This window comes from Streptomyces lanatus (assembly GCF_014655715.1).
Taxonomy (GTDB): Bacteria; Actinomycetota; Actinomycetes; order Streptomycetales; family Streptomycetaceae; genus Streptomyces; species Streptomyces lanatus.
This window is the reverse complement of record NZ_BNBM01000005.1, coordinates 1-230,686: the sequence shown is the minus strand read 5'-3', so window position 1 is coordinate 230,686 and position 230,686 is coordinate 1. Positions and strand designations below refer to the sequence as shown.

Sequence of the window (230,686 nt, the reverse complement as noted above, 5' to 3'; positions counted from 1 at the left end):
GTCCTGCCCGGGGCGATGGAGTTCGGCGATGTCACGCACTCGTTCGCGGGCGTGTTCACAGTCGATGTCGTCATCACCTGGACGCTGGTCGGCCTGTGGCTGCTGCTGCGTGAACCGCTGGTGGCACTGCTGCCGGTGCGGCGGCAGGCACGGGTGGCGACGCTGCTGCGCTGCGGAGCGCCACGCGCGCGTGTACGGCCGTCAGTCGCGGCACGCTGGTACGCCTCGGCCGTGCTGGGCGGGCTGACGCATGTCGTGTGGGACGCGTTCACCCATCTCGACCGCTGGGGGATGCGGTTGTTCCCGGTCCTCGGCGAGGAGATCGCGGGGTCGCCGCTGTACTGGTATCTGCAGTACGGCGGTTCGGCGGTGGCCGCGGTCGTCATCATCGCGTTCGCCGCCGTGGCGCTACGGCGGTCCCCGGCGGCCGCGGTGGTGGGGGTGCCGGTGCTCTCCGTACGGGACCGGTGGCTGGCCGGTGCGGTGATCGGCGGGTTGGCCGTGGTGGCGGCGGTGCAGCGGGCGTTGCGCTGGTGGGCTTACTGGGGATCCACCGCGAAGTACTGGGAGCTGATTCCGACGCTGTGCTTCGGGGCCGGCGCGGGACTCGTGCTGGGGCTGGTGCTGTACGCCGTGGGGGTCAGGGTGTGGCGTCCGGTTGCGGGGCCTGGCAGTACGGGTGCGGGTGGGGGCGGTGGGGAGCGGGAGGCACGGCGGTCCGCGGCTCGGTGAGAGGTGCCGTCCTGCGCCGTAGGGGGGCGATCGGGTGGGGCGGGATGCGGGGAGTGCCGGCGTCCTTGGCGAAGGGTGGGACCGAGGGGGGTGCCGCGGTGGGGGTGTCCTCTGTGGTCGCCTTCGGCGGGGCCGATGCCGTCCGGCGGTTTAGCGTGCGTATGCCCATGGCGGCATCTTTATGGTGGGGGAAGCGGGCGGCGTCCTGACGAGGGCCACGCGAGTGACGGCCTGCGGGGTGCCGGGTTCCTGAGCGTCTGCCTGGTTGTTGTGCGTTTGAGGCTGCGGGTTGTCTGTGGCTGGTCGCGCGGGCGCGGCGGAGCCACATATCAACACAGCCCCGAGCCCCTTGGGGGCGCTGATGCCGGGCCTCGTGAAAAGAGACCCGGCATCGCTTACGGCTCTGCCGCCGGAGGCTAGTGCGCTGCCGACTCCCAGTCCGGGCCCGCGCCCACCGAGACACCCAGGGGGACCCTGAGGTCGACGGCGTTGGACATCTGCTCACGGACCAAGGCCTCCGCGGCCTCGCGTTCGCCGGGGGCGATCTCCAGGACGATTTCGTCGTGGACCTGGAGGAGCATGCGCGAGGAGAGATTGGCCTCGCGCAGGGCCCGGTCCACGTTGAGCATGGCGATCTTGACGATGTCGGCCGCCGTGCCCTGGATGGGGGCGTTGAGGGCCATGCGCTCGGCGGCCTCGCGGCGCTGGCGGTTGTCGCTGTTGAGGTCGGGGAGATAGCGGCGGCGACCGAAGAGCGTCGCCGTGTAGCCCGTCGCCCTCGCCTCGTCGACCGCGCGGCGGAGATAGTCCCGTACGCCGCCGAACCGCTCGAAGTAGGCGTCCATCAGAGCGCGGGCCTCCCCCGCGTCGATGTTCAGCTGCTGGGAGAGGCCGAAGGCCGACAGGCCGTACGCGAGGCCGTACGACATGGCCTTGATCTTGCGGCGCATCTCCGCGTCCACCGCCGTGGGCTCCACGGCGAAGACCTGTGAGGCGGCCGTGGTGTGCAGGTCCTCGCCCGAGGTGAACGCCTGGATCAGGCCCTCGTCCTCCGACAGGTGGGCCATCACGCGCAGCTCGATCTGGCTGTAGTCCGCGGTCATCAGGGACTCGAAGCCCTCGCCGACCACGAAGCCCCGGCGGATCGCGCGGCCCTCGTCGGTGCGGACCGGGACGTTCTGCAGGTTCGGGTCCGTGGAGGACAGGCGGCCCGTCGCGGCGACCGTCTGGCTGAAGGTGGTGTGGATCCGGTCATCCGTCGCGATGGTCTTGATCAGGCCCTCGACGGTGACGCGGAGCTTCGCCTGCTCGCGGTGGCGGAGCATGATGACCGGCAGTTCGTTGTCGGTCTGGCCGGCGAGCCAGGCCAGGGCGTCGGCGTCCGTGGTGTAGCCGGTCTTGGTCTTCTTCGTCTTGGGCAGGGCGAGCTCGCCGAAGAGGACCTCCTGGAGCTGCTTGGGCGAGCCCAGGTTGAACTCGTGCCCGGCCGCCGCGTGCGCCTCCTTCACGGCCTGCTGCACGGCGCCCGCGAACATCTGCTCCATGGCCTCCAGGTGGGCCCTGTCGGCCGCGATGCCGTGGCGCTCCATGCGGGCCAGCAGGGCGGACGTCGGCAGCTCCATGTCCCGCAGCAGGTCGGCGGCGCCGACCTCCTCCAGACGGCTCCCGAAGGCCTCGCCCAGGTCGAGGACCGCGCGGGCCTGGATCATCAGCGCCTCGGCCTCGGCGCCGTCGTCCGCGCCGAAGGCCAGCTGCCCGTCGGCCGCGGCGGCCGGGGCCAGCTCGCGGTGGAGGTACTCCAGGGACAGCGCGTCCAGGTCGAAGGAGCGACGGCCCGGCTTGACCAGGTAGGCGGCGAGAGCGGTGTCCATACGGACGCCCTCGATGCTCCAGCCGTGCTCGGCGAAGACGCGCATCGCGCCCTTGGCGTTGTGGAAGACCTTGGGCTTGGCCGCGTCGGCGAGCCAGGCGGCGAACGCCTTCTCGTCGGCCTCGTCCAGCTGCGACGGGTCGAACCAGCCGGCCGCGCCGTCGGCTGCCGCGAGCGCGATCTCGGCGACCGAGCCGGTGCCCAGCGCCCAGGTGTCGACGGTGGCGACGCCGAGGACGTCGCCCGCGTGCTCCGCCAGCCAGGGGGCCAGCTCGCCGGTGCCGAGCACCGCGCCGTCGATCTCCACGCCGTCGGTGGCGATCGGGGTGGCCTCGGCCTCCTCGGAGCCGGGGTCGACGCCGAAGAGCCGCTCGCGCAGGGACGGGTTCCTGATCTCCAGGGTGTCCAGGACCATGGACACGGCCTTGCGGTCGTACGGCTCGCGCACGAGGTCGGTGACGGTCTTGGGCAGCTCGACCTGGCGCTCCAGCTCGGTGAGGCGGCGGTTGAGCTTGACGCTCTCCAGGTGGTCGCGCAGATTCTGCCCGGCCTTGCCCTTGACCTCCTCCACGCGCTCGACCAGCTCCGCGAACGAACCGAACTGATTGATCCACTTCGCCGCTGTCTTCTCGCCGACGCCCGGGATGCCCGGGAGGTTGTCGGACGGGTCGCCTCGCAGGGCCGCGAAGTCGGGGTACTGGGCGGGCGTCAATCCGTACTTCTCGACGACCTTCTCCGGGGTGAACCGGGTCAGCTCGGAGACGCCCTTCGTCGGGTACAGCACGGTCGTGTGCTCGCTGACCAACTGGAACGAGTCCCGGTCACCGGTGACGATCAGCACCTCGAAGCCCTCGGCCTCGGCCTGGGTGGCGAGCGTGGCGATCACGTCGTCGGCCTCGAAGCCGTCGACCGCGAACCGCGAGACATGCATCGCGTCGAGCAGCTCACCGATCAGCTCGACCTGGCCCTTGAACTCGTCCGGGGTCTTGGAGCGGTTCGCCTTGTACTCGGTGAACTCCGCGGAGCGCCACGTCTTGCGGGACACGTCGAAGGCCACCGCGAAGTGCGTGGGCGCCTCGTCGCGCAGCGTGTTCGCCAGCATCGACGCGAAGCCGTAGATCGCGTTCGTCGGCTGGCCCGTCGCCGTCGTGAAGTTCTCCGCGGGCAGCGCGAAGAAGGCGCGATACGCCAGCGAATGCCCATCCATGAGCATCAGGCGGGGCCGCCCGCCGCCGGAGGTGTTTTCGGTCTGCTTCGATCCTGTCTCTGCCACGCCCCCGATCCTGCCACGCCCCACTGACAGTCGGTCCCCATCGGGGGGTGCGGGGGCCTCCGGAGGGGAACCGCGGTGGGCGAAAGCTGGGCGGGGGCTGCGGTGGGGGGACGGATGCGGCGGGCACCTGGCGGGACGGAGTCTGGGAAGCGACCTACGGCGGAGCGGAGTCCGGGAGCGGATCGGCGACAGGGCGGCACTCAAGTGCGGTCCCGCAAGGGGACGGAACCCAGGACGCGGGCCCACACCCAGGCGGCACCGGGACACGCCCCCACCCCCAGGCCCCCACCCCCGAAGCAACCCCCGACCCCAGGCCCCCCACCCCCCTGTCACCCCCGCATGCGAGGATCGGAGATACAGCTCACACGTGTACGTGAAGAGGAGTGCGCGATGGCCAGCAAGCCGCCCAAGGGTGATCCGGTACAGGACGCGCCGCAGGTCGTCGAGCCGAAGCATGCGGCCGCGGGGCTGCCTGCGATCGGGCATACCCTGCGTATCGCGCAGCAGCAGATGGGCGTGAAGCGGACCATGCTGACGCTGCTCAGCGTGAATCAGAAGGATGGGTTCGACTGCCCGGGGTGTGCCTGGCCCGAGCCCGATCACCGGCACAAGGCGGAGTTCTGCGAGAACGGCGCCAAGGCGGTGGCCGAGGAGGCCACCCTCCGCCGGGTCACCCCGGAGTTCTTCGCCGCGCACTCCGTCGCCGACCTCGCGACCCGCAGCGGGTACTGGCTGGGGCAGCAGGGGCGGCTCACCCACCCCATGTATCTCCCCGAAGGCGGCACGCACTACGAGCCGGTCTCCTGGGAGCGCGCCTTCGACATCGTCGCCGAGGAGATCGCCGCCCTCGGCTCCCCCGACGAGGCTCTCTTCTACACCTCCGGCCGCACCAGCAACGAGGCCGCGTTCCTCTACCAGCTCTTCGCTCGTGAGCTCGGCACCAACAACCTGCCGGACTGCTCCAACATGTGCCACGAGTCCTCCGGCTCCGCCCTGTCCGAGACCATCGGCGTCGGCAAGGGCAGCGTCCTGCTGGAGGACCTCTACAAGGCCGACCTGATCATCGTCGCCGGTCAGAACCCGGGCACGAACCACCCGCGCATGCTCTCCGCCCTGGAGAAGGCCAAGGAGGGCGGCGCGAAGATCATCAGCGTCAATCCGCTGCCCGAGGCCGGCCTGGAACGCTTCAAGAACCCGCAGACCCCGCAGGGGATGCTGAAGGGTGCCTCGCTCACCGACCTGTTCCTCCAGATCCGCATCGGCGGCGACCAGGCCCTCTTCCGTCTCCTCAACAAGCTGATCCTGGAGACCGACGGCGCCGTAGATCAACAGTTCATTCGCGAACACACCCACGGCTACGAGGAGTTCGCCGACGCCGCCCGCGCCGCCGACTGGGACGAGACCCTCACCGCGACGGGCCTCACGCGCGCGGACATCGACCAGGCCATGGAGATGATCCTCGCCTCGCAGCGCACCATCGTGTGCTGGGCGATGGGCCTGACCCAGCACAAGCACTCCGTGCCGACCATCCGCGAGGTCGTCAACTTCCTTCTGCTGCGCGGCAACATCGGCCGTCCGGGCGCGGGCGTATGCCCGGTGCGCGGTCACTCGAACGTGCAGGGCGACCGCACGATGGGCATCTTCGAGCGGCCCGCCCCGGCCTTCCTGGACGCCCTGGAGAAGGAGTTCGGCTTCGCACCCCCGCGTGAGCACGGCTATGACGTCGTACGGGCCATCCGCGCGATGCGTGACGGCGAGGCGAAGGTCTTCTTCGCGATGGGCGGCAACTTCGTGGCCGCGACGCCTGACACGGACGTCACCGAGGCGGCGATGCGGCGCGCCCGGCTCACCGTGCATGTGTCGACGAAGCTCAACCGCAGCCATGCCGTCACCGGCGCCCGCGCGCTGATCATGCCGACCCTCGGCCGCACCGAGCGCGACCTCCAGGGCAGCGGCGAGCAGTTCGTGACCGTCGAGGACTCCATGGGCATGGTGCACGCCTCCCGGGGCCGCCTGGAGCCCGCGAGCACGCAGCTGCTGTCGGAGCCGGCGATCGTGTGCCGGCTGGCGCGGCGGGTGCTGGGCGAGGACAGCGCGACGCCCTGGGAGGAGTTCGAGAAGGACTACGCCACCGTCCGCGACCGCATCGCGCGCGTGATCCCCGGCTTCGAGGACTTCAACGCGCGCGTGGCCCACCCGGGCGGCTTCACGCTCCCGCACGGCCCGCGCGACGAGCGCCGCTTCCCGACGGCGACCGGCAAGGCCAATTTCACCGCCGCCCCCGTCGAGTACCCGGAGGTGCCGGAGGGCCGCCTGCTGCTGCAGACGCTCCGCTCGCACGACCAGTACAACACCACGATCTACGGCCTGGACGACCGTTACCGGGGGATCAAGAACGGCCGCCGGGTCGTGATGATCAACCCGGAGGACGCGCGGCGGCTGGACATCGCCGACGGGGCGTACGTCGACCTGGTGAGCGAGTGGAAGGACGGTGTCGAGCGGCGGGCGCCCGGCTTCCGGGTGGTGCACTATCCGACGGCCCGCGGCTGCGCGGCGGCGTACTACCCGGAGACCAACGTCCTGGTCCCGCTGGATGCCACCGCGGACACCAGCAACACCCCGGCCAGCAAGTCCGTCGTCGTACGTCTGGAACAATCGGCGACCGACTGAGCGTTTGCTCAGTCGAATGTCACCGACTGGTCCTACCGACTGAGCACGACGAACGGAGCCGGCTCCATGGGCGAGCAGCAGCACGTGCAGTTCCCGCAAGAGGTCATCGACGAGTACGCCGCGCTCGGTGTCGACCTGCCGGCCCTGTTCTCCGCCGGGCACCTCGGGACGCGTATGGGTGTCCAGATAGTGGAAGCCTCCGCCGAGCGGGTCGTCGGGACCATGCCGGTGGAGGGGAACACCCAGCCGTACGGGCTGCTGCACGGCGGCGCGTCCGCGGTGCTCGCCGAGACGCTCGGGTCCGTGGGGTCGATGCTGCACGCCGGCAGCTCCAAGATCGCGGTCGGCGTCGACCTCAACTGCACCCACCACCGGGGCGTGCGCTCCGGCCTGGTGACCGGGGTGGCCACGCCGCTGCACCAGGGCCGCTCGACGGCGACGTACGAGATCGTGATCAGTGACGAGGAGGGGCGGCGGGTGTGCAGCGCGCGGCTGACCTGTCTGCTGAGGGACGTGAAGCCGAGCGACGGGGAGCACCTGCGGACGGCGAACTGACGCCTACGCCCCGGCGACGGCATCGTGACCATCAACCCCTTTGCGTTTCCCCGCCGTTGAAACACCGGTGCCCGGCCGCATAACGTCGGGGCATGACGACGGGATGGCCCCGCCGCAGGAGGGCCGCGCTCGGACTGGCGCTGCTGGCCGCCGTATCGGTGGCCGGCTGCGGCGATTCGGGCGCGCGGGGCGAGGCACCCCGGCCCCGTACGAGCGCCAACTCGCCCTCCCCGTCGGCGACTCCGCCCGCACTGCTGTGCACACAGATCATCGGGTACTGGGCGCGCCGGTCACTGAACGGCGACACCTACGGCGACTATCAGTCGATGGGGCTGTCAGACGGCCAGTACGAGATCCTGCGTGAGGTCGTGGACGCCGGCCGCGCGGAGCGGGACCGTGCGGACCGGAAGGCGGCCGAGCGGCTGATCGACAGCAGGGCGGGCGAGTTGTGCGAGAAGCGGTATCGGAACGGCGAGCCGAGCGGAGGTCCATGGGGCTGAATCGACGGTGCCGAATTCCGATGTCGCTGCTTTCACATTCGTAACTCTGCGTAATACGGCTGCAATAACGGCCACCGGCTCCGCAATCGTGATCACCTTTCGCTCAAGTCGCCGGATACCCCTCGGCAGCCGCCGGCAACATGCCGGGTAATCACCAAAACGCATGAACACTCGTGAAGAAGCTACGCGCGAACGCTGCGAGTTCTCACAATGTGGACAGGGCGAATCGGCCGGAAATCCACTCTTCCCCCCACGGAGTACCGCTCTGTGTTACCCCGTGTCATAACAAGAGCGTCACAGCCTTGGTCAGAGCCTCCTCCATGTTCCCCGCACGCGCTTAGAGTCACCGCCAGTCACCGAGCCACAGGATTCGAAGCCACTTCGACCCAGCGCTCGACTCGGCGCGTTCCACGGGGAGCCGCCGTGCCAGGGAAAGGACCTGATTCGTGCGTCAACGTTCGATCATCGCCATAACCGCCGCGCTCGCGGCGGGATCGCTGACACTCACGGCTTGTGGGTCGCGTGACGACGACGGCGGCAGCAGCAACGGCGACAAGACCACTGTGGTGATCGGTGTCGACGCTCCGCTGACCGGCGACCTGTCGGCCCTCGGCCTCGGCATCAAGAACTCCGCCGACCTCGCCGCCAAGACGGCCAACAAGCAGGAGTTCGTCAAGGGCGTCGAGTTCAAGATCGAGCCCCTCGACGACCAGGCGCAGCCCTCCGTGGGCCAGCAGAACGCCCAGAAGTTCATCAGCGACAAGAACGTCCTCGGCGTCGTCGGCCCGCTGAACTCCAGCGTGTCGCAGCAGATGCAGAAGCCGTTCAACGACGCCGGTCTGACCCAGGTCTCCCCGGCCAACACCGGTACGGAGCTGACCCAGGGCGACGGCTGGAAGACCGGCAACTCGGTCCGCCAGTTCAAGACCTTCTTCCGTACGGCCACCACGGACGAGATCCAGGGCGCCTTCGCGGCCGACTACCTGTACAACCAGGCGAAGCTGAAGAAGGTCTACCTGATCGACGACCAGAAGACCTACGGCGCCGGCCTCGCCGCGTCCTTCAAGGCGAACTTCACGAAGGCCGGCGGCCAGATCGTGGGCACGGACCACATCAACCCCGACGACCGTGACTTCAACGCCGTGGTCGCCAAGATCAAGAAGACCGGCGCCCAGGCCCTGTACTACGGCGGCGAGTACCCGGCCGCCGGCCCGCTGAGCCAGCAGCTCAAGGACAGCGGCCAGAACATCCCGCTCATGGGCGGCGACGGCATCTACTCCGGCGAGTTCCCGAAGCTGAACAAGAAGGCCGAGGGCGACCTCGCGACCTCCGTCGGCGAGCCCGTCGAGAAGCTCGACTCCGCCCAGACGTTCATCAAGAACTACAAGGCCGGCGGCTACGAGGACGACTACGAGGCCTACGGCGGCCTCACCTACGACGCCACCTGGGCCATCATCGAGGCCGTCAAGCTGGCGGTCGAGGGCAACGACGGCAAGCTCCCGGACGACGGCCGCAAGGCGGTCCTGGACGCCATGGCGAAGGTCAAGTTCGACGGCGTCACCGGCGCCATCTCCTTCGACGAGTTCGGCGACACCACGAACCACACGATGACCGCGTACAAGGTCAAGAGCAACGCCTGGGTGCCCGAGTTCAGCGGCGAACCCAAGCTGGGCTAGCAGAGGACGAGTAGAGAACCCTCCCCCATCACACATTGATCCAGGCCGCGCGGGAGCACCCATCAGCGCTCCCGCGCGGCGCCATATCCGAACCACTCCACGGAGGCCCTGCGGTGAACGAACTGCCGCAACAGCTGGCCAATGGACTCATCCTCGGCGCGATGTACGGACTCATCGCGATCGGCTACACGATGGTCTACGGCATCGTCCAGCTCATCAACTTCGCCCACGGCGAGATCTTCATGGTCGGGGGCTTCGGGGCCCTCACCGTCTGGTTGGTACTTCCCGAAGGCTTCGGCCTCGCCGCCGCCGTCCCACTCATGATCATCGGCGGCATCCTCGTCTCGGTCGCCGTCGGCGCCGCGGCGGAACGCTTCGCCTACCGGCCGCTGCGCACCGCGCCACGGCTGGCACCCCTCATCACCGCCATCGGCCTGTCCATCGTCCTGCAGCAGGCCGTGTGGATGTGGTACCCGGACGCGAAGAAGGACCACCCCTTCCCGCGGTTCGAAGGCGGCCCCGTCGACATACTCGGCGCCAACGTCCAGCGCGGTGACCTCTTCGTCCTCATAGCCGCCCCGCTGTGCATGCTGGCCCTCGGCCTGTTCGTCTCCAAGACGCGCTCCGGCCGCGGCATGCAGGCCACCGCCCAGGACCCGGACACGGCCAAGCTGATGGGCATCAACACCGACCGCATCATCGTCATGGCGTTCGCCATCGGTGCCGCGTTCGCCGCCATCGCCGCCGTCGCCTACGGCCTCAAGAACGGCCAGGTCGGCTTCCGCATGGGCTTCCTGATGGGCCTCAAGGCCTTCACGGCCGCCGTGCTCGGCGGTATCGGCAACATCTACGGCGCCATGCTCGGCGGTGTGGTCCTCGGCGTCGCCGAGTCCCTCGCCACCGGCTACATCGGCGACATCCCCGGCATGGAACTCTTCGGCGGCGGCGCCTGGAAGGACGTATGGGCGTTCGCCCTGCTCATCCTGGTCCTGCTGTTCAGGCCACAAGGCCTGCTCGGCGAACGCGTCGCGGATCGGGCGTGATGCACATGACCACCGAAACCCCCATGGACAAGACCACCGGCACCACCAAGGTGTCCACGGCCGAGGCCACCCCGATCATCCCGCTGCCGCACCCCGTGGCCCGCGCGCTGGTCGTCGCCGGCTCCGCCGTCGCCCTCATAGGCACCTTCCTCGCCTGGACCTGGACCGAGGAGTTCCCGGGCAACCTGACCGTCACCGGCTACCCGGGCGGCCTTCAGGTCCTCACCCTCTTCGGCTCCGTGCTGACCCTGCTGTTCGCCCTCTCCGGCTACGGCATCAAGGGCCTCGGCTGGCTCACCCCCGGCGGCAAGAACAGCCCCGTCCTGCTCGCCGCCCTCGGCGTGTTCGGCACCACGGGCTACGCCATGGGCGCCATCAGCCAGGAACTCGGCGGCCTCGTCAACCTGGAGCCCGGCGCCTGGGTCTCCGGCATCGGCGCGCTCATCGCCGTGCTCGGCGCCCTCGGCCTCCCGGTCGACCAGCCCTACGGCGCCGGCGACCCCGACCCGAACCTCTGGGGCCGGATCCGCCACTCGCTCACCGCGCCCGACCCGGGCCGCGCCAAGGAACTGCCCTCCTGGGTCGAGATCCTGATCATCGCCGCCGGCTTCGGCGTCGGCCTGTACGTCTTCTCGTACGGCATCGGCACCGAGTACTCCGAGCTGTTCATCGGCTTCCTGATCATCGCGGCGTTCGGCTTCACCGCCGTCACCCGCGCCGGTCTGCTCAAGCGCCTGTCGGCTCTGACCGCCAAGCACCGCAACGTCACCCTCGGGGCGGCGTTCGCCGCGGCGATCTGCTTCCCCTTCACCCAGTCCAACGACCAGTTCGCCCTCATCGGCGCGAACATCCTGATCTTCGCCACGGTCGCCCTGGGCCTCAACGTCGTCGTCGGCCTCGCCGGCCTCCTCGACCTCGGTTACGTCGCCTTCCTCGGCGTCGGCGCCTACGCCGCCGCCCTGGTCTCCGGCTCCCCGGCGTCGACCATCGGCGTGCAGTTCCCCTTCTGGGCCGCCGTTCTCACCGGTGCCGCCGCCTCGCTGATCTTCGGCGTGGTGATCGGTGCCCCGACCCTGCGGCTGCGCGGCGACTACCTCGCCATCGTGACGCTCGGCTTCGGTGAGATCTTCCGCATCACCATGAACAACCTGAACGGCAACAGCGGCCCCGACGTCACCAACGGCTCCAACGGCATCCCGCAGATCCCCGACCTGGAGATCTTCGGATTCAACCTCGGAGTCCCGCACGACGTCATCGGCCACGAGCTGACCCGTTCGGCCAACTACTACCTGCTGATGCTGGTGTTCACGGCGATCGTCGTGATGGTCTTCCGCCGCTCGGCGGAGTCCCGCATCGGCCGCGCCTGGGTCGCCATCCGTGAGGACGAGACCGCGGCGACCGCGATGGGCATCAACGGCTTCCGCCTCAAGCTCCTCGCCTTCGCCCTCGGCGCCTCCCTCGCCGGCCTCGCCGGCACCGTCCAGGCGCATGTGTCCTACAGCGTCACCCCCGAGCAGTACCAGTTCGCCGGCCCTGTGCCGCCGAACTCGGCCTTCCTGCTCGCCGCCGTCATCCTCGGCGGCATGGGCACCATCAGCGGCCCGCTGATCGGCGCCGCGCTGCTCTACCTGATCCCGGCCAAGCTCCAGTTCATGGCGGAGTACCAGCTGCTGCTCTTCGGCATCGCCCTGATGCTGCTGATGCGCTTCCGCCCCGAGGGCCTGGTCGCCGACCGCAGGAAGCAGCTCGAATTCCACGAGACCGGACAGCTCGACGTACCGGAGGACAAGCCATTGCCCGAAGGCGCGACCGGCGTCGCGAAGGCAGGGGCGTGACCGCCATGACCACCACCACAAGCGCACCCGCCACCACGACGGTGCTCGACGCGAGCGGTGTCACCATGCGCTTCGGCGGCCTCACCGCCGTACGCGACGTGAACCTCACCGTGAACACCGGCGAGATCGTCGGACTCATCGGCCCCAACGGCGCGGGCAAGACGACCTTCTTCAACTGCCTCACCGGCCTGTATGTGCCGACCGAGGGCAGGGTCGCCTACAAGGGCACCGTCCTGCCGCCCAAGCCGCACCTGGTCACCCAGGCCGGCATCGCCCGTACGTTCCAGAACATCCGGCTCTTCGCCAACATGACCGTTCTGGAGAACGTGCTGGTCGGACGGCACACCCGCACCAAGGAGGGCCTCTGGTCGGCGCTCCTGCGCCTGCCCGGCTTCAGGAAGGCCGAGGAGGAATCGCGGGCCCGGGCCATGGAGCTCCTGGAGTTCACCGGTCTCGCCGCCAAGGCCGACCACCTCGCCCGCAACCTGCCCTACGGCGAGCAGCGCAAGCTGGAGATCGCCCGGGCCCTTGCGAGCGAGCCCGGCCTGCTCCTCCTCGACGAGCCCACCGCCGGCATGAACCCGCAGGAGACCCGGGCGGCCGAGGAGCTCATCTTCGCCATCCGGGACCAGGGCATCGCCGTCCTCGTCATCGAGCACGACATCCGGTTCATCATGAACCTCTGCGACCGGGTCGCCGTGCTGGTCCAGGGCGAGAAGATCGTCGAGGGCCCCGCCGAGGTCGTCCAGGCCGACGAGCGCGTCATCGCCGCCTACCTGGGCACGCCCTTCGAGGGCGCGCCCGGCGATGCGGAGGCCGCCGAGGTCGAGGCTGCGGAGGCCGACGCGCAGAGCACCACGGAAGGGGACGACAAGTGACCGCATTGCTCGAGGTCGAGGACCTCAGGGTCGCTTACGGCAAGATCGAGGCCGTCAAGGGCATCTCGTTCAAGGTGAACGCGGGCGAGGTCGTCACCCTCATCGGCACCAACGGCGCCGGCAAGACGACCACGCTGCGGACCCTGTCCGGCCTGTTGCAGCCGCTGTCGGGCCACATCACCTTCGAGGGCAAGTCCCTGAAGAAGGTCCCCGCCCACAAGGTCGTCGCGCTGGGGCTCGCCCACTCCCCCGAGGGGCGGCACATCTTCCCCCGTATGACGATCGAGGACAACCTCCGCCTCGGCGCGTTCCTGCGCACCGACAAGGAGGGCATCGAGAAGGACATCCAGCGCGCCTACGACCTGTTCCCCATCCTCGGGGAGCGGCGCAAGCAGGCCGCGGGCACCCTGTCCGGCGGTGAGCAGCAGATGCTCGCCATGGGACGGGCGCTGATGTCCCGGCCGAAGCTGCTCATGCTCGACGAGCCCAGCATGGGTCTCTCCCCGATCATGATGCAGAAGATCATGTCCACCATCCAGGAGCTCAAGTCCCAGGGCACCACCATTCTGCTCATCGAGCAGAACGCCCAGGCCGCGCTCTCCCTGGCCGACCACGGCCATGTGATGGAGGTCGGCAAGATCGTCCTGTCCGGTTCCGGTCAGGACCTGCTGCACGACGAGTCGGTGCGGAAGGCCTATCTCGGCGAGGACTGATCACCCACGTGAAGAGGCCCGCGTCCCCTTGCCGGGGACGCGGGCCTCTCTCATGCGCTTGGCCGGGTCAGCCCTTGGCGGCCTTCTTCTCGTCGGCGTCCTGGATGACGGCCTCGGCGACCTGCTGCATCGACATCCGGCGGTCCATGGAGGTCTTCTGGATCCACCGGAACGCGGCGGGCTCGGTCAGCCCGTACTCGGTCTGGAGGATGGACTTCGCACGGTCCACCAGCTTGCGCGTCTCCAGGCGGAGCGTGAGGTCGGCGACCTCCTTCTCCAGTTCCTTCAGCTCGGTGAACCGCGAGACGGCCATCTCGATCGCCGGCACGACATCGCTCTTGCTGAACGGCTTGACCAGATAGGCCATGGCCCCGGCGTCCCGGGCCCGCTCGACGAGGTCGCGCTGCGAGAACGCGGTCAGCATCAGCACCGGCGCGATGCTCTCCTCGGCGATCTTCTCGGCCGCCGAGATACCGTCCAGCTTCGGCATCTTCACATCGAGGATGACGAGGTCGGGCCGGTGCTCCCGGGCCAGCTCCACGGCCTGCTCTCCGTCACCGGCCTCGCCGACGACGGTGTACCCCTCTTCCTCGAGCATCTCTTTGAGATCGAGCCGGATCAGCGCCTCGTCCTCGGCGATGACGACACGGGTCGTCAGCGGAGGCACGTGCGACTTGTCGTCGTCGGGCGCGTCTACGGGCTGGGGCGACTCGGGGGCGGTCACGAAGGCTCCTCGTTCAGGGGCAGGGGTGCTGCTCCCAAGAGCCTACCTAGCTACGGTATGGTGGACGCGCGGAGGGTCGGGGAAAACCTTGGATTCTTCGAGCCCCGGTAGCCCAATTGGCAGCAGGCAACGGATTCAAAACCCGTACAGTGTCGGTTCGAGTCCGACCCGGGGCACTTTTCCTTCGATTTCAAGGTCGCGACTTTGGGGCCCTCCAGCTGGAGGGCCCCAAAGTTTTTCCGCCGTATTGCTACTTGTTTCTTACTTGGGACTGTCGTCCTCACCGATGTGATGGACACGGACCATGTTCGTCGAACCGGAAACCCCGGGCGGTGAACCGGCGGTGATGACGACGATGTCGCCCTTCTTGCAGCGGCCGTATTTCAGGAGCAGTTCGTCGACCTGATCGACCATCGCGTCCGTGGAGTCGACATGCGGGCCCAGGAATGTCTCCACGCCCCAGCTCAGATTCAGCTGCGACCGGGTGGCCGGTTCCGGGGTGAAGGCGAGCAGGGGGATGGGCGAGCGGTAGCGGGACAGCCGGCGGGCCGTGTCGCCGGACTGGGTGAAGGCGACCAGGAACCTCGCGCCCAGGAAGTCGCCGATCTCGGCCGCCGCGCGGGCCATCGCGCCGCCCTGGGTGCGGGGCTTGTTGCGCTCGGTCAGCGGCGGCAGGCCCTTGGCGAGGATGTCCTCCTCGGCCGCCTCGACGATCTTCGCCATCGTCCGCACCGTCTCGATGGGGTACTTGCCGACGCTGGTCTCGCCGGACAGCATCACCGCGTCCGTGCCGTCGATGACGGCGTTGGCGACGTCCGAGGCCTCCGCGCGCGTCGGGCGGGAGTTGTCGATCATCGAGTCGAGCATCTGCGTCGCCACGATCACCGGCTTGGCGTTCCGCTTCGCCAGCTTGATCGCGCGCTTCTGGACGATCGGGACCTGCTCGAGGGGCATCTCCACGCCCAGGTCGCCGCGGGCGACCATGATGCCGTCGAAGGCGGCCACGATGTCGTCGATCGCTTCGACCGCCTGCGGCTTCTCCACCTTGGCGATCACGGGGAGGCGGCGGCCCTCCTCGTCCATGATCCGGTGCACGTCCTCGATGTCGCGGCCGCTGCGCACGAACGACAGCGCGATCACGTCGAAGCCGGTGCGCAGCGCCCAGCGCAGGTCGGCCTCGTCCTTCTCGGAGAGGGCGGGCACCGACACCGCGACGCCGGGGAGGTTCAGGCCCTTGTGGTCGGAGACCATGCCGCCTTCGACGACGGTGGTGTGGACGCGGGGGCCGTCGACGGAGGTGACCTCCAGGCAGACCTTGCCGTCGTCGACGAGGATGCGCTCACCCGGGGTGACATCGGCGGCGAGGCCGGAGTAGGTGGTTCCGCAGATCTGCCCGTCGCCCTCGACGCCGTCTTCGACGCTGATGGTGAAGGTGTCTCCGCGTTCAAGGAGTACAGGTCCTTCGGTGAAGCGGCCGAGGCGAATCTTCGGGCCTTGAAGGTCGGCGAGGAGGCCGACGCTGTGGCCGGTCTCGTCGGAGGCCTTGCGTACGCGCTGGTAGCGCTCCTCGTGATCGGCGTGGCCGCCGTGGCTGAGGTTGAATCGGGCGACGTCCATTCCGGCGTCGACCAGTGCCTTTATCTGGTCGTACGAGTCGGTGGCGGGGCCCAGGGTGCAGACGATTTTCGCTCGGCGCATGTTTCGACCCTATGACTTACCGGCGGGTAGAGAATTGGTCCAGCGTGACTACTCAACAACCTTTGCGTGAAGGGCTATTGACAAGTGTTGAATTGTGCGGCGGGGCGCTCCGATGAGCGTTCGAAACACCCCGCCCAGGGGGCTCACAATTGCGGCGGCGTCATCGTGAAGCGCGCGTTGACCTGGGCGTAGACGCGCTGACGCTGGGGTTCCAGGTCGAGGGGGGCCGCGGCGGCGTCCTCGGCGGCGCCGTACGCCGCGGAGCGCATACGGCTGCCGGGCGCCTGGGGGTAGGGCGGCGTGGCGTTCTCCGCGCCGATGTCGGCGAGTTCCACCAGCGCGGCCAGGGACGCCCCCAGCGCCTCCGCGTACTCCCGCGCACGCTGCACGGCCTCCCGTACCGCCTGCTGCCTCGCCTCCCGGTGGGCCGGGGAGTCGGGGCGCAGCGCCCACCAGGGGCCGTCCACGCGCGTGAGGTCCAAGTCGGCGAGACGCGTGGTGAGTTCGCCGAGGGCGGTGAAGTCGGTGAGTACGGCGGTGATGTGGACGCGGCCGTGGTAGGCGTGGACGCGTTCGCCGCGGCCCTTGTCCTTGAGTTCCGGGCTGATGGAGAAGGCGCCGGTCTCCAGGCGCTCGACGGCGTCGCCGTAGGTCTTGATGAGGTCGAGCACGGCGGCGTTGCGGCGGGTGAGGTCGTCGAGGGCGGCCCGGCGGTCCTTGCCGCGGGAGGCGACGCTGACGCCGATACGGGCGATCTCGGGGTCGACCTCCAGGCTGGCCTCACCGCGGACGGCGATGCGTGGGGCGTCGGGGGTGCCGTAGGGGACGGCCGGCTGAAGTTCCTCTGATGGCGCGGATGATGGCACGGTCATACGTCCCACTCTGTCATCGCTTGCTGGGTTACGGGCCCGGTCGGTCATCAGATCGAAACCTTCGAGGACTGTTGCCGCTCGCCATGGCCAGGTCAGAATCTACGCGCGTTATCAGCGCCTTGTCGGCGTCATCTACGCGCGTTGTTGACCATTCGCCCGGGAGAGCACCCATGCCGTTGAACCGCCGGAAGTTCCTGAAGCAGTCCGCCGTGACCGGGGCGGGGGTGGCGATCGCCGGTGCGGCGACCTCGACGGCGCAGGCGGCCGAGACGACTCAGGCCACGGCGGCGGCGAAGAAGTGCGAGAAGCGCTACTCGCTGACGGTGATGGGCACGACCGACCTGCACGGTCACGTCTTCAACTGGGACTACTTCAAGGACGCCGAGTACACCGACGCCAAGGGCAACGCGCAGGGCCTCGCGCGCGTGTCGACGCTGGTGAACCAGATCCGGGCGGAGCGCGGCCGGCGCAACACGTTGCTGATCGACGCGGGCGACACGATCCAGGGCACCCCGCTGACGTACTACTACGCCAAGGTCGACCCGATCACCGCCAAGGGCGGCCCGGTGCACCCGATGGCGCAGGCGATGAACGCCATCGGCTTCGACGCGGTGGCGCTCGGCAACCACGAGTTCAACTACGGCATCGAGACGCTGCGCAAGTTCGAGGAGCAGTGCCGCTTCCCGCTGCTCGGTGCGAACGCGCTGGACGCGAAGACGCTGAAGCCCGCCTTCCCGCCGTACTTCATCAAGAAGTTCCGTGTGCACGGCGCCCCGCCCGTGAAGGTCGCCGTCCTCGGCCTCACCAACCCCGGCATCGCGATCTGGGACAAGGCCTATGTGCAGGGCAAGCTGACCTTCCCGGGCCTGGAGGAGCAGGCCGCGAAGTGGGTGCCGAAGCTGAAGGCGATGGGCGCGGATGTCGTCATCGTCTCGGCACACTCCGGGTCCTCGGGCACCTCGTCCTACGGTGACCAGCTGCCGTACATCGAGAACTCGGCGGCGCTGGTGGCGCAGCAGGTGCCGGACATCGACGCGATCCTGGTCGGCCACGCGCACGTGGAGATCCCCGAGCTGAGGGTCACCAACGCCAAGACCGGCAAGGACGTCGTGCTGTCGGAGCCGCTGTGCTTCGCCGAGCGTCTCTCGCTGTTCGACATCGAGCTGACCTTCGCCAAGGGCCGCTGGTCGGTCGAGAAGGTCGCGGCCTCGGTGCTGAACTCCAACACCGTCGCCGACGACCCGAAGATCACCAAGCTGCTGTCGGACGAGCACGAGAAGGTCGTCGCGTACGTCAACCAGGTCGTCGGCACCGCGACCGCGGCCCTCACCACGGTCGAGGCCCGCTACAAGGACGCCCCGATCATCGACCTGATCACCAAGGTCCAGGAGGACGTCGTCAAGGCGGCCCTGGCGGGCACGGAGTACGCCTCGCTGCCCGTCATCGCACAGGCGTCGCCGTTCTCGCGGACCTCGGAGATCCCGGCCGGCGAGGTGACGATCCGGGATCTGTCGAGCCTGTACGTGTACGACAACACGCTGGTCGCGAAGCTGATGACGGGCGCGCAGCTCAAGGCGTACCTGGAGTATTCGGCGGAGTACTTCGCGCAGACCGCGCCCGACGCGGCCGTAGACGTCGAGAAGCTGACGAACGCGGGCAACCGCCCCGACTACAACTACGACTACGTCTCCGGGCTGTCGTACGAGATCGACATCGCGCAGGCGGCCGGTTCACGGATCAAGAACGTGACCTACAACGGTGCCGCTCTCGACGACGCCCAGAAGTTCGTGTTCGCGGTGAACAACTACCGCGCCAACGGTGGTGGCGCGTTCCCGCATGTCGCGTCGGCCCAGGAGCTGTGGGCCGAGTCGACGGAGATCCGTACCCGGATCGCGGAGTGGGTGACCGCGAAGGGTGTGCTAGACCCGAAGGACTTCGCGTCGGTGGACTGGAAGCTGACGCGGAACGGTACGCCGGTGTTCTAGCGGCTTTTACGGCGTCTCAGATCCCCTCCATGAGCGGTGTCAGTGTCTTCGGGCGCCGCGCGGAGGGGATCTTCGCGTCCTGCGGCTGAAGGCCGAAGGTGGTAAAGGCGGTGCGCCGAGGCAGGGGGTAGGTCTCCTTGCCGGTGAGGGAGTTGAGGATGCCGGCGCTGCGCCAGGCGGCGAGGCCCAGGTCGGGGGCGCCGACGCCGTGGGTGTGGCGCTCGGCGTTCTGGACGTAGATGTCGCAGCCAGCGCTGGAGACGGCCGGGTCCAGGACCAGGCGGTACTGCTCGTCGATACGGGGGCGCTCCCGGCTGTCGCGGCGCATATAGGGGTCGAGGCCGGCCAGGATGCGGTCGAGGGAGCGCTCGCGGTAGCCGGTGGCCAGGACGACCGCGTCGGTGGTCATGCGGGAGCGCGTGTTCTGGTGGATGTGCTCCAGGTGGAGTTCCACCTTGGTGGTGGCGATTCGGCCGGCGGTGCGGACCCGCACGCCCGGGCTGAGGACGGCATCGGGCCAGCCGCCGTGCAAGGTGCGACGGTAGAGCTCGTCGTGGATGGCGGCGAGGGTGGCGGCGTCGATGCCCTTGTGGAGCTGCCACTGGGAGGCGACGAGCTGGTCGCGGACGGGTTCGGTCAGCGCCTGGAAGTAACGGGTGTAGTCCGGGGTGAAGTGCTCCAGGCCGAGCTTGGAGTACTCCATGGGCGCGAAGGCGGCGGTACGGCCGAGCCAGTGCAGCTTCTCGCGCCCGGCGGGGCGGTGCCGGAGGAGGTCCAGGAAGATCTCGGCGCCCGACTGACCCGAGCCGATGACGGTGACGTGCTCGGCGGCGAGCAGGGTCTCGCGGTGGTCGAGGTAGTCGGCGGCGTGGATGACGGGGACGGCCGACGCGTCGACGAGGGGCCGCAGCGGGTCGGGGACGTGGGGTTCGGTGCCGATGCCGAGAACGATGTTCTTCGTGTACGTACGTCCCAGCGCCTCGGCCTCCCCGTCGGGGGCGATGCGGGTGAAGTCGACCTCGAAGACGTCGTGTTCGGGGTTGAAACGCACCGCGTCGACCTGGTGGCCGAAGCGCAGCGCACTGAGGTTCTCGCTGACCCAGCGGCAGTAGGCGTCGTACTCCGCGCGCTGAATGTGGAACCGCTCGGCGAAGTAGAAGGGGAACAGCCGGTCACGTGCCCTGAGGTAGCTGAGGAACGACCAGGGGCTGGCGGGGTCGGCGAGCGTCACCAGGTCGGCGAGGAAGGGAACTTGGACACGTGAGCCGTCGATGAGCAGCCCCGGGTGCCAGGAGAACGCGGAGCGCTGTTCGTAGAAGACGGCGTCGAGTTCGGCGAGGGGGTGGGCGAGCGCGGCGAGGGAGAGATTGAAGGGGCCGATGCCGATGCCCACGAGGTCTCGGGGGGTTTCGGGGGCTTGGCCTCGGGGGGTGGGGGGCTGGTCCTGGGAGTGGCGGTCCAGGTCATCGGGGGCCTGGTCCTGGCAGTGGCGGTCCAGGTCATGGGGGTGTGAGGCCTGGCCTCGGGAGGTGGGGGGCGTGGCTGGGGTTCGGGGTGGGTGGGGGGTCACGTCGGGGCCTGGGTGGGGGGTCGTCTGCGGGCTCATCCGGGGGTGTTTCCTTCCACCAGTTTCAGGAGGGCGGCCAGGTCGTCCGGGCGCGTGTGGGGGTTGAGGAGGGTGGCCTTCAGCCACAGGCGGCCGTCTATGCGGGCCCGGCCCAGGACGGCGCGGCCGTCGGTGAGGAGCCTTCGGCGTACGGCGGCGACGGCGTCGTCGGTGGCGTGTGCGGGCCGGAACAGGACCGTGCTGAGGGTGGGCCGGTCGTAGAGCTCGAAGCCGGGGTGCTCGTGGACGAGGGCGGCGAACTCGTGGGCGCTGTCGCAGACCTGCTCGACCAGTCGGCCGAGGCCGCTGCGGCCCAGGGTCTTGAGGGTGACGGCGATCTTGAGGACGTCGGGCCGGCGGCTGGTGCGCAGGGAGCGGCCCAGCAGATCGGGCAGGCCCGCCTCGGTGTCGTCGTCGGCGTTGAGGTACTCGGCGTGGTGGTGCAGTACGGCCAGGTCGGCGGGGTCACGGACGGCTAGGAGGCCCGCGGCGACCGGCTGCCAGCCGAACTTGTGCAGGTCCAGGGTGACGGTGTCGGCGGCGGCGAGACCGGTCAGCCGGTCGCGGTACCGGCCGCTGAAGAGCAGGCCCCCGCCGTAGGCGGCGTCCACGTGGAGCCGGGCGCCGTGGGCCGCGCAGAGGGCGGCGATCTCGGGGAGGGGGTCGATGATCCCGGCGTCGGTGGTGCCGACGGTGGCGACGACGAGGTGGGGGCCGGTCAGCTCCGTGAGGGCCTCGTCCAGTGCGGCGGGGTCCAGGGCGCCGGCCGGGGCGGGCACCACCACGGGCTCGGCCAACCCGAGCAGCCAGGCGGCACGGGGCAGCGAGTGGTGCGCGTTGGCGCCGTGCACGAGCCGGACGCCTGCGCCGTGTGCTTCTCGGGCGAGGAGGAGGGCGAGTTGATTGGATTCGGTGCCGCCGGTGGTGATCAGGGCGGAGGGGGGTCGGGGGCGGATGCGCCTTCTGGGGGCCCGCAGACCCGTCTCGCCGGACGGCTCGTTGGCGGCAACGGCCGTCCTGTCAGCTGGCCTGTCAGCGGAAGCTGCCGCCCCCTCGGCTGTCTCATTGGCGGAGGCTGCCGTCTTGTCGGCCGACGCCGCCCGCCCTGGCGCCACGGCCTCGCCGGACACCTCCCGCGCGGACGCGCCGCCCCTGTCGGCCACCTCCCGTACGGCTCCCGCCTCGGCCCCCTCCCGCGAGGACACCTCCCCGCCGAACACCTCCCGCATGGCTGCTTCCCGCGCGGACGCCTCTCCACCGAACACCCCCCGCACGGCCACCCCCCGCCCGAACACCTCCCGCGCCAACGCCCCCGTCACCAGCGCCTCCAGCTCCGACGCGCCCGGTGCCTGGTCCCAGGAGTCCAGTGACGGGTTGAGGGCGGAGACCGCCAGGTCGGCGGCGGTGGCGACGGCGAGGGGTGGGCAGTGGAGGTGGGCGGTGCAGAAGGGGTCCGCGGGGTCGGCGGCGGCTTCGGCGAGTGCTCGGACGACGGTGTGGAGGGCGTTCGGGTCGCCCTGGTCGGGCAGTACGTCCCCGACCGCGGCCCGCACGCGCGCGGCCACCGCGTCCGGGCCGCCCGAGGGCAGTGGGCCCCCACGGGCCCGCGCGCCCGCGTCCAGCGCGTCGAGGACGGTGTCGAGCAAGGGCCGCAGGGCGTGGGGACCATCAGGGCCTGACGCGAGCGACGGCGTGCTCATCGTGTCCTCCCGGGCGCTGGGCAAGAGGGACTTCCAGCTTGTACCCGGATGCACGATGGCGCCCGAAAAGCCCAATGATCGGAACCCGAAAGTGGGTACTTTCGTGCGGGGAAAGCGTGTCGGATGCCGTGTGCCGCGTTCGGCGGAGTAGGGGGCGACCGGAACGTCCGGTGCCCCCTACTCCGGAAGTACTAGCCCTGCCGACCCTCCCGCACCTTCAACGCCCGTGCCAGGTCGTCGAGTTGGTCGGCCAGCCTGCGCCGCAGGGCCGGGATCGGCTCGTCGTCGCGCAGGCACTCCTCGCCCAGGCGCAGTGCGTCGGCGTCGACGGCGGACGCGGGGAAGGCGTAGCGGCCGGCGGCGTCGCCGATGGCGGGGCCGCGGCGGGCGGCCAGGGCGACGGCGCCCTTGTAGTAGCGCGGCACGTACTGCCGTACGAGATCAGCCTGTTCGGGCTGCCAGAAGCCCTGGGCGGTGGCGGTGAACAGGTAGTTGGACAGGTCGGCGCTGTCGTCGGTGGTGAACATGGCCTCCCAGGCCCGCGCCTTGGCGCCCTCGTCGGGCAGCGCGGCCCGGCAGCGGGCGGCGCCCTCCTGGCCGGTGGCGCTGGGGTCGCGCTCCAACTCGGCGGCGATGGCGGCCTCGTCGACGGCGCCGAGCACGGCGAGCCGGCCCAGCACGCGCCAGCGCAGCTCGGGGTCGAGCTCGGGCCCGCCGGGCACGGTGCCGTCGGAAAGCCAGGCGGCGATGGTGTCGGGGTGGGCGGCGACATCGATGAAGTGGCGTACGGCGATCAGGCGCAGGCCGGGGTTGTCGCCGTCCTCGGTGCGGCGGATGAGGTCGCGGCACAGGGAGGAGAGGGTGGCCAGGGCGGCGGGGCGCTCCTCGGCGGGGAGGTAGCGGTCGGCGACCTGGGCGGCGGCGAAGGCGAGGACGCCCTGCACGACGGCGAGGTCGGTCTCGCGCGGGAGGTGGGCGCGGGCGGCCTCCAGATAGGCGGTGGCGGCCAGTTCGCCGTCCCGGACGGCGTCCCGCAGGGCGTTCCAGACGACCGCGCGGGTGAGCGGGTCGGGCAGTCCGTCGAGGCTCTTGCGGACGGTCTCGAAGGAGCCGGCGTCGAAACGGACCTTGGCGTACGTCAGGTCGCCGTCGTTGAGCAGCAGCAGGGCCGGGCGCTTGCCGATGGGCTGCGGGTCGGTCTGCGGGACGTCGAGGTCGATGCGCTCGCGCAGGGTGAGGTGGCCCTCGTCGTCGCCGAGGTCCTGGTCGTACAGGCCGACGGCGATGCGGTGCGGGCGGCCGCCGGACCGGTCGACGGAGAGGGTGTACGTGCCGTTGTCGCCGGGTGCGACGGACGGGGTGAGGGTGTCGACGCCGGTGGTGCGCAGCCAGCTGTCGGCCCAGGCGTGGACGTCGCGTTCGGTGGCGGAGGCGAGGGAGTCGATGAAGTCGGCGAGCGTGGCGTTGGCGAACTTGTGGCGGGCGAAGTGGGTGTTGATGCCGGCGAGGAAGTCCTTCTCGCCGAGCCAGGTCACGAGTTGGCGCAGCGCGGAGGCGCCCTTGGCGTAGGAGATGCCGTCGAAGTTGAGCATCGCGGAGGCCGTGTCCTCGACGCCCTCGGGGGCCACCGGGTGGGTGGAGGGGCGCTGGTCGGCGTCGTAGCCCCAGGCCTTGCGGGCGATGCCGAAGTCGACCCAGGTGTCGGTGAAGCGGGTGGCCTCGGCGCAGATCTGGTAGCCCATGTACTCGGCGAAGGACTCGTTCAGCCAGATGTCGTCCCACCAGCGCAGGGTGACGAGGTCGCCGAACCACATGTGGGCCATCTCGTGGGCGATGACCATGGCGCGGGTCTGCCGCTCGGTGTCGGTGACGGCGGAGCGGTAGACGAACTCGTCGCGGAAGGTGACCAGGCCGGGGTTCTCCATGGCGCCGGCGTTGAACTCGGGGACGAACGCCTGGTCGTAGGAGTCGAAGGGGTAGGGCTCGTCGAACTTCTCGTGGAAGCGGTCGAAGCACTGCCGGGTGACCTGGAACAGTTCGTCGGCGTCCGCGTCCAGGTGGGGGGCCAGGGAGCGGCGGCAGTGGAGGCCGAAGGGCAGTCCGCGGTGTTCGGTGCGCACCGAGTGCCAGGGGCCGGCGGCGACGGCGACGAGGTAGGTGGAGATCAGCGGGGTGGTCGCGGCCCGCCAGCGGCCTTCGCCGAGGTGCTCGGTGACGCCGTTGGCGAGGACGGTCCAGCCTTCGGGGGCGGTGACGGAGAGGTCGAAGACGGCCTTGAGGTCGGGCTGGTCGAAGGCGGGGAAGACCTGCTTGCAGTCGTCCATGGCCAGCTGGGTGTAGAGGTACGTCTCGCCGTCGGTGGGGTCGGTGAAGCGGTGCATGCCCTCGCCGGTGCGGGAGTAGCGCATGGCCGCGTCGACGCGCAGTTCGTGCTCGCCCGCGGTGAGGTTCTTCAGGGGCAGCCTGGTGCCGTCCAGGGTCTCCGGGTCCAGGGGTTGTCCGTCCAGCGTGACGGAGCGCAGCTCGGCCGGCTTGACCTCGACGAAGGTGTCCGCGTCGGTGTGCGCGGTGAACTCGATGACGGTACGGGAGTCGAAGGTCTCGTCCCCGGTCGTCAGATCGAGTTCGATCGTGTAGCGACGGATGTCGAGGAGTCGGGCACGGGTCTGCGCTTCGTCGCGCGTGAGTACGGACATGCAGGACATGCTGCCTGATGGCACTGACAAGGCACAGAGGCGGATCACTACGCGTACTATGTCCGGTTCTTTGCGGGCGTCATGTCCGGTTCGCGACCGCTGTCGTGCCGGGTGTCGGAGGGTGTCACGTCCGGTCGTTGGCCGAGGTCGCGGCCGGGCTGTCGCGCTGCGGCGGAACGCGGGCGTCCGGGTGGGGCAGGGCCGGGCGTGGGTGGGGTTCGTGTGCCTCGGCCGGGCCCTTGACCAGGGCGCGCAGCTCGCGGACCTCCTCCTCCAGGGCGCGGTGGCGCTGGTAGGCGTCGTACAGGTAGCGGACCTTGGTGCGCAGTGCCCAGGGGTCGGTGGGCTTCATGACCAGGTCGGCGACGCCGAGTCCGAAGGCGGTGGCGGTCAGTTCGTGGTCAGCGCCGAATCCGGTGAGCAGGATGACCGGTATGTTCTGGGTCTGCTCCACGCGCCTCATGTACCGCACCACGTCCAGCCCGCTGACGCCGGGCATCCGGACGTCCAGGAGCAGAAGGCCGACCTGTCCGCGCAGCACCTGCTTGAGCGCCTCGTCACCGCTGGTGGCGCGGGCCAGCCGGTAGCCCAGCGGGGCCAGGGCGCTCTCCAGGGCGTACAGCGTTTCCTCGTGGTCGTCGACGATGAGGATCTTGGCATCCGACGGCATGGCCCGACGTCCCTCCCGCATGGACATTCAGGATATGTCCGGGCGCTGACGGGGAGTGCATGTCTGTTGGCATGGAGTGCACAGCGCAGCATGCCCCGCGCGGGGCGTGGTGTCACTCCCTCGGGAGGGCCAGTAGGCGTCAGTTCGCCGTGGGCGCAGAGCCGTTGACGGCGTCCTCGGCGATGGACTCGTGGTGCCGGATCACCTCGGCGATGATGAAGTTCAGGAACTTCTCGGCGAACGCCGGGTCGAGTTTGGCGTTCTCGGCGAGGCTGCGCAGCCGGGCGATCTGGCGGGCCTCGCGGGCCTGGTCGGCGGGCGGGAGCTGGTGCCGGGCCTTGAGGTGGCCTACCTGCTGGGTGCACTTGAAGCGTTCGGCGAGCATGTGGACGACGGCCGCGTCGATGTTGTCGATGCTGTCGCGCAGCCGGGCGAGCTCCTCGCGGACGGCGGGGTCGACGTCGCCTGGGGACGTGTTGCTGGTCATGGGGGTTCAGCCTACGGGGCCGCCTCAGGTGATCGTCCGTTCGATCACGGGTGGGTCGCCGGGATCGGGGACCTGGTTGCTCCAGCCGCCGGGCACGCTGCGGCCCTGCTGGGCGCGGAAGCGGACCGGTGCCATGCCGACGCGGCGGGTGAACAGGCGGGAGAAGTAGGCGGGGTCGTCGTAGCCCACACGGCGGGCGACGGCGCCGACGGGCAGGTCGGTGGCGGCGAGCAGCTCCTTGGCGCGGCCCAGGCGGATGCCGAGCAGATAGTCCTTGGGGCTGCATCCGGCGCCTCTGCGGACGGCCGTGCGCAGTTCGGCGGGGGTCATGCCGTGCCGGGCGGCGTGGTCGGCGACGCTCAGCGGCAGACAGGCGTCGCGGGCGAGGGCCTTGAGGACGAGGTCGCCGTCCGGTGCGAGGTCGGCACGCGCGCGTCGCAGGGCGACGAGGAGTTCGTGGACGGCGGCGCCGGTCTCGACCTCCAGGAGAGGGTTGTCGCGGCGCGCGGCGCGGGCCATGCGCCCGATGACGGCACGCGGGGTGGCGGCGTCGGAGAGGGGCACGACGGGGCGGTCCGGCTCGATGTAGCCGAGTTCGGTGTACGAGGCGGTGGCGGGCCCGGCGAAGTCGACGAAGCCCTCGTCCCAGCCGGTGCCGGGGTCGGGCGCGTAGTGGTGCGGGACGCCGGGGGTGAGCCACAGCAGCGCGGGCGCGGTGACGGGCGTACGGCGCCCGTCGGGGTCGGCGTACCAGCCGCTGCCGGTGCTGATCACGACGGCGACATGGTGGTCCAGGACGCGGGGTCCGACGGTGGGCAGGGCGCCGTACTGGAGGCCGACGCCGAGGCAGACGAGGCCGAGGCGGTGGTGGGCGGGGCCGGGCGTGAAGAACCGCATCCAGGTGTGGTACACGGCCGCGCCTCCCGTCCGCCGCTTCGGTCCAAGCAGCGCCGATCTTTGTCCATGGACCCTGACCTGCGCCAGAGGCGAGGGTGGGCGCATGAGCGAGTTCGCGGTGGGGGACGAAGACTTTCTGCTGGACGGGCGGCCGGTGCGGCTGCTGTCCGGCGCGCTGCACTACTTCCGGGTGCACGAGGCGCAGTGGGGGCACCGGCTGGGGATGCTGCGGGCGATGGGCCTCAACTGCGTGGAGACGTATGTGCCGTGGAACCTGCACGAGCCGGAGCCGGGGCGGTTCCGGGACGTGGCCGCGCTCGGCCGGTTCCTGGACGCGGCCCGGGAGGCGGGGCTGTGGGCGATCGTGCGCCCGGGGCCGTACATCTGCGCCGAGTGGGAGAACGGCGGGCTGCCCTACTGGCTGACGGCCGAGGCGGGCGCACGCGCGCGTACCCGTGACGAGCGCTATATGGAGCGCGTCTCGAACTGGTTCGGGCAGCTGCTGCCCGAGATCGTGCCCCGCCAGATCGACTGCGGCGGTCCGGTGATCATGGTGCAGGTCGAGAACGAGTACGGCAGCTACGGCTCGGACGCGGAGTATCTGCACCGCTTGACCGGCCTGATGCGTAAACTCGGCGTCACGGTCCCGCTGTTCACCTCGGACGGCCCCGAGGACCACATGCTTACCGGCGGCTCCGTCCCGGGCGTCCTGGCGACGGTGAACTTCGGCTCGCACGCGCGCGTGGCGTTCGCGACGCTGCGCCGGCACCGCCCGCAGGGCCCGTTGATGTGCATGGAGTTCTGGTGCGGCTGGTTCGACCACTGGGGCGGCGAGCACGCCGTACGGGAGGCCGGGGACGCGGCGGAGGCCCTGCGGGAGATCCTGGAGTGCGGGGCCTCGGTCAACCTGTACATGGCGCACGGCGGCACGAGCTTCGCCGGCTGGGCGGGCGCCAACCGGGGCGGCGGCGCGCTGCACGACGGGCCCCTGGAGCCCGATGTGACGTCGTACGACTACGACGCCCCGATCGACGAGTACGGCCGCCCCACGGCGAAGTTCATGGCCTTCCGCGAGGTCCTCGCCGAGTACGCCGAAGGGCCCCTGCCCGAAATCCCCTCCCCGCCCGCCGCGTTGGGCGCCACGGCCGGAGTGGAGCTGACCGCCTGGGCGCCCCTGGACGCCGTACTGGAGGCGCTGGGCGGGCCGGAGACGTCCGGTCCCGTCCCGCCCACCTTCGAGGAGCTGGGCGTCGAGCGTGGCCTGGTGCGCTACGCGGTGACGGTGCCGGGGCCTCGGCAGCCGTATCCGCTGACGGTACGCGGGCTGCGGGACCTCGCCGTGGTGTACGTCGACGGCGAGCGGGCCGGGGTGCTCGGCGAGGACGAGGACTGCCTCAAGGAGCCCGTCGCCGGGTACGCGCGTGTGGAGCTGTGGGTGGAGTCCCTGGGGAGGGTCAACTACGGGCCTCGCCTGGGCGAGCCCAAGGGGATCACCGGGGGCCTGCTGCACGAGCGGCAGTTCCTGCACGACGTACGCGCGCGTGGGCTGCGGCTGGAGGCGCTGGACGACGTCGGGAGGGTGCGCGAGGTGGCGTCGCGGGAGTTGCCCGAGGAGGGGGTACCGGGGCTGTACCGGGGCACCGTCGTGGTGCGGGGAGCCGGTGACGCCCGGCTGGAGCTGCCTGGCTGGACCCGGGGGTTCGTGTGGGTCAACGGCTTCGCTCTCGGCCGCTACTGGTCGGCCGGACCGCAGCGCTCGCTGTACGTCCCCGGGCCCGTGCTGCGCGAGGGCGGCAACGAGGTGTGGGTGCTGGAGCTGGAGGGGACGGCCCGGCGGGGATCCGACGAGGCGGATGCCCCGGTGCTCCGGGCCGTCTGACGCACCTGGTGCGCCGGTCGCCTACAGCGCGGACGCCGCTCGGGCGATGTCCTTCGCGAAGTGGCTGACCTCGGTGTAGATGCCGGGCACACCCGCGCGGGCGCAGCCGTCGCCCCAGCTGACGATGCCGACCTGGATCCACTTGCCCGCGTCGTCCTTGCGGAACATGGGGCCGCCGGAGTCGCCCTGGCAGGTGTCGATGCCGCCGCTCTGCTGGCCGGCGCACAGTTCCTCCTTCGACACCAGCCGGTTGCCGTAGTGGCGCTTGCAGACGCGGTCGGCGACGAAGGGAACGGTGGCCTTGCGGAGCTTGGTCGTGCCCGTGCCGGCCCCCTCCTCAGTGTCGCCCCAGCCCGCGATCGTGAAGATGCCGCGGTTGTACTGGTCCGTGGTGGCGATCTTCAGCGTCGGCTTGTCGATGGGCCGGGCGAGCTTGATCAGCGCCCAGTCCTTGCCGTTGCCGTCGTAGCCCGGCGCCACCTTGACCTTCCTCGACTTCACCTTGATCGCGGCCGAGGAGTTGAGGTCGTTGACACCCGCGGTGACGGTGATGCTGGTGTTGTTGCCGGAGCCCTGCATGCAGTGGGCCGCGGTCAGCACGACGTCCTTCTTGTAGAGCGCCCCGCCGCAGCCCATCGAGAGATGGACCATGAAGGGGAACTCGTTCTGCGCGGCGGTCGTTCCACCCACGATACGGGTGGACGCGGCCTGCGCACTGATCGGCTGGAGGGAGGCGACCGCGAGTGCCACAGCACCGACAGCCGCGGCTCTCTTCGCCACGGAGAGACCGCTTCTCCGGGATATGTGATGGCTCAAGTTTCGTCCTTTCGTGGGGGGTTGAGCGACCCGGAGTATGAAGATCGAGGGGGGTTCATGACAAGGACGGATCTCACGTCCCGGGCATGGAACCTCACCAGGGAAAATCCCCTCACATCCCCGTAGAGTGGAATCGGGTTCCAGGCGTCTTGGGGGTACGGGCGTGGCGAACGGCGGACCGGTCCAGCACGGCTTCCCACACCTGGAGACGGTGCGGGCCTCGATCAACGCGCTCTACAAGCGGCTGTCGTACGACACCGTCCACACCTTCGCGACCAGCGTGGCGCCGGCCGACGTGGCGTTCTGCGACACCGACGATCTCCATCTGGGGGCGCAGCGGGTGGCCCGCGAGCTGGTGCGGCACTACCACCTGCCGGATGCCCGGATGGTCGTCGGCTTCCGGGAGATGAGCCATGCGGCGAGCGTCGAACTCGCCGCCGGACCGGAGTACTTCGTCGAGCTGAACGACCGCTTCCGGACCCATCGCCGGGATATCGGCGCGGCCCTCGCCCACGAGGTGATGCATGTGTATCTGCACCGCCTCGACCTGTCCTTCCCGGGCACCCGCGACAACGAGATCCTCACGGACACGGCGACGACGTATCTGGGCGCGGGCTGGCTGCTGCTCGACGCGTACCGGGAGGACTCGGCGTCCTCGCAGAAGCTGGGGTATCTGACGCCGGAGGAGTTCGGCTACGTACTGGCCAAGCGGGCGCTGGTCTTCGCCGAGGACCCGTCGGTGTGGTTCACCAGCCCTCAGGCCTACACGGCGTACGAGAAGGGCATGGCCGAGGCCCGCCGCGACGAGCAGCAGCCTCCGCTGACGGCGGCGGGGTGGGCGGGGCGGCGGCGCTATGCCCGCGACCGGCGGCACGCACAGGACAATGGCGCCGGTTCCCGGCCGGGGGTCCCGGGGGTGCCGTATGCGTTCACGCCGGACGGTCGGGGGCCGCTGCGGGTGTCGTTTCCGTGCCCTACGTGTCAGCAGCGGATTCGGGTGCCGGTGAGGGGGCGGGTCCGGGCGCGGTGCGGGTTGTGCCGGACGGTTTTGGAGTGCGATACGTGACGCCCAGCGGGGTGAGGGTTGGCTGTCACGCCCCGTATACCGCTCCCGGCGCCTCCGCCTCCCCCAGCAGCTTCAGCGCCGTCTCCCCCGCCTCCTCCGGGGTCCACCGCGCCCCCTTGTCGGCCGTCGGCCCGGCCCGCCACCCCTCCATCACGGTGATCCGGCCGCCCTCCGCTTCGAAGATCCGGCCCGTGACACCCTCACTCGCTGCCGAGCCCAGCCAGACGACCAGCGGGGAGACGTTCTCCGGGGCCATGGAGTCGAAGCCGGCACCAGGGGCTGCCATGGTCTCCGCGAAGGTGTGCTCCGTCATGCGCGTGCGGGCCGCCGGGGCGATCGCGTTGACCTGGATGCCGTAGCGGGTCAGTTCGGCCGCCGCGACCAGGGTGAGGGCGACGATTCCGGCCTTCGCGGCGCTGTAGTTCGCCTGCCCGAGCGAGCCCAGGAGCCCCGCCCCACTGCTGGTGTTGACGACCCTGGCGACCGGAGTACGCCCGGCCTTCGCCTCCGCCCGCCAGTGCGCCGCCGCGTGCTTCAGGGGGAGGAAGTGGCCCTTGAGGTGGACGCGTACGACCGCGTCCCAGTCGTCCTCGTCCAGGTTGACGAGCATCCGGTCGCGCAGGAACCCGGCGTTGTTGACGAGCGTGTCGAGTCGGCCGTACGTCTCCAGCGCGGCCGCGATCAGGGAGGCCGCCCCGGCGCCGGTGGCCACGTCGCCGCCGTGCGCGATGGCCTCACCGCCCGCCGCGCGGATCTCGGCGACGATCTGGTGGGCGGAGCCTTCGGTGCCGATGGTGCCGTCGAGGCCCACGTCGAGGTCGTTGACGACGACGTTCGCCCCCGCGGCGGCGAACGCGAGGGCGTGGGCTCGTCCGAGCCCACGCCCCGCACCGGTGACGATCACGGTCCGGCCTTCACTCATCCGGCTCATGTCATGCCTCCTTGTTGACGGTCGCGGCATCCAGGAACGCGGGCCGCTCGCCCCCGCCGTGCACCAGCAGGCTCGCCCCGCTGATGTATGCGGCGGCGTCGGAGGCGAGGAAGACGGCGGCAGCCCCGATGTCGGCGGGCTCGGCGAGACGGCCGAGCGGGACGGTGCGGGAGACACCGGCGATGCCGTCGTCGCCTCCGTAGTGGAGGTGGGTCAGTTCGGTGCGGACCATGCCGACGACGAGTGTGTTGACGCGTATCTCCGGCGCCCATTCGACCGCCATCGAGCGGGCCAGATTGTCGAGGCCGGCCTTGGCCGCCCCGTAGGCCGCCGATCCGGGCGAGGGACGGCCGCCGCTGACGCTGCCGATCATCACGATCGATCCCCGCGCCCGCTTCAGATGCTCGTACGCGGCCAGGGACGCCGTGAGCGGGGCGACGAGGTTCAGCTCGATGACGCGCGCATGCCGCTCCGCGTCCGCGTCCGTGAGCCGTCGGTACGGGGTGCCGCCCGCGTTGTTGACGAGGACGTCCAGGCCGGGCAGGTCGGCGAAGAAGTCCCGTACGGCTTGCGGGTCGCGCAGGTCGACGGGCATGAACTCAGTCCCCTTGACCGGCACTTCGGGCGGTCGGCGCGCACAGGTCACGACATCGGCGCCGGCCTCGATGAAGGCCTGCGCGATCCCGGCCCCGACGCCCCGCGTGCCGCCCGTGACGACGACGGTCCTGCCGGTCAGTCGCGGCTGGTGCGAGTTATCCACAGGCTCTCCCGCTCGTCTGCGTCGACTGCTAGCTTCGAAGCCACACACCTAACAAATGTTTGGTGGAAAGCGGCTGAGTGTGAAGGTAGCTGATGCGTCCATGGGTGTCTCCACCTCGTCCCCGGAAAAGGGGTCCGAGAGGTCCGATAGCTCCCAGAACGAGGGGATCGCGGTCGTCACCGTCGACTACCCGCCGGTGAACGCCCTGCCGGTGGACGGCTGGTTCGCCCTGGCCGACGCGGTGCGGACGGCGGGCCGCGACCCGGAGATCCGGTGCGTCGTGATCGCCGCCGAGGGGCGCGGATTCAACGCGGGCGTGGACATCAAGGAGATACAGCGGGAGGGCCAGAGCGCGCTGATCGGCGTCAACCACGCCTGCGCGGACGCCTTCGCGGCGGTCTACGACTGCGAGGTCCCCGTCGTCGCGGCCGTGCACGGCTTCTGTCTGGGCGGCGGCATCGGCCTGGTGGGCAACGCGGACGCGATCGTGGCGAGCGAGGACGCCACCTTCGGGCTGCCCGAGCTGGACCGGGGTGCGTTGGGTGCGGCCACGCATCTGGCCCGGCTGGTCCCCCAGCATCTGATGCGCGCCCTGTACTACACCTCGCGCACGGCGACGGCGGCCGAGCTGCACGCGCACGGCTCGGTGTGGCGGGTCGTGCCGCGCGCGGAACTGCGTGCCGCCGCCCTGGAGTTGGCGCGAGAGATCGCCGCGAAGGACGGGCAGCTGCTGCGCCTGGCCAAGGCCGCGATCAACGGCATCGACCCGGTCGACGTCCGCCGCAGCTACCGCTTCGAGCAGGGCTTCACCTTCGAGGCAAATCTCAGCGGGGTGGCCGACCGGGTCCGGGACGGGTTCGGGACGAGTCCGGAAAGGAAGGTGGCCGAGTGAGCGACAAGACGACGACCGCGGACGAGGTCGTGTCCCGGCTGCGCGACGGCATGACCCTGGGCATCGGCGGCTGGGGCTCGCGGCGCAAACCGATGGCCCTGGTGCGCGCCCTGCTCCGCTCCGACATCACCGATCTCACGGTCGTCTCGTACGGCGGCCCCGACGTCGGCATGCTGGCCGCCGCCGGACGCATCCGCAAACTGGTCACCCCCTTCGTCACCCTGGACTCGATCCCGCTGGAACCGCACTACCGCGCGGCCCGTGAGCGCGGCGCCCTCGAACTCATGGAGATCGACGAGGCGATGTTCATGTGGGGACTGCACGCCGCGGCGAACCGGCTGCCGTTCCTGCCGGTGCGGGCCGGGATCGGTTCGGACGTCATGCGCGTCAACCCGGGCCTGCGGACGGTGACTTCGCCGTACGACGACGGGGAGACGTTCGTGGCCATGCCGGCGCTGCGCCTGGACGCCGCCCTGGTGCATGTGAACCGCGCGGACCGGCTGGGCAACGGGCAGTATCTCGGCCCCGACCCGTACTTCGACGACCTGTTCTGCGAGGCGGCGGACACGGCTTACGTCTCGTGCGAACGGATCGTCGACACGGCCGAGTTGACGAAGGAGGCGCCCCCGCAGTCACTGCTGATCAAACGGCACACGGTGACTGGGGTCGTCGAGGCCCCGAACGGCGCGCACTTCACCTCGTGCGCACCCGACTACGGCCGGGACGAGGCGTTCCAGAAGGCGTACGCGAGCACGGCATGGGCGGAGTTCGCGGCGCGGTTCCTCGACGGGGACGAGCAGGCGTATCAGTCGGCGGTCAGGGAGGGGACATGGAAGCCATGACGTCCGCGGAGGTCACCCGTGCCGAGTACTGCGTGATCGCCTGCGCCGAGGCCTGGCGGGGCAATGGTGAGGTGCTGGCGAGCCCGATGGGCCTGATCCCGTCCATCGGCGCCCGGCTCGCCCGGCTCACCTTCTCGCCGGACCTGCTGCTGACCGACGGCGAAGCGACTCTGGTCCGGCCGGACGGGACGGCCGAGGGCTGGTTGCCGTACCGGCAGCATCTCGCCCTGGTCACCGGCGGTCGGCGGCACGTGATGATGGGCGCGAGCCAGATCGACCGCTACGGCAACCAGAACATCTCCTGCATCGGCGACTGGGAGCGGCCGAAGCGCCAGCTGCTCGGGGTGCGCGGGGCGCCGGTCAACACCCTCAACAATCCGACCAGTTACTGGATACCGCGGCACTCGCGACGCGCATTCGTGGAGAAGGTCGACATGGTGTGCGGCGTCGGCTACGACCATGTGGGAGCCGCCGCCCGGTACCACCGCATCCCCCGTGTCGTCTCCGACCTGGGCGTGTTCGACTTCGACACCCCTGACCACTCGATGCGCCCGGTCTCGCTCCACCCGGGCGTCACCCCGGATCACGTCAGGGAGGCGACGGCGTTCGAGCTGACCGTCCCCGACGACGTACCTCAGTCCCGACCACCCACCGCCGAGGAACTGCGGCTCATCCGCGAGGTGATCGACCCGGGAAACACCCGCGCCAGGGAGGTCGCCGTCTGATGGAGACACCGCTGACCCGGCTGGTCGGGGTCCGCCACCCGATCGTGCAGACGGGGATGGGCTGGGTGGCGGGCCCCCGGCTGGTCTCGGCGACGGCGAACGCGGGGGCGCTGGGCATCCTGGCCTCGGCGACGATGACGCTCGACCGGCTGCGCGAGGCGATACGGGAGGTCAAGTCGCGTACGGACGCGCCGTTCGGGGTGAATCTGCGGGCGGATGCCTCGGACGCCGGCGACCGGGTGAGCGTGATGATCGACGAGGGGGTACGGGTCGCGTCCTTCGCGCTCGCGCCCTCCCGTGAGCTGATGGCCGCGCTCAAGGAGGCGGGCGTGGTCGTCATCCCCTCGATCGGGGCGCGGCGGCATGCGGAGAAGGTGGCCGCCTGGGGTGCGGACGCGGTGATCGTGCAGGGCGGGGAGGGCGGCGGGCACACCGGTGAGGTGGCGACGACCGTGCTGCTGCCCCAGGTCGTCGACGCCGTGGAGATACCCGTCGTGGCGGCGGGCGGTTTCTTCGACGGCAGGGGGCTGGTCGCGGCGCTGGCCTACGGGGCGGCGGGCATCGCCATGGGCACACGGTTCCTGCTGACCTCGGACTCGACGGTGCCGGAAGCGGTGAAGGCGCGGTATCTGGCGGCGACGGTACGGGATGTCACGGTCACCACGGCCGTGGACGGCCTGCCCCACCGCATGCTGCGCACGGAGCTGGTCGAGGCCCTGGAGCACTCCGGCCGGGCGCGGGCCCTGCTCCAGGCGGTGCGTAGAGCGGCCGACTACCGGAAGCTTTCCGGCACGACTTGGCGCCGGATGCTCCGGGACGGCCGCGCCCTGCGGCACGGCAAGGACCTGACCTGGAGCCAGGTCCTGCTCGCCGCGAACACGCCGATGCTGCTCAAGGCGTCCATGGTGGACGGCCGTACGGATCTGGGGGTGATGGCGTCCGGGCAGGTCGCCGGGGTGATCGACGACCTGCCGTCGTGCGGGGAGCTGGTGGAGCGGATCATGAAGGAGGCGGAGGAAACCTGTCGGCGTCTCACAGCCTCTCGATGATCGTCACATTGGCCTGTCCCCCGCCCTCGCACATCGTCTGGAGTCCGAACCGTCCACCGGTGCGCTCCAGTTCGTGCAGCAGGGTCGTCATCAGCTTGACCCCTGTCGCCCCCAGCGGATGCCCCAGGGCGATCGCACCACCGTTGACATTGACCTTGTCGGGATCCGCGCCGGTCTCCTTGAGCCAGGCCAGGACGACGGGCGCGAAGGCCTCGTTGATCTCGACGAGATCGATCTCGTCGATGGACAGGCCGGTCTTCTTCAGGGCGTGGGCGGTGGCGGGTATCGGCGCGGTGAGCATGCGGATGGGATCCTCACCGCGCACCGAGAGGTGGTGCACCCGGGCCCGGGGCGTGAGCCCATGCTCGCGCACCGCCCGCTCCGAGGCCAGCAGCATCGCCGCCGCGCCGTCGGAGACCTGCGAGGAACAGGCCGCGGTGATGGTGCCGCCGTCGATAACGGGCTTCAGTCCCGCCATCTTCTCCAGCGAGGTGTCCCGCCGGGGCCCCTCGTCCACGGCGACCTGCCCGTACGGCACCAGTTCGCGCTCGAAGCGGCCCTCGTCGATCGCCCGCAGCGCACGCCGGTGCGAGCGCAGGGCGAACTCCTCCTGGTCCTGCCGGGTGATCCCCCACTTGGCGGCGATCATCTCGGCGCCGGCGAACTGGTTGACGGGTTTCTGCCCGTACCGTGCCCGCCAGCCCTCGCTGCCCGCGAAGGGGCCCGCGGTCAGCCCGAGCGGCTCGGCGGCCTGCCGGGTGGCGAAGGCGATGGGGATCATCGACATGTTCTGCACACCGCCCGCGACCACCAGGTCCTGGGTGCCGGACAGCACGCCCTGGGCCGCGAAGTGCACGGCCTGCTGCGAGGACCCGCACTGCCGGTCGACGGTGACGCCCGGCACCTCCTCGGGCAGCCCGGCCGCCAGCCAGCAGGTCCGGGCGATGTCGCCGGCCTGGGGGCCGACGGCGTCCAAACAGCCGAAGACGACGTCCTCGACGGCCACCGGGTCCATGCCCGCGCGCTCCACGAGCGCCTTGAGCACATGCGCGCCCAGGTCGGCCGGATGGACCTCGCTGAGCCCTCCTCCGCGCCGCCCGACGGGCGTACGGACCGCTTCGACGATGTAGGCCTCGGCCATGGCAACTCCCCATGCTCATCAGTGAGTTACGTGCGTAGGGCGATCCCGTCCAGCACCATCGACAGGTACTGCCGGGCGATCTCCTCGGGGCTGTGCTGTCCGCCGGGCCGGTACCAGGACGCGGCGACCCACACCGTGTCGCGGACGAACCGGTAGGTGAGCCGGACATCGAGGTCGGCCCGGAACACCCCGGCCGCGACCCCGCGCTCCAGCGTGGACAGCCACGCCTTCTCGAACTTGCGCTGCGACTCGGCGAGGAACGAGAACCGCTCCTGCGCGACGAGCTGCCGGTTCTCCTTCTGGTAGATCGCGACGGCGGCCCGGTGCCGGTCGATCTCCCGGAACGACTCGGTGACCAGGGCCTCCAGCGTCTCGCGCGGGCCCTTCTCGGCCTCCAGGACGGTGTCGTAGCCGCTCCACAGCTCGTCGAGGAAGGTCCGCAGGATCTCTTCGAGCATCGACTCCTTGGAGTCGAAGTGGTAGTAGAGGCTGCCCGCGAGCATGCCCGCGTGGTCGGCGATCTTGCGTACGGTGGTGGCGTTGTAGCCCTGCTCGGCGAACACCTCGGCGGCGGTTTCGAGGAGTTCACGGCGCCGGGCGGCAGCGGCGGTCACCTGGGGCTTCTTCTTGGTCGGCACGGTTCCATTGTGGTCCTAGGCGTGCTGGCTGCTGACGGAGACGATCTCTCCGGTCATGTACGAGGAGTAGTCCGACGCGAGGAAGACGATCACGTTGGCCACCTCCCAGGGCTCGGCGTGGCGCCCGAAGGCCTCGCGTGCGGTCAGTTCCTCCAGCAGTTCGGGGGTGGTCACCTTCGCCAGGTGCGGGTGCATGGCGAGGCTCGGCGACACCGCGTTGACCCGCACCCCGTACTCGGCCGCCTCGATCGCCGCGCACCTGGTCAGCGCCATCACGCCCGCCTTGGCGGCCGCGTAGTGCGCCTGTCCGGCCTGGGCTCGCCAGCCGACGACGGAGGCGTTGTTCACGATCACGCCACCGCCGGTGTCGCGCATGAGGCGCAGGGCGGCCCGGGTGCACCGGAACGTGCCGTTCAGCGTCACGTCCAGGACCTTCGACCACTGCTCGTCGGTCATGTCGACGAGGGGTGAAGTCCCGCCGAGGCCCGCGTTGTTGACGACGACATCGAGTCGGCCGTGCTCCCGTACGGCGGTGTCGAACAGCGTCCGCACCTGGGCCTCGTCGGTGACATCGCAGACCGCCGATGTCACCGCGCCCTCGAACTCCCGGGCCAGCTCCGCCTCGTGCTCCTTCAGCCGCCGCGCGTGCGCGTCGCTGATCAGCACCCGCGCGCCCTCCTCAAGGAAGCGACGCGCGGTCGCCCCGCCGATGCCGGCACCGGCCGCCGCGGTGATGACGGCGGTTCGTCCGCGGAGCAGCCCGTGCCCGGGAACGTACGGCAGCACCTCGACGTTTGTCATAGCAGCACGCTAACCTACCAAACACTTGTTAGGGAAGGATGGTGACGGTGGACCTCACGCACACTGCGGCCGACGAGGCGTTCCGCGCCGAGGCCCGCGCCTGGCTCCAGGCACATGTGCCGCCCGATCCGCTCCCCTCCCTGGAGACCGAGGAGGGCTTCGCGGCCCACCGGGCGTGGGAGGCCGAGCTGGCCGCGGACCGCTGGTCGGTGGTGAACTGGCCGACGGCTTACGGCGGTCGGGACGCCTCCCTCATGCGGTGGCTGCTGTTCGAGGAGGAGTACTACGCGGCGGGCGCACCGGGCCGTGTCGGTCAGAACGGCGTCAGCCTCCTGGCCGCGACCCTCTTCGACCACGGCACCGAGGAGCAGCGCGCACGCGTGCTGCCGTCCATGTCGACCGGCGAGGTGGTCTGGGCGCAGGCGTGGTCGGAGCCGGAGGCGGGTTCGGACCTGGCCTCGCTCAGGTCGAGGGCGGTGCGCACGGACGAGGGCTGGCTGCTGTCCGGCCAGAAGACCTGGTCCTCGCGCGCCGCGTTCGCCGACCGCGCGTTCGGCCTGTTCCGCACCGACCCGGATGCCCCGAAGCCCCATCAGGGCCTGACCTACCTGATGTTCGACCTGCGCGCGCCCGGGGTCACGGTCCGTCCCATCGCCCGCCTCGACGGCAAGCCCGCCTTCGCCGAGCTCTTCCTGGACGAGGTGTTCGTGCCGGACGAGGACGTGATCGGTGAGCCGGGGCAGGGCTGGCGGATCGCGATGTCGACGGCGGGCAATGAGCGGGGGCTGATGCTGCGCTCACCGGGCCGCTTCCTGGCGAGCGCCGACCGGCTGCACAGCCTCTGGCAGTCGCAGGGCAGTCCGCCGAGCACGCGCGATCGCGTCGCCGACGCCCTGATCGGCGCCCGTGCCTACCAGCTGTTCACCTTCGCCGCCGCCTCCCGCTTCCTCGACGGCGAGTCGATCGGCCCGGAGTCCAGCCTCAACAAGGTCTTCTGGTCGGACTACGACATCGCGCTGCATGAGACGGCCCTCGATCTGCTGGGCGCCGACGGCGAGCTGGCCGACACCGACTGGTCCGAGCGGTATGTCTTCGCGCTGGCCGGTCCCATCTACGCGGGGACGAACGAGATCCAGCGGGACATCATCGCCGAGCGGCTGCTCGGCCTGCCGAAGGGGCGGCGCTCATGAGGTTCCTCCTCGACGCCGAGCAGCGGGCCTTCGCCGACTCCCTGGACGCGATGCTGACGGCGGCGGACACACCGGCGGCCGTGCGGGAGTGGAGCCGGGGCGAGCATGCGAGGGGCCGGGCGCTGTGGGCCCGTATCGCGGAGGCGGGGGTGTTCTCGCTGGCGGTGCCCGAGGCATACGAAGGGCTGGGCAGCCGGCCCGTCGAACTCGCCGTTGCCTTCCTGGAGTTGGGCCGCCATGCCGTTCCGGGCCCACTGGTGGAGACGGTCACGGCGGCGGCGCTGCTCGCCGGTCTCCCCGACCCCGGCCCGGCCAAGCGGCTCCTGCCGGCGCTGGCGACCGGCGAGACCATGACGACGCTGGCGTGGACGGCGACGCCCTCGACACCGGCGGCGCCGCACGCGCCGGACCATAACCCGACGGCCCCGCACACGCCGGACGACAACCCGACGGCCCCATACGCGCTGGACGGCGACGCGGCCACCACCCGCCTCGCGCTCACCCCCCACGGCCTGTACCTCTCCCCCGGCCATGGCCCCGTACGCCCGTCCCTGGACCCGGCCCGCCGCCTCACCCCCCTCGCTCCCGGTGGCGAACTCCTCGACTCCGCCCCGCCCACCGCCCACGCCCCTGCCCTCGCCCTGGCCCGTCTCACCACCGCCGCCCAGGCCCTCGGCGTCGGACTCGCCCTCCTCGACAGGACCGTCGCCTACGTCAGACAGCGCACCCAGTTCGGCGTGCCCATAGGTTCCTTCCAGACCGTCAAGCATCGTCTGGCCGATGCGAAGATCGCCCTGGAGTTCGCCCGGCCCCTGGTGTTCGGCGCCGCGCTCACCATGGCGCCGGCCGATGTCGCCGCCGCCAAGGTCGCCGCCTGCGAGGCCGCGTACGCCACCGCCCGTAGCGCACTCCAGTTGCACGGCGCGATCGGATACACGGCGGAGTACGACCTGTCGCTGTGGCTGACCAAGGCCCGCGCGCTGCGCACCGCCTGGGGCAGTCCGGACGTATGCCGTGGGGCGGTGCTCAGTGGTGGTGATCGCCGCTGGTGACCTCGCGGTACTCCTCGACGGTCGGCTTGGGGATCCGCGACCGGGGCCCGAACATCGCCTGCGCCAGCCGGGCCCGTACCCGCTGGGAGGCGGTGACCCGGCGCCGTACGCCATTGGTGTCGACGAGGTCGCCGATCTCGTACGGCGGATGCTCCTCGTGCTGGGTGAGGGTGAACAGCGCGTCCTGGCTGAGGGGCTCGTGGACCTCGATGTACTCGCCGTGCGGCAGGCGCTTGATGGTGCCGGTCTCCCTGCCGTGCAGCACCTTCGCCCGGTCCCGGCGTTGCAGCCCGAGACAGATGCGTTTGGTCACGAAGTAGGTGAGGACCGGCGCGACGAAGAACGCGATACGCACGAACCAGGTGATCGAGTTGATGGACAGATGCAGATGGGTGGCCACGATGTCGTTGCCGCCGCCGATCAGCAGCACCGCGTACAGACTCAGCCAGGCCGCGCCGAGCCCGGTGCGCACCGGCATGTTGCGCGGCCGGTCCAGGATGTGGTGCTCGCGTTTGTCGCCGGTGACCCATGCCTCCAGGAAGGGGTACAGGCCGATCGCGAGCAGGATCAGCGGGAAGAGCATGAAGGGGATGAAGACACCCGGTTCCAGGGTGTGGCCCCAGAAGTTGATCTCCCATCCCGGCATCACCCGGATCAGTCCCTCGGAGAAGCCCAGGTACCAGTCGGGCTGGGCACCCGTCGTCACCAGGTCGGGGCGGTAGGGCCCGAACGCCCACACCGGGTTGATGCTGGCGACGCCGCCCATGAACGCCAGCACTCCGAAGACCAGGAAGAAGAAGCCGCCCGCCTTGGCCATGTACACCGGCAGGAAGGGCATGCCGACGACCGTCTTCTGGTCCCGGCCGGGGCCGGGGTACTGGGTGTGCTTGTGGTAGAAGACCAGGATCAGATGGGCGACCACCAGACCGAGCATGATCCCGGGCAGCAGCAGGATGTGGACCGGGTACAGCCGGGCGATGAAGTCCTCCCCGGGGAACTCCCCGCCGAAGAGGAAGAACGCCACATAGGTGCCCACGATCGGGATGGACAGGATCGCGCCGTACGCGAACCGCAGGCCGGTGCCGGACAGCAGATCGTCGGGGAGGGAGTAGCCGGTCAGGCCGGTGATGATGCCGAGCATCAGCAGGGTCCAGCCGAACACCCAGTTCAGCTCGCGCGGCTTGCGGAAGGCGCCGGTGAAGAACACCCGCATCATGTGCACGAGCATGCCGGTGACGAAGACCAGCGCCGCCCAGTGGTGGATCTGCCGGATGAGCAGCCCGCCGCGCACATCGAAGCTGATGTCGAGGGTGGACTCGTAGGCCCTGGTCATCAGTACGCCGTTGAGGGGCTCGTAGGTGCCGTTGTAGACGACCTCGTTGGTGCTGGGGTCGAAGAACAGGGTGAGGTAGACGCCGGTCAGGATCAGCACGAGGAAGCTGTAGAGGCAGACCTCGCCCAGCATGAAGGACCAGTGGTCCGGGAAGACCTTGCGCATGTTGGCCTTGGCCAGGGCGTAGATGCCGAGGCGTCCGTCGGCCCAGTCGGCGACCCGCTCGCCCTTGCCGGGCGGGGCAGGCCGCCTCGCGTTCGTCCCGTCGTGCCCCGATCGTGCGCCGTCCATACGTCGCCTCCCCGTCGGATCAACCACAGGGTGACACGGCCTCATGGGCCGCGCCAACGGGGCGAACAGCCCGGCTCGCCGATCAGTGCGGCCGTACGATCCCCTGGGCCCGCGCCGCCACCAGCCACTTCGGGAACTCCTCGACGAGACGGTCGTAGAGCTCGGCGTCGGAGACCTTGCCCGGGTTCGAACCGGCGTGGAAGAACCCGGCGTTGTCGATCACCCGTTTGTCCGGTACCGCCAGCTCGTCGAGCTTGCGCAGGAAGTCGAACTGCTTGCTGGCCGGGTCGCCGAACCCGATGAACTGCCAGAACAGCGGGAGCGGGGCCGCCTTGCACAGGTAGCGTTCCGCGGCGAGCTTGTTGATCGGACCGCCGTCGGTCTGGAACACCACCAGGGCCGGGTCCCGTGAGCCGCTGTCCAGATAGTGGTCGATGACAGCGTCCATCGCCAGGTGGTAGCTGGTCTTGCCCATGTGCCCGAGCCCGGCCGCGATCCGCTCGATCCGCCCCCGGTGGTCGGCCAGCGCGATTTCGGTGACGGCGTCGACATCGGTGGAGAAGAAGACGACCGGCACGGTCCCGTCGTCGTCGAAGTGGGCCGACATCCCGAGGACCCGGTCGGCGAGCGCCTGCACGCTGCCGTCCTTGTAGTACGGCTTCATCGAGCCGGAGTAGTCGACCACCAGATAGACCGCGGCCCGCACCCCGTCCAGCCCATTGCGGTGCAGCGACGCACCGGCGCTCTTGTACAGGCTGACCAGCGCGGGCGCGGTCTCCTCCACCTTGCTCAGACTGATCGCCGCCATATGCTTCTCCCCCTCGCGCGTCACACTGGCTGCCGAGATTACGACACCGTGGGCCCCGCCTCTCCCTCCGCCCACAGGTGTTCGATATTTTGTTCGCCGCCGTCCCCACCGGCTCACCGTTCGTCCAGTCCCCCGAGGAGCCGGCAGTGGAGCCCGAGTCCACCAGGTCCGAGTCCGTCCAGTCCGAGTCCGTCCAGCCAGACGTCACGACCTGCTACCGCCACCCCAAGGTCGAGTCGCACGTCCGCTGCACCCGCTGCGACCGGTACATCTGCCCGGACTGCATGCGGGAGGCGTCCGTCGGCCACCAGTGCGTGGAGTGCGTGAAGGAGGGCGCGCGTTCGGTGCGGCAGGCACGGACCGTCGTCGGCGGGCGGATCGCCGCGACACCGCTGGTGACATCGGTACTCATCGGGCTCAACGTGCTGGCCTATGTGGCCGAGGTGGTGCGCCCGGAGATCCTGGACCGGTTCGCGATGCTCAGCGCCCGGCTGGTCGGGCCGGACGGCGGCTATTACGTCTACCAGTCCGGGTACCCGTCCGACTTCCATGCCGAGGGCCTCGTCGCCGGGCAGTGGGAGCGGTTGCTCACCGGCGGTTTCCTGCATCTGCCGCCGACGGAGGGCACCTTCGGGCTGCTGCACATCGTGATGAACATGCTGTCGCTGTGGCAGCTCGGCCGGGTCGTGGAGCCCATGCTGGGCCGGCTCCGGTACATCGCCCTCTATCTGCTGGCGACCCTGGGCGGCTCGGTGTTCGAGCTGCTGCTCAGCGATGTGAATGTGGAGTCGGTCGGCGCGTCGGGCGCGATCTTCGGCCTGGGCGCCGCGTACTACGTGCTGGCCCGCCGGGTCGGCGCGGACATGCGGTCCGTCAACCGGTTCATGGTGTTCCTGCTCCTCTGGCTGCTGCTGTCCGCGGGCCTCACCTCCTGGCAGGGCCACCTCGGCGGACTGCTGACCGGTGCGGCGGTGACGTTCGCCTACGCGTACGCCCCGCGCGGCCCGCGCCAGACCCTGATCCAGGCGGCCGCCTGCGTGGGTGTGCTGGTGCTGCTGGCGGCGGTCGCGTTCGCCAGGGTCTCGGATCTGACGGGCGGAGGACTGGCGCAGTGAAACGCAAAGGCATCCTGCTCTTCGCGGCCGTCCCCGTCGTCATCACCGCGGCCGCCTACTTCCTCGCCCCGACCGACCCCGGCGACAACCCGGCCGATCCCCCGGCTTCCGTCATGGAGGAGGCCTCCCGCCTGGACGCCAAGCAGCGCGCCGAGCAGGAGCGGTCGGCGGACGACGAGCTGATCGCGAGCCTGCCGCCCGGCCTCGCGGCCCCGGCGCAGCGGGAACTGGCCCAGCAGCTGGTGTCCAGCGCCGAGAACTCGACCCTGAAGTGGCGCGACACCTTCGCCTACGTCGAGGACATAGGCGACGGCCAGGGCTACACCGCCGGCATCATCGGCTTCTGCACCGGCACCCACGATCTGCTCACCCTGGTCGAGCGCTACACCGCCGACCACCCGGGCAACGGGCTCGCGAAGTATCTGCCCGCCCTGCGCAAGGTCGACGGCACAGACTCCCACGAGGGCCTCGACCCCGGTTTCACGGCCGCCTGGAAGGCGGAGGCCGAGCGGCCGGCGTTCCAGGAGGCCCAGCTCGCCGAGCGGGACCGCGCCTACTTCGAACCGGCGGTCCGCCTCGCCAAGCTCGACGGCCTCGGCACACTGGGCCAGTTCATCTACTTCGACGCGATGGTCTTCCACGGCCCCGGCACCGACGACGACGGCTTCTACGTCCTGCGCGAGCGCGCGCTGAGCGAGGCCGACTCCCCTTCCCAGGGCGGCTCGGAGAAGGCGTACCTGGACATCTTCCTCGACATTCGCCGGGGGGCCATGCGGGAGAAGAGGCCGGACATCGACACCACCCGCATCGACACCGCCCAGCGGCAGTTCCTGTACGACGGCAACCTGCAGCTGAAGACACCGCTGCGGTGGAAGGTGTACGGGGAGACGTACACGTTGCCCTGAAAAGGGCGACGGCGCCTGCCCGTGTCCGGTCGGGGACGTGGGCAGGCGCCGTCAGTGTTCCGTACGCCTTTGTACGGGACGTCTGTCGATCCAGTGGATCAGACCATCAGCGAACGGTCCGTCGGCCGGATCGGTGCCGGCAGCTCGCTCGCGCCGGTCAGGAAGCGGTCGCAGCCGCGGGCGGCCGAGCGGCCCTCCGCGATGGCCCACACGATCAGCGACTGACCGCGGCCCGCGTCACCGGCGACGAACACGCCCGGGACGTTGGTCTGGAAGTCGGCATCGCGGGCGACGTTTCCGCGCTCGTCGAGGTCCAGGCCGAACTGCTCGACCACGCCGTTCTCCCGGTCGGTGCCGGTGAAGCCCATGGCGAGGGTGACCAGCTGGGCCGGGATCTTGCGCTCGGTGCCCGGCTTCTGGGTCAGCTTGCCGTCGATGAACTCGACCTCGGCCATGTGCAGCCACTGGACGTTGCCGTCCTCGTCGCCCTCGAAGTGGGTGGTGGAGACGGAGTAGACCCGCTCGCCGCCCTCCTCGTGCGCGGAGGTGACCTTGTACAGCATCGGGAAGGTCGGCCACGGCTGGTGCGGCGCCCGGTCCTCGCCCGGCTTGGGCATGATCTCCAGCTGGGTGACGGAGGCCGCGCCCTGGCGGTGGGCGGTGCCCACGCAGTCGGCGCCGGTGTCGCCACCGCCGATGACGACGACGTGCTTGCCCTCGGCCGAGATCGGGGAGGTGACGTAGTCGCCCTCCTGGACCTTGTTGGCCAGCGGCAGGTATTCCATCGCCTGGTAGACGCCCTTGAGCTCGCGGCCGGGGACCGGCAGATCGCGGGCGGTCGTGGCACCGGCGGCGATGACGACCGCGTCGTACCGCTTCTTCAGGTCGGTCGCCTTGAGGTCACGGCCGATCTCGATACCCGTACGGAAGCGGGTGCCCTCCGCGCGCATCTGCTCGATACGGCGGTTGATGTGCCGCTTCTCCATCTTGAACTCGGGGATGCCGTACCGGAGAAGGCCTCCGATGCGGTCCGCGCGCTCGTAGACGGCGACGGTGTGACCGGCCCGGGTGAGCTGCTGGGCGGCGGCCAGGCCCGCGGGGCCCGAGCCGATGACGGCGACGGTCTTGCCGGACAGGCGCTCCGGGATCTGCGGCGCGACGTCACCGCTGTCCCACGCCTTGTCGATGATCGAGACCTCGACGTTCTTGATGGTGACGGCCGGCTGGTTGATGCCGAGCACACACGCCGACTCGCACGGGGCCGGGCACAGGCGGCCCGTGAACTCCGGGAAGTTGTTCGTGGCGTGCAGGCGCTCGGACGCAGCCGACCAGTCCTCGCGGTAGGCGTAGTCGTTCCACTCGGGGATGAGGTTCCCGAGCGGACAGCCGTTGTGGCAGAAGGGGATGCCGCAGTCCATGCAGCGGCTGGCCTGCTTGCTGATGATCGGCAGCAGGGAGCCGGGGACGTAGACCTCGTTCCAGTCCTTCAGACGCACGTCGACCGGGCGGGACTTGGCGACCTCGCGGCCGTGGTTCAGAAAGCCCTTCGGGTCAGCCATTGATCGCCGCCTCCATCATCTTCTCGGTGATCTCGGTCTCGGAAAGACCGGCTCGCTCGGCGGCGTCCTTGGCGGCGAGCACTGCCTTGTAGGTGCTGGGGATGATCTTGCTGAAGCGCTCGACGGCGGTGTCCCACTCGGCCAGGAGCTTCTCGGCGACCGTGGACCCGGTCTCCTCCTGGTGGCGGCGGACCACGTCGTGCAGCCACTGCTTGTCGGTGTCGTCGAGAGCCTCCACGGCGCCGACGTTTCCGACGTTGACGTTGTCGCGGTCGAGGTCGATGACGTACGCGATGCCGCCGGACATGCCGGCCGCGAAGTTACGTCCCGTCTCGCCCAGGACCACCGCGTGGCCACCGGTCATGTACTCGCAGCCGTGGTCGCCCACGCCCTCGGAGATGACCGTCGCGCCGGAGTTGCGGACACAGAACCGCTCACCGGTACGACCGCGCAGGAACAGCTCGCCGCCGGTCGCGCCGTAGGCGATGGTGTTGCCCGCGATCGTCGAGAACTCGGCGAGGTGGTCGGCGGCCCGGTCCGGGCGGACGATCACTCGGCCGCCGGAGAGGCCCTTGCCGACGTAGTCGTTCGCGTCGCCCTCCAGGCGCAGCGTGACACCGCGCGGGAGGAAGGCACCGAAGGACTGGCCGGCGGAACCGGTGAAGGTGATGTCGATGGTGTCGTCGGGCAGACCGGCACCGCCGAACTTCTTCGTCACCTCGTGGCCGAGCATGGTGCCGACCGTGCGGTTGATGTTGCGGACCTTGACCTGCGCCCGCACCGGCTGGGCGTCGGTCGCGGAGTCCGCGGCGAGCGCGTCGGCGGCGAGCTTGATCAGCTCGTTGTCGAGCGCCTTCTCCAGGCCGTGGTCCTGCTCGATCAGCTGGTGGCGCACCGCGCCGTCAGGCAGCTCGGGCACATGGAACAGCGGCTCCAGGTCCAGGCCCTGCGCCTTCCAGTGGTCGACGGCACGCGTGACGTCCAGCGTCTCGGCGTGGCCGACGGCCTCCTCGATGGTGCGGAAGCCCAGCTCGGCGAGGATCTCGCGGACCTCCTCGGCGATGAACTGGAAGAAGTTCACGACGTACTCGGCCTTGCCGGTGAACCGGTCGCGCAGCGTCGGGTTCTGGGTGGCGATGCCGACCGGGCAGGTGTCCAGGTGGCAGACGCGCATCATGACGCAGCCGGAGACGACGAGCGGCGCGGTCGCGAAACCGAACTCCTCGGCGCCGAGCAGCGCGGCGATGACGACGTCGCGGCCGGTCTTCAGCTGGCCGTCGGTCTGTACGACGATGCGGTCGCGCAGGCCGTTGAGCAGCAGGGTCTGCTGGGTCTCGGCGAGACCGAGCTCCCAGGGGCCGCCCGCGTGCTTCAGAGAAGTCAGCGGGGAGGCACCCGTACCACCGTCGTGACCGGAGATCAGGACGACGTCCGCGTGCGCCTTGGACACACCCGCGGCGACCGTGCCGACACCGACCTCCGACACCAGCTTGACGTGAATCCGCGCCTGCGGGTTCGCGTTCTTGAGGTCGTGGATCAGCTGTGCCAGGTCCTCGATGGAGTAGATGTCGTGGTGCGGCGGCGGGGAGATCAGACCGACACCCGGCGTCGAGTGACGCGTCTTGGCGACCCACGGGTAGACCTTGTGGCCGGGCAGCTGGCCGCCCTCGCCGGGCTTGGCGCCCTGGGCCATCTTGATCTGGATGTCGTCGGCGTTGACGAGGTATTCGCTGGTCACACCGAAGCGGCCGGAGGCGACCTGCTTGATGCTGGACCGGCGGGCCGGGTCGTACAGACGGTCCGGGTCCTCGCCGCCCTCACCGGTGTTGGACTTGCCGCCCAGCTGGTTCATGGCGATGGCGAGGGTCTCGTGCGCCTCCTTGGAGATGGAGCCGTACGACATGGCGCCGGTGGAGAAGCGCTTGACGATCTCGGACGCCGGCTCGACCTCGTCGATGGAGATCGACGGACGGCCGGACTTGAAGCCGAAGAGCCCGCGGAGCGTCATCAGGCGCTCGGACTGCTCGTTCACCCGGTCCGTGTACTTCTTGAAGATGTCGTAGCGGTTGGCACGCGTCGAGTGCTGGAGGCGGAAGACCGTCTCCGGGTCGAACAAGTGCGGCTCGCCCTCACGGCGCCACTGGTACTCGCCGCCGATTTCGAGGGCGCGGTGGGCCGGCGCGATGCCTGAGGCGGGGTACGCCTTGGCGTGCCGGGCGGCGACCTCCTTGGCGATGACGTCGATGCCGACGCCGCCGATCTTGGTGGCGGTGCCGTTGAAGTACTTCTCCACGAAGGCGTCGTCGAGACCGACGGCCTCGAAGACCTGCGCGCCGCGGTAGGAGGCGACGGTGGAGATGCCCATCTTGGACATGACCTTCAGGACGCCCTTGCCGAGGGCGTAGATCAGGTTGCGGATGGCCTGCTCGGCCTCGATGTCCGAGAGGAAGGTGCCCGCGCGGACGAGGTCCTCGACGGACTCCATCGCCAGGTACGGGTTCACAGCGGCGGCGCCGAAGCCGATGAGCAGGGCGACGTGGTGGACCTCGCGGACGTCGCCGGCCTCGACCAGCAGGCCCACGTGGGTGCGCTGCTTGGTGCGGATGAGGTGGTGATGAACGGCCGCGGTGAGCAGCAGCGACGGGATCGGCGCGTGCTCGGCGTCGGAGTGGCGGTCGGAGAGGACGATCAGCCGGGCGCCGTTGTCGATGGCGGCGTCGGCCTCGGCGCAGATCTCCTCTATGCGCGCGGCCAGCGCGTCACCGCCGCCGTGCACCCGGTACAGACCGGACAGGGTCGCGGCCTTGAAGCCGGGCATGTCGCCGTCGGCGTTGATGTGGATGAGCTTGGCCAGCTCGTCGTTGTCGATCACCGGGAAGGGCAGGGTGACCGAGCGGCAGGAGGCGGCCGTCGGCTCCAGCAGGTTGCCCTGCGGGCCCAGCGAGGAGTTCAGCGAGGTGACGAGCTCCTCGCGGATGGCGTCCAGCGGCGGGTTGGTGACCTGCGCGAACAGCTGGGTGAAGTAGTCGAAGAGCAGCCGCGGGCGGTCGCTCAGCGCGGCGATCGGCGAGTCGGTGCCCATCGAACCGATCGGCTCGGCACCGGCCTTGGCCATCGGCGCGAGGATGACGCGCAGCTCCTCCTCGGTGTAACCGAAGGTCTGCTGGCGGCGGGTGACCGAGGCGTGGGTGTGCACGATGTGCTCACGCTCGGGCAGGTCGGAGAGCTCGATCTCGCCGGCCTCCAGCCACTCCGCGTAGGGCTGCTCGGCGGCGAGCTGGGCCTTGATCTCGTCGTCCTCGATGATGCGGTGCTCGGCGGTGTCCACGAGGAACATGCGGCCGGGCTGCAGGCGGCCCTTGCGGACGACCTTCGCGGGGTCGATGTCGAGGACGCCGACCTCGGAGCCGAGGACGACGAGGCCGTCGTCGGTGACCCAGTAGCGGCCGGGGCGCAGGCCGTTGCGGTCGAGCACGGCGCCGACCTGGGTGCCGTCGGTGAAGGTGACACAGGCCGGGCCGTCCCAGGGCTCCATCATCGTGGAGTGGAACTGGTAGAAGGCGCGCCGGGCCGGGTCCATGGAGTCGTGGTTCTCCCACGCCTCCGGGATCATCATCAGCACGGAGTGCGGCAGCGAGCGGCCGCCGAGGTGGAGCAGCTCCAGCACCTCGTCGAAGGACGCGGAGTCGGAGGCGTCCGGGGTGCAGACGGGGAAGACGCGGTCCAGCTTCTCGGTGCCGAAGAGGTCGGACACCAGCTGCGACTCACGCGCCCGCATCCAGTTGCGGTTGCCCTTGACGGTGTTGATCTCACCGTTGTGCGCGACGAAGCGGTACGGGTGCGCGAGCGGCCACGACGGGAAGGTGTTCGTGGAGAAGCGGGAGTGGACGAGGGCGACGGCCGAGGCGAAGCGGCGGTCGGACAGGTCCGGGAAGAAGGGCTCCAGCTGGCCGGTGGTCAGCATGCCCTTGTAGACGATGGTGCGGGCCGACAGCGACGGGAAGTAGACACCGGCCTCGCGCTCGGCGCGCTTGCGCAGCACGAAGGCCTTGCGGTCGAGGGCGATGCCCTCCGACCGGCCGTCGGTGACGAAGATCTGCCGGAAGGCCGGCATGGTCGACCGGGCGGTGGCACCGAGCAGTTCGGGGGCGACGGGGACGTCGCGCCAGCCGAGAACGGTGAGCTCCTCCTCGGACGCGATCGTCTCGATCTTCGAGATGGCGTCCTGGGCCCCGTCCTCCGGCAGGAAGGCGATACCGACGGCGTAGGCACCGGCCTCGGGCAGCTCGAACCCGGCCACCTCGCGCAGGAAGGCGTCGGGCACCTGGGAGAGGATGCCCGCGCCGTCACCCGAGTCGGGCTCGGAGCCGGTGGCGCCACGGTGTTCGAGGTTGCGCAGAACGGTCAGCGCCTGCTCGACCAGCGCATGGCTCGCCTCGCCTGTGAGGGTGGCCACGAAGCCGACGCCACAGGCGTCGCGCTCGTTGCGGGGGTCGTACATACCCTGCGCAGCAGGGCGAGCATCCATGAACGACCAGTTCTGGCCATTCGCGGAGTGCTGGGACGGCTGGCGCGGCGTACGCATCGGCTCTCCCGTCGTCGTCATTTGGCTGGGGGTACCTCCCAGGCCCTTAAGGCTCTGGGGGAGCAAATTGCCGAGGGACGACGTTGGCCCTCTGCGTGATCGCAAAATTTCGTGCAGGTTACATGATGGGGCGGTTCTCGGGAAGCGGGATAATCCGTTCCATCATGCGGACACCACGGGCTGCGGCAGGGTTCCGCGCACGTGGCTCAAAGTATGTGGGGACCGAGCAGGACAGGTCCATGTCCGACGATCCAAGGGGGCGGAGGAGGCGTCGTCGCCGACCCCGCGAGTGCGCCCCAGGCGTCATTGCCCTCAGCGCTTACGGCTCATGCCCGGTGGTCACGCATCTGAAACCAGCGAGTAACGGCTACTTATACGGCCCAACGCATAAGTTCCAGTCGCACTATCCTACGGCCGTTCCGAACAAGCTGCCCAGGGCGTACGTCACACCGGCCGCGGCACCACCGAGCGCGAGCTGCCGCAGCCCGCTGTACCACCAGCTCCGCGCGGTCACCTTGGCCACGACGGCACCGCACAGGAACAGCCCGAGAAGCGCCAGCAGCAGGGCGGGCCACAGGGTGGTCGCCCCGAGCAGATACGGCAGTACGGGCAGCAGGGCGCCCAGCGCGAACGACCCGAACGACGAGACGGCCGCGACGAGCGGCGACGGCAGATCGCCGGGGTCGATGCCGAGCTCCTCCCGGGCGTGTATCTCCAGAGCCAGCTCGGGATCACGGGAGAGCTGAGCGGCGACGGCCTTCGCCAGCTGCGGCTCGACCCCGCGCGCCTCATAAAGGGCGGCCAGCTCGGCCTCCTCATCCTCCGGATGCTTCCTCAGCTCGCGCCGCTCGACGTCCAGCTCGGCCTCGACGAGCTCGCGCTGCGAGGCGACGGAGGTGTACTCACCGGCGGCCATGGAGAAGGCGCCGGCGGCGAGCCCGGCCAGCCCGCTCAGCACGATGGTCTGATGACCGACGGCACCTCCGGCGACACCCGTCATCAGGGCCAGGTTGGAGACCAGCCCGTCCATCGCACCGAACACCGCGGGCCGCAGCCAGCCGCCGTTCACATCGCGGTGGGTGTGGTTGTCACGGTGCGCCTCGTGCAGTGGCGCCTCGGTGTCGATGATGGCCATGAAGGTCCCCCAGGTACTCAGGTAAGGCTGTCTTTAGACAAGTTCTATTCTTCGACAACGCCAAATCTACGCCTGGAAATTCCCGCCCGCCAGCAAGGAAAGGCTGGGCTAACCTGCACGTTTCCCTTAGAACGCTCATTCGTGTATGAGCCTGCACAGATGTCGACCGGGTGACACTGACCCCTCCGAGGCTCAGGTCAACCGCCGACGGTGGGACACATCCGCAAAGGGCTCCGCGCCCTGGGCGGAACCCGACGGAGGAGAGGCCGCGTATGGCATCGATCGCCTGCATCCCCTCGGTTCCGGCGCCCGACGACGCCACCGCACTGCGCGGACGGGCACGCGGCGCGCTGCTGGGCCTGGCGGTCGGCGACGCGCTGGGCGCCCCCGCGGAGAACATGAAGCCCTCCGAGATCCGCGCCCGTTGGGGCCGGGTCACGGGCTTCGTCACCGACAACCCCTCCGGCACGGACGACACCGAGTACGCGATCTTCTCGGGCCTCCTCCTCGCCCGCCATGGCTCGGCCCTCACCCCGGCCCATGTGGAGGCGGCCTGGCACGAGTGGATCGCGGACCGGGCGGAGGGCCCCTTCCGGGGCGCCGGCTTCAGCGAACGCGGCACCCTGGAGAACCTGCGCCGGGGCCTCGCCGCCCCCATCTCCGCCCAGCACCGGCACGCCTGGAGCGACGGCCTCGCCATGCGGGCGGCCCCCTTCGGCGTCTTCGCGGCGGGCCGCCCGTCCGAGGCCGCCCGCCTGGTGGCGATCGACGGTTCGGTGAGCCATGACGGCGAGGGCATCTACGGCGGCCAGGCGGTGGCGGCGGGCGTCGCCGCGGCGATGGCCGGGGCACCGACGATCGCCGTGGTCGCCTCGGCCCTCGCGGTGATCCCGGACGACTCCTGGACGGCCCGCTCCCTGCGCCGTGCGGTGGCGGTGGCCCACCGCGGCGAACGCGCGGTCCGCTCCGCCGTCGTGATCGGCGGCTACCCCTGGACCGACCTGGCCCCCGAGGCGGTCGCGCTGGCCTTCGGCGCGTACGCGGCGGCGGACGGCGACTTCGTCCAGGCGGTACTGACGGCGGTCAACATGGGCAGAGACGCGGACACCACGGCAGCGGTGGCGGGAGCCCTGTCCGGCGCGACCCAGGGCGAGCCGGCCATCCCCCCGGAGTGGGCGGCGGCGATCGGACCGGCACGGGGGAGCTGTCTGCCGTCCATGGCCGGCCATCACGTACTGGACGTGGCGGAGTTGCTGACGCCGGGGGAGGGCGGGAAATGGGGTACGGGGCGATTGGCAGCGGGTGAGTCGGCGGTACGGGGTGGAGGTCCCGGACTTGAGGCGCTCGCGGTGACCGGCGACGCCGCGACGGAGGCCCGACCGTGACGCCGCCGGTTCCCTGGGACGAGGGGGCGACAGGGAACGGCTCGCCCGACCCCACGGCGACGACGGAGCCGACCGAATCGGGAGCTGCCGACGGCGAGGGCACCGGGCAGGGCCGACTGACGGGCGCCGACGAGGAGGACACCGCGCAGAGCCGACTCACAGGCACCGACGACGAGGACACCGCACAGAGCCGACTCACAGGCACCGACGACGAGGACACCGCACAGAGCCGACTCACAGGCACCGACGACGAGGGCGTACCTCAGAGTCCACCCGTTCCCGCCGACGACGCGTACACCCCGCATGCCCCACACCCTCCCGCCGACAGCGGGGCCGCCCTACACCCCCCACCCGCACCCGACAACGGCGGGCACACCCCACACCCCCCACCCGCACCCGCCAACGGCGCCCCCGCCCCACAAGGGCCACCCGCACCCGACAACGAAACCCGCACGGGCGGTGCGGTTGGGAACACTCAGCCCGAAGGCGAAGGCGAAGCCGAGGCCGAGGCCGGTCAAAAAGTCCTCGGCCTCCTCCTCGGCCTAGCCGCAGGCGACGCCGCCGGATGGCCCGCCGCCCGCCACAGAGCCGCCCGCATGCCGGAGTGGACCCGCCGCCTGACCCGCGAACTCGACACCTTCGCCGAACACAACGCGACCACCACCCTCCCCGTCCCCATCGCCCTCAACCAACCCCCGGAGCCCCTCCGCCTGGGCCCCTCCGACGACACGGAATGGGCGGCCTTCACCGCGGAGGCAGTACTACGAGCCGGCGACGACACAGCCCTCGGCGACCTCAGCCGAGAACGCCGCACCAGAGCCGCGATCGACCTCACCTGGAGCGCCCTCGCAGACGAGATCGCCGCGGCAGCGGACCGCGCCCCAGAGATCGAGTCCGCCATCCTCCCCCTCCGCGCCCGCATCTCCGTCCGCGCCGGACTGGGCAACCTCGCCACCGGCCTACGCCCACCCGCCACCGGCCATGACAACCCGCACTACTTCGACGACGCCGCCTGCATCCGCGCCTGCGTCCTCGCCGTCGCCCACCCCGGCGACCCCCACGGCGCCGCCGATCTCGCCGAGTTCGACGCCCGCTACACCCAGGACGGCGACGGCGTACACGGAGCGAGAGCGATGGCAGCGGCGGTGGCACTGGCCCTGACCGGCGCGAAACCCAGCGAATGCGTGGCCGCGGCCCTAGCCGAACTCCCCGAGGAAACAGAGATCGGCAGAAACGCCCGCCACGCCCTGCACCTGGCGCGCTCCACGAACAACGCCTTCGCCCTGATCCCCCTCCTCGAACACCAGATCGTCGACCACGTCTACAGCTACGGCATCGCCGCCGCCGAAACCGTCCCGGTCGCCCTCGCCCTCACGGTCGCCGCGGACGGCCGTATCGCCGACGCGGTCCCCGCCGCGGCGTGCCTCTCCCGCGTCGCGGACTCGGCACCGGCCCTGGCAGGCGCGCTGACCGGCGCGTTGGGCGGCGGCGCATCGATCCCCACCACCTGGCGCGACACCTGCCGCACCCTCTCCGGCTGTGTACTCCCCCGCCTCACCGGCACCGACCTGGTGGAACTCGCCGAACTCCTGGAAGCCGCACAACCGGCCCGACCAGGAGGATGATTCGGGGCATGACGCCCAAAGCACAACAGAGCGGTGGTCCGCGTCTCGATGAGCGGATCACCGGCGCCCTGGTCGGAGCGGCGGTCGGCGACGCCCTCGGCGGCCCGGTGGAGGGCTACTCCCCCGACCAGATCCTGCAGCGCCACGGCGGCCGTATCCACGGCATCGTCGGCCCCTGGAACGGCGACGCCTGGCGTACGGCCCGCCCCATCGCGCCGTACCACAAGGGCGACGGGCACGTCACCGACGACACGTTGCTGACGCATGCGCTGATCCGCGTCTACGCCCAGGTCCGCGACCACCTGGACGCGTACGCGATCGCCGACCACCTGGTCCCGGACCTGATGACGAACCCGCGCTGGATCCCGGAACTGGAGGCGGAGGCCCTCCCCCTGCACCGCGTCTTCCTCGCGGAGAAATGGCTGGTGGCCCGCCTCCACTACGGCCACGTCGACCCACGGGAGGCCGGCGTCGGCAACATCGTCAACTGCGGTGCGGCGATGTACATGGCCCCGGTCGGCCTGGTCAACGCGGCCGATCCATCCACCGCCTACGCCGAGGCGCTGGACATCGCGGGCGCGCATCAGTCGTCGTACGGCCGTGAGGCGGCGGGTGTCTTCGCGGCGGCCGTGGCGGCGGCCTGCGCCCCGGGCGCCACACCGGACTCGGTCGTCGCGGCCTGTCTGTCCCTGGCGAGGGACGGGACGAGGGAGGCGATCGAGAAGACCTGCGAAGTGGCGGGCGCCCACACGGACTTCGAGTCGGCCCTCGCCCCACTGCGGGCGGCGATCGCCCCGTACGACACCGTGGGCCCCGACTACCGCCGCCCCTCCCTCGGTGCCCGCCGCCCCTCCCGGCTGCACGCCATCGAGGAACTCCCCGTCGCCCTGGCCATGCTGCTGATCGCGGACGGCGACTTCCGCCGGGCGGTCCTGGGCGCGGTGAACTACGGCCGCGACTGCGACTCCATCGCGACGATGGCCGGCGCCCTGGCCGGCGCCCTCGGCTCACCGGTGCCCGAGGACTGGTCGAAGACGGTCGCGGAGGCCAGCCGGCTGGACCTGTGGGCACCGTCCCGCACACTGACCGAGGTCACCAGGGAGATCCACGCCCGGGACGTACGCCGACGCCGGGCGCACGAGGCGGCGTTCGCCGCACTGGGGGGCCGAGAATGCTCCGACTGACCTGGGTCCAGCCGGAGGACCTGATCGGCCATGAGCTACGGCAGGCGGCCCTGGACGGACGTGAGCCGTCGGCGATCGCGGCGCGTTGGAGCGCGGCGGGCGGCGGTCAGGCACCGCTGCGCGCGGGGGCGTCCCCCGAACCGGCGTCGAGGTATCTGCGCACCCTGGCCGAGGACCTTCTGGACGAACTGGCGGACCTGCCGAGCAGGCTGTCGGACCTCGAACCCACCGATCTCACGAGGATCAGGGCCAACTGCCCCTCCTGGCCCGCCCCGACCGCGGCAGGCGCCCCGGCCACGGCAGGCGTCGCGACCCTGGCCCGCTACGAGGCCGCCTGGCTGGGCCGGGCCGTCGGCTGCCTGCTCGGCAAACCGGTGGAGAAGCTCCCCCTGGAAGCCATCCGCCAACTGGCCAGATCCACCGGCAACTGGCCCCTGAGCACCTACTTCACCGCCCGCGGGGTCCCCCCGGAGCTCCTCGCGGCCCACCCCTGGAACCGCCGCTCGGCGCACACCTCCCTCGCCGAGAACATCGACGGCATGCCCGAGGACGACGACCTCAACTACCCCCTCCTCAACCTCCTCCTGCTCAGCCGCCACGGCAGCGACTTCACCACCGCCGACGTGGCCCGCCTCTGGCTGGACGAACTCCCGGCCGGCCGCACCTTCACCGCCGAGCGCGTCGCGTACCGCAACCTCCTCACCGGCATCGAACCCCCGCACACGGCCCGCCACCGCAACCCCTTCCGCGAATGGATCGGCGCCCTGATCCGCGCGGACGTCCACGGCTGGACCAACCCCGGCGACCCGGCCGCCGCGGCCGAGCAGGCCCACCGCGACGCCACCCTCACCCACACCGCGAACGGCGTCTACGCGGCGATGTTCACGGCCGCCACCATCGCCACCGCGGCGACCGGCACCCACGACATCCACACCTGCCTCCGCACCGGCCTCACGGTGATTCCCCCCGGCGCCCGACTCGCCCAGGCCGTACGCCACGCCATCCAACTGGCCGAATCCACCCCGGACTTCGACAAGGTCGTCGACGAACTCCACGCCACCCACGCGCCCACCCACCACTGGGTCCACGCCATCCCCAACACCGCTCTGATCGCCGCCGCCCTCACCCACGCGAACGGCGACTTCACCGGCTCCGTCCGCCGTGCCGTGTCGGGCGGCTGGGACACCGACTCCAACGGCGCGACCGCGGGCAGCGTCGCCGCCCTCCTCGCCGGCTCCCCCTCCGCGATCCCCGACCACTGGACGGCCCCCCTCAAGAACCGCCTCGCCACCTCCGTCGCCGACTTCGACGGCACCGGCTTCGACGCCCTGGCCCACCTCACCCACCGGCTCACCCCCTCGGAGGCCCGCCACCCATGACCGGCATCGTCGTGCTCGGCAGCACGAACATGGATCTAGTCACCTATGTCGAGAAGGCCCCGCAGCGCGGCGAGACCGTGACGGGCCGGGAGTTCCGTACGATCCCCGGCGGCAAGGGCGCCAACCAGGCCATCGCGGCGGCCCGCGCGGGCGGCGACGTCCTGATGATCGGCGCCGTCGGCAACGACGCCTACGGCACCCACCTCCGCTCCACCCTCGAACACTCCGGCGTCGACACCGACGACCTCCGCACGGTCGAGGGCCCCTCCGGCACCGCGCACATCGTCGTGGACGACGAGGGCGGCAACGCGATCGTCGTGATCCCCGGCGCGAACGGCACCCTGGACCACCTCAGCCCCGGCGACGAGGGCGTCATCGCCGACGCCGACACCCTGCTGCTCCAGCTGGAGATCCCGCTCGCCGCGGTCCTCGCCGGCGCCCTGGCCGCCCGCCGCCACGACGTCCGTACGATCCTCACCCCGTCCCCCGCCCGACCGCTGCCGGACGAACTCCTCGCCGCCATCGACCTGTTGGTCCCCAACGAGCACGAGGCCACCACCCTCACCGGCCGCACCGACCCCCGCGAGGCGGCCACCGCACTGCTCGACCGGGTGCCCGAGGTGGTCGTCACCCTGGGCGCCTCGGGCAGCCTGTACGTCACCCGCGGCGCCGAACCCCTGACCGTCCCCGCCCCGAAGGTCACCGCCATCGACTCCACCGGAGCCGGTGACACCTTCGTCGGCGCCCTCGCGGTGGCGCTCGGCGAGGGCCGCCCGATGCCGGACGCGCTGGCCTGGGCGGCCGCGGCGGCCGCGCTGTCGGTCCAGCGAGAGGGCGCGACGATCGCGATGCCGTACCGCCCCGAGATCGAGGAACGGTACGCGAAATGACCGAACAGGCACCCCTGACCGGCCTGCGCGTCCTCGACCTGGCCACCCTCTTCGCCGGTCCGCTGGCCGCGACGATGCTCGGCGACTTCGGCGCGGAGGTCATCAAGGTCGAGCACCCCACGAAACCCGACCCCTCCCGCGGCCACGGCCCCTCGAAGGACGGCGTGGGCCTGTGGTGGAAGGTGCTCGGCCGCAACAAGCGCACGATCACCCTGAACCTCTCCAAGCCGGGCGGCCGCGCCACCCTGCTGCGCCTGGCCGCGACCGCGGACGTCGTCATCGAGAACTTCCGCCCCGGCACCCTGGAGAAATGGGATCTCGGCTGGCCCGAACTCTCCGCCGCCAACCCCCGCCTGGTCCTCACCCGCGTCACCGGCTTCGGCCAGTTCGGCCCCTACGCCCACCGCCCCGGCTTCGGCACCCTCGCCGAGGCGATGAGCGGCTTCGCGGCGATCACCGGCGAACCGGACGCGCCCCCGACGCTCCCGCCGTTCGGCCTGGCCGACTCGATCGCGGCCCTGGCGACGTCGTACGCGGTGATGACGGCCCTCGCCGCCCGCGAGCGCACCGGCGAGGGGCAGGTCGTCGACATGGCCCTCATCGAACCGATGCTGCTGGCCCTCGGCCCCCAGCCCACCTGGTACGACCAGCTCGGCTACGTCCAGCAGCGCACCGGCAACCGCTCCGCCAACAACGCCCCGCGCAACACCTACCGCACCGCGGACGGCACCTGGGTCGCCGTCTCCACCTCCGCCCAGTCCATCGCCGAGCGGGTGATGCACCTGGTGGGACGCCCGGAAGTGATCGACGAACCATGGTTCGCGACCGGCGCCGACCGGGCCCGCCACGCCGACGTCCTCGACCGGGCGGTCGGCGACTGGATCGCCCGCCACACCCGCGCCGACGTCCTCGCCGCCTTCGAGAAGGCGGAGGCGGCGGTGGCCCCCATCCAGGACGTACGGGATGTGATGACCGACCCCCAGTACGCGGCCCTCGACACCATCACCACCGTCGACGACCCGGAACTCGGCCCGGTCCGTATGCAGAACGTCCTCTTCCGCCTCTCGGCCACCCCCGGCACGATCCGCTGGACGGGCCGCCCGCACGGCGCGGACACCGACGAGATCCTCACCGGCCTGGGCCTGACCCCCGCCGAGCTGACGGCCCTGCGCGAGGAAGGGACCCTGTGACCGCCCCATACCCTCTGACCTGGCTGTACGCCCCCGGTGACCGCCCGCGTGTGGTGGCCAAGGCGCTGGTCTCGGGCGCCGACATCGTCATCGTCGACCTCGAGGACGCGGTGGCCCCCGACCGCAAGGACTACGCCAGGGCGGCCACGGCCGACCTGCTCTCCGATGCCGAGCACCCCGTCCCCGTCCAGGTCCGGGTGAACGCCCCGGGCACCCCAGATGCGGCCAAGGACCTCGCGACCCTCGCCGCACTCCCCGGCCTGTCCGGCCTCCGTCTGCCGAAGGTGACATCCGCCGAGCAGATCATCCACCTCGCCCAGACCACCCCGGCCACCGCACCGGGCACGACCCCGTTGCACGCCCTGCTGGAATCGGCCCTGGGCATCGAGCACGCCCACGCGATCGCCACCGCCCACCCCGCACTCCACGGCATCTCCCTCGGCGAAGCGGACCTGCGGACCGACCTGGGCGTACGGGGCGACGCGGGCCTCGACTGGTCCCGCTCCCGTGTCGTCGTGGCCGCACGGGCGGCGGGTCTGCCCCCGCCGTCCCAGTCGATCCACCCCGACATCCGCGACCTTGAGGGCCTGGCGGCCTCCTGCGCCCACGGCCGCACCCTGGGCTTCCTGGGCCGGGCCGCCATCCACCCCCGCCAGCTCCCGGTGATCGAACGGGCCTACCTCCCCACGGAGGAGGAACTGGAACAGGCGGAGACGGTCATCAAGGCGGCCACCACTGACCAGGGCGCCCAGGCCCTCCAGGACGGCACCTTCATCGACGCGGCGGTGGTGACGGCGGCCCACCGGACCCTGGCGCTGGCCCGGCGACGCTGACCGGTGCACAGAACGAGGGCGCCCGGAGAATTCCGAGCGCCCTCATCGCCGTACTACGCAGCCTCAGCTCTTTTTCGCCGACTCGGCCTCGTCGCTCGCTTCTTTCTTGCTCTCCTCGTCGGAGTCGGAGGAGTCCACCTCAGCCGCCTCGGCCTTCTCGCCGTCGGCCTCACCGCCGGAGGCACTCGCATCCGCGCCGGGCTCCACGACGGCTTCCCGTCCGGGCCGCTTCTTCGCCGACACCACGATGTAGATCACCGCGAGCAGGAAGACGATCAGCGCCGTCCAGTTGTTCAGCCGCAGACCGAGGATGTGGTGGGCGTCGTCGACGCGCATGTACTCGACCCAGAACCGGCCGACGCAGTACGCGGCGACGTACAGCGCGAACGCCCGCCCGTGCCCGAGCTTGAAGCGGCGGTCGGCCCAGATCACCAGCACCGCGACACCGATGCACCACAGCGACTCGTACAGGAACGTCGGGTGGTAGGTGCCCGGGACGCGTCCGTCCGCGGAGGACGTGATCTTCAGGGCCCACGGGAGATCGGTCGCCCGGCCGTACAGCTCCTGGTTGAACCAGTTGCCCCAGCGGCCGATCGCCTGCGCGAGGGCGATTCCGGGAGCGATGGCGTCGGCGTAGGCCGGCAGCGGGATGCCACGGCGGCGGCAGCCGATCCAGGCACCCACGGCGCCCAGCGCGATCGCGCCCCAGATGCCGAGGCCGCCCTCCCAGATCTTGAAGGCGTCCACCCAGTCACGGCCCTCGCTGAAGTACAGCTCGTAGTCCGTGATCACGTGGTAGAGGCGCCCGCCGACCAGTCCGAACGGGACGGCCCAGACCGCGATGTCGGCCACCGTGCCGGACCGTCCGCCCCGGGCGATCCAGCGTTTGTTGCCGAGCCAGACGGCTACGAAGACACCGATGATGATGCAGAAGGCGTAGCCGCGCAGCGGAATCGGTCCGAGGTTGATGACCCCGCGCGACGGGCTGGGAATGTAGGCAAGTTCCATGGCAAGGTCGACGCTACCCTGCCGGGCGGCACCGATGTCGGGCGGCCCGGCTACGGGTCCATAACAGGCGGCGCCTCACGCCTTGGCGTTCTCCTCGACCATCTGCTTCAGCTTGGCCGGGGTCATCGTCTGGTCCTGGTAGATGTTCTTGCCGTTCAGCAGGACCGTGGGTGTACCGCTGAAGCCGCCCGCCTTGAAAGCGTCGTTGGACTTCTCCACCCAGCTGTTGTGCGTGCCGTTCTCGACGCACTTGCGGAAGGCGGGGGTGTCCAGGCCCTTGACCTTGGCCGCGAGCTCGAAGAGCTTGCTGTTCTTGGCGAAGGCGTCGTCGACCTCCTGCGGCTGGTTCTGGTACAGCACGTCGTGGTACTGCGGGAACTTCCCGGCGTCCTGGGCGCAGGCCGCGGCATTGGCCGCGTTGCGCGAGCCGGTGCCGCCCATGTTGCCGTCGATGATCGTGGCCAGGTGGTACTCGACCTTGAGCTTGCCGGAGTCCGTCAGCTCATGGATCGTCGGGCGGTAGGCGTCCTCGAAGGATTTGCAGGCCGGGCAGCGGAAGTCCTCCCAGACGGTGAGCGTCGACTTGGCGCCCTGCTCGCCCACCGGAATCGCGAGACCGTCCTTGCCCTGCGCCCCCGAGGGCCCGACGACCGGCCCGGCGTCGCTGCTGTCGTCCTTGCCGGCGTTGGCCGCGACGACTCCGACCACCGCCGCGAGTCCGAGGACGCAGACGACGCTCGCGCCCACGATCAGCGCGCGGCGCCGCTTGTCGGCGGCCTTCTGCTTCTCCCGCTCGACCGCCAGCCGCTCACGGGCGGTCCGCTTTCCGTCACGATTCTTTTCGCTCACACCCCGCAGAACGAACCGGGGAGGCGCAGCGCGCCTCCCCGGCCCCAGGTCCACCCTTAAGAGGGACCTGTATGAAATCCCGCCTGGTTACGCCTGTCCGCGGACGCCCTTCGCCAGCTCACCGGCGAGCGCGCGCACGGCCTCGACGCCGGCCGCGTCGTCCGGCGCGTCCAGCATCCGCTTGACGAAGGCCGAGCCGACGATCACGCCGTCGGCGAAGCCGGCCACCTCGGCGGCCTGGTCGGCGTTGGAGACACCGAGGCCGACACAGACGGGCAGGTCGGTGCCGGTGGCCCGGGTGCGCTCCACCAGGTCCTGCGCCTGCGCGCCCACGGACGCGCGGGTGCCGGTGACGCCCATCAGCGAGGCTGCGTAGACGAAGCCGCTGCCGGCCGCGGTGATCTTCCCGAGCCGCTCGTCCTTGCTGCTCGGCGCCACGACGAAGACCGTCGCGAGGCCGTGCTTCTCGGCGTGCTCCCTCCACAGCGCCGACTCCTGGACGGGCAGGTCGGGCAGGATGCAGCCCGCGCCGCCCGCCTCCGCCAGCTCGGCGGTGAAGCGCTCGACGCCGTAGCGGTCGATGGGGTTCCAGTACGTCATGACGAGGATCGGCTTGCCGGTGGCCTCGTGGGCCTCCTTGACCGTGCGCATCACGTCCGCGATCTTGACGCCGCCGCGCAGGGCGATGTCGTCGGCGGTCTGGATGACCGGGCCGTCGAGGACGGGGTCACTGTGCGGCAGCCCGACCTCCACGACGTCCGCGCCGCCGTCGAGCGCGGCCTTGATCGCCTCGATACCGCCGTCCACGGTCGGGAACCCGGCCGGGAGGTAGGCGATGAGCGCGGAACGCCCCTCGGCCTTGGCGGCGGCGAGGGTATTGGACAGCAGCTGAATGTTCCCGCTCACTTGGCGTCCCCCTCGATCTCGGCGATGTCGGCGGCGTTGGCCGCGACCTCGGCGTCGGTGTCGTACAGCCCGAAGTACCGGGCCGCCGTGTCCATGTCCTTGTCACCGCGCCCGGACAGGTTGACGACGATCAGGCCGTCCTTGCCGAGTTCCCGGCCGACCTCCAGGGCTCCGGCCAGCGCGTGGGCGCTCTCGATCGCCGGGATGATGCCCTCGGTGCGCGACAGCAGACGCAGGGCCTGCATCGCCGCGTCGTCGGTGACCGCGCGGTACTCGCCGCGACCGGAGTCCTTGAGGTAGGAGTGCTCCGGGCCGATGCCGGGGTAGTCCAGACCGGCCGAGATCGAGTACGGCTCGGTGATCTGGCCCTCGTCGTCCTGGAGGACGTAGGAACGGGAGCCGTGCAGGATGCCGGGCTCGCCGGCGGTCAGCGTCGCCGCGTGCTCGCCGGTCTCGACGCCGTGCCCCGCCGGTTCGCAGCCGATGAGGCGTACGTCCGTGTCGGGGATGAAGGCGTGGAAGAGGCCGATGGCGTTGGAGCCGCCGCCGACACAGGCGATCGCGGCGTCGGGAAGGCGTCCCGCGCGCTCCAGGAGCTGGCGGCGGGTCTCGACGCCGATCACGCGGTGGAAGTCGCGGACCATGGCGGGGAAGGGGTGCGGTCCCGCGACCGTACCGAAGAGGTAGTGGGTGTGGTCGACGTTGGCGACCCAGTCGCGGAACGCCTCGTTGATGGCGTCCTTCAGGGTGCGGCTGCCCGACTTCACGGCGATGACCTCGGCGCCCAGCATGCGCATCCGGGCCACGTTGAGGGCCTGGCGCTGGGTGTCGATCTCGCCCATGTAGATCGTGCAGTCGAGGCCGAACAGGGCGCAGGCGGTGGCCGTCGCGACGCCGTGCTGACCGGCGCCGGTCTCGGCGATCACCCGGGTCTTGCCCATGCGCTTGGTGAGCAGGGCCTGGCCGAGCACGTTGTTGATCTTGTGCGAGCCGGTGTGGTTGAGGTCCTCGCGCTTGAGGAACATCCGGGCGCCACCGGCGTGTTCGGCGAAACGGGGGACCTCGGTGAGGGAGCTGGGGCGGCCGGTGTAGTTGACCAGGAGGTCGTCCAGTTCCTTGGCGAACTCGGGGTCGTGCTTGGCCTTGTCGTACTCGACGGCCACCTCGTCCACGGCGGCGACGAGGGCCTCCGGGATGAACTTGCCGCCGAACGCGCCGAAGTAGCCTTCGGGGGTGGGGACTTGACCCTGCGGGTCGGGGATGAAGAAGTCGCTGGGCATGCGTGTACCTCACGGTGAGTGCGTGCGAAGAATGACACTAATCGCCGTGGGGGCGGGGTTGTCTGTTGGCTGCAGGCCGTCAGTGGCTGATCGCGCCCGCGCGGCGGTAGCCGCAAATCAAATACAGCCCCGCGCCCCTAAAGGGCGCGCTGCCATCGGCGGCCGTTTACCTGCCCAGGCTCGTCACCGATGACGTAACGAACCCGGCGGCCGTGCACCCTGCGTGCGGGCGCGCGGCAGCCACGGGGGCGGCAGCCGCGCGCGAGGCGGGCGTACCTGTCCGTGGTCGTCACCGTGAGAGTCATCGTTGGTCAGCCTAGCGGGTGATCAGCCTCGGCCGTGCCGAAGAGCCGGGTGTTCGCCCGCTGCCACCAGGTCGGAGACCGCGGACTTGGGGTCCTTCCCCGTCACCAGGGACTCGCCCACCAGGACCGCGTCGGCGCCCGCGTTGGCGTAGGCGATGAGGTCGTGGGGGCCGCGGACGCCGGACTCGGCGACCTTGACGATGCTGTCGGGGATCTCGGGGGCGACGCGCTCGAAGGTGCCGCGGTCGACCTCGAGGGTCTTGAGGTTGCGGGCGTTGATGCCGATGACCTTGGCTCCGGCGTCGACCGCGCGCTCGACCTCGTCCTCGTCGTGGACCTCCACGAGGGGGGTCAGGCCGATGGACACCGCGCGCTCGATCAGCGACTCCAGGGCGGGCTGGTCCAGCGCCGCCACGATCAGCAGGGCCAGGTCGGCGCCGTACGCGCGGGCCTCCCAGAGCTGGTACGAGGTGACGATGAAGTCCTTGCGCAGGACCGGGATGTCCACGCGGGCGCGGACGGCCTCCAGGTCGGCGAGGGAGCCGCCGAAGCGGCGCTGTTCGGTGAGGACGGAGATGACGGCCGCGCCGCCCGCCTCGTAGTCCGCGGCGAGCCCCGCCGGGTCGGCGATCGCGGCCAGCGCGCCCTTGGAGGGGCTGGAGCGCTTGACCTCACAGATGACCTTGACGCCGTCGCCCCGGAGGGCGGCCACGCCGTCCTTGGCCGCGGGAGCCTTCGCCGCGCGCTCCTTGAGCTCGTCGAGGCTGACGCGCGCCTGCCGCTCCGCGAGGTCGGCACGGACTCCGTCGATGATCTCGTCGAGCACACTCACGCGAGCGGCCCCCTTCCAGACGGTGGGCTGTGAAAGCGGTACGAAACCGGTGGTCACTGCGATGGTATCCGGAGGTGGGCGTAAGCCCCGCATCCGGTTGACGCCGGTCCCTCCCCCACCCTCGAACCAGCTTCGCATGGCTCGGGCGGGAGGTGCCCCCATACTGGACGTACACAAGTTGATCAAGGATGGAGCCAGCCACCGAACGGCAGGTTCCGGACAACCGTGAAGACCAGCAGCAACGTGACGCCGGACCACAGCTGCACCGGACCCGGTTCGATCCTCAGCGGGCGTCCGCGCAGCGTGCGGACCACCCAGACGGTCCACACCACGGCGAAGAGTACATAGCCGGCGACGGCGAGCGCGTTGTCCTGGAGGGCGGCCGCGAAGTCGCCGTGGACGACGGCGTGCGCGCTGCGCAGGCCCCCGCAGCCGGGGCAGTAGATGCCGGTGTACTGCAGGAGCGGGCAGGCGGGGTAGTGGCCGGGTTCGTTCGGGTCCACCGTGCCGACGTAGGCGAAGGCGCCCGCCACGGCCGCCAGCAGGCCCGCCGGGACGGCCAGCCGCCCCCACACGGTGCCGGTGCGTGTCACCCTCTGGCTCTCGGCGTTCACGTCATGCATTGTGCCCCGCACACGCGTGAGGGGCGCCCCCTGGCACCCATCGGTGCCGGGTCGCCCCTCAGCGAAGTCGTACGGCTGTCAGCCCTCGACGCTCGCGGTCTCGCGCTCCTGGGTCGTGAGCAGCGCCTTGTGGGCGTCCTTGGGCTGGCCCATGCCCATCTGGCTCATGATCCAGCCGATGATGCCGCCGAGGACCACGACGCCCAGGCCGGCCCAGAAGCCCGCGGGCTGGGCCATCACCATGAAGGCGCCCGAGACGCAGAAACCGATGAAGGCGATCATGACACCGGTCCAGGCGGCCGGGGTGTGACCGTGGCTGCTGCCCGCCATTGCTTGCTCCTCGTTGCTGTGTACGTGTCGTACGTGGGTGAGCCGGTCGCTCGCTGTCATTGTCCCGCACGCGTGCGCGTGCGGTGATCGGGGGTCACGGCGTGGCCCCGGCTCAGGCTCCCGTGGGGTCCTCGCCCCGGTCGAGGGCCTTCCAGAGTTCCTCGGGCCGGTCGGGGTCGGTGGGCCGGGCCTGGCGGCGCGGGCGGGGTGCGCCGCCGCGCTCGTAGCGGCCGGACATGCCGGGCCACTGGCGGCCGTAGCGCAGCGCCAGGAGTCCCGCGAGCAGGATCAGGGCGCCGCCGGCGACCGCGACATACGGCCAGGCGGTGTGGGTAAGGGCGTCGACGGTGGCCGCGGTGTCGCCGGAGGCCTGGGCGGCCTTCTCGTCGAGCGCGGCGCTGTCGGAGGCGCCGAGGAGGGCGGCGGCGACGGTGCCGGCGCCGGAGAGCGCGAGCAGGCCGGCGACCATGAAGCGGCCCGCGCGGCGGACGGCGAAGACGGCGACGAGCGCGGCGAGTCCCACTATGGCCAGGGCGGCGGGGACGCCGGTGACGTCGCTGCCCTTGGCGGTCAGGGGGAACGGGCCGCCCGCCACCGTCACGGTGCCCTCCGACCAGCGCTGCCGGGTCGCGAGCAGCGCCACGGCCGCGCCGAGGGCCCCGCACAGCAGGGCGAGGGCGAGACTCATACGGCCGGCCCGGGCGGAACCGGGGGCCTCGGAACGGGGGTGCGGTACAGCAGTCACGTACTCCACTATCACCCGAACCCCGGACGATCGGTCACCCGGGGTTCGGATGGAGGGGTCGGCCGGGTCGCATACGGCCGTGTCCCCGGCTCAGTTGAGCCGGTTCGCCGTGTGTACCGCCCGCAGGACCGCCGCCGCCTTGTTCCGGCATTCGGTGTCCTCGGCGACCGGGTCCGAGTCGGCGACGATGCCGGCGCCGGCCTGGACGTAAGCCGTGCCGCCCCGCAGCAGGGCGGTACGGATGGCGATGGCCGTGTCGGAGTCGCCCGCGAAGTCGAGGTAGCCGACGCAGCCGCCGTAGAGCCCGCGCCTGGACGGTTCGAGTTCGTCGATGATCTGCATCGCGCGGGGCTTCGGGGCGCCGGAGAGGGTGCCGGCCGGGAAGCAGGCCGTCAGGACGTCGAAGGCGGTGCGGCCGGGTGCCACGCGTCCGGTGACCGTCGAGACGATGTGCATCACATGGGAGTAGCGCTCGACGGACATGAAGTCGACGACCTCGACGGAGCCCGGTTCGCAGACCCTGCCCAGGTCGTTGCGCCCCAGGTCGACCAGCATCAGATGCTCGGCGCGCTCCTTGGGGTCGGCGAGCAGCTCGTCGGCGAGGGCCTGGTCCTCCTGCGGGGTGGCCCCGCGCCACCGGGTGCCGGCGATGGGGTGGACCATGGCCCGGCCGTCCTCGACCTTCACCAGGGCCTCGGGGGACGAGCCGACCACGTCGAAGCCGTCGAAGCGGAACAGATACATGTACGGGGACGGGTTGGTGGCCCGCAGCACCCGGTACACGTCCAACGCGCTTGCCGTGCACGGCGTTTCGAAGCGCTGGGAAGGCACGACCTGGAAGGCTTCCCCGGCCCGGATGCGCTCCTTGATGTCCTCGACGGCCTCCTGGAAGTCCTCGCCGCCCCACAGGGCGGTGTACTCGGGGAGCTCCGAGGGCGGCAGCACGGCCGGGGGCTGGGCGACCGCGCGGGAGAGGTCGGCCTCCATGGCGTCGAGGCGGGCCACCGCGTCGGCGTAGGCCTCGTCAATGCCGGTGTCGAGGTCATTGTGGTTGATCGCGTTGGCGATCAGCAGGACCGAGCCCTCCCAGTGGTCCATGACGGCGAGGTCGCTGGTGAGCAGCATGGTCAGCTCGGGCACGCTTGTCGGATTACTGCCGTCCCGCTCGCCGGGGCCGATCTTCTCCAGGCGGCGCACGATGTCGTAGCCGAGGTAGCCGACCATGCCGCCGGTGAAGGGCGGCAGGCCCTCCTGGTGGGGCGTGTGCAGGGCCTCGATGGTGGCACGCAGGGCGGCGAGCGGGTCGCCGTCGACGGGGACGCCGACGGGCGGGGCGCCGAGCCAGTGGGCCTGTCCGTCGCGCTCGGTGAGTGTCCCGGCGGACCGGACACCCACGAAGGAGTAGCGGGACCAGGAGCGGCCGTTCTCCGCCGATTCCAGCAGGAACGTCCCGGGGCGCTCGGCGGCGAGCTTGCGGTAGAGGGCGACCGGGGTGTCACCGTCGGCGAGGAGCTTGCGAGTGACCGGGATGACGCGGCGGTCGGTGGCCAGCTTGCGGAACGTCTCGAGATCCATGGCGGCCGACCCTACTGATCCGAGCCGGGTACGCAGGCATCGACGGCGTCCTTGAGCAGCACATCGGCGTCGAAACAGGTCCGCGCGCCGGTGTGGCAGGCGGCGGCCACCTGGTCGACCTTGACGAGCAGGGTGTCGGCGTCGCAGTCCAAGGCGACCGACTTCACCCACTGGAAGTGACCGGAGGTGTCGCCCTTGACCCAGTACTCCCGGCGGCTGCGCGACCAGTAGGTGCAGCGGCCGGTGGTGAGGGTGCGGTGCAGCGCCTCGTCGTCCATCCAGCCGAGCATCAGCACCTCTCCGGTGTCGTACTGCTGGGCGATGGCGGGCAGGAGCCCGTCCGCGCCGCGCTTGAGGCGCGCGGCGATCTCGGGGTCCAGCTCGCTGGGCTGACGGGGCGTACTCGTGGTCATGCCTGCCATTGTGCCGCCTGCCACTGACAACCCTCCGTGACCGTCCACTGGGCGGACCTGACGGGCGGTCGTACGCTGGCTGCATGTCGACCTTCGCCAAGCGTGAACGACTTCTTCTGGCCGACCTCTTGGAGGCCGAGGGCCCCGAGGCCCCCACCCTCTGCGAGGGCTGGACGACCCGTGATCTGGCCGCGCACGTGGTGGTGCGCGAGCGCCGCCCGGACGCCGCGGCCGGCATCCTGATCAAGCAGCTGGGGCCGCGTCTGGACAAGGCGATGGAGGAGTTCGCGGCGAAGCCGTACGAGGAGCTGATCCAGCTCATCCGCACCGGCCCGCCGCGTTTCTCGCCCTTCCAGCTCAAGCAGATCGACGAGGCGTCGAACACGATCGAGTTCTACGTCCACACCGAGGACGTCCGCCGCGCCCAGCCGGACTGGACGCCCCGCGAACTCGACCCGGTGTTCCAGGACGCCCTGTGGTCCCGCCTGGAGCGCTCCGCCCGGCTGATGGGCCGCAGCGCCCCCACGGGCCTGGTGCTGCGCCGCCCCGACGGCCAGACGGCGGTGGCCCACAAGGGCACACCGGTCGTCACGGCGACGGGCGAGCCGTCGGAGCTGCTGCTGTTCGCCTACGGCCGGCAGAGCGCCGCCAAGGTCGAGCTGGACGGCGACGAGGACGCCATCGCCAAGCTGCACGAGGGCAAGCAGCTGGGGATCTGAGGGTCACTCGGGGAGTTCGGCGCGGCGCAGGTCCCGTACCCACAGGACGACGACCCCGCCGAGCCCGCACACGGTCGCGCTGGCGACGAAGACCGGTCCTGTGCCCCAGATGCCGATGGCCGCGGCGGACAGCGGCATGCTCAGCGGTGCGAAGCCGAGGCTGACCAGCGAGGAGACGGCGGTGACGCGGCCCAGGTACGCGGGGTCGGCCTGGGTCTGGAGCAGGGCGCCGCACATCGCGCCGCTGAGCCCGGCGAGCAGTCCGATGAGCAGGGCCACGGCGACGGCCGCGACGACACTCGGGACGAAGGCGAGGGCACCGATCGCGACCGAGCCCGCGAGGATGGCGTACGCCGCGACCTGCCCGGCGTGCGGCAGCCGCCCGCGCACGGTGAGCAGCAGGGAGGCGGCACCCGCGCCGACACCGAACCCGGCGAGCACCGAGCCCATCCCGGCGGCGCCCCAGCCGCGTTCGTCGGCGAGGAGGGTGAGCCCGACGTTGAGCGGGCCGACGAAGCCTAGGTCACCGAGGGCGATGGCCAGCATCAGCGGGGCGAGGACGCGGTGGCGGCGGATGTAGCCGAGCCCGGCGGTCAGGTCGCTCCAGGCGGTGCCGGCCCGGGCGGTGGGCCTGTCGTCGGCGGGCAACTCCCGAACCCGTACGAAGACCAGCAGCGGCACCGACACGGCGATCAGCAGCCCTGACAGGGTGAACGCGGCCGATGCGCCCCCGACCGCCACGGCGAGCCCGCCGAGGGGGCCGCCGAGCACACTCGCGAAGCGAATGCCGAGGCCACGCATGCCCTGTACGCGCGCGAGCTGTCCGCGGCTCGTCACGCGCGCGGGCAGCGCCCCCACGGCCGGCATGAACACGGCGTCGACCGTGCCGAAGACGAGGGCGAGCAGGGCCAGCGGCCACAGTCCGGGAGTGGTGACGAACAGGAGCGCCGCCACCGCGAGCACGGCCGCGCAGCGGACCGCGTCGCTGCCTATCACGACCCTGCGCGGCCCCAGCCGGTCGGCGATCACTCCCCCGACGAGCATCAGCAGGGCTCGGGGCAGCGCGCTCACCGCCATGACCACTCCGGCCTGCGAGGGCGATCCGGCCTGGACGGCCGCCCAGGACAGGGCGATGTAGTAGACGCTGTCGCCCATCATCGAGGCGGTGTAGGCGGCGAGCCAGCGCAGCACGTTGGGGTCGCGGTGGGCGGGGCGTTCGACGACATCGGCCGGTGCCATGAGCGTGGCGGTCACAGGTGTGGGTCCTCTCAGGCGCGGAACGGGAAGGTGTACGTGTGCACCGCGACGTTCTCGCGGCCCTCGCTGTCACCGGCGGCGTCGGCGGCCCTGCCGCGCTCGTCGTAGCTCCGCAGCAGGGCGAGCATGTCCTTGTTCAGCTCGGCCAGTTCGTCCGCCGTGAGCCGCAGGCTGGACTCGGAGGAGGTGGCGGCCCGGTTCCACTCGGGGCCCCAGTGGGTGCGTTCGTCGAGCCAGCGCCGGTAGGCGTCGGTCCGCTGCTGTGCGAAGAGCCTGCTGGCCGCCGTGTGGGCGGCGGCCTTCTCGGGGGCGTCGCGGAAGTCCTCGTCGCGGATGCTCACCCCGTCCGAGGCGGGCTGCCACCAGCGCTCCCGGCCGTCGGCGCTCTGTGGCTCGGCCTCCTCGACGAGTCCGTGCTCGGCGAGTTTGCGCAGGTGGTAGCTGACCAGTGAGACCGCTTCGTCGACTTGTTCGGCGAGCTGGGAGGCCGTGGCGACGCGGGCGATGGTCAGTGCTCTGAGCAGGTTCATCCGCAGGGGGTGGGCGAGCGCCTTGAGCGTGCCCAGGTCGGTGATCCTGCGGTCCCTCTCCTTGTCCGTCATGCCCTCAGCGTAGATACGAAAGAAAAATTGCACAATAGATTTTGCGCAACTTCTCTTTCGCATCTCTCCATGAGGAAGCCCCGGCCACTGGAACCGAAGTCCCGGCCGGGGCTCACACAGATGTCACCGGACGGGGTGTCCCGCCCCCCGCAGCGCGTCCTTCACCTCGCCGATCCGCAGATCCCCGAAGTGGAACACCGAGGCCGCGAGCACCGCGTCCGCGCCCGCCTCCACGGCCGGGGCGAAGTCGGCGAGCCGCCCGGCGCCGCCGGAGGCGATCACCGGGACCGTCACATGCTTGCGTACGGCCTGGATCATCTCCAGGTCGTAGCCGTCCTTGGTGCCGTCCGCGTCCATCGAGTTGAGCAGGATCTCGCCCGCGCCCAGCTCGGCCGCGCGGTGCGCCCACTCGACGGCGTCGATGCCGGTGCCCTTGCGGCCACCGTGGGTGGTGACCTCGAAGGTGCCCTCGGGCGTGCGGCGGGCGTCGACCGACAGCACCAGTACCTGCCGCCCGAACCGCTCGGCGATCTCCCGGATCAGGTCCGGGCGGGCGATGGCGGCCGTATTGACCCCCACCTTGTCGGCGCCCGCGCGCAGCAGCTTGTCCACGTCCTCGGCCGTGCGGACGCCGCCGCCGACGGTCAGCGGGATGAAGACCTGCTCGGCGGTGCGGCGCACCACGTCGTACGTCGTCTCGCGGTTGCCCGACGAGGCGGTGATGTCCAGGAACGTCAGCTCGTCGGCGCCCTCGGCGTCGTACACCTTGGCCATCTCGACGGGGTCGCCCGCGTCGCGCAGGTTCTGGAAGTTGACGCCCTTGACGACCCGGCCGTTGTCCACGTCCAGGCAGGGGATGACTCGGACCGCCAGGGTCATGAATCCACGGCTCCTCTGTATGCCTCTAGCTCTACTTCGACCAGGATGCGCGGGTCGACGAAGCCCTCGACGACCAGCAGGGTCGCGGCGGGGCGTACGGCGTCGAAGAGCTCCTTGTGGGCCCGGGCCACCTCGTCGACGTCCCGCTGATGGCTCAGGTACATCCGGGTCCGTATCACCGACTCGGGGCCGAGCCCGAACTCGGCGATCGCCTCAAGGGCGCCGGTGAAGGCCACCTTGGCCTGCTCGTACGGGTCGCCCTCGCCGTACAGCACCCGCCCCTTGAAGGACGTGGTGCCCGCCACCAGGACGCGGTCGCCCGCCGCGACGGCGCGTGCGAAACCGAAGGACTCTTCCCAGGGACTTCCGCTCTGCACACGCCGTACGGCATCGGACCTCATGACGACACAGCCTCCAAGGCCTCTTCCAGGGTGAACGCCTTCGCGTACAGGGCCTTCCCGACGATGGAGCCCTCGACACCGAGGGGTACCAGCTCGGCGATGGCGCGGAGGTCGTCCAGGGACGAGACGCCACCGGAGGCCACGACCGGGCGGTCGGTCGCCGCGCAGACGTTCTTCAGGAGCTCCAGGTTGGGGCCCTGGAGGGTGCCGTCCTTGGCGATGTCGGTGACGACGTAACGGGCGCAGCCCTCGCTGTTGAGGCGCTCCAGCGTCTCGTAGAGGTCGCCGCCGTCGCGGGTCCAGCCGCGGCCGCGCAGCGTGGTGCCCCGTACGTCCAGGCCCACCGCGATCTTGTCGCCGTGCTCGGCGATGACCTTGGCGACCCAGTCGGGGGTCTCCAGGGCGGCCGTGCCGAGGTTCACGCGCGTGCAGCCGGTCGCGAGCGCGGCGGCGAGGGAGGCATCGTCGCGGATGCCGCCGGACAGCTCGACCTTGATGTCCATGGCCTTCGCGACCTCGGCGATCAGCTCACGGTTGTCGCCGGTGCCGAACGCGGCGTCCAGGTCGACGAGGTGCAGCCACTCGGCGCCGGAGCGCTGCCAGGCCAGGGCGGCCTCCAGCGGGGAGCCGTAGGAGGTCTCGGTGCCGGACTCGCCGTGCACGAGGCGCACGGCCTGGCCGTCGCGGACGTCGACGGCGGGGAGGAGTTCGAGCTTGGCCATGTCTCTACAGGGTTCCGATCCAGTTGGTGAGGAGCTGCGCTCCGGCGTCGCCGGACTTCTCGGGGTGGAACTGGGTGGCCCACAGGGCGCCGTTCTCCACGGCGGCCACGAAGGGCTTGCCGTGCGTCGAGAAGGTGACCCTGGGCGCGGTCATCGTCGGGTTGTGGATCTCCAGCGTCCAGTCGTGGACGGCGTAGGAGTGCACGAAGTAGTAGCGCGCGTCGGCGTCCAGGCCGGCGAACAGCTCGGAGTCGCCCGGTGCCTCCACCGTGTTCCAGCCCATGTGGGGCACGACCTCGGCCTGCAACGGCTCCACCGAACCCGGCCACTCGCCGAGGCCCTCGGTCTCGACGCCGTGCTCGATGCCGCGCGCGAACAGGATCTGCATGCCGACGCAGATGCCCATCACGGGGCGTCCGCCGGACAGCCGGCGGTCGATGATCCAGTCGCCGCGGGCCTCGGTGAGCCCCTTCATGCAGGCCGCGAAGGCACCGACGCCCGGCACCAGCAGGCCGTCGGCGTTCATGGCCTTGTCGAAGTCACGGGTGATCTCGACATTCGCGCCCGCGCGCGCGAGAGCCCGTTCGGCCGACCTCACATTGCCGAAGCCGTAGTCGAAGACCACGACGCTCTTGGTCGTCAATTCCACACCTCCAGCCTCAGGACGCCCGCGACGAGACACATCGCGGCGCCTATGGAGAGCAACGTGATGAGGCTCTTCGGCATCCCCTGCTTGGCGAAGGAGATGATGCCGCCGACCAGGAAGAGGCCGACGACGATCAGGACGGTGGACAGCCCGTTCACAGCGCGCCCTTCGTGGAAGGCAGGATGCCGGCGGCGCGCGGGTCCTTCTCGCTCGCGTACCGCAGGGCCCGCGCCAGCGCCTTGAACTGGCACTCCACGATGTGGTGGGCGTTGCGCCCGTACGGCACGTGCACGTGCAGCGCGATCTGGGCCTGGGCGACGAAGGACTCCAGGATGTGCCGGGTCATCGTGGTGTCGTACTCGCCGATCATCGGCGCCATCTTCTCGGGCTCGGTGTGCACGAGGTACGGGCGGCCGGACAGGTCGACGGTGACCTGGGCGAGGGACTCGTCCAGCGGGACCGTGCAGTTGCCGAAGCGGTAGATCCCCACCTTGTCGCCGAGGGCCTGCTTGAAGGCGGCGCCCAGCGCGAGGGCGGTGTCCTCGATGGTGTGGTGGGAGTCGATGTGCAGATCGCCCTCGGTCTTCACGGTCAGGTCGAACAGACCGTGCCGGCCGAGCTGGTCGAGCATGTGGTCGTAGAAGCCGACGCCGGTCGCCACATCGACCTGGCCCGTGCCGTCGAGGTTGATCTCGACGAGGACCGAGGTCTCCTTCGTCACTCGCTCCACGCGTCCTACGCGGTTCATGCGCTCTGCTCCTTCTTGATTTCACGTACCGCGTCGAGGAACGCGTCGTTCTCTTCGGGAGTTCCTGCGGACACCCGCAGCCAGCCCGGAATGCCGTTGTCCCGGACCAGGACACCCCGGTCGAGGATCTGCTGCCAGGTCGTGTGCGAGTCCTCGAACCGCCCGAACTGCACGAAGTTCGCGTCCGACTCCACGACGTCGTACCCGGCCGCCCGCAGTTCGGCGACCAGCCGGTCCCGCTCGGACTTCAGCTGCTCGACGTACTTCAGCAGCGTGTCGGTGTGCTCCAGGGCGGCCAGGGCGGTCGCCTGGGTGACGGCCGACAGGTGGTACGGCAGCCGTACGAGCTGGACGGCGTCGACCACGGCGGGGTGCGCCGCGAGATAGCCGAGCCTCAGCCCCGCCGCCCCGAAGGCCTTCGACATCGTCCGGGAGACGACGAGATTCGGCCGGCCTTCGAGCAGCGGCAGCAGCGAGTCGCCGTGGCTGAACTCGATGTACGCCTCGTCGACGACGACCATCGACGGCTTGGCGGCCTGCGCGGCCTCGTACAGCGCGAGGACGGTCTCGCGCGGGACGGCGTTGCCGGTGGGGTTGTTGGGGGTGGTGATGAACACGACGTCGGGGCGGTGCTCGGCGATCGCCTTCGTGGCGGCTTCGACGTCGATCGTGAAGTCGTCGTTGCGCGGGCCGGAGATCCAGCCCGTGCCGGTGCCCCGGGAGATCAGCCCGTGCATCGAGTACGACGGCTCGAAGCCGATCGCCGTACGGCCGGGTCCGCCGAAGGTCTGCAGCAGCTGCTGGATGACCTCGTTGGAGCCGTTCGCGGCCCACACATTGGCGAGCCCGACCTGGTGACCGGACGTGTCCGTCAGGTACTTCGCGAGCTGGGTGCGCAGCTCCACCGCGTCCCGGTCCGGGTAGCGGTTGAGGTCGCGGGCCGCCTCGCGGACGCGCTCGGCGATCCGCTCGACCAGCGGCTCGGGCAGCGGGTAGGGGTTCTCGTTGGTGTTCAGCCGTACGGGGACGTCCAACTGGGGCGCGCCGTAGGGGGACTTGCCGCGCAGCTCGTCCCGTACGGGGAGATCGTCGATGCCAGTCACTTGCTTCCGGGTACCTTCCAGCCGAACCTCGCCTTGACCGCCGCGCCGTGCGCGGGCAGGTCCTCCGCCTCCGCCAGCGTCACCACGTGATGCGCGACCTCGGCCAGCGCGTCCTTCGTGTAGTCGACGATGTGGATGCCGCGCAGGAAGGACTGGACGGACAGGCCCGAGGAGTGGCAGGCGCAGCCGCCGGTGGGCAGCACGTGGTTGGACCCGGCGGCGTAGTCGCCGAGGGAGACCGGCGCCCAGGGCCCGATGAAGATCGCTCCGGCGTTGCGCACCCGGTCGGCCACGGCGGCCGCGTCGGCCGTCTGGATCTCCAGGTGCTCGGCGCCGTACGCGTCCACGACCTTCAGGCCCTCGCCGACGCCGTCGACCAGGACGATCGCGGACTGCCTGCCCTTGAGGGCGGGCACGATCCGGTCGTCGATGTGCTTGGTGGCCGCGACCTGCGGCTCCAGCTCCCTCTCCACCGCGTCCGCGAGCTCCACGGAGTCGGTGACCAGGACGGCGGCCGCGAGCGGGTCGTGCTCGGCCTGGCTGATCAGGTCGGAGGCGACATGCACCGGGTCGGCGGTGGCGTCGGCCAGGATCGCGATCTCGGTCGGGCCCGCCTCGGCGTCGATGCCGATCTTGCCGGTGAAGTAGCGCTTGGCGGCGGCGACCCAGATGTTGCCGGGGCCGGTGACCATGTTGGCGGGCGGGCAGGACTCGGTGCCGTACGCGAACATCGCGACGGCGGTCGCACCACCGGCCGCGTAGACCTCGTCCACGCCGAGCAGCGCGCACGCGGCGAGGATCGTCGGGTGCGGCAGGCCATCGAACTCGGCCTGGGCGGGCGAGGCGAGCGCGATGGACTCGACGCCGGCCTCCTGGGCCGGGACGACGTTCATGATCACGGACGACGGGTAGACGGAACGGCCACCGGGCGCGTACAGCCCGACGCGGTCGACCGGCACCCACTTCTCGGTGACCGAGCCGCCCGGCACGACCTGGGTCGTGTGGTTTGTACGGCGCTGCTCGCGGTGGACGAGACGGGCGCGGCGGATGGACTCCTCCAGGGCCGCGCGCACGGCAGGGTCGAGCTCTTCGAGGGCCTTGGTGAGCGCCTCGGCGGGCACCCGCACCTGCTCCAGCCGCACCCCGTCGAACTTCTCCGCGAAGTCGATCAACGCCGCGTCGCCCCGATGATGCACGGCCTCGCAGATCGGACGCACCTTCTCCAGGGCGGCCGAGACGTCGAAGTCGGCTCGGGGCAGCAGGTCGCGCAGGGCGGGGCCCTCGGGGAGGGCGTCGCCGCGCAGATCGATTCGGGAGATCACGTACGCAATTCTCTCAGACCCGGGTTCGGCGTCGTTCGCGCGTATCACTGGGTGGAACACGAACCCCTCGGGAACCTGGAAGATCACCTTCACGTCTAGCGTTCAGAGCGTCACTCAACGGGCATGAACGGTTGTACTAAACCCGCGAGTAGATGAGAGGGACGGAAGCACCGTGACCGAGGGGGCCGGCATCCGCGACGGAGATCCGCCGGACGATCTGACCGCCGCCGAGATAGGCATGTGGCAGGCCTTCCGCAACGGCAGCGTGTACGACCTGAGCAGCGGCGACACCGCCGTCGACGACCCGCACGGCGGGCATCCCTGGGGCGAGGAGCGGACCATACGCGCGCGTATCGTCTGCTGGCTGCTCCTGGACGGGCCGCCCGCCCTCGCCGGCCGGGTGTCCTCGCTGAAGCTGGCCGGCGTGCGGATCATCGGCACGATGGACCTCGCGGGCGGCACCGTGCAGCCGTACGTCGAGATGCGCGGCTGCCGCTTCGACCGTGAGGTCCTGCTGCCGGAGGCCCGCTTCACGACCATACGGCTGGTGGACTGCGCGGTGCCCCGCCTGGAGGCGGCCCGGGTGCACACCGAGGGCGATCTGCATCTGCCGCGCTGCCGGTTCCACAACGGCGTACGGCTCACCGACGCCCACATCGGCACCGATCTGCTGCTGAACCAGGCGACCGTCTACCGGGACCGCAGCGGGCGCTCGATCGCCGCGGACGGCATCAGCGTCGGCCAGGACCTCCAGGCCGAGATGCTGGAGTCGCACGGCGAGCTGAGCCTGCGCGGGGCCAGCATCGGCGTGTCGCTGAGCCTGCGCGGCGCCCGGCTGGTCAACCCGTACACCCGGCTCGCGCTGAACGCCCCGCAGCTGACCGTCGGGCGCACGCTCTACATGACCCCGGCGGGCGTCGGCAGCCCCCTGCTGAGCGGCCGCACTCCCGCGCGCGGGACGCGCATCCAGCGGTTCGAGTGCCAGGGCGGGGTGCGCCTCGACGACGGGCGGTTCGGGGACGCCGTCGACCTGGAGCGGGCCCGGTTCACCTTCACCGACGAGCAGGAGCTGTCGCTGCGCCGCATCCAGACGCCCGAGCTGCGCTTCCTCGGGGAGCGGCCGGAGCGCGGCGGAGTGGTGCTGTCGGGGGCGCGGACCGTCAATCTGATGGACCGCGCGGACGCCTGGCCGGAGCCCGGGCTGCTGCACATGAGCGGCTTCACCTACGAGAACCTCGTGCCGCGCGGCCCGTTCCCGCTGGCGCGGCGGCTGGCGTGGGTGGCCGCGGCGACCGCCGAGTACAACCCGGAGCCGTACGAGCGGCTGGCCGCCGTACTGCGCAACAGCGGTGAGGACGAGGACGCGCGCGAGGTGCTGCTCGCCAAGCAGCGCCGCCGCCGCGAGACACTGCCGCCGGCGGCCAAGACGTGGGGGTACCTCCAGGACTGGATGGTCGCCTACGGCTATCGGCCCGGCCGGGCGGCCGTGTGGATGGCGCTGCTGTGGGCGGCGAGCTCGGTGGCCTTCAACTACGCCGACCCTCCGCCGCTCAAGGGCGGTGAGCATCCGACGTGGAGTCCTCCCCTGTTCGCCCTGGACCTGCTGCTTCCGGTGATCGACCTCGGCCAGGTCGGGTTCTGGCAGCTGACCGGCGCCTGGCAGTGGCTGGCCGCGTCGATGATCCTGCTGGGCTGGGTCCTGGCGACGACGGTGGCGACGGGGGCGACGCGGCTGCTGCGCCGAAGCTGACCCCTGCCGGAAAGCTGTCGAGCCGGACAGTTGTCGAAAGGTACCCCTTTACCGGTTCTTGACCGACGGGCGTACAACTTTCCACGGGTTGGCCGTTCCCTCTGGCGCGGCGTGACCAGCGGTCTTTCAATGGTCAACACCATGGCTTCGATGCTTCCGTTCGGCCGTGCGTCCCGGACGACCGTCAAGCACCCCGTCGCAGGGCTCCCCGCCGACGACGAGGTGCTCCTCGACGCACCCGACGACCGCCTCGGCCCGGCGCTGGTCGCGGCCGGACAGGGCGACCACGAACCCGCCGCCGCGCTGCTCGCCGGCACGCGCCGGCACGGGCAGTGGGAGTACCGCGACCGCTACACGCTGCACCTGGCCGCCTTCGCCCGCTCACGCCCGGAGTGGCTGGAGTCCTGGTACGCCGCCGCCCCGCAGGACCCCGACGCGCTGCTGATCAGGGCGCAGGTCGCGGTGGACCACGCCTGGCGGTCACCGGCCCGGGCCGAGGTCCTGCGCGGGGTGAGCCCGCTGATCACCGCCGCCGCCCGTGCCGACGACGGCGACCCGGTGCCGTGGCGGATCGCCCTGGACCATGCGCGCGGCTCACGCGCCGGGCACACCTACTTCGGGGAACTGTGGGAGGCGGCGCTGCGCCGCGCCCCGCGCCACTACGGCTGCCATGTGGCCGCCCTGCGCTATCTGGCCTCCTCCTGGCACGGCTCCCACAGGGAGTGCCTGGACTTCGCCGACCGGGCCGCTCAGGACGCCCCGTCCGACTCCCTCGTCCAGGCGCTGCCCACCCGGGCGGTCCTCGCCTACCTCAACGACGACTGCGGCCCGGGCGTGCCGCGCGAGCGGCTGGACCAGGCGGCGGACCGGGCGGTCGCCCTCTCCGCCCGTTTCCCGGCGGCCGACCTGTGGCCCGCCGTGATCCGCAACAAGCTGACGTACGTCCTGGTACGCCTCGGCCGCTGGGAGGACGCCCTGGAGCAGCTGCGCCTGATCGGGCCGTACGCCACCTCCTTCCCGTGGAGCCGGCTCTCCGACGATCCGCTGGGCCGGTTCCTGGAGGTGCGCGACGAGGTGGGGCTGCGGGTCGCGGCGTCCGGTGCCGCCCGGGGCGGGCATCCACACAGTGGGCGGGCCGGACGCGTTCACTCCGGCGACCACTAGGCTTTGGCGCCGTGACCGTCCGCCTTCCGCTCTTCCCCCTGAACTCGGTGTTGTTCCCGGGACTCGTGCTGCCGCTCAACGTCTTCGAGGAGCGGTATCGCGCCATGATGCGCGAGCTGCTGAAGACCCCCGAGGAGGAACCCCGCCGTTTCGCCGTCCTCGCCATCCGTGACGGCCACGAGGTGGCCCCGAGCGCGCCCGGCATGCCGGACCCGACGGCGCAGCCCGACCGGGGGCCGGCGGCGGGGTTCGGCCCCGACCCGGCGAAGTCCTTCCACGGGGTGGGCTGTGTGGCGGACGCGGCGACGATCCGGGAGCGGGCCGACGGCACGTTCGAGGTGCTGGCCACGGGTACGACGCGGGTGCGGCTGGTGTCGGTGGACACGACGGGCCCGTTCCTCACCGCCGAGCTGGAGGAACTCCCGGAGGAGCCGGGCGACGAGGCGGGAGCGCTGGCGGAAGGGGTCCTGCGTGCCTTCCGCCAGTACCAGAAGCGCCTGGCGGGTGCCCGTGAGCGCTCCCTGTCATCGACGGCCGACCTGCCCGACCAGCCCGCGGTGGTCTCCTACCTGGTCGCGGCGGCGATGATGCTGGACACACCGACCAAGCAGCGGCTGCTCCAGGCCCCCGACACCGCGTCCCGGCTGCGCGACGAGCTGAAACTCCTTCGCGCCGAGACCTCGATCATCCGTACCCTGCCGTCGCTGCCGGCGTCGGACCTGACGCGCGGCCCGACGAGCCTGAACTGACGTCTGAGGATCCGGCACGATGGCGAAGAAGTCGAAGAAGAACCAGCAGGGCGGCACCCCCGCGACGGTGGCCCTGACTGCTGCGGGCACCCCGTACACCCTCCACTCCTACGACCACGACCCCTCCCACCCCTCCTACGGCGAGGAGGCGGCGGAGGCGATGGGCGTCTCCCCGGACCGGGTCTTCAAGACCCTCGTGGCGGACGTGGACGGCACCCTCACGGTGGCCGTGGTCCCGGTGGCGGGCCAGCTGGACCTCAAGGCCCTGGCCTCGGCGGTCGGCGGCAAACGCGCGGTGATGGCCGACCCGACCCTCGCCGAACGCACCACGGGCTACGTCCGGGGCGGCATCTCCCCCCTGGGCCAGCGCAAGAGACTCCCCACGGTCCTGGACACCTCGGCCTCGGCCCACCCCACGATCTGCGTCTCGGCGGGCCGCCGCGGCCTGGAGGTCGAACTCTCCCCCGAGGACCTCACCCACCTCACGAACGCCACCCTCGCCCCCATCGGACGTGCGTGACCCCTCGACGGCGGCGGTCTTCTCGGTTAACTACGAAAGACATGTCGAAAAAAACCCGCAAACGAAAGTGGCGCACCAAGAAGGGCCGCTCAAACCACGGCCACCGCCCTGCGTGACCATCCGGAAGGGGCGGCACCTCTCAACGCTGGCCCGCCCCTTCCAGCCCGTCCGGCGTCTGAGGACAAGGCCCCTTCAGGGCCGGAGCGGGGTCTGGGGCGGCAGCCCCAGTGGGGTCGAAGGGGCGAAGCCCCTGGAGGACGGGACGGGTAGGGGCGGCGGGGGCGAAAAGGAAGCCGGCGCGACCACGACCCACCGAACCCCTACGCCGGCGGCACCCCATACGGCCCCTGCGGCTGCTGAGCGCCCTGGGCCTCCCCATACGGATCCGCGTCCCGGGGCCCGAACAACGCCGTCAGCCCGAGGTGGACCACCAGCGCGGCCAACGGCCAGGCCAGCAACGCCCCCTTCGCCCCCAGCTCCGCCGGCGCCGAGAACGCAACCCCCTTGCCCACTTCCTTCGCATGGGCGATCACATCATCCGTAGGCCCGAGCCACACCCCGACCCGCCACGCCAGCAACGCCCCGAGCAGCCCCCCGACCGCCAGCGCCACCACCAACGGCACACCCCCACGCCGCCGCCACAGAAACACGGCAAACGCACTGACCAGCCCAAACGCAAGCGCAAGCAGAGTGAACGTTCCGTCCACCCCGATCGCCTGCTCCCCCTCGGAATCCTTGAAGTAGACGACCCAGCTGCCGTCGACGACATCCCCCACCAGCGGCACACCCGGCGCCAGCCGCCACCACAGCACCCCGAGCAGCGCCCCGAAGAGCGCCACCACGACCACGACGACGGCGGCCTCTCGCAGCTCGGTCTTCATGCCGGGACCGTCCTGTTCGTACGAGCCATATATGCCGTACGGATGGTGAGCGCCGTGCGGACCCGATACCCCGCCAGGGGCACCGGATATGACGTCATGCGGCACGGAAGCCGCGGACCCGGCAGCGGGCGGCTGCCACCCCCCGTTGGGGGACGGTTCACGCGGCGGCGGTGGAGGAGTCAGCGGAGCGGTCACTCTGCCATCGTGCCAGGCCGACCTGTGCGGCGCGTCACCGGACGGCCGCCCGGCGGTACGCCCAGGTGGCGACGGCAAGCGAGACGACGCCGACAACCCCGCACACAGCCAGGTCACCGAGCACGAACGCCCAGTCCGGCCGCTCCCCGAAGGTCCGCGCGAACGCTTCCACGCCGTACGTCGACGGCAGCAGATCCCGGGCGAGACGCACCACCTCGGGCATCCGGTCGGCGGGCAGCACGCCCAGCAGCAGCGCGGCCGACATGCCCAGCTGCCCGAGCAGTGTGGCCAGTTCGGGCCGCGGCGCGAGCAGCCCGAGCGCCGCCCCGAGCCCGGCGAGCGCGGCCCCGGCCAGCGGGATCACCGCGACGAGCACCCATAGATGCGCCATCGGCAGCCCGAACAGCACACAGCCGAAGACGGCGGTCACCACGGTCCCCGGCACGGTGAAGGAGGCGTACGCCCCCGCCGCCCCCAGCACCACCGCGGCGGGCGGCACCGGCAGCGTGGCGTAGTGGTCGAGCCCGCCGCTGGCCCGCAGCTGCCCGAAGTACTGGGCGAGCAGGTTCAGCGCGACGAAGGCGACCACGAGCACCGCCGATCCGGCGACGACGGCCTGCGCCTCGGCCCCGCCGTCGACGACCCCGCGCATCAGGATCATGATCCCGATCGACTGGAAGGTCGCCACGAACAGCAGCGGAATGCGCGCGACCCGGGCCCGGGACAGCTGCGCCCGGTACACGGCACCCAGCGCCGGCCACAGCCGCGCCCGCGGCCCGAGCTCGGCGGCGGCCGGGGAGGCCGTCTCGTCCACGGGCAGGGCGCTGCCCGGCAGAACCTCGGCGGGTACGACACTCACGTGGCGCTGCTCCCTTTCGTATGGGCGATCACTGGGGAGGTGGCCCTGACCCGTACAGAATCCGATACGTACACGACGGCCCGCGCGCTCACGCTTTCACCAACCCCTGCTCCGCGTCCCCGCCCAGCGCCAGATACACGTCCTCCAGGCTGGGCGTGGCGAGCGTGAAGTCGTCCAGTGCCGCGAAGGCGGCGCCGCCGGTGACGGTGGCGACGACCGCGCGGGCCTCCTCGGGGGCGAGCCGCAGCGTCCAGCGGCGGCCGGACTCCACGACCCGGTCCTGGAGCGCGGCGACCTCGGGCACGTCCAGGGGCGCCCGCTCCCGCCACAGCAGCTCGACCCGGACCTCTCCGGCGACCCGCTCTTTCAGCCCCGACGGTGTGTCACAGGCGATGACCCGCCCCCGGTCGAGCACGGCGACCCGGTCGAGCACGGTCTCGGCCTCGATGACGTTGTGGGTGACGAGCAGCACGGTCGTGCCGCGCTCGGCCCGGCGCCGGTCCACGGCCGACCACACGGCCCGCCGCGCCACCGGGTCCATGGCGGTGGTCGGCTCGTCGAGCACGAGCAGCGGCCGCTCGCCCACCAGCGCGGCGGCGAAGCAGGCGAGCCTGCGCTGTCCGCCGGACAGCTTCTTGATCGGCCGCCCGGCGAGCGGCTGGAGGCCCAGCTCGTCGAGTACGGCGTCCCGCTCGTCCCGCGCCTGGCGCACATCCAGGCCGCGCAGCCGCCCGGTCGTCTCGGCGGCGAGGGACACGGTCAGATCGTCGAGGGCGGTCGACTCCTGCCCGAGGTAGGCGAGGATGCGCGCGGCCCGCTCGGGGTGGCGCACGATGTCGTGGCCGAGGATCTCGACGCGGCCGGCGTCGGGCCGCATCAGTCCGGTGAGCTGTCGTACGAGAGTGGTCTTGCCGGCGCCGTTCGGCCCGAGGAGCCCGAAGATCTCGCCGCGCCGGATGTCCAGCCGTACGTCGTCGGTGGCCCGTACCTCGGGCGTCGCCGGCACGCCGCGCCGTCCCCGTACCGCGGGATAGGTCTTGGTCAGCCCGCGCACGGCACACACGACATCATCACTGTGCCGAAGTGCCTGTCCCACGCGCGTACTCACAAGGGACGAGACTACGGGGTCCGGGCCCCGCTTCCGTCCTCGGGGCGGCCACTCGGTACAAAACCGCTCATCACGGCGCGGCCCGGGTCACTCCCCCGCGGGAGCGTGCTCCGCGGCCGTCCGTACGTCGATCTCCCGCCAGAACCCGGCCCGGATCGCGTACCGGTCGTGTTCGTCGATCTGGTCGTCCTTGTGCGCGAGCAGCCCGAACCGGGCCGCGTAGCGCAGCAGCTCGCCGTCGATCCGGTGCGGGATGCGCGGATACATCCCGGACAGCCGTTGCAGATGGCCCTGGTCGCCGAGGCGTGCCATCCACCGGCGTGCGAAGACCTGCCCCACCTCGTAGGGGTCGCCGCCGACCGTGGTGATGTCCTCCTCGCGGTCGGCCCATCGCTGCTCGGCCGTGGTCAGCTGGGCGAGCGTCGGCATGGAGGAGGCCTCGGCGGGCTCGGCGGCGACGCCGGGCCGGTCGACCCAGCCCTTGTCGGAGGACCAGCGCAGCGTCGCGCTCGCCGGGTGCTGGGCCGGCTGGACGCCGGGGGCGCGCAGGGCGGCGAGGTCCTTCGGTGTGGGCACGCCCTTGGGTGTGGGGATCCGCTCCTGTGTGCCGTTCTCCGAGGCGGCGGCCGGTGGGCGCTCGCCGTCCTCGGGGGGCCGCTCGGCCGCCGCGCCGAGCGCGGAGTCGGGCAGCGGCGCGGACAGGATCGCGGCGATCTCGGGCCGCGGCGCGGGCGGTGGCGCGCACACCCCGGTGAGCTCCTTGGCGCGTACGGCCTTGGTGATCCAGGTACGGTCCAGGACTCGCCGTTCGTCCGCCTCGGCGACCAGGTCCTCGGACTGGTTGTAGTCACCGTCGGCGGCCTGCACGGCCCACAGGTGTACGGCGACGCCGTGCTCCTTGGCGGCCATCATGCCCGGCAGCAGATCGCCGTCGCCGGTCACCAGCACGATGTCGGAGCAGGCGCGGTTGCGGGCCAGCTCGGTCAGCTCGGCGTGCATCGCGGCGTCCACGCCCTTCTGCGCCCAGCGGCCGTCGCTGCGGGTGAGGGCGCCGAGCCGGACGGTGACCCGGGGCATGACGCGCAGCCTGCGGTGCTCGGGCTGGGGGACTCGGTCGGGGGCGCCGTCGAACCAGTAGATGCGCAGCAGGGGCCGTTCCGTGTCGGACTCGGCGCGTTCGCGCAGCCCCTGGATGAGGGCGGTGTGATCGACGGTGATCCGGGACCGGGAGGGTTCGCCGGCGAGCAGGCTGGCGGCGGCCCCCAGCAGATACCCGGCGTCCACCAGGACGATGCAGCGGTCCACGCGACTCACCCTCTTCCCGGGAGGTTTGCTTCGGGCTTCCTTCGAGTCTGCCCGACCGCGCGGGGGTTAACGGGGCGAACTCGATCTTCGGCGTGGCGTTTCGAGGTATCGGCTATGAGGCGCGCCATGCCTCACGCCCCGACAACCGCTGTTACACAGGGTAATTATCCGAAATGCGTTCTTTATCAGCCTATGTGAATCTGGTCCCGGCCCTGGCCCCTAGATCCCCCACAGGAGGCAGCACCATGGCCAAGAACAAGAAGCAGGACCGGAAGCAGCCGCAGTCCGAGCGTGGTCAGCAGCAGGCCCAGCAGTCCTCGATGGAGACGCAGGCCGAGCAGCGCGCCACGCAGGTGACCCCGGGCGACATGGCCCGCAAGGGTCGGCAGAAGCGCTTCGGTCATAACTGACATCTGCATAACGGGTTGTTGAGACCCAGGCACAGGAGAGGGGCGCACCCGCGCGGGTGCGCCCCTCTCGCGCTGTGTGCGCCGCGGGTCAGCCGGCCAGGCAGGACGGGCCGAGCAGCACCTTCAAGTCGCCGAAGAGCGCCGGGTCGGGCTTCACCCGGTGCCGGTCGAGGCGCAGCACCGTCGTCTTCGTCGGCCCCTGGAGCTTGATGCGGACCTCGCTCTCGCCCTTGTGATGGCTGAGGATCTCGCCGAGGCGGCTGACCATCGGCGGGGTGACCCTGGTGGCCGGGATGGTGAGGATCACGGGCGCGTTGGTGCCCGCGTTGGACAGGTCGGGGACCTGGAGTTCCATCGCGACCAGACGCGGCACGTCCTCGCGCTTGTCGAGGCGGCCCTTGACGAACACGACGGCGTCCTCGACAAGTTGGGTCGACACCAGCTGGTACGTCGCCGGGAAGAACATGCACTCGATGGAGCCGGCGAGGTCCTCGACGGTGGCGATCGCCCAGGCGTTGCCCTGCTTGGTCATCTTGCGCTGGAGGCCCGAGATGATGCCGCCGATGGTCACCACGGCGCCGTCGGCGTGCTCGCCGCCCGTCAGCTGGGCGATGCCCGCGTCGGCCTTGTCGGACAGCACGTGCTCCAGGCCGAAGAGCGGGTGGTCGGAGACATACAGACCGAGCATCTCCCGCTCCTGGGCGAGCAGATAGGTCTTCTCCCACTCGTCCGTGGTGAATTCCACGTCGAGTCCGAAGCCCGGCTCGTTGTTCTCCTCCTCGCCCATGCCGCCGAAGAGGTCGAACTGGCCCTCGGCCTCCTTGCGCTTGACCGCGACCACATTGTCGATCATCGGCTCGAAGTGCGCGGTGAGGCCCTTGCGGGTGTGCCCCAGGCTGTCGAACGCGCCCGCCTTGATCAGTGATTCGGTGGTGCGCTTGTTGCACGCGGTGGCGTCGACCTTGTCGAGGTAGTCGGGGAAGGAGCCGTACTTGCCCTTCGCCTTACGGCTCTTGATGATCGACTCGACGACGTTGGTGCCGACGTTGCGCACCGCCTCCAGGCCGAAGAGGATCACGTCGTCGCCCTGGGCGGCGAAGTTGTGCACCGACTCGTTGACGTTCGGCGGGAGCACCTTGATGCCCATGCGCCGGCATTCGTTCAGGTAGACCGCCGACTTGTCCTTGTCGTCCTTGACGGAGGTCAGCAGAGCGGCCATGTACTCGGCGGGGTGGTTCGCCTTGAGGTAGGCCGTCCAGTACGACACCAGGCCGTACGCGGCGGAGTGCGCCTTGTTGAACGCGTAGCCGGCGAACGGGACCAGCACGTCCCACAGGGCCTGGATGGCCTCGTCGCTGTAGCCCTTGTCGCGGGCGCCCTTCTGGAAGAGGACGAAGTTCTTCGCCAGTTCGTCGGGCTTCTTCTTGCCCATCACGCGGCGCAGGATGTCGGCCTCGCCGAGCGAGTACCCGGCGATGATCTGGGCGGCCTTCTGCACCTGCTCCTGGTAGACGATCAGGCCGTAGGTGACGGCCAGGACCTCTTCGAGGGGCTCCTCCAGCTCCTTGTGGATCGGGGTGATCTCCTGGAGCTTGTTCTTGCGCAGGGCGTAGTTGGTGTGCGAGTCCATGCCCATCGGGCCGGGACGGTACAGCGCGGAGACGGCGGAGATGTCTTCGAAGTTGTCGGGCTTCATCAGCCGCAGCAGCGAACGCATCGGTCCGCCGTCGAACTGGAAGACGCCCAGGGTGTCGCCGCGCTGGAGGAGTTCGAAGGTCTTCGGGTCGTCGAGCGGCAGGGACAGCAGGTCGAGATCGATGCCCTTGTTGGACTTCACCATCTTGTTGGCGTCGTCCATGATCGTCAGGTTGCGCAGGCCGAGGAAGTCCATCTTCAGCAGGCCGAGCGACTCGCACTGCGGGTAGTCCCACTGCGTGATGGTGACGCCGTCGGTGTGCCGCACCCAGATCGGGGCGTGGTCGACGATGGGCTCGCTGGACATGATCACGCCGGCCGCGTGCACGCCCATCTGCCGGACCAGGCCCTCGACGCCCTTCGCGGTGTCGATGACCTTCTTGACGTCCGGTTCGTTCTCGTACATTCCCCGGATCTCGCCCGCCTCGCTGTAGCGCGGGTGCGAGGGGTTGGTGATGCCGTCGAGGTCGATGCCCTTGCCGAGGACGTCGGCGGGCATCGCCTTGGTGAGGCGGTCGCCCATCGCGTACGGGTAGCCCAGCACGCGCGCGGAGTCCTTGATGGCGTTCTTCGCCTTGATCTTGCCGTAGGTGCCGATCATGGCGACCTTGTCGGCGCCGTACTTCTCCGTCACGTACCTGATCACCTCGACGCGCCTGCGCTCGTCGAAGTCGATGTCGACATCGGGCATGGAGACGCGCTCGGGGTTGAGGAACCGCTCGAAGATCAGGCCGTGCGGGATCGGGTCGAGGTCGGTGATGCCCATGGCGTAGGCGACGATCGAGCCGGCCGCGGAGCCTCGGCCGGGGCCGACCGCGATGCCGTTGTTCTTGGCCCACATGATGAAGTCGGCGACGACGAGGAAGTAGCCCGGGAACCCCATCTGGATGATGACGTCCATCTCGTACTCGGCCTGCTTCTGCCGGTCCTCGGGGACACCGCCCGGGAAGCGGCGCTCCATGCCGACCCGGACCTCCTCCTTGAACCAGGTGACCTCGGTGTAGCCGTCGGGGATGTCGAACTTCGGCATGAGGTTCTTCGCCTCGAACATGCCGTCGGTGTCGACCATCTCGGCGACGAGGAGCGTGTTGGCGCAGCCCTCCTGCCAGGCGTCCGAGGAGTCGACGGCGTACATCTCGTCCGTGGACTTCAGGTAGTAGCCGGTGCCGTCGAACTTGAAGCGGTCCGGGTCGGAGAGGTTCTTGCCGGTCTGGATGCACAGCAGGGCGTCATGGGCGGTCGCCTCGTGCGCGTACGTGTAGTGCGAGTCGTTGGTGACCAGCGGGGGGATGCCGAGCTTCTTGCCGATCTCCAGGAGGCCCTTGCGGACCCGGTGCTCGATCTTGATGCCGTGGTCCATCAGCTCCAGGAAGTAGCGGTCCTTGCCGAAGATGTCCTGGTAGTCGGCCGCCGCCTTGAGGGCTTCCTCCTCCTGCCCCAGCCGCAGCCGGGTCTGGACCTCGCCGGAGGGGCAGCCGGTGGAGGCGACGATCCCCTCGGACCACTGGGAGATGGTCTCCTTGTCCATCCGGGGCCACTTCTGCAGCCAGCCCTCGGCGTACGCGTCCGAGGACAGCCGGAAGAGGTTGTGCAGGCCCGTCTTGTTCACGGCCCACATCGTCTTGTGGGTGTAACCACCGGAACCGGACACGTCGTCACGCTTCTGGTGCGGCTGGCCCCACTGGATCTTGCGCTTGTTGCGCCGGGACTCGGGGGCGACATACGCCTCGATCCCGATGATCGGGGTGACCCCGGCCTTCTTCGCGGAGTGGAAGAAGTCGTACGCCCCGTGGAGGTTGCCGTGGTCGGACATGGCGATGTGCGTCATGCCCATCTCATTGCACGCGTTGAACATGTCCTTGAGCCGCGCGGCACCGTCCAGCAGCGAGTACTGGGTGTGGACGTGCAGGTGCGTGAACGGCGGCTTTGACACGGCTTGGCCTCCATGGAAAACGCTCGGTGACAGGCGGACGGACACTTCTGGGGACAGCGTCGAAGTCTATGCCTCGGCACTGACACTCACGGGGCTGCCCCGCGTACCTTCACACCGAGGGCTTCGGGCACTTTCCGGTCGGCCCGCCCGTTGGAGACGACAGAAACGCTGTCGTACACATGCACCAGGAGGCACCCAGCGATGTCGGTCCCCCAGCTCAACGGCGAGCAGCGCGGCGACGAGATCCTCGCCGTCTTCGACACCGCCTTCGGCGAGCTCCTGGCCGCCGATCCGGCCGCGTTCCGCGTGAAGTTCCGGAAGATGGCGGCCTCGGCGTTCGCGTTCTACCGCGGCACGGCGTGCCTCTTCTACCACGACCTCGACGCCGAGAAGCGCGGCGGACCGTACCTGGACGAGCGCACCTCGCGCGTGTGGATCCACGGCGACCTGCACGCGGAGAACTTCGGCACGTACATGGACGCCAACGGGCGGCTGATCTTCAACGTCAACGACTTCGACGAGGCCTACGTCGGCCCCTTCACCTGGGACCTCAAGCGCTTCGCCGCCTCGATCGCCCTCATCGGGTACGCCAAGGCGTTCGCCGACGACCAGATCAGCGAGCTGGTGCGGATCTACGCGGGCGCCTACCGCCAGCGGGTGCACGCCCTGGCCACCGGCGCCAAGAGCGACGAGGTGCCGCCGTTCACCCTGGACACCGCCCAGGGCCCCCTCCTGGACGCGCTGCGCGACGCCCGCGCGCTGACCCGCTTCGGGCTGCTGGAGTCCATGACGGAGATCCGCGACTTCGAGCGCCGCTTCGCCCCGGGCGGCGGCTCCATCGAGCTGGACGCCGCCACGCGCTACAAGGTCCTCGCCGCCTTCGACGGCTACCTGGAGACGCTGCCGGACGCGTCCCTGGACCGCCCGGACTCCTACCGGGTCAAGGACGTCGTGGGCAGGCGCGGCATCGGCATCGGCTCGGCCGGGCTGCCGTCGTACAACATCCTGCTGGAGGGCCACACCGACGCCCTTGAGAACGACGTCGTGATCTACATCAAGCAGGCCCAGACCCCGGCCGTCTCCCGGCACATCACGGACCAGGCGCTGCGGGAGTACTTCCAGCACGAGGGCCACCGCACGGTGATCTCCCAGCGCGCCCTCCAGGCGCACGCCGACCCGTGGCTGGGCTGGACCGAGCTGGACGGCGCGGGCCAGCTGGTCGCCGAGGTCTCGCCGTACGCGGTGGACCTGGACTGGAGCGACATCGACGACCAGGAGGAGATCGCGTCGGTGGTCGCCGACCTCGGCCGGGCCACGGCCACCATGCACGCGGCGGCGGACGACACCTCGGGCGAGTCCCTGGTGCCGTTCTCCACGGAGCGCGCCATCGACGCGGCCATCGCGGCCGACGAGGAGGGCTTCGCGGAGCTTCTGGTCGACTTCGCGCACGGCTACGGCGCACGCGCGCGTGCCGACCACCAAGTCTTCGTGGACCTGTTCCGCAACGGCCGGATCCCGGGTCTGTGACGGAAAGGACACCAATCGGCGCTCCTGGGCCGTTCACAGGCGGCCTTTAGGGGTCTCTTACAGGAGCTCGTGACAGACTCTCCACGCCATGGACATATCCGGGACCCAGCTTCGAGCCGTACGCGCGGCGCTCTTCACGGCACTCGTCGTGACCCTGAGCACCGCGTCGCACGTGCTGCTGTCCCGCGCACCCCTGCCGCTGAACACGGTGGCCCTGCTGACGGCCGCCGTGTTCGTCCTCGCCTACGCCCTGGCCGGCCGTGAGCGGACCTTCGGCCGGATCGCCGCGCTGCTGGTGCCGCTGGAGCTGGCCGCCGACACGGTCCTCACCACCGGCCAGCACGTCTGCTACGGCAGGGCGGGCGGCCCGGTGGCCGGCCCCTTGGCATCGGTCGGCTGGGACGTGCTGTGCGGCGAGGGCACCCAGGTCGGGGCCCCGCTGGCCCAGGTCACCGGCACCGACCCCGGCCGGCTGGGCGGCCTGCTCGCCCATGTCGACCCGGTCACCGCCTGGCTGCTGCTCGGCGCCCACATCGGCGTCGGCCTCCTGGCCGCGGCCTGGCTGCGCCGCGGTGAGCGGGCGCTGGCCCAGCTGCTGAGCGCGGTCGCGGCGACCACGTTCCGGCCGCTGCTCATGGCGGTCGCCGCGGTGACGGTCCCGCCGACCGCCGCGGCCCGCCGTCTGCCGCGCCCCACCGGCCTTACGGCCGCCGCCCGCAGCCTCCTTCTCGCGCACTCCCTGGGACGGCGTGGCCCGCCGTGCTCGCCCGCCTTCGCGTGACCCGCGTGAACGGCATCTGAGCGGCACAGCCCACCCCTACGTATTCCGCACACGACGTGTGCGCGTCCCCATGGAGATCACGAAGATGAGCAAGCGAAACAGCCAGGCGGCGAAGACGGCGGCCCGGGAGCGGCTGCGCGCCGAGCGCGAGCGCGAGGCGAAGCGGGCCAAGGCCAGGCGGCAGATCATCGTCGCCGCCTCGATCGTCGGCGTCCTGGCGGCGGCCGGCGGCATCGGCTACGCCGTCGTCCAGGCCAACAAGCCCAGCCACTGGGAGGCCGTGAAGGACTCGAAGAAGAAGGTCGTCGCCCCGGCCAACACCAGCGGCACGAACGGCACGACCGTCATCATCGGCAAGGACAGCGCCAAGAAGACCCTGAAGGTCTACGAGGACCCGCGCTGCCCCGTCTGCGCCAACTTCGAGCAGACGGTCGGCTCGACCGTGGACAAGGACATCGAGGCCGGCAAGTACAAGATCCAGTTCATCGGTGCCACCTTCCTCGACGGCGACTCGCTGGAGAAGGGCAAGATCGGTGCCGGCGGCGAGGGGTCCAAGAACGCGATGAGCGCCCTGGGCGCCGCGCTGAACGTGAGCCCCGAGGCGTTCCTGGAGTACAAGACGGCGCTCTACTCGGCGAAGTACCACCCGCTGGAGTCGGACGACAAGTTCAAGGACGACAGCTACCTGATCGAGATCGCCGACACCGTCCCGGCCCTGAAGAACAACGCCAAGTTCCAGAACGCCGTGGAGAAGGGCACCTACGACGCCTGGGCGCTGGCCATGTCGAAGACCTTCGACACCAACAAGGAAGGCGTGACGGGCACTCCGGGCTTCGTCATGGACGGCAAGCAGCTGACCACCTCCCAGCCCAACAAGCCTTGGTCGGTGGAGGAGTTCAACAACGCGGTGGACGCGGCCCTCAAGGGCTGAACCGTCCTCCAGGAGAAGAGCGGGCGAACTTTTTCGAGTTCGCCCGCTCTTGTTCATACCGCTCAGTAACCTGATCGGCTGTGACGAGTCGATACAGATCATCCGAGCAGCTCAATTCCCTTACCCCGCGCCGCCGTACGGTCGTCAAGGCCGCGGCGGCGACGGCTGTCCTGGCCGGTCCGCTGGCCGCGGCCCTGCCCGCGGGGGCCGCCGTACAGGGGCCCGCCTTCCTGCACGGCGTCGCCTCCGGTGACCCGCTGCCCGACGGTGTCCTGCTGTGGACCCGGGTGACGCCGACCGCCGACGCCACGCCCGGATCCGGGCGCGGTCCTGCCACCGAGGTCAGCTGGGTCGTCGCCCGGGACAAGGCGCTGACGAACATCGTCGCCAAAGGCTCGACCACCGCGACCGCCGCCTCCGACCACACCGTGAAGGCGGACATCCGGGGTCTGGAGCCGGCCACCGACTACTGGTTCCGCTTCTCGGCCGGCGGCACGGACTCCCCGGTGGCGCGCACCCGGACCGCGCCCGCGGCGAACGCCTCCGTGACCGGCCTGCGCTTCGGCGTGGTCTCCTGCGCCAACTGGGAGGCCGGCTACTTCGCCTCGTACCGCCATCTCGCGGCCCGTGGCGACCTGGACGCCTGGCTGCACCTCGGCGACTACGTCTACGAGTACGGCACCGGCCAGTACGGCACGCGCGGCACCGTCGTGCGGCAGACGGAGCCCGCCAACGAGATCCTGACGCTGGCCGACTATCGCGGGCGGCACGGCAAGTACAAGACGGACGCCGATCTCCAGGCCCTGCACGCGAAGGCGCCGGTCATCGCGATCTGGGACGACCACGAGATGGCCAACGACGCCTGGTCCGGCGGCGCCGAGAACCACACCGAGGGCGCCGAGGGCGCGTGGGCGGCGCGTCAGGCCGCCGCCAAGCAGGCGTACTTCGAGTGGATGCCGGTGCGTCCGGCGATCGCGGGCACCACCTATCGGCGGCTGCGCTTCGGCAAGCTCGCCGATCTGTCCCTGCTGGACCTGCGTTCCTTCCGCTCCGAGCAGGTCAAGGTCGGCAACGGCGAGGTCGACGACCCGGACCGCACGCTCACCGGCCGCGCCCAACTGGACTGGCTGAAGGCGGGCCTGAAGTCCTCCGACACCACCTGGCGGCTGGTCGGCAACTCGGTGATGATCTCGCCGTTCGCGATCGGCGCCCTCCCCGCGGACCTGCTCAAGCCGCTGGTCAAGCTGCTGGGCCTGCCGCAGGAGGGCCTCGCCCTCAACACCGACCAGTGGGACGGCTACACGGACGACCGCCGCGAGCTGCTCGCCCATCTGCGCTCGAACGCGATCCGCAACACCGTGTTCCTGACCGGCGACATCCACATGGCGTGGGCCAACGACGTGCCGGTGAACGCCGGTACCTACCCGCTGTCCGCCTCAGCGGCCACGGAGTTCGTCGTCACGTCGGTCACCTCCGACAACCTCGACGACATAGTGAAGGTCCCCGAGGGCACCGTCTCCGCGATCGCCTCGCCGATCATCCGCGCCGCCAACCGGCACGTCCACTGGGTCGACACCGACCGTCACGGCTACGGCATCCTGGACATCACCGCCGACCGCGCGCAGATGGACTTCTACGTCCTGGCCGACAAGACCGAGCAGGACTCGGGCGCGTCCTGGGCACGTTCGTACCGCACCCGCAGCGGCACGCAGAAGGTCGAGCGCACCTACGACCCCGTGTGACGCGGCCGCTAGAGGGTTTCGAGGAAGCCGAGCGCCACCCGCCAGGTGGCCTCGGCGGCCTCCTCGTCGTAGTCCGGCAGGTCGGGATCGGTGTAGAGGTGGCCCGCCCCGGCGTATCGGTACACCTCCACGTCGGCGCCCGCTCTGCCCATCTGGAGATACCAGGCGCTCAGCCAGTCGTCCGTCTCGAACGGGTCCGGCTCGGCGACATGCAGTTGCACCGGCAGCTCGTCCACCGAGGCGTTCGCCGCGATGTCCGACGTGCCGTGCAGTAGCAGCAGCCCGCGTGCCTTCTCGTCGCCGAGCGCGAGGGTCTGGGCGATGGAGGCGCCGAGCGAGAACCCGGCGTAGACCAGCCCCCGGTCCGAGTAGGGGGCGGCGGCGAGCACGGCCCGCTTGAGCAGCTCGTCCTTGCCGATTCCCTCGTTGAACTCCATGCCCTCCTCGACCGTCTCGAACGTACGCCCCTCGAAGAGGTCCGGCGTCCACACCTCGTGTCCGGCGGCGCGCAGCCGGTCGGCGGCCCGGCGCACCGCGGGCCTGAGGCCGAAGGTCGAGTGAAACAGGATGATGTTCATGAGGCCATGGTGCCAGCCGGGTACGACAGTGCCGTGACCACCGCCTCACCGGCCCGGATGTTCATGACCCCCCTCGGCTGGTTACGTTCGGGGGCATGGAGAACATACTCCGACCGCTGATCGTGATCGGTGGCTCGGTGCTGCTCACCCTGATCATCGGGTGGGCCACCGACCGCCTGATGCGCAAGGCCGACGAACGGCACAGTGAGACCCCGCTGTGGGGTCTGCTGCGCGAGGCCCGCGTCCCCTACCAGCTCGTGCTGTGCACGGCCCTGCTCAGAGGGTCCTACGACGAGGCCGAGCTCTTCCAGGAGAACCGGGTCGCGATCGGCCGGGTGCTGACGCTGGTGCTGATCGGGGCGGCGGCCTGGCTGGCGATCCGTATCGCGGCGGCCGTCGTGGAGACGACGTACAGCCGTTACGCCCGCGCCCAGAGCGACCCGGCCCGGGTGCGGCGGGTGCGCACCCAGGTGACGTTGATCATGCGGGTGGTGTCGGCCGTCGTCGGCGTGGTCGCGGTGGCGTCGATGCTGCTGACGTTCCCGGCGATGCGCGCGGCCGGTGCCTCGCTGCTGGCCTCGGCCGGCATCCTCGGCATCGTCGCCGGTGTCGCGGCACAGTCCACGCTGAGCAATATGTTCGCCGGGCTGCAGATCGCCTTCGGCGACATGGTGCGCATCGGGGACACCGTCGTGGTGGACGGCGAGTGGGGCACCGTCGAGGAGATCACCCTGACGTTCCTGACCGTGCGGACATGGGACGAGCGCCGGATCACGATGCCCGTGTCGTACTTCACCTCGAAGGCGTTCGAGAACTGGTCGCGCGGCGGCGCGCAGATGACCGGCACCGTCTTCCTGCATGTCGACCACTCGGCGCCGCTGGAGGCGATGCGCGAGCGGCTCCGCGACATCCTGCGGGAATGCCCGGCGTGGGACGGCCGCGACTACGGCCTGGTCGTCACCGACTCCACGCCGAGCACCATGGAGGTGCGGGCCCTGATGACGGCGAAGGACTCGGACGACCTGTGGAAGGTCCGGGTCACGGTACGCGAGCAGCTGATCCGCTGGCTCACCGATGAGCACCCGTACGCACTGCCCCGCGTCAACGCGGCGGACGCGGCCCTGCCACCCGGGTTCCCGGTCTCCGGCCGCGGCTCGGCCCGCCGCACCCACCAGCCCGACCACCAGCCGACGGCGCGGCCGGAGCGTCCCTGACGGCTCAGTGGCCCCGCTCGGCCCCGCCGTTCACCTGGATGATCTGTGAGGTGATGTGCCCGGCGCCGTGGGACGCCAACCAGTGCAGGGTCGCGGCGACGTCCCCCGGCGCGCCGGCCCGCCCGGTCGAGGTCTCCGCGATCCGCAGGGCGCGCCGCTCCTCGTCCATCCCGTCGCCGAAGAACTCGGTGTCCTCGATGTACCCGGGCGCGACCACGTTCACGGTGATCCCGCGCGGCCCCAACTGCCGGGCCAGATCATGGGCGTACGGATGCAGCGCGGCCTTGGACGCCGCGTACGCCACGTTGCCGGACCCGCGGAAGGCGGCGATGGAGCCGAGGAACAGCACCCGCCCGCCGGGGTCGGCTAGCCGGTCCTTGAGGGCCTCGGTGAGCAGGGCAGCGGTCAGGGTGTTGAGGCCGAAGTTGAGGGTCCAGTTGTGCAGGACGACGTCAAGGGGCTCGTCGCTGTCCACCTTGGGCTCCAGATGCCCGGAGCCGCCGGCGCTGTGGATCAGTACGTCCACGGTGCCGAGCTCCGCCGCCACGAACCGCTCCACCCCGCGCACACCGCGTGGCCTGCTCAGATCCGCCGCGTAGGTGAGGGCCCCGGGCACCTGGGCCCGCTCCAGCACCTCGGCGCGTCTGCCGAGCAGCAGCACCCGGTCCCCGTCCGCCGCGAACAGCTGCGCCGCCGCGAGCCCGATTCCCGTACCGCCCCCACTGATGACAACGTTGCGAGCCATGATCAGATCGTACGAAGCAGTGGGCGCCCTCGGCGAGGTCACCGCAGGCTGCGCACGTCCAAATGCCGCAGCACCCGGTCCACCACCTCGGGGTCGGCCCCCGGCTCGCTGCGCGCCGCCAGCACCTCGTGCCGCGCCGCGCTCAGCAGCTCACCCTGGATCCGCCGCACCCGCTTCAACCGCCGCACGCGCTGCTGATGCGCCTCCCTGCGCTCGTCCTCGCCCATGTCGGGGCTGATCCGCACCCCGATCTCGAACGCCCGCCGAAGCATCTGCTCGGACAGCTCCTCAGGCAGGTCCTCGACGGCCTCGATCTCCTTCAGCCGCCGTTTCGCCGCCTTGGCCGCGCGCACCGCCAGCTGCTTCTCGAACTCCTTCTCCCGCTCGCTGTCGGCCCGCACCCCGAGCCGTTTCACCAGCCAGGGCAGGGTCAGCCCCTGCACCACCAGCGTCGCCATGATCACCCCGAACGCGATGAACACGATCTCGTTGCGGTCGGGGAAGGGATCGCCCGCGTCGGTCTCCAGCGGGATGGCCAGGGCCAGGGCGACGGACGCCACGCCGCGCATCCCCGACCACCACATCACCACGGTCTCGCGCCAGCTCACCGGGATCTCCTCGTCGACGTCCCGCTTGGCGTGCATCCGTTTGGTGAGCCAGGTGGCCGGCAGCAGCCACAGCAGCCGCACCACCACGACGACGCCGACCACCAGGGCCGCCCAGCCGAGCATCTCCTGCCAGCGCCCGGACGCCGTGCGCACCGCGATGTGCAGTTCGAGCCCGATCAGCCCGAACGCGACGCCGGTGACCAGCGTGTCGACGATGTCCCAGAAGGTGTGCCCGGCGAGCCGCGTCATCACGTCGTCGGCATCGGTGGCGTACTCGGCGAGGAACATGGCGGTGACGAGCACGGCGAGCACACCGGAGCCGTGCAGTTCCTCGGCCAGCACGTAGGAGGCGTACGGCACGAGCAGCGAGAGCCCGATCTGGAGGGTCGCGTCGCCCAGCAGGTCCATCAGCTTGTACGCGCCCCACCCGAGGGCGAGCCCGATGGCCAGCGCGACGACGGCGGAGAGCACGAGGTCGAGTCCCGCCTCCCACGCGGTGAAGTGACCGCTCACGGCGGCGGCGATCGCCACGTGGTACAGCACGATGGCGGTCACGTCGTTGAAGAGCCCCTCGCCCTCCAGGATGGACACCAGGCGCCTCGGCAGCCCGAGTTGCCCGGCGACAGCGGTCGCGGCGACCGGGTCGGGCGGTGCGACGAGCGCGCCCAGCGCGACGGCGGCGGCCAGTGGCAGCCCCGGCACGATCGCGTGGGCGACCGCGGCCACGCAGATCGTGGTGACGAAGACCAGCGCCACGGCCAGCAGGAGGATGGGCCGCACATTCGCCGCAAACTGCCGCCATGAGGTCCGCCGTACGGCCGCATACAGCAGGGGCGGCAACAGCAGCGGAAGGATCAGGTCCGGGGGTACGTCGATATTCGGCACGAACTCGAGCAGCGCGAGCACGATCCCGAGGAGCGTCATCAGCACGGGCGCCGGCAGCCCGTACCGGTCCCCCACCGGGACACTCACCACGGCCCCGAGCAACAGCACGAACAACAGGGCCAACTGATCCACGGTCAGCGCTCCGGTGATCTCGGCTTCCACACGGCAGGCCTCAAGCCTGCCACGCCGCCCTTCTCACCAGCGTCTCCGTGCCCCTCGGCTACAGAGCGCGCCGCATCGCGCGGTGCGGTATCCCCGCGTCGGGGAACTCCGGGCCGTACGCCACGTACCCCAGCCGTTCGTAGAACCCCAGGGCCTGCGTCTGTGCGTGCAGGTCCACCGAAGCGAGGCCACGCGTGTGTGCCGCCGCCTCGATGGCGCGCACCAGGGCCGCGCCCACGCCGAGGCCGCGGGCCGCCGGGGTCACGGCGAGGCGCCCCAGCGAGCCCACCGAGGGATCGCCGCCGACCTTGGCCGCGGCCGCGTCGCCGTACAGCAGCCGCCCGGTGCCGAGCGGTACGCCGTCCTCGCGGATCGCCAGCACATGCACGGCATCGGCGTCGTAGGCGTCGTACTCGATCTCCTGCGGTACGCCCTGCTCGACGACGAAGACCTCCTTGCGCACCGCGAAGCACGCCTCACGGTCGGCGGGGTCCTCGGCGACGCGCACGGTGTACGACGGCGAACTCACTGCCATGTCTCCTCACGGACCTGGTCGAGGGCCTTCTGGAGGTCGGCCGGGTAGTCGCTGGTGAACTCGACCCACTGCCCGTCCCCCGGGTGCTCGAAGCCGAGCCGCACCGCGTGCAGCCACTGCCGGGTCAGCCGGAGGCGCTTGGCGAGCGTCGGGTCGGCGCCGTACGTCAGGTCGCCGACGCAGGGGTGCCGGTGGGCGGCCATGTGGACGCGGATCTGGTGGGTGCGGCCGGTCTCCAGCTTCACATCGAGCAGGGAGGCCGCGCGGAACGCCTCGATGAGGTCGTAGTGCGTGATCGACGGCTTGCCGTCGGCCGTGACCGCCCACTTGTAGTCGTGGTTGGGGTGGCGGCCGATCGGGGCGTCGATGGTGCCGCTGGTCGGGTCGGGGTGGCCCTGGACCAGGGTGTGGTACCGCTTGTCGACCGTGCGCTCCTTGAACTGGCGCTTGAGCGACGTGTACGCGTACTCGGACTTGGCGACGGCCATCAGGCCCGAGGTGCCCACGTCGAGCCGGTGGACGATGCCCTGGCGCTCGGCGGCCCCGGATGTGGAGATCCGGTACCCGGCGGCGGCCAGCCCGCCGATGACGGTCGGCCCGGACCAGCCGGGGCTCGGGTGCGCGGCGACGCCGACGGGCTTGACGATGACCACCACGTCATCGTCGTCGTGCACGATCTCCATGCCCTCGACGGGCTCGGCGACGATCTGCACCGGCGCGGGGGCGCCCGGCATCTCGACCTCCAGCCAGGCCCCGCCGTGCACGCGCTCGGACTTGCCGACCACCGTGCCGTCGACCAGCACCTTGCCCGCCGCGGCGAGCTCGGCCGCCTTGGTCCTGGAGAAGCCGAACATGCGGGAGATGGCGGCGTCGACGCGCTCGCCCTCCAGGCCGTCCGGCACGGGCAGGGTACGGATCTCGGGAATCGTGCTCACCCGACGAGTATGCCGGACCGGACCGACAGCCCCGTACGGGCCTGTGGACAACTCTCCCGCGCGCTCAGTCCTTGTGCACGGTGCCGTCGGGGTCCAGCCCCTTGAAGGACAGCAGCACGATCAGGATGCCGCCGCACACGATCGCCGAGTCGGCGAGATTGAACACGGCGAAGTGCTTGGGCGCGATGAAGTCCACGACCGCGCCCTCGAAGACGCCGGGCGAGCGGAAGATCCGGTCGGTGAGATTGCCGAGCGCACCGCCGAGCAGCATGCCGAGCGCGATGGCCCAGGGCAGGCTGTACAGCTTGCGGGCGAGACGGGCGATGACGACGATCACAGCGGCCGCGATCACTGTGAAAATGATCGTGAAGGCCTCGCCGAAGCCGAAGGCCGCGCCCGCGTTGCGGATCGCCTCGAACTTCAGCCAGTCCCCGATGATCTCGATCGGGGGGTGGTGCTCCAGCTTGGCGACCACGATCATCTTGCTGATCAGGTCGAGTGCGTACGCGAACACGGCGACCCCGAACAGGACGGCGATCCGCCGCTTGCCCCGGGGCCGCTCGGACCCGGCGTCCGTCGTCTGCCCCTCGGACTGCTCCGGCGCGGCTCCCGCCGGCTCTGGGGTATCCGGCGTACCGATGATGCGCTCCGCCTCTGCCACGTGAGTCCCTCGACCTAGGTACCTGACTGAGGACGAGAGTACGACAAGACTCCCGGCGCCCGGGTCACCGGTCAGTACCTCCGTTCCTGCTTCTGCTTGCACTCCACACACAGGGTCGCGCGCGGAAATGCCTGCATACGAGCCTTACCGATCGGATTGCCGCAGTTCTCGCAGAGGCCGTACGTGCCGGCGTCGAGCCGTTCCAGGGCGCGCTCCGTCTGCTCGAGCATCTCGCGCGCGTTGGCGGCGAGCGCCAGCTCGTGCTCACGCGTGATGTTCTTGGCGCCGGTGTCGGCCTGGTCGTCGCCCGCGCCGTCCCCGGAGTCCCGCATCAGGCCGACGAGGGACTGCTCGGAGGACTCGAGCTCGGTGCGCAGCCGCATGTCCTCGGCCATCAGCTCGGCCCGCGCCTCCGCCACCTCCTCCGGGGTCCAGGGGTCCTCACCGGGGCGTACCGCGAGCTCGCCGGGCTCCACCGCCGCGGCGATGCGCGCCTTGGGAACGGCGGTCTTGGCCGCCGTGGCCGTGCCAGGGGTCTTCTTCGCAACCACCGTCGTGGCTCCCGTCTGCTCCGCGGCCTGCGCCGCGCCGACCTTCTTGACCCTGCTCTCGGCGACCGCACGCTTCCCGGCCGCGCTCTTCTTGGCGGTGCTCTTACTGGTGGCGCTCTTCTTGGGGGTGCTCTTGGATGTGCTCTTGGCGGCGCTCTTCGTAGTGGCCTTTTCGGCTGGAGCCCTCTTGGCCGCGCCCTTCTCCGCCTCGCCCTTCTCTGTCGCGCTCTCCTTGGCGTCGGCCACCTTGGCCGCTCGTCCCTTAGCCGCCTTCCCCTTGGAGGCGGTTTTGCCGGCCGCCGCCTCCTTGGTGGGCTCCCCCGCGGCCGCCTTCTTGGCGACGGTCTTCTTGCTCGCCGCCTTCTTGGCGGCCACCTTCTTGCCGACCTCTTTCTTCCCCGCGGCCTTCGGAGCCACCGTCCGCGCTGCCGCCGCCTTCTCGGCCGCCGGCTCGCCGTCCCCCCGCTCCCCCTGCACCGCCTTGACCGACTTCCCGCTCCCGGCCCCCGAGACGCTCCCCTGGGCCGCCTTCTTCCCGCTCACATCCTTGGCCGCACCGCCGGAGGCACCGGCACGCGCATGTGTGGATCTGCTCGACGCCGACTGCTGTACGGCGGTCTTCTTCGCCACCATGCCGCGGCCCCTTCACATATTGTGATCTTGCTCGCGAATCGTGCTGGGACGATAAATCGACTTGAGTCCCGCGGCAACGGGGCACACCGCCCGATTCGCCCGCCTCGCGCATGCCGCGCGCCAGACATGCATGCGTTGTGCCCAGCTCCCCGCGGGGTATGCAGACGAGCCGGACGTCCCAGATTCCGAACACGCGTACCGCACCATTCGGGTCATCGCCGCCCGGACACCAGCTCCGCCCGCCCACCCCGGAAAACCGGTCGGCCGCTGTCCGCGCGGCGCCGTACACTGGGCGGAGCGAAAAGCATGGATGGGGACGAGTAGCGGCGTACGCAGCCCAGAGCGACCCGGGGACGGTGGAAGCCCGGGGGCGAGCGCGACGTGAAGATCACCCCGGAGCCGCCGGAAGAAGACCCTCCCAGGGTTGGTAGACCCGGTATCGCGACCCCAATGAGGGGGCTCGCCGACGCACACCCCGCGTCGGAGGGCCAAGGAGGGTGGTACCGCGGGAGCGCGCCGAAACCGGCGTAAGGAAGACTCGGCTCTCGTCCCTCCGGACGGAAGGCAGCAAGTCCGCCGGAGGAAGCTCGCTGATGACAACGCCGACGTACCGCCAGGTACCCGCCCAGGTCGACCTGCCCGCGCTCGAGCACGCGGTGCTCGACTTCTGGCGCGAGCAGAAGATCTTCGCCAAGAGCCTGGAGCAGTCCGAGGGCCGCCCCGAGTGGGTGTTCTACGAGGGCCCGCCCACCGCCAACGGCATGCCCGGCGCCCACCACATCGAGGCCCGCGTCTTCAAGGACGTCTTCCCCCGCTTCCGCACCATGCGCGGCTACCACGTCGCCCGCAAGGCCGGCTGGGACTGCCACGGCCTCCCGGTCGAGCTGACCGTGGAGAAGGAGCTCGGCTTCAGCGGCAAGAAGGACATCGAGGACTACGGCATCGCCGAGTTCAACGCCAAGTGCCGCGAGTCCGTGCTCCGCCACACCGACGCCTTCGAAGAGCTCACGACCCGCATGGGCTACTGGGTCGACCTGGGCGACGCCTACGTCACGATGGAACCCGAGTACATCGAGTCCGTCTGGTGGTCGCTGAAGGAGATCTTCAACAAGGGCCTGCTGGTCCAGGACCACCGCGTCGCCCCCTGGTGCCCGCGCTGCGGCACCGGCCTCTCGGACCACGAGCTGGCGCAGGGCTACGAGACGGTCGTCGACCCCTCCGTGTACGTCCGTTTCCCGCTCACCTCCGGTCCGCTCGCCGGCGAGGCCGCGCTCCTGGTGTGGACGACCACGCCCTGGACCCTGGTCTCCAACACCGCCGTCGCCGCGCACCCCGAGGTCACCTACGTCGTCGCGACCAACGGCGAGGAGAAGCTCGTCGTCGCCGAGCCGCTGGTCGCCAAGGCCCTCGGCGAGGGCTGGGAGACCACCGGCCAGTCCTTCACCGGCGCCGAGATGGAGCGCTGGACGTATCAACGACCGTTCGAGCTGGTGGAGTTCCCGGAGAACGAGGGCGGCACCCACTACGTGGTCAACGCCGAGTACGTCACCACCGAGGACGGCACGGGTCTGGTCCACCAGTCCCCCGCCTTCGGTGAGGACGACCTCAAGGTCTGCCGCGCCTACGGCCTGCCAGTGGTGAACCCGGTCCGCCCGGACGGCACCTTCGAGGAGGACGTCCCCCTGGTCGGCGGCGTCTTCTTCAAGAAGGCGGACGAAAAGCTCACCGAGGACCTCCAGCAGCGCGGTCTGCTCTTCAGGCACATCCCGTACGAGCACAGCTACCCGCACTGCTGGCGCTGCCACACCGCGCTGCTCTACTACGCGCAGCCGTCCTGGTACATCCGCACGACCGCCATCAAGGACCGTCTCCTCCAGGAGAACGAGGACACCAACTGGTTCCCGGAGACGGTCAAGCACGGCCGGTACGGCGACTGGCTGAACAACAACATCGACTGGGCGCTGTCCCGCAACCGCTACTGGGGCACCCCGCTGCCGATCTGGCGCTGCGAGGAAGACCACCTCACGGTCGTCGGCTCCCGCGCGGAGCTCACCGAGCTGACCGGCACCGACCAGTCGGGCCTGGACCCGCACCGCCCCTTCATCGACGACGTCACCTTCGACTGCCCGGAGTGCGCCAAGACGGCCACGCGCGTGCCGGAGGTCATCGACGCCTGGTACGACTCGGGCTCGATGCCGTTCGCGCAGTGGGGCTACCCGTACAAGAACAAGGAGCTGTTCGAGGCCCGCTACCCGGCCCAGTTCATCTGCGAGGCCATCGACCAGACCCGCGGCTGGTTCTACACGCTGATGGCGATCGGCACGCTGGTCTTCGACAAGTCGTCGTACGAGAACGTCGTCTGCCTCGGCCACATCCTCGCCGAGGACGGCCGCAAGATGTCCAAGCACCTGGGCAACATCCTGCAGCCGATCCCGCTGATGGATCAGCACGGCGCGGACGCGGTGCGCTGGTTCATGGCGGCCGGCGGCTCCCCGTGGGCGGCACGCCGCGTGGGCCACGGCACGATCCAGGAGGTGGTGCGCAAGACGCTCCTCACCTACTGGAACACGGTCGCCTTCCAGGCCCTGTACGCCCGTACGTCGAACTGGGCGCCCTCCGCGGCCGACCCGGCCCCGGCCGACCGCCCGGTCCTGGACCGCTGGCTGCTGTCCGAACTGCACGCGCTGGTCGACCAGATGACCCAGTCCCTGGACGCCTACGACACCCAGCGCGCCGGCAAGCTGCTCTCGGCGTTCGTCGACGACCTGTCCAACTGGTACGTCCGCCGCTCGCGTCGCCGCTTCTGGCAGGGCGACAAGGCGGCGCTGCGCACCCTGCACGAGGTCGTGGAGACGGTCACCAAGCTGATGGCCCCGCTGACCCCGTTCATCACCGAGCGGGTCTGGCAGGACCTGATCGTGCCGGTGACGCCGGGCGCCCCGGAGTCGGTCCATCTGTCCTCCTGGCCGGAGGCGGACCTGTCGGCGATCGACCCGGACCTGTCGAAGCAGATGGTGCTGGTGCGCCGGCTGGTCGAGCTGGGCCGCGCCACGCGCGCGGAGTCGGGCGTGAAGACCCGCCAGCCGCTGTCCCGGGCGCTCATCGCCGCGACGGGCTTCGACGCCCTCGACCGTGAACTGCACGCGCAGATCACGGAGGAGCTGAATGTGAGCTCGCTCGCATCGCTCTCCGAGGTCGGCGGCAGCCTGGTGGACACCACCGCCAAGGCCAACTTCCGCGCCCTGGGCAAGCGGTTCGGCAAGCGCGTCCAGGAGGTGGCGAAGGCCGTCGCGAACGCGGACGCGGCTGCGCTGTCCCTGGCGCTGCGCGAGGGCACGGCCTCCGTGGAGGTCGACGGCGAGACGATCACGCTCGCGCCGGACGAGGTGATCATCACCGAGACCCCGCGCGAGGGCTGGTCGGTGGCGTCCGACTCGGGTGCCACGGTCGCCCTGGACCTGGAGATCACGGAGGAGCTGCGCCGCGCGGGCCTGGCCCGTGACGCGATCCGCCTGATCCAGGAGGCCCGCAAGAACAGCGGCCTCGATGTGGCCGACCGGATCGCCCTGCGCTGGACGGCGACGGACCCGGCGACGGTCGCGGCCCTCGGCGACCACGCCACGCTGATCGCCGACGAGGTCCTGGCGACGGACTTCGCCCAGGGCGAGGCGGACGACACCTATGGCTCCGCCTTCACGGACGAGGGCCTGACCCTGACGTTCCGCCTCCGCAAGCAGTAGCGGGACACGGCCGCACGACCGAAGGCCCGGGTCCACCAAAGAATCTTGGTGGGCCCGGGCCTTCGGCGTTGTGTCCGTAGGACACCCCACCCACCCCCGAACAAACACCGCAAACCCCGTGAACACGCGTAGCAAAAGGGCGGGGCCCCGGATCAAAATCCGGGGCCCCGCCCTGAACGCTGCCGACGCCTACGGCGTACTACCAACCGTCAGTTGTCATCCTCGTCGATGAGGAACCCGCGCATCGGCGACGGGGCCTGGCCCATGGGGCCCGGACCCTGCGGACGCACCGGCGCCATCGGCTGGGTCATCGCCGGGGACATCTGCTGCTGACCGCCGTAGGACGGGGCAGCCGGGGACGGCGCGCCGCCCATCGTCTGGTTGCCGCCGTACGACGGGGCACTCGCGCCGGCCGGTGCCATGGAGGGCGCCGGGGACGGCGGGAGGGACGCGGTGGCCGGGGTGCGCGGCGGGGCGAGCGAGTCGTCCGCCTGGGTCTCCAGCTGGCGCAGCTGGGACTCCAGGTAGGACTTCAGCCGCGTGCGGTACTCGCGCTCGAAGCCGCGCAGGTCCTCGACCTTGCGCTCCAGCGTGGCGCGGGCGGACTCCAGGGAGCCCATCGCGACGCGGTGCTTCTCCTGCGCGTCCCGCTCCAGGGCGTCCGCCTTGGCACGGGCGTCACGCTCAAGACCCTCGGCACGCGAACGCGCCTCGCCGACGATCTTGTTGGCCTCGGAACGGGCCTCGGCGATCGCCTGGTCGGCGGTCTGCTGGGCGAGCGACAGAACGCGGGCCGCGCTGTCGCCGCCGGGGCCGCCCTGACCGGGGCCGCCCATCGGGCCGGGACCACCCATGGGACCGCCCATCGGGCCGCCCATCTGCTGCATGGGGGGCTGGCCCATCGGCCCCGGACCCTGGCCCATCGGACCGGGACCCTGAGGGCCACCCTGACCGCCGGGACCGGCGGGCAGCTGCGGAGCACCGCTGGGCAGCTGGGGCGGACCACCCATGGGGCCACCCATCTGCTGCTGCGGCGGGCCCGATATGCCGGCGGGGACGGGAGCCCCGGGACCGCGCATGCCCTGCTGGGGCATACCGCCCTGCGGCATGCCTCCCTGCTGCTGGTCCTGCGGCCCGCCAGGTCCCTCCGGCGGCTTGCGCATGTTCTGCTGGTTCTGGGCAGCAGCACGCGTGGCGGCGGCCAGCTTGGCGCGCAGGTCCTCGTTCTCGCGAAGGAGGCGGGTCAGTTCGGCTTCGACCTCATCGAGGAAGGCATCGACCTCGTCCTCGTCATAGCCTTCTCGGAGGCGGACGGTCGTGAACTGCTTGTTCCGCACGTCCTCGGGGGTCAACGGCATCTCTTCACCTCAACGTAGTCGTCGGCAGTCGGCAAGACCGTATCTGTCACATCGTTCACATCGCGCTCCGTACAACGGTGATCAGGATGTAGACGATGATCATCAGTACGAAGAAGGACAGGTCGAGCGCCACGCCCCCGAGACGCAGCGGCGGGATGAACCGCCGCAGAAGCTTCAGCGGTGGATCAGTGACAGTGTAGGTGGCCTCCAGAACGACCACCATCGCCTTGCCGGGTTGCCATGAGCGGGCGAACTGGAAGACGTAGTCCATGACCAACCGGAAGATGAGCACGATGAGGAACACCATCAGCGCGATGTAAAGAACCTGCATGACCACGCTCATGACTGGTGTTTCCCTCTCCCCTGTTTCAAGTTCCGTGCTGTTCTTCCGGTGGTGCGTCTCAGCTCTGGTTGAAGAACCCGCCCTCTGCGATGCGGGCCTTGTCCTCCGCCGTGACATCGACGTTAGCAGGAGACAACAGGAACACCTTCTGGGTCACCCGCTCGATGCTGCCGTGAAGACCAAACACCAAACCGGCCGCAAAGTCGACAAGTCGCTTTGCGTCTGTGTCATCCATCTCAGTCAGATTCATGATCACCGGGGTGCCCTCACGGAAGTGTTCCCCGATGGTACGGGCCTCGTTGTAGGTCCGGGGGTGAAGTGTGGTGATCCGGTACGGCTCTCGTTCCGACACGACCTTGGGCATGATCACCGGTGCGTTCTTCTCCAGGCTTGCGCGTTCTTGTGTGATGGACGCCACGGGCGCGATGCGCGCCGGGCGGCCGGATTCCGCGGGTAGCGAAGTCGCACGTGCCACCGGTTCACGAGGCGCGGGCGGTTGGACGATTCGCACCTCTTCGTCCCTTTGGGACTGATGTGCACTGTGCGACTGATGTGACGGCTCATGCCGTCGATGGTCCCGCTCGGGCTCCGGGTCCAGTTCGGGCTCGAAGTCGTCATCGGGATCGAACCCCCGGCCGTCGTACCCATCGTCCTCCACGAGGCCGAGGTAGACCGCCATCTTGCGCATCGCGCCGGCCATTCTCTGAGTCCTCCGCTCTGTGGTGGATCGGCGACTGCCAAGTGCCTGTGATCCACACGGTCGTTACGCCCGCCTTTCGGCGACATTGACCATATTTTCTGCTGTGGTCCGACTTCTTGGCGACGTTACCCGAGCCTGGGGCGGACTCCGAGTACCGCAGTGCCGACGCGCACATGTGTCGCACCCGCCGCCACCGCCTCTTCGAGATCCGCACTCATCCCTGCCGACACCATGTTCGCAGCCGGATGGGCTCGGCGCAGGTCGGTCGACAAATCCATCAACCGCCCGAACGCCGCCTGTTGGCGCCCCGCGTACTCCCCGGTGAGCGGAGCGACGGTCATGAGCCCGGCCAGCCGCAGCCCCGGAGACTTCGCCACGAGGTCGGCCAACTCTTCGATCCCGCCGGGCGCCACACCACCCCGCTCACCCCTCTGGCTCTCTCCCGCGTCCAGCGCCACCTGGATCAGGCAGCCGACCTCGCGCTCCTGCCGTACGGCCTCCTTCGACAGGGCCGTCACCAGCCTGGAACGGTCGACGGACTGCACGAGATCCGCGTAACCGACCACGGATCGCACCTTGTTGGTCTGCAACTGGCCGACAAAATGCCACACAAGGGGCAGATCCGAGCATTCGGCGGCCTTGGGGGCCGCGTCCTGATCGCGGTTCTCGGCGACATGGCGCACACCGAGTTCCGACAGGACCCGCACATCGCTCGCGGGGTAGGTCTTGGTGACCACGATCAGGGTCACCTCCTCGCGGGGGCGCCCGGCGGCCGCGCAGGCGGCGGCGATCCGGTCCTCCACTTTCGCCAGGTTCGCGGCGAGTTCGTCCTTACGGTCCGTCATGTCCATTCAGTCCAGCCAGACATAGCTCGCGAGCCGCCCTGTGGTGCGGTCGCGGCGGTACGAGAAGTGGTCGCCGGACTCCAGCGTGCACACCGGCGACTGCGCCCGCTCGTGCACGCCGAGCCGCGCGAGCTGGGCATGTACTCCGGCGGCCACATCCACCGCCGGTGTGCCCCAACTCGTCTCGGCGTACGCCGCCGGCTCGTCGGCCGCCACCTCGGCGCGCATCGCCTCCGGCACCTCGTAGCACCGGCCGCACACGGCCGGTCCGGTGCGGGCGACGATCCGGGCGGGGTCGGCGCCCAGTTCGGTCATCGCGCGTAGCGTGGCCGGGACGACCCCGGCGGCCATGCCCGGCCGGCCCGCGTGCGCCGCGGCGGCGATGCCGGCGACCGGGTCGGCCAGCAGGACCGGCACACAGTCGGCCGTGAGGACGGCGAGGGCGAGACCCCGCCGCGCGGTGACGATCGCGTCGACCTCGGGCACCGGACGATCACCCCACGGTGCGTCGATCACGGCGACATCCGTCCCGTGCACCTGGTTCATCCAGACGACGTCACCCGGGGCGAGCCCGAGCGACTTGGCGGCGAGCTCGCGATTGGCCAGTACGGCGCCGGTGTCGTCACCGACCGCCCCGCCGAGGTTGAGCTGCTCATACGGAGCGGCGCTCACCCCGCCCCACCGGTCGGTGAAGGCGAAGTGCGCGCCGCTCACGATGTCGCGCTGTCCTATCACGTCTGAAGGATCACTTAAGGAAGTCCGGGACGTCCAGCTCCTCCGCGGCGCTGTCGGCGTAGGTCCGCGACGGCGGTACCGGCGGGGCGACCGGGATGTCGGCCACCGGCTCCGGCGTGGGCTCCGGCTCCTCCTTCGGCGTGACGCTGCCGAGCGAGCCGAAGGACGGGCGGGACTCGGGCTGCCGTACCGGAGTGGGCTCCTCGCGGCGGGGCGCGGAGGAGGTCGAGCCGAGGACGTTGTCCCGGCGGGCCGGCGGCTGGCCGCCGTCGAAGCCGGCCGCGATCACGGTGACGCGGACCTCGTCGCCGAGGGCGTCGTCGATGACCGCGCCGAAGATGATGTTGGCCTCGGGGTGGGCGGCCTCGCTGACCAGCTGGGCCGCTTCGTTGATCTCGAAGAGGCCGAGGTCGGAGCCGCCGGAGATGGAGAGCAGCACGCCCCGGGCGCCGTCGATGGACGCCTCCAGGAGCGGCGAGGAGATCGCCATCTCGGCCGCGGCCACCGCGCGGTCGTCGCCGCGGGCCGAGCCGATGCCCATGAGTGCCGAACCGGCCTCGGACATGACCGACTTCACGTCGGCGAAGTCGAGGTTGATGAGGCCCGGGGTGGTGATGAGGTCAGTGATGCCCTGGACACCGGAGAGCAGGACCTGGTCGGCCGACTTGAAGGCGTCGAGCACCGAGACCTGGCGGTCCGAGATGGACAGCAGCCGGTCGTTCGGGATCACGATGAGGGTGTCGACCTCTTCGCGCAGCTCGGCGATGCCGTCCTCGGCCTGGTTGGCCCGGCGCCGTCCCTCGAAGGTGAACGGCCGTGTGACCACACCGATGGTGAGGGCGCCCAGGTTGCGTGCGATGTTGGCCACGACCGGCGCGCCGCCGGTGCCGGTGCCGCCGCCCTCACCGGCCGTCACGAAGACCATGTCGGCCCCCTTGAGGACCTCCTCGATCTCCTCGCGGTGGTCCTCGGCGGCCTTGCGGCCCACGGCCGGGTTGGCTCCGGCGCCGAGTCCGCGGGTGAGTTCACGGCCGACGTCGAGCTTGACGTCGGCGTCGCTCATCAACAGCGCCTGTGCGTCAGTGTTGATAGCGATGAACTCGACGCCCTTGAGACCGACCTCGATCATCCGGTTGATGGCATTGACACCACCGCCGCCGACACCGATGACTTTGATGACTGCGAGGTAGTTCTGCGGTGCTGCCACGTCGAAGGCCTCTCGCCTCGAGTTACGGGTCGTCGGAACGCGGGGAGCGATGTGCTTCGCGAACCGGCGACTGATGCCGAATGGGACGGTCCGTAGCGCCGACCCGAACCCTAACCCTGAAGTTTAGGGTTACCAGTGTGTCTGTTCCTTGAAGTCTTCTGAACAGGACACTAAGTCGACAAGTGGCGCACGTTCAACGAACACGCCGAACCTCCCGTTTTTCTTTTCACCCTATGTGATCAGCCATGTCGCTGCCCAACCAGGGTGCTGGCCTGCGCGGATGTGCGTCAACTTCCCGATGACGCGGGGGCCGTGGGAACGCTGACGTCGAAGTGCCGCGCATCCGGCGAGGCTTTCATGAGAGCGGTAAGTGTGCGAGCCTTCGCCGCCCCCTTCTCGCCACTCCCCCAGGCGACGGTCGCGCCTCCGCTCAACACCAGCGAGATGTCGTCGTAGGAACGGACCTTGACGACCTGGGTGCTGTGCGCGACAGCGGCCGGAAGGGCGTCGGCGACCCGCACCGCTTCCCGCGTCAGACGGGCCTCGCCGAAACGGCGCAGACTCGCGGCGGCGGAGCTGGACCGGGTCAACGACAATTCCAGTGTGGGAACGCCTTTCGGGGCATCAGAAACCGTGGCGAAACGGACACCTTCATCGTCCACTTCGATGAACTTTCCGCCCTTTTGAACAACCAGAACCGGAGTACGCTCCGCCACTTTCAGGTCGATTCCATGGGGCCACGAGCGGACCACGTCAACCTCGTCAATTCGGGGCAATTTCCGGCGCAGTCGCGCCTCAATCGCTCCGGTGTCGACGGAAATCAGCGGTGCCCCGACGGGGGCGTCGGCCGCGTCGAGGACCTGTCCGGGCGTCAGAACCCGGGTCCCGGCGACCGATACCCGCTCGACGCGCAGCCACTTGGAGCCGTACAGCGCCCAGACGGAGCCGCCGCCGAGGAGCGCGAGGAAGACAACAAGAATGATCATCGTACGAAGTCTTGGCAGCCTCAACCGCCGCCGGGCGAGGGGCGGGTCGGACGACTCCTGCTGGCGTTCACCGCGCTCGGCGGTCGTCGGTCCGGCCACGCTCCCTGCCCTCCGTCATACGGTCGCTAACGGCGCTGCGAGGCGATCGCCTCGTACACCATGCCGACGAGCAGGTCGTCGGCGTCCCGGCGGCCGAACTCGCTTGCGGCGCGGGACATCTCGTACAGCCGGTGCGGGTCGGCCAGCACGGGCAGGACGTTCTGCTGCACCCACTCGGGCGTGAGTTCCGCGTCGTCGACCAGCAGCCCGCCGCCGGCCTTGACCACCGGCTGGGCGTTCAGCCGCTGTTCGCCGTTGCCGATGGGCAGCGGGACATAGGCGGCCGGGAGTCCGACGGCGGAGAGTTCGGCGACGGTCATCGCGCCCGCGCGGCAGAGCATCATGTCGGCCGCGGCGTACGCGAGGTCCATCCGGTCCACGTACGGTACCGGGATGTACGGGGGCATCCCCGGCATCTGATGCACCTGCGGCAGTTCGTTCTTCGGGCCGACCGCGTGCAGGACCTGGATTCCGGCCTGCTGGAGCCAGGGCGCGACCTGCTGGACGACCTCGTTGAGCCGGCGCGCGCCCTGCGAGCCGCCGGAGACCAGCAGCGTGGGCAGGTTCGGGTCGAGGCCGAACGCGGCGCGGGCCTCGGGGCGGACGGCGGCCCGGTCGAGGGTGGCGATGGTCCGGCGCAGCGGGATGCCGATGTAGCGCGAGTTGCGGAGCTTGCTGTCCGGGGTGGAGACGGCGACCTGGGCGGCGTACCGCGAGCCGATCTTGTTGGCGAGGCCCGGACGGGCGTTGGCCTCGTGGATGATGATCGGCACACCGAGGCGCTTGGCGGCGAGGTAGCCGGGCAGGGCGACATAGCCGCCGAAGCCGACGACGGCGTCCGCCTTGGTGCGCTCCAGGATCTGCTCGGTCGCCTTGATCGTGCCGCGCAGCCGGCCCGGGACGGTGATCAGCTCGGGGGTGGGCTTGCGCGGCAGCGGTACGGCTGGGATCAGCGCGAGTTCATAGCCGCGCTGCGGCACCAGCTTGGTCTCCAGGCCGCGCTCCGTGCCCAGGGCCGTGATCCCCACGGTCGGGTCCTGCCTGCGCAGGGCGTCCGCGAGGGCGAGCGCGGGCTCGATGTGGCCGGCGGTCCCCCCACCGGCGAGTACGACATGCACCGAAATTCACCGCTCTCCGGACGGACGCGCCGCATTGGCACGCCGTCGCATCGTGTTCCATCTCCGAGGCCCCCGGTCACGCACGGCGCCTCCCGCACGCTTTCTACCAAAGCGGGGTTGCCGCACGGAAAGCGCTGCCCGCGCAGCGGGCTCGTCGCGTGCGAAGGCGATGAGCAGCCCGATGGCGAACATGGTCGGCAACAGGGCGGACCCTCCGTACGAGAACAGCGGCAGGGGGACGCCGGCGATCGGCAGCAGGCCGAGCACCGCACCGATGTTGATCACGGCTTGCGCGGTGATCCAGGTGGTCACGCCTCCCGCGGCGTACCTCACGAAGGGGTCCTCCGTGCGTCCGGCCACGCGGATACCCGCATAGCCTAGAGCCGCGAAGAGGGCGAGCACCGACAGCGTCCCTGACAGGCCCAGTTCCTCACCGGTGACGGCGAAGATGAAGTCGGTGTGGGCTTCGGGGAGTTGGCCCCATTTCTCCACACTCGCACCCAGTCCGGAGCCGAAGATCCCGCCGGACGCGAGCGCGTAGATGCCGTGCACGGCCTGCCAGCAGTCGACGGAGCCGCCGCGCGGCTCGGTGGCGCCGAGACAGGCGAGACGGGCCATACGGTTCTCGCTGGTCTTGATCAGGGCCAGTCCGATGAGCCCGGCGACCGACAGGACCCCCACGAACAGCCTGGTCGGGGCCCCCGCCAGCCAGAGCAGGCCGAACAGGATCGCCGACAGGATGATCGCCGTACCCATGTCGCCGCCGAGCATGATCAGCCCGAGCAGCATGAAGGCGACCGGGACGAGCGGCACCAGCATGTGCTTCCACTGGTTCAGCAGCTTCTTGTCCTGCTTGCGGGCGATCAGGTCGGCGCCCCACAGCACCAGCGCCAGCTTGCCGAACTCACTGGGCTGGATCTGGAAGGAGCCGCCGAGGGCGATCCAGTTCTGGTTGCCGTTGACCGCGACTCCTATCCCGGGCACCTGCACCAGCGCCATCAGGAAGACGGCGCCCGCGAGGATCGGATAGGCCAGCGCCCGGTGCAGCTTGATCGGCATACGGGAGGCGGCGAGCAGCAGCCCGGTGCCGATCGCGGCGGCGAGCAGCTGCTTGCGGAAGAAGTACGACCCCGGCAGCGACATCTGCAACGCGGTGATCTGGGAGGCCGAGTAGACCATCACCAGACCGAGCACGGTGATCAGCAGGCTGCCGCCGAGGATGAGGTAGTACGCGGTCAGCGGCCGGTCCCACGCCTTCTGCACGCGCGCGTGGAGCCGCCGTACCGGGTTGTCGTGCGGCGGCCGCGGAGTGACGGGGCGCCGCACGGCCCGCTGCACGGGGGGTCCTCCCGTACGGCTACCGGGCATGGGCGCTCACCGCTTCGCCGTGGGCGTACCTACCGTCCGGCCACATCCGAGTCACGCGTCCCTCCAAGGGTCCCGAAGCACCCGCTGTGGCCGAGACCCGCCGTCAGGCGCCCGCGCCGAGTTCGCGGACCGCCTCCGCGAACGCGTCACCGCGCTGGTTATAGTTGGCGAACATGTCCATCGAGGCACAAGCAGGTGCCAAGAGCACCGTGTCTCCGGCAACGGCGAGTCGCCGGGCCTCCTGGACTGCCGCGAGCATCGCCCCAGTGTCGGTCCGGTCGAGGTCGACGACGGGTACTTCCGGCGCGTGTCGCGCCAGGGCTTCACGGATCAGGCCACGATCGGCGCCGATGAGCACGGCCGCGCGCAGCCGCTTCGCGGACTTCGCGACCAGCTCCTCGAAGACGGCGCCCTTGGCGAGCCCGCCCGCGATCCAGACGATGGAGTCGTACGCCGCCAACGACGCCTCGGCCGCGTGGGTGTTGGTGGCCTTGGAGTCGTCGACGTAAGCGACCCCGTCCACGTCCGCCACATGCGCGATGCGATGGGCGTCCGGGGTGAAGGCCCGAAGCCCGTCCCGTACGGCCGCGGGAGGCACCCCGTAGGCCCGGGCGAGGGCCGCCGCCGCGAGGGCGTTGGCGATGTTGTGCGGGGCCGGCGGATTGACGTCGGCGACCTCGGCGAGCTCCTGGGCGTTCTTCTGCCGGTTCTCGACGAAGGCGCGGTCGACGAGGATGCCGTCGACGACGCCGAGTTGGGACGGGGCCGGGCTGCCCAGCGTGAAGCCGATGGCCCGGCAGCCCTCCTCGACGTCCGCCTCGCGCACCAGGTCCTCGGTGGCCTTGTCGGCGACGTTGTAGACACAGGCGACGCGATTGCCCTCGTAGATACGGCCCTTGTCGGCGGCGTACGCCTCCATGGAGCCGTGCCAGTCGAGGTGGTCGGGCGCGATGTTCAGCACGACGGCCGAGTGCGCCCTGAGCGAGGGCGCCCAGTGCAGCTGGTAGCTGGAGAGCTCCACGGCGAGGACGTCGTACGGCTCGTCGCCGAGCACCGCGTCCAGCAGCGAGACTCCGATGTTGCCGACGGCGGCGGTGCGCAGTCCGGCCGCCTTGAGAATGGAGGCCAGCATCTGGACGGTCGTGGTCTTGCCGTTGGTGCCGGTGACGGCGAGCCAGGGCGCGGCGTCGGGGCCGCGCAGCCGCCAGGCGAGTTCGACGTCGCCCCAGATCTCCAGACCGGCTTCACGGGCCGCCGCGAACAGCGGCTTGTCCGGCTTCCAGCCGGGCGCGGTGACGATGAGCTCGGTGCCTTCGGGCAGGGTCGCTCCGTCGCCGAGGCGGACCGTGATGCCGAGCGCCTCCAGCTCCTCGGCCTGGGCACGCGCGCGTGCGTCGTCGCCGTCGTTGACGACCGTGACGTTCGCCCCGCGCGCGTGCAAGACCTTGGCCGCCGGGATCCCGGAGACGCCGAGTCCGGCGACGGTGACGTTCTTCCCCTGCCAGTCGGTCACCGTTCCGCTGCCCATCCCGCGTAGAAGAGGCCGAGGCCGACGATCACACAGATGCCCTGAATGATCCAGAAGCGGACCACGACCAGGACTTCGGACCAGCCTTTGAGTTCGAAGTGGTGCTGGAGCGGCGCCATGCGGAAGACGCGCTTGCCGGTGAGCCGGAAGGAGCCGACCTGGATGACGACCGACATGGTGATGAGCACGAACAGGCCGCCGAGGATGGCGAGCAGCAGCTCGGTGCGCGAGCAGATGGCGAGACCGGCGAGCGCGCCGCCGAGGGCCAGCGAACCGGTGTCACCCATGAAGATCTTGGCCGGTGACGTGTTCCACCACAGGAAGCCGAGGCAGGCGCCCATCAGCGCGGAGGAGACTACGGCGAGATCCAGCGGATCGCGTACTTCGTAGCAGGCGTTGGGGCTGGGCAGGATCTGCGCGTTGGCGCAGGACTCCTGGAACTGCCAGACGCCGATGAAGGTGTAGGCGCCGAAGACGAGCACGGACGCGCCGGTGGCGAGGCCGTCCAGACCGTCCGTCAGGTTCACGCCGTTCGACATGGCGAGAATCATGAACAGTGCCCAGACGACGAACAGCACCGGGCCGATGGACCAGCCGAAGTCCTGCACGAAGGAGAGCTTCGTGGACGCCGGGGTGTTGCCGCGGTTGTCCGCGAACTGCAGCGAGAGCACCGCGAAGGCGATACCGCCGAACAGCTGGCCGGCCATCTTGGCCTTGGCCCGCAGACCCAGCGAACGCCGCTTGACGATCTTGATGTAGTCGTCCAGGAAGCCGACCAGACCCATGCCGGCCATCAGACCGATCACCAGGATGCCGGAGAACGTCGGCGGCTTGCCGGTGATCAGCTTGGACAGGAAGTACGCCGCGATCGTCGCCAGGATGAAGGCGATACCGCCCATGGTCGGCGTACCGCGCTTGGCGTGGTGCTCGCGCGGGCCGTCGTCACGGATGTACTGGCCGTAGCCCTTGCGGGCCAGCAGCTTGATCAGCAGCGGGGTGCCGACCAGGGTGAGGAAAAGACCAATGACTCCTGAGAACAGGATCTGATTCATCATCGGGCGGCAACCTCACCCTGGGTACCGCCCGCGAGCAGCGCCTCGGCGATGCTCTCCAGACCGACCGAACGGGACGCCTTCACGAGTACGACGTCCCCCGGGCGCAACTCGCTGCGCAACAGGTCGACCGCCGCCTGTGCGTCGGACACGTGCACCGACTCCTCACCCCACGAACCCTCGTTATATGCGCCCAGTTGCAGCCAGGACGCTTCCCTGCCCCCGACCGCGACGAGCTTGCTGACGTTGAGCCGGACGGCGAGCCGTCCGACCGCGTCGTGCTCGGCGAGCGCCTCGTCCCCGAGCTCGGCCATCTTGCCGAGCACCGCCCACGTACGACGCCCCTTGCCCATGGCCGCCAGCGCCCTGAGGGCGGCCCGCATGGACTCGGGGTTCGCGTTGTAGGCGTCGTTGACGATGGTCACGCCGTCCGGGCGCTCGGTGACCTCCATACGCCAGCGGGAGAGGGAGCCCGCCTCGGAGAGCGCGATGGCGATCTCAGCTACGGACATGCCCAGCTCATGGGCGACGGCGGCCGCGGCGAGCGCGTTCGACACGTGGTGCTCACCGTACAGGCGCATGGTCACATCGCTGCACCCGGAGGGTGTGTGAAGCATGAAGGAGGGCTGTCCGCTGTCCGTGAGTCGCACGTTCTCGGCGCGAACGTCCGCTTCGCCGGACTCTCCGAAAAGGATCACCTTCGCCTTCGTACGGGATGCCATGGCCCGTACGAGGGGATCGTCGGCGTTGAGGATCGCCGCACCGTCGGCCGGAAGCCCTTCGATGATCTCCCCCTTGGCCTCGGCGATCTGCTCGCGACCGCCGAACTCGCCGATGTGGGCGGTGCCGACGTTGAGCACGAGGCCGATCCGAGGGGGCGTCAGACCGGTGAGGTAGCGGATGTGGCCGGCGCCGCGGGCGCCCATCTCCAGGACGAGGAACCTGGTGTCCTCGGTGGCGCTGAGGGCGGTGAGCGGCAGCCCGATCTCGTTGTTGAACGAGCCCGGCGTCCACACCGTCGGCGCCTTGTGCTGGAGCACCTGCGCGATGAGGTCCTTGGTGCTGGTCTTGCCCGCCGAGCCGGTCAGGGCCACCAGGGTCGCGCCGAGCCGGCGTACGACATGGCGGGCGAGGGCGCCGAGGGCCCTCTGGACGTCCGGTACGACGATCGCGGGGACACCCACGGGCCGTGAGCCGAGGACGGCGGCCGCGCCGCCCGCCACGACGGCCTCGGCGAAATCATGGCCGTCCACGCGCTCGCCGACGAAGGCGACGAAGAGGCTGCCGGGCTCCACTTCACGGGAGTCCCGGACGACGGATCCGGTGACCTGGACCGACGGATCCGGTATGTCGTGCGTCTGCCCGCCGACGACTTCTGCGATCTCGGCGAGAGAGAGGGCGATCACAAGTTCATCCCTGGGTCTTCTGGATAGCTTCGCGAAGCACCTGGCGGTCGTCGAAGGGACGGACCACTCCGGCGATGTCCTGGCCCTGCTCATGGCCCTTGCCCGCGACCAGCACCGTGTCACCGGGCTGGGCGCGCGCGACGGCCGCGGCGATCGCGGCGGCCCGGTCCTCGAAGACCTGGACCTCGCCACGCTCGTGTACCGGCACGGACGCCGCGCCCTGGAGCATGGTTGCGAGGATCGCGAGGGGGTCTTCGGAGCGGGGGTTGTCGGAGGTCAGTACGGCGGTGTCGGCGAGCCGGGCCGCGGCGGCGCCCATCGGCTCCCGCTTGGTCCTGTCCCGGTCCCCGCCGCAGCCGAGCACGATGTGCAGCTTGCCTTCGGTGACATGCCGCAGGGCGCGCAGTACCGATTCGACGGCGTCGGTCTTGTGGGCGTAGTCCACGACCGCGAGATACGGCTGTCCGGCGTCCACGCGCTCCAGGCGGCCCGGCACTCCGGGCACCGCGGCGATGCCGTCGGCGGCGGTCTGCGGGTCGAGGCCGGCGGCGGCCAGGGCGACGATGGCGGCGAGGGTGTTCGCCACGTTGAAGGGGCCCGGCAGCGGGGACTTGGCGCCGATCCGCTCGCCCTCCGGGCCGATCACGGTGAACGTCGAGTCCAGTTGGCCGACCTCGACGTCCTCGGCGCGCCAGTCGGCGTCGGGGTGGCCCTCGGCGGAGTAGGTGACGACCGGGACGGCGGCCTCCTTGGCGAGCCTGCGGCCGTACTCGTCGTCGAGGTTGACCACGCCGAGCCTGCTGCGTTTGGGGGTGAACAGCTGCGCCTTGGCCCCGAAGTAGTCCTCCATGTCGGAGTGGAACTCCATGTGTTCCGGGCTGAGGTTGGTGAACACGGCGATGTCGAAGACGCAGCCGTCGACCCGGCCGAGGACCAGGGCGTGGCTGGAGACCTCCATGGCGACCGCCTCGACGCCTCGTTCGCGCATGACGGCGAACAGGGCCTGGAGGTCGGTGGCCTCGGGGGTGGTGCGCTCGGACTTGATGCGCTCGTCGCCGATGCGCATCTCGACCGTGCCGATGAGTCCCACCCGTCGCCCGCCACCGCCCTCAACCGACAGCGCTTCGCGCCGACCCCCCTCGTCGGTCGAGCGGAGCGTCTTCAGTCCGCCCTCGACGAGATAGGCGGTGGTGGTCTTGCCGGAGGTGCCGGTGATGCCGATCTGGAGCAGATCGCGGCCGGGGTGGCCGTAGATCGTGGCCGCCAGTTCGCCCATCTGCCCGCGCGGGTCGTCGACGACCAGGACCGGCAGGCCGGTCGCCGCGGCGCGCTCGGCGCCGGTCGGGTCGGTCAGCACGGCGGCCGCACCGAGTCCCGCGGCCTGGGTGACGAAGTCGGCGCCGTGCAGACGGGCACCGGGGAGGGCGGCGTACAGGTCGCCGGGGCGGACGGCGCGCGAGTCATGGGTGATGCCCGTGATCTCGGCGGGGCCGCCTTCCGGCGTGGCGGCACCCAGCTGACCGGCGAGTTCCGCGAGGGGTGTGGCGGAGACCTGCGTCGGCCTGGGCGGTCCTGGAAAGGTCACAGGATGCCCCTTCTGGGTGGTTTGGGACTGATCAGCGTGTGGCACGGCGGTGAGCGTACCGGGCGCACCGGCATGAGAGCGAAGTGAGGGGCGGGCGCCGCCCTGGTTCCCGGGGTCCGGGGTGATCGTTGTCACGAGGTGGTTCCTGTGGCTGCTCGGTGCTGATCGGGGTGGTCAGTTGAAGGCGACCGGGAGCTTGGCGGGCTTGGCGCCGGTCGGCGGTACCTGGAGGGTCTTCAGCGCGAACTCCATCACCTGCTTGTAGATGGGGCCGCAGATCTGGCCGCCGAAGTAGTTGCCCTGGGTGGCGTTCTGAATGGCGCAGTAGACCGTGATCCGGGGGTTGTCCGCGGGTGCGAAGCCGGCGAACGACGATGTGTAGCCGCGGTACTTCCCGGTGGCCGGATCCACTCGGTTCGCCGTACCCGTCTTGCCCGCGACCCGGTAGCCGGGGATGCGCGCCTTGGTGCCGGTGCCCTCCCGGTCGTCCACGACCGACTCCAGCATCTGGGCGAGGGTCTTCGCCGTCTTGGCGCTGACGACCCGGGTCTTCTTGGGCTTGGGCGCCTCGGTGAACTTCCCGTCGGGCCCCTCGGTGCCGCGCACCAGCGTCGGTTCGACGCGTACGCCGCCGTTGGCGATCGTCGAGTAGATCGAGGCCGCCTGCATCGCGTTGAGGGACAGGCCCTGGCCGAAAGGAATCGTGTACTGCTGCGACGTCGACCACTTGTCCGGGGCGGCGAGGATGCCCCGTGTCTCGCCGGGGAAGCCGAGCCCGGTGTAGCTGCCGAGGCCGAACTTGCGCAGATAGTCGTAGAGGACCTTGTTGGCCGCCGACTGGGTCTTGCCGAGCTGGCCGGTGGCGAGGATGGTGCCGATGTTGCTGGACTTGGCGAGCACACCGTTGAGCGTGAGGAACCAGGTGTCGTGGTCGATGTCGTCCTTGAAGAGCCGGTCGCCGCGGTGCAGCCGGTTGGGCACGATGACATGGGTGCCGGGCGTGGCCACGCCCTCCTCCAGTACGGCGGCCATCGACATGACCTTCGCGGTGGAGCCGGGCTCGTAGGCGTCCTGGAGGGCCGCGTTGCCCATGTTGGCGCTGGAGGCCTCGGAGAGGTCGTTCGGGTCGAAGCCGGGCGAGTTGGCCATGGCGAGGATCTCGCCGGTGCGGGTGTCCTGGACGATCACATAGCCGCGGTCCGCGCGGGACTCCTGCACCTGCTTGGTGATCGCGTTCTGCGCGGCCCACTGGATGTCGCGGTCGATGGTGAGCTCGACGTCGCTGCCGGGCACGGCGGGCGTCTCGGTGGAGCCCACGGTGGGGACCTGGCGGCCGCCTGACTGGGCGTAGCGGATCTCGCCGTCCTTACCGGACAGCTCCTTGTTCAGCTGCTGCTCGACACCGCCGCCGCCCTTGCCGTCGGAGTTGACCCAGCCCAGTATCCCGGCGGCGAGATCGCCGTTCGGGTACACGCGCTTGCTGCTGGCGACCGAGAGGACACCGGCGAGGACATTGACTGTGCTCTTGTCGGTCTCGGCCTTGGTGGCCAGGGCGCTCTTGAGGTCCTTGATCTGCTTCCAGACCTGCGGGGTCTGGCGGCTGGCCAGCAGGGTGTAGCGCAGGTTCTTGTTGGCGGGCCGGAGCTTGTTGACGATCTTCTGCTGGTCCTGGCCGAGGATCGGGGCGAGCAGGGCGGCCGCCTGCTCCGGGCCGTCGTCGATCTTCAGCTGCTCACGGGAGAACAGCGTGGGGTCGGCGGTGATGTCGTACGCGTCCACGCTGGTCGCGAGTGCCACGCCGTTGCGGTCGGTGATGCCGCCGCGCTCGGCGGCCAGGGTGTAGCCGACGTACCGGTTCTTCTCGGCCTTGGCCGCGTAGGTGCCCGCGTCGACGCCCTGCACCTGGAGCAGCCTTATGACGAACGCGATCAGGACGAGAGTCAGGGCCAGGCTCACCATGCGCAGCCGGGGGCGCGGGCTGCCGAGCCGGATCGCGGCGGAGGCCCCGGGGCGCGGCCGTCCCGGGCGGCGGGCCGGACGGGCTCCGGGGCCCGGACGCCGCTGGGCGCTGCCCGAGCGGGCGGGCTTCGCGGGGCCTGGCACGCGGCGTCGCGGCGGTTGCCCTGCTGACTTGTCGGCCACTTCCGTCACCTGCCGGGGGTCGGATACGCGGAGGACTGGGTGGACGGGGCGGGCTGCGGATCGGGGGGTGGCGCGTACTGGGGCGCGGTCTGGCCGGGAGTGGCCGACTGGGGCGTCGGGCTCGGTGCCGGGAGCGGCACGGGCGCGCCGGGGATGGCCTCGGGGGCGAGGACGACGGGGGTACGGCCGCCGAGCTGCCCGGCGGGGGCGGCGCTGGGGACGCCCTTCACGGTGCCGTCGGGGTCGAGGAAGGCGGGGTCGCCGCCGGGGACCATGCCGAGTTCGCGGGCGCGGCGCTGGAGGGCGTCGGGGGCGGAGTAGGCGTCGATGTCCCGCTGGAGTGACTGCTCCTCGTCGGTGAGGGCCTTCGTCTCCTTCTGGATGTCGTCGAGCTTGAACGCGCCCTCGCTGAGGGCGGAGTTCAGCATGAGGAGCCCGATGAGGCCGCCGCCGAGGAGGACGACGACAAGGAGGACGAAGGGGGCGCGGGCGGCCTGTCCCGCGCCCGGGGGGAAGAGTCGTGCGAGCCGGGCGGCCCGACCCCTCAGTTCGGGTTTCCTACTCGCTCCGGTCATTCGATGGACTCCCTGATGCGCTCGGCTCCGCGCAGCCGCGCGGGTGCCGCCCGCCGGTTCTCGGCGACCTCTTCCTCGGTGGGAAGTTCGGCACCGCGCGTCAGCAGCTTGAGCCGCGGCTGGTACTGCTCGGGGACGACGGGCAGCCCCGGCGGGGCCGTATTGGCGGCGCCGGCCGCGAACACCTGCTTGACCAGCCGGTCCTCCAGTGAGTGATACGACAGCACCGCGATCCGCCCACCCACGGCGAGGGCCTCCACCGCGGCCGGGATCGCCCGCTCCAGGACGGACAGCTCGCCGTTGACCTCGATGCGCAGCGCCTGGAAGGTGCGCTTGGCCGGGTTGCCGCCGGTGCGCTTGGCGGCCTGCGGCAGCGCGTCGCGGATCAGCTCCACCAGCCGGGCGCTGTTGCTGAACGGCTCCTTGTCGCGCTCACGCACGATGGCGGACACGATCCGCTTGGCCTGCTTCTCCTCGCCGTAGGCGCGCAGGATCCGGACGAGCTCGCCGGGCGGGTAGGTGTTGAGGACCTCGGCGGCGCTGATGCCGGCCGTCTGGTCCATGCGCATGTCGAGGGGGGCGTCCTGGGCGTAGGCGAAGCCCCGGTCGGCCTCGTCGAGCTGCATGGAGGAGACGCCGAGGTCGAACAGGACGCCCTGCACGCGCGGGATGCCGAGCCTGGCGAGGACGTCCGGGAGCTCGTCGTACACGGCGTGCACGAGGCTCGCGCGATCGCCGTACGGGGCGAGCCGCTCGCCGGACAGGCGCAGGGCCTCCTTGTCGCGGTCGAGGGCGACGAGCCGGGCCTCGGGGAACCGCGTCAGCAGGGCCTCGCTGTGGCCGCCGAGCCCCAGGGTGCAGTCGACGACCACCGCTCCGGGTTCCCGCAGGGCGGGGGCCAACAGGTCCAGGCACCGCTGGAGCATCACCGGGACATGTCGACTGTGACTCAAGGGGCCCTCTCAGATCCGGCAGGGCCGTACGCACCGCCGGGTCCCCGCCCGCTCGTGAAGGGGAGGCCTGCCGGCGCCAGGAGCGTCAGCCGACCGGGAGCGGGAGGAGGCCGAGCCGTACGTACGCGCCGCGCACGCGGGGAGACCCTTCGGAGGAAATCGCCGGGGTCTCCGGGGAAAACAGTCCAGCAGGGGGCCTCGCCTCCCGCTTCGCGTCACTTTAGTCCACCCTGTCTTCCGGTCAATCAACCGACCTGCGCGTCGCGAACCCCCTGTGCGTTAGGTCACATGCTGAACGTGATGACGCTCTTTTTCCTTCTCACGACAGGACCGGAGGACGGGTGACCAGTACCGTCATGAATATGACGACTTCCGCATCTGTTCCCACCGAGCCCGAAGGCGCCATACGCGGCGGCACGGTGACCGACCGCCTCGTCGATGCGAACGAGCGGTACGCCGCCGCGTTCGCCGATCCCGGGATGGACGCCCGTCCCGTCCTGCATGTCGCCGTCGTGGCCTGCATGGACGCCCGTCTCGACCTGCACGCCGCGCTGGGCCTGGAGCTCGGCGACTGCCACACCATCCGCAACGCGGGCGGCGTCGTCACCGACGACGTGATCCGCTCCCTGACCATCAGCCAGCGCGCGCTGGGCACCCGCAGCGTCGTCCTGATCCACCACACCGGCTGCGGCCTGGAGAGCCTCACCGAGGACTTCCGGCACGAGCTGGAGGACGAGGTCGGCCAGCGGCCCTCCTGGGCGGTGGAGGCGTTCCGGGACGTCGACCAGGACGTACGGCAGTCGATGCAGCGGGTGCGCACCTCGCCGTTCCTGCTGCACACCGACGACGTGCGGGGCTTCGTCTTCGATGTGAAGACGGGTCTGCTGCGCGAGATCGACGTCGCCGCGTAGCCGCCGCGGACGCCGCGTGACCATCCGCCGTAGCTGTCGTTCTGCTGTCAATTTGCGCTCGGGCGTGCCCAAAAGGCCGTAAGACCCGACATAACGCAGGCAGTTGTCCACAGGCGAGTGACACGAATCGGTAACGGCAGCAAGAATGCGGGTGTGGCAACACGCGGAACTTTCCACGCGTGGTGCCCGAGTTCCAGGGGTGGGCCGGTCCGCGCATGGCGTCGGCCCGGAAAGAACGGGCCGAGGAGGGCCGGGTGACGACCTATGACGATCGAGCGAGCCTCACTGATCTGACCGCCACTGTGGAGCGAGTCCGCGACGCGGTGGAGGGAGTGATCGAGGGCAAGCCCGAGGTCGTACGGCTTTCGCTGACCGTACTGCTCGCCGAGGGACATCTTCTGATCGAGGATGTCCCAGGCGTGGGCAAGACGATGCTGGCCAAGACGCTGGCGCGGTCCATCGACTGTTCGGTACGACGTATCCAGTTCACGCCGGACCTGCTGCCGTCCGACATCACGGGCGTGTCCATCTGGGACCAGCAGCGCAAGGACTTCGAGTTCAAACCGGGTGCGATCTTCGCCCAGATCGTGATCGGCGACGAGATCAACCGCGCCTCGCCGAAGACGCAGTCCGCGCTCCTGGAGTCCATGGAGGAGCGCCAGGTCACGATCGACGGCCAGACCTATGAGCTGCCGAGCCCCTTCATGGTGGTGGCCACGCAGAACCCGGTCGAGATGGAGGGCACCTACCCGCTGCCCGAGGCCCAGCGCGACCGCTTCATGGCCCGTGTCTCCGTCGGCTATCCCAGCGTGGAGGCCGAGCTGCAGATGCTGGATGTGCACGGCGGCGTGTCCCCGCTGGAGGACATGCAGCCGGTGGCGCACGCGCACGACATCGTGAAGCTGATCGACGCGGTGCGCGGCGTGCATGTCGCCGATCCGGTCCGCCGGTACGCGGTGGACCTGGTCTCGGCCACCCGCACGCACCCCGACCTCAGACTCGGCGCCTCCCCGCGCGCGACGCTGCATCTGCTGCGCGCGGCGAAGGCGGCGGCGGCCCTCAGCGGCCGGGAGTACGCGCTGCCGGACGATGTACAGGCCCTCGCCGTGGCCGTGCTGGCCCACCGGCTGCTGCCCACCGCGCAGGCCCAGCTCAACCGGCGCACCTCCGAGCAGGTCGTCCAGGAGATCCTCCAGCGCACCCCCGTGCCCGCCGCACAGCAGCGGCAGCACGACTTCGGTGGCCTTGGCCGCGGCACCCAGCCGTACGGCCAGCAGCCGCCGCGGAGGCTGTGATGTCCTCCGGCAGTACGGGCGAGGCCGAGCCGGACCGCGGCGAGCAGAGCGGCATCCGCACCGCGCTGGCCGGTCTGACCACCCGCGGCCGTTCGTTCCTGGCCGCCGGTGTCGCGGCCGCCGTCTGCGCGTACGTCCTCGGCCAGAGCGACCTGCTGCGCGTGGGGCTGCTGCTCGCGGTGCTCCCGCTGGTCTGCGCGACGGTCCTGTACCGCACCCGCTACCGGGTCGCGGGCAGCCGACGGCTCTCCCCCGCGCGCGTGCCCGCCGGCAGTGAGGCCCGGGTGCACCTGCGGATGGACAACGTCACCCGGCTGCCCACGGGCCTGCTGATGCTCCAGGACCGGGTGCCCTACGTCCTCGGCCCGCGCCCCCGCTTCGTGCTGGACCGGGTCGAGCCGGGCGGCCGCCGCGAGGTGTCCTACCGGGTCCGCTCGGACCTGCGCGGCCGCTATCCGCTGGGCCCGTTGCAGCTGCGCCTGAGCGACCCGTTCGGCATGTGCGAGCTGACCCGCTCCTTCTCGACGTACGACACCCTCACCGTCATCCCGCGCGTGGAGCCACTGCCGCCGGTGCGCTTCAGCGGGGAGGCCAAGGGGTACGGCGACGGCCGGCAGCGCTCGCTGGCGCTGGCCGGCGAGGACGATGTGATCCCGCGCGGCTACCGCTACGGCGACGATCTGCGCCGTGTCCACTGGCGCTCCACCGCCCGCTACGGCGAGCTGATGGTGCGCCGCGAGGAGCAGCCGCAGCGCGCCCGCTGCACGGTACTGCTCGACACCCGGGGCGCGGCGTTCCAGGGCGCCGGTCCGGACTCGGCCTTCGAGTGGGCCGTGTCGGGCACCGCGTCCGTGCTGGTGCACATGCTGGAGCGGGGCTTCTCCGTCCGGCTGCTGACCGACACCGGCAGCTCGGTGCCCGGCGAGGGCGCCGACGGGTTCGCGGGCGCGAGCCAGGAGTCGGCGGACGCGGCCGGGCTGATGATGGACACCCTCGCGGTGATCGACCACTCCGACGGCACAGGCCTGTCGCGGGCCTACGACCTGCTGCGCGGCGGCAACGAGGGGCTGCTGGTCGCCTTCTTCGGCGACCTCGACGAGGAGCAGGCCGCGGTGGCCGCCAAGATGCGCCAGCGCAGCGGGGGCGCGGTGGCCTTCGTGCTGGACAGCGGGGCCTGGGTGCGGGAACCGACCGATGTGCCCGGGGCGTTGGACAGGAGCGAGGAGCGGCTGCGGATGCTGCGGGAGGCGGGCTGGACGGTCGTGAGCGTGCCGCGGGGCGCTTCGCTGAACGACCTGTGGCGCCAGGCGGACCGGGAGCGCAACGGGCTTGCCGCAACCGGTAGTGGGGAGGGTCCGGCATGAGCGGGCGGACACGGATGGCGCTGTGCGCCGCGGCTGCCACGCTGATGGCGTCGTGCGCGCTGCTGCCGCTGGTCTCGCCGGTCACCTGGCTGATGCAGGCGATCTTCCTGCTCGCGATCCAGACGGGCGTGGGCATGGCGACCCGGCGGGTGCCGCTGGCCCGGCCCCTGACGGTGGCGGCGCAGGCCCTGGCCGGGCTGATGCTGCTGACCCTGACCTTCGCCAACCAGCAGGCGATCATCGGGGTGATCCCCGGTCCGGAGGCCTTCCGTCACTTCGCCGATCTGCTGCAGGCCGGCGGGGACGACGTCAGCCGGTACTCGATCCCGGCGCCGCTGTCGGACGGCATCCGGCTGATGCTGATCGGCGGCGTCCTGATCATCGGCCTGGCGGTGGACACCCTCGCGGTGACGTTCCGCAGCGCCGCGCCGGCCGGGCTGCCGCTGCTGGCGCTGTACTCGGTGGCGGCGGGGCTGTCCGACGGGGGCGCGGACTGGCTGTGGTTCCTGGTCGCCGCCATGGGCTATCTGATGCTGCTCCTGGCGGAGGGCCGTGACCGGCTCTCGCAGTGGGGCCGGGTCTTCGGCGGGGCGCCCCGGACGCCCGGCGGGGAGCCGACCGGCGCGGTGGCGCCGGTCCGCACCGGGCGGCGCATCGGCGTGGTCGCGCTCGGCATCGCCCTGGTGGTGCCGCTCGCCCTGCCCGCCATGAACGGCGGACTGCTGGACGCGGCGGGCGCGGGTGTGGGCTCGGGCAGCGGACGCGGGGGCACGGTCGCCGCGGTGAACCCGCTGGTGTCGCTGCGCGACAGTCTGAACGTGGACGAGGACCGCGAGGTCCTGTCCCTGAAGACCAACACCGCGGACCTGTCGAACCTGTACCTGCGGATCGTGTCCCTGGACGACTTCGACGGCACCACCTGGGAGCCGGCCAAGCGCAGCATCGAGGCCATTCCCGGCCGGTTCCCCACCCCCATCGGCCTCGGCCCCGACGTCCGGCGCGCGGAGGTCGAGACGACCATCTCGGCGGCGGACTGGTACGCCCAGAACTGGCTGCCGATGCCGTACCCGCCGAGCGGCGTGGAGATCGACGGCAGATGGCGCTATGAACCGCTGGGCATGACGGTCGTCGGCGACCGCCGCCAGACCACACGCGGGGCGACGTACACCGTGCGCAGCCTCGATGTGCAGCCGACGGCGGAGCAGCTCGCCGACGCGCCGGAGCCGCCGGCCGCCCTGAAGCGCGAGTTCACCAAGCTGCCCGACTCGATGCCCTCGGTGGTCGGCAAGACCGCGCGCGAGGTCACCGAGGGCGCGACCAGCCACTACGAGCAGGCGGTCAAGCTCCAGGAGTACTTCGCCGTCACGGGCGGCTTCCAGTACGACACCGACGTCAAGGTCGGCAGCGGCCGTACGGCGATCGCCCGCTTCCTGCGGGACAAGCAGGGCTTCTGCGTCCACTTCTCCTTCGCGATGGCGGCGATGGCCCGCTCGCTGGACATACCGGCCCGGGTCGCGGTGGGCTTCGCGCCCGGCACTCCGCAGGGCGACAGCTCCGTCTCGGTGGGTCTGAGGGACGCGCACGCCTGGCCCGAGCTGTACTTCGAGGGCGTGGGCTGGACGCGTTTCGAGCCGACGCCGACCCGTGGCTCGGTCCCGTCGTACACCCAGTCGGACACGCCGGGCTCCACGCTCCCGGACGTGGCGCGGCCCTCGCAGTCGACGAGCACCGGACTCTCCGCCACTCCCTCGGCCAGCGAGAGCTGCGCGGGGCAGAACCCGCAGCTGTGCGCGAGCGAGTCCCCGGAGGCCGCGGTGGCCCCCGGCGGCGACGGCCCGAAGTGGTACGTGCTGCTGGCCTGGGTGCTCGGTGGCGCCGCGGCACTGCTGATCCCGTCGGCGCCGATGCTGTGGCGGCTGCGGATGAGAGCGGTACGGCTCGGGGCGCATGGGCGCTCGGAGGCGGACATCCCGCTGCACACCTTGGCGGTCTGGCAGGAACTGACGGACACCGCCTGGGACTTCGGCATCCCGCCGGACGACTCCCAGACGCCGCGCAGAACCGCCGCCCGTATCGTCCGTCTGGGTCATCTCGACCCGCCGGCGGCGGCCTCGGTGCACCGGGTCGCCGACGCGGTGGAACAGGTCCTGTACGCCCCCGTGCCGCGTCCTACGGCCGGGCTCGCGGAGGATGTCCGCCGCGTCCGGTCCGATCTGCGGTCCAAGGCCGGCTGGCGGACGAGCATGCGCGCGCTGCTGGCGCCGCGGTCCACGGTGCGAGTGGTCTGGGCGCTGTCGGACCGGTGGCTGGACGTCAAGCGGCGTGCGGCGGCGGCCCGGCCGACGCTGCGCAGGCCGTCGACGCCGGGGCAGCGGGGGTGACGGTGGGCCGGGGCCGATTCCCCGGCCCCGGGCCGCGCATACGCGGGCATACGTCAGGGGGTGACCACCGGTCGGTGGTCACCCCCTGCGTCTGTTCAGGAGCTGCTCGTCGAGCTGGCCGGACTAATGGCCGCCCTGTTCGTCCCGACGGCGCTGCCAGCGCTGTTCGATGCGGTCCATGAAGGATCGCTTCTGTCGTGGCTGGTGGCGGGCCTGTGGGCCGCCGGAGGCCTGTTCACCCGGCTTGGGGGCCTTGCGCCAGCCGGTCACGGCGAGTACCGCACAGCCCAGCATGACGAGGAAGCCCACCACGCTGAGCCACACCTGCTTGGCGACCATTCCAGCCATGAGGAGCGCGATACCTACGAGGAAGCCCGCGACCGCCTGGTAGACCCGTCGCCGGGTGTACGTACGCAGCCCGCTTCCCTCAAGCGCTGTCGCGAACTTGGGATCTTCGGCGTACAGCGCTCGCTCCATTTGCTCGAGCATTCGCTGCTCGTGCTCCGAGAGCGGCACGGAGTCCTCCTCATCGTGCAGTCGCCGGGGCGACCCGGGGGGTCCCTTCAGGATAGGCAGGGAATCGCCCCCGTGAAACCCGCCCCTCTACGCCAATTGGCCAACCGGGCTCCGGCATGGGCGTCCCGGCTCGCTGAGATCTTCATTCCCCAGCGGCCGACCCGTCATGCCGGAACGGTCTCCCTCGATCATACGGCGCCGGGCGTCCGATCGGGGGGCCTGTGGCGTACTCCATGTGCAGCCAAGTCCCTGATCAAGGCGCACCCTGGCGGTCTGCGCACGGTGGGCGGCTCAGGCCCCGGCGGCCTCCCGCGTCTCGCCGAGCACATGGAGCTGAGTGGCCACCGAGTGGAAGGCGGACAGCTCGGCCGCCGCCTCCTCCAGCTTCAGCAGCGCTTCCAGCGCCCCGGGCTCGGTGTCCACCAGCACGCCGGGGACCAGGTCGGCGAAGACCCGCACCCCGTGCACGGCGCCGACCGTGAGCCCGGCCCGCTCGACGAGGTCGGTGAGCTGTTCGGCGGTGAAACGGCGGGGCATGGGGTCGCCCTCGCCCCAGCGGCCGTCCGGGTCCTGGAGGGCCTGCTTGGCCTCCTTGAAGTGACCGGCGAGGGCCCGCGCCAGCACGGCACCGCCGAGACCGGCGGCGAGCAGGCTGAGGACGCCCTCGGAGCGCAGGGCGGCCACCGCGTTGCGCACACCCTCGGCGGGGTCGTCGACGTACTCCAGGACGCCGTGGCACAGCACGACGTCGTACCCGCCGCGCTCGGCCACGTCGAACAGGCCGTGGGCGTCTCCCTGCACGCCCTTCACCCGGTCGGCGACCTCGGCCTCGGCGGCGCGCCGCTCCAGGGCGAAGAGCGCGTTCGGGCTGGGGTCGACGACCGTGACGCGGTGGCCGAGGCGGGCCAGGGGCACGGCGAAGTTGCCGCTGCCGCCGCCGGTGTCGAGGATGTCCAGGCTCTGACGGCCCGTGGCCTTGACCCGGCGGTCCAGGGCGTCCTGGAGGACCTCCCAGACCACGGCGGTACGGAGGGAGGCGCGGGGGCGCATCGGGTCAGACACGGCGATTTGGCTCCTCGGCGCGGCACCGCCGTCTGCACAGCGGGGCGAACGGGCTGCCTCCCCGCCCGGGTCACGGGGTGGAAGGCTTCAGGCGCCCTCCACCCTAATGGGACCGGGCGGGCGGTAGGCCATCGCTGCCCCGGGAGAGCCCCGGGGGGCGCCCCGTCAGCCCGCGTCCGGCATGTCCTCGCGCCGGTGCCCCGGTCCCCCCGCCTCCTCCCCGTCCACGTCCTGCCGTGGCTGTGGCAGGACCGGCTGGAGCACCAGCATCCGCTCGACGAGGCGCAGGAACATCGCCACGTCACGTATCAGGTCGTCCGCGTCCCGGCGGCCGGCCGCGCCCTGGATGCCCGCCTCGGCCCGGGCGCGGCGCCGGGCGCCCGAGGCGAACAGGGCGCTCCACTCGGTGAGTTCGGGCGCTATCTCGGGGAGCACTTCCCAGGCGCTCCGGATGCGGGCCCGGCGCTTGGCGTTGGGCTCCGGGCGACCCCGCGCGGCGAGCACGGCGGCGGCGGTGCGCAGGGCGGCGAGGTGGGCCGTGGCGTATCGCTCGTTGGGTGTTTCCAGAGTGGTGGCCTCGTCGAGTCCGGCACGGGCCTGGGCGAGCAGGTCGAGGGCGGCGGGCGGGGCCGTGGTCCGGCGGAGCACGGGGTGCACATCGCTCGCCGGGCCGGTCAGTGAGGGGGCAGGGCCGGTGGCGCGACGCCGGCGTGCGGCGGCTGCGTGGTAGCTGGCCATGACGAACCTCCTGTCGTCTGGGTGACGGCATGCCCGATACGGGATGCCGTATGTGCCCATCGTGAGGTATGGCACTGACAATCCGATCTGACCTGGGGTTTTGCTTCGATCGAGAGTTCGGACTAACTTTTGCACTGACCAGTCAGTTCAAAAGAGGGGGCAGGGATGGGGGGAACCGTGGCCGGAGCCGGCGTCGCGGCCCTGGGGCTCGGGCTCAAGGGGCCGCGCGGATGGGCGTTCCGAGAGGTCTCGTTCGAGGCGGAGCCCGGCTCGCTGATCACGATCGAGGGACCTTCCGGCACCGGCCGTACGTGCCTGCTGCTGGCGCTCACCGGACGGATGAAGCCCACCGAGGGGACCGCGACGGTGGGCGGGTCGGCGCTGCCCAAGCGCATGGCGGCGGTACGGCGGGCCAGTGCCGTGGCGCACGTGCCGGGGGTGACCGACCTGGACCCGGCCCTGACCGTGGCCGAGCACCTCCATGAACGGGCGCTGCTCCAGCGGCGGTTCGGCGACTCCCTGCGCGGCCTTCTGCGCCCGCGTGCCGAGCGGCGGTCCGAGGAGCGGCTGCGGATCGACGCCGCGCTGACGGCGGCCGGTCTTGACCTCGCGTCGCTGCCCAAGGGTGCGCGTACGGCCGTACGGGATCTGGAGCGTGTGGAGGCGCTGCGGCTGTCCCTCGCGCTGGCCCTGATCGGGCGTCCGCGGCTGCTCGGCGTCGACGACACCGACCTCAAGCTCTCGGACGCCGAACGGGCGGACATCTGGGCGCTGTTGAAGTCCGTCGCCGAGGCCGGGACCACGGTTGTGGCGGTGTGCAGTGAGGCGCCGGACGGCACGGTCAAGGTGCCCACCAGGGTGACCGACGAGATCGAGGGAAAGGAAACCGCCGATGCGCTCGCCTAGGCTGGCCGCGCTCGAGCTGAGGCGCTTCGGCCGGGGGAAGCTGCCGCGGGCCGCGCTGGTCGCGCTGCTGGTGCTGCCCCTGCTGTACGGCGCGCTGTACCTGTGGTCGTTCTGGGACCCGTACGGCAGGCTCGACAAGATCCCCGTGGCGCTCGTGAACGACGACAAGGGGGCGGCCGTCGGGGAGAAGAAGCTCACGGCGGGCGACGACATCACCAAGGGGCTGCGCGAGAGCGACGTCTTCGACTGGCGCGAGGTGAGTGCCGCCGACGCCGAGAAGGGCGTCGAGGACGGCACCTACTACCTGTCGCTGACCATGCCGTCCGACTTCAGTGAGCGGATCGCCTCCAGTGCGGGCGACTCGCCGGAGACGGGCGCCCTCCAGGTGCGTACGAACGACGCGAACAACTACATCGTCGGGCAGATCTCGCGCACGGTCTTCAGCGAGGTCCGCGAGGCGGCGTCCACCAAGGCGTCGCGGTCGTTCCTGGACCGGATCTTCGTGTCGTTCTCCGACATCCACGGGGCGACGGTCAAGGCCGCGAACGGCGCCGACCGGCTCGAAGGCGGCATCGGGAAGGCGGAGAAGGGCTCCAAGGACCTCGCCGACGGGCTGAAGGACGCCAAGGACGGCAGCGGCAAGCTGTCCACGGGCCTGAAGAAGCTCAACAAGGGCGCGGGCGACCTGGAGGACGGCTCACGGCGGGTCGCGGAGGGCACGCAGACGCTGGCCGCCAGGGTCAACGGGATCGACGACAAGATCGGCCCGTTCCTCAAGGACAACGAGAAGACCATCGGGGACACCGCCCAGCTGGTCGCGGACGCCTCGGGGGCGATCCGCAACAACCTCGACGACCTGGTGGAGCGCGCTCCGGCCGCCGCCAAGGGCGCCCACGCGGCATCCGACATCCTGAACGTCATCTACAAGACGCGCTGCGAGGACCCCGTACTGCCCGACCCGGCCTGCTCCGACCTGAAGAAGGCCAAGCAGTCCGCCGCCGACGTGGCGACGATCGCCGACGACCTCAACACGCTGATCGCCGACCAGGACGGCGACCTGAAGAAGCTCGACAAGCACCTCGCCGCCCTCCAGAAGCAGGCCCAGGGTCTCGCCGACCGCGCTCCCCGCCTCTCCGAGGACCTCGACGACGCCGTCTCCCGGATCAACGAGCTGAACCAGGGAGCCGCGAAGGTCGCCGCGGGCGCCAAGAAGCTGCACTCGGGGCTGGGCGACGCCAAGAGCGGCGCGACGGACCTGGACAGCGGGGTGGGCCGGCTCAAGACGGGCGCGTACGACCTCAACGGCGGCATCTACAAGCTCGTCGACGGCTCCGGGAAGCTCTCGGACGGCCTGCACGACGGTGCGGGGCAGATCCCCGACTACGACAAGAAGGACCGCGACGCCCGTACGGAGGTCATGGCCGACCCGGTCCAGCTGCTGTCCAGGGACCTGCACAAGGCGCCCAACTACGGCACCGGGTTCGCCCCGTACTTCATCCCGCTGTCCCTGTGGGTGGGCGCGATGGTGGCGTACATGCTGATCGCGCCGATGAACCGGCGCGCGCTCGCAGCGGGCGCCCCGGCCTGGCGGATCGCGCTGGCCGGATGGCTGCCCGTGGTGGCGATCGGGGTGCTCCAGACGATCGCCCTGATGTCGGTGCTGCACTGGGCGATCGGGCTCCAGATGGCGCGCGCGGCGGGCACGGTGGGCTTCCTGTTCCTGGTGACGGCGTGCTTCGCGGCGATCGTGCAGTGGCTGAACGCCCGCTTCGGGGCGGCCGGGCGGATCCTCGTCCTGGCCCTGCTGATGCTCCAGTTGACGTCCGCGGGCGGCACCTACCCCGTACAGACCAGTCCGGGCTTCTTCAACGCGCTGCACCCCTTCCTGCCGATGAGCTACGTCGTGGAGGCCCTCAGGAGGCTCATCACGGGCGGCGGTCTGACTCCGGTGTGGCACGCGTGCGTGGTGCTCGTCGCCTTCACCGCGGGCGCCCTCGCGCTGACCGCGCTGTCGGCCCGGCGCCGCCAGGTGTGGACGCTCGACCGGCTGCACCCGGAGCTGACCCTGTGACCGCGCGCGGGACAATCAGGCGCATGGAAAGCAGCAGCGCCGCGTCGGGCGGCAGCACGCGCCGTGAGGCCACCCGGCAGAAGCTCTACGAAGCGGCCGTCACGCTCATCGCCGAGCAGGGCTTCTCCGCCACCACGGTCGACGAGATCGCCGAGCGGGCCGGGGTGGCGAAGGGCACGGTCTACTACAACTTCGCGAGCAAGTCGGTCCTCTTCGAGGAACTGCTCCGGCACGGAGTGGGCCTCCTGACCGCCTCGCTCCGGGAGGCCGCCGAGCGGACCGCGCGCGACGGCGGCGGCAAGGTGGACGCCCTGGACGCGATGGTCCGCGCGGGCCTGGTCTTCATCGACCGCTACCCGTCCTTCACCCAGCTCTACGTGGCCGAGCTGTGGCGGACCAACCGGGCCTGGCAGTCCACGCTCATGGTGGTCCGTCAGCAGGCCGTGGCGGTCGTCGAGGGCGTGCTGCGCGAGGGCGTGGAGAGCGGCGAGTTCAGCGACGAGATCGATGTCCCACTGACCGCGGCGGCCCTGGTCGGCATGGTCCTGGTGGCCGCCCTCGACTGGAAGTCCTTCCAGCCGGAGCGCTCCCTGGACGATGTGCACGCGGCGCTGTCACGGCTGTTGCAGGGGCGGGTGAGCGGACGCCACTGAGGCGTTCGGCGCGAGCGTCAAGTGCAGCGCACGCATCAAGTGCGAGCTCGCACACGAAAGCGCCGGTCCGAACAGTGCCCGCGTCCCCCGTGGCCACTGTCGAACCGGCGCCTTCTCGTGCTCCCCCGTACTTCCCCCCGAACTTCCCCCGTGTGGACCCCCGTTCGGTCGTTCCCCCGGGTCCCCCGGTCTCACTCCCGCCGACACCAGGCCGGCGGAAGGAGCGGATCCGGGGATGCTCCGTTCCGGCGCCCCGTGTCGCCGGTGCGGAGCCGATCCCCTTCTCCGTGCCTCCACTCTCTCGTTCACGCAGGTCGCGACCCATCCGCGCGCGTACTCATCTCCTCGGCTAGGTACGCGTACTCAGCTCTGCGCACTCATCCCCAGGACCCGGTGTTGCCCACTGGTTACGATCGCCCCCGTGTCTGTACTCCCTTTGGTGTTCACAAGCGGCTGGGCCAGCGGCATCAACGCCTACGCCGTCGTGCTGCTGCTCGGCATATTCGGCGCGACGGGCCTGAGCGACGAGGTGCCCGAGGCGCTGCAGCGGCCGGATGTCCTGATAGCGGCCGGCGTGCTGTTCCTCATCGAGGCCGTCGCCGACAAGATCCCGTATGTCGACTCGGCATGGGACGCCGTGCACACCGTGATCCGGCCGGTGTCGGGCGCGGTCGTCGCGGCGCTGCTCGCCGGGCAGAGCGGGTCGGTGCCGGAGCTGGCCGCGGGCGCGGTCGGCGGTTCCACGGCGTTGGTCAGCCATCTGGTCAAAGCCGGGACGCGGATGGCGGTCAACAGCTCGCCCGAGCCGTTCAGCAACGTCATCGTGAGCCTCGCCGAGGATCTCGGGGTCGCCGCGATCATCACCTTCGCGATCTTCCACCCCGTGGCGGCGGCGTCCATCGCGGGCGCTCTGCTGCTCGCCGGCATCCTGACGGTCTACTTCCTGGTCTCGCGGATCCGTCGCTTCTGGCGCCGCAGGACCGAGCGGCGGGCGGAGAAACGGCTCGGGCAGGCGGTGGCACAGCGGGGCGGCTGAGCACGTCCTGCGAGGTCAGTGCGCTGTTGTCAGTGCCGGCCGATAAAGTCCCACGCATGGCAAGGATTGCGGTGATCGGCGCCGGGGTGGGCGCCATGGCGGCCGCTGCCCGGCTGGCCGTCGCGGGCCACCGGGTGGCGGTGTACGAGCGTACGGAGACGTACGGCGGAGCGGTGCGCCGCTTCGAGCGCGACGGCTTCGGCTTCGACACGGGGCCCGGGCTGCTCCCGCTCCCCGCCGTGTACCGCGATCTGTTCATCAAGACCGGCAAGGAGCCGCTGGAGTCCTGCGTCGAGCTGGTCCAGGTCGACCCGTCCGCGCGGCACTTGTTCGCGGACGGCACCGAGGCACCCCTGCCGAACGCCTCGCGCGCGGGCGTCGTGGCCGCCCTGGACGAGGCGCTGGGCGCGGGGGCGGGCGGCCGCTGGGGCGACTTCCTGGTCCGCGCCCGCGAGGCCTGGGACCGGACGCGCAGACCGCTCCTGGAAGAGCCCCTGTGGCCCAACTGGCAGGTACTGGCCGAGCGCGAGCCCTACCCTTCGGTCCCCCACAAGCGACTCCTGCGCACCCGCCGGGCCGGCACGCTCGCCGAGATCGGCGCCTGGGAGCTGCGCGACCCCCGGCTGGTGGCCCTGCTGGAGAGCCACGCGCTGGCATACGGCCTGGATCCCCGGGAGGCCCCGGCGAGCGCGGCGGTGCTGCCGTATCTGGAGCATGCCTTCGGGACCTGGTATGTGCGGGGCGGCATACGGGAGTTGGCGCGGGCCGTGTACGAGCGGTGCCTGGCCCGGAGAGTCGAGTTCCACTTCGGTGCGGAGGTCACCGGGGTCGTGGAGAAGGACGGCCGGGCGGCCGGAGTGGAGTTGGCCGACGGCACAGTGGCGGAGGCCGACCTCGTGGTCTGCGGGGTCGCTCCGGGCGTGCTGGACCGCCCGGCGCCCCGAGCCGAGGGCGAGGTCGTACCCCAGCGTGGGGCGGCGAGCCGGCTCACGGTGCTGCTGGCGCTGCGCGGCGGTCGGCCGCGGGGCACGGCGCACCGCACGGTGGTGCACGCGGAGGACCGCGAGGCCGAGCTGGACGCGCTGTTCGGCGTGGCCACGGCGATGGCCTCACGTCCCACGGTGACGGTCCTGCGGCCCGATGACCCGGCGCTGGTTCCGGACACCGGCCATGAGGCGATCACCCTCACCGCGACGGTGCCGTCGGGATCGGACACCGACGCCCGGCACGCGGAAGACCTGATCACCGTCGCCGAGCGTGCCGTTCCGGAGCTGCGCGACCGTCTCCTCTGGCACGAGGTGCGCACCCCGGCCGACATCGCGGAGGTGACCGGCGCGGCGGGCGGAGCGGTTCCGGCACCGGCGCTGGCCGCGGCCGAGGGGAGACTGCTGCACCCGTCCAACAGCACGGCGCTGCCCGGACTGTTCATGGCGGGCGGCTGGTCCCACCCCGGCGGCGGACTGCCGCATGCCGGTATGTCGGGCGCGCTGGTGGCGGGACTGATCGTGGAGGGCCCGGAGTTCCGGGGCTCGCAGTGAACCGCGCCTGAGCGGTGCGGCGCGCGGGACCGTCAGAAACGGTACTGCTCGTCGTACCCCTGACCCTGCCCCTGCTGCTGGCCGTTCCCCTGGTACGGGTACTGCTGCTCGGGCGGGAGTTCACCGCCGTACGCCTCGTCGGTGCGCTGCTGCGGGACCCAGACGCCGCCGGGCGGGGTGCCCTCGCCGTAGGTGCCGGTGGCGTACTGGTCCTGGCCGTAGCCCTGCTGGCCGTACTGCTGCTGGCCGTAGGCGTCGTAGGCGGCGCCGTCGTAGGTCTGGGTGCCGATGTAGGGGTCGGAGTAGGCGGCGTACTGCTGCTGGCCGCTCTGGTCGTAGCCGTACTGCTGCTGGTCGTACCCGGTGTAGCCGTCGTAGCCGTAGCCCTGGTCGGCCGTCGCGTACTGGTCCTGGGGCTGGCCGGCGGCCGCGTAGTTCGGGTCGGCGGCAGCGGCGTAGGCGGCGTCGCTGTATATGCCGTACGAGCCGGTGTCCTCCGGCATGGGCTGCGGTTCGTAGACGGCGTTCGCCTCCGCGGGCATGGGCTGTCCACCGCGGGTGGGTGTGAAGACGTCGTCGCGGTCGTAGTCGTCGCCGTAGCCGACGCCGTCCTGGCCGTAGTCGGGGGTGTTGCCGCCGTAGCCGCTCTCGCCCGCCTCCAGGTCGGAGACCTCAAGGGTCGGCTCCTGGCGCTCCGGCTCGCCGCGGCGGCGCTTGGCGCCCAGCGGGCCCAGGGCAGGAGCGGAGACCGCCCAGCCCGCCGAGAAGCCGCGGCGGAACGACAGCGTGACGTAGGTCTGGCCGACCGCGAACGCCGCCGCGCCCAGACCGATGACGACGACGGACGGGATCAGTACCCCGACCACGACACCGAGGAAGCCGACGAAGGCCAGCAGGCGCCAGCGCAGCCGCGCCTTGTACTGCAGCAGCACCTCGCCCAGCAGCCACAGCGCGACGATGCCGAACGCGATGTAGAGGACCGTCCAGCCCATGTACGCCCCTCTCCCAGTGGCCGCCTACGCAGTGTGACGTATATCAGGACGACCGGTCTAGGCCTGCGGTGGGTGGTGCAGGCCCAGGTTCTCGTAGATTTCCAGGGTCGCCGTGGAGTTGTTGAGCGTGATGAAGTGCAGTCCGGGCACTCCCTCGGCCAGTAGCCGCGCGCAGAACTCCGTGGCGAACTCGATGCCAATGGAGCGTACAGCCGCCGGATCGTCCTTTGCTGTGAGGATCCGCTCTTTCAGGGCGGCCGGGAAGGAGGCGTTGGTGAGGGACGGGATCCGCTCCAGCGTCCTTGTGCTGGCGATGGGCATGATCTCCGGGATGATCGGGGTGTCGCAGCCCGCGGCCGAGACACGGTCGCGCAACCGCAGGTAGTCCTCGGGTTCGAAGAACATTTGCGTGATCGCATAGTCCGCACCCGCTCGGCACTTGTCGACGAAGTGACTGACGTCGATGTCCCAGTCGTCGGAGCGCGGATGCATCGCCGGGAAGGCCGCGACGCCCACACAGAAATCTCCGGACGCCTTGATCAGCTCGACGAGCTCGGCGGCGTAGGCCAGGCCCTGCGGATGCCGCACCCAGTCACCCAGCGGGTCACCGGGCGGGTCGCCGCGCAGTGCCAGCATGTTGCGGATCCCGGCGTCGGCGTACTGGCCGATGATGTTGCGCAGGTCGGCCACCGAGTGGTCGACGGCGGTGAGGTGGGCGATCGGAGTGAGTGTGGTGTCCGAGGCGATGGCCTCGGTCGCCTTGACCGTGCCCGCACGGGTGGAACCGCCCGCTCCGTAGGTCACGGAGACGAAGTCGGGGCCGACTGCCTCGACCCGGCGCAGCGCGTTCCACAGGTTCCGCTCGCCCTTCGGGGTCTTGGGCGCGTAGAACTCGAAGGAATACGTCGTCTTGCCGGTCGCGAGCATCTCGCGCACGGTGCGCGCGTGGTCCGACCTGATGGATGCGGTGCCGAGGGCCATACTCGCAGGTTAGCCAGGGGCCCCCGGTCCCCCAACCGGACACCGGACATTTGCCCGAATTGTCCGGCTACTGTCCACGCCTTGGACAAACGGGGGCCGAATTGGGCGCCAAGCCCGTAGGAACACGGTCACGCTGCCCAATGGATGAGACGGGACAACGGGTCCGGTCCCCTACGCCTGCCGCAGCCGCTTGGCGAACTCCGCCGCCGCGGCGCCGGGATCGGCGGCCTCGGTGATCGCCCGTACGACGACGACACGGCGGGCGCCCGCCTCCAGCACCTGGTCGAGATTGCCGAGGTCGATGCCGCCGATGGCGAACCAGGGGCGGTCGGTGGCGAGGGCGGCGGTGTGGCGGACCAGGTCGAGGCCGGGGGCGTGGCGGCCGGGCTTGGTGGGGGTCGGCCAGCAGGGGCCGGTGCAGAAGTAGTCCACGCTGTCCTGGACGGCGGCCGCGTCGGCCTCGACGTCGGCGTGCGTGGAGCGGCCGATCAGGACGTCGTCCCCGAGGATCGCGCGGGCGGCCGGGACCGGGAGGTCGCCCTGGCCCAGGTGCAGGACATCGGCACCGGCGGCGTGGGCCACGTCGGCCCGGTCGTTGACCGCGAGGAGCTTGCCGTGCCGGGCGCAGGCGTCGGCGAAGACCTTGAGGTGCTCCAGCTCCTCGGCCGCCTCCATCCCCTTGTCCCGCAGCTGCACTATGTCGACGCCACCGGCGAGGGCGGCGTCCAGGAACTCCGCGAGGTCGCCCTGTCGCTTGCGGGCGTCGGTGCAGAGGTAGAGCCGGGCGTCGGCGAGCTGCGCGCGGGCGGTGCCTGCGGTGACGGTGTCGGACATGCGGTGCCCCCAGGGGTCGGGTTGCCGGGCGGGTGAGGTCGGGCGGGTGCCGGACGGAGGCACGGTAATCGGAGCGCCGCGCGCGGGTGGCGTCTGTGGGCCACCCGCGGCGGTGCTGTTGTTCGGGGGCGTACGGGCACGTATGGGCGCATATGGGGCAACTCATGATCACGAGACTTCATGGTCATGCGGCCGTGCTCGACCGCGGCCGTGGCCCGCGGGTTGCCCCGGCCCGTACGCCGGACGGTGTTCGGATCCCGGTGTTCGGCTCAGACGGCGAGCGCCTGGGCGCGGCGCTTCACCTCCGTGCCGCGGTTCTCACTGAGGGCCTGCGCGGGGGTGCCCGGCAGGCTCTCGTCCGGGGTGAAGAGCCACTCCAGCATCTCTTCGTCCGTGAAGCCGTCGTCCCGCAGCAGCGTCAGGGTCCCGGACAGGCCCTTGACGACCTTGTCCCCGTCGATGAAGGCGGCAGGGACGTGCAGCGCGCGGTTCTCACCACGGCGTACGGCGATCAGCTGGCCCTCCTTGACCAGCTGCCGGACGCGCGTCACCTCGACGCCGAGCTGTTCGGCGATGTCGGGCAGGGTGAGCCAGGCGGGGACGAGAGCATCGATCTTTGCGTCAATCTCGGTCACGGGAACAAGCCTGCCATCTGCCACTGACAGTCGGAAGTCAGGCCGGTCCGCCCGGGAGGAGCCGTCGCCCCGACGCGCTACGCCGTCGCCGCCTTCAGCGGCCTCGCCGGGTCCGCCAGCAGCTCCGGGTCCATCGGCGTGCCCGACTCGATCAGCCGCCGCCCCTGCGCCAGATCCCTCGGCCGGCCCACCGCCAACAGGGCGACGAGGCGGTCGTCCCGCAGCCAGCAGACCGACCAGGCCGGGCCCGAGGGGTCGCCGCGCCACAGGGTCGTGTCGGCGGCGGTGTGGTGGCCGGCGTACTGGACGAAGCGGCCGAACTGCTCGGACCAGAAGTAGGGCACGGGGTCGTAGACCACGCCGGTCTCGCCGAGGATGTTCGCGGCGACCGTGCGCGGGCCCTGGAGGGCGTTGTCCCAGTGGTGGACCAGCAGCCGCTCGCCGTAGCGGCCCGAGGGGAAGGACGCGCAGTCGCCGACCGCGTAGACGTCCGGCACCGATGTGTGCAGCCGTTCGTCGGCCACGACCTCGCGGTGCGCGCCGAGCTCGATGCCCGAGCCGGCCAGCCAGGCCGTGGCGGGCCGGGCCCCGATGCCGACCACGACGGCGCCCGCGGCCACCCGCGAGCCGTCGTCGAGGACCACCGCGCCGGGTTCGACGCGCGCCACGCGCGTGTGCGTGCGCAGCACCGCCCCGCTGTCCTCGTACCAGGCGCTCATCGGCGCGGCCACCTCCGCGGGCAGTGCCCCCGCGAGCGGCCGGTCGGCGGCCTCCACGACCGTCACCGCGCAGCCCGCCTCGCGCGCGGCCGTGGCGAACTCCGCGCCGATCCAGCCCGCGCCGACGACCACGATGTCGTGCTGCCGGGCGAGCACCGGCCGCAGCCGCTCGGCGTCGTCCAGCGTGCGCAGCAGATGCACACCGGGCACGCCCTCCGCGCCGGGCAGCCTGATCGGTTCGGCGCCGGTGGCGAGCACCAGGACGTCGTACGGGACGGGCCCGGCCTCGGTGTCCAGTTCGCGGTCGGCGGTGCGCACGCCGAGCACCTCGCGGCCCAGGTGGAGCTCGATGCCGAGCGCCTCGAAGTCGACGTCGAAGGCGGAGCCCTCGGCCTTGCCGAGCAGTACGGCCTTGGACAGGGGCGGCCGGTCGTACGGCTGGTGGGGTTCGGCGCCGATCAGGGTGACGGTTCCGGTGAAGCCCCGTTCGCGCAGGGCGACCGCCGTCTGCACACCGGCCATGCCGGCGCCGGCGACGACCACTTTCCGCTGCGACTGCGTCGTCTGCTCGCTCACCTGATCACCATAGACAACTGACAATTTGTCAGTCATGAGTCGTGCTCAGTGACCTGCTCCACAACGCTGGTGCCGCGGCCCGGCTGCGACTCCCACTCCCAGGTCTCCTCCAGCCGCACGCGCCCGTCGGACAGCTCGACCACCGTCGACACACAGTGGCCGGACGACGTCGTCCCGTCCCGCTTCAGCTGCACATACCGGAAGTCCAGCCGGTCGCCGTCCCGGGTGCCCACGAGATGCCCGCGTACGACGTCCCCGCCGGTGTACTCGGCCCAGATCTCGCCGTCCTTCTCGTGGTACGTGAACCGGGTGCGGGTACCCACCTGACCTGGGGCTTGGTCGGCGACGGGGGCCAGGACGAGTCCGTCGAGCGAGCGGGCCATGAGGTACGGCTCCCTACTGAGACCTACGGCGGCGGGCTAGGGTGGCCAACGTAGAGCACTCGCGGGAGCCCGGACGCACCGGGCTGAGAGGGAGGCTGGCGGCCTCCGACCGTACGAACCTGATCCGGGTCATGCCGGCGAAGGGAGGGGCTGGACGCCCATGTCGCGTACGCGAACGTCAGACGTCCTCGTCATCGGGGGCGGAATCATCGGCCTGGTCACGGCGTGGCGGGCCGCGCAACGCGGGTTCACGACGGCCGTCGTGGATCCCGAGCCGGGTGGCGGCGCCGCCCAGGTGGCCGCCGGAATGCTGGCCGCCGTCACGGAACTGCACTACGGCGAGCAGACCCTGCTGGGCCTGAACCTGGAGTCGGCACGGCGTTACCCGGACTTCGCCGCCGAGCTGTCCGACCTCACCGGCCACGACCTCGGCTACCGCCAGTGCGGAACGCTCGCCGTCGCCCTGGACGCCGACGACCGCGCCCATCTCCGCGAACTGCACACCCTGCAACGCCAGTCGGGGCTGGACTCCGAATGGCTGTCGGGGCGTGAGTGCCGGCGCCTGGAGCCGATGCTCGCGCCGGGCGTGCGCGGGGGGCTGCGGGTGGACGGGGACCACCAGATCGACCCTCGACGGCTGGCTGCGGCCCTGGTGGTCGCGTGCGAGCGGGCCGGTGTGGTCTTCCACCGCACCTGGGCCGAGCGCCTCGATGTCGCCGGGGACCGGGTCGCCGGAGTCACCACGACCGACGGCACGGAACTGGGCGCGGGCCAGGTGGTCCTCGCGGCCGGGAGCCTCAGCGGGCGGCTCTCCGGGGTCCCGGACGACGTACTGCCGCCCGTGCGTCCCGTGAAGGGGCAGGTGCTGCGGCTGACCGTGCCGCGGCGGTACGCGCCGTTCCTGAGCCGTACCGTGCGGGCCGTGGTGCGCGGCAGCCAGGTGTATCTGGTGCCGCGCGAGAGCGGGGAGCTGGTCGTCGGGGCGACGAGCGAGGAGCTGGGCTGGGACACCGCGGTGACCGCCGGCGGGGTGTACGAGCTGCTGCGCGACGCCCATGAGCTGGTGCCGGGCATCACCGAACTGCCGCTCACCGAGACGCGGGCCGGTCTGCGCCCCGGCTCCCCCGACAACGCTCCGCTGCTCGGCCCGACCGAGCTGGCCGGGCTGTCGCTGGCCACCGGGCACTACCGCAACGGCGTGCTGCTCACGCCGGTCACCGGGGACGCCATGGCGCATGTCCTGGCCACCGGTGAACTCCCGGAGGAGGCACGGCCGTTCACCCCGAAGCGTTTCTCCCCCGCCACGCGCACAGAACGCGCCGCACTCACGGAGCAGCCCGCATGAACATCTCCCTCAACGGGGAGCGGCGAGAGGTCGCTCCCGGTACGGCCCTCGACGTCGCCGTACGGATGCTCACCGCGGCGCCCTCCGGAGTGGCCGCCGCCCTCAACGAAACCGTCGTCCCGCGCGGACAGTGGCCGTCGACCTCCCTCTCCGAGGGCGATCGCGTCGAGGTCCTCACCGCAGTGCAAGGAGGCTGAACCATGGCCGACGATCCCTTTGTCATCGGCGGTACGTCCTTCACGTCCCGCCTGATCATGGGCACGGGCGGAGCGCCCAGCCTGGACGTGCTGGAGCGGGCGCTGGTCGCGTCCGGCACGGAGCTGACGACCGTCGCGATGCGGCGGGTCGACCCGTCGGTGCACGGCTCGGTGCTGTCGGTGCTGGAGAAGCTCGGGATCCGGGTGCTGCCGAACACCGCGGGGTGCTTCACGGCCGGGGAAGCCGTGCTGACGGCCCGCCTCGCGCGCGAGGCGCTCGGTACGGAGCTGATCAAGCTGGAGGTCATCGCCGACGAACGCACGCTGCTGCCGGATCCGATCGAGCTGCTGGACGCGGCGGAGACACTGGTGGACGACGGGTTCACGGTGCTGCCGTACACGAACGACGACCCGGTGCTGGCGCGGAAGCTGGAGGACGTGGGCTGTGCGGCGATCATGCCGCTCGGCTCCCCGATCGGGTCGGGGCTCGGCATCCGCAACCCGCACAACTTCCAGTTGATCATGGAGCACGCGCGTGTGCCGGTGATCCTGGACGCGGGTGCCGGTACGGCGTCCGACTCGGCGCTCGCGATGGAGCTGGGGTGTGCGGGTGTGATGCTCGCCTCGGCGGTGACACGGGCACAGGAGCCGGTGCTGATGGCCGACGCGATGAGGCATGCCGTGGAGGCGGGGCGGTTGGCGTACCGGGCGGGCCGGATACCGAAGCGCCATTTCGCGGAGGCGTCGTCCCCGGTGGACGGCATGGCGCGGCTGGACCCGGAACGACCCGCATTCTGAACGCACGTTCGATGACACCCGTCGATCAATGAGGCGTCCGTCACAGGTCGGCTTCAGTCCCGCCCCTATCTCGGCCGAACGGGCGGGGCTGTCGGTGTCGGCTCGTACACTCACCTGCGTGGATACGACCCTTCAGGACCCTCTGGTCGGGCAGGTGCTCGACGGCCGGTATCGCGTGGACGCGAGGATCGCGGTCGGCGGGATGGCCACGGTCTACCGGGCCCTGGACACCCGCCTGGACCGCGTGCTCGCGCTCAAGGTGATGCACCCCGCGCTGGCGGTCGACGGGGCGTTCGTCGAGCGGTTCATCCGCGAGGCGAAGTCCGTCGCCCGACTGGCGCACCCCAATGTCGTGCAGGTCTTCGACCAGGGCACCGACGGGTCCTACGTCTATCTCGCCATGGAGTACGTCGCCGGATGCACGCTGCGTGACGTGCTGCGCGACCGGGGCGCGCTGCAGCCCAGGGCCGCCCTCGACATCCTGGAGCCGGTGCTCGCCGCGCTCGGTGCCGCGCATCGCGCCGGGTTCGTGCACCGGGACATGAAGCCGGAGAACGTCCTGATAGGGGATGACGGCCGGGTCAAAGTCGCCGACTTCGGTCTCGTGCGGTCCGTGGACACCGTGACCAGCACCACCGGCGCCGTCCTCGGCACCGTCTCCTATCTCGCGCCCGAGCAGATAGAGCAGCCCGGCACCGCCGACGCCCGCGTCGACGTGTACGCGTGCGGTGTCGTCCTCTACGAGATGCTCACCGGCGAGAAGCCGCATGACGGGGACTCCCCCGCCGTGGTGCTCTACAAGCACCTGCACGAGGACGTCCCGCCGCCCTCGGCGATCGTCCCGGGCCTGGCGTACGAGCTCGACGAGCTGGTCGCGTCGGCCACCGCGCGCTCCCCGCAGATCCGGCCGTACGACGCCGTGGCGCTGCTCGCGCAGGCCCGCGAGACACGCGCCGCGCTGAGCGCGGACCAGCTGGACGCGGTGCCGCCGCAGGCGCTCTCGGCGGAGCACAGCAACTCCGACGACCGTACGAGCGTCATCCCGCGCGGGCTCAACATCCAGCGTCCGCTGCCGGTGAACGGCGACGAGCCCGAGGCCAACTTCAACCGGACCAGCCGGCTGGAGACCCCGGCGCCGCCTCCGCCGCCCAGCCGCCGGGCAGGTGCCCCGCGCCGACCGCGCGGGCCGTTCGTCATCGTCGCCGCCGTGCTGCTGGTCCTCGGCCTCGGTGTCGGCATCTGGTACATCAACTCCGGCCAGTTCACCCAGGTCCCGCCACTGCTGTCCAAGACCGAGGCGCAGGCCGAGGACCGACTGGAGGAGGCCGGGCTCGACGTCGGCAAGGTGGAGCGCGCCTACAGCGACACCGTCAAGCGCGGCACCGTCATCAGCACGGACCCGGCGACGGGCGCCCGCATACGGCACAACGACTCCGTGAAGCTGGTCATCTCGGCGGGCCCGGAGACGGTGAAGGTGCCCGACATCGAGGGCTATCCGCTGGCCAAGGCGAGGGCCGAGCTGAAGGAGAGCGGGCTCCAACCGGGCATGGTGACCCGGGAGTTCAACGACGATGTCACCCGGGGCTCCGTGCTCTCCTCGGAACCCGGGACCGGCACCAAGGTCCGCTCCGGCTCCGCGGTCGCGCTGGTCGTCAGCAAGGGCAGCCCGGTGGACGTCCCTGGCGTCACCGGCGACGACCCCGCCGACGCCAGGGCCGAGCTGGAAGAGGCCGGCCTGAAGGTGAAGATCGCCTCCGCGCGGGTCAACTCCGAGTTCGACGCGGGCAAGGTCGCCCAGCAGTCTCCTGCGGAGGGCAAGCAGGCCGCCGAGGGCGACACGGTGACGCTGACGCTGTCCAAGGGCCCCGAGATGATCGAGGTCCCGGACGTGGTCGGCGACAGCGTCGATGACGCCAAGGCGGAGCTGGAGGGCGCCGGCTTCGAGGTCGACGAGGACCGTGGTCTGCTCGGCCTGTTCGGCGACACCGTCAAGAAGCAGTCGGTGGAGGGCGGCGAGACGGCCCCCAAGGGCTCGACGATCACCATCACCATCAGGTGACATGAGCCGTCATTGACCGGTGATGGGGCGGCCCGGACCGCATGACACCCTGAACGGGTGACAAAGCAGCAGTCCGGGACCGCCCTCACGGGCCGCCCCCGCAATCCCGTCGGCGGCCACATCCCCGTGGCCGGCGGCCTCGCCTCCGTCGGCCTCTCCTACGCCCACGACCTCAAGGCCGAGACCGTCCAGGTCTTCGTCGCCAATCCGCGCGGCTGGGCCACGCCCGTCGGGAACCCGCGGCAGGACGAGGAGTTCCGCGCGGGGTGCGAGGCCGAGTCGATCCCGGCGTATGTGCACGCGCCGTATCTGATCAACTTCGGCTCGCACACGGCGGCGACCGTCGAGAAGTCGGTGGAGTCGCTGCGGCACTCGCTGCGCCGTGGGCGGGAGATCGGCGCGCTGGGCGTGGTCGTGCACACGGGCAGCGCGACCGGCGGCCGGGAGCGCTCGGTGGCCCTGAAGCAGGTGCGGGAGCACATGCTGCCGCTGCTGGACGAGCTGACGCACGACGACGATCCGTTCCTGCTGCTGGAGTCGACGGCGGGCCAGGGCTTCTCGCTGTGCTCGCGGACCTGGGACTTCGGGCCGTACTTCGAGGCGCTGGACGCCCATCCGAAGCTGGGCGTGTGCCTGGACACCTGCCACATCTTCGCCGCCGGCCATGACCTGACCGGCCCGTCCGGTATGCACCAGACCCTGGATCTGCTGGTGGACACCGTCGGCGAGGGCCGGCTGAAGCTGATCCACGCCAATGACTCCAAGGACGTCGTCGGCGCCCACAAGGACAGGCACGAGAACATCGGCGCAGGTCATATCGGCGAGGACCCGTTCCGGGCGCTGATGACGCACCCCGCCACCGAGGGCGTACCGCTGATCATCGAGACGCCCGGCGGGAAGGAAGGGCACGCGGCGGATGTGGAGCGGCTGAAAAAACTTCGCGACTCGTAGCCCGTTACGGAATACCCCTGGGGGGTATACGGTTCTTGCTCGGTGCAGGAACCGCAACCTGGCATTGGGGAGAGTCATGGAGCACGAAGCGCACGCGCCGCACGCCCACCACGAGGCGGCAGCGGCCGGCACCTGGGCGATGGCCGTCCAGGCCACCCTGCACTGCCTCACCGGCTGTGCCATCGGTGAGGTGCTGGGCATGGTGATCGGCACCGCGTTCGGCTGGGGCAATGTGCCGACGCTGATCCTGGCGATCATCCTGGCGTTCTTCTTCGGCTACGCGCTCACCCTGCGCGGAGTGCTGAAGGCGGGCGTCGACATCCGGACCGCGCTCAAGGTGGCGCTGGCCGCGGACACCCTGTCCATCGCGGTGATGGAGCTGGTCGACAACGGCGTGATCGTGCTGTGGCCGGGCGCCATGGACGCCGGGCTCGGCGACCCGCTGTTCTGGTCAGTGCTGGCGATCGCGCTGGCCGTCGCCTTCGTCCTGACCACGCCCGTCAACAAGTGGATGATCGGCCGCGGCAAGGGCCATGCGGTGGTCCACCAGTACCACTGACCGCCACCGCGCGGACCAGGAGCGTCAGAGCTCGGGGCCGTCCCCGGGCTCCTCCTGGTAGGAGTAGCGCTGCTCCCGCCAGGGGTCGCCGATGTTGTGATAGCCGCGCTCCTCCCAGAAGCCCCGGCGATCGGCGGTCATGTACTCCACGCCCCGGACCCACTTGGGGCCCTTCCAGGCGTACAGATGGGGGACGACCAGACGGAGGGGGAAACCGTGCTCCGCCGTGAGCAGTTCGCCGTCCTTGTGGGTGGCGAAGATGGTGCGCTCGGCGGCGAAGTCGTCGAGGCGGAGGTTGGAGCTGAAGCCGTATTCGGCCCAGACCATCACATGGGTGACGGCAGGCGAGGGCGGGGCGATCTCCAGGATGGTCCGGGCCGGAATGCCGCCCCATTCCGCGCCGAGCATGCTGAATTTGGTGACGCAGTGCAGATCGGCGACGACGCTGGCGTACGGCAGGGCCGCGAATTCCTCATGGGTCCAGCAGTGTTTCTCACCGTCGGCGGTGGCCCCGAACACCCTGAATTCCCAGCGTTCGGGACGGAACTTCGGAACCGGGCCGTAGTGCGTGACCGGCCAGCCGCGCTGCACACGCTGTCCCGGTGGAAGCTCGGAGTGTGCTGCTGCTCCACTTTCACGCTCCACCGGCTGACCCATGGCTCCATCCTGACAGACCCGAAGCAGTGCACCTGACCCCACCCTCAATAATTCATTGCAAACCGGACTAAGCATGCACTTACTTACTAAGTGAAGACTTACTGGACGATCTTTGTCACCGGTGCAATCATGCGGCGCAACCTGCCAGTTCCCCCGCTTGGAAGGAGCCTCTGCGATGCAGGGCGACCCCGAGGTCCTCGAATTCCTGAACGAGCAGCTGACCGGCGAGCTCACCGCGATCAACCAGTACTGGCTGCACTATCGGATCCAGGACAACAAAGGCTGGACGAAGCTCGCCAAGTACACGCGTGAAGAGTCCATCGATGAGATGAAGCACGCGGACAAGCTCACCGAGCGCATCCTCATGCTGGACGGCCTGCCCAACTATCAGCGGCTGTTCCATGTGCGGGTGGGCCAGACGGTGACGGAGATGTTCCAGGCCGACCGGCAGGTCGAGGTGGAGGCGATCGACCGTCTCAAGCGCGGCATCGAGGTGATGCGCAACAAGGGCGACATCACTTCGGCGAACATCTTCGAGTCGATCCTCGAGGACGAGGAGCACCACATCGACTACCTGGACACCCAGCTGGAGCTGATCGACAAGCTCGGTGAGGCGCTCTATCTGGCGCAGCAGATCGAGCAGCCGAGCTGAGGCCTAGGCCTAGGCCGCGTCCGCCAGATCGGTGAGCAGCGGCTTGCCCTGGTCGGCCAGCTCACGGCGAGGGCACGCGCCCCTGCCCAGGAGCGCCTGGATGCGACGTACACACGATCCGCAGTCCGTGCCTGCCTTGCAGGCCGAAGCTATCTGGCGGGGAGTGCAGGCGCCGTCCGCCGCGTGCTTCTTGACCTGCTGCTCGGTGATGCCGAAGCAACTGCAGATGTACACGCGGTTCACCTCCCGGCGGGATCGATGTGCCATCCCCTTGATCGGTGAGGCTAACCTAACCTTACCCGGCTCATAGGAACCGTAAAAGTGCTGTGGGGCGCGGATCGAATGTGATCCGCGCCCCACTCATGCCGCTGTAACAGGCGATCCCGTCACTGGTCCCTGTACATCTCCGCGACGAGGAACGCCAGGTCGAGGGACTGACTGCGGTTGAGCCGCGGGTCGCAGGCCGTCTCGTAGCGCTGGTGCAGATCGTCGACGAAGATCTCGTCGCCGCCGCCCACGCACTCGGTGACATCGTCACCGGTGAGCTCGACGTGGATGCCGCCCGGGTGGGTGCCGAGGCCCTTGTGGACCTCGAAGAAGCCCTTGACCTCGTCGAGCACATCGTCGAAGCGGCGGGTCTTGTGGCCGGAGGCCGCCTCGAAGGTGTTGCCGTGCATCGGGTCGGTCACCCAGGCCACCGTGGCGCCGGACGCCGTGACCTTCTCGACCAGCTCGGGGAGCTTGTCGCGGATCTTGTCGGCGCCCATGCGGACGATGAACGTCAGCCGGCCCGGCTCGCGCTCGGGGTCGAGGCGGTCGATGTACTGCAGCGCCTCCTCGGCCGTCGTCGTCGGGCCGAGCTTGATGCCGATGGGGTTGCGGATCTTCGAGGCGAACTCGATGTGCGCGCCGTCCAGCTGCCGGGTGCGCTCACCGATCCACACCATGTGCCCGGAGACGTCGTACAGCTTGCCCGTGCGGGAGTCGACCCTGGTCAGCGCGGACTCGTAGTCGAGCAGCAGTGCCTCGTGGGAGGAGTAGAACTCGACGGTCTTGAACTCCTCCGGGTCGGCCCCGCAGGCGTGCATGAAGTTCAGCGCCTGGTCGATCTCGCGCGCGAGCTGCTCGTAGCGCTGGCCCGACGGGGACGACTTCACGAAGTCCTGGTTCCAGGCGTGCACCTGGCGCAGGTCGGCGTAACCGCCGGTGGTGAAGGCGCGCACCAGGTTGAGCGTCGAGGCGGAGGCGTTGTACATCCGCTTCAGGCGCTCGGGGTCCGGGATGCGGGCGGCCTCGTTGAAGTCGAAGCCGTTGACGGAGTCGCCGCGGTAGGTCGGCAGGGTCACGCCGTCGCGGGTCTCGGTGCCCTTGGAGCGCGGCTTGGAGTACTGGCCGGCGATGCGGCCGACCTTCACGACCGGCACCGAGGCAGCGTACGTCAGCACGGCGCCCATCTGGAGCAGGGTCTTCAGCTTGTTGCGGATGTGGTCGGCCGACACCGCGTCGAATGCCTCGGCGCAGTCGCCGCCCTGGAGGAGGAACGCCTCTCCCTTGGCGACGGATGCCATCCGGGCGCGCAGCTGATCGCACTCGCCCGCGAAGACGAGCGGCGGATACGACTCCAGCTCCGCAACGACTGCGCGCAGAGCCTCGGTGTCGGGGTACTCGGGCTGCTGCGCCGCGGGCAGGTCTCGCCAGGTGTTGCCAGCGCTCGCGCTGGTCTTAGCGTTCACGGTCACGACGTCCACATTACGGGGTGATGTCGCCGTCTCAGGACGGCGCCCAGGAAATGAGACGTCTCTGACGGCTGTCCTTGGGGTAAGGTGCGCCTCATGTTCGCGCACTCGACCCAGAACTGGTGGTGGACCGCTCATCCGGCGGCCCACTGACTGCGCGTACGAAAGACTTCGCGAAGGCCGCCCGAGGGGCGGCCTTCGGTGTGTCCGGGGTCCGTTCCTCCCAGTGAGAAGGAATACGGACCCATGCAGTTGCTCGACCTGCTGGACGATCCCCGCCCGTTCGCCCTGCTGCGCCGCCGCGCCCCGGGCCACGACGATGAGCTGATCGAGATCCTGATCGGCCCGGTCGCCACCTACGACCGTCTCGCCGACCTCCCCGACGAAGGCCTGGCGCTGGTCCCCTTCCGGCAGATCCGTGAGCGCGGCTTCGACGTCCGCGACGACGGCACACCCCTGGCGGTCCTCACCCCCGAGGAGTCGTACGGCATCCCGCTCGCCGAGGCCCTGGAACAGCTCCCGTCGCACGAGGTGCGCGTCGAGGGCGGTGGCTTCGACGTGGCCGACGAGGAGTACGCGGAGATCGTCGGGCGGGTGCTGCGGGAGGAGATCGGGCGGGGCGAGGGCGCGAACTTCGTGATCCGGCGGACGTACGAGGGCGGGATCCCGGGGTTCGGGAGGGCCGACGCGCTGGCCCTGTTCCGGCGGCTGCTCGAGGGCGAGCGGGGTGCCTACTGGACGTTCGTCGTGCACACCGGGGAGCGGACGCTGGTCGGGGCGAGCCCCGAGGTGCACGTCCGGATGTCCGGCGGGACCGTCGTCATGAACCCGATCAGCGGGACGTACCGCTACCCGGCCGAGGGGCCCACCCCCGAGCACCTCCTCGGCTTCCTCGCCGACGGCAAGGAGATCGAGGAGCTGTCGATGGTCGTCGACGAGGAGCTCAAGATGATGTGCACCGTCGGCGACATGGGCGGGGTCGTCGTCGGGCCCCGGCTGAAGGAGATGGCCCACCTCGCGCACACCGAGTACGAGCTGCGCGGGAAGTCCTCGCTGGATGTGCGGGAGGTGCTGAAGGAGACCATGTTCGCGGCGACGGTCACCGGGTCGCCCGTGCAGAACGCCTGCCGGGTCATCGAGCGGCACGAGGTCGGCGGGCGCGGGTACTACGCGGGTGCGCTGGCCCTCATCGGCCGGGACTCCGGCGGGGCGCAGACCCTCGACTCCCCCATCCTCATCCGCACCGCCGACATCTCCGGCGACGGGCGGCTCCGGGTTCCGGTCGGCGCGACGCTCGTGCGGGGCTCGGACCCGGCGGGCGAGGTCGCGGAGACCCATGCGAAGGCGGCGGGTGTGCTGGCGGCCCTGGGCGTACGTCCGTCCCGTCCACGGGACGAGCACGCGCGCGTACAGCTCGCCGACGATCCACGCGTGCGTGCCGCGCTCGACGGGCGCCGGGCCTCCCTCGCGCCGTTCTGGCTGCGGATGCAGGAGCGGTCCGCTTCCCTGGAGGGCCATGCCCTGGTCGTAGACGGCGAGGACACCTTCACGGCGATGCTGGCGCACGTGCTGCGCTCCAGCGGCCTGGAGGTGACCGTGCGGCGCTACGACGAGCCCGGGCTGCGGGAGGCGGTGCTCGGGCACGAGGGGCCCCTCGTGCTGGGCCCCGGCCCCGGTGATCCGTCCGATCCGGCCGACCCCAAGATGCGGCTGCTGCGCGGCCTCACGGCCGAGGTCATCGCCGGCCACCGGCACGGCGTGCTCGGGGTCTGCCTGGGCCATGAGCTGATCGCCGCCGAGCTGGGGCTGGACATCGTGCGCAAGGAAGTGCCGTACCAGGGAGCGCAGACGACGATCGACCTGTTCGGGCGGCCGGAGACGGTCGGCTTCTACAACAGCTTCGTGGCCCGCTGCGACGACGAGGCGCACGCGGAGCTGGCCGAGCACGGCGTCGAGATCAGCCGGGCGGACAACGGGGAGGTGCATGCGGTACGGGGTCCGGGCTTCGCCGGCGTGCAGTTCCACCCGGAGTCGGTCCTCACCCTGAACGGCGCCGCCGTCGTACGCGAACTGGTCGCTCAGCTGCGCGGCACCAGCACGTTCTCGGAGCGGCGGCCCTCCTTGTAGTCGAGGACGTTCTTCAGGGTGGCCTCGACGATCTGGCCCACGGCGTCCTCGGTGTAGTAGGCCTGGTGGGAGGTGACCAGGACGTTCGGGAAGGTGACCAGGCGGGCCAGGGTGTCGTCCTCGATGGCCTGGAGGGACTTGTCGAGGAAGAACAGGCCGGCCTCCGCCTCGTAGACGTCGAGCCCGACTCCGGTGAAGCGGCCCTCGCGCAGTTCGGCGACGAGGGCCGCGGTGTCGATGAGGCCGCCGCGGCTGGAGTTGACCAGGATCGCGTCGTCCTTCATCGCCTTCAGGGCGTCGGCGTCGATCAGCCGACTGGTCTCCGGCATCAGCGGGACATGCAGGCTGACCAGGTCGGACTCGGCGAGCAGGCGCTCCTTGGGGACGTAACGCATGCCCAGTTGCATACACGCGGGGGTCTCGGCGACGTCCCAGCCGAGCAGGTTCATGCCGAAGCCGTGGGCGATGCGGGCGAAGGCCTCGCCGATCTTGCCGGTGCCGAGGACACCGGCGGTGCGGCCGTGCATGTCGCGGCCCATCAGGCCGTCGAGGCGGAAGTCGAAGTCACGCGTGCGCGTGGAGGCCCGCACGATACGGCGGTTGACGGCCATGGCGAGGGCCCAGGCGAACTCGGCCACGGAGTACGGCGAGTAGGACGAGACCCGGGCGACGGTCATGGCGAGGCGCTCGGCGACCTTGAGGTCGATGTTGTTGAAGCCGGTGGAGCGCTGGGCGACCATCTGGGTCCCGCCGGCCGCGAGGGTCTGCAGGACGTGGTTGCCGAGGTCGCAGTTGACGCTGGTGCAGACGACCTCGTAGCCGGCCGCGATGGGGGCGGTGTCCTCGTTCAGGAAGACGTCCAGGCAGCGGACCTCGTGGTGGCCCCGGAAGGCCGCCTCGATCAGGGGCTTCTCGTCCGCCTGCACGCCGAAGGCGAGAATCTCCAAGGCTGCTCCCGTTTCCTAGGGGTATGGGCCGAATATACGACCCATACCCCCCAGGTGCCGTCAGCCGAAGAAGACCCCGACCTCGTCGTACAGCTTCGGGTCCACCGTCTTCAGCTTGGCCGTGGCGTCCGCGATCGGGACGCGGACGATGTCCGTGCCGCGCAGCGCGACCATCTTGCCGAAGTCGCCGTCGCGGACCGCCTCGATGGCGTGCAGCCCGAAGCGGGTGGCCAGCCAGCGGTCGAAGGCGCTCGGCGTGCCGCCGCGCTGGATGTGCCCGAGCACCGTCGTACGGGCCTCCTTGCCGGTGCGCCGCTCGATCTCCTTGGCCAGCCATTCGCCGACCCCGGACAGCCGGACGTGCCCGAAGGAGTCCATCGACTCGTCCTTGAGCACCATGTCGCCGTCCTTGGGCATGGCACCCTCGGCGACGACCACGATCGGGGCGTACGACGCCTTGAAGCGGGAGGTGATCCAGGCGCAGACCTTGTCGACGTCGAAGCGCTGCTCGGGGATGAGGATGACGTTGGCGCCGCCTGCGAGCCCGGAGTGGATGGCGATCCAGCCGGCGTGACGGCCCATCACCTCGCAGACCAGGACGCGCATATGGGACTCGGCGGTGGTGTGCAGCCGGTCGATGGCCTCGGTCGCGATGCCGACGGCGGTGTCGAAGCCGAAGGTGTAGTCGGTGGCGGACAGGTCGTTGTCGATGGTCTTGGGCACCCCCACACAGGGCACGCCGTACTCGTCGGACAGCCGGGTGGCGACGCCGAGGGTGTCCTCGCCGCCGATGACGATGAGCGCCTCGACCTCCTGCTTGGTGAGGTTCTCCTTGATGCGCCGGATGCCGTCCTCCTGCTTGAGGGGGTTGGTGCGCGAGGAGCCGAGGATGGTGCCGCCGCGGGGCAGGATGCCGCGCACGGCGGGGATGTCGAGACGGATGGTGTCGTTCTCGAGCGGACCTCGCCAGCCGTCCCGGAAGCCGACGAAGTCATAGCCGTACTCCTGCACGCCCTTGCGGACGACGGCCCGGATGACGGCGTTGAGACCGGGGCAGTCGCCGCCTCCGGTCAGTACTCCGACCCGCATGGAAAAATCCCTTCGCCGCGGTTGCCTGGTGAGGCCACGCTAATGGTGAGCCAGGTCACAGCGGGATGGGTCGGAACGGCAATTCCGGTGAATGGCCGGGTGGCCGGTTTACGCGCCGTCAAGCCGGCGCGGCCGGATCACTCGTCGTCCAGGCCGCGCTCTATCGCGTACCTCACCAGCTCCACCCGGTTGTGCAGCTGGAGCTTGCCGAGGGTGTTCTGGACGTGGTTCTGCACCGTGCGGTGCGAGATGACCAGGCGTTCGGCGATCTGCTTGTAGCTCAGGCCCTTGGCGACGAGCCGTAGTACCTCGGTCTCGCGGTCGGTCAGCTGCGGGGCCCTGGGCTCGTCCGGGGCGGTGGAGGGCGCGGGGTCGGAGGCGAGGCGGCGGTACTCGCCGAGGACCAGACCGGCCAGGCCCGGCGTGAACACCGGGTCGCCGACGGCGGTACGTCGGACGGCGTCCAGCAGTTCCTCGGTCGACGCCGACTTCAGGAGGTAGCCGGTCGCGCCCGACTTCACCGCTTCCAGTACGTCTGCGTGCTCGCCGCTCGCCGACAGCACCAGGACGCGCAGGGCGGGGTTGTGCCCGACGAGTTCCTTGCAGACCTGGACACCGGGCTTGGCGGGCAGGTTGAGGTCGAGGACGAGGACATCGGGGGCGGCGGCCTTGGCACGGCGTACCGCCTGGTCGCCGTCGCCCGCGGTGGCGACCACGTCGAAGCCGGACTCGGCCAGGTCCCGGGCGACGGCATCGCGCCACATGGGATGGTCGTCGACCACCATGACCCTGATCGGGTCCTGCCGCTCGCTCATCGAAGCCCCGCCTTCGCCGTCTTCGGTACCTTCAGTTCCACTTCGGTGCCCTGCCCCGGCACCGAGATCAGCTCGGCGCTGCCGCCGAGGTCCCGCAGCCGCCCGCGGATCGACAGGGCGACACCGAGCCGGCCCTCGCCCTCGGCCTGGGCGAGCCGGCCCTCGGCGATGCCGGGTCCGTCGTCCCGGACGGTGACGATCACCTCGTCGGGCTCGTCCTCGACGAGGATCCACGCGCGCGCGTGCTCGCCCGCGTGCTTGCGGACATTGTCCAGGGCGGCCCCGACGGCCGCGGACAGCTCCCGCGCGGCGACCGGCGCCAGCGAAACGGGCGCGCCCGGCTCGGCCAGGCTCACCTTCGCACCGGCATAGGGCGCGAGCAGCGCGCGGATGTCGACGGAGCCCCCGGTGTCGTCCGGCTCGTCCACGGCCCGTACGACGGCCCCCTCGGCGGCGTCCTCCGACACCCGCGACACGGGCACCAGGCCGCCGGAGACCAGCGTGCGCAGCGCGACCTCCTGCTCGCCGGCCATCCGGCCCAGCTCGGCCGCCTCGCCGCCGATGACGGCGCCGCGCCGCTGCACCATGGCCAGCACCTGGAGCACACCGTCATGGATGTCCCGGGCGAGCCGCTCGCGCTCCCGGGTCGCCGCCTCGATCTCCAGGGCCCGGGCGAGGGTGCGCTCGGAGGCGCGGGCGACCTCGACGACGTAGCCGATGGCGATGGAGGCGATCCAGACCAGCAGCACCATGTGGACGGTGTCGCGGGTCGGTACGCCGGAGCGGTGGATCAGATTGGCGGCGGCGACCAGCGTCGAGGCGAACGCGGCCCAGCGCCAGCCGCCCTTGATGGCGAACGCCAGCACGGCGCCCGCCGTCCATATCGACGGCAGGGTCGGGGCACCGGCCTCGATCCGCGCGGGCGACTCCGCGAGGCGGGTGAGCAGGATGCCGGCCAGGGCGATGGTGAGGTCCGCGGTGAGGAAGCGCTTGGTGCAGCTCGCGGCATTGGCGACACGGGGCAGGGTGGCCAGCGTCCACACGGCCAGGACGGAGAGGAAGGTGATGGACACCCAGGGGTGGGCGACCTCGTCGTATGCGCTGATGAAGAGCCCGATGGCGTACACCATGGTCAGCACCCGGTAGCCGGCCAGCGCGCGCCACAGCGGCTGCTCGACGGACATCCTCATGACCCGCTCACGCTTGGCCATGCCCCCACCCCCCACTCGTCCTACGTCGTCTTCTTCGCCTGGTCCTTCTTCTCGGCCTTCGCCGCCTCCGCGATCTGCCGCTTGGCGGCGGTCGCGTACATGTCGACGTACTCCTGGCCGGAGAGCTTCATGATCTCGTACATGACCTCGTCGGTCACCGCGCGCAGCACGAAGCGGTCGTGCTCCATGCCCTGGTACCGGCTGAAGTCCAGGGGGCTGCCGATGCGGATGCCGGGCCGCATCAGCTTGGGCATGACCTTGCCCGGCGGCTGGATCTTCTCGGTGTCGATCATGGCGACGGGGATGACCGGGGCCCCGGTGGCGAGCGCCACGCGTGCGAGGCCGCCGGGCTTGCCCCGGTAGAGCCTGCCGTCGGGCGAGCGCGTGCCCTCGGGGTAGATGCCGAACAACTCGCCGCGCTCCAGGACGTCGATGCCGCTCTTGACGGCGGCCTCACCCGCGCCGCGCCCCCCGGAGCGGTCCACCGGCAGCTGGCCGACGCCCTTGAAGAAGGCGGCCGTCAACCGGCCCTTGACGCCGGGGGTGGTGAAGTACTCGGCCTTCGCGATGAAGGTCACCTTGCGGTCGAGGACCGCGGGCAGGAAGAACGAGTCGGAGAAGGAGAGGTGGTTGCTCGCCAGGATGGCGGGGCCCTCGGCGGGAATGTTCTCCAGACCCTCCACCCAGGGCCGGAAGGCGACCTTCAACGGTCCCCCGATGGCCACCTTCATCGTGCCGTACAACAACCGAGTGCCTCCTGTATGTGTCGATCAGACCTTAACCCGGGGCACCGTCAATGAGCCCGACGGCCCTGGTCGGTGTCAGTGCGGTCGCGTACGGTGAAGCACACCTGGACTCATTGCTGTCGTCCGTGTCGTCGCGCCCGTCCGTGCCGTCCCTCTCACGAACAGGAGACCGTAAGGTGCCGGTCCTTCCTGGAGCCGAGCCGTACCGCCACGAGGGCGGAGAGGTCGGGGTCCTCTTCTGCCACGGCTTCACCGGTTCCCCTCAGTCGCTGCGCCCCTGGGCGGAGCATCTCGCCGCGCGGGGGCTCACCGTCTCGCTGCCGCTGCTGCCGGGGCACGGCACCCGCTGGGAGGACCTGGCGCTCACCGGCTGGCAGGACTGGTACGCCGAGGTGGACCGGGCCCTGCGCGAGCTGCGCGACCGCTGTGCGCGGGTCTTCGTGGCCGGCCTCTCCATGGGCGGCGCCCTGGCCCTGCGGCTCGCCGCGAAGCACGGGGACGGCGTGGCCGGCGTCCTGGTCGTGAACCCGGCGAACAAGGTGCACGGCCTGGCCGCGCACACCCTTCCGGTCTCCCGCCACTTCGTCCGTACGGCGCCGGGGATCGTCAGCGACATCGCGAAGCCGAGCGCCGTGGAGTTCGGGTACGCCCGGGTACCGCTGCACGCGGCGCACTCCCTGCGGAACTTCTTCCGGCTGGTCGACGGCGAGTTGCCGCAGGTCACCCAGCCGCTGCTGCTGGTGCGCAGCAGGCAGGACCACACCGTTCCGGCGGTGGATTCGGCCCGGATCCTGAGCCGGGTGTCGTCCACGGACGTAACGGAGATCGTGCTGGAACAGAGCTATCACGTGGCGACGTTGGACCATGACGCGGACCGGATCTTCGAGGAGAGCCTCGGATTCATCGGCCGGGTCGCGACCGACGTCGGCAAGGAAGGGACGACCACACGTGGCTGAGCACGACTCCGACCGCGAGAAGCGCGAGGACAGCGAGCCCGAGGAGCAGCACGTCCCGTTCGACGAGGACGCGGCCTGGGCCGCGATCGTCGCCGGGTACGGCGACGAGCCCAAGGATCCGCCGGGGTCCAAACCGTTCAAGTCCATCGAAGACCTGGCGCTGCCGGAAACCGCCGTGAACGGCGGGACGGACGACGAGCCGAAGGCCGAGAAGGTCGAGAAGGCCGAGCCTTCGGAGGAGCCCGAGGAGGACAGACCCGCCAAGCCGCTGGGCAGCTCCATCGCCTTCGCGCCCGGCGTCGGCCCCCGCGACTACAGCGTGGCCGAGCCGGCCGAGGAGGACTTCGACGCCGACGACGAGGGTCACTTCGTCCCGCCGGAGCCGCCTCCGCTGCCCGCCGCCGACGCCACCGCGAAGTTCGCCTGGCTCGCGGTGATCGGCGGGCCGGTCCTGCTGCTGCTCGCCGTGCTGCTCAGCTGGGACATGACGTGGTGGCTGGCCACGCTCGGCATCGGCGGGTTCCTGGGCGGGTTCACCACGCTGGTGATGCGGATGAAGACCGACGACGAGGGTGATGACGACCCCGGGCGGGGTGCGGTCGTCTAGCACACCGGCACTTACGGGTTTTCTAGAGCGCCGGGATCTTGAGGGCGGCCAGGACCGGGAGATGGTCCGTGGCCGCCCTCAGGTCTGTCTCCTTCACACCGGGATGCCCCATCGGCACGCCGCAGCCGAGGACCTCGATGCCCTTGGTGGCGAAGATCGCGTCGATGCGCTGATAGGGGTCGCCCGGGGTCCAGGTGTTCTCGGTGCCCCAGGGGACGGTGGCCCGGCAGTCCTGGAGGCCGTCGGCCAGGCGGCGGAAGGTGCGGCCGTCGGGGCGGTCGTTGAGGTCACCGCCCGCGATGGCGTGTTCCACGCCCAGGCCCGCGAGGCGGTCGAGGAGCATGCCGCCCTGCTCGTAGCGCTCGTCGGCCCGGAGGCTGAGGTGAAAGCTGATGACGCCGAGGCGGGCGCCGCCGAAGCGGACCACTGCCGTGGCGAGACCGCGTCGGTGCAGGCCGGGGGTGAGCGGGAGGAGGACGTCCTCCGTGCGCTCCACGGTGGCCCTCAGATTGCACAGGATCGCCGGGCCCGTGGCTGTGGCGCCGCCGGTGAGGATGACGAGGTTCGCGGCGCGGGCCAGGCGGGCGAGTTTCTTGCGCCAGCGGAAGAAGCGGGGGGCTTCTTGGATGAGGACCAGGTCGGGATCGCAGGCGCTGATGACGCGGGCGAGGGCACCTGTGTCGTCGCGCATCGAGCGGATGTTGTAGCTCAGGACGCGGATGATGGCTGAACCGTCGGGGTCTGTGTGGGACTCAGGGAGCGGCGGCATGTCAGCGAATGTACGCCCAATGACTCGGGGCGCGAGGTGAGTGCGCGAGTGCCGGTTGTTCGTGGCTTGTCGCGCACTGCCCCGCGCCCCCAGGTGGGACCAGTAAAAGCCCCTTACATGATCGGGTCGGGCTCTCTCGCCAGGTCCGCCGCGCCCACCAACCCCGCCTCGTTGCCCAGTTGGGCGGCGATCACATCCGCCACCGGGCGCCAGTTGCCGCCGACCAGCCAGCGCTTGTAGGACTTGCGGATCGGGTCGAGGACAAGTTCGCCCTCGTCGGAGAGGCCGCCGCCGACGATGAAGGCGGAGGGGTCGAACAGGGAGGCCAGGTCGGCGAGGCCGGCGCCGGCCCAGCGGGCGAGCTCGCGGTAGGAGTCGACGGCGACCGGGTCGCCCTGGCGGGCGGCCATGGAGATGTGCTTGCCCTCGATGCCCTCGGGGCTGCCGTCGCCGAGGCCGAGCAGGATCTCGGCGTTCTCGGGGGTGGCGTTGGCGCGCTGCTTGGCGTAGCGCACGAGGGCACGGCCGGAGGCGTACTGCTCCCAGCAGCCCTGGCTGCCGCAGCCGCACAGCAGCCCGTCCGGGACCATCCGGATGTGGCCGAACTCGGCGGCGACGCCGTAGTGTCCGCGGCGCAGCTTGTTGCCGATGATGATGCCGCCGCCGAGGCCGGTGCCGAGGGTGATGCAGATGACGTTGCGGTGGCCCTTGCCGGCGCCGAACTTGTACTCGCCCCAGGCGGCCGCGTTGGCGTCGTTCTCCACGACGACGGGGAGGCCGACGCGGGCCTCGACCTTCTCCTTCAGCGGCTCGTTGCGCCAGTCGATGTTCGGCGCGAAGTAGACCTCCGAGCGCTGCCGGTTCACATAACCGGCCGCGCCGATGCCCACGCCGACGATCTCGTGCCCGGCCCGCGCTCCCTCGACGGCGGAGGCAATGGCGTCCACGATCCCGTCGGGCGTGCCCGGGGTCGGCACCTTGTGGGTCGAGAGGATGTTGCCTTCCTCGTCGACCACACCGGCCGCGATCTTGGTACCGCCGATGTCGACGCCGATGGTGAGTCCCATGAATCCCTCAGTTTCGGTCGAGCCCCGCTACGGCCAACCGTACCCGAGGCCCTGCCGCCGGGTTCCCGTCGTCCGCCCGGCGGACGGGCCCGAGGAGGGAGTCTCGCTCCGTCAGTCCAGATCGATGCGCTGGCCCGGGCCGGTGTCCTCGCCGGGGTCGCGCTTGTCGTCGTGGAGTTCGTCCACTTCCCGGGCGTCCTTCGTGCCGCCCGTCCAGCGCTGTTCCTGGTTCTGGACCGCGGAGCGGTACGCGGCGAGCAGTTCGTTGCCGGCCGCGGCGAGGTGGTCGAAGACGTCAGGGTTGCGGTCGATGACGGGCTCGACGGCGGCCTTGGCCTGATCCACGACCTGCTTGACCACCTGCTGGGCGGCGGGTCCGGCGACCGCGCCGAGCAGCGGGGACTGGAGGGTCGACAGCTTGTCCGCGACGGCGTCGACGAGCTTGCGCAGCTCCTCGGCGGCCGACCCCGGCTGCGGCCCGTACTGGGCGCGGCGGCGGGCCTTCTCCGCCGCGAGGTCCTCGGCGCACGCCGTCGACCAGGCGTCGGCGTCGCTCGCCCGTACCTCGTCGACGGCTTCCTGCTCGGTGCCCTCGGACGGGGGGAGCTCTTCGCTCATGACGGACTCCTGACTACGGTTCGTCCCTACGACGTTACCCGAACGGGCGTGCCTGCTTCACCGGGTCCGCGGCCAGAGATCCGGATCCGGCGCGAACCTGATCCGCAGCTCTCCGTCTCGCAGCGCGGCCCCGTCCACGGTGCACCGGCGCAGGGCGGACGGCAGCGGCACGATGCGCCGGAACTGCCCGGCGGTGACGACGAGTTCGTCGCCGCGCCGGATGAGGTCGAGTTCGTCGCGGGCGGCGCCGGGGAGGGGGAGGCACCAGACCAGGACGCCGTCTTCGGCCAGCCGGTCGGTGACGGGCCACTCGACGGTGGACGACGAGGCGTTGACGGCGGGCACGGCGAGCGCGGCGAGGTCGTCGGCGCCGCGGGGGTCGCGCCCGAGGTGGGGTACGGGACGGACGTCGTACGTCTCCCCCCATTCCTCCAGCGCCTTCCGCTGCTGGGCGACGGGGCCGGCGAGCCAGCTGCCGGCCTCGCGCTCGGGTAGCACCCTGTTGGCGATCAGGGCGTCTGGGCGCAGACCGCGCAGGGCGAGGGCGAGGGTGGCAGCGCGTACGGCGTCGGCGCCGGCCGGGCCGGGCTCGGCGACCAGCCGTACGACGGTGTCGCGGTCGGCGAGGACGGCCTCGACGGCGGCGAGCTCGACGTCCCAGCGGGCGGTGGTCTCGTACAGCCACTCCGCGGGCATCGGCACGCCGGCCAGCCGGCCGAGGACCGGGCGCAGGGCGCGGGCCGCCTGCCGCTCGGGCGGGAGGAGACGGCGCAGATAGCGGCGCAGTTCCTCGGGGAGGGAGAGCAGGGCGAGGGCGTGCGGGGTGGCGGGCAGGTCGACGATGAGGAGGTCGTGGGCCTCGGCGAGCGCGGCGTCGCGCAGCGCCCGCAGCAGTGCGAGTTCCTCGGCGCCGGGGAGGGGGGTGACCTCCTCGGGGTCGAGCCGTGCGGCGCCGAGGAGGTCGAGGGCGGTGGTGGCACGCTCCTGGAAGGCGGCGAGGTCGTCCCGGAACCCGGTGGCGGCGTCGGGGCGCCAGGCGGCGAGGTTCGGGGCGACGCGGGTGGGGGCGGCACCTGTCGGTACGCCGAGTGCCGCGCCGAGGGTGTCGGTGCGGTCGGCGCTGAGGACCAGGGTTCTGGTGCCGTCGGCTGCCGCCGCGAGCGCGGTCGCGGCGGCGACGGTGGTACGGCCGCTGCCGCCGGGGCCCGTGATCAGGAGGGTGCGCATGGGGGTGAACCGTAACGGACGCCGTGGTGGTGCCGTGTTGCGCGGTACCCCTGGGGGCGAGCCCCTACTTGCCCGACTCCACCCGCTTCTTCAACCCCGCCAGCGCCCGGTCGATGATGACCTTCTCCGCCTTGCGCTTGATCATCCCCAGCATCGGGATCTTGACGTCGACCGTCAGTTGGTACGTGACCTCGGTCGACCCGGCGCCCGCGGGCTTCAGGATGTACGAGCCGTCCAGCGACCGCAGCATCTGGGACTTCACCAGCGTCCAGGACACCTCGTTCTCGCCGGTCCAGGTGTACCCGAGGACCTGGTCGTCCTTGATCGCGCCCGCGTCCATGACGAGGCGGACCTGCTCGGCGCGGCCCTGGGCGTCCGTCGCCAGCACCTCCGCCTCCTTCACCTCGCCGGTCCAGTCCGGATAGCGGGCGAAGTCGGCGATCACCCCCATCACATCGGCCGGTGCCGCCTCGATCGTGATGCTCGAGCTGGTGTGTTCCGCCATCGCCGTGGCTCCTCCAGATGCGGGCCGGTAGGGATTTGTGCTGCGCACGCGTGTGCAGCGTGAAGGCTACCGCGCACCCGACCAGCGGAGTTCACCCCCACCTGCGCCGTCCCGATTTCACTCACCATTCCAGCGCCCATGGCGTGCCCGACCCCGCGAAGTGCCCCACGTTCACGCACTCCGTGGCCCCGATCCGCATCCGCCGCACCAGCGGTTGATGGACATGGCCGAAAAGGGAATAGCGGGGCTTTGTGCGCCGTATCGCCGCGAGGAGTGCCTTGCTGCCCCGCTCGAAGCGCCGCGCCACGGTGTCGTAGACCAACTCCGGAACCTCCGGCGGGATGTGGGTGCACAGCACATCCACCTCCCCCACGGCCTCGATCTTCGCCGCGTACTCCTCGTCGCTGATCTCGTACGGCGTGCGCATCGGCGTGCGCAGGCCGCCACCGACGAAGCCGAAGACCCAGCCGCCGATCTCCACCCGCTCACCGTCCAGCACCGTCGTGCCCGGTCCGGCGTACTCCGGCCACAGAGGCGGCATGTCGACATTGCCGTAGGTGGCGTACGTCGGTGTCGGGAAGGCCGCGAACATCTCGGCGTACTGCTTGCGGACCGCCTTCTCGATGACCACCCACCGGTCCGAGCCGACTCCGGCCCACAGCCGGGCCCCGAACTCGCGCGCCTCCTCGAAGCGCCGGGCGGTGCGCAGCTCCACGATGCGGTCGGCGTTCTCCACGCCGAACAGGTCGGGGAAGATGCCGCGGGAGTGGTCGGCGTAGTCCAGGAAGAGCACGAGGTCGCCCAGGCAGATCAGGGCGTCCGCGCCGTCACCGGCCCTGGCCAGGTCGCGGGCGTTGCCGTGCACATCGCTGACCACATGGACGCGTGTCCTGCGGTTTCCCGTCGGTGTCGGTGCCATGGCGATCAAGGGTAGGCGTGTGCGGCATACGTGAACAGTGGCGGGCGAACCCATGGTTACTGGCCAGTCGTCAGACCGCTCGACTACTCTGCGCGCAGAGACACCAATCCGTGTGACGCAGCGAACATCTCGCCGGGACCCCCTGTCGAAGAAGCCATACCGGCGGGTAACGTCCGGTCGGTCCAGTCGTGCTCTGGATTTCAACATGTGAATCCATGAGCACTTGCCCGAGCCTTGGACCCACCGTCGCATCACACAACGTCGTGGCGCCGGCGCCCTATGAGGAGCAGCAGTCTTGCGCGAGTTCAGCCTTCCGGCTTTGTACGAGGTCCCTGCGGACGGAAATCTGACCGACATCGTCCGCAGAAACGCCGCGCAGCACCCGGACGTCGCCGTCATCGCCCGCAAGGTGGGAGGTGCCTGGCAGGACGTCTCGGCCACCACGTTCCTCGCGGAGGTGCGCGCGGCCGCGAAGGGGCTCATCGCCGCCGGCGTGCAGCCCGGCGACCGGGTCGGCCTGATGTCCCGCACCCGCTACGAGTGGACGCTGCTCGACTTCGCGATCTGGTCGGCCGGCGCGGTCACCGTGCCGGTGTACGAGACCAGCTCGCCGGAGCAGGTGCAGTGGATCCTCGGTGACTCGGGCGCGACCGCCATGATCACGGAGCTGGACACGCACACCGCGGCCGTCGAGTCGGTGCGCGACCAGCTGCCGGCCCTCAAACACGTCTGGCAGATCGAGGCCGGCGGTGTGGAGGAGCTCGGGCGGCTCGGGCAGGACATCAGCGACGCGAGCGTCGAGGAGCGCAGCTCGCTGGCGAAGGCCGACGACCCGGCGACCATCGTGTACACGTCCGGCACCACCGGCCGCCCCAAGGGCTGTGTGCTCACCCACCGCAGCTTCTTCGCCGAGTGCGGCAACATCGTCGAGCGCCTGCGGCCGCTGTTCCGCACCGGCGAGTGCAGCGTGCTGCTCTTCCTCCCGCTCGCGCATGTCTTCGGGCGTCTGGTGCAGGTCGCGCCCATGATGGCGCCGATCAAGCTGGGCACCGTCCCGGACATCAAGAACCTCACCGACGAGCTGGCCTCGTTCCGCCCGACGCTGATCCTGGGTGTGCCGCGCGTCTTCGAGAAGGTCTACAACTCGGCGCGTGCCAAGGCTCAGGCCGACGGCAAAGGCAAGATCTTCGACAAGGCCGCGGACACCGCGATCGCCTACAGCAAGGCGCTGGACACCCCGTCCGGCCCGGCCGTCGGTCTGAAGATCAAGCACAAGGTGTTCGACAAGCTGGTCTACAGCAAGCTGCGCGCGGTCCTCGGCGGCAAGGGCGAGTACGCCATCTCCGGCGGCGCCCCGCTGGGCGAGCGGCTCGGGCACTTCTTCCGCGGCATCGGCTTCACGGTCCTGGAGGGCTACGGCCTGACCGAGTCCTGTGCGGCGACCGCGTTCAACCCCTGGGACCGGCAGAAGATCGGCACGGTCGGTCAGCCGCTGCCGGGTTCCGTGGTGCGGATCGCGGACGACGGGGAGGTGCTGCTGCACGGCGAGCACCTGTTCAAGGAGTACTGGAACAACCCGGGCGCCACCGAGGAGGCGCTGCAGGACGGGTGGTTCCACACCGGTGACATCGGCACCCTCGACGAGGACGGCTACCTCAAGATCACCGGCCGTAAGAAGGAGATCATCGTCACCGCGGGCGGCAAGAACGTCGCGCCGGCCGTGATCGAGGACCGTATCCGGGCGCACGCGCTGGTCGCGGAGTGCATGGTGGTCGGCGACGGGCGGCCGTTCGTGGGCGCGCTGGTCACCGTCGACGAGGAGTTCCTGGGGCGCTGGTGTGCCGAGCACGGCAAGCCGGCCGGCTCCACCGCGGCGTCGCTGCGCGAGGACACGGACCTGCTGGCCGCGATCCAGTCGGCGGTCGACGACGGCAACGCCGCGGTGTCGAAGGCGGAATCGGTGCGGAAGTTCCGCATTCTTCCCTCCCAGTTCACGGAGGATTCGGGCCATCTGACGCCGTCGCTGAAGCTCAAGCGCAACGTCGTGGCGAAGGACTACGCGGACGAGATCGAGGCGATCTACGCCAAGTAGTCCGACAGTCGGCTCATGGCGCGGTGTCCTCCACGAGGACCCGCGCCATCGTGCGTTCGGCGAGCGCGGTGATCGTCACGAACGGGTTCACGCCGATCGACCCGGGCACGAGCGAGCCGTCGGTGATGTACAGCTTCGAGTACCCCTTGACCCTCCCGTAGGTGTCGGTCGCCTTCCCCAGCACGCAGCCGCCCAGCGGGTGGTACGTGAAGTCGTCGGCGAAGACCTTGTTGCCGGAGCCGAACAGGTCGTACCGGTAGATCGTGGTGTTGGCCCGGTTGATGCGGTCGAACAGGTTCTTCGCCATGCCCACCGACACGGCGCTCTGCGCGGCGCTCCACCCGAGTTTCACGGCTCCCGTACCGCTGTCGTACGCGAACGACGCGCGCTCCGGGTTCTTGGTGATCGCCAGATAGAGGCTGACCCAGTGTTCGAGTCCCGTCGGCAGCGGGGCGATCTCGGCGAACACGGGGTTGGCGGCGTTGCTCCAGTCGTCGATGCCCATGACCGGCATGGTCGACTGGTTGGCGCCGACCGTGTCCCAGAGGTGGTTGGCCCGGCCGAGCATCACATTGCCGTTGGTCCCCCATCCCTTGCCGACGTCGGTGTTCAGGGCGGGCAGGGTGCCCGACTCCCGTGCGCGGACGAGGAGTTCGGTGGTACCGATGCTGCCGCCGCCCAGGAAGAGGTACGTACAGCCGTACTCCTTGGTCGCCACGACAGTGCCGGTGTCGTCGATCCGGTCGGCGGTCAGGACGTACGTCCCGTCGGCGGCCCTGCTGATCGACGTCACCCGTTCCTGGGTGTGGATGGTGACGTTGCCGGTGCCGAGTGCCGAGGCCAGATACGTCTGGTCGAGGCTGCGTTTGCCGTGGTTGTTGCCGTAGATGACCTCGCCGGCCAGCGCTGACTTGGTGGCCGTACCGGCGGCCTCGCGCTGCATGTACCCGAAGTCGTAGACGTTGGGCACGAAGGTGGTCTTCAGGCCGGCGTTGCTCGCGTGTTTGCGGGAGATCCGGGTGAAGCGGTACCACTCGGTCGACTCGAACCACGCGGGGTCGACGGTGTTGACGCCGAGCATGGAGCGGGCGCGCGGGAAGTAGGTGCGGTACATCTCCGCGGTGTCCACGGTGGGGAACTGCTCGGCGAAGTAGGACTGGAGCGGGGTGACGGCCATACCGCCGTTGACCAGGGAGCCGCCGCCGACGCCTCGGCCGACGTAGACGGACATGTGGTCGTAGTGGACGCGGTCCAGGACTCCGGGGTAGGGGCTGATGTCCTTGTTGACCACGTCCAGCCAGAGGAACGTGGAGAGCGGGGCCTCGGTGCGGGTGCGGAACCACATGGAGCGGCGGTCGGGGGCGCTGGTGGAGCAGAACACCTTGCCGTCGGGGCCGTTGGTGTTCCACAGGCGGCCCATTTCGAGGACGAGGGTGCGGATGCCGGCCTCGCCGAGCCGGAGGGCGGCCACGGCGCCGCCGTAGCCGGAGCCGATGACGATGGCGGGGGCCTGGTCGACGACGCCCGGTTCCGCGGCGGACGCCGAGGTGAGACCGATGCGGGTGAGGCCGGAGGCGGCGGCCGTCTGGAGGGCCACCATCCCTAGGATTTGACGTCTTGTCAGCTGACGCTGCATCAGTTTTACTGTCATGTGCGCAGCATGTGCGGATTATTGTGTTCCGCCTAGAGTGCGGGAACCCCGCTCAGAGCAAAGCTTTGAGCTTCTCCGCCAGCAGGTCCCAGCGCCACTTCTCCTCGACCCACTCCCGGCCCCGCTCGCCCATCCTGCGGCGCAGCTCGGCGTCGCCGAGGAGGGCGGTGATCCGCTCGGCGGTGTCCGCGGCGGAGCCGCCCCGCACCACCCAGCCGGTCTCCCCGTCGAGCACCGCGTCCGGCGCCCCGCCCGAGTCACCGGCGACGACCGGGAGCCCGGTGGCCGAGGCCTCCAGATAGACGATGCCGAGCCCCTCGACGTCGAGGCCGCCGCGACGCGTCCGGCACGGCATCGCGAAGACATCGCCGGCGCCGTAGTGGGCGGGCAGCTGGGACCAGGGCACGGCGCCGGTGAAGCGGACGGAGCCGCTGACCCCGGTCTCGGCGGCAAGCCTGCGCAGGTCCTTCTCGTACGGCCCGCCGCCGACGATCAGCAGCACGGCCTCCGGCTCGGCGGCGAGGATCCGGGGCATGGCCTGGATCAGGGTGTCCTGCCCCTTGCGGGGCACCAGCCGGGACACGCACACGACCACCGGCCGGTCCGTGAGCCCCAGCCTCGCCCGCACCTCGTCGCCACCCGACCCCGGATGGAAGGTCTTCTCATCCACGCCCGGCGGCACCTGCACCATCCGCGAGGCCGCGTCCGGCGTCAGCGCGGTCGCGATCCGCGAGCGCGTGTACTCGCCGAGGTAGGTGATCGTGTCCGTGGCCTCCCCGATCCGCCCGAGCAGCTGCCGGGCCGCGGGCAGCTGGGCCCACCCCGCCTCATGGCCGTGGGTCGTGGCCACAAGCCGCTCGGCGCCGGCCTTCCGCAGCGCGGGCGCCATCAGACCGAGCGGGGCAGCCGCCCCGAACCACACCGACGTACAGCCGTGCTCCCGCAGCAGCCCGACCGCCCGCCGGGTCGCCCCGGGCGTCGGCAGCAGCATCGTCGTACGGTCCCGTACGACCGTGAAGGGCTGCTCGGCGTCGAAGGCGGCGGTGGCCTCAGTGCCCTCACGGCCGCGCTTCCACGTGGAGGCGTAGACGACGAGGCGCTCCGGGTCGAGGCGCAGCGCCATGTTGTGCAGGAACGCCTGGATGCCGCCGGGGCGGGGCGGGAAGTCGTTGGTCACGATCAGCGTCTTGTGCATCGTCGCCGACCTTATCGAAGCGGCCGATCACCGCCGGGCCCGGCCACGTGTGTGGCCCGCTCACAGCTGGACACGACATCATGGTCACTCAGGCGGGCAGCGAGCGGCAGGGGTAGTGGTGAAGACGACGGGCACGCGGAGGTCCCTGGCGTGGCTTCTGGGGATCTGGGCCGTGACCAGGGTGATCCTGCTGCTCTTCGTGTTCAAGGTGTACGTCTTCCCCGGCCCGGACGTCACCAGTGACGTCTCGGTGATCTACCAGGGCTGGTACGACGTGCTGCGCACCGGCACCTTCCCGCTGCACGACGTCACCTGGCAGTACCCGCCGGCCGCCGCGCTGCCGATCCTCTCCCCCGCCCTGGTGTTCTGGCTGGACTACCCGTCCGCGTTCTTCGTCCTGGCCTTCACCGCCGACCTCGTGGTCCTGCTTCTCCTCCTGTACGCCGGTCTGCGCCCCGGCCGCACCCTGCGCGGGACCTGGGTGTGGGTGGCGGGCGTACCGCTGCTCGGGCCGACCGTGTACGCCCGCTACGACGTGATGGTCACCGGCGTCGCCGTGGCCGCGCTGCTCGCGGGGACCCGGCATCCGAGGGTGATGGGCACGCTGGCGGCGTTCGGCGCGATGCTCAAGGTGTGGCCGGTCCTGCTGCTGCTCGCGGCCCGCGGGCGCGCCGCCTGGGGCTGGGCGGTACTGACCGCGGGCGCCCTGTCGGCGGTGTTCGCCCTCACCATGCCCGGCGCCTTCGCCTTCCTGACCTTCCAGCGCGACCGCGGCACCGAGGTGGAGTCGCTGGGTGCCCTGGTCTTCCATGTGGCCCGGCAGTTCGGCTGGGACGGCCAGGTGCTGCTGAACTACGGCTCGGTGGAGTTCCTCGGCCCGTATGTCGACGTCGTCAGCACGGCCGCGCTGGTGCTGAGCGGGCTGGCCTTCGGCTGGCTGCTGCTGTGGCGGCTGCGGGCGAGGCGGTTCGAGGCTCACACCCTCGCGGACGCGGCCTTCGTCGGCGTGCTGATGTTCGTGACGACGAGCCGGGTGATCAGCCCGCAGTACCTGGTGTGGCTGATCGGTCTCGCGGCGGTGTGCCTGTGCTTTCGCGACAGCCGGATGCGGCTCCCCGTGGCCCTGGTCCTCGGGGCATCCTTCGTCACGGTCCTGGAGTTCCCGGTCTGGTTCGCCCACGTGGTCGCCAGCGACACCCTGGGCGTCACCCTCCTGTCCCTGCGCAACACCCTCCTGGTCCTCGCCACCATCCTCGCGGCCCGCACCCTCTGGCGCTCCACGGTGCCCCGCCCGGCCCCGCTCCCGGTACCGGCTCAGCCGACCCGGGCCAGGGAGACGTCCCTGCCCTCGTGAGGAGGCGGCGCCATGGACGCCGTAGGAATGCGGAGGCCGTCTCCGTGCTGGATCAGCCCAGCTGGGCCCGCAGATACTCCCGCCACTGCCCGGTGAACTCCTCCAGCGAGATCCCGAGCACGTCCTTCAGCGCGCCCTCGACCGCGCCCGCCCGCCGCTCGTGGGCGCCGACCGCGCGGTAGAGGTCGGCGAGTCTGACCTCGCCCCAGCGGTCGGCGATCATCCGGCAGGCCATCCAGCCGCCCTCGTAGGCCTGGGCCAGCTTGGCCGCGTCGCCGGAGAAGCCGAAGTCGGCGTCGGCGGGCAGACCCTCCGGTGCGCGGCCCTCGGCGACCGCGTCGCGCAGTTCGGGGGCCGCCTGGGACGGGGAGCGGCCGGTGCCGAGGTAGCCGACCCAGTCGGCATAGCCCTCGGAGAGCCACAGCGGGGTGGCTGCGCTGGTGTGGGCGCGGGTGGCGACGTGGGTGGTCTCGTGGGTGAGGACGACCTGTTTGCCGGTGCCGCCGAGGACGCCGTACGCGTCGGGGTTCAGGATGATCCGGTCCGCGGGGGCGCCCGCCGGGGCGCCGGTCTCGCCGGTGGTGACCGCGGCGATCCCCCGGTAGGACGACTCGGGTGCGCCGAGCAGCCCCGCCATGTCGGACAGCGACCTCGGCACCAGGACGACGACATGCCGGGCCCAGTTCGTGCCCCACGCCTGCGCCACGGCCGGCACCGCGTGGTCGGCCAGCTCCGCGTACGCCCGCAGCTGGGTCTCCGACTGCCCGACGCCCAGGACGAGGCTGTCGGCCCCGCGTACGACGCTCACCTCGCCCTGGTCCCACAGCTGCTCGGCGGAGCCCTTGGCGGGGCGGTCGGACCGGACGTACCAGGCGCCCTCCGCGTCCAGCACGAGGCTCAGCGTGCGGCCGACCCGGACAGGGGAACGGTCGTAGCCCTGCACGCGATAGCTCAGCTCGGCGTCGACGCGGGCGGTGTCGCCGGTGCGACGCAGGGCGGTCAGCCGGTACGACCAGTCGGCGATCGGGACCGCCCGCAGATGGTCGAACCAGTCCCGCGCACCCGTACCCAGATACGCCGCCTCATCCCGGCCCACGACCGCGGCGGCCCGCCGGTCGAGCAGCCTCTGCACCTCGTCCCTGGCGGTGTCGGGCGCGGCCCCCCGACCACAACCGACCAACGAGACGAGCAGCAGACAGAGCGCCACGACGACCCGCGCTCCCGACACCCGCCTTCGACCAGCCACTTCCCGATCGTACGGCGGGGAGGGCGCGCGAGTCAGACCCGCGTCGGGACCTGCGTCGTCCGGATTCCGGGGGGCGGCATGTGAGGGTGGGGCGCTCGGGCGAGAGTTCGTCTCGATGCCGCGTCAGGGACGGAGAGGTCAGACCCTGGTCACCGTAGCCCCAGGAATCATCCCCACCGGGTCGTACCGCACGGGCGCACCAGGGTAGGGCGCGTGGATCACCTGGCCGTTGCCCATGTACATCCCGACGTGGCTGGCGTCGGAGCGGTAGGTGACGACGTCGCCGGGGCGGGCCTCGGAGAGGGGGACCTGGTGGCCGGCGTAGCGCTGGCCCTGTGAGGTGCGGGGCAGGGAGACGCCGGCCTGGGCGTAGGACCACTGGATGAGGCCCGAACAGTCGAAGCCGGAGGGGCCGTTGGCGCCCCAGATGTAGGGCCTGCCCAGCGCGGACCGGGCGGCGGCGACGGCGGCCCCGGCGCGGCCCGAGGCCGGGCCGAAGCTGCCGAAGTCGGGCAGGTCCATGCGGCCGGAGCGGGAGGCGCGGTCGTAGGCGGCGCGGTCGCTCTCCGTCAGGGAGTTGAGGAGCCGGCGCGCCTCGGCGAGCTTGCGCTCGACGGTGCGTTTGTGGACGGCGACGGCCTTGCGGCTCTTCTCCAGGTCGACGAGTTTCCCGGCCGCCTCGGCGCGCTCCTGGGCGAGCAGGCGCATGGCGTCCTGGAGCTCCCTCAGCTCACCGGCCTGGTGGGCGCTGATACGGGCGAGCGCGGCGGCCTTGTCGAGGTAGTCCTCGGGGTCGTCGGAGAGCAGCAGGGCGAGGGAGGGATCGAGGCCGCCGGAGCGGTACTGGGCGCCGGCCAGCGAACCGAGCACATCCCGCTTGGAGTTGATGTGCTGCTGCTGCCGGGCGATCCGGTCCTGGGCCCGGTTCACCTGCTCACGGAGCCCGTCGGCCCGCTCGTCCGCCTTGTTGTAGGCCTCCGTGGCCTTCTCGGCCTCCTCGTAGAGGCGGTCCACCTTGGACCGGGTGTCGTCCTGTGGCGCGGCCGTGGCCGGTGTGACCCCGAGGGCCGCGGCGGCGGCCGACATGACGCAGAGCGCTGCGTTGGCGCCCCGGTCGAACCCGGGCGATGCAAGGCGACGATGGGACCCCACGGGAAGCCGCTCTCCTTCCGCTGGCGGACAGGACCTTTTCCCCGGCGTCGGGGAAACGCGGCAGACAGTAGCTCCGTGCGGCGGCGGCGACCAACGACCGCGCCGGACACGCAAAGTGACGCCCCGCCTCTGACGCAGGTCATCGGCGGGGCGTGGGGTCAGTCGGCGGTGCCGTAATTCGCTCGTTCGGGCGGCAACCAGTGTTGATCTTGGCGGGGTCGAGCCCGGGTCAGATGCGGACGCCGAACTGGTACGGCATGTTGTTGATCGACTCGTAGCGCACGACCGCGCCGGACCGCGGGGCGTGCAGGACCTGGCCGTTGCCCGCGTAGAAGCCGACGTGGTGCAGGTCGCCGTAGAAGATGACCAGGTCGCCGACCTTGAGCTGCGACTGGCTGTAGATGCGCGTACCGGCGTTGGCCTGGGCCTGCGAGGTGCGCGGGATGGAGACGCCGGCCTGGGCGTAGGCCCAGGAGGTCAGGCCCGAGCAGTCGTAGGAGGCGGTGCCGGTGGCGCCGTAGACGTACGGCTTGCCGATCTGGCTCTGGGCGGCCTGGAAGGCGGCCTGGGCGCGGCCGGAGGCGGACCCGGTGTTGCCGAGGTCGACGCGGTCGGCGGCGGAGCGGCTGGCGCGGGCGTCCTCGGCGGCGAGGGCGGCCTTCTCGGCGGCCGTCAGGGTGTTGAGGAGCTTCTGGGCCTCGGCGAGCTTGCCCTGGACCTGCTTCTTCTTCTTGCCCAGCTCGGTGCGGGTGGAGGAGAGGTCCTTGAGCTTCTCGGCGGCCTCGGCGCGCTGCTGGGCCAGCTCGCGCTGCTTCTCCTGGACCTTCTTCAGCGACTCGACCTGCTGGGCGCTGAGCTGGTCGGCGGTGGACGCCTTGTCCAGGTAGTCGTCGGGGTTCGACGACAGGAACAGCTGGAGGGAGGAGTCGATGCTGCCCGTGCGGTACTGGGCGGCGGCCGCGAGGCCCATGCTGTCGCGCAGCACGTTCAGGTCTTCCTGACCGCGCGCGACGTTGTCCTGGATGGTGGAGATCTCCTTCTGGAGCTTCTCCTGCTTCTCCTTGGCGCCGTTGTACTTCTCGGTGGCCTGCTCGGCCTCCTCGTACAGCTTGTCGACCTTGGCCTTGACCTCGTCCTTGCTCGGCTTCTCGCTGGGGGCGGCGTTGGCCGCCTGCGAACTGATGGCCACGGCTGCAGCCGCCGCGGTGGTGAGCACGGTCACGCGTGCTCGGCTCGGCTGCTTCGGTCGACGGTGGGACGCCACTGAGGTGAAACCCTTCTTGTGAGTGATCACCCGCTCGGAGGTTCGAGGCCAGACCCTAGTGACCCTCTTGTGATCAGATCAAATCCTCACACGAAAAATCTCGCCACACCCGTCATTCTTTACACACAACTCACATGCGGTGATGCGCGCTTGACGCTACGTTGCGCGACGACCGGGCCAATTCGGGCATTGCCCGTGCACGTTGGCCGTTTCAGGACAGTCGCTTCAGAAGCACCGCAGAAGCCACCGGGCGTGCGCCGGCGCGTGCCACTCCGTCGGCGACCTCGCGGTCGGTGGAGGCGACGATGACCGGACGGCCGGGCGGCTCGGCGCGCACCAGCTGGCGGATCAGCTCGTCGGCGGTCACACCGGGCTTGGAGAACAGCACCCGTACACCGCGCGGCGGTGCCAGCAGCACCGGCGCGGCCAGTTCGGCCCCGTCGAAGACACAGGTCACCTCGGCGCCGGTCTGGGCGGCGAGCTGCGAGAGCTGGCCGAGCAGCCGCAGGCGCTGCTTCTCCAGGGGCATCTGGGGGTAGCCGGTCTTGGTGACGTTGTAGCCGTCGACCACCAAGTGGGCCTGGGGCAGGGCGAGAAGCTGGTCGAGGATGGCCGGATCGTTCTCGGACAGGGCCCGCGCGGCGATGTCCTTCGGGGTCATTCGTCCCGGTTCGACCGCGTCCACGGTCTCGGCGGGCCGTACGGAGACCGGCGGCAACGCCAGCTCGCGGCGCAGTCCTTGGGCGGCGTCGAGCAGGGTGTCCAGGAGCAGCCGGACGCGCATGTCCTCGACGCTGCGTCCCTCGCGTGCCGCCTTGCGCGTGGCCTCCAGGGCGGCCTCGGCCTCCCCGAGCCGCGCCTTGAGCCGACGGGTCTCGCTCTCGGCCGCGGAGACCTGGGCGTGCCCCTCGGCGCGCACGGTCTCGATCTCGCCCTGGACCTTGCGCAGGGCGGCCTCGCCGCGCTTGACGTCGCTGAGGGCGGAGCGCAGCTTGCGGTGCAGCGACTCGGCTTCCTTCTTGGCCGCGTCCAGCTCGACGCGCAGCCGCTCCGTCTCGTGCCGGGTGTGGTCCCGGGCGTGGTCGAGCTCCTCGCGCAGCCGCTCCAGCTCGGCGCGGGTCTCGTCGTCGGCGCGTTCGGCATCGGCCCGCTGGGCCTCCTCGCCGGCCGCGGTGACCAGCTTGACCCAGCCGGTGGGCCGCAGAACATAGGCCGCGGCCGCCACGTCGAGCGGGTCCGCGGCCGGAGGCGCCGAGCCTGAGTCGAGAGCGCCGGTGAGCTCCGGCTGGGCCTCTCTGAGCTTCTCGCCGATGCGCTGGCGGAACAGCGGATCGGTCTCCAGCGCGGCGGCCATCGCGTTGCCGGCGAACTTGGCCCGCCGGTTCGGCGCGAATCTGGCGTACTGGCGAAGCTGCGCGGGCAGTTCGCCGACGGTCAGCCCGCCGAAGCCGTCGGACACGATCTGTACGACCTTGCGCCGTACGCCGTCGGGCAGCGGACGGTCGAGCACCTCGGCGGCGCCGTCGCCCGGCCCCCCGCCTTGTGTCTCCACCATCCCTCACACCCCAATGCCTGTGCGGGACCAGCTCCCGTCAGGAGCCGGCACCCGGCCTGTCCACGAGTTCCACCTTGTCCACCGCGTTGCACCAGCGGCAGCGCACCGATTCGATCGTCTCACTGAGCACCTCGCGCTCCTCGACCTTGGGCTCGCCGGCGAGATCGAGGTGCAGGTATTCCACGACCTTGGAGGAACGCGTCACGTCGAAGCGGGTGAGGTTGCCGCAGAGGGTGCAGCGCCACCGCGTCGTGTCGGTCGGCAGGGGAACCGTCATCGTGACTGCGCTCATTTCCGGTAGGTCTTCTCTTGTCCGTGACGCGCCGGTGCCCGGTGCGTGTGGCTCGTAACCCTACGGCCTGGCGGGTACTCGCCGCCCGTCCGTCCACGGCGGCGAGGCGGTCTGTGCGAGTGCGTCCCGTTACGTCATGCTCTGTATTCATGATCGGCAACTGGAGCGTGGCGCATTTCCGGGCTCGTTTCGGCGGAGCGGCGCTCTTGTCGTCCTCGGCGCCGGTGACATACGGGCTGATCACCCTGTGCTGCCTGCTCTTCCTGCTCGGACCTGCGGCGGGGTTCAATCCGGTGTACGGCTCCGGCGAGGGGCTGGTCGCCGCGCAGCGGGCCTACTTCCACCGCTGGGGCGTGGTGCCCGCGGAGCTGTTCGAGGGGGCGCCCCGGGCCGCCCTCACTCCCGCGACGGCCCTGTTCGTGCACGGCAGCTGGGTGCACCTGCTCGGCAACATGCTCTTCCTCTACGTCTTCGGCGCGATGACCGAGGAACGGATGGGCCGCGTCCAGTTCACGCTGTTCTATCTGGGCTGCGGCTATCTGGCCCTGCTGGGCTACGCCGCCGCGAACGACGACTCCACCCAGTCCCTGGTCGGCGCGTCCGGGGCGATCTCGGCCGTCCTCGGCGCGTTCCTGTTCCTTTTCCCCGGAGCACGGGTGACAAGCCTGCTGCCGTTCCTGCTCTTCCTGCCGCTGCGCTTCCCGGCGTGGGTGGTGCTGCCCTTCTGGGTGGCCCTGCAGTGGGTGGCGGCGGGGCGGGCGGGGCAGGGGCCGGGGGTGGCGTATCTGGCGCACCTGGTGGGCTTCGGTCTGGGCTTCGGCTACGCGTGGGCCCGGTTCGGGCGGCCCACTAGAGTGAAGGCCGCCCCAGCTCCGGCCCCCGAGGGAGAGAACCAGCCGTGATCACCGCGATCGTCCTGATCAAGACCAGCGTGGACCGGATCCCCGAGATCGCGGAGCGGATCGCTTCGCTGGAGAGCGTGACCGAGGTCTTCTCCGTCACCGGCACCTATGACCTGATCGCGATGGTCCGGGTGAAGGAGCACGAGGACCTGGCCGAGGTCATCCCCGGCCGGATCAGCAAGATCCCCGGCGTCGAGGCGACGGACACGCATGTGGCGTTCCGTACCTACTCGCAGCACGACATCGAGGCCGCCTTCGCCATCGGCCTGGACAGCTGACACCTCGGGCGCCGCTCAGGATGAGGAGATGAAGAGTTCTTCATCCTGAGCTCATGGTGACCGCCGGAAGCCCCGGGCAGGATCGCCCGTATGGCCTTCTCGCACCGGATCGCGGCCCTCGCCGCCGTCGTGGCGATCCCGCTCGGTATCGCCGCGACCAGCTTCGCCCTCACCGACCAGCCGAAGTCGCCCGAGGTCCCGCCCCGGGTGGAGCTGGACAGCGGCTCCCCCACGCCTACGCCGAGCCGGCCCCGGGCGACACCGAGTGACGAGGTGGTGTCCCGGCCGCCGGTGACGGACAGTCCTGGGAATGACGACGACGATGACGACCGGGGTGAGGTTGGGGACGACGGCTGACCCCGTGCGTCGGCGGCTCTCCGCCCGGGTCCGGATCCTGCTGTGGCTGCTGCTCGTGATGGCCGTGGGGCTGGTGTCCGTGGCCACGACCACGCGGTCGATCCTGCTGCGGGACGTCGACCACCGGGTGAACGGACTGCTCGCCCAGGAGGCCGGTGAGTTCGCGAACTTCCAGCAGCGGGGTGTCGACCCCGAGACCGGCCGTCCGTTCACCGACTCGTCGCGGCTGCTGCGGGAGTTCCTGGTACGGCAGTACGCCGACCCCGACGAGGAGCTGATCGGACTGGTGGGCCGGGGGGCCGGCCGTGCCCCCGCCCAGTTCATCCAGCAGCGCGAGATCCCCGTCGCCGTGCCCCTGCACAAGGACGACGCCGCCATCCGCCGTATCTACGACTCCCCCGACCCGACGGGCACCGTGGACCGACCGTCCGGGGAGATCCGCTGGGCGAAGGTCGTCGTCGCGCGGGCGGGCGGCGAGGCGGAGGCGGCGTTCGTCGTCGCCTTCCACCCCGGGCGGGAGCAGGCCGCGGTGAACGAGGAGTTCCGTATCCTGCTCGCCATCTCCGGGGTGGCCCTGCTGCTGACGACCGGCATCGGCTGGGCGGTCGCCGGGCGGATCCTCAAGCCCGTACGGCTGGTGCGCACCGCCGCCGCGCAGCTCACCGAGCAGGACCTCACCCGCCGTATCCCGGTGCATGGCCGCGACGACATCGCCGCGCTCGCGGAGACCTTCAACGACATGCTGGACCGGCTCGAGCGCGCCTTCGCCGCCCAGCGGGAGTTCGTCGACGACGCCGGGCACGAGCTGCGCACGCCGATCACCATCGTGCGGGGCCATCTGGAGCTGATGGGCGACGATCCGGCCGAGCGCGAGGAGACGATACGGCTGGTCACCGACGAGCTGGACCGGATGAGCCGCATCGTGGAGGACCTGCTGCTGCTCGCCAAGGCCGAGCGCCCCGACTTCGTCACCCCGGAACCGGTCCAGCTGGCCGAGCTCACCGCCGACGTCTACGTCAAGGCCCGCACCCTCGGCGAACGCGACTGGCAGCTCGCCGAGGTCGCCGACGTCGAGGCCGAGCTGGACCCGCAGCGCATCACCCAGGCCATGGTGCAGCTCGCCCAGAACGCCGTGCAGCACACCGCGCCCGGGCAGACGGTCCGGATCGGCTCCCGCGCGGACGGGACCGCCATCGAGCTGTACGTCGCCGACTCCGGGTGCGGTGTCCAGGCGCAGGACGCCGACGTGATCTTCGAACGGTTCCGGCGCGGCACGTCCCGGCGCGGCGCCCGCGGCTCCGGCGCCGGGCTCGGACTGTCGATCGTGCGGGCCATCGCCGAGGCGCACGGCGGCCGGGTGCGGCTGCGCGACACGGCGGGCGGCGGCGCCACCTTCGTACTGGCACTGGGAGAGGGGCAGCCATGAACCGGATCCTCATCGTGGAGGACGAGGAACGCATCGCCTCCTTCGTCGAGAAGGGCCTGCGCTCCAACGGCTTCACCACGACGGTCGTGGGCGACGGCGAGGCGGCGTATGAATACGCCGTCACGGGCGCCTTCGACCTGGTCGTCCTCGACATCGGCCTGCCCGGCCGGGACGGCTTCACGGTGCTGCGCGAGCTGCGCGAGGCCCGGGTGACGGTCCCGGTGATCGTGCTGACAGCGCGGGACTCCGTACGGGACACGGTGGCCGGCCTGGAGGGCGGCGCCGACGACTGGATGACCAAGCCGTTCCGCTTCGAGGAACTCCTCGCCCGGGTACGGCTGCGCTTGCGTACGGCGGCCAGGGCGCCCGAGGTGACGGTGCTGCGGTCCGGCACGCTCACCCTGGACCTGCGCACCCGGCGGGCGCGGGCCGGGGAGCGGACGGTCGATCTGACGTCCCGTGAATTCGTGCTCCTGGAGCTGTTCCTGAGGCATCCGGGGCAGGTACTGTCCCGCGAGCAGATCCTGTCGCACGTGTGGGGCTACGACTTCGACCCCGGGTCCAACATCGTGGACGTATACGTACGGGCGCTGCGCAAGAAGCTCGGCCCGCAGCAGGTGGAGACGGTACGGGGCATGGGGTACCGGCTCCCGGCGCTCCCCCCGCTCTCCGCGTGAAGTCCCTTTCATGTGCGGCTCATCGAGGGCTCACGGCTCAGGTGAACCCTCGATGACGTGACCCTGAACCTCCGACTGAGCGCGGCCCTCTGCGTGGCGCTCTCCCTGTGCGCGCTGCTCGCCGTACCCGGCAACTTCGCCGGGCTCGGCGCCGACGCCCGCCTCACCCTCGCCGTGTTCGCGCTGGCGACCTGCGCCTGGATCGCCACGCCGGTCGACGACACGTACATCGCGCTCGGCGCCGGGCTGGCGCTGACCGTGACCGGAGTCATCAGCAGCGACACCCTCTTCGGCACCCTCGGCGACTCCACGGTGTGGCTGCTGATCTGCGCCTTCGTGCTGGCGGCCGCGGTGACCCGGACGGGGCTCGCGGGACGGGCGGCGACGTTCCTGGTCGGCGGGGCGCGCACGGTACGGCAGCTCGTGCACCTCACCACGGCCGCCCTGGTCGTCACGGCGTTCGCGGTGCCGGCCACCTCGGGGCGGGCCGCCCTCGCGCTGCCGGTGTTCCTGGCGCTGGCGAAGGCGCTCGCCGACCGGCGGCGACTGGTGGTGATGCTGGCGCTGCTGTTCCCGACCGTGATCCTGCTGTCGGCGGTGGCGACCCTGATCGGGGCGGTCGCGCATCTGATCACCGTGTCGGTGCTGTGGCAGGCGACCGGCGACCGGATCGGCTTCACGGAATGGCTGCTGCTGGGTCTGCCGCTGGCCGTGGCCTCGTCGCACCTGGCCGCCGAGGCCGTGCTGTTGACGACGACTCGGCGCGCGGACCGCAAGGGCCCGGTGCGCATCACCCCCGAGCAGATCCAGCAGCACAGCGAACGGCCGGTCACCGGGCCCTGGTCACAGGCCGAGAAGCGGTGCGCGCTGCTCCTCGGCACGGTTGTCCTGCTGTGGTGCAGCGAACCGTTGCACCGGGTGCCGCCCGCGGTCGTGGCACTGATCGGCGCGGTGGTGGCGGCTTCGCCGGCGCTCGGGACGGTGCGGCTGAAGGATGCGTTGGGGACTGTGCCGTGGTCGTTGCTGCTGTTCATGGCGGCGACGATGGCCATGGGGGTGGCGCTTGCCGACTCCGGGGCGGCGAAGTGGCTGGTGGAGGGGCTGCCCGGTGGAGTCAGCCCCGTGTGGTTTCTGGCTGTGGTGATCGTGGTCAGTACGGCTGCCCATCTGGTCCTGCAGTCCCGGTCGGCGCGTTCGTCGGTGCTGGTGCCGTTGGTGGTCGCGGCGGCGGTGGGGGCGGGGGTGAATCCGGTGGCTGCGGCGCTGGCGTCGACTGCTGCGGCGGGGTTCTGCCATACGTTGCCGGCCTCCGCGAAGCCGGTGGCTCTTTTTGCCGACCTTCCTGGGACGCCGACTTATACGCCGCGTGATCTGTTGCGGCTGTCTGTGGTTCTGGCTCCGTTGACTGCGGGGCTGGTGTTGCTGTTTGCCGTTGCGGTGTGGCCGGTGCTGGGTGTGTCGGTGACGAGATGAGTCGTTGTTTGTCTGGCGCGCCGTCGTGGCTGGTCGCGCAGTTCCCCGCGCCCCTTAAAGAAGGGCGTTGTCTCTTCCGTATCTCCTTAGGAGCCCTCTGATGCTGAGCCGCGTCGTCGTTGCCCCCAGTGGCTTCAAAGAGTCGCTGTCCGCCCCCGCCACCGCCGATGCCATCGCCGACGGGGTGCGGCGGGTGCTGCCGGATGCCGTGCTCGACCTCATCCCCCTCGTGGACGGAGGTGAAGGCACCGCCGCCGCGCTTGCCTCCGCCACCGGCGGGCGGCTTGTCGCGCTGCCCGCCACCGGTCCCGTCGGCGAGACGATCGGCACGCACTTCGCGCTGCTCGGCTCCCGGGAGACGGCGGTCGTGGAGATGGCCGCGGTGGCCGGGCTGTCCCTCGTGCCCCGTGCCCTGCGCGACCCGGGGGCCACCACGACGTACGGCGTCGGCGAGCTGATCCGCGCCGCGCTCGACACGGGCGTACGGCGGATCCTGGTCGGCTGCGGCGACTCAGGTACGTCGGACGGGGGCGCGGGAGCCCTCCAGGCGCTCGGCGCGCGACTGCTGGACGCCGATGGTTTCGAACTCCCCCGTGGAGGAAGGGAGTTGACCCGGCTGGCCCGCATCGACCCGGCCGGGCTCGACCCGCGCCTGCGCGACGTCGAGCTACTGGTCGCCTGCAACCCGTACAACGTGCTGTGCGGTGAGCGCGGCGTCGCCCGTGTCTTCGGGCCGCAGAAAGGGGCGACCCCCGCCCAGGTCGAGCATCTGTCGGCCGGGCTGGAGAACTGGGCGGACATCCTCACCCGCGACCTCGGCGGCACCGACCTCCACCACGGCCCCGGCACCGGAGCCTCCGGCGGCCTGGGCGCCGGCCTCGCCGCGCTGGGCGCCTGTCTCCTCCCCCGCTTCGACGTGCTCCTCGACCACCTCGACCTGGACGCCCGCCTGGCCCGCGCCGATCTGGTCGTCACCGCCGAAGGCGCCCTGGACCACCAGACGCCCAAGGGCAAGGTTCCGGCCGAGGTGGCCCGCCGGGCCAAGCTGTACGGCCGGCCGGTGCTCGTGCTGGCGGGCACTCTCGGCGAGGGGGCTCATGACGTGCCGGGCGTGGACGCGTTCAGCGGGATCCTGCCGGCGCCGATGGCGCTGGCGGAGGCCCTGGTGCGGGCCTCCGAACTCCTCACGGACGCCACCGAACGCGCCCTGCGGATGATCCTGCTGGGCGCCCGGCTACCGGCTCACGCGGAGGTGTCCGGCACGCAACGGCCGTCCTCGGTGCGGTAGTTCCACCGGGCGCCGTCCGTGACGAGTTCGCGTACGGCGTTCACGAACCGCTCGACATGCTCGTCCGGCGTACCCGCACCGAAGCTGACGCGGATGGCGTTGAGGGACTTCTCGCCGGGCGCCGCCTCCGGGGCACCGCACTCGCCCTGCGCCTGCGCATCGCTGCCCAGCAGCGTCCGCACCAGCGGGTGGGCGCAGAACAGGCCGTCCCGGACGCCGATGCCGTACTCGGCGGAGAGCGCGGCGGCGAAGTGGGAGCTGTTCCAGCCGTCGACCACGAAGGAGATGACGCCGACGCGCGGGGCGTCGTCCCCGAAGAGGGAGAGGACGCGGACCTCGGGGACCTCGGCGAGCCCTTCCCGCACCTTCTCGATCAGGTACCGCTCACGCGCGACCAGCGTGTCGAAGCCCGCCTCCGTCAGGGCCTTGCAGGCGGAGGCGATGGAGTACGCGCCGATGACATTGGGCGACCCGGCCTCGTGCCGCGCGGCGCTCTCGTGCCACTCGACGTCCACTCCCCCGTCCTCGCGCCGCGACACCTTGCGGCTGGCGCCGCCGCCCGCGAGGTACGGCTCGGCCTCGCGCAGCCAGTCGGCGCGGCCGGCGAGGACACCGGACCCGAAGGGGGCGTACAGCTTGTGGCCGGAGAAGGCGATCCAGTCGACGTCGAGGTCCTGGACGCTCACCGGGTGATGCGGGGCGAGCTGCGCGGCGTCGAGGACGATCCGGGCGCCGTGGGCGTGGGCGGCGGCCGCGAGCTCCCGTACGGGCCACAGCTCGCCGGTGACGTTCGAGGCGCCGGTGACGCAGACCAGGGCCGGGCCGTAGGGGTCGCGGTCGGCGAGGGCGCGCTCCAGGGTCTCGACGGCCTGGCGGGGGGTGCGGGGCGCGTTGAGGTAGGTGACCTGCGCGTTCGTCCACGGCAGCAGGGAGGCGTGGTGCTCGGTCTCGAAGACGAAGACCTGGCAGTCGGCCGGGAGGGCGGCGGCGAGGAGGTTCAGCGAGTCGGTGGTGGACCGGGTGAAGACCAGCTGGTCGTCGGGGCGGCAGTCCAGGAACTCGGCGACCGTCCGGCGGGCGTTCTCGAAGAGGTCCGTCGACAGCTGGGAGAGGTACCCGGCGCCGCGGTGGACGCTGCCGTAGTACGGCGCGTAGGCGGCCACGTCGTCCCAGACCCGCTGCAGCGCCGGGGCGCTGGCGGCGTAGTCGAGCGCGGCGTAGGTGACCTCGCCGCCGGTGACGAGCGGGACGGTGACATCTCGTCCCAGAACGGGCAGCGGGGGGCAAATGGTCTGGACGGAGGCAGCGGCAGAGACAGACGCGGAGACGGACATGCGGGAACTCCCGTGAAAGCAGAGAGGAAGAAAGTGAAGAGGGGTGTGCGGAGGCGGGGCTCGGCGGCCCTATCGCATTCGCTTGCTCACGGAGAACTCCCAGGTCACGTGCTTGCCGCAGACCTCGCTGCCTACGGCCTGGTCCTCACCCGGGGCACCCCGCCACGGACGGAGGGTTGCCGGACAGTCGGCCGGGGCCTCATGACTGTCACTCATGACCTGTTCGAGAACGTACGCGAAATGATCGTGGCCCCGCAACTCATGTCCGAATCGCGGGACCACATGCGTGCATCGAATTACGCGTTGCTGGCCGCCACCCAGCGCTCCAGCGTCCGCTTCGCCGCACCGGAGTCGATCGCCGCCGCGGCCTTCGCCATCCCGGCCCGGATCTGCTCGGCGAGCGGGTCCCCCGTCGGGTTCAGCGCCACCAGCGCGGCGGCCGAATTGAGCAGTACGGCGTCCCGTACGGGCCCCGTCTCGCCGTTCAGCAGGCGCAGCGCCACATCGGCGTTGTAGGACGCGTCCGCGCCCCTCAGGGCCTCCACCGGCACCAGTTCGAGGCCAACGTCACGCGGGTCGAAGCTCTCCTCGGCGACCTTGCCGTCGCGGACGACCCACACCCGGGAGGTGGCCGTCGTGGTGAGCTCGTCGAGGCCGTCGTCGCCGCGGAACACCAGGGAGGAGTTGCCGCGCTCGGCGAAGACGCCGGCGACGATCGGAGCCATGCGCGGATCGGCCACGCCGACCGCCTGGGCCCGCACCTTCGCCGGGTTGGTCAGCGGGCCGAGCACATTGAACGTCGTACGGATGCCCAACTGCCCGCGGGCCGCCGCCACATGGCGCAGCGACGGATGGAACTTCACCGCGAAGCAGAAGGTGATCCCGGCCTCCTCGGCGACCTCGGCCACCCGGTCGACCGGCAGGTTCAGATTGACGCCCAGCTTCTCCAGCACGTCCGAGGCACCCGACGCCGAGGACGCCGCCCGGTTGCCGTGCTTGACGACCTTGGCGCCGGTGCCGGCGATGACGATGGCCGACATGGTGGAGATGTTGACCGTCTTCGCGCCGTCGCCGCCGGTGCCGACGATGTCGACGGTCGGCCCCGGCACCTCGATCACATTCGCGTGCTCGTACATCGTGCGTACGAGCCCGGTGATCTCCTCCACCGTCTCGCCCTTGGCCCGCAGCGCCACCACGAACCCGGCGATCTGCGCGTCGGTGGCCTCGCCGCGCATGATCAGGTCCATCGCCCACGCGGTGTCGTCGGCGGTGAGGTCCTGACCGCTCAGCAGGCCGTTCAGCAGCAGGGGCCAGGAACGGCCCGCCGCGGTGTCGCCTCCAGCGGGGGTCACAGCGCTCATAAGCCGCTCCAGGGTCAGGTGTCCCGTACTGCGGGACGCGAGTCTCAACTGGGTCCACCCTATCCAGCCCCGGGGCATGGAGAAGGGCCCCGTCCGGGAAACCGGACGGGGCCCTCAACCGTGGCGTTGCAGACGAAGTGATCAGTGGTGGCCGTGGCCGCTCGTGATCTCCTTGTACTCCTCGACGGTGGGCTTCGGGATCTGGCCGTCCTCGTCGAAGTAGGACTTGCTGAGCTTGGCGCGCAGCTTCTCCGAGCCCTTCACCTTGCGCTCGACGCCGTTCTCGTCGACTGTCGGGCCGATCTCGGCCGGCTGGTACTGCTCGTGCGCGGTGAGCGTGTACAGCGCGTCCTGGCTGAGCGGCTCGTGCACCTCGATGAACTCACCGTGCGGCAGGCGCTTGATGATGCCCGACTCGCGGCCGTGCAGCACCTTGTCCTTGTCCCGGCGCTGGAGGCCGAGGCAGATCCGCTTGGTGACGATGAACGCGATGACCGGTCCGGCGAAGAAGCTGATCCGGACGAACCAGGTGACGGCGTTGATCGACAGGTGGAAGTGGGTGGCCCACAGGTCGTTGCCACCGCCGACCAGGCCGATCATGTACACCGTGACCCAGGCGACGCCGAACGCGGTACGCGTCGGGGCGTTGCGCGGGCGGTCCAGGATGTGGTGCTCGCGCTTGTCGCCGGTGACCCAGGACTCGATGAACGGGTAGACGGCGATCGCCATCAGCACCACACCGAAGAGCACCAGCGGGATGAACACACCGAGGACCAGCGTGTGACCCCAGAAGTTGACCTCCCAGCCCGGCATGTACCGGACCAGACCCTCGGCGAAGCCCATGTACCAGTCGGGCTGGGCGCCCGTGGACACCTGGTCAGGACGGTAGGGGCCGATGGCCCAGATCGGGTTGATCTGCGCGATCGCCGCGATGGCCGCGATGACACCGAAGACCAGGAAGAAGAAGCCTCCGGCCTTGGCCATGTAGACCGGCAGCAGCGGCATGCCGACGACGTTCTTGTTGGTCTTTCCGGGGCCCGCGAACTGCGTGTGCTTGTGGTAGAAGACCAGGATCAGGTGGCCGACCACCAGGCCGAGCATGATGCCCGGCAGCAGCAGGATGTGGATCGAGTAGAAGCGGGCCACGAAGTCGGTGCCCGGGAACTCGCCGCCGAAGAGGAAGAACGAGATGTACGTGCCGACGATCGGCATGGACAGGATCGCGCCCTCGGTGAAGCGGACACCGGTGCCGGAGAGCAGGTCGTCCGGGAGCGAGTAGCCGGTGAAACCGGTGAACATGCCCAGGACGAACAGCAGGAAGCCGAACAGCCAGTTGACCTCACGCGGCTTGCGGAACGCGCCCGTGAAGAACACGCGCATCATGTGCACGAACATGCCCGCGAGGAAGATCAGCGCGGCCCAGTGGTGGATCTGCCGGATCAGCAGACCACCGCGCACGTCGAAGGAGATGTGCAGCGTGGAGCTGAACGCCTCCGACATGAGCTGTCCCTGCAACGGGACATAGGAGCCGTGGTACTCCACCTCGTTCATCGACGGGTGGAAGAACAGCGTCAGATACACACCCGTGAGGATGATGATGATGAAGCTGTAGAGGCAGACCTCACCCAACATGAACGACCAGTGGTCGGGGAAGATCTTGCGCATGTTGGCCTTGGCCAGGGAGTAGATCCCGAGCCGGCCGTCCGCCCAGTCGGCGACGCGCTCGCCGGCCGGTGCCTTCCCGCGTGCGCGGGAGTCGGTGGTCTCTGTAGTGCTCATCCGCGCTCCCAGAATGCAGGACCGACGGGCTCTTCGAAGTCGCCGAGCGCCTCGAGGTAGCCCTCGTCGTTCACGCCGATGCGCAGCTGCGGCAGGGCGTGGCCGGCCGGGCCGAAGATCACTCGGGCACCGTCGGAGAGGTCGAAGGTGGACTGGTGGCAGGGGCAGAGCACGTGGTGCGTCTGCTGCTCGTACAGGGAGATCGGGCAACCGACGTGGGTGCAGATCTTCGAGTACGCGACGATGCCCTCGTGCGACCACTCAAGCTCTTGCTTGTCCTTGATGTCGTCGGGCTGGAGCCGGACGATCATCAGGGCGGCCTTGGCGATCTCGTTCTGGAACTCGTGGTCGTGCTCCTCCAGGCCCTCCGGCTTGGCGAAGGTGAGGGAGCCGACCGCGACGTCCGACGGACGCAGCGGCTCGTTGGTGTTCATGTTGACGAGCAGCTTGCCCTTGGACCAGAGCGTGTGGCGCAGCTTGGTGCCGGGCAGCGGGCCGAGGTCACGCAGCAGGACGACGCCGGAGAGCGGGAACAGGGCCAGCGCACCGAACATCGTGTTGCGGATCAGCTTGCGGCGACCCAGCGCGGACTCCTTGGCGCCCTGCTTGAAGTCGGCCATGACCTTGGCCTTGACCTCGGGCTCCGCCGCGATCGGGTGCCGCTCGTCGGCGACCTCGACATCGGACATCAGGGTGCGGGCCCAGTGGACCGCGCCCGCGCCGATGCAGAACAGCGCGCCACCGAGGGTCAGCCCCAGCGCGAAGTTCAGCGCGTTGAGGTGACCGATCGGGAAGACGAAGATCGACTTGTCGTGCGGGATCGCCACGTACGAGGCGATGAAGCCGACGGTGGCCAGCATCGACACCGTGAACAGCAGGGCGACCGTGCGCTCGGACCGCCTGGCGGCCCGCTCGTCGATGTCCTGGATACGGTGCTCGTGGGGCGGCAGCCCCGGGTCGGCGAACGGGTGCTTCTCGTCCGCGACCGCTACCTGGGTGGCGTCCTGCTCAGCGGGCAGGTTCTCTTCTGGAATGTCTTGGCTACTCATGACTTCTTGGCCTTTGCGGTCCGAGCGGCGACCCAGACGGCGACCGCGATCAGTGCACCGAGCCCGAAGATCCAGGCGAAGAGGCCCTCACTGACCGGCCCGAGGCCGCCCAGTTCCAGACCACCCGGGTTGACCGTCTCGTCGCTGTTGACCGCGTGCAGGTACGCGATGATGTCCTTCTTGTTCTGCTCCGACAGCGTGGTGTCGGGGAACGACGGCATGTTCTGCGGGCCGGTCTGCATGGCCTCGTAGATGTGCTTCGGGTCGACACCCTCAAGGCTGGGTGCGTACTTGCCCTTCGTCAGCGCGCCGCCCTTGCCGGTGAAGTTGTGGCACTGGGCGCAGTTGTTGCGGAAGAGCTCGCCGCCCTTGGCGATGTCCGCGCCCTCGGGGCCGTACTGCTCCTCGGTGGGGACGGACGGACCGGCGCCCAGCGAGGCGATGTACGCCGCGAGCTGGTCGATCTCGGCCTGCGAGTAGATGTTCTTCTTCGCCGGGACCTGGGCGCCCTGGGAGGTGGCGGCCGGCATACGGCCCGTCGAGACCTGGAAGTCGACGGCGGCGGCGCCGACGCCCACCAGGCTGGGGCCGTCGGAGGTGCCCTGACCGCCGGTTCCGTGGCAGCTGGCGCAGCCGACGGCATAGAGCTTCTTGCCCTCTTCGATGGCGAGGGACTGGGCGGTTTCCTCGGCCTGCGCCTTGTCCGCGGGAGCGAACACGGCGTACAGCCCCCCCGTGCACGCCAGCGCGAGGAGTAGGACGACGACCGCCGCCAGCGGATGGCGTCGTCGTGCGGAGAGCTTTTTCACGGATTACCCCGGTGTCAGGATCTTCAGCGTCGATGCTTCTGTTAGGTGCGTTGGTGGAACGCGCGCGGGATCGGGCCCGCCTACTTGATCATGTAGATCGTGGCGAAGAGGCCGATCCAGACGACATCGACGAAGTGCCAGTAGTAGGACACGACAATCGCTGCGGTCGCCTGCTCGTGCGTGAACCTCCGGGCCGCGTAGGTGCGGCCGAGGACCAGCAGGAAGGCGATGAGACCGCCCGTCACATGCAGTCCGTGGAAGCCGGTGGTCAGGTAGAAGACCGAGCCGTACGGGTCGGACGAGAGCGAGATGCCCTCGTGCCGGACCAGCTCGGTGTACTCGTACACCTGACCGCCGATGAAGATCGCACCCATGATGAAGGTGACGATGAACCAGCCCCGGAGCTTCTTGACGTCACCACGCTCGGCAGCGAAGACGCCGAGCTGGCAGGTGAGAGAGGAGAGCACCAGGATCGTGGTGTTCGTCGCCGAGAACGGGAAGTTCAAGGCCTCGGCCTTCTCACTCCAGAACTCGGGCCCCGTCACCGATCGCAGGGTGAAGTACATCGCGAAGAGGGCCGCGAAGAACATCAGCTCGGAACTCAGCCAGATGATGGTTCCGACGCTGGTGAGGTTCGGTCGATTGACCGACGGGTGCGCGTGACCCTTGTCTACTGTCGTTGCTGTCGCCACGACCGACATTATGTCGGTCGCTTATCCCGCCCTCACTCCGGGGGGTGCCGTTCGGAGTGTCTCGGCCGTTCATACCGGTGTTGACGTGGTGTTCAAGGGAGTAGCATCCGGCCCAACGGGCCTGTCCTTACGACGTCGACGTCACGGAGGAACAATGCAGCCGACCGCCACGGTGCTGGTCTACAGCGACGACTCCAACACCCGAGAGCAGGTGCGGCTCGCCACCGGGCGACGGCCCGCTCCGGACGTGCCTGTGGTGCAGTTCGTGGAGTGTGCGACGCCTGAGGCCGTGCTGCGTGAGCTGGACAAGGGCGGGATCGACGTCTGTGTCCTGGACGGTGAGGCCGTGCCCATGGGGGGCATGGGGGTCTGCCGGCAGATCAAGGACGAGGTGTTCAACTGCCCGCCGGTGCTGCTGCTGATCGGGCGGCCGCAGGACGCGTGGCTGGCGACGTGGAGCCGGGCCGAGGCCGCGGTGACGTTGCCTGTGGAGCCGGTGGAGTTCGCGGGGGCCTTGGCCTCGCTGCTGCGGACGAAGAGGCTTCAGAGCGCCTAGGAGGGGTCCCTGGGGGCGGTCACACGCTCTGCGGCCTCAGCCGTGCCTTCTCCGACGGGCTCGGGCCGTCCGGTGTGCCGCCGACCAGGGCGCTTCCGCCGCGCCACTTCTTCCATTCCAGGTTCCAGTCGCCGAAGCCGTTGCCGAACGGCTCCATGGTGTTTCCGTACGAGTTGATGACCTTGACGATGTCGCCCTCGCGGACGTTGTCGAAGAACCACTCGGCGTTGGCGGTGCTCATGCCGGTGCAGCCGTGGCTGACGTTGGCGTAGCCCTGGGAGCCGACCGACCAGGGGGCGGCATGGACGTACTCGCCGCTCCAGGTCACGCGGGTGGCGTAGTAGACCGGCAGGTCGTACGACTCCGCGGAGCCCTCCGCTATGCCGATGCTGGTGCCGCGCATACGTACGAAGTACTCCTTGCCCAGGACGACCTTGACGCCGTTGCGGGTCTCGTAGCCGGGTTTGCCGGTGGTGACCGGTATGGACCGGACCTCCTCGCCGTTGCGGTAGAGCGTCAGCTGGTGAGTGGCGGCGTCCGTGACCGCTATGACCTGGTCGCCGATGGTGACCCGCAGCGGCTTGACCTTGCCGCCCCACATACGGTCGCTGACCTTGATGCCCTCCAGGTTGCTGCGGGCCTGGACGGTGGCGCCGGCGGGCCAGTACTCCTTGGGCCGGTAGTGGAGTTCCTTGTCGTCCACCCAGTGCCAGGCGCCGTCGACGGCGGGCACGGAGTCGACCTTGAGGGCCCGCTCGACTATGGCCCGCTGGTTCTTGTCCTTGACGGGCTGGCTCAGTTCGGCCGTGATGGGCTGGCCGACGCCGTACTTGCCCGCCTTGGGGCCGAACGTGGCCGTCAGGTGCTTCTTGCTGGTCGGCCTGCTGGTGTCGAAGGTGAGGACCTTGCGGCCGGGGGCGCCGTCCTCGTCCTCGGTGCTCACCCGGACCGTGTAGCGGGCGTTGGCGGCGAGCGGGGAGGTGCTGTGCCACCGCGTGCCGTCGGCGGAGAGTTCGCCCGCGACATGGCGTCCTGAGGCGTCCCTGGCGGTGACGTCCGTGATACGGCCGTCGGAGTCCTCGGCGGTGATCTCCAGGGGCTTGTCGGGGTCGGCCTTCTTGCCGTCTCCCGTGGGGCCGTTGAAGGCGATCTGGCCGGCCGCGTCGTAGGGCTCGGCGGAGAGCGGGTTTCCGTCGCCGCTGCAGCCGGCGGCGCTCGCGCCGAGCGCTATCAGCAGCAGCGTGCAGCCTATGACGGTGTTCGTGCTCGGTGTTTTGCTCATGGCTTCACGCTAGGAAGCGGCGTCGGCGGCGGCGCGCCCAGTAGTGCGTACGGGTGACGCCGATTAGGGCAGACGAAGGAGCCCGGACTCTCCTGACGGAGTGTCCGGGCCCCTGTGAGCTCAGCTCGTGTTACTGGGTGCGGTTCTCACCGCGGTAGTACTCGAAGACCCAGCCCCACAGACCGATCAGGATCAGCGGCGCCGAGAAGTACAGCAGCCACCAGCCGATCGCGATCGACAGGAAGGCGAGGGCGCCACCGACCGCGAGGGAGAACGGCTGCCAGCTGTGCGGGCTGAAGAACCCGACCTCGCCGGCGTCGTCGGCGACGTCCGCTTCCTTGTTGTCCTGTGCGCCCGCGTCGACCCGCCGGGCCGTGAAGCCCAGGTAGAAGCCGATCATGATGCACAGGGCGAAGGCCAGGAAGAGGGCCGTGGTACCGGCCGGTTCCTTGGACCAGACGCCGTAGACGACCGCCATGGCGAGGATGAAGATGCCCAGCCAGGCGAACATCGTGCCCTGAGTCTTCACTTGCCGGCCTCCTTGCCACCAGCCAGAGCCTTCTCACCGTGAGGCGCGTTCTCGAGCTGGTCGAGCGCCGCGATCTCAGGGTGATGCAGGTCGAACGCCGGGGATTCGGAACGGATCCGCGGCAGGGTGAGGAAGTTGTGACGGGGCGGCGGGCAGGAAGTCGCCCACTCCAGCGAGCGGCCGTAGCCCCACGGGTCGTCGACCTCGATCTTCTTGCCGTACTTGGCGGTCTTCCACACGTTGTAGAAGAACGGCAGCAGCGACGCGCCGAGCACGAACGAGCTGATCGTCGAGATCGTGTTCAGGGCGGTGAAGCCGTCGGCCGCCAGGTAGTCGGCGTAACGACGCGGCATGCCCTCGGCGCCCAGCCAGTGCTGGATCAGGAAGGTGCCGTGGAAGCCGATGAACAGCGTCCAGAAGGTCATCTTGCCGAGCCGCTCGTCGAGCATCTTGCCGGTCATCTTCGGCCACCAGAAGTGGAAGCCGGAGAACATCGCGAAGACGACGGTGCCGAAGACGACGTAGTGGAAGTGCGCCACCACGAAGTACGAGTCGGAGACATGGAAGTCCATCGGCGGCGAGGCGAGGATGACACCCGTCAGGCCACCGAAGGTGAAGGTGATGAGGAAGCCGGTCGCCCAGAGCATCGGTGTCTCGAAGGACAACGAGCCCTTCCACATCGTTCCGATCCAGTTGAAGAACTTCACGCCGGTCGGTACGGCGATGAGGAACGTCATGAAGGAGAAGAACGGTAGGAGCACGCCTCCGGTGACGTACATGTGGTGGGCCCACACGGTCACGGACAGGCCGGCGATGGCGATGGTCGCCGCGATCAGACCCATGTAGCCGAACATCGGCTTGCGGGAGAAGACCGGGATGACCTCACTGATGATGCCGAAGAACGGCAGCGCGATGATGTACACCTCTGGATGGCCGAAGAACCAGAAGAGGTGTTGCCATAGCAGCGCTCCGCCGTTGGCCGAGTCGAAGACATGGGCACCGAACTTGCGGTCCGCCTCCAGCGCGAAGAGCGCCGCCGCCAGGACGGGGAAGGCGAGCAGGACGAGCACCGCGGTCAGCAGCACGTTCCACACGAAGATCGGCATGCGGAACATGGTCATGCCCGGCGCGCGCATGCAGATGATGGTGGTGATGAAGTTGACCGAGCCGAGGATGGTGCCGAAGCCGGAGAAGGCCAGACCCATGATCCACATGTCGGCGCCGATGCCCGGGGAGCGGACCGCGTCCGAGAGCGGGCTGTAGGCGAACCAGCCGAAGTCGGCCGCGCCGTCCGGGGTGAGGAAGCCGCCGACCGCGATCAGCGAGCCGAACAGGTACAGCCAGTAGGCGAACATGTTCAGCCGGGGGAAGGCCACGTCCGGCGCGCCGATCTGGAGCGGCATGATCCAGTTCGCGAAGCCGGCGAACAGCGGCGTCGCGAACATCAGCAGCATGATCGTGCCGTGCATCGTGAACGCCTGGTTGAACTGCTCGTTCGACATGATCTGCAGACCGGGTCGAGCCAGCTCGGCGCGCATCAGCAGCGCCATCACACCGCCGATCACGAAGAACGCGAACGACGTGACGAGGTACAGCGTGCCGATCGTCTTGTGGTCGGTGGTGGTGAGCCACTTGACCACGACGTTGCCGGGTTGCCTGCGCCGGACCGGCAGCTCGTTCTCGTACGAGTCCTCAGCTGCGGCGGCACCCTGGGGTTCGTTGAGGATGCTCACAGGTTGTTCGTCTCCCGGTTCTTCTCGTGGCTCGTCTGCGCGATGCCGGCGGGAACGTAACCGGTCTGCCCCTTCTTGGCGAGGTCCTTGAGGTGCTGCTCGTAGCGCTCGGGGGAGACGACCTTCACGTTGAACAGCATCCGGGAGTGGTCGACGCCGCACAGCTCGGCGCACTTGCCCAGGAAGGTGCCCTCACGGTTGGGGGTCACCTCGAAGGTGTTGGTGTGGCCCGGGATGACGTCCTGCTTCATCAGGAACGGCACCACCCAGAAGGAGTGGATGACATCACGCGAGGTGAGGACGAAGCGGACCGTCTTGCCCTTGGGCAGCCACAGGGTCGGGCCCGGGTTGCCCGTCTGCGGGTTCCGGGTGGCGGGGGTACCGGCGTCGTAGACACCGCCCGCGTTCGCCGGGAAGTCCTCCTTGAACCGGTCCGGAATGGCGGCCAGGTTCTTGTCGGTCTTCGCGTCGCCGGTGGAACCTTCGACGGGCTGGACGTAGTTGAAGGCCCAGCTCCACTGGAAGCCCACGACGTTGACGGTGACGTCGGGCTTGTCCTTGAGGCTGAGGAGCTTCGACTCGTCGCGGGCCGTGAAGTAGAACAGCACCGAGACGATGATGAGGGGGACCACGGTGTACAGCGCCTCGATCGGCATGTTGTACCGGGTCTGCGGGGGAACCTCGACCTTGGTGCGGCTGCGCCGGTGGAACATGGCGCTCCACAGGATGAGGCCCCACACCAGCACGCCAGTGGCGAGCGCGGCCGCCCAGGAGCCCTGCCACAGGGAGAGGATCCGCGGGGCCTCTTCTGTGACCGGGGTGGGCATACCAAGGCGGGGGAAGTCTTCCCAGTTGTACGAGCAACCGGTGGCTGTCGCCAGGACCAGGCCCGCGGTCATTGCCTGCAGCAGCTTCCGCCGCATCGGGCGCCGCGGCGAGCGGTCGGAGCCGTTGGGACTCACGTAGCGCCTTCCCGAGAGTCTCGCCCGCGCGGATCGGCTGCGGCCTGGCCTTCTCGCTGGTCGGTCGCCGCCCTGCGTCGGGCAGGGGTTTGGATGTTTATGCGGACCAAACCCTAGCCGACGCCCTCCGGGGGTTCGCGGGGAGGGGGGCCTAGTGGAGTGGGGGGTTCGCTGGATTGGCGGCTGCGGGTCTGTTGTGGTTGCTCGCACAGTTCCCCGCGCCCCTAAAAGGACGTTGCCGTGACCGGACGTTTAGCGTTGCCGTGTGGGCTACTTTGACGCTGCTTCCAGCGCTCCTCTTCATCCTGTCGCTCGGCAGGCTCTTCAGGCCTCCCTTGATGAAGGGTGGGCCGATCCTGCTCGTCTCTATCGGGAAGGGCGGCGGGCGCGGATGCTGTTGGACGCGGCTCGGGAGGCTGCCGCTGAGGCCGTGGGGTGCCGGGCCGATGAGTTGGTGTTCACCTCATCGGGGACCAGGGCCGTCCACTCGGGTGTCGCGGGGGTGTTGGCCGGGCGGCGGCGGGTCGGGCGCCACCTGATCGTGTCTGCCGTCGAACACTCCTCTGTGCTCCATGCGGCTGACACGCATGAGGCTGATGGGGGGACGGTCACCCAGGTGGCGGTGGACCGGGGCGGGGCCGTGAGTGTGCAGGCGTACGCCGATGCCCTCCGTCCGGACACCGCGCTCGCCTGTCTCCAGTCGGCCAACCACGAGGTGGGGACCGAGCAGCCGGTGGTGGAGGTGGCCGGGGTGTGCCGGGAGGCCGGGGTGCCGTTGCTGGTGGACGCGGCACAGTCGCTCGGGTGGGGGCGGGTCGAGGGCGACTGGTCGGTGTTGACCGGGAGTGCCCATAAGTGGGGCGGTCCGTCCGGAGTCGGGCTGCTCGTCGTGCGCAAGGGCGTGCGGTTCGCCGCGCAAGGGCCCGCCGACGAGCGGGAGTCGGGGCGGGCGGCCGGGTTCGAGAACATTCCGGCGATCGTCGCGGCGGCGGCCTCGCTGCGGGCGGTGCGGGCGGAGGCGGCCCAAGAGGCGGTACGGCTGCGGGAGCTGACGGAGCGGATCCGGGCGCGGGTGCCTCGGCTGGTGCCGGACGTCGAGGTGGTGGGCGATCCGGCACGCAGGCTCCCCGGCATCGTCACCTTCTCCTGTCTCTATGTCGACGGGGAGACTTTGCTGCACGAGCTGGACCGTGCCGGGTTCTCGGTGTCGTCCGGTTCGTCCTGTACGAGCAGCACGCTGACGCCCAGCCATGTGCTGAGGGCGATGGGAGTGCTGAGCGAGGGGAATGTGCGGGTCTCGTTGCCGCTGGGGGCCGCCGAGGACGATGTCGAGCGGTTCCTGGAGGTGTTGCCGGGGGCTGTCGCGGGGGTGCGGGAGAAGTTGGGGGCGCCGGTCGCGGAGACGGTCGTACAGGACGACGTGCTGGTGGTGGACTCCCTCGGCAAGCTGTGCCCGATCCCGGTCATCGAACTCGCCAAGGTCATCGGGGATGTGCCGGTCGGCGGCCTGGTCCGGATCCTCGCCGACGACGAGGCGGCCCGCCTGGACATCCCGGCGTGGTGCGAGATGCGGGGGCAGGAGTACGTGGGTGAGGAGCCGGCGGAGAAGGGGACGGCGTACATCGTGCGCCGGGCGACCTGAACGCCCCTTCTCCGCAGCCGGCCGATCAGCTCAGATGGGCCCGGACCTCTTCGCCCGCGTCATGCCCGTACGCCTTGGTGAACCGGTCCATGAAGTGCACCCGCTTCAGCTGGTACTCCTGCGTCCCCACCGTCTCGATGACGAGAGTCGCCAGCATGCACCCGACCTGCGCGGCCCGCTCCAGCGAGACCCCCCACGCGAGCCCGGACAGGAACCCCGCGCGGAACGCGTCACCGACACCCGTCGGGTCCGCCTTGCGCTCCTCCTCGGCGCAGCCGACCTCGATCGGGTCCTCGCCCCGCCGCTCGATGCGTACGCCGCGCGAGCCGAGGGTCGTGATGCGGTGGCCGACCTTGGACAGGATCTCCTCGTCCGACCAGCCGGTCTTGGACTCGATGAGCCCCTTCTCGTACTCGTTCGAGAACAGGTAGGTCGCCCCGTCCAGCAGTATCCGGATCTCCTCGCCCTCCATACGGGCGATCTGCTGGGAGAAGTCGGCGGCGAACGGGATCTGGCGGGAGCGGCACTCCTCGGTGTGGCGGAGCATGCCCTCGGGGTCGTCGGCGCCGATGAGGACCAGGTCGAGGCCGCCGACACGGTCCGCGACGGTCTTCAGCTCGATCAGGCGGGCCTCGCTCATCGCACCCGTGTAGAACGAGCCGATCTGGTTGTGGTCCGCGTCGGTGGTGCAGACGAAGCGCGCGGTGTGCAGGGTCTCGGAGATACGGACCGAGCCGGTGTCGACGCCGTGCCGGTCCAGCCAGGCCCGGTAGTCGTCGAAGTCGGAGCCCGCGGCGCCGACCAGGATCGGGTTCGTGCCCAGCTGGCCCATGCCGAAGGCGATGTTCGCGCCTACGCCGCCCCGGCGTACGTCCAGGTTGTCGACCAGGAAGGAGAGCGAGACCGTGTGCAGCTGGTCCGCGACGAACTGGTCGGCGAAGCGGCCGGGGAAGGTCATGAGGTGGTCGGTGGCGATGGAGCCGGTGACTGCGATGCGCACGGCGTGGAGTCTCCTGCGGGGAGGTTTGATTGACATTCCACGCTACCGTTCGTGACCGGGACGCAGAAGCAGTCAAAAATACCCGATAGTAGATCTTTCTTCACCGGCTCCGACGTGCATACGGTGCCGCTATGACGAAATTCGAGGTCCGCGCGCCCGCTCCGGCCGACCCGGAGGTCGGCCTGGCTTCCCTGCTGGGTGACTGCGCGCGGATGGCTCCGCACTGGGCCGTTCCCGATCGTGTCCTTTCCCGTCCGGTGTCCCCTTCACGCATCCACGGGGTCAAGGTGCCGCCGAGGTCGGCGCGGCTGCTGGAGGCGATGTCCGACTACGGCGACTGAGCGCGCCAGGGAACCGTGCGCTCCCCCGCTGCGTCCCATCGGCGTCCCCCGTAAAGGGGATGCGGGATACGACCCGGTGGACCGGCCTTTTGACAGGGTCGGGTCAGGGTCATGGGACATGTGCGCGGCCGAAGGAGCGATGCGGTGAACACCGAGCGACCCGACAACGACGACGCGGGTGCCTCCGGCAGGGAGGCTGAGGAGGCGCGGGCGGAGAAGGGTGACGTCGGGGCCGAGGGCGACGCGGAGGCTCAGGAGGCTCAGGGGTCCCACGAGGCCGATGAGGCCGACGAGGCCCGGGAAGCTCCCGCCGAGGCCGAGGCCGAAGCCGAGGCTGAGTCCGACGCCGAGGCCGAGGCCGAGCCCGTCGAGGTCCACGAGGCCGTCCAGGACGGCCCGGCCCCGGTCGGGGACCGTGATGGTGCCCGGCGCCGCTCCCCCGCGTTCATCGCCTCCGTCGCCGCGGCCGCGGTGCTGCTCGTCGGCGGCGGTGGGGCCTGGCTCGCCGCGAACACCTCCGGTGGGTCGGACGGCGGTACGGCGTCCGGGGCGTCCGGCGGTGACATTCCCCCGCTGCTGCACCTCGACGGCTTCACCGAGGGCGGAACGAGCGGTACCGGCGGTATCGCGCCCGGGGAGCCCAACCCGTACGGCGCCACCTACAAGGCCGACGGCGAACTGCCGGACGGGCCCGGGTCGGCGGCGGTGTACCGGGCCGGGGGCGAGGTCGGGGCGGCCGAGGTGGCGCGGCTGGCCGAGGCGCTCGGGGTGGACGGGAAGCCGGTGGCGCAGGGAGAGACGTGGAAGGTCGGGGCGTCGGACGGCGCCGGGCCCAGTCTCCAGGTGAACAAGCAGGCACCGGGGACCTGGACCTTCTACCGGTACGCGCCCGGCACGGACAACTGCCGGAGCACCACCGTCTGTGCGAAGACCCCGGCCGACCCCGCCGGTGACCCGGTGAGCGAGGCCGTCGCGAAGAAGGCCGCCGCGCCGGTGCTCAAGGCGGTGGGTCAGGACGACGCGAAGCTCGACGCGAGCCAGATCATGGGCGCCCAGCGGGTGGTGAATGCCGACCCGGTGGTGGGCGGACTGCCCACCTACGGCTGGACGACCGGGGTCACCGTGGACGCCCAGGGCGAAGTGGTCGGCGGAAGCGGCCAGTTGAAGGCGCCGGCGAAGGGTGACACGTACCCCGTGCTGGACGCGGAGAAGACGCTCGGGCTGATGAACGCGGCGCCCGGGGCCGGGCAGCGCATGGGCATCGGCGGCTGCGCCAGTCCCGTACCGCTGAAGGACCGGCTGGAGGCGCCCTGCGGTGCGGAGGCGTCGATGTCGGCGTCGGGGTCGACGGGTACGCCGCCGGAGCAGGACACGATCACCGTGGAGAAGGCGGTGTTCGGGCTGGCCTCACAGTATGTGGACGCGCGGCAGGCGCTGGTGCCGTCCTGGCTGTTCGAGGTGCGGTCGCAGGGTGCGCGGGACAGCTTCACGGTGACGTATCCGGCGATCGACCCGAAGTACCTGGCCTCGGCCACGCCGTCGCAGGAGCCGTCCGGTGAGCCGAGCCCGCGGCCGTCCGGGCCGAAGGACGACGAGCCGACCTCGTCGCCGATCACCCGGAATGTGACGGTGGACGGCTACACGGCCGAGGGCAGCGAGCTGACCGTGGCCTTCACCGGCGGTGTGTGCGCCAAGTACGACGTGAAGGCGAGCGAGAGCGGTGGCGAGGTGACCGTCCGGGTGACCGAGACCTCTCAGCCGGACAAGGTCTGCATCCTGATCGCCAAGCTGTTCCACGAGACCGTACGGCTGGACGAGCCGCTCGGGGACCGCAAGGTCGTGGGCACGGACGGTCAGCGGATCCCGCTGGAGAAGCCGGGCGCCCGGCTTCCGGAGACGTCCGGGGCCCGGTAGGAGCCCTCGGACATGGGAAGGCGGCGGCCCCGTCGGAGGGGGTCGCCGCCTTTCCGCGTGTGGGCGGGACTCAGTTGAAGGAGTCGCCGCAGGCGCAGGAACCCGTCGCGTTCGGGTTGTCGATCGTGAAGCCCTGCTTCTCGATGGTGTCCACGAAGTCGATGGACGCGCCACCCAGGTACGGAGCGCTCATGCGGTCGGTGACGACCTTGACACCGCCGAAGTCCTTGACGACGTCGCCGTCGAGGGAACGCTCGTCGAAGAAGAGCTGGTAGCGCAGGCCCGAGCAGCCACCGGGCTGGACGGCCACGCGCAGGGCGAGGTCGTCACGGCCTTCCTGGTCGAGCAGGGCCTTCACCTTGGCCGCGGCGGCTTCGCTCAGAATGATGCCGTCGGTGGCGGTGCTGGTCTCGTCCGATACGGACATCTACATCTCTCCCGGGTTGTACGGAGACTGCTTGCCGACTCTTGCAACCGGCGGGTCGGCGGATTCATTCCGGGCCGGATGCTTGTCTTTCGGTCCTTCTTCATGCTCGCACACGGCGCCCGGAGCGGAAAACGCCTCATTCGTGAATGCTCGGGCCCGTCACCGGGATTCACGTCACATCGACATGATGGCCATCGTCAAACTGACGTGAACCGGTTATGATAGATAGCGTCATATCGACGAGAAGTCGTTGAAGGTGTCCCGCTTGACCCGCCGGGTCCGGATTCCCCGGTGCCGGCGAGCCGCAGAACAGAAAGGGTGCGTGTCGTGACCACCGCCCAGACCCAGGAGCTCGACGTACAGCCGACGCCCCTCGCCCTGCTGCTCCTCGGCCGTGAGGCCGACCCGAGGAGCGAGCGTGGCGTCGAGTGTCCCGGCGACCTTCCCTCGCCGTCCGACCCGGACCTGGTCGAGCGCGCTCGCGCTGCCAAGGAGAAGCTCGGCAGCAAGGTCTTCGTGCTCGGCCACCACTACCAGCGCGACGAGGTCATCCAGTTCGCGGATGTGACCGGTGACTCGTTCAAGCTGGCCCGGGACGCGGCCGCGCGCCCGGAGGCCGAGTACATCGTGTTCTGCGGTGTGCACTTCATGGCCGAGTCGGCGGACATCCTCACCAGCGACGACCAGAAGGTCGTCCTTCCCGACCTCGCCGCCGGGTGCTCCATGGCCGACATGGCCACCGCCGAGCAGGTCGCCGAGTGCTGGGACGTGCTGACCGAGGCCGGCATAGCCGAGCAGGTCGTGCCGGTGTCGTACATGAACTCGTCCGCGGACATCAAGGCGTTCACGGGCAAGCACGGCGGCACGATCTGCACCTCGTCCAACGCCGAGCGCGCGCTGGAGTGGGCCTTCGAGCAGGGCGAGAAGGTGCTCTTCCTGCCGGACCAGCACCTCGGCCGCAACACCGCCGTCCGCGATATGGGCATGTCCCTGGAGGACTGCGTCGTCTACAACCCGCACAAGCCGAACGGCGGGCTGACCGCCGAGCAGCTGCGCGCAGCGAAGATGATCCTGTGGCGCGGCCACTGCTCGGTGCACGGCCGCTTCAGCCTGGAGTCGGTGGAGGACGTCCGCGCCCGCATCCCCGGCGTCAACGTCCTCGTCCACCCGGAGTGCAAGCACGAGGTCGTCGCCGCGGCGGACTACGTCGGGTCGACCGAGTACATCATCAAGGCCCTGGAGGCCGCCCCGGCCGGCTCCAAGTGGGCCATCGGGACCGAGCTGAATCTCGTACGGCGGCTGGCGAACCGTTTCGCGCCCGAGGGCAAGGAGATCGTCTTCCTCGACAAGACGGTCTGCTTCTGCTCGACCATGAACCGTATCGACCTGCCCCATCTGGTCTGGGCGCTGGAGTCGCTGGCCGAGGGCAACCTGGTCAACCGGATCGAGGTCGACAAGGAGACCGAGGCGTTCGCGAAGCTGGCGCTGGAGCGGATGCTGGCGCTGCCGTAGGCCGTCCGAGGGTCAGGCGCTCACCCCGACACGGGTTTCCGGTCGGGGTGGGCGGGGTCGAGGGTGAAGACGTCGCCGTCCGGGGTGGCGACCACCAGGGCGCCCTTGTGGAGCAGCACCTCGGTCTGCGAGAGGCCTCCCTGGCTCGTCACCCGCTGAGCGCGCGGCAGGGTCTCCCACAGCGGTGTGCCCTTCTTCGTGTCGAGGGCGGCGACCCGGCCGCTCGCGCTGGCCAGGTAGACCACGCGGGCGCGCGGGTCGTACGTCACTCCGCTGGGCTGCTCCAGGCTGGTCCGGGTCTGCCACAGCCGCTCGCCCGTCCGGGCCGAGGCGGCGGTCACCTGGCCGGAGGACGTGACGAACCACAGCGTGCCGTCCGCCAGCGTGACCCGGCCCTCGAACTCCTCCGCCAGCTTTGTCGAACGGGCCTCACCGGTGTCCGGGTCGATCAGCCGGATCAGGGAGAACGGCCCCTGGGCGCCGTCCCCCGACACGTTCCCCTGCTCGTCCTCGGCCAGGTCGAGGAAGAGCAGGCGGCCGTCGTACGACCCGACGAGTCTGCCGCGATTGGGCACCGCCAGACGGCGTGCCGTGCCGTCCGTCCGGTCCAGTGTCAGGAGCAGTGCCTCCTTGGAGGGTGCCATCTCCGGGCCGCACCGCAGGAGGAGGTCCGCGCCGACGCCGGTCGGGTCGCAGTACTGCCCGGCCGGCAGCGTCGCCGTCCAGCGCACGGCGCCGGTGCGCGGCGAGCGGGCGGTCACCGCGCCTTCGCCGCCGGCCGGCATGACCACGAGCCCGCCGGAGACCGTCGCGTCCATGGGACCGCCGGTCAGGGTGCGATGCCAAAGCGGTTCGCCGGTCCCGGTGTCGAGGGCGGCGAGCATGATGCTGGAGTCACCTCCCGCGACGGGGGTGTGCTCCTGCCGGACCAGCATCGCGTCGTCCTCGACGCCGAGGACCGAGTAGTTGTAGGTGCCCTGCTTCCGGCCGGACGGCAGTGCGTCGGCCCGCCAGTCGGTCCGTCCGGTCGCCCCGTCGAGGCGCATCGGCAGGACACCGTCACCCGCGCAGTAGACGGCGCCCTCGTACAGCCGGCACTCCGGGCCACCGCCCAGTCCGCTCCCTTCGGCCGTCCCCTTCTTCACACCGTGCGCGGCGGTGGCGTCCACCGTCGTCTGCCAGGGCTTCCAGCCGGACGGGACGGCCGCCCAGCGCGAGGGCGCGGCGGCACCGGCACCGGCACCGGCCGGGGCGCCGTCGTCCCCGGGCCCGAGCAGCAGGTACCCCGTCAGACCGAGCGCGAGGGCACCGACCGTGCCGGCCGTGGCCCACAGGGGGCGTACCCGGCGCCGGCCGGGGGGCTCGGCGGGGCGGGTGCGGACCATGGCCACCTCGTCCGAGCGCAGCGTCACGGTGGCCTGGTCGTCCTCGCCCGTCTCGGGCAACGTGGCCACGAACTCCCCTTCCAGGGCGTCCAGTTCGGGCCGGTCGGCGGGCTCCTTGGCGAGGCAGCGCTCCAGGATCGCTTGGAAAGGCCCCGGCACACCGTCCAGTACGGGGGCGTCGTGGACCACCCGATAGGCGGTGAGATAGGGGCTGTCGGCGTCGAAGGGGCCTTTGCCCGTGATCGTGAAGACCAGCAGGGCGCCCAGGGAGAAGACGTCGGAGGCCGGGCCCACCGAGCGGGCGTCGGTGAGCTGTTCCGGGGACATGAAGGGCGGGGTGCCGATCATCTGGCCGGTCTCGGTGAGGGTGTTGTGGTTCTCGGCCGCGCGGGAGATGCCGAAGTCGATGACGCGGGGGCCGTCCTCGGCCATCAGGACGTTGGCGGGTTTGAGGTCGCGGTGGACGACACCCGCCCGGTGGATGTCCCGCAGCGCCTCGACCAACCCGAGCGCCAGCCGCCGCAGTTCGGTGCCCTTGAGCGGGCCCCCGTCGCGGATCCGGGCGGCGAGGGAGGGCCCGGGCACGTACTGGGTCGCCATCCAGGGCCGTACCGCCTCCGGGTCGGCGTCCAGCACCGGTGCGGTGAAGGCGCCGCTGACCTTGCGGACGGCCTCGATCTCCTGGCGGAAACGGGTGCGGAAGACCGGGTCCTCGGCGTACTGCGCGTGCACCACCTTGACGGCGACCTCGCGTCCCGAGCGGGCCCGGCCCCGGTAGACCACCCCCATGCCCCCGGATCCGAGGCGGCCGACGAGCCGGTACCCGCCGATCGACTTCGGATCGTCCTTGTACAGCGGCACGCCCGATGCCCCTCCCCCGTGATCCCCGTGATGCGGTCCGGGGCTCAGGATACGTAACGCGGAAACGACGGTGGCCGGGTCCCGAACCGGGACCCGGCCACCCAAGCTGCCGGCGATCAGACGCCCGCGGGCTCCGGCTCGTCCGCCTCGTCGGCGGCCGGTGCCGGCTGGATGCCGGCCTTCTTCGCCCGCTTCGCCGCACGCTTCTTCGCCCGGCGCTCCTTGCGGAGCTCCAGCATCGCGTACAGCGTCGGCACGAGGAGGAGGGTCAGCAGCGTCGAGGTGATCAGACCGCCGATCACCACCACGGCCAGCGGCTGGGCGATGAAGCCGCCCTCGCCGGTGACGCCCAGGGCCATGGGCAGCAGGGCGAAGATCGTCGCCAGGGCCGTCATGAGGATGGGCCGGAGGCGGTGGCGGCCACCCTCGATCACGGCCTCCACGACGCCGTAACCCTGCTTCCTGTACTGGTTGATGAGGTCGATCAGCACGATCGCGTTCGTCACCACGATGCCGATCAGCATCAGCATGCCGATCATCGCGGGGACGCCCATCGGGGTGCCGGTCGCCACCAGGAGGCCGATCGCGCCGGTCGCCGCGAACGGGATCGACACCAGCAGGATCAGCGGCTGGGCCAGCGAACGGAAGGTCGCGACCAGCAGCATGAACACGATCGCGATGGCCGCCAGCATCGCCAGGCCCAGGTTGGCGAACGCGTCGTCCTGGTCCTCGGAGACACCGCCGATCGAGGCCGTCGCGCCCGCCGGGAGCGTCAGGCCGTTGATCTTCGACTGGAGGTCGGTGCTGACCGCGCCGGTGTTGTCACCGGTCGGCTTCGCCGTGATCGTGGCGGCGCGCTGGCCGTCGATACGGGTCATCGAGACCGGGCCGTCCACCAGCTTGACGTCGGCGATGTCGCCCAGCTTCACCGGGCCAAGACGCAGGTCCTGAAGCTCCTTCAGCGTCGTCGCCGGCTTCGCCGACCTGATGACGACGTCGCGCTCGGTGTCGTCGAGGGTCGCCTGGGCCGCAGTGTTGCCACGCACCGCCTGGGCCACCGCCATGCCGAGGGTCTGGTCGTTGAAGCCCGCCGCGGCCGCCTTGTCGTTGGCCTTGACCGAGATACGCGGCACGCTCTGCGCCAGGTCGCTGGTGACGTCGGTGACGTCGTCCAGGCCCGCAACGGCTTCCCGTACCTGCTCGGCCGCCTTGCGCAGGACCTCCCCGTCGGCCGCCTTCACGACGACGCTCAGGTCCTGGGCGCCGAAGCCGTCACCGGCCGCGATGGTGGTCGTACCGACGCCGTCCAGCTTCTTCAGACCGGCCTCGATACGGTCCTGGACGTCGTCGTACGACGCCGAGTCCTCCAGCATCACCTGGTACGACGCCTGGTTGGTGTCGGTGCCACCGCCGAAGGCCGCCATGAAGCCGGACGAGCCGACCGTGACCTGGTAGTCCTTGACGCCCTTGGTGTCGGCGAGCAGCTGTTCGACCTTCTTGGCCTGCTCGTCGGTCGCCGCCAGGCTGGTGCCCGGCTTCAACTCCTGCTTGACGGTGAGGACTTCCTGCTCGCCCTGGTCGAAGAAGTTCGTCTTCAGCAGCGGCGCCATGCCGAAGGTGCCGATGAGGATGACGATCGCCAGCAGCACGCTGGTGAGGCGGCGCCTCGTCGCGAACCGCAGGACGGGGACGTAGATCCGCTGGAGGCGGCTCTTCGCCTCCTTCTCCTCCGCGATCCGGCGCGCCTCCTGGGCGTCCTCCGGGGTGCCCTTGGGGGCGCGCAGGAACCAGTACGACAGCACCGGTACGACCGTCAGCGACACCAGCAGCGAGGCCAGCAGGGCCGCCGTCACGGTCAGGCTGAACGAGCCGAACAGCTCGCCCACCATGCCGCCGACCAGGCCGATCGGCAGGAAGACGGCGACCGTGGTGAGGGTGGAGGAGGTGACCGCTCCGGCGACCTCGCGGACCGCCTTGAGGATGGCGTCCTCGCGCTCCTCGCCGTAGCCGAGGTGGCGCTTGATGTTCTCCAGGACCACGATCGAGTCGTCGACGACCCGGCCGATGGCGATGGTGAGCGCGCCGAGCGTCAGCATGTTGAGGGAGAGGTCGCGCGTCCACAGCACGATCAGGGCCAGGACCACGGAGAGCGGGATGCTCACGGCCGTGACCAGCGTCGAGCGAATCGACGCCAGGAACACCAGGATGATCAGGACCGCGAAGAGCAGACCGAGCGCGCCCTCCGTCGTCAGACCGTCGATGGACTTCTTCACTGCCGGGCCCTGGTCGCTGACCACGGTGACCGTGGCGTCCGAGCCGAGGTCCTTGCGGATCTCCGGAAGCTTGTCCTCCACGGCGTCCGAGATGGCGACCGCGCTGCCGTCACGGTCCATGGTGACCGCGACCGCGAGGGACGGCTTGCCGTCGGTACGGGTGATGGAGTCGGCCGGGGCCTGCTCCTGCTTGACGTCGGCGACATCACCGAGGCGGACCGGCTTGCCTTCGGAGCCGGCCTCGCCGGTGACCATCAGGTCCTCGATCTGCTTCACCGAGGTGAAGCCGCCGCCGACCTGGACGGTGCGGTTGTCGCCGTTCTCGTCGAAGGATCCGGCCGGGACGGTGGCGCCGCCCGCCTGGAGGGACTGGGAGATGGCCGCCGAGGTCAGACCGGCCTTCGCCAGCTTCGCGTCGTCCGGGGTGACGGTGACCTGGAGGTCGCGCACACCGTCGACGGTGACCTGGCCGACGCCGTCGATCTCCTTCAGGTCCGGCACCAGGGTGCGGTCGATCTCGTCGGCCAGGGCCTGCTGGTCCTTGGCGGAGGTGACGGCGAGGACCACGGTCGGGATGTCGTCGGTGGAACCGGCGATGACCTGCGGGTCGACATCGTCGGGCAGCTGCACACGGGCCCGGTTGACGGCCTGCTGGACATCGGCGACGAGCTGCTGGTTGTCGGGGCCGTAGTCGAAGGACGCCATGATCACGGCGTTGCCCTCGCTGGCCGTGGAGGTGACGCCGGTGATGCCGTCGACGGCTTCGAGGCTGTCCTCGATCGGCTCGACGACCTGCTTCTCGACCACGTCCGGCGAGGCGCCCTGGTACGGGGCGAGCACGGACACCATCGGAAGTTCGATGGAGGGCAGCAGCTGCTGCTTGAGCTGGGGTATCGCGATCGCGCCGAAGGCGATCGCGATGATCGACATCAGGCCTATCAGGGCACGTTGGGCGAGGCTGAATCGGGACAGCCAGGACATGGGTTCAGGGTCTCTCTTCTGTGAGCGGCAGAAGTGGGCAGGTACATCTGCGGCGCACATGTGAGCGCCCGCCCTTACACCCTGAGCCATCGAGGAGGCCGATTTCCTAGGCCCCAGGTCCATTTCCTTATACGGCGCATACTCCGGGTGCAGTATGCGCGGCCGGGCTCACTCCACCCTTGGACGTACCAGCCCCGACTCGTACGCGATCACCACCAGCTGGGCCCGGTCGCGGGCGCCGAGCTTGGACATGGCCCGGTTGACATGCGTCTTCACGGTCAGCGGGCTGACCTCCAGGCGCTCGGCGATCTCGTCGTTGGAGTGCCCGCCGGCGACCTGGACCAGGACCTCGCGCTCACGGCCGGTGAGGGCGTCGAGCCGCTCGGCGCGGGCCGGGTCGCGGTCGTCGTCCGCGCCGTCGCCCTGGGCGAGGAAGCGGGCGATCAGGCCCTTGGTGGCGGCCGGCGAGAGCAGGGCCTCGCCGCCGGCGGCGACGCGGATGGCGCTGAGGAGTTCGTCGGGTTCGGAGCCCTTGCCGAGGAAGCCAGAGGCGCCGGCGCGCAGCGACTGCACGACGTAGTCGTCGACCTCGAAGGTGGTGAGGATGACGACCCGGACATGGGCGAGGGTCGCGTCGGCGCTGATCATGCGGGTGGCGGCGAGGCCGTCGGTGCCGGGCATCCGGATGTCCATCAGCACGACGTCGGCCCGCTGCTCCTTGGCCAGCCGCACCGCCTCCGCCCCGTCGGACGCCTCACCGACGACCTCCATGTCGGACTCGGAGTCGACCAGCACCCGGAAGGCGCTGCGCAGCAGGGCCTGGTCGTCGGCGAGCAGGACGCGGATGGTCATGCGGGGTCCTCTGCGGGAGGTGGGGACGGGGGTGGGGCTTCGTCATACGGCGGGGTCATACGGCGTCTTCCGCGGCGCGCGTACGGGTCTTGACCGGCAGGATCGCATGGACGCGGAAACCGCCGCCGTAGCGGGGGCCGGTGGTGAGGGTGCCGCGCAGGGCGGTGACGCGTTCGCGCATGCCGAGCAGGCCATGGCCGCCGCCCTCGGGGGTGTCGTCGTCGCCTGCGCCGTCGTCGAGGACGGTGATCTCGATGTTGGGCCCTACGCGCACGACGCTGACCTCGGCCTTCGCCTCCTGCCCCGCGTGCTTCTGCACATTGGTGAGGGCCTCCTGGATGACCCGGTACGCGGCCAGGTCGACGGCGGCGGGCAGCGTGACGCCCTGGTCCGCGCGGGCGACCTCGACCTGGAGGCCCGCGTTTCGGAAGGTGCCGGCGAGTTCGTCGAGGCGGGAGAGGCCGGGGGCGGGTTCGGTGGGGGCCTCGGGGTCGCCGGACTGACGGAGCAGGCCGACGGTGGCGCGGAGTTCGTTGAGCGCGGAGCGGCTGGCCTCCCTGACATGGGCCAGGGCCTCCTTGGCCTGGTCGGGGCGCTTGTCCATGACGTGAGCTGCGACGCCGGCCTGCACATTGACCAGGGCGATGTGGTGGGCGACTACGTCGTGCAGATCACGGGCGATCCGCAGCCGCTCCTCGGCGACCCGGCGGCGTGCCTCCTCCTCGCGGGTGCGCTCTGCCCGGTCGGCGCGCTCGCGGATCGCGGCGACGACGGCACGGCGGCTGCGGACCGCGTCGCCGGCGGTGGCGCCGATGCCGGTCCAGGCGAAGATGGCGAGGTTCTCCTGGGCGTACCAGGGCAGGGGGCCCGCGAGCATCGCGGAGCCGGTCAGCACGGTGATGGTGAGCAGGCCGATGCGCCAGGTGGTGGTGCGGTCGGTGGTGGAGGCGACGGTGTAGAGGGCGATGACCGCGGACATCGCGACCGGGGCGCGGGGTTCGGCGGTGACGGACTCGATCACGGAGACGGCGCCGGTGACGGCGAGGACCGTCATGGGGGCGCGGCGACGGAAGACCAGGGCCGCGGAGCCGAGGGCGATGAGGAGGAGGCTGAGCGCATCCGGGGTGCGCAGGGCCCAGGTGACGCCACTCTTCCCATGCGGATCCACGAACGAGCCGGCCACCGTGCAGGCGAGAACACCGAACGCGATGGCCGCGTCCAGCGCCATGGGGTGCGCCTTGACATGCCGCCGCGCGCGTTCGAGGGTGCTCACGCTTGATTACGGTACGGCGTCCCTGCAGGGCTTGGAACGGGGGCCGCTGATATGGCTCACCCCGGGATCAAGCCGTCATCGCTCAGCAGCTCCCGTACCTCCTCCAGCGTCGCGTCCGGCGACGGCAGGATCAGTTCCGACGGTTCCAGGGAGTCGTCGGGGAGCGGGGTGCCCAGTTCGCGGACCTTGGAGAGGAGTGCGGCGAGGGTGCGGCGGAAGCCGGGCCCGTCGCCGTTCTCCATTTCCCCGAGGAGTTCGTCGTCGAGTTTGTTCAGCTCGGGCAGGTGGCTGTCGGACAGCTTCACCTGCCCCTCACCCATGATCCGGACGATCATGTCGCCCATCTCGCCCTCCTCGGCGTGGGCCCCGGCCGGCGGTTACTGCTTGTCGAAGCGCGGGGTGTCCTGCGGCTGCTGCTGGGGCTGCGACTGGCCGTTGCCGCCCTCGATGGCCTGCTGGCCACCGGACGAGCCGCCCGCCAGCTCCGCCTTCATCCGCTGCAGCTCCAGCTCTACATCCGTACCACCGGAGAGCCGGTCCAGCTCGGCCTGGATGTCGTCCTTGTGCATGCCGGACTGGTCGTCCAGGGCGCCCGAGGCGAGGAGTTCGTCGATGGCTCCGGCGCGCGCCTGGAGCTGGGCCGTCTTGTCCTCCGCCCGCTGAATCGCCAGGCCGACGTCGCCCATCTCCTCGGAGATGCCCGAGAATGCCTCGCCGATGCGGGTCTGCGCCTGGGCCGCGGTGTACGTGGCCTTGATCGTCTCCTTCTTGGTGCGGAAGGCGTCGACCTTGGCCTGGAGGCGCTGGGCCGCGAGGGTGAGCTTCTCCTCCTCGCCCTGCAGGGTCGCGTGCTGTGTCTCCAGGTCGGTCACCTGCTGCTGGAGGGCGGCGCGGCGCGAGAGCGCCTCGCGGGCCAGGTCCTCACGGCCCAGCGCGAGCGCCTTGCGGCCCTGGTCCTCCAGCTTGCCCGACTGCGACTGCAGCTGGTTCAGCTGGAGCTCCAGACGCTTGCGGGACGTGGCGACGTCGGCCACACCCCGGCGTACCTTCTGGAGCAGCTCCAGCTGCTTCTGGTACGAGTAATCGAGGGTTTCGCGCGGGTCCTCGGCCCGGTCAAGGGCCTTGTTCGCCTTCGCGCGGAAGATCATCCCCATACGCTTCATGACACCGCTCATGGGCTTCGCGCGCCCCCTTCTGACGGACTCCAGCTCCAGCTCCTGCGACAGAACCCACAGTACGGGCCCTGCATCCATTGACGCACTGTTCGGGGACGGATGCGCTCATCCCCAAGGACGACTGCTGACGATCCCGCTCCGGCGTAAGGAGTAGGTGCCCCCCGGGGTTGCTCGCCACGTCCCCTCTGTCCCCGTACGACGACTGGTGTTGCCGGATCGTTCCCCACGGGGCTGGGGTCCAACCCCGGGCACCCCGTACCCTTGGGTTTTGTGTTCCGTAGCCGTGCGAAGGAAGAGAAGGCCCAAGCCGCCGACAAGGCGCTGGTGACCGACTCCAATGAGACCCGTCACCCCGAGGCTCCGAAGGGCCGCCCCACGCCCAAGCGGAGTGAGGCCCAGTCGCAGCGTCGCAGCGTGGCCAATACGCCGACGACGCGCAAGGAGGCCGCCAAGCGCGGGCGCGAGGAGCGCCGTGCCGCCCTGGAGAAGCAGCGCCAGGCGCTGGCCGGGGGCGACGAGCGCTATCTGCCGGCCCGTGACAAGGGCCCGGTCCGCAAGTTCGTGCGCGACTGGATCGACTCGCGTTTCAACGTCGCGGAGTTCTTCCTGCCGATGGCCGTGGTCATCCTCGTCCTGAGCATGGTGCGGGTCGGGGCGCTGCAGAACATCGCGCTGCTGTTGTGGCTGGTCGTGATCGTGCTCATCGTGCTCGACTCCTTCGTCACCGCCTTCCGGCTGAAGAAGCGGCTCGCGGAGCGCTACCCGGACGAGAACCGGCGCGGCGCCGTCGCCTACGCCCTGATGCGCTCGCTCCAGATGCGCCGGCTCCGGCTGCCGAAGCCGCAGGTCAAGCGCGGAGAGCGGCCCTGAGCGCTGAGGCCTTCACCGGGGGTGCGGCCGATGCCTGGCTGAGCAGGCTGGGTGGGCTGCGTGATGTCGTACGACAGGAGCTTGTGGCCCGGCAGCTCGATGAGCAGATAGCGGGGCGGTTCCCGGTCGGACAGCGGCTGCGGGTGCTCGACGTCGGGATGGGCCAGGGCACCCAGGCCCTGCGTCTGGCCCGGGCCGGGCATCAGGTGACCGGGGTCGAACAGGACCCGAAGATGCTCGCCGCCGCCCGTGAGGTGCTGACCGGTGAGCCCGAGGGGATCCGTGAGCGGGTGCGTCTCGTCCAGAGCGACGGACGCGACACCGGCGTGCACTTTCTGCCGGGCAGTTTCGATGTCGTGCTGTGCCATGGCGTGCTGATGTACATCGAGGAGCCCGATCCGCTGCTGGCCGGGCTGGCCCGGATGCTCGCCCAGGGCGGGCTGCTGTCGCTGCTCGTGCGCAATGGCGACGCGCTGGCCATGCGGCCGGGCCTCGGCGCGGACTGGGCCGGGGCGCTGACGGCCTTCGACACCACCACGTACCGCAATCGCCTGGGGCTCGATGTACGGGCCGACCGGCTGTCGGACCTGACCTCGACGCTCGCGGGGATCGGGGCGCCGCTGCACGCCTGGTACGGGGTGCGGGTGTTCACCGACACGGCGGGCGACGACGCCGGGATCCCGGCGGACGTCGAGGCGCTGCTGGCCGTGGAGGAGCGGGCCGGGAAGACGGATCCGTACCGGAGTGTGGCGGCCCTGCTGCATCTGTGCGGAGTGCGCGGCTGATCCCGTCCCGGTCCCATTCGGGTGAGCAGTGCGCGCCGGGATCCGGTGGCGCGGTGAGACTCGGGGCATGGATGTCCGCCGTTTCCGTGCCCCGCGTCCGGTCGCCGTGATCATCGCCCTCCTCTGCTGCCTCTCCGCCTGTTCGTCCGCTTCGAAAGCGCATGAGCAGGAGGCGACGACGCGGGCCGCCCGTGCGGTCGACGACCTTCAGGACGGCTATCTGCGGGTGATCAGGGACGTGCTGCCTTCGGTCGTGCAGATCCAGGGCCGGCGCGACCTGGGTTCGGGCGTGGTCTACGACGAGCAGGGGCACATCGTCACCAACGCGCATGTCGTCGGCGACGAGAAGACCTTCCGCGTGACGACCGCCAACAACGAGAACGAGCTCACCGCGAACCTCGTCGCCGCCTATCCGCAGCAGGACCTCGCCGTGATCAAGCTGACCGATCCGCCGGACGGGCTGAAGGCGGCGAAGTTCGGGGACTCCTCGAAGGTCGAGGTCGGGCAGATCGTGCTGGCGATGGGCTCGCCGCTGGGGCTGTCGTCGAGCGTGACGCAGGGCATCGTCTCGGCGACCTGACGGACCGTCACCGAGGGCGGGAGCGACGGCGGTACGGGGGCGACGATCGCCAACATGGTGCAGACGTCGGCGGCCATCAACCCCGGCAACAGCGGTGGCGCCCTGGTGAACCTCGACAGCGAGGTCATCGGCGTCCCGACACTGGCCGCCGCCGACCCCGACCTCGGGGGCAGCGCCGCGCCCGGCATCGGGTTCGCGATCCCCCCGTCGACGGTGAAGACGATCGCCGACCAGATCATCGAGGACGGCCGGGTCACCGACTCGGGCCGGGCGGCGCTGGGCATCACCGGCCGTACGGTCGTGGACGAGGACTTCCAGCCCGCGGGGGTGGCCGTGGTCTCCGTACAGCAGGGCGGGGCGGCCGACGAGGCCGGTCTGGAACCCGGGGACATCATCACCCGGCTGGGGGACACGGACATCACCACCATCACGTCACTGGCCGAGGCACTGGCCGACGACCGGCCGGGGGACAAGACGTCGGTGACGTTCACACGCGCCGGCAGTCAGAAGAAGGCCGATGTGACGCTCGGTGAGCAGTGACGGAGCGGGCGAGGGCCCGTAGGCCCCCGCCCGGGTGACTACGCGTCCGCGGCGCTCAGGCTCATCGGCCCGTAGATCTCCGTGGCGTCCTCGAACAGCCGCACCTGCTCCGCACCGCCGTCGAGCAGCGCCTTCCAGTGCTCCCCGATCCAGGACTCGGCGTCTCCCTGAGTCGTGAACTCCTCGGGCTGCACCGCGGGCTGGACCTCCGCCCCGTCGGCCTTCTCGAACCGCCACGTCCATGCCGCCATGTACGCCTCCAAGGTGTCAGCACATGCAGAGTGAGAGCCGGATCGCGGTCCGGCTCCACTCCTGAGCCTAGTCGGAAGCGCGAGACCTGCGCCGACACGCGAAAATCGGTCCCGTGGAACTCACTCTGCTCGGCACCGGTGCCCCCGCGGGACTCCCCCGCCCCGACTGTCCGTGCGCGGCATGCGCGAGCGCGCTCGGCGATGACGCGCGGGCCGCGACCGCGTTGCTCGTCGACGGGGCGCTGCTGCTCGATCTCACGCCCGGGGCGGCGTTCGCGGCGGCCCGGGCGGGGCGCTCGCTGGGCACCGTACGGCAGGTGCTGCTGTCGCATCCGCACAACGGCCCCGCCGTCGAGGTGCCGGCGGGGGTGCCGCAGCCCGGGCGGGTGCCGGACGGGCGGGAGTTGGCGCTGCTGACGGGGCATCGGGTGCGGGCGGTGGCGATGGACACGCCGGGCACGGGCTACGCGGTGACCGGGCCGGACGGGCAACGGCTGCTGTATCTGCCGCCGGGGGGTGCGCCGGCCGGGCTGGAGAACGGTGCCGTCGGGATGTACGACATGGTGGTCGCCGATGTCGTGGCCAGGCCGGACGCCCTGGCCAAGCTGCGGGCGGTGGGGGCGGTCGGACCTACGACGGATGTCATCGCCGTCCATCTGGACCATGACGCCCCGCCGGGCGCCGAGTTGCGCCGCCGGCTGGCCGCTGCCGGGGCGCGGGCCGTGCCGGACGGGACGACGCTGGTGGTGGGCGCGTACGAGGACGTACCGGATGTGCCGCGGCGGACCCTGGTGCTGGGCGGCGCCCGGTCGGGGAAGTCGGTGGAGGCGGAGCGGCGGCTGGAGGCGTTCCCGGACGTGCTGTACGTGGCCACCGGGGGCACGCGGGGCGGCGACAACGAGTGGGCCGCGCGGGTTGCTCTGCACCGGGAGCGGCGGCCGGGGTCGTGGCGTACGGCCGAGACGTGCGACCTGGTTCCGTTGCTCGCGGAGGGTGGGGCGCCGTTGCTGATCGACTGTCTGTCGTTGTGGCTGACGGACGCGATGGACTCCGTCGGGGCCTGGGATGACGCGGTGTGGGCGGACGGCGGGGAGAAGGCTCTACGGGAGCGGGTGCGGGAGCTTACGCAGGCGGTGCGGGCGACTCGGCGGACTGTCGTCGCCGTGTCCAATGAGGTGGGTTCGGGGATTGTGCCTGCCACGGCGTCCGGGCGGCGCTATCGGGATGAGCTCGGGCGGCTCAATGCGGCATTCGCGGGTGAGTGCGAGCAGGTGGTTCTGGTGGTGGCGGGGCAGGCGGTGGTGCTTCGCGGATGACGAAGGGCGATTCGGCTCAGGTCGGCTCCTTGCGGGCGATCACTCTGTACGCGTTCGAGAAGCGGGTGTGTCTCAGGAATGGGGCCAGTACGTGGTCCAGCACCCAGGCCGCGGCCACCACGGGGGCGCCCACGCTCGACAGGAAGGACGGGAGCACGTGGGACAGGATCAGTGATGTCGTGGCCGCCAGGTCGTAGGGGATGTGTGCGGTGCGGTAGCCCGTCGCGATGATCGTGCAGCCCTGGGCCGTGAGTTCCTCGCACAGGATGTCCATGGGGAGCAGGTGGAGGTGGCCCGGAGGGCTGTGCGGGACCCAGACTCCGCCCAGCAGGGCGGCGAACAGGCAGTGGGGGTTGGGGAGTTCGAGGATGAGGTGGCCGCCCGGGCGCAGGGCCTGAAGGGCGGCGCGGAGTTCCTCACGGGGGTCCCGGGCGTGTTCGAGGTGGCGGAACATGCTGACGACGTCGTAGCGGTCGCGCAGACGGGACGTGATGTCCGGGTCGGTGAGGAGTCCGACGTGGGCCTCCTCCACGCGTTCGGCCACGCGTGCGTGCAGGACGCGGTAGGTGGGGTCGAGGCCGTCGAAGGACGTGTAGGGGAAGACCGTCTTCGCCGACTCCGGGAAGCGGGCGTATCCCGTGCCGACATCCAGCCAGCTCTCCGGTTCGGGGAAGGCGAGCGCCATGCGGGCGGCGGCTCTCAGGCGGCGCGGGCCGCGGCGGGTGAGACCCAGGTGGCGGGGGACGTAGGTGTGCTCCCGGCATCCGGCGGGGGTGAACGCGCAGCCGGTGTGGGGGCGTTCGGGGGGTGCGGTGGCGGTCATGGCGGCTCCGGGGCGTAGGGCAAGGGCGGTGCGAGACGGTGCCAGCATGCCCTGACATTCCATTGCAAAACGGAACGTATGGGATGACGATCTTCGGTGCAACGACGTCGCGGGGGTACGGGGGTGACGTGGCGCAGCCCGTGGTGGCCATGTGGCGACGTCCTGTTCGACCGGTGCCGGTACTGTTCGGCGAATGAGCTCGCTTAATCTCGACGACTTCTCCGACCTGATCGAGCGCCCCGACGGAGGGGTGCGCCGTGACGCCGAGGCGCGCCGTGAGCGTCAGATCGTGCCGCCGGGGGCGCTGGGCCGCCTCGACGAACTGGGCGAGTGGCTGGCGGCGGCGCAGGCGGCCGTGCCGGTGCGGCCGATCGAGCGGCCGCGGGTCGTGCTGTTCGCCGGTGACCATGGCATCGCGCGGCTGGATGTGTCGGCGCGGCCCGCGGGCAGTGCCGTGGAGTTGGTGCGGGAGATCCTCGAGGGCGGCCGGCCCGTGTCCGTGCTGGCGCGGCGGCTCGGGGTTCCGGTGCGGGTGGTCGACATGGCGCTGGACTGCGACCCGGAGTCGTTGCCGGAGTCGGTCGTACGGCATCGGGTGCGGCGCGGCAGCGGTCGTATCGACGTCGAGGACGCGGTGACGCTCGACGAGGCCGAGGCCGCCTTCCGGGCCGGGGTGGCGGTGGCCGACGAAGAGGCCGACTCCGGTACGGATCTGGTGGTGCTGGGCGATGTGAGCGTCGGCGGGACGACGGCGGCGGGCGTGCTGGTCGCCGCGCTGTGCGGGACGGACGCCTCCGTGGTCACCGGGCGTGGCGGCCTGGCCATCGACGATCTCGCGTGGATGCGCAAGTGCGCGGCGATCCGGGACGCGCTGCGGCGGGCCCGGCCCGTCCTCGGGGACCAGCTGCAACTGCTGGCCACGGTGGGCGGCGCCGACCTCGCCGCGATCACCGGGTTCCTGCTCCAGTGCGCGGTACGGAAGCTGCCGGTCGTCCTCGACGGCGTCGTCGTCGCCGCGTGCGCCCTGGTGGGTCAGCGGATCGCGTTCCGGGCCCCGGACTGGTGGCTGGCCGCGCACAACAGCGGTGAGCCCGGCCAGGCGAAGGCCCTGGACCGCATGGCCCTGGAGCCGGTGCTCGACCAGGGCGTACGGGTCGGCGAGGGCGCAGGCGGGCTGCTGGCCCTGCCGACGGTGCAGGCCGCGGCGGCACTGGCGGCGGAACTGCCGGAGAGGCCCAAGGAGTCGGAGGCGGAGGCGGAGGCGGAAGCCTCGTCCGAGGTGGTGGCGGAGGCAGCCGAGGCCGAGTAGGCGCTTCGGGCGGAACATGGGCTTACGCCCATATGATCGGCGTTTGTGACCGTTGACGTCCTCGGGCGCTGGGTTCGCGCCGAGTGGGGGGCGTTGTATCTCGCCGTGCGGGGGGCGTGGGTGCGGCGGCGGTGGTGGGCTGCGCCCATGGCCGTCGGGGGCGTCTGCCTGATCGGGATCACACAGGTCGTGCAGAACCAGTCCTGGGGGTATCCGGTCGTCCAGGACCTCGGGGCCGTACGGGCCGAGGACCCTCTGTGGCTGGCGCTTCTGCGTACGCCGCTGTCGCTCTTCGTGCCCGCCCTGGATCTGCCGGTGTGGGGTGCGCTGGCGCAGGTCCTGATCGTGTTCGGGATCGCCGAGATGTGCCTGGGCTGGTTGCGGACGCTCGTCATCGCCTACGTCGCGACCCTCGCCGGCACCCTGTACGCGCGTGTGGGCATCGCGCTCGGCCCGGACAACCCGTTCGGGCTGCCCGCCTCGGACGCGCGGGTCGTGGACACCGGCCCGTCGGCGGCGGTGGTGGGGCTGGCCGTGTTCCTGGGGTGGCGCTACGGGGCGTATGTCACGGCCGGTGTGGTGATCGCGGGGATGGTCGTCGAGGTCGCGCTGGAGGCGAACCTCGCCGGGAAGGAGCACCTGGCGGCGATCGTGGCGGTGCTGGTGCTGTGCGCGGTGGCGGCGGTGCGTCAGCGGCGTTCCAGGGCCCGGGCCGGGTCCGCGTCGGGCGCGCCGCCGATCCAGTCCTGAAGCTTGCGGCTGGGGCCCGCCCAGCGCCGGTCGTGATGGTAGGCGCGCAGCTGGGCCTTGGCCCGGGCACGCGGGCGGCGCTTGTAGAAGCGTTTGGCCCACGGGGAGTCCGGGCGGGCCAGGCGGATGGCGCCGAACAGGGCGATGAAGGGGACGATCACCCCGAAGAGCGCGATCCGGGCCTTGCCCTTGGCGAGGGCGACCAGGGCGAGCAGGAAGTTCCCGGCGATCGTGCTGAGGACCGAGCCGCGGTTCTGCATCTCCTGGTCGTCGAGGTCGTTGACCCCGAAGGGCGCGAAGCCGAGGAGGAGCAGGCCGACCAGGGCGGCGGTGAGCACGACCACCTCGACGCTCTTACGGCCGGCCTCGGTCCAGTAGACGTCGTCGAGGTGCAGGATCAGCGCGAACTCGTCCATGACCAGTCCCGCCCCGACCCCGAAGATCACGGCGGCCAGGGCCGAGCCGAAGCCGCGCTGCCCACCGGCGACCGCGCAGAAGCCGCCGATGACGGTGAGGACGATGCCGGGGACGACGTGGTGGATGTGGACGGAGCCGGTCTCGATGTTGCGGAAGGGCCCTTTGCCCGCGCGGATGAGCCGGGTGATGATCCGCGTGACCATGAACGTGATCACGAAGGCGGCCAGGGCCAGGAGCAGGGGGAGCTTCCCCGGTTCGACGATGTTGCGCTGCCACCAGTCACCCATGGTTCCAGTGTGTGCGTGCCCGGGGCCCGCTGCCCGGCGGGAACGCCGTCCGGACGTCCCGGCTAGTCTGCGGGCGTGTCCATGACCCCGCCGCACTCGCACGGTCTCCGCTTCGCCTTCGGCACCCTGAGCGTGCTCCCCGTCAAGGTGAGCCGCTGGGACCGGGAGACGGCGCGCGGCGGGATGCTGTGCGCCCCGCTGGTCGGGGTGGTGGTCGGCTGCGGTGCCGCCTTCGTGGCCCTGGTCCTGCTCGCCCTCGGCACCGGCCCTCTCCTCGCCGCCGTCGCGGGCGCCGCCGTCCCCGCCGTACTCACCCGGGGTCTCCACCTCGACGGGCTCGCCGACACCGCCGACGGGCTCGGCAGCGGCAAGCCGGCCGAGGACGCGCTGCGGATCATGAAGCAGTCGGACATCGGACCGTTCGGCGTCATCACCCTTTTGTTCGTGCTGCTCGCACAGGTGGCGGCGCTGGCGGAGCTGTACGACGGCTCATGGGCCCGGGGTGCCCTCGCCACGGTCGTCTCCGCCGTCGCCGCCCGCCTCGCGCTCACCCTCGCCGCCAGGACCGGCGTGCCCGCCGCCCGCCCGGAGGGGCTGGGGGCCGCGGTCGCCGGTGTCGTTCCGGTACGGGGCGCGCTGGCCGTCGCCCTGGCCGTGACCGGCGTCGCCGCCGCGGCGGGCGCGCTGCTCGGGACGGCCGACGTGGCCCGCACCGCCCTCGCGCTCCTGGTCGCGCTGCTCGCCGCCGAGCTGCTCCTACGGCACTGCGTCCGCCGCTTCGGCGGGGTCACCGGCGATGTCTTCGGCGGCCTCGCGGAGACGGCGGCGACGACCGCGCTGGTCGTGCTGTCACTGGGCTGACCCCGGGCACGCCAGCGCGTGCGGCAACGTACCCCACGGATGACCACCCGTGCCCGGCACCGCGCAGTGCACCGAGGCGCCCCGCGTGCGGGCCTCCCCCGCCGGATCGACGCCGGCCGGGACGCCGTACACCAGATGGCACAGCCGCACCCCGGTGCCGCCCCGCCACTGCTGCGGGCCGAGCCGGGTGTACGACGCCCAGGTGCCCTCGAAGGTGACCAGGAGGTCGGCGATCCTGGCGTACGACGGGTGGGGTGCCGTGCCGTGGTTCAGCGCGAGCGTGCCGCAGCCGGCGCCCCAGGCGGCCGTGGCGAGCCGTTGGTAGTACGGGAACTCCTCGCGGCCCGCGGCGACCTGGTCGAGGAACAGCCCGTCCGCGCCGTACCAGTCGCGGTGCCGTGCGATGTCGCGGACGACGTCGGCGTGCGGGCGGCGGGCGTAGTCGGTGTCGGCGTAGCCGAATACGCGGACGTCCGCCGCCAGCAACCGGCTCGCGACCTCGGCGAACGCCGGGTCGGGTGTCTCGCCGGGGCCGCTGGCTGGGTTCAGTACGACGCCATAGAGGCGGGGTGCCGCCGCGATGATCGCTTCCCATTCGGCGGGGCGGACGGACGGGTGCTCGTAGTACGGGATCAGCAGGTCGTTCATCGGTGGGCGGTCGCCCTCCCCAGCAGGGCGCAGACGAGGGTGGCCTGGGCGATCGCCGCGGTGCCGTGGACGGTCAGGGCGATCCAGTGCGGGGCGGCTGTGTGCGTCAGCAGGGCGATCGTCTGGGCCAGGGCCGCGGCTGAGCAGACCGTTGCCGCGGCTAGTACCGCGCCGAAGGACTGGAGCAGTAGGGCTGTCCAGAGGACCACGCCTAGTAGGAGGAGGGTGGCCAGGCGGGTGGGGGTGATGTCGGGGGCGTTTGGCCATAGGGCCGATGTTGTGAGGCTGAGGGTGAGGAGGGCGGCGAGGTAGGTGGTCAGGCATTCGGTGACAGTGAGGGTTGTCTTGCGCCAGAACGCTCTTGGGGTGCTGGTGTTGCGCAGGCCTGTGAGGCTGGCGCTTCGGAAGCGGTAGAGGAGGTATTCGGCGGGGCCCATGCTGAGGGTCAGGGCGACTGCGGAGGGGGCGTCTCCCAGGGCTGCGTGGAGGACGAGGGTGCCGGTGGCCAGGCCGAACAGGGCGTAGGGGTAGGACGCGGAGAGGCGGGGGCCCATTGTTGTGTGGCGGGTGCGGGTGCGTTGTGGCTGGTCGCGCCCCGCGGCGGAGCCGCAAAATGACACAGCCCCGCGCCCCTTGAGGGGCGCTACCTCGCGTAGGCCTAGAAATGCGACCACCGCGAGCGAGCCCAACAGCAACGCCAGTCTTGCCGCGTCCGGCACCGGATGGACCAGCCCCAGTGCCGCTCCCGCCGCCATCGGCAACAACGCTGCCAGCAGCGCCCGTTCGCGGCCCATGACCAGCAGGATCGTGGCCGCGCCCAGGTAGCAGGACTGGCCTGCGGCGAAAGCGACAGCCAGCAGATCCGCCGTAGCCACGGCGAACGCGACCAAGGCGCCCAACAGCGCACCCGCCGGGGCACCGAAGAGAAGTGATCGGCGGGCTGCCGCCCTGTCGCCCAACCCCAGCCACGAGTACGCCCGATGCGCGAGCCCCTGGTTCCAGGTCCAGCCGACCAGGGCGCCGGCCAGGAGGGGGACCGTGCCCGCCGGTCCCGCGAGGAGAGGGGCGCCGAGAACGTAGCCGAGGCCGGGGAGGGCGAAGACCACGCCGCGGAGCAGACAGCCCAGCAGGCCTACCTGCCAGGGATCGTGGAGCGGGCCGTCCGGTTCCGGGTGGCGGCGCTCGACGCGCTCGTACAGCTCCTCCGCCAGCGCGAAGGAGTTCTTGACGCCGTAGCGCTCGCGTATCTGGTCGTCGGAGAGGCCGTCGGACTCCAGCAGTGCGGCGATCTCGTCGGGGTGGACGGCGGCGGCGACGAAGTCGTCGAGGCGGGCGGCGAGTTCGTCGATGGGGTCGGGCTGCGCCCAGCTGGGCCTGGTGCGCTGGCGTGGGATCGCGGGCAGGGTGTCGGGGCGGGCGCCGGGCGGCATCCAGATGCTTCCGCTCACCAGCCGGTTCCGTCCGTCGCGACCTTCTCGTACCAGGGGTCGCGCAGTTCGAGGGTCCAGTCGGCGACCGTTTCGAGCGTGGGTTCGTACACCTCGCGGCTGCCCGCGAGCTCCTGGTAAATCGTCCGGAAATTGTCCACGGAGCGGCGGAGTGTGAAGCGGTCGATGACGCGCTGGCGGGACAACTCGCCCAATTCCAGGCGCCGTTCGTCGTCCTTGAGGAGGGTCAGGGCGGCTGCCGCCATCTTCTCCGGTTCGCGTGGCGGGACCACCAGACCGGTGTCGCCGACGGCCTCGCGTACGCCTCCCACATCCGTGGAGACCGTCGTACGGCCGCAGGACATGGCCTCGATGATGGAGAACGGGAAGCCCTCGGAGATGGAGGAGAGCATCACCAGATGGCCCGCTGCGTAGGCGCGCCAGACCTCCGTGATGCGGCCCTCGAAGGTCAGGCCGTCCGTCACGCCGAGTTCGGCGGCGAGCTTCTCCAGTTTGGTGCGGTAGGCCTCGCCGCCGGGTGGGACGGGGCCGAACAACCGCAGGCGGGTTTCCGGGAGTTCGGCGCGGACCATGGCGTAGGCCCGTAGGAGGGTCTCCAGGTCCTTGATGGGGTCGACGCGGCCGCACCAGGTGAGGGTGGGGACCTCGGGCTCGGGGCCGGCGTGCGGGAAGGCGTGCGGGTCGACGCCGTTGTAGACGGTGCGGATCTTGTCGGCGTCGGCGCCGCCGCGCTCCTCCCAGCGGCGGTTGTACTGGTTGCAGGGGGTGATCAGATCGGCGGTGCGGTAGCCGTGGGAGTTCAGTTCACGGTAGAAGCCGAGCATGAACGCCTTCACGGGCCAGCGCTGGGCGTCGCTGCGGTAGCCGAGGTAGCGCTCGCGCAGATAGATGCCGTGCTCGGTGAGGAGGAAGGGCACGCCGTCCAGCCTGCGGGCGGCGAGGGCCGGGAGGGTCGCGAGGCCGCTGCTGACGGCGTGGGCGACGCAGTCCTCGGGGACGCGGACGCCGAGCGGGCGCAGGGCGTGTTCCAGCAGGTCGGTGGCGGTCAGGGCGTCGTGCACGGTGGGGCGGGCGGCCGCGGTCGGCAGATGCGGCATCGTCCATATCCACATCAGCGACCGCAGCGCGGCCTCCGTGCGCAGGGCCGCCGAAAGGCGTCCGTCGCGGGCGAGTACGGCCAGCTCGTCCAGGGCGTCACCGAAGTCGCAGGGCGCCTCGGGGTCGAGGAAGGACAGCAGGAAACGCTCGTAGGAGTCGGTGAAACGGCGACGGGCCCGGCCGTACGGCGCCCGCCCCCGCCCGGGACGCGGGCCCCAGGTGGGTACGGAGGTGTGCCGGCGGACGTTGGGCGGCAGCTCCCAGGTGACGGGTTCGCGGCCGGTTCCGGTGAGCGAGACGATATGGAAGTCGACCTCGGGCATGCCCTTGACGAGCTGGTCGCACCAGGTGCTGACACCGCCGTGGACGTGCGGGTAGGTGCCTTCGGTGAGCATGGTGACGTGACGGCCTGTGCGCATGGCTGCGCCGCTCCCCCCTGTTTGCGGATTCTGTGTGGGGAACTGCTGCCCGGACCCCGGCTGCGGGATCGTGGTGGCTGGTCGTGCGGTTCCCCGCGCCCCGAGAAGAAGGGGCGTCGCGCTACGGCAGGTTCAGTGTCACGGCGCTCTGCAGAAGCTCCGGCTTGGTCCAGGCCGAGCGTCCTCCCGCGTACGGCGTCCCGAACGCGGATGTTCCGAGCAGGAGTTGCTTGGTGGTGCCCTCGGGTGCGGTCACCGGGATCTGCGTCCCGGACGGTGCCTTGACGGTGACCTTGTCGCCGATGCGGTACGCCGTGACCGTGCCGTTCGTGAGCGCGGTCTGCCAGGCGGTGCGGCGTTGGAGTTCGGTGCCGATGGCGCTCTGGGCGAGGTTCTCCACCGGGGTGTTGTCGGCGAAGAGGGCGTGGTAGTCGGCGAGCACCCGCTCCAGGACCGGGTACAGGGTGCGGTCCTCGGCCAGGTTGGACTGGTGGGCGTAGTGCGGGCGCGGGTCGTTGCCGATCACATGGCCGAGGGCGGTGCGGGCCTCCTGCGGGACGATGTACGACCGGTAGCCGGTGGCCGTGTCGAGCGGGTCGGCGAGGCAGGTGGAGGCCGGGTTGGTCTCGCAGACGCCGCTGCCGCCGTCGGCCGCCGAGGTGTAGATCCAGTTGTACTCGTCGGCCATCTCGGCGTCGGTGCCCACGTTGTAGTACACGTTCATCGGGTGGCGGGGCACCGTGCGGGCGTTGCCGCCGACGGAACGCTGGTCGGGTTCACGGGAGTTGTCGGAGGCGAGCCAGCCGATGCCGTTGTCGGCGAGGGCGCCGGCGAGGTTCGGGTTGTCGTCGGGCTGCTGCGGCAGGGTCCTGAGGCCGGAGTGCTCGCCGGTGACGAGCTCGGTGCGGTCGAGCGGGAGGCCCTTGGCGAGGCCCCAGTCGTAGTTGTTCCTGATCTCCGCGGAGATGTCCGCGCGGCTCAGGTACCGCGTCGAGCCGTCGGCGTTCTCGGCACAGCTCCAGGGGACGGTCGAGGTGTCCTGGACACAGCCGAGGTACTGGTGCGTGTAGGTGTGGTTGACCCAGCGGTACTGCGCCCTGTCGGCGAGCAGTTGGTCGGCGAGGGCGTCGGTGCCGCCGTTCTCGGCCTTCCACTCCTCCCCGGAGCCGGCGTTGTAGACCATGTCCAGCTTGAAGCCGTGCTCGCGCTGCCACTGGGCGGCGTGGACCGCGTCCGCGGCGGTCATACGGATCGGCGTGGTCCCCTCGCCGTCACCGCCCACGCAGTCGAAGTCACCGGGCGTGCAGTTGCGCTCGGTGTCCCAGCGGCTGTCGGGCGCGAAGACGTCGTCGACATGCACCGCAAAATAGTTGTGTGCGCGACCCAGGTGCACGCCCTGAGTCAGCCATTCGACGATGCCGCGGGCCAGCACCCGGAACTGCTGCTGGTATTCGTTGTAGGCGAAGGTCACGACCAGTTCGCGGCGCCCGTCGTGGTTGTACTCGCCGATCAGACTGCCGCGCCCGGAGCCGGCGGGCACTGGGACGTCGACGTAGCTGGTGAAGCCGGTGCGGGGCCGGGCGATGAAGCCGTAACTCTCCTGTACGGCCGGGTCGTTGTCCTCGAAGGTGAAGGCGCCGTCGAGATAGCCGAAATACCCCGCCTTGCCCTCGGTGGTGACGGATGCCTCACGTCCGTCGAGGGTGCCGGCCCAGCCGCCCTGGCTGGTGTAGTCGAGGCCGACGCCCGGGTGGGCCCAGGTGTAGGCGTCGACCTGGGGGATGCCGTAGGTCCGCTCGTAGCTCTCCAGTGCGGTCTGCTCGGCCGAACCCGCCCCGAACGGGGCCTCGTTGGGCAGGACGACGCCCTGGTACCTGGCGCGGGGCGTGCCGTTGACCGTGTCGCTGAGGAACGCGTCGGTGATGGTGGGTCGGTCGGCGTCGTTCAGGTCGATGGTGGTGTACGGGACGCCGGTGCTCCTGAGTTGGGCGGTGATGGCCCGGACGGGGCTGTCGCCGTTGTCCACGACCAGCACTCTGAGATCGATGCGCGGTTCCCCGGCGGCGGTGGCACCGGGCGTTCCCAGTCCCAGGGCCAGCAGTCCGGCGGCGGTGAGAACCGATGCCGTGTTTCTCCATCTGCGCGCGCTATGCGCCATTGATCGTCCCTTCCCCCCAGAAGATCCCCCTGTGGCCGCTTGCGGTGAATCGGCGGAGGATCCGTGGAAATCATGCAAAGCGGCAAGCGGATGGCTCACCGGAACCAGACGAGTGTGACTCAGCTCACCGGGGTTGAGGATCAAGAAATGGCCATGACGCCACCGACAGGTGAACGCCCGCAGGAATGAGCGAACGCTCACACGAGCGTAGGCTCATGCCGAGTGTTCGCCGTACCGGGGAAGGCCCCGCTGCCACCGCACCCGCAGGTCGTGATTAGGGTCGGCCGTCGGGCCCGGTCGACCCACACCATTCGGCCATGCAACTTCACATCGGAAGCGAGATTTCACCACCGTGACTGCTCTCACTCTCAGCACCGCCGCGGCGCCCGGCCTGCGGGCCGACGCGATCGTGATCGGTGTCGCCAAGGGCGCCAAGGGCCCGGTTGTCGCACCTGGCGCCGAAGCCGTCGACAAGGCCTACGACGGCAGGCTCGCCGGCGTCCTGGAGACCCTCGGTGCCTCCGGCGCCGAGGGCGAGGTGACGAAGCTCCCCGCACCCGCCGGCTTCAAGGCCCCGCTCGTGGTGGCGGTGGGGCTCGGCGCCACGCCCGAGAAGGACGCCGAGTACGACGGCGAGGCGCTGCGCAAGGCCGCCGGCGTCGCCGCCCGTGCCCTCGCCGGCTCCAAGAAGGCCGCGTTCGCGCTGCCGCTCGGCGACTCCGGTGCCGTCGGCGCCGTCTCCGAGGGTGTGCTGCTCGGGGCGTACGCCTTCGAGGTCTACAAGGACAACGGCAAGGACGCCAAGGACGCCAAGAAGAACGGCAAGGCCCCGCTCGCCGAGGCCGCGCTGCTCGGCGGCAAGCCCCGCGACAAGGAGCACAAGGCCGCGATCGAGCGCGCCGCCGCCGTCGCCGAGGAGCTCAACCGCGCCCGTGACCTGATCAACACCCCGCCCAATGATCTCAACCCCGAGTCCTTCGCCGCGATCGCCACGGCGGCCGGCAAGGAGCACGGCATCAAGGTGCAGGTGCTCGACGAGAAGGCACTGACCAAGGGCGGCTACGGCGGCATCCTCGGCGTCGGCGCCGGCTCGGCGGCCGGTCCGCGGCTGGTCAAGCTGTCGTATACGCACTCCAAGGCGGACAAGCACCTCGCGCTCGTCGGCAAGGGCATCACCTACGACTCGGGCGGCATCTCGCTGAAGCCGGCTGGGCACAACGAGACGATGAAGTGCGACATGAGCGGCGCCGCCGCCGTGTTCGCCGCCGTCGTCGCCGCCGCCCGGCTCGGGCTGCGGGTGAACATCACCGGGTGGCTGGCGCTGGCCGAGAACATGCCGTCGGGGTCCGCGACGCGTCCCGGTGATGTGCTGCGCATGTACAGCGGCAAGACCGTCGAGGTGCTCAACACCGACGCGGAGGGCCGTCTCGTCCTCGCCGACGCGCTGTGGGCGGCGTCGCAGGAGAAGCCGGACGCGATCGTGGACGTGGCGACGCTGACCGGTGCGATGGTGCTGGCGCTGGGGAACCGCACCTTCGGTGTCATGGCCAACGACGACGCGTTCCGCTCCGCGATCGTGGAGGCGGCCGAGGAGGTCGGGGAGGCGTCCTGGCCGATGCCGCTGCCGGAGCATCTGCGCAAGGGAATGGATTCTCCCACCGCCGACATCGCGAACATGGGTGAGCGGATGGGCGGCGGACTGGTCGCCGGGCTCTTCCTGCAGGAGTTCGTGGGCGAGGGGATCACCTGGGCGCACCTGGACATCGCGGGTCCGGCGTTCAACGAGGGCGGTCCCTTCGGATACACGCCCAAGGGCGGTACGGGGTCCGCTGTGCGCACGCTGGTCAGGCTGGCCGAGCTGACGGCAGTGGGCGACCTGGGCTGACGTCGTTCTCGGTGAGGGGGCTCCGCACGCGGGTAGGGCGGAGCCCCCTCTTCCATGCCCGGCTCCGCCGCGCGCTCAGCTGAACGTGCGACGTCTCACACACCGGCCCGGCGTCTCGTTCGGTGTGGACAAGTGCGAAGATGGGGCTCGGCAGGACAGGGCCCCCACCACAGGGCCGAAGAAAGAGCGGCCGGACACCAGCCGCCGACCGGTCAACGCTGACCGGCGTACGGCGCACATGCATGGAGGACGTGACGTGGCGAACGACGCCAGCACCGTTTTCGACCTAGTGATCCTCGGCGGTGGTAGCGGTGGTTACGCCGCGGCCCTGCGCGGGGCGCAGCTGGGCCTGGACGTCGCCCTGATCGAGAAGGACAAGGTCGGCGGCACCTGCCTGCACCGGGGATGTATCCCCACCAAGGCCCTGCTGCACGCGGGCGAGATCGCCGACCAGGCCCGTGAGAGCGAGCAGTTCGGCGTGAAGGCCACCTTCGAGGGCATCGACATCGCCGGGGTCCACAAGTACAAGGACGGTGTCATCTCCGGCCTGTACAAGGGGCTCCAGGGGCTTGTCGCCTCCCGCAAGGTGACGTACATCGAGGGCGAGGGCCGACTGTCCTCCCCCACCTCCGTCGATGTGAACGGCCGGCGCGTCCAGGGCCGCCATGTCCTGCTGGCGACCGGCTCCGTGCCGAAGTCGCTGCCGGGCCTGGAGATCGACGGCGACCGGATCATCTCCTCCGACCACGCCCTCGTCCTGGACCGCGTGCCGAAGTCCGCGATCATCCTGGGCGGCGGCGTCATCGGCGTCGAGTTCGCCTCGGCGTGGAAGTCCTTCGGCTCCGACGTCACCGTCATCGAGGGCCTGAAGCACCTCGTCCCGGTCGAGGACGAGAACTCCTCCAAGCTTCTTGAGCGCGCGTTCCGCAAGCGCGGCATCAAGTTCAACCTGGGCACCTTCTTCCAGAAGGCCGAGTACACCGCCGACGGCGTCAAGGTCACCCTGGCCGACGGCAAGGAGTTCGAGG

206 protein-coding genes, 1 tRNA gene, 1 pseudogene and 2 riboswitches (1 of these 210 cut by a window edge) are annotated in these 230,686 nt (G+C 70.6%); of the genes and pseudogenes, 83 read left to right on the top strand and 125 right to left on the bottom strand.

Going from position 1 to position 230,686, the window contains the following annotated elements:
- Positions 1-732, top strand: partial view of a DUF4184 family protein gene (locus IE325_RS15900; RefSeq protein WP_190070543.1) — the 3' portion only. It extends 135 nt beyond the left edge of the window; 732 of the gene's 867 nt are visible here — the last part of the coding sequence; its start codon lies beyond the left edge, outside the window; it ends in the stop codon at positions 730-732.
- 416 nt (positions 733-1,148) lie between these two features.
- Here IE325_RS15900 and polA read toward each other — a convergent pair whose 3' ends face one another.
- On the bottom strand, positions 1,149-3,875 hold the full coding sequence (gene polA / locus IE325_RS15895) for a DNA polymerase I (RefSeq protein ID WP_190070542.1): 2,727 nt from the start codon (positions 3,873-3,875) through the stop codon (positions 1,149-1,151).
- A 390-nt stretch (positions 3,876-4,265) separates the two neighbouring features.
- Here polA and IE325_RS15890 point away from each other — a divergent pair, with 390 nt between their 5' ends.
- From IE325_RS15890 to IE325_RS15855, 8 genes are all read left to right on the top strand, one after another.
- Positions 4,266-6,545 (top strand): FdhF/YdeP family oxidoreductase, encoded by a 2,280-nt coding sequence (locus IE325_RS15890; RefSeq protein WP_190070541.1) that lies wholly within the window; start codon positions 4,266-4,268, stop codon positions 6,543-6,545.
- Between the two features lie 66 nt (positions 6,546-6,611).
- The gene (locus IE325_RS15885; RefSeq protein ID WP_190070540.1) at positions 6,612-7,100 is read left to right on the top strand and encodes a hotdog fold thioesterase; all 489 of its coding nucleotides are present in this window, start codon (positions 6,612-6,614) and stop codon (positions 7,098-7,100) included.
- A 92-nt stretch (positions 7,101-7,192) separates the two neighbouring features.
- Positions 7,193-7,600, top strand: a complete 408-nt coding sequence (locus tag IE325_RS15880) for a hypothetical protein (RefSeq protein ID WP_190070539.1) — start codon at positions 7,193-7,195, stop codon at positions 7,598-7,600.
- A 446-nt stretch (positions 7,601-8,046) separates the two neighbouring features.
- The gene (locus IE325_RS15875; RefSeq protein ID WP_373315174.1) at positions 8,047-9,276 is read left to right on the top strand and encodes a branched-chain amino acid ABC transporter substrate-binding protein; all 1,230 of its coding nucleotides are present in this window, start codon (positions 8,047-8,049) and stop codon (positions 9,274-9,276) included.
- Positions 9,277-9,389: 113 nt separating this feature from the next.
- Positions 9,390-10,319 carry a branched-chain amino acid ABC transporter permease gene (locus IE325_RS15870; RefSeq protein ID WP_190070538.1) on the top strand — a complete coding sequence of 310 codons (930 nt, stop codon included), beginning with the start codon at positions 9,390-9,392 and terminating at the stop codon, positions 10,317-10,319.
- Between the two features lie 5 nt (positions 10,320-10,324).
- The gene (locus tag IE325_RS15865) at positions 10,325-12,154 is read left to right on the top strand and encodes a branched-chain amino acid ABC transporter permease (RefSeq protein WP_373315173.1); all 1,830 of its coding nucleotides are present in this window, start codon (positions 10,325-10,327) and stop codon (positions 12,152-12,154) included.
- A gap of 5 nt (positions 12,155-12,159) precedes the next feature.
- Complete coding sequence (locus IE325_RS15860) at positions 12,160-13,032, top strand: ABC transporter ATP-binding protein (RefSeq protein WP_190070537.1); 873 nt, start codon at positions 12,160-12,162, stop codon at positions 13,030-13,032.
- Positions 13,029-13,745 carry an ABC transporter ATP-binding protein gene (locus tag IE325_RS15855; RefSeq protein ID WP_190070536.1) on the top strand — a complete coding sequence of 239 codons (717 nt, stop codon included), beginning with the start codon at positions 13,029-13,031 and terminating at the stop codon, positions 13,743-13,745. The genes IE325_RS15860 and IE325_RS15855 overlap by 4 nt, the downstream gene beginning before the upstream one ends.
- A 67-nt stretch (positions 13,746-13,812) precedes the next feature.
- Here the strand turns inward: IE325_RS15855 and IE325_RS15850 are convergent, their stop codons facing one another.
- Positions 13,813-14,469, bottom strand: coding sequence for an ANTAR domain-containing response regulator (locus IE325_RS15850; protein WP_030949406.1), 657 nt, complete (start codon positions 14,467-14,469; stop codon positions 13,813-13,815).
- A gap of 101 nt (positions 14,470-14,570) precedes the next feature.
- Between IE325_RS15850 and IE325_RS15845 the strand changes: the two genes are divergently transcribed.
- Positions 14,571-14,645: transfer RNA gene (locus IE325_RS15845), tRNA-Leu, on the top strand.
- Between the two features lie 85 nt (positions 14,646-14,730).
- On the opposite strand, the gene pyk is transcribed toward IE325_RS15845, so the two are convergent.
- Positions 14,731-16,167, bottom strand: coding sequence for a pyruvate kinase (pyk, locus tag IE325_RS15840; RefSeq protein WP_190070535.1), 1,437 nt, complete (start codon positions 16,165-16,167; stop codon positions 14,731-14,733).
- A 143-nt stretch (positions 16,168-16,310) separates the two neighbouring features.
- Entirely contained in the window at positions 16,311-17,039 is a 729-nt protein-coding gene (locus IE325_RS15835) for an SIMPL domain-containing protein (RefSeq protein WP_190070534.1), read from the bottom strand.
- Positions 17,040-17,209: 170 nt separating this feature from the next.
- Between IE325_RS15835 and IE325_RS15830 the strand changes: the two genes are divergently transcribed.
- Positions 17,210-19,024 (top strand): bifunctional metallophosphatase/5'-nucleotidase, encoded by a 1,815-nt coding sequence (locus IE325_RS15830; RefSeq protein WP_190070533.1) that lies wholly within the window; start codon positions 17,210-17,212, stop codon positions 19,022-19,024.
- Positions 19,025-19,040: 16 nt separating this feature from the next.
- Here the strand turns inward: IE325_RS15830 and IE325_RS15825 are convergent, their stop codons facing one another.
- From IE325_RS15825 to IE325_RS15795, 6 genes are all read right to left on the bottom strand, one after another.
- On the bottom strand, positions 19,041-20,630 hold the full coding sequence (locus IE325_RS15825) for a lysine N(6)-hydroxylase/L-ornithine N(5)-oxygenase family protein (RefSeq protein ID WP_373315172.1): 1,590 nt from the start codon (positions 20,628-20,630) through the stop codon (positions 19,041-19,043).
- Positions 20,627-22,330, bottom strand: coding sequence for a pyridoxal phosphate-dependent decarboxylase family protein (locus IE325_RS15820; RefSeq protein WP_229911834.1), 1,704 nt, complete (start codon positions 22,328-22,330; stop codon positions 20,627-20,629). Before IE325_RS15820 ends, IE325_RS15825 begins: the two co-directional genes overlap by 4 nt.
- A 191-nt stretch (positions 22,331-22,521) precedes the next feature.
- The gene (pepN, locus tag IE325_RS15810; RefSeq protein ID WP_190070532.1) at positions 22,522-25,026 is read right to left on the bottom strand and encodes an aminopeptidase N; all 2,505 of its coding nucleotides are present in this window, start codon (positions 25,024-25,026) and stop codon (positions 22,522-22,524) included.
- Between the two features lie 124 nt (positions 25,027-25,150).
- Positions 25,151-25,696, bottom strand: a complete 546-nt coding sequence (locus IE325_RS15805; RefSeq protein WP_190070819.1) for a response regulator — start codon at positions 25,694-25,696, stop codon at positions 25,151-25,153.
- A 139-nt stretch (positions 25,697-25,835) separates the two neighbouring features.
- Positions 25,836-26,183 (bottom strand): chorismate mutase, encoded by a 348-nt coding sequence (locus tag IE325_RS15800; protein ID WP_190070531.1) that lies wholly within the window; start codon positions 26,181-26,183, stop codon positions 25,836-25,838.
- Between the two features lie 24 nt (positions 26,184-26,207).
- Complete coding sequence (locus tag IE325_RS15795) at positions 26,208-27,095, bottom strand: helix-turn-helix domain-containing protein (RefSeq protein WP_190070530.1); 888 nt, start codon at positions 27,093-27,095, stop codon at positions 26,208-26,210.
- Positions 27,096-27,183: 88 nt separating this feature from the next.
- On the opposite strand from IE325_RS15795, the gene IE325_RS15790 reads away from it, so the two are divergent.
- Positions 27,184-28,959 carry a glycoside hydrolase family 35 protein gene (locus IE325_RS15790; protein ID WP_190070529.1) on the top strand — a complete coding sequence of 592 codons (1,776 nt, stop codon included), beginning with the start codon at positions 27,184-27,186 and terminating at the stop codon, positions 28,957-28,959.
- Between the two features lie 21 nt (positions 28,960-28,980).
- Here IE325_RS15790 and IE325_RS15785 read toward each other — a convergent pair whose 3' ends face one another.
- On the bottom strand, positions 28,981-29,739 hold the full coding sequence (locus IE325_RS15785) for a S1 family peptidase (protein WP_229911833.1): 759 nt from the start codon (positions 29,737-29,739) through the stop codon (positions 28,981-28,983).
- 199 nt (positions 29,740-29,938) lie between these two features.
- Here IE325_RS15785 and IE325_RS15780 point away from each other — a divergent pair, with 199 nt between their 5' ends.
- Positions 29,939-30,841 (top strand): hypothetical protein, encoded by a 903-nt coding sequence (locus IE325_RS15780; protein ID WP_190070527.1) that lies wholly within the window; start codon positions 29,939-29,941, stop codon positions 30,839-30,841.
- Positions 30,842-30,866: 25 nt separating this feature from the next.
- Here the strand turns inward: IE325_RS15780 and IE325_RS15775 are convergent, their stop codons facing one another.
- Both IE325_RS15775 and IE325_RS15770 read right to left on the bottom strand, forming a co-directional pair.
- On the bottom strand, positions 30,867-31,772 hold the full coding sequence (locus tag IE325_RS15775; RefSeq protein ID WP_190070526.1) for an SDR family oxidoreductase: 906 nt from the start codon (positions 31,770-31,772) through the stop codon (positions 30,867-30,869).
- Between the two features lies 1 nt (position 31,773).
- The gene (locus tag IE325_RS15770) at positions 31,774-32,532 is read right to left on the bottom strand and encodes an SDR family oxidoreductase (protein ID WP_229911832.1); all 759 of its coding nucleotides are present in this window, start codon (positions 32,530-32,532) and stop codon (positions 31,774-31,776) included.
- Between the two features lie 100 nt (positions 32,533-32,632).
- On the opposite strand from IE325_RS15770, the gene IE325_RS15765 reads away from it, so the two are divergent.
- Genes IE325_RS15765 through IE325_RS15750 form a run of 4 tightly spaced genes read left to right on the top strand, consistent with a single transcriptional unit; the run spans position 32,633 to position 36,040 of the window.
- Positions 32,633-33,424, top strand: a complete 792-nt coding sequence (locus IE325_RS15765) for an enoyl-CoA hydratase family protein (protein WP_190070525.1) — start codon at positions 32,633-32,635, stop codon at positions 33,422-33,424.
- Positions 33,421-34,266: a CoA transferase subunit A gene (locus tag IE325_RS15760; RefSeq protein WP_190070524.1), complete on the top strand. Its 846-nt coding sequence runs from the start codon at positions 33,421-33,423 to the stop codon at positions 34,264-34,266. The genes IE325_RS15765 and IE325_RS15760 overlap by 4 nt, the downstream gene beginning before the upstream one ends.
- The gene (locus tag IE325_RS15755; RefSeq protein WP_373315171.1) at positions 34,254-34,991 is read left to right on the top strand and encodes a CoA-transferase subunit beta; all 738 of its coding nucleotides are present in this window, start codon (positions 34,254-34,256) and stop codon (positions 34,989-34,991) included. Before IE325_RS15760 ends, IE325_RS15755 begins: the two co-directional genes overlap by 13 nt.
- Positions 34,991-36,040, top strand: coding sequence for an NAD(P)H-dependent flavin oxidoreductase (locus IE325_RS15750; protein WP_190070523.1), 1,050 nt, complete (start codon positions 34,991-34,993; stop codon positions 36,038-36,040). The genes IE325_RS15755 and IE325_RS15750 overlap by 1 nt, the downstream gene beginning before the upstream one ends.
- Here the strand turns inward: IE325_RS15750 and IE325_RS15745 are convergent.
- Genes IE325_RS15745 through IE325_RS15735 form a run of 3 tightly spaced genes read right to left on the bottom strand, consistent with a single transcriptional unit; the run spans position 36,024 to position 38,620 of the window.
- Positions 36,024-37,181, bottom strand: a complete 1,158-nt coding sequence (locus IE325_RS15745; RefSeq protein WP_190070522.1) for an acetyl-CoA C-acetyltransferase — start codon at positions 37,179-37,181, stop codon at positions 36,024-36,026. The two genes, IE325_RS15750 and IE325_RS15745, sit on opposite strands and share 17 nt — an antisense overlap.
- Before the next feature lie 26 nt (positions 37,182-37,207).
- Positions 37,208-37,819, bottom strand: a complete 612-nt coding sequence (locus IE325_RS15740; RefSeq protein ID WP_190070521.1) for a TetR/AcrR family transcriptional regulator — start codon at positions 37,817-37,819, stop codon at positions 37,208-37,210.
- A 15-nt stretch (positions 37,820-37,834) separates the two neighbouring features.
- Positions 37,835-38,620 (bottom strand): SDR family oxidoreductase, encoded by a 786-nt coding sequence (locus IE325_RS15735; RefSeq protein ID WP_190070520.1) that lies wholly within the window; start codon positions 38,618-38,620, stop codon positions 37,835-37,837.
- A gap of 47 nt (positions 38,621-38,667) precedes the next feature.
- Here IE325_RS15735 and IE325_RS15730 point away from each other — a divergent pair, with 47 nt between their 5' ends.
- The gene (locus tag IE325_RS15730) at positions 38,668-39,810 is read left to right on the top strand and encodes an acyl-CoA dehydrogenase family protein (RefSeq protein ID WP_190070519.1); all 1,143 of its coding nucleotides are present in this window, start codon (positions 38,668-38,670) and stop codon (positions 39,808-39,810) included.
- Entirely contained in the window at positions 39,807-40,862 is a 1,056-nt protein-coding gene (locus IE325_RS15725) for an acyl-CoA dehydrogenase family protein (RefSeq protein ID WP_190070518.1), read from the top strand. Before IE325_RS15730 ends, IE325_RS15725 begins: the two co-directional genes overlap by 4 nt.
- Here the strand turns inward: IE325_RS15725 and qcrB (IE325_RS15720) are convergent.
- Both qcrB (IE325_RS15720) and IE325_RS15715 read right to left on the bottom strand, forming a co-directional pair.
- Entirely contained in the window at positions 40,837-42,486 is a 1,650-nt protein-coding gene (qcrB, locus tag IE325_RS15720) for a cytochrome bc1 complex cytochrome b subunit (protein WP_190070517.1), read from the bottom strand. The genes IE325_RS15725 and qcrB (IE325_RS15720) overlap by 26 nt on opposite strands.
- Positions 42,487-42,568: 82 nt before the next feature.
- Positions 42,569-43,294: a vWA domain-containing protein gene (locus tag IE325_RS15715; protein WP_190070516.1), complete on the bottom strand. Its 726-nt coding sequence runs from the start codon at positions 43,292-43,294 to the stop codon at positions 42,569-42,571.
- Positions 43,295-43,440: 146 nt separating this feature from the next.
- On the opposite strand from IE325_RS15715, the gene IE325_RS15710 reads away from it, so the two are divergent.
- Together IE325_RS15710 and IE325_RS15705 are read left to right on the top strand one after the other, a co-directional pair.
- Complete coding sequence (locus IE325_RS15710) at positions 43,441-44,409, top strand: rhomboid family intramembrane serine protease (protein WP_229911831.1); 969 nt, start codon at positions 43,441-43,443, stop codon at positions 44,407-44,409.
- Complete coding sequence (locus IE325_RS15705) at positions 44,406-45,314, top strand: chitosanase (protein WP_229911830.1); 909 nt, start codon at positions 44,406-44,408, stop codon at positions 45,312-45,314. Before IE325_RS15710 ends, IE325_RS15705 begins: the two co-directional genes overlap by 4 nt.
- Before the next feature lie 98 nt (positions 45,315-45,412).
- On the opposite strand, the gene IE325_RS15700 is transcribed toward IE325_RS15705, so the two are convergent.
- The 3 genes from IE325_RS15700 to IE325_RS15690 form a co-directional block, all read right to left on the bottom strand.
- Entirely contained in the window at positions 45,413-46,873 is a 1,461-nt protein-coding gene (locus IE325_RS15700; protein ID WP_190070515.1) for a glutamate synthase subunit beta, read from the bottom strand.
- Positions 46,866-51,458: a glutamate synthase large subunit gene (gene gltB / locus IE325_RS15695; RefSeq protein ID WP_190070815.1), complete on the bottom strand. Its 4,593-nt coding sequence runs from the start codon at positions 51,456-51,458 to the stop codon at positions 46,866-46,868. The genes IE325_RS15700 and gltB overlap by 8 nt, the downstream gene beginning before the upstream one ends.
- Positions 51,459-51,861: 403 nt before the next feature.
- The gene (locus tag IE325_RS15690) at positions 51,862-52,593 is read right to left on the bottom strand and encodes a VIT1/CCC1 transporter family protein (RefSeq protein WP_190070514.1); all 732 of its coding nucleotides are present in this window, start codon (positions 52,591-52,593) and stop codon (positions 51,862-51,864) included.
- A gap of 272 nt (positions 52,594-52,865) precedes the next feature.
- Between IE325_RS15690 and IE325_RS15685 the strand changes: the two genes are divergently transcribed.
- From IE325_RS15685 to IE325_RS15655, 7 genes are read left to right on the top strand one after another with little or no spacing between them, the layout of a single operon-like run.
- Positions 52,866-53,978 (top strand): ADP-ribosylglycohydrolase family protein, encoded by a 1,113-nt coding sequence (locus tag IE325_RS15685; protein ID WP_229911829.1) that lies wholly within the window; start codon positions 52,866-52,868, stop codon positions 53,976-53,978.
- Positions 53,975-55,603, top strand: a complete 1,629-nt coding sequence (locus IE325_RS15680) for an ADP-ribosylglycohydrolase family protein (protein ID WP_229911828.1) — start codon at positions 53,975-53,977, stop codon at positions 55,601-55,603. Before IE325_RS15685 ends, IE325_RS15680 begins: the two co-directional genes overlap by 4 nt.
- An 8-nt stretch (positions 55,604-55,611) precedes the next feature.
- On the top strand, positions 55,612-56,787 hold the full coding sequence (locus IE325_RS15675; protein WP_190070513.1) for an ADP-ribosylglycohydrolase family protein: 1,176 nt from the start codon (positions 55,612-55,614) through the stop codon (positions 56,785-56,787).
- The gene (locus IE325_RS15670; protein WP_190070512.1) at positions 56,775-58,166 is read left to right on the top strand and encodes an ADP-ribosylglycohydrolase family protein; all 1,392 of its coding nucleotides are present in this window, start codon (positions 56,775-56,777) and stop codon (positions 58,164-58,166) included. Before IE325_RS15675 ends, IE325_RS15670 begins: the two co-directional genes overlap by 13 nt.
- Complete coding sequence (gene rbsK / locus IE325_RS15665) at positions 58,163-59,056, top strand: ribokinase (RefSeq protein ID WP_190070511.1); 894 nt, start codon at positions 58,163-58,165, stop codon at positions 59,054-59,056. The genes IE325_RS15670 and rbsK overlap by 4 nt, the downstream gene beginning before the upstream one ends.
- Entirely contained in the window at positions 59,053-60,246 is a 1,194-nt protein-coding gene (locus tag IE325_RS15660) for a CaiB/BaiF CoA transferase family protein (RefSeq protein ID WP_190070510.1), read from the top strand. The genes rbsK and IE325_RS15660 overlap by 4 nt, the downstream gene beginning before the upstream one ends.
- On the top strand, positions 60,243-61,079 hold the full coding sequence (locus IE325_RS15655) for an HpcH/HpaI aldolase/citrate lyase family protein (RefSeq protein ID WP_190070509.1): 837 nt from the start codon (positions 60,243-60,245) through the stop codon (positions 61,077-61,079). Before IE325_RS15660 ends, IE325_RS15655 begins: the two co-directional genes overlap by 4 nt.
- 63 nt (positions 61,080-61,142) lie before the next feature.
- Here the strand turns inward: IE325_RS15655 and lgt are convergent, their stop codons facing one another.
- The 11 genes from lgt to hisI all read right to left on the bottom strand — a co-directional run bounded on the left by lgt (position 61,143) and on the right by hisI (position 69,954).
- Positions 61,143-62,087, bottom strand: a complete 945-nt coding sequence (lgt, locus tag IE325_RS15650) for a prolipoprotein diacylglyceryl transferase (RefSeq protein WP_190070508.1) — start codon at positions 62,085-62,087, stop codon at positions 61,143-61,145.
- A 75-nt stretch (positions 62,088-62,162) separates the two neighbouring features.
- Positions 62,163-62,936 (bottom strand): DsbA family protein, encoded by a 774-nt coding sequence (locus tag IE325_RS15645; RefSeq protein ID WP_190070507.1) that lies wholly within the window; start codon positions 62,934-62,936, stop codon positions 62,163-62,165.
- 87 nt (positions 62,937-63,023) lie between these two features.
- Complete coding sequence (trpA, locus tag IE325_RS15640) at positions 63,024-63,842, bottom strand: tryptophan synthase subunit alpha (protein ID WP_190070506.1); 819 nt, start codon at positions 63,840-63,842, stop codon at positions 63,024-63,026.
- Complete coding sequence (gene trpB / locus IE325_RS15635; RefSeq protein WP_190070505.1) at positions 63,839-65,122, bottom strand: tryptophan synthase subunit beta; 1,284 nt, start codon at positions 65,120-65,122, stop codon at positions 63,839-63,841. Before trpB ends, trpA begins: the two co-directional genes overlap by 4 nt.
- 137 nt (positions 65,123-65,259) lie before the next feature.
- Complete coding sequence (gene trpM, locus IE325_RS47045) at positions 65,260-65,427, bottom strand: tryptophan biosynthesis modulator TrpM (protein ID WP_373315169.1); 168 nt, start codon at positions 65,425-65,427, stop codon at positions 65,260-65,262.
- 22 nt (positions 65,428-65,449) lie between these two features.
- The gene (trpC, locus tag IE325_RS15630; protein ID WP_190070504.1) at positions 65,450-66,259 is read right to left on the bottom strand and encodes an indole-3-glycerol phosphate synthase TrpC; all 810 of its coding nucleotides are present in this window, start codon (positions 66,257-66,259) and stop codon (positions 65,450-65,452) included.
- 182 nt (positions 66,260-66,441) lie between these two features.
- A complete protein-coding gene (locus IE325_RS15625) occupies positions 66,442-66,882 on the bottom strand; it encodes a DUF2752 domain-containing protein (protein WP_190070503.1) in 441 nt (146 codons plus the stop codon).
- A gap of 78 nt (positions 66,883-66,960) precedes the next feature.
- Positions 66,961-67,212 (bottom strand): HGxxPAAW family protein, encoded by a 252-nt coding sequence (locus IE325_RS15620; protein ID WP_190070502.1) that lies wholly within the window; start codon positions 67,210-67,212, stop codon positions 66,961-66,963.
- Between the two features lie 112 nt (positions 67,213-67,324).
- Positions 67,325-67,966 (bottom strand): TIGR02234 family membrane protein, encoded by a 642-nt coding sequence (locus IE325_RS15615; RefSeq protein WP_190070501.1) that lies wholly within the window; start codon positions 67,964-67,966, stop codon positions 67,325-67,327.
- An 81-nt stretch (positions 67,967-68,047) separates the two neighbouring features.
- The gene (locus IE325_RS15610) at positions 68,048-69,532 is read right to left on the bottom strand and encodes an anthranilate synthase component I (RefSeq protein WP_190070500.1); all 1,485 of its coding nucleotides are present in this window, start codon (positions 69,530-69,532) and stop codon (positions 68,048-68,050) included.
- Between the two features lie 11 nt (positions 69,533-69,543).
- A complete protein-coding gene (gene hisI / locus IE325_RS15605) occupies positions 69,544-69,954 on the bottom strand; it encodes a phosphoribosyl-AMP cyclohydrolase (RefSeq protein WP_190070499.1) in 411 nt (136 codons plus the stop codon).
- A 74-nt stretch (positions 69,955-70,028) separates the two neighbouring features.
- Here hisI and IE325_RS15600 point away from each other — a divergent pair, with 74 nt between their 5' ends.
- Entirely contained in the window at positions 70,029-70,664 is a 636-nt protein-coding gene (locus IE325_RS15600) for a TIGR03085 family metal-binding protein (protein WP_190070498.1), read from the top strand.
- 3 nt (positions 70,665-70,667) lie between these two features.
- Here IE325_RS15600 and IE325_RS15595 read toward each other — a convergent pair whose 3' ends face one another.
- The 10 genes from IE325_RS15595 to hisD all read right to left on the bottom strand — a co-directional run bounded on the left by IE325_RS15595 (position 70,668) and on the right by hisD (position 78,344).
- The gene (locus tag IE325_RS15595) at positions 70,668-71,918 is read right to left on the bottom strand and encodes an MFS transporter (protein ID WP_373315168.1); all 1,251 of its coding nucleotides are present in this window, start codon (positions 71,916-71,918) and stop codon (positions 70,668-70,670) included.
- A gap of 14 nt (positions 71,919-71,932) precedes the next feature.
- Entirely contained in the window at positions 71,933-72,523 is a 591-nt protein-coding gene (locus IE325_RS15590; protein ID WP_190070497.1) for an ArsR/SmtB family transcription factor, read from the bottom strand.
- Between the two features lie 123 nt (positions 72,524-72,646).
- Positions 72,647-73,402, bottom strand: coding sequence for an imidazole glycerol phosphate synthase subunit HisF (hisF, locus tag IE325_RS15585; RefSeq protein ID WP_190070496.1), 756 nt, complete (start codon positions 73,400-73,402; stop codon positions 72,647-72,649).
- Positions 73,399-73,803 carry a RidA family protein gene (locus tag IE325_RS15580; protein ID WP_190070495.1) on the bottom strand — a complete coding sequence of 135 codons (405 nt, stop codon included), beginning with the start codon at positions 73,801-73,803 and terminating at the stop codon, positions 73,399-73,401. Before IE325_RS15580 ends, hisF begins: the two co-directional genes overlap by 4 nt.
- Positions 73,800-74,525: a bifunctional 1-(5-phosphoribosyl)-5-((5-phosphoribosylamino)methylideneamino)imidazole-4-carboxamide isomerase/phosphoribosylanthranilate isomerase PriA gene (gene priA / locus IE325_RS15575; protein WP_190070494.1), complete on the bottom strand. Its 726-nt coding sequence runs from the start codon at positions 74,523-74,525 to the stop codon at positions 73,800-73,802. The genes IE325_RS15580 and priA overlap by 4 nt, the downstream gene beginning before the upstream one ends.
- Positions 74,526-74,529: 4 nt before the next feature.
- Positions 74,530-75,174 (bottom strand): imidazole glycerol phosphate synthase subunit HisH, encoded by a 645-nt coding sequence (hisH, locus tag IE325_RS15570; RefSeq protein ID WP_190070493.1) that lies wholly within the window; start codon positions 75,172-75,174, stop codon positions 74,530-74,532.
- A complete protein-coding gene (locus IE325_RS15565; protein WP_163017020.1) occupies positions 75,165-75,329 on the bottom strand; it encodes a CG2302 family histidine operon protein in 165 nt (54 codons plus the stop codon). Before IE325_RS15565 ends, hisH begins: the two co-directional genes overlap by 10 nt.
- Positions 75,326-75,919 carry an imidazoleglycerol-phosphate dehydratase HisB gene (gene hisB / locus IE325_RS15560; protein WP_190070492.1) on the bottom strand — a complete coding sequence of 198 codons (594 nt, stop codon included), beginning with the start codon at positions 75,917-75,919 and terminating at the stop codon, positions 75,326-75,328. Before hisB ends, IE325_RS15565 begins: the two co-directional genes overlap by 4 nt.
- Positions 75,916-77,022: a histidinol-phosphate transaminase gene (locus IE325_RS15555; RefSeq protein WP_190070491.1), complete on the bottom strand. Its 1,107-nt coding sequence runs from the start codon at positions 77,020-77,022 to the stop codon at positions 75,916-75,918. Before IE325_RS15555 ends, hisB begins: the two co-directional genes overlap by 4 nt.
- Positions 77,019-78,344, bottom strand: coding sequence for a histidinol dehydrogenase (gene hisD, locus IE325_RS15550; RefSeq protein WP_190070490.1), 1,326 nt, complete (start codon positions 78,342-78,344; stop codon positions 77,019-77,021). Before hisD ends, IE325_RS15555 begins: the two co-directional genes overlap by 4 nt.
- 172 nt (positions 78,345-78,516) lie before the next feature.
- Between hisD and IE325_RS15545 the strand changes: the two genes are divergently transcribed.
- From IE325_RS15545 to ybaK, 4 genes are all read left to right on the top strand, one after another.
- Positions 78,517-80,094 carry an oxidoreductase gene (locus tag IE325_RS15545; RefSeq protein WP_190070489.1) on the top strand — a complete coding sequence of 526 codons (1,578 nt, stop codon included), beginning with the start codon at positions 78,517-78,519 and terminating at the stop codon, positions 80,092-80,094.
- A 129-nt stretch (positions 80,095-80,223) separates the two neighbouring features.
- Positions 80,224-81,258: a hypothetical protein gene (locus IE325_RS15540; RefSeq protein WP_190070488.1), complete on the top strand. Its 1,035-nt coding sequence runs from the start codon at positions 80,224-80,226 to the stop codon at positions 81,256-81,258.
- Positions 81,259-81,269: 11 nt separating this feature from the next.
- Positions 81,270-82,007 (top strand): LON peptidase substrate-binding domain-containing protein, encoded by a 738-nt coding sequence (locus IE325_RS15535; protein ID WP_190070487.1) that lies wholly within the window; start codon positions 81,270-81,272, stop codon positions 82,005-82,007.
- Between the two features lie 19 nt (positions 82,008-82,026).
- On the top strand, positions 82,027-82,527 hold the full coding sequence (ybaK, locus tag IE325_RS15530; protein WP_190070486.1) for a Cys-tRNA(Pro) deacylase: 501 nt from the start codon (positions 82,027-82,029) through the stop codon (positions 82,525-82,527).
- A 320-nt stretch (positions 82,528-82,847) separates the two neighbouring features.
- Here the strand turns inward: ybaK and IE325_RS15525 are convergent, their stop codons facing one another.
- The 4 genes from IE325_RS15525 to IE325_RS15510 all read right to left on the bottom strand — a co-directional run bounded on the left by IE325_RS15525 (position 82,848) and on the right by IE325_RS15510 (position 86,875).
- Positions 82,848-83,603 (bottom strand): AAA family ATPase, encoded by a 756-nt coding sequence (locus tag IE325_RS15525; RefSeq protein ID WP_190070485.1) that lies wholly within the window; start codon positions 83,601-83,603, stop codon positions 82,848-82,850.
- 34 nt (positions 83,604-83,637) lie between these two features.
- Positions 83,638-84,462 (bottom strand): ABC transporter permease, encoded by an 825-nt coding sequence (locus IE325_RS15520; RefSeq protein WP_190070484.1) that lies wholly within the window; start codon positions 84,460-84,462, stop codon positions 83,638-83,640.
- 88 nt (positions 84,463-84,550) lie between these two features.
- Positions 84,551-85,525 (bottom strand): ABC transporter ATP-binding protein, encoded by a 975-nt coding sequence (locus tag IE325_RS15515; RefSeq protein ID WP_190070812.1) that lies wholly within the window; start codon positions 85,523-85,525, stop codon positions 84,551-84,553.
- Between the two features lie 132 nt (positions 85,526-85,657).
- Positions 85,658-86,875, bottom strand: a complete 1,218-nt coding sequence (locus tag IE325_RS15510) for an NYN domain-containing protein (RefSeq protein WP_190070483.1) — start codon at positions 86,873-86,875, stop codon at positions 85,658-85,660.
- A 245-nt stretch (positions 86,876-87,120) separates the two neighbouring features.
- Here IE325_RS15510 and IE325_RS15505 point away from each other — a divergent pair, with 245 nt between their 5' ends.
- Positions 87,121-87,285 carry a hypothetical protein gene (locus tag IE325_RS15505; protein WP_093907043.1) on the top strand — a complete coding sequence of 55 codons (165 nt, stop codon included), beginning with the start codon at positions 87,121-87,123 and terminating at the stop codon, positions 87,283-87,285.
- 88 nt (positions 87,286-87,373) lie between these two features.
- On the opposite strand, the gene dnaE is transcribed toward IE325_RS15505, so the two are convergent.
- The gene (gene dnaE, locus IE325_RS15500) at positions 87,374-90,913 is read right to left on the bottom strand and encodes a DNA polymerase III subunit alpha (RefSeq protein WP_190070482.1); all 3,540 of its coding nucleotides are present in this window, start codon (positions 90,911-90,913) and stop codon (positions 87,374-87,376) included.
- A gap of 201 nt (positions 90,914-91,114) precedes the next feature.
- On the opposite strand from dnaE, the gene IE325_RS15495 reads away from it, so the two are divergent.
- The 4 genes from IE325_RS15495 to IE325_RS15480 all read left to right on the top strand — a co-directional run bounded on the left by IE325_RS15495 (position 91,115) and on the right by IE325_RS15480 (position 95,894).
- A complete protein-coding gene (locus IE325_RS15495) occupies positions 91,115-92,440 on the top strand; it encodes a DUF2252 domain-containing protein (RefSeq protein ID WP_190070481.1) in 1,326 nt (441 codons plus the stop codon).
- An 88-nt stretch (positions 92,441-92,528) separates the two neighbouring features.
- Entirely contained in the window at positions 92,529-93,221 is a 693-nt protein-coding gene (locus IE325_RS15490) for a hypothetical protein (RefSeq protein WP_190070480.1), read from the top strand.
- Between the two features lie 85 nt (positions 93,222-93,306).
- A complete protein-coding gene (locus IE325_RS15485) occupies positions 93,307-94,152 on the top strand; it encodes a thioredoxin domain-containing protein (RefSeq protein ID WP_190070479.1) in 846 nt (281 codons plus the stop codon).
- Between the two features lie 80 nt (positions 94,153-94,232).
- Positions 94,233-95,894 carry an alkaline phosphatase D family protein gene (locus tag IE325_RS15480; RefSeq protein WP_190070478.1) on the top strand — a complete coding sequence of 554 codons (1,662 nt, stop codon included), beginning with the start codon at positions 94,233-94,235 and terminating at the stop codon, positions 95,892-95,894.
- A gap of 8 nt (positions 95,895-95,902) precedes the next feature.
- Here IE325_RS15480 and IE325_RS15475 read toward each other — a convergent pair whose 3' ends face one another.
- Positions 95,903-96,472, bottom strand: coding sequence for a dienelactone hydrolase family protein (locus IE325_RS15475; RefSeq protein WP_190070477.1), 570 nt, complete (start codon positions 96,470-96,472; stop codon positions 95,903-95,905).
- 95 nt (positions 96,473-96,567) lie between these two features.
- Here IE325_RS15475 and IE325_RS15470 point away from each other — a divergent pair, with 95 nt between their 5' ends.
- On the top strand, positions 96,568-97,686 hold the full coding sequence (locus tag IE325_RS15470) for a mechanosensitive ion channel family protein (RefSeq protein WP_190070476.1): 1,119 nt from the start codon (positions 96,568-96,570) through the stop codon (positions 97,684-97,686).
- 4 nt (positions 97,687-97,690) lie between these two features.
- Here IE325_RS15470 and IE325_RS15465 read toward each other — a convergent pair whose 3' ends face one another.
- The 6 genes from IE325_RS15465 to IE325_RS15440 all read right to left on the bottom strand — a co-directional run bounded on the left by IE325_RS15465 (position 97,691) and on the right by IE325_RS15440 (position 103,401).
- Entirely contained in the window at positions 97,691-98,431 is a 741-nt protein-coding gene (locus IE325_RS15465) for an SDR family NAD(P)-dependent oxidoreductase (RefSeq protein WP_190070475.1), read from the bottom strand.
- A gap of 38 nt (positions 98,432-98,469) precedes the next feature.
- The gene (locus IE325_RS15460) at positions 98,470-100,056 is read right to left on the bottom strand and encodes a Na+/H+ antiporter (protein ID WP_190070811.1); all 1,587 of its coding nucleotides are present in this window, start codon (positions 100,054-100,056) and stop codon (positions 98,470-98,472) included.
- Positions 100,057-100,144: 88 nt separating this feature from the next.
- Positions 100,145-100,615: a GNAT family N-acetyltransferase gene (locus IE325_RS15455; protein ID WP_373315179.1), complete on the bottom strand. Its 471-nt coding sequence runs from the start codon at positions 100,613-100,615 to the stop codon at positions 100,145-100,147.
- The gene (locus IE325_RS15450; RefSeq protein ID WP_190070473.1) at positions 100,612-101,556 is read right to left on the bottom strand and encodes an RluA family pseudouridine synthase; all 945 of its coding nucleotides are present in this window, start codon (positions 101,554-101,556) and stop codon (positions 100,612-100,614) included. The genes IE325_RS15455 and IE325_RS15450 overlap by 4 nt, the downstream gene beginning before the upstream one ends.
- 64 nt (positions 101,557-101,620) lie before the next feature.
- A complete protein-coding gene (gene lspA / locus IE325_RS15445) occupies positions 101,621-102,217 on the bottom strand; it encodes a signal peptidase II (protein WP_190070472.1) in 597 nt (198 codons plus the stop codon).
- 71 nt (positions 102,218-102,288) lie between these two features.
- On the bottom strand, positions 102,289-103,401 hold the full coding sequence (locus IE325_RS15440) for a TraR/DksA C4-type zinc finger protein (protein WP_190070471.1): 1,113 nt from the start codon (positions 103,399-103,401) through the stop codon (positions 102,289-102,291).
- A 593-nt stretch (positions 103,402-103,994) separates the two neighbouring features.
- Between IE325_RS15440 and ileS the strand changes: the two genes are divergently transcribed.
- Complete coding sequence (ileS, locus tag IE325_RS15435; protein WP_190070470.1) at positions 103,995-107,141, top strand: isoleucine--tRNA ligase; 3,147 nt, start codon at positions 103,995-103,997, stop codon at positions 107,139-107,141.
- Positions 107,142-107,350: 209 nt separating this feature from the next.
- Here ileS and IE325_RS15430 read toward each other — a convergent pair whose 3' ends face one another.
- From IE325_RS15430 to rsmH, 16 genes are all read right to left on the bottom strand, one after another.
- Positions 107,351-108,499 (bottom strand): DivIVA domain-containing protein, encoded by a 1,149-nt coding sequence (locus IE325_RS15430; protein ID WP_190070469.1) that lies wholly within the window; start codon positions 108,497-108,499, stop codon positions 107,351-107,353.
- Between the two features lie 55 nt (positions 108,500-108,554).
- Positions 108,555-108,842, bottom strand: coding sequence for a YggT family protein (locus IE325_RS15425; RefSeq protein ID WP_147996538.1), 288 nt, complete (start codon positions 108,840-108,842; stop codon positions 108,555-108,557).
- A gap of 58 nt (positions 108,843-108,900) precedes the next feature.
- Entirely contained in the window at positions 108,901-109,542 is a 642-nt protein-coding gene (locus IE325_RS15420) for a cell division protein SepF (protein ID WP_030950524.1), read from the bottom strand.
- Positions 109,543-109,667: 125 nt separating this feature from the next.
- On the bottom strand, positions 109,668-110,387 hold the full coding sequence (locus IE325_RS15415; RefSeq protein WP_190070468.1) for a YggS family pyridoxal phosphate-dependent enzyme: 720 nt from the start codon (positions 110,385-110,387) through the stop codon (positions 109,668-109,670).
- A gap of 6 nt (positions 110,388-110,393) precedes the next feature.
- Complete coding sequence (pgeF, locus tag IE325_RS15410) at positions 110,394-111,122, bottom strand: peptidoglycan editing factor PgeF (RefSeq protein WP_190070467.1); 729 nt, start codon at positions 111,120-111,122, stop codon at positions 110,394-110,396.
- A 10-nt stretch (positions 111,123-111,132) separates the two neighbouring features.
- Complete coding sequence (gene ftsZ, locus IE325_RS15405; protein ID WP_190070466.1) at positions 111,133-112,329, bottom strand: cell division protein FtsZ; 1,197 nt, start codon at positions 112,327-112,329, stop codon at positions 111,133-111,135.
- 287 nt (positions 112,330-112,616) lie between these two features.
- Positions 112,617-113,414, bottom strand: a complete 798-nt coding sequence (locus IE325_RS15400; protein WP_190070465.1) for a cell division protein FtsQ/DivIB — start codon at positions 113,412-113,414, stop codon at positions 112,617-112,619.
- Between the two features lie 26 nt (positions 113,415-113,440).
- Positions 113,441-114,532 (bottom strand): undecaprenyldiphospho-muramoylpentapeptide beta-N-acetylglucosaminyltransferase, encoded by a 1,092-nt coding sequence (gene murG / locus IE325_RS15395; RefSeq protein ID WP_190070464.1) that lies wholly within the window; start codon positions 114,530-114,532, stop codon positions 113,441-113,443.
- Positions 114,533-114,538: 6 nt separating this feature from the next.
- Positions 114,539-115,900: a putative lipid II flippase FtsW gene (gene ftsW, locus IE325_RS15390; RefSeq protein ID WP_190070463.1), complete on the bottom strand. Its 1,362-nt coding sequence runs from the start codon at positions 115,898-115,900 to the stop codon at positions 114,539-114,541.
- A gap of 103 nt (positions 115,901-116,003) precedes the next feature.
- A complete protein-coding gene (murD, locus tag IE325_RS15385) occupies positions 116,004-117,428 on the bottom strand; it encodes a UDP-N-acetylmuramoyl-L-alanine--D-glutamate ligase (protein WP_190070462.1) in 1,425 nt (474 codons plus the stop codon).
- Positions 117,410-118,483, bottom strand: a complete 1,074-nt coding sequence (gene mraY / locus IE325_RS15380) for a phospho-N-acetylmuramoyl-pentapeptide-transferase (RefSeq protein WP_190070461.1) — start codon at positions 118,481-118,483, stop codon at positions 117,410-117,412. The genes murD and mraY overlap by 19 nt, the downstream gene beginning before the upstream one ends.
- Positions 118,480-119,886: a UDP-N-acetylmuramoyl-tripeptide--D-alanyl-D-alanine ligase gene (locus IE325_RS15375; RefSeq protein ID WP_190070460.1), complete on the bottom strand. Its 1,407-nt coding sequence runs from the start codon at positions 119,884-119,886 to the stop codon at positions 118,480-118,482. Before IE325_RS15375 ends, mraY begins: the two co-directional genes overlap by 4 nt.
- A 4-nt stretch (positions 119,887-119,890) precedes the next feature.
- On the bottom strand, positions 119,891-121,471 hold the full coding sequence (locus IE325_RS15370; RefSeq protein WP_190070459.1) for a UDP-N-acetylmuramoyl-L-alanyl-D-glutamate--2,6-diaminopimelate ligase: 1,581 nt from the start codon (positions 121,469-121,471) through the stop codon (positions 119,891-119,893).
- Positions 121,472-121,645: 174 nt separating this feature from the next.
- Complete coding sequence (locus IE325_RS15365) at positions 121,646-123,574, bottom strand: peptidoglycan D,D-transpeptidase FtsI family protein (RefSeq protein ID WP_308437659.1); 1,929 nt, start codon at positions 123,572-123,574, stop codon at positions 121,646-121,648.
- A gap of 44 nt (positions 123,575-123,618) precedes the next feature.
- Positions 123,619-124,188 (bottom strand): cell division protein FtsL, encoded by a 570-nt coding sequence (gene ftsL / locus IE325_RS15360; protein ID WP_229911827.1) that lies wholly within the window; start codon positions 124,186-124,188, stop codon positions 123,619-123,621.
- Positions 124,185-125,141, bottom strand: a complete 957-nt coding sequence (gene rsmH / locus IE325_RS15355) for a 16S rRNA (cytosine(1402)-N(4))-methyltransferase RsmH (RefSeq protein ID WP_190070457.1) — start codon at positions 125,139-125,141, stop codon at positions 124,185-124,187. Before rsmH ends, ftsL begins: the two co-directional genes overlap by 4 nt.
- Before the next feature lie 362 nt (positions 125,142-125,503).
- On the opposite strand from rsmH, the gene IE325_RS15350 reads away from it, so the two are divergent.
- The 4 genes from IE325_RS15350 (at position 125,504) to IE325_RS15335 (ending at position 131,092) form a co-directional block, all read left to right on the top strand.
- Positions 125,504-126,052 carry a beta-class carbonic anhydrase gene (locus tag IE325_RS15350; RefSeq protein ID WP_190070456.1) on the top strand — a complete coding sequence of 183 codons (549 nt, stop codon included), beginning with the start codon at positions 125,504-125,506 and terminating at the stop codon, positions 126,050-126,052.
- Positions 126,053-126,306: 254 nt separating this feature from the next.
- On the top strand, positions 126,307-127,347 hold the full coding sequence (locus tag IE325_RS15345; protein ID WP_190070455.1) for an AAA family ATPase: 1,041 nt from the start codon (positions 126,307-126,309) through the stop codon (positions 127,345-127,347).
- Complete coding sequence (locus IE325_RS15340; RefSeq protein ID WP_190070454.1) at positions 127,347-128,711, top strand: DUF58 domain-containing protein; 1,365 nt, start codon at positions 127,347-127,349, stop codon at positions 128,709-128,711. The genes IE325_RS15345 and IE325_RS15340 overlap by 1 nt, the downstream gene beginning before the upstream one ends.
- Entirely contained in the window at positions 128,708-131,092 is a 2,385-nt protein-coding gene (locus IE325_RS15335) for a transglutaminase TgpA family protein (RefSeq protein WP_190070453.1), read from the top strand. The genes IE325_RS15340 and IE325_RS15335 overlap by 4 nt, the downstream gene beginning before the upstream one ends.
- 123 nt (positions 131,093-131,215) lie before the next feature.
- Here IE325_RS15335 and IE325_RS15330 read toward each other — a convergent pair whose 3' ends face one another.
- The 3 genes from IE325_RS15330 to IE325_RS15320 all read right to left on the bottom strand — a co-directional run bounded on the left by IE325_RS15330 (position 131,216) and on the right by IE325_RS15320 (position 133,408).
- Positions 131,216-131,608, bottom strand: a complete 393-nt coding sequence (locus IE325_RS15330; protein ID WP_190070452.1) for an SCO2097 family morphological protein — start codon at positions 131,606-131,608, stop codon at positions 131,216-131,218.
- 291 nt (positions 131,609-131,899) lie between these two features.
- Positions 131,900-132,670 carry a methyltransferase gene (locus IE325_RS15325; RefSeq protein ID WP_190070451.1) on the bottom strand — a complete coding sequence of 257 codons (771 nt, stop codon included), beginning with the start codon at positions 132,668-132,670 and terminating at the stop codon, positions 131,900-131,902.
- Positions 132,671-132,835: 165 nt separating this feature from the next.
- Positions 132,836-133,408, bottom strand: a complete 573-nt coding sequence (locus IE325_RS15320; RefSeq protein WP_190070450.1) for an SAV_6107 family HEPN domain-containing protein — start codon at positions 133,406-133,408, stop codon at positions 132,836-132,838.
- 165 nt (positions 133,409-133,573) lie between these two features.
- Here IE325_RS15320 and IE325_RS15315 point away from each other — a divergent pair, with 165 nt between their 5' ends.
- From IE325_RS15315 to IE325_RS15295, 5 genes are all read left to right on the top strand, one after another.
- Positions 133,574-134,314 (top strand): ATP-binding cassette domain-containing protein, encoded by a 741-nt coding sequence (locus tag IE325_RS15315; protein WP_190070449.1) that lies wholly within the window; start codon positions 133,574-133,576, stop codon positions 134,312-134,314.
- Positions 134,301-136,385, top strand: coding sequence for a YhgE/Pip family protein (locus IE325_RS15310; protein ID WP_190070448.1), 2,085 nt, complete (start codon positions 134,301-134,303; stop codon positions 136,383-136,385). The genes IE325_RS15315 and IE325_RS15310 overlap by 14 nt, the downstream gene beginning before the upstream one ends.
- A 23-nt stretch (positions 136,386-136,408) precedes the next feature.
- Complete coding sequence (locus tag IE325_RS15305; protein WP_190070447.1) at positions 136,409-137,038, top strand: TetR/AcrR family transcriptional regulator; 630 nt, start codon at positions 136,409-136,411, stop codon at positions 137,036-137,038.
- A 421-nt stretch (positions 137,039-137,459) separates the two neighbouring features.
- The gene (locus IE325_RS15300) at positions 137,460-138,074 is read left to right on the top strand and encodes a DUF4126 domain-containing protein (RefSeq protein ID WP_190070446.1); all 615 of its coding nucleotides are present in this window, start codon (positions 137,460-137,462) and stop codon (positions 138,072-138,074) included.
- Positions 138,075-138,130: 56 nt separating this feature from the next.
- Positions 138,131-139,612 (top strand): phytoene desaturase family protein, encoded by a 1,482-nt coding sequence (locus IE325_RS15295; protein WP_190070445.1) that lies wholly within the window; start codon positions 138,131-138,133, stop codon positions 139,610-139,612.
- 32 nt (positions 139,613-139,644) lie between these two features.
- On the opposite strand, the gene IE325_RS15290 is transcribed toward IE325_RS15295, so the two are convergent.
- From IE325_RS15290 to IE325_RS15265, 6 genes are all read right to left on the bottom strand, one after another.
- Positions 139,645-140,604, bottom strand: coding sequence for an SCO2102 family sporulation regulator (locus IE325_RS15290; RefSeq protein WP_190070444.1), 960 nt, complete (start codon positions 140,602-140,604; stop codon positions 139,645-139,647).
- A 57-nt stretch (positions 140,605-140,661) separates the two neighbouring features.
- Complete coding sequence (gene metF / locus IE325_RS15285; protein WP_190070443.1) at positions 140,662-141,585, bottom strand: methylenetetrahydrofolate reductase [NAD(P)H]; 924 nt, start codon at positions 141,583-141,585, stop codon at positions 140,662-140,664.
- Between the two features lie 171 nt (positions 141,586-141,756).
- Complete coding sequence (thiE, locus tag IE325_RS15280) at positions 141,757-142,419, bottom strand: thiamine phosphate synthase (RefSeq protein WP_190070442.1); 663 nt, start codon at positions 142,417-142,419, stop codon at positions 141,757-141,759.
- A 269-nt stretch (positions 142,420-142,688) separates the two neighbouring features.
- Positions 142,689-143,054 (bottom strand): Rv2175c family DNA-binding protein, encoded by a 366-nt coding sequence (locus tag IE325_RS15275; protein WP_186284374.1) that lies wholly within the window; start codon positions 143,052-143,054, stop codon positions 142,689-142,691.
- A 77-nt stretch (positions 143,055-143,131) separates the two neighbouring features.
- The gene (locus tag IE325_RS15270) at positions 143,132-144,295 is read right to left on the bottom strand and encodes an NAD(P)/FAD-dependent oxidoreductase (protein WP_373315178.1); all 1,164 of its coding nucleotides are present in this window, start codon (positions 144,293-144,295) and stop codon (positions 143,132-143,134) included.
- 86 nt (positions 144,296-144,381) lie between these two features.
- Positions 144,382-144,732 carry an avidin-fold protein gene (locus tag IE325_RS15265; protein WP_190070440.1) on the bottom strand — a complete coding sequence of 117 codons (351 nt, stop codon included), beginning with the start codon at positions 144,730-144,732 and terminating at the stop codon, positions 144,382-144,384.
- Between the two features lie 51 nt (positions 144,733-144,783).
- Positions 144,784-144,895: riboswitch (TPP riboswitch) on the top strand.
- Between IE325_RS15265 and thiO the strand changes: the two genes are divergently transcribed.
- The 6 genes from thiO (at position 144,893) to IE325_RS15235 (ending at position 150,641) form a co-directional block, all read left to right on the top strand.
- Positions 144,893-146,077 (top strand): glycine oxidase ThiO, encoded by a 1,185-nt coding sequence (gene thiO, locus IE325_RS15260; RefSeq protein ID WP_190070439.1) that lies wholly within the window; start codon positions 144,893-144,895, stop codon positions 146,075-146,077. Its footprint overlaps the riboswitch before it by 3 nt.
- Complete coding sequence (gene thiS, locus IE325_RS15255) at positions 146,074-146,274, top strand: sulfur carrier protein ThiS (RefSeq protein ID WP_190070438.1); 201 nt, start codon at positions 146,074-146,076, stop codon at positions 146,272-146,274. The genes thiO and thiS overlap by 4 nt, the downstream gene beginning before the upstream one ends.
- A 3-nt stretch (positions 146,275-146,277) precedes the next feature.
- Positions 146,278-147,072, top strand: a complete 795-nt coding sequence (locus IE325_RS15250) for a thiazole synthase (RefSeq protein WP_190070437.1) — start codon at positions 146,278-146,280, stop codon at positions 147,070-147,072.
- A gap of 118 nt (positions 147,073-147,190) precedes the next feature.
- Positions 147,191-149,131, top strand: coding sequence for a Stk1 family PASTA domain-containing Ser/Thr kinase (gene pknB / locus IE325_RS15245; RefSeq protein ID WP_229911826.1), 1,941 nt, complete (start codon positions 147,191-147,193; stop codon positions 149,129-149,131).
- A gap of 57 nt (positions 149,132-149,188) precedes the next feature.
- Positions 149,189-150,082 (top strand): deoxyribonuclease IV, encoded by an 894-nt coding sequence (locus IE325_RS15240; RefSeq protein ID WP_190070435.1) that lies wholly within the window; start codon positions 149,189-149,191, stop codon positions 150,080-150,082.
- 76 nt (positions 150,083-150,158) lie between these two features.
- Positions 150,159-150,641, top strand: coding sequence for a DUF4396 domain-containing protein (locus IE325_RS15235; protein WP_190070434.1), 483 nt, complete (start codon positions 150,159-150,161; stop codon positions 150,639-150,641).
- Between the two features lie 24 nt (positions 150,642-150,665).
- On the opposite strand, the gene IE325_RS15230 is transcribed toward IE325_RS15235, so the two are convergent.
- On the bottom strand, positions 150,666-151,298 hold the full coding sequence (locus tag IE325_RS15230; protein ID WP_190070433.1) for a sulfite oxidase-like oxidoreductase: 633 nt from the start codon (positions 151,296-151,298) through the stop codon (positions 150,666-150,668).
- Positions 151,299-151,473: 175 nt separating this feature from the next.
- Between IE325_RS15230 and bfr the strand changes: the two genes are divergently transcribed.
- Positions 151,474-151,950, top strand: coding sequence for a bacterioferritin (gene bfr / locus IE325_RS15225; protein ID WP_190070432.1), 477 nt, complete (start codon positions 151,474-151,476; stop codon positions 151,948-151,950).
- Between the two features lie 9 nt (positions 151,951-151,959).
- On the opposite strand, the gene IE325_RS15220 is transcribed toward bfr, so the two are convergent.
- Complete coding sequence (locus tag IE325_RS15220) at positions 151,960-152,184, bottom strand: (2Fe-2S)-binding protein (RefSeq protein WP_229911825.1); 225 nt, start codon at positions 152,182-152,184, stop codon at positions 151,960-151,962.
- A 152-nt stretch (positions 152,185-152,336) separates the two neighbouring features.
- On the bottom strand, positions 152,337-153,689 hold the full coding sequence (locus IE325_RS15215) for a class II 3-deoxy-7-phosphoheptulonate synthase (protein ID WP_190070430.1): 1,353 nt from the start codon (positions 153,687-153,689) through the stop codon (positions 152,337-152,339).
- Positions 153,690-153,782: 93 nt separating this feature from the next.
- On the opposite strand from IE325_RS15215, the gene IE325_RS47040 reads away from it, so the two are divergent.
- Entirely contained in the window at positions 153,783-153,839 is a 57-nt protein-coding gene (locus IE325_RS47040; protein ID WP_071528813.1) for a trp operon leader peptide, read from the top strand.
- 93 nt (positions 153,840-153,932) lie between these two features.
- A complete protein-coding gene (locus tag IE325_RS15205) occupies positions 153,933-155,813 on the top strand; it encodes an anthranilate synthase family protein (protein ID WP_190070429.1) in 1,881 nt (626 codons plus the stop codon).
- On the opposite strand, the gene IE325_RS15200 is transcribed toward IE325_RS15205, so the two are convergent.
- The 5 genes from IE325_RS15200 to IE325_RS15180 form a co-directional block, all read right to left on the bottom strand.
- A complete protein-coding gene (locus IE325_RS15200; RefSeq protein WP_190070428.1) occupies positions 155,765-156,760 on the bottom strand; it encodes a 2-hydroxyacid dehydrogenase in 996 nt (331 codons plus the stop codon). The genes IE325_RS15205 and IE325_RS15200 overlap by 49 nt on opposite strands.
- 60 nt (positions 156,761-156,820) lie before the next feature.
- Positions 156,821-157,849 carry a 6-phosphofructokinase gene (locus tag IE325_RS15195; RefSeq protein WP_190070427.1) on the bottom strand — a complete coding sequence of 343 codons (1,029 nt, stop codon included), beginning with the start codon at positions 157,847-157,849 and terminating at the stop codon, positions 156,821-156,823.
- Between the two features lie 137 nt (positions 157,850-157,986).
- Positions 157,987-158,664, bottom strand: a complete 678-nt coding sequence (locus IE325_RS15190) for a response regulator (protein ID WP_190070426.1) — start codon at positions 158,662-158,664, stop codon at positions 157,987-157,989.
- Positions 158,661-159,875, bottom strand: coding sequence for a MacS family sensor histidine kinase (gene macS, locus IE325_RS15185; protein WP_190070425.1), 1,215 nt, complete (start codon positions 159,873-159,875; stop codon positions 158,661-158,663). Before macS ends, IE325_RS15190 begins: the two co-directional genes overlap by 4 nt.
- Before the next feature lie 20 nt (positions 159,876-159,895).
- Positions 159,896-160,618: a lysophospholipid acyltransferase family protein gene (locus IE325_RS15180; RefSeq protein ID WP_190070424.1), complete on the bottom strand. Its 723-nt coding sequence runs from the start codon at positions 160,616-160,618 to the stop codon at positions 159,896-159,898.
- 179 nt (positions 160,619-160,797) lie between these two features.
- Here IE325_RS15180 and IE325_RS15175 point away from each other — a divergent pair, with 179 nt between their 5' ends.
- A complete protein-coding gene (locus IE325_RS15175) occupies positions 160,798-161,577 on the top strand; it encodes an alpha/beta hydrolase (protein ID WP_190070423.1) in 780 nt (259 codons plus the stop codon).
- Positions 161,570-162,184 (top strand): hypothetical protein, encoded by a 615-nt coding sequence (locus IE325_RS15170; RefSeq protein WP_190070422.1) that lies wholly within the window; start codon positions 161,570-161,572, stop codon positions 162,182-162,184. Before IE325_RS15175 ends, IE325_RS15170 begins: the two co-directional genes overlap by 8 nt.
- 22 nt (positions 162,185-162,206) lie before the next feature.
- On the opposite strand, the gene IE325_RS15165 is transcribed toward IE325_RS15170, so the two are convergent.
- The 6 genes from IE325_RS15165 to IE325_RS15140 all read right to left on the bottom strand — a co-directional run bounded on the left by IE325_RS15165 (position 162,207) and on the right by IE325_RS15140 (position 167,289).
- The gene (locus IE325_RS15165; protein ID WP_190070421.1) at positions 162,207-162,953 is read right to left on the bottom strand and encodes an endonuclease/exonuclease/phosphatase family protein; all 747 of its coding nucleotides are present in this window, start codon (positions 162,951-162,953) and stop codon (positions 162,207-162,209) included.
- 113 nt (positions 162,954-163,066) lie between these two features.
- Positions 163,067-164,020 (bottom strand): ROK family glucokinase, encoded by a 954-nt coding sequence (locus IE325_RS15160; RefSeq protein ID WP_190070420.1) that lies wholly within the window; start codon positions 164,018-164,020, stop codon positions 163,067-163,069.
- A gap of 111 nt (positions 164,021-164,131) precedes the next feature.
- Complete coding sequence (locus tag IE325_RS15155) at positions 164,132-164,638, bottom strand: DUF5304 domain-containing protein (protein ID WP_190070419.1); 507 nt, start codon at positions 164,636-164,638, stop codon at positions 164,132-164,134.
- Between the two features lie 57 nt (positions 164,639-164,695).
- Positions 164,696-165,865 (bottom strand): ArsA family ATPase, encoded by a 1,170-nt coding sequence (locus IE325_RS15150; RefSeq protein WP_190070418.1) that lies wholly within the window; start codon positions 165,863-165,865, stop codon positions 164,696-164,698.
- 64 nt (positions 165,866-165,929) lie between these two features.
- Positions 165,930-166,370: an SRPBCC family protein gene (locus tag IE325_RS15145; protein WP_190070417.1), complete on the bottom strand. Its 441-nt coding sequence runs from the start codon at positions 166,368-166,370 to the stop codon at positions 165,930-165,932.
- A gap of 121 nt (positions 166,371-166,491) precedes the next feature.
- The gene (locus IE325_RS15140; protein WP_190070416.1) at positions 166,492-167,289 is read right to left on the bottom strand and encodes a metallophosphoesterase family protein; all 798 of its coding nucleotides are present in this window, start codon (positions 167,287-167,289) and stop codon (positions 166,492-166,494) included.
- Positions 167,290-167,584: 295 nt separating this feature from the next.
- On the opposite strand from IE325_RS15140, the gene IE325_RS15135 reads away from it, so the two are divergent.
- Positions 167,585-169,381 carry an AMP-dependent synthetase/ligase gene (locus IE325_RS15135; RefSeq protein WP_190070415.1) on the top strand — a complete coding sequence of 599 codons (1,797 nt, stop codon included), beginning with the start codon at positions 167,585-167,587 and terminating at the stop codon, positions 169,379-169,381.
- 13 nt (positions 169,382-169,394) lie between these two features.
- Here the strand turns inward: IE325_RS15135 and IE325_RS15130 are convergent, their stop codons facing one another.
- Together IE325_RS15130 and IE325_RS15125 are read right to left on the bottom strand one after the other, a co-directional pair.
- Positions 169,395-171,017: a GMC oxidoreductase gene (locus IE325_RS15130; RefSeq protein WP_491590968.1), complete on the bottom strand. Its 1,623-nt coding sequence runs from the start codon at positions 171,015-171,017 to the stop codon at positions 169,395-169,397.
- Positions 171,018-171,084: 67 nt separating this feature from the next.
- Positions 171,085-172,227 carry a glycosyltransferase family 4 protein gene (locus IE325_RS15125; RefSeq protein WP_190070413.1) on the bottom strand — a complete coding sequence of 381 codons (1,143 nt, stop codon included), beginning with the start codon at positions 172,225-172,227 and terminating at the stop codon, positions 171,085-171,087.
- Positions 172,228-172,345: 118 nt separating this feature from the next.
- Between IE325_RS15125 and IE325_RS15120 the strand changes: the two genes are divergently transcribed.
- Positions 172,346-173,581, top strand: a complete 1,236-nt coding sequence (locus IE325_RS15120; protein ID WP_190070412.1) for a glycosyltransferase 87 family protein — start codon at positions 172,346-172,348, stop codon at positions 173,579-173,581.
- Between the two features lie 52 nt (positions 173,582-173,633).
- Here the strand turns inward: IE325_RS15120 and IE325_RS15115 are convergent, their stop codons facing one another.
- The 5 genes from IE325_RS15115 to IE325_RS15095 form a co-directional block, all read right to left on the bottom strand.
- On the bottom strand, positions 173,634-174,827 hold the full coding sequence (locus IE325_RS15115; protein WP_190070411.1) for a hypothetical protein: 1,194 nt from the start codon (positions 174,825-174,827) through the stop codon (positions 173,634-173,636).
- Positions 174,828-174,965: 138 nt separating this feature from the next.
- Complete coding sequence (locus tag IE325_RS15110; protein WP_190070410.1) at positions 174,966-175,979, bottom strand: C40 family peptidase; 1,014 nt, start codon at positions 175,977-175,979, stop codon at positions 174,966-174,968.
- Positions 175,980-176,208: 229 nt separating this feature from the next.
- Positions 176,209-177,243, bottom strand: a complete 1,035-nt coding sequence (locus tag IE325_RS15105) for a C40 family peptidase (protein WP_190070409.1) — start codon at positions 177,241-177,243, stop codon at positions 176,209-176,211.
- Positions 177,244-177,454: 211 nt separating this feature from the next.
- Positions 177,455-178,798, bottom strand: a complete 1,344-nt coding sequence (locus IE325_RS15100) for an NYN domain-containing protein (protein ID WP_190070408.1) — start codon at positions 178,796-178,798, stop codon at positions 177,455-177,457.
- 37 nt (positions 178,799-178,835) lie between these two features.
- On the bottom strand, positions 178,836-179,075 hold the full coding sequence (locus IE325_RS15095; protein ID WP_030953300.1) for a hypothetical protein: 240 nt from the start codon (positions 179,073-179,075) through the stop codon (positions 178,836-178,838).
- 164 nt (positions 179,076-179,239) lie between these two features.
- Here IE325_RS15095 and IE325_RS15090 point away from each other — a divergent pair, with 164 nt between their 5' ends.
- The 7 genes from IE325_RS15090 (at position 179,240) to IE325_RS15060 (ending at position 185,491) form a co-directional block, all read left to right on the top strand.
- Positions 179,240-179,992, top strand: a complete 753-nt coding sequence (locus IE325_RS15090) for a rhomboid family intramembrane serine protease (protein WP_190070407.1) — start codon at positions 179,240-179,242, stop codon at positions 179,990-179,992.
- On the top strand, positions 179,989-180,270 hold the full coding sequence (locus IE325_RS15085) for an Lrp/AsnC family transcriptional regulator (protein ID WP_190070406.1): 282 nt from the start codon (positions 179,989-179,991) through the stop codon (positions 180,268-180,270). The genes IE325_RS15090 and IE325_RS15085 overlap by 4 nt, the downstream gene beginning before the upstream one ends.
- Before the next feature lie 90 nt (positions 180,271-180,360).
- Positions 180,361-180,627, top strand: a complete 267-nt coding sequence (locus IE325_RS15080; protein ID WP_190070405.1) for a small secreted hydrophilic protein — start codon at positions 180,361-180,363, stop codon at positions 180,625-180,627.
- Positions 180,581-182,053, top strand: coding sequence for a sensor histidine kinase (locus tag IE325_RS15075; RefSeq protein WP_190070404.1), 1,473 nt, complete (start codon positions 180,581-180,583; stop codon positions 182,051-182,053). Before IE325_RS15080 ends, IE325_RS15075 begins: the two co-directional genes overlap by 47 nt.
- Positions 182,050-182,730 carry a response regulator transcription factor gene (locus IE325_RS15070; protein ID WP_190070403.1) on the top strand — a complete coding sequence of 227 codons (681 nt, stop codon included), beginning with the start codon at positions 182,050-182,052 and terminating at the stop codon, positions 182,728-182,730. Before IE325_RS15075 ends, IE325_RS15070 begins: the two co-directional genes overlap by 4 nt.
- A gap of 57 nt (positions 182,731-182,787) precedes the next feature.
- Complete coding sequence (locus IE325_RS15065) at positions 182,788-184,203, top strand: SLC13 family permease (protein WP_190070402.1); 1,416 nt, start codon at positions 182,788-182,790, stop codon at positions 184,201-184,203.
- Positions 184,204-184,303: 100 nt separating this feature from the next.
- Positions 184,304-185,491, top strand: coding sequence for a glycerate kinase (locus IE325_RS15060; RefSeq protein ID WP_190070401.1), 1,188 nt, complete (start codon positions 184,304-184,306; stop codon positions 185,489-185,491).
- Here IE325_RS15060 and IE325_RS15055 read toward each other — a convergent pair.
- The 6 genes from IE325_RS15055 to ctaE form a co-directional block, all read right to left on the bottom strand.
- Positions 185,446-186,825, bottom strand: a complete 1,380-nt coding sequence (locus IE325_RS15055; RefSeq protein ID WP_190070400.1) for an aminotransferase class V-fold PLP-dependent enzyme — start codon at positions 186,823-186,825, stop codon at positions 185,446-185,448. The two genes, IE325_RS15060 and IE325_RS15055, sit on opposite strands and share 46 nt — an antisense overlap.
- Positions 186,826-186,928: 103 nt before the next feature.
- Positions 186,929-187,045, bottom strand: a riboswitch (SAM riboswitch).
- Between the two features lie 76 nt (positions 187,046-187,121).
- Complete coding sequence (gene trpD, locus IE325_RS15050) at positions 187,122-188,186, bottom strand: anthranilate phosphoribosyltransferase (protein ID WP_190070399.1); 1,065 nt, start codon at positions 188,184-188,186, stop codon at positions 187,122-187,124.
- A 141-nt stretch (positions 188,187-188,327) separates the two neighbouring features.
- A complete protein-coding gene (gene qcrB, locus IE325_RS15045) occupies positions 188,328-189,965 on the bottom strand; it encodes a cytochrome bc1 complex cytochrome b subunit (protein WP_190070398.1) in 1,638 nt (545 codons plus the stop codon).
- Complete coding sequence (gene qcrA / locus IE325_RS15040) at positions 189,962-191,014, bottom strand: cytochrome bc1 complex Rieske iron-sulfur subunit (protein ID WP_190070397.1); 1,053 nt, start codon at positions 191,012-191,014, stop codon at positions 189,962-189,964. Before qcrA ends, qcrB (IE325_RS15045) begins: the two co-directional genes overlap by 4 nt.
- Positions 191,011-191,823, bottom strand: coding sequence for a cytochrome bc1 complex diheme cytochrome c subunit (gene qcrC / locus IE325_RS15035; RefSeq protein ID WP_190070396.1), 813 nt, complete (start codon positions 191,821-191,823; stop codon positions 191,011-191,013). Before qcrC ends, qcrA begins: the two co-directional genes overlap by 4 nt.
- Positions 191,824-191,903: 80 nt before the next feature.
- The gene (gene ctaE / locus IE325_RS15030; protein WP_190070395.1) at positions 191,904-192,524 is read right to left on the bottom strand and encodes an aa3-type cytochrome oxidase subunit III; all 621 of its coding nucleotides are present in this window, start codon (positions 192,522-192,524) and stop codon (positions 191,904-191,906) included.
- A 145-nt stretch (positions 192,525-192,669) separates the two neighbouring features.
- Between ctaE and IE325_RS15025 the strand changes: the two genes are divergently transcribed.
- Positions 192,670-193,071: a response regulator gene (locus IE325_RS15025; protein ID WP_190070394.1), complete on the top strand. Its 402-nt coding sequence runs from the start codon at positions 192,670-192,672 to the stop codon at positions 193,069-193,071.
- Between the two features lie 19 nt (positions 193,072-193,090).
- Here IE325_RS15025 and IE325_RS15020 read toward each other — a convergent pair whose 3' ends face one another.
- From IE325_RS15020 to ctaC, 4 genes are all read right to left on the bottom strand, one after another.
- Positions 193,091-194,353, bottom strand: a complete 1,263-nt coding sequence (locus IE325_RS15020) for a L,D-transpeptidase (RefSeq protein ID WP_190070393.1) — start codon at positions 194,351-194,353, stop codon at positions 193,091-193,093.
- A gap of 130 nt (positions 194,354-194,483) precedes the next feature.
- The gene (locus IE325_RS15015; RefSeq protein ID WP_190070392.1) at positions 194,484-194,882 is read right to left on the bottom strand and encodes a cytochrome c oxidase subunit 4; all 399 of its coding nucleotides are present in this window, start codon (positions 194,880-194,882) and stop codon (positions 194,484-194,486) included.
- Positions 194,879-196,615: an aa3-type cytochrome oxidase subunit I gene (gene ctaD, locus IE325_RS15010; RefSeq protein ID WP_190070391.1), complete on the bottom strand. Its 1,737-nt coding sequence runs from the start codon at positions 196,613-196,615 to the stop codon at positions 194,879-194,881. Before ctaD ends, IE325_RS15015 begins: the two co-directional genes overlap by 4 nt.
- On the bottom strand, positions 196,612-197,577 hold the full coding sequence (gene ctaC / locus IE325_RS15005) for an aa3-type cytochrome oxidase subunit II (RefSeq protein WP_190070390.1): 966 nt from the start codon (positions 197,575-197,577) through the stop codon (positions 196,612-196,614). Before ctaC ends, ctaD begins: the two co-directional genes overlap by 4 nt.
- 265 nt (positions 197,578-197,842) lie before the next feature.
- Here ctaC and IE325_RS15000 point away from each other — a divergent pair, with 265 nt between their 5' ends.
- Positions 197,843-199,219: a cysteine desulfurase/sulfurtransferase TusA family protein gene (locus tag IE325_RS15000; protein ID WP_190070389.1), complete on the top strand. Its 1,377-nt coding sequence runs from the start codon at positions 197,843-197,845 to the stop codon at positions 199,217-199,219.
- A gap of 25 nt (positions 199,220-199,244) precedes the next feature.
- Here the strand turns inward: IE325_RS15000 and IE325_RS14995 are convergent, their stop codons facing one another.
- A complete protein-coding gene (locus IE325_RS14995) occupies positions 199,245-200,219 on the bottom strand; it encodes a carbohydrate kinase family protein (protein ID WP_190070388.1) in 975 nt (324 codons plus the stop codon).
- A gap of 131 nt (positions 200,220-200,350) precedes the next feature.
- On the opposite strand from IE325_RS14995, the gene IE325_RS14990 reads away from it, so the two are divergent.
- Entirely contained in the window at positions 200,351-200,560 is a 210-nt protein-coding gene (locus IE325_RS14990; RefSeq protein WP_190070387.1) for a hypothetical protein, read from the top strand.
- A 144-nt stretch (positions 200,561-200,704) separates the two neighbouring features.
- A complete protein-coding gene (locus IE325_RS14985) occupies positions 200,705-202,474 on the top strand; it encodes a hypothetical protein (RefSeq protein ID WP_190070386.1) in 1,770 nt (589 codons plus the stop codon).
- 70 nt (positions 202,475-202,544) lie between these two features.
- Here the strand turns inward: IE325_RS14985 and IE325_RS14980 are convergent, their stop codons facing one another.
- Positions 202,545-202,901, bottom strand: a complete 357-nt coding sequence (locus tag IE325_RS14980; protein WP_190070385.1) for an iron-sulfur cluster assembly accessory protein — start codon at positions 202,899-202,901, stop codon at positions 202,545-202,547.
- 327 nt (positions 202,902-203,228) lie between these two features.
- On the opposite strand from IE325_RS14980, the gene nadA reads away from it, so the two are divergent.
- Positions 203,229-204,413: a quinolinate synthase NadA gene (gene nadA / locus IE325_RS14975; protein ID WP_190070384.1), complete on the top strand. Its 1,185-nt coding sequence runs from the start codon at positions 203,229-203,231 to the stop codon at positions 204,411-204,413.
- A 20-nt stretch (positions 204,414-204,433) separates the two neighbouring features.
- Here nadA and IE325_RS14970 read toward each other — a convergent pair whose 3' ends face one another.
- From IE325_RS14970 to IE325_RS14945, 6 genes are all read right to left on the bottom strand, one after another.
- Entirely contained in the window at positions 204,434-206,659 is a 2,226-nt protein-coding gene (locus IE325_RS14970) for a serine/threonine-protein kinase (RefSeq protein WP_190070383.1), read from the bottom strand.
- A 116-nt stretch (positions 206,660-206,775) separates the two neighbouring features.
- Complete coding sequence (locus IE325_RS14965) at positions 206,776-209,913, bottom strand: efflux RND transporter permease subunit (RefSeq protein ID WP_190070382.1); 3,138 nt, start codon at positions 209,911-209,913, stop codon at positions 206,776-206,778.
- 168 nt (positions 209,914-210,081) lie between these two features.
- Positions 210,082-210,765, bottom strand: a complete 684-nt coding sequence (locus IE325_RS14960; protein ID WP_190070381.1) for a response regulator — start codon at positions 210,763-210,765, stop codon at positions 210,082-210,084.
- Between the two features lie 55 nt (positions 210,766-210,820).
- On the bottom strand, positions 210,821-212,038 hold the full coding sequence (locus tag IE325_RS14955; RefSeq protein WP_190070380.1) for a sensor histidine kinase: 1,218 nt from the start codon (positions 212,036-212,038) through the stop codon (positions 210,821-210,823).
- A 56-nt stretch (positions 212,039-212,094) separates the two neighbouring features.
- Entirely contained in the window at positions 212,095-212,373 is a 279-nt protein-coding gene (gene pspAA / locus IE325_RS14950; protein ID WP_190070810.1) for a PspA-associated protein PspAA, read from the bottom strand.
- 42 nt (positions 212,374-212,415) lie between these two features.
- Positions 212,416-213,201 carry a PspA/IM30 family protein gene (locus tag IE325_RS14945; RefSeq protein ID WP_268256354.1) on the bottom strand — a complete coding sequence of 262 codons (786 nt, stop codon included), beginning with the start codon at positions 213,199-213,201 and terminating at the stop codon, positions 212,416-212,418.
- 243 nt (positions 213,202-213,444) lie between these two features.
- Here IE325_RS14945 and IE325_RS14940 point away from each other — a divergent pair, with 243 nt between their 5' ends.
- The 3 genes and pseudogenes from IE325_RS14940 to IE325_RS14930 all read left to right on the top strand — a co-directional run bounded on the left by IE325_RS14940 (position 213,445) and on the right by IE325_RS14930 (position 215,988).
- Entirely contained in the window at positions 213,445-214,083 is a 639-nt protein-coding gene (locus IE325_RS14940) for a DUF3043 domain-containing protein (RefSeq protein WP_190070808.1), read from the top strand.
- 83 nt (positions 214,084-214,166) lie between these two features.
- Positions 214,167-214,868 carry a class I SAM-dependent methyltransferase gene (locus IE325_RS14935; protein WP_190070379.1) on the top strand — a complete coding sequence of 234 codons (702 nt, stop codon included), beginning with the start codon at positions 214,167-214,169 and terminating at the stop codon, positions 214,866-214,868.
- 67 nt (positions 214,869-214,935) lie between these two features.
- Positions 214,936-215,988: pseudogene (locus IE325_RS14930) on the top strand (S1C family serine protease).
- Positions 215,989-216,026: 38 nt separating this feature from the next.
- Here IE325_RS14930 and IE325_RS14925 read toward each other — a convergent pair.
- Positions 216,027-216,239: a hypothetical protein gene (locus IE325_RS14925; RefSeq protein ID WP_190070378.1), complete on the bottom strand. Its 213-nt coding sequence runs from the start codon at positions 216,237-216,239 to the stop codon at positions 216,027-216,029.
- A gap of 113 nt (positions 216,240-216,352) precedes the next feature.
- Here IE325_RS14925 and IE325_RS14920 point away from each other — a divergent pair, with 113 nt between their 5' ends.
- A complete protein-coding gene (locus IE325_RS14920; protein WP_190070377.1) occupies positions 216,353-217,555 on the top strand; it encodes a bifunctional adenosylcobinamide kinase/adenosylcobinamide-phosphate guanylyltransferase in 1,203 nt (400 codons plus the stop codon).
- A gap of 16 nt (positions 217,556-217,571) precedes the next feature.
- Here the strand turns inward: IE325_RS14920 and IE325_RS14915 are convergent, their stop codons facing one another.
- On the bottom strand, positions 217,572-218,378 hold the full coding sequence (locus IE325_RS14915; RefSeq protein WP_190070376.1) for a class I SAM-dependent methyltransferase: 807 nt from the start codon (positions 218,376-218,378) through the stop codon (positions 217,572-217,574).
- Between the two features lie 193 nt (positions 218,379-218,571).
- On the opposite strand from IE325_RS14915, the gene cobT reads away from it, so the two are divergent.
- Positions 218,572-219,687 carry a nicotinate-nucleotide--dimethylbenzimidazole phosphoribosyltransferase gene (gene cobT, locus IE325_RS14910; RefSeq protein WP_190070375.1) on the top strand — a complete coding sequence of 372 codons (1,116 nt, stop codon included), beginning with the start codon at positions 218,572-218,574 and terminating at the stop codon, positions 219,685-219,687.
- Positions 219,688-219,732: 45 nt separating this feature from the next.
- Positions 219,733-220,437, top strand: coding sequence for a hypothetical protein (locus tag IE325_RS14905; protein WP_190070374.1), 705 nt, complete (start codon positions 219,733-219,735; stop codon positions 220,435-220,437).
- On the opposite strand, the gene IE325_RS14900 is transcribed toward IE325_RS14905, so the two are convergent.
- Positions 220,377-221,141 carry a hypothetical protein gene (locus tag IE325_RS14900; protein WP_190070373.1) on the bottom strand — a complete coding sequence of 255 codons (765 nt, stop codon included), beginning with the start codon at positions 221,139-221,141 and terminating at the stop codon, positions 220,377-220,379. The two genes, IE325_RS14905 and IE325_RS14900, sit on opposite strands and share 61 nt — an antisense overlap.
- Before the next feature lie 81 nt (positions 221,142-221,222).
- Here IE325_RS14900 and IE325_RS14895 point away from each other — a divergent pair, with 81 nt between their 5' ends.
- The gene (locus IE325_RS14895; protein WP_190070807.1) at positions 221,223-222,002 is read left to right on the top strand and encodes an adenosylcobinamide-GDP ribazoletransferase; all 780 of its coding nucleotides are present in this window, start codon (positions 221,223-221,225) and stop codon (positions 222,000-222,002) included.
- Here the strand turns inward: IE325_RS14895 and IE325_RS14890 are convergent.
- From IE325_RS14890 to IE325_RS14875, 4 genes are all read right to left on the bottom strand, one after another.
- Entirely contained in the window at positions 221,991-222,650 is a 660-nt protein-coding gene (locus IE325_RS14890; protein WP_190070372.1) for a spherulation-specific family 4 protein, read from the bottom strand. The two genes, IE325_RS14895 and IE325_RS14890, sit on opposite strands and share 12 nt — an antisense overlap.
- The gene (locus IE325_RS14885) at positions 222,647-224,098 is read right to left on the bottom strand and encodes a hypothetical protein (protein WP_190070371.1); all 1,452 of its coding nucleotides are present in this window, start codon (positions 224,096-224,098) and stop codon (positions 222,647-222,649) included. The genes IE325_RS14890 and IE325_RS14885 overlap by 4 nt, the downstream gene beginning before the upstream one ends.
- Positions 224,095-225,615 (bottom strand): GT4 family glycosyltransferase PelF, encoded by a 1,521-nt coding sequence (pelF, locus tag IE325_RS14880; RefSeq protein ID WP_190070370.1) that lies wholly within the window; start codon positions 225,613-225,615, stop codon positions 224,095-224,097. The genes IE325_RS14885 and pelF overlap by 4 nt, the downstream gene beginning before the upstream one ends.
- Before the next feature lie 121 nt (positions 225,616-225,736).
- Positions 225,737-227,773 carry a hypothetical protein gene (locus IE325_RS14875; RefSeq protein ID WP_190070369.1) on the bottom strand — a complete coding sequence of 679 codons (2,037 nt, stop codon included), beginning with the start codon at positions 227,771-227,773 and terminating at the stop codon, positions 225,737-225,739.
- Positions 227,774-228,125: 352 nt separating this feature from the next.
- Here IE325_RS14875 and IE325_RS14870 point away from each other — a divergent pair, with 352 nt between their 5' ends.
- Both IE325_RS14870 and IE325_RS14865 read left to right on the top strand, forming a co-directional pair.
- Entirely contained in the window at positions 228,126-229,658 is a 1,533-nt protein-coding gene (locus tag IE325_RS14870; RefSeq protein ID WP_190070368.1) for a leucyl aminopeptidase, read from the top strand.
- A gap of 256 nt (positions 229,659-229,914) precedes the next feature.
- A partial coding sequence (locus IE325_RS14865; protein ID WP_190070367.1) for an FAD-dependent oxidoreductase occupies positions 229,915-230,686 on the top strand: 772 nt, incomplete at its 3' end.

What these genes read in the sequence shown, in the direction of transcription:
- IE325_RS15890 (WP_190070541.1), top strand. Translation starts at nt 4,266, where the DNA reads ATGGCCAGCAAGCCGCCCAAGGGTGATCCGGTACAGGACGCGCCGCAG.
- IE325_RS15885 (WP_190070540.1), top strand. Translation starts at nt 6,612, where the DNA reads ATGGGCGAGCAGCAGCACGTGCAGTTCCCGCAAGAGGTCATCGACGAG.
- IE325_RS15880 (WP_190070539.1), top strand. Translation starts at nt 7,193, where the DNA reads ATGACGACGGGATGGCCCCGCCGCAGGAGGGCCGCGCTCGGACTGGCG.
- IE325_RS15865 (WP_373315173.1), top strand. Translation starts at nt 10,325, where the DNA reads ATGACCACCGAAACCCCCATGGACAAGACCACCGGCACCACCAAGGTG.
- IE325_RS15860 (WP_190070537.1), top strand. Translation starts at nt 12,160, where the DNA reads ATGACCACCACCACAAGCGCACCCGCCACCACGACGGTGCTCGACGCG.
- pyk (WP_190070535.1), bottom strand. Translation starts at nt 16,167, where the DNA reads ATGCGCCGAGCGAAAATCGTCTGCACCCTGGGCCCCGCCACCGACTCG.
- IE325_RS15835 (WP_190070534.1), bottom strand. Translation starts at nt 17,039, where the DNA reads ATGACCGTGCCATCATCCGCGCCATCAGAGGAACTTCAGCCGGCCGTC.
- IE325_RS15830 (WP_190070533.1), top strand. Translation starts at nt 17,210, where the DNA reads ATGCCGTTGAACCGCCGGAAGTTCCTGAAGCAGTCCGCCGTGACCGGG.
- IE325_RS15825 (WP_373315172.1), bottom strand. Translation starts at nt 20,630, where the DNA reads ATGAGCCCGCAGACGACCCCCCACCCAGGCCCCGACGTGACCCCCCAC.
- IE325_RS15820 (WP_229911834.1), bottom strand. Translation starts at nt 22,330, where the DNA reads ATGAGCACGCCGTCGCTCGCGTCAGGCCCTGATGGTCCCCACGCCCTG.
- pepN (WP_190070532.1), bottom strand. Translation starts at nt 25,026, where the DNA reads ATGTCCGTACTCACGCGCGACGAAGCGCAGACCCGTGCCCGACTCCTC.
- IE325_RS15805 (WP_190070819.1), bottom strand. Translation starts at nt 25,696, where the DNA reads ATGCCGTCGGATGCCAAGATCCTCATCGTCGACGACCACGAGGAAACG.
- IE325_RS15800 (WP_190070531.1), bottom strand. Translation starts at nt 26,183, where the DNA reads ATGACCAGCAACACGTCCCCAGGCGACGTCGACCCCGCCGTCCGCGAG.
- IE325_RS15790 (WP_190070529.1), top strand. Translation starts at nt 27,184, where the DNA reads ATGAGCGAGTTCGCGGTGGGGGACGAAGACTTTCTGCTGGACGGGCGG.
- IE325_RS15775 (WP_190070526.1), bottom strand. Translation starts at nt 31,772, where the DNA reads ATGAGCCGGATGAGTGAAGGCCGGACCGTGATCGTCACCGGTGCGGGG.
- IE325_RS15765 (WP_190070525.1), top strand. Translation starts at nt 32,633, where the DNA reads ATGGGTGTCTCCACCTCGTCCCCGGAAAAGGGGTCCGAGAGGTCCGAT.
- IE325_RS15755 (WP_373315171.1), top strand. Translation starts at nt 34,254, where the DNA reads ATGGAAGCCATGACGTCCGCGGAGGTCACCCGTGCCGAGTACTGCGTG.
- IE325_RS15750 (WP_190070523.1), top strand. Translation starts at nt 34,991, where the DNA reads ATGGAGACACCGCTGACCCGGCTGGTCGGGGTCCGCCACCCGATCGTG.
- IE325_RS15745 (WP_190070522.1), bottom strand. Translation starts at nt 37,181, where the DNA reads ATGGCCGAGGCCTACATCGTCGAAGCGGTCCGTACGCCCGTCGGGCGG.
- IE325_RS15735 (WP_190070520.1), bottom strand. Translation starts at nt 38,620, where the DNA reads ATGACAAACGTCGAGGTGCTGCCGTACGTTCCCGGGCACGGGCTGCTC.
- IE325_RS15725 (WP_190070518.1), top strand. Translation starts at nt 39,807, where the DNA reads ATGAGGTTCCTCCTCGACGCCGAGCAGCGGGCCTTCGCCGACTCCCTG.
- qcrB (WP_190070517.1), bottom strand. Translation starts at nt 42,486, where the DNA reads ATGGACGGCGCACGATCGGGGCACGACGGGACGAACGCGAGGCGGCCT.
- IE325_RS15715 (WP_190070516.1), bottom strand. Translation starts at nt 43,294, where the DNA reads ATGGCGGCGATCAGTCTGAGCAAGGTGGAGGAGACCGCGCCCGCGCTG.
- IE325_RS15700 (WP_190070515.1), bottom strand. Translation starts at nt 46,873, where the DNA reads ATGGCTGACCCGAAGGGCTTTCTGAACCACGGCCGCGAGGTCGCCAAG.
- gltB (WP_190070815.1), bottom strand. Translation starts at nt 51,458, where the DNA reads ATGCGTACGCCGCGCCAGCCGTCCCAGCACTCCGCGAATGGCCAGAAC.
- IE325_RS15690 (WP_190070514.1), bottom strand. Translation starts at nt 52,593, where the DNA reads ATGGCCATCATCGACACCGAGGCGCCACTGCACGAGGCGCACCGTGAC.
- IE325_RS15685 (WP_229911829.1), top strand. Translation starts at nt 52,866, where the DNA reads ATGGCATCGATCGCCTGCATCCCCTCGGTTCCGGCGCCCGACGACGCC.
- IE325_RS15675 (WP_190070513.1), top strand. Translation starts at nt 55,612, where the DNA reads ATGACGCCCAAAGCACAACAGAGCGGTGGTCCGCGTCTCGATGAGCGG.
- IE325_RS15670 (WP_190070512.1), top strand. Translation starts at nt 56,775, where the DNA reads ATGCTCCGACTGACCTGGGTCCAGCCGGAGGACCTGATCGGCCATGAG.
- rbsK (WP_190070511.1), top strand. Translation starts at nt 58,163, where the DNA reads ATGACCGGCATCGTCGTGCTCGGCAGCACGAACATGGATCTAGTCACC.
- IE325_RS15660 (WP_190070510.1), top strand. Translation starts at nt 59,053, where the DNA reads ATGACCGAACAGGCACCCCTGACCGGCCTGCGCGTCCTCGACCTGGCC.
- lgt (WP_190070508.1), bottom strand. Translation starts at nt 62,087, where the DNA reads ATGGAACTTGCCTACATTCCCAGCCCGTCGCGCGGGGTCATCAACCTC.
- trpB (WP_190070505.1), bottom strand. Translation starts at nt 65,122, where the DNA reads ATGCCCAGCGACTTCTTCATCCCCGACCCGCAGGGTCAAGTCCCCACC.
- trpM (WP_373315169.1), bottom strand. Translation starts at nt 65,427, where the DNA reads ATGACTCTCACGGTGACGACCACGGACAGGTACGCCCGCCTCGCGCGC.
- IE325_RS15625 (WP_190070503.1), bottom strand. Translation starts at nt 66,882, where the DNA reads ATGCATGACGTGAACGCCGAGAGCCAGAGGGTGACACGCACCGGCACC.
- IE325_RS15620 (WP_190070502.1), bottom strand. Translation starts at nt 67,212, where the DNA reads ATGGCGGGCAGCAGCCACGGTCACACCCCGGCCGCCTGGACCGGTGTC.
- IE325_RS15610 (WP_190070500.1), bottom strand. Translation starts at nt 69,532, where the DNA reads ATGGATCTCGAGACGTTCCGCAAGCTGGCCACCGACCGCCGCGTCATC.
- hisI (WP_190070499.1), bottom strand. Translation starts at nt 69,954, where the DNA reads ATGGCAGGCATGACCACGAGTACGCCCCGTCAGCCCAGCGAGCTGGAC.
- IE325_RS15600 (WP_190070498.1), top strand. Translation starts at nt 70,029, where the DNA reads ATGTCGACCTTCGCCAAGCGTGAACGACTTCTTCTGGCCGACCTCTTG.
- IE325_RS15590 (WP_190070497.1), bottom strand. Translation starts at nt 72,523, where the DNA reads ATGACGGACAAGGAGAGGGACCGCAGGATCACCGACCTGGGCACGCTC.
- hisF (WP_190070496.1), bottom strand. Translation starts at nt 73,402, where the DNA reads ATGACCCTGGCGGTCCGAGTCATCCCCTGCCTGGACGTGGACAACGGC.
- IE325_RS15580 (WP_190070495.1), bottom strand. Translation starts at nt 73,803, where the DNA reads ATGAGGTCCGATGCCGTACGGCGTGTGCAGAGCGGAAGTCCCTGGGAA.
- priA (WP_190070494.1), bottom strand. Translation starts at nt 74,525, where the DNA reads ATGGCCAAGCTCGAACTCCTCCCCGCCGTCGACGTCCGCGACGGCCAG.
- hisB (WP_190070492.1), bottom strand. Translation starts at nt 75,919, where the DNA reads ATGAACCGCGTAGGACGCGTGGAGCGAGTGACGAAGGAGACCTCGGTC.
- IE325_RS15540 (WP_190070488.1), top strand. Translation starts at nt 80,224, where the DNA reads ATGGTCAACACCATGGCTTCGATGCTTCCGTTCGGCCGTGCGTCCCGG.
- ybaK (WP_190070486.1), top strand. Translation starts at nt 82,027, where the DNA reads ATGGCGAAGAAGTCGAAGAAGAACCAGCAGGGCGGCACCCCCGCGACG.
- IE325_RS15505 (WP_093907043.1), top strand. Translation starts at nt 87,121, where the DNA reads ATGGCCAAGAACAAGAAGCAGGACCGGAAGCAGCCGCAGTCCGAGCGT.
- IE325_RS15495 (WP_190070481.1), top strand. Translation starts at nt 91,115, where the DNA reads ATGTCGGTCCCCCAGCTCAACGGCGAGCAGCGCGGCGACGAGATCCTC.
- IE325_RS15490 (WP_190070480.1), top strand. Translation starts at nt 92,529, where the DNA reads ATGGACATATCCGGGACCCAGCTTCGAGCCGTACGCGCGGCGCTCTTC.
- IE325_RS15485 (WP_190070479.1), top strand. Translation starts at nt 93,307, where the DNA reads ATGAGCAAGCGAAACAGCCAGGCGGCGAAGACGGCGGCCCGGGAGCGG.
- IE325_RS15475 (WP_190070477.1), bottom strand. Translation starts at nt 96,472, where the DNA reads ATGAACATCATCCTGTTTCACTCGACCTTCGGCCTCAGGCCCGCGGTG.
- IE325_RS15470 (WP_190070476.1), top strand. Translation starts at nt 96,568, where the DNA reads ATGGAGAACATACTCCGACCGCTGATCGTGATCGGTGGCTCGGTGCTG.
- IE325_RS15465 (WP_190070475.1), bottom strand. Translation starts at nt 98,431, where the DNA reads ATGGCTCGCAACGTTGTCATCAGTGGGGGCGGTACGGGAATCGGGCTC.
- IE325_RS15440 (WP_190070471.1), bottom strand. Translation starts at nt 103,401, where the DNA reads ATGGTGGCGAAGAAGACCGCCGTACAGCAGTCGGCGTCGAGCAGATCC.
- ileS (WP_190070470.1), top strand. Translation starts at nt 103,995, where the DNA reads ATGACAACGCCGACGTACCGCCAGGTACCCGCCCAGGTCGACCTGCCC.
- IE325_RS15430 (WP_190070469.1), bottom strand. Translation starts at nt 108,499, where the DNA reads ATGCCGTTGACCCCCGAGGACGTGCGGAACAAGCAGTTCACGACCGTC.
- IE325_RS15425 (WP_147996538.1), bottom strand. Translation starts at nt 108,842, where the DNA reads ATGAGCGTGGTCATGCAGGTTCTTTACATCGCGCTGATGGTGTTCCTC.
- IE325_RS15420 (WP_030950524.1), bottom strand. Translation starts at nt 109,542, where the DNA reads ATGGCCGGCGCGATGCGCAAGATGGCGGTCTACCTCGGCCTCGTGGAG.
- IE325_RS15415 (WP_190070468.1), bottom strand. Translation starts at nt 110,387, where the DNA reads ATGACGGACCGTAAGGACGAACTCGCCGCGAACCTGGCGAAAGTGGAG.
- ftsW (WP_190070463.1), bottom strand. Translation starts at nt 115,900, where the DNA reads ATGCCCGGTAGCCGTACGGGAGGACCCCCCGTGCAGCGGGCCGTGCGG.
- murD (WP_190070462.1), bottom strand. Translation starts at nt 117,428, where the DNA reads ATGGGCAGCGGAACGGTGACCGACTGGCAGGGGAAGAACGTCACCGTC.
- mraY (WP_190070461.1), bottom strand. Translation starts at nt 118,483, where the DNA reads ATGATGAATCAGATCCTGTTCTCAGGAGTCATTGGTCTTTTCCTCACC.
- ftsL (WP_229911827.1), bottom strand. Translation starts at nt 124,188, where the DNA reads ATGACCGGAGCGAGTAGGAAACCCGAACTGAGGGGTCGGGCCGCCCGG.
- IE325_RS15350 (WP_190070456.1), top strand. Translation starts at nt 125,504, where the DNA reads ATGACGACTTCCGCATCTGTTCCCACCGAGCCCGAAGGCGCCATACGC.
- IE325_RS15340 (WP_190070454.1), top strand. Translation starts at nt 127,347, where the DNA reads ATGTCCTCCGGCAGTACGGGCGAGGCCGAGCCGGACCGCGGCGAGCAG.
- IE325_RS15335 (WP_190070453.1), top strand. Translation starts at nt 128,708, where the DNA reads ATGAGCGGGCGGACACGGATGGCGCTGTGCGCCGCGGCTGCCACGCTG.
- IE325_RS15320 (WP_190070450.1), bottom strand. Translation starts at nt 133,408, where the DNA reads ATGGCCAGCTACCACGCAGCCGCCGCACGCCGGCGTCGCGCCACCGGC.
- IE325_RS15315 (WP_190070449.1), top strand. Translation starts at nt 133,574, where the DNA reads ATGGGGGGAACCGTGGCCGGAGCCGGCGTCGCGGCCCTGGGGCTCGGG.
- IE325_RS15310 (WP_190070448.1), top strand. Translation starts at nt 134,301, where the DNA reads ATGCGCTCGCCTAGGCTGGCCGCGCTCGAGCTGAGGCGCTTCGGCCGG.
- IE325_RS15305 (WP_190070447.1), top strand. Translation starts at nt 136,409, where the DNA reads ATGGAAAGCAGCAGCGCCGCGTCGGGCGGCAGCACGCGCCGTGAGGCC.
- IE325_RS15295 (WP_190070445.1), top strand. Translation starts at nt 138,131, where the DNA reads ATGGCAAGGATTGCGGTGATCGGCGCCGGGGTGGGCGCCATGGCGGCC.
- IE325_RS15290 (WP_190070444.1), bottom strand. Translation starts at nt 140,604, where the DNA reads ATGGGCTGGACGGTCCTCTACATCGCGTTCGGCATCGTCGCGCTGTGG.
- metF (WP_190070443.1), bottom strand. Translation starts at nt 141,585, where the DNA reads ATGGCCCTCGGCACCGCATCCATCAGGTCGGACCACGCGCGCACCGTG.
- thiE (WP_190070442.1), bottom strand. Translation starts at nt 142,419, where the DNA reads ATGTCCGACACCGTCACCGCAGGCACCGCCCGCGCGCAGCTCGCCGAC.
- IE325_RS15270 (WP_373315178.1), bottom strand. Translation starts at nt 144,295, where the DNA reads ATGGCCGGTGTGCAGACGGCGGTCGCCCTGCGCGAACGGGGCTTCACC.
- IE325_RS15265 (WP_190070440.1), bottom strand. Translation starts at nt 144,732, where the DNA reads ATGGCCCGCTCGCTCGACGGACTCGTCCTGGCCCCCGTCGCCGACCAA.
- thiO (WP_190070439.1), top strand. Translation starts at nt 144,893, where the DNA reads ATGTCGCGTACGCGAACGTCAGACGTCCTCGTCATCGGGGGCGGAATC.
- thiS (WP_190070438.1), top strand. Translation starts at nt 146,074, where the DNA reads ATGAACATCTCCCTCAACGGGGAGCGGCGAGAGGTCGCTCCCGGTACG.
- IE325_RS15250 (WP_190070437.1), top strand. Translation starts at nt 146,278, where the DNA reads ATGGCCGACGATCCCTTTGTCATCGGCGGTACGTCCTTCACGTCCCGC.
- IE325_RS15235 (WP_190070434.1), top strand. Translation starts at nt 150,159, where the DNA reads ATGGAGCACGAAGCGCACGCGCCGCACGCCCACCACGAGGCGGCAGCG.
- IE325_RS15230 (WP_190070433.1), bottom strand. Translation starts at nt 151,298, where the DNA reads ATGGGTCAGCCGGTGGAGCGTGAAAGTGGAGCAGCAGCACACTCCGAG.
- bfr (WP_190070432.1), top strand. Translation starts at nt 151,474, where the DNA reads ATGCAGGGCGACCCCGAGGTCCTCGAATTCCTGAACGAGCAGCTGACC.
- IE325_RS15205 (WP_190070429.1), top strand. Translation starts at nt 153,933, where the DNA reads ATGCAGTTGCTCGACCTGCTGGACGATCCCCGCCCGTTCGCCCTGCTG.
- IE325_RS15195 (WP_190070427.1), bottom strand. Translation starts at nt 157,849, where the DNA reads ATGCGGGTCGGAGTACTGACCGGAGGCGGCGACTGCCCCGGTCTCAAC.
- IE325_RS15190 (WP_190070426.1), bottom strand. Translation starts at nt 158,664, where the DNA reads ATGAGCGAGCGGCAGGACCCGATCAGGGTCATGGTGGTCGACGACCAT.
- macS (WP_190070425.1), bottom strand. Translation starts at nt 159,875, where the DNA reads ATGGCCAAGCGTGAGCGGGTCATGAGGATGTCCGTCGAGCAGCCGCTG.
- IE325_RS15165 (WP_190070421.1), bottom strand. Translation starts at nt 162,953, where the DNA reads ATGCCGCCGCTCCCTGAGTCCCACACAGACCCCGACGGTTCAGCCATC.
- IE325_RS15160 (WP_190070420.1), bottom strand. Translation starts at nt 164,020, where the DNA reads ATGGGACTCACCATCGGCGTCGACATCGGCGGTACCAAGATCGCGGCC.
- IE325_RS15155 (WP_190070419.1), bottom strand. Translation starts at nt 164,638, where the DNA reads ATGAGCGAAGAGCTCCCCCCGTCCGAGGGCACCGAGCAGGAAGCCGTC.
- IE325_RS15150 (WP_190070418.1), bottom strand. Translation starts at nt 165,865, where the DNA reads ATGCGCACCCTCCTGATCACGGGCCCCGGCGGCAGCGGCCGTACCACC.
- IE325_RS15145 (WP_190070417.1), bottom strand. Translation starts at nt 166,370, where the DNA reads ATGGCGGAACACACCAGCTCGAGCATCACGATCGAGGCGGCACCGGCC.
- IE325_RS15140 (WP_190070416.1), bottom strand. Translation starts at nt 167,289, where the DNA reads ATGGCACCGACACCGACGGGAAACCGCAGGACACGCGTCCATGTGGTC.
- IE325_RS15130 (WP_491590968.1), bottom strand. Translation starts at nt 171,017, where the DNA reads ATGCAGCGTCAGCTGACAAGACGTCAAATCCTAGGGATGGTGGCCCTC.
- IE325_RS15125 (WP_190070413.1), bottom strand. Translation starts at nt 172,227, where the DNA reads ATGCACAAGACGCTGATCGTGACCAACGACTTCCCGCCCCGCCCCGGC.
- IE325_RS15100 (WP_190070408.1), bottom strand. Translation starts at nt 178,798, where the DNA reads ATGGTGGAGACACAAGGCGGGGGGCCGGGCGACGGCGCCGCCGAGGTG.
- IE325_RS15095 (WP_030953300.1), bottom strand. Translation starts at nt 179,075, where the DNA reads ATGACGGTTCCCCTGCCGACCGACACGACGCGGTGGCGCTGCACCCTC.
- IE325_RS15090 (WP_190070407.1), top strand. Translation starts at nt 179,240, where the DNA reads ATGATCGGCAACTGGAGCGTGGCGCATTTCCGGGCTCGTTTCGGCGGA.
- IE325_RS15080 (WP_190070405.1), top strand. Translation starts at nt 180,361, where the DNA reads ATGGCCTTCTCGCACCGGATCGCGGCCCTCGCCGCCGTCGTGGCGATC.
- IE325_RS15075 (WP_190070404.1), top strand. Translation starts at nt 180,581, where the DNA reads ATGACGACGACGATGACGACCGGGGTGAGGTTGGGGACGACGGCTGAC.
- IE325_RS15070 (WP_190070403.1), top strand. Translation starts at nt 182,050, where the DNA reads ATGAACCGGATCCTCATCGTGGAGGACGAGGAACGCATCGCCTCCTTC.
- IE325_RS15060 (WP_190070401.1), top strand. Translation starts at nt 184,304, where the DNA reads ATGCTGAGCCGCGTCGTCGTTGCCCCCAGTGGCTTCAAAGAGTCGCTG.
- IE325_RS15055 (WP_190070400.1), bottom strand. Translation starts at nt 186,825, where the DNA reads ATGTCCGTCTCCGCGTCTGTCTCTGCCGCTGCCTCCGTCCAGACCATT.
- trpD (WP_190070399.1), bottom strand. Translation starts at nt 188,186, where the DNA reads ATGAGCGCTGTGACCCCCGCTGGAGGCGACACCGCGGCGGGCCGTTCC.
- qcrB (WP_190070398.1), bottom strand. Translation starts at nt 189,965, where the DNA reads ATGAGCACTACAGAGACCACCGACTCCCGCGCACGCGGGAAGGCACCG.
- qcrA (WP_190070397.1), bottom strand. Translation starts at nt 191,014, where the DNA reads ATGAGTAGCCAAGACATTCCAGAAGAGAACCTGCCCGCTGAGCAGGAC.
- ctaE (WP_190070395.1), bottom strand. Translation starts at nt 192,524, where the DNA reads ATGTCGGTCGTGGCGACAGCAACGACAGTAGACAAGGGTCACGCGCAC.
- IE325_RS15025 (WP_190070394.1), top strand. Translation starts at nt 192,670, where the DNA reads ATGCAGCCGACCGCCACGGTGCTGGTCTACAGCGACGACTCCAACACC.
- IE325_RS15020 (WP_190070393.1), bottom strand. Translation starts at nt 194,353, where the DNA reads ATGAGCAAAACACCGAGCACGAACACCGTCATAGGCTGCACGCTGCTG.
- IE325_RS14990 (WP_190070387.1), top strand. Translation starts at nt 200,351, where the DNA reads ATGACGAAATTCGAGGTCCGCGCGCCCGCTCCGGCCGACCCGGAGGTC.
- IE325_RS14980 (WP_190070385.1), bottom strand. Translation starts at nt 202,901, where the DNA reads ATGTCCGTATCGGACGAGACCAGCACCGCCACCGACGGCATCATTCTG.
- IE325_RS14965 (WP_190070382.1), bottom strand. Translation starts at nt 209,913, where the DNA reads ATGTCCTGGCTGTCCCGATTCAGCCTCGCCCAACGTGCCCTGATAGGC.
- IE325_RS14960 (WP_190070381.1), bottom strand. Translation starts at nt 210,765, where the DNA reads ATGACCATCCGCGTCCTGCTCGCCGACGACCAGGCCCTGCTGCGCAGC.
- pspAA (WP_190070810.1), bottom strand. Translation starts at nt 212,373, where the DNA reads ATGATCGTCCGGATCATGGGTGAGGGGCAGGTGAAGCTGTCCGACAGC.
- IE325_RS14945 (WP_268256354.1), bottom strand. Translation starts at nt 213,201, where the DNA reads ATGAAGCGTATGGGGATGATCTTCCGCGCGAAGGCGAACAAGGCCCTT.
- IE325_RS14925 (WP_190070378.1), bottom strand. Translation starts at nt 216,239, where the DNA reads ATGGCGGCATGGACGTGGCGGTTCGAGAAGGCCGACGGGGCGGAGGTC.
- IE325_RS14915 (WP_190070376.1), bottom strand. Translation starts at nt 218,378, where the DNA reads ATGACCGCCACCGCACCCCCCGAACGCCCCCACACCGGCTGCGCGTTC.
- cobT (WP_190070375.1), top strand. Translation starts at nt 218,572, where the DNA reads ATGAGCTCGCTTAATCTCGACGACTTCTCCGACCTGATCGAGCGCCCC.
- IE325_RS14900 (WP_190070373.1), bottom strand. Translation starts at nt 221,141, where the DNA reads ATGGGTGACTGGTGGCAGCGCAACATCGTCGAACCGGGGAAGCTCCCC.
- IE325_RS14895 (WP_190070807.1), top strand. Translation starts at nt 221,223, where the DNA reads ATGACCCCGCCGCACTCGCACGGTCTCCGCTTCGCCTTCGGCACCCTG.
- IE325_RS14890 (WP_190070372.1), bottom strand. Translation starts at nt 222,650, where the DNA reads ATGAACGACCTGCTGATCCCGTACTACGAGCACCCGTCCGTCCGCCCC.
- pelF (WP_190070370.1), bottom strand. Translation starts at nt 225,615, where the DNA reads ATGCGCACAGGCCGTCACGTCACCATGCTCACCGAAGGCACCTACCCG.
- IE325_RS14875 (WP_190070369.1), bottom strand. Translation starts at nt 227,773, where the DNA reads ATGGCGCATAGCGCGCGCAGATGGAGAAACACGGCATCGGTTCTCACC.